The sequence below is a fragment of the Rhizobium sp. 2YAF20 genome, assembly GCF_052114685.1.
Classification (GTDB): Bacteria; Pseudomonadota; Alphaproteobacteria; order Rhizobiales; family Rhizobiaceae; genus Rhizobium.
Genome location: NZ_JBFRFF010000010.1, coordinates 1 through 165660, shown reverse-complemented (window position 1 = coordinate 165660; position 165660 = coordinate 1). Strand labels below are relative to the sequence as shown.

155 protein-coding genes, 5 pseudogenes and 2 riboswitches are annotated in these 165660 nt (G+C 58.4%); of the genes and pseudogenes, 99 read left to right on the top strand and 61 right to left on the bottom strand.

The features are described 5' to 3' along the window. On the bottom strand, positions 1 to 620 hold a 620-nt coding region (locus AB4Z52_RS15365; RefSeq protein ID WP_442218790.1), incomplete at its 3' end, for an IS5 family transposase. A 218-nt stretch (positions 621 to 838) separates the two neighbouring features. On the opposite strand from AB4Z52_RS15365, the gene AB4Z52_RS15360 reads away from it, so the two are divergent. The 5 genes from AB4Z52_RS15360 (at position 839) to AB4Z52_RS15340 (ending at position 6401) form a co-directional block, all read left to right on the top strand. Next, positions 839 to 1480, top strand: coding sequence for a DUF47 family protein (locus tag AB4Z52_RS15360; protein ID WP_442218796.1), 642 nt, complete (start codon positions 839 to 841; stop codon positions 1478 to 1480). After that, the gene (locus AB4Z52_RS15355) at positions 1480 to 2484 is read left to right on the top strand and encodes an anion permease (RefSeq protein WP_442218789.1); all 1005 of its coding nucleotides are present in this window, start codon (positions 1480 to 1482) and stop codon (positions 2482 to 2484) included. Before AB4Z52_RS15360 ends, AB4Z52_RS15355 begins: the two co-directional genes overlap by 1 nt. 495 nt (positions 2485 to 2979) lie before the next feature. Next, a complete protein-coding gene (locus AB4Z52_RS15350; protein ID WP_442218788.1) occupies positions 2980 to 4140 on the top strand; it encodes an MFS transporter in 1161 nt (386 codons plus the stop codon). 328 nt (positions 4141 to 4468) lie between these two features. Next, positions 4469 to 4777, top strand: coding sequence for a hypothetical protein (locus AB4Z52_RS15345; protein ID WP_442218787.1), 309 nt, complete (start codon positions 4469 to 4471; stop codon positions 4775 to 4777). A gap of 196 nt (positions 4778 to 4973) precedes the next feature. Beyond that, on the top strand, positions 4974 to 6401 hold the full coding sequence (locus tag AB4Z52_RS15340; protein WP_442218786.1) for an aldehyde dehydrogenase family protein: 1428 nt from the start codon (positions 4974 to 4976) through the stop codon (positions 6399 to 6401). On the opposite strand, the gene AB4Z52_RS15335 is transcribed toward AB4Z52_RS15340, so the two are convergent. Beyond that, positions 6395 to 7324 (bottom strand): LysR family transcriptional regulator, encoded by a 930-nt coding sequence (locus AB4Z52_RS15335; RefSeq protein WP_442218785.1) that lies wholly within the window; start codon positions 7322 to 7324, stop codon positions 6395 to 6397. The genes AB4Z52_RS15340 and AB4Z52_RS15335 overlap by 7 nt on opposite strands. A 335-nt stretch (positions 7325 to 7659) precedes the next feature. Here AB4Z52_RS15335 and argE point away from each other — a divergent pair, with 335 nt between their 5' ends. The 5 genes from argE to AB4Z52_RS15310 all read left to right on the top strand — a co-directional run bounded on the left by argE (position 7660) and on the right by AB4Z52_RS15310 (position 11577). Beyond that, positions 7660 to 8784, top strand: coding sequence for an acetylornithine deacetylase (gene argE, locus AB4Z52_RS15330; protein ID WP_442218784.1), 1125 nt, complete (start codon positions 7660 to 7662; stop codon positions 8782 to 8784). 9 nt (positions 8785 to 8793) lie between these two features. Beyond that, a complete protein-coding gene (locus AB4Z52_RS15325; RefSeq protein WP_442218783.1) occupies positions 8794 to 9717 on the top strand; it encodes a 2-hydroxyacid dehydrogenase in 924 nt (307 codons plus the stop codon). Between the two features lie 27 nt (positions 9718 to 9744). Next, the gene (locus AB4Z52_RS15320) at positions 9745 to 10098 is read left to right on the top strand and encodes a cupin domain-containing protein (RefSeq protein ID WP_442218782.1); all 354 of its coding nucleotides are present in this window, start codon (positions 9745 to 9747) and stop codon (positions 10096 to 10098) included. A 231-nt stretch (positions 10099 to 10329) separates the two neighbouring features. Beyond that, entirely contained in the window at positions 10330 to 11115 is a 786-nt protein-coding gene (locus tag AB4Z52_RS15315) for a phosphotransferase (protein ID WP_442218781.1), read from the top strand. Between the two features lie 18 nt (positions 11116 to 11133). Beyond that, positions 11134 to 11577 carry an Lrp/AsnC family transcriptional regulator gene (locus AB4Z52_RS15310; RefSeq protein ID WP_442218780.1) on the top strand — a complete coding sequence of 148 codons (444 nt, stop codon included), beginning with the start codon at positions 11134 to 11136 and terminating at the stop codon, positions 11575 to 11577. A gap of 176 nt (positions 11578 to 11753) precedes the next feature. Here the strand turns inward: AB4Z52_RS15310 and dapA are convergent, their stop codons facing one another. The 4 genes from dapA to AB4Z52_RS15290 form a co-directional block, all read right to left on the bottom strand. Then, entirely contained in the window at positions 11754 to 12632 is an 879-nt protein-coding gene (dapA, locus tag AB4Z52_RS15305; RefSeq protein WP_442218779.1) for a 4-hydroxy-tetrahydrodipicolinate synthase, read from the bottom strand. Positions 12633 to 12659: 27 nt separating this feature from the next. Then, positions 12660 to 14096, bottom strand: coding sequence for an aldehyde dehydrogenase family protein (locus AB4Z52_RS15300; protein WP_442218778.1), 1437 nt, complete (start codon positions 14094 to 14096; stop codon positions 12660 to 12662). Next, on the bottom strand, positions 14096 to 15157 hold the full coding sequence (locus AB4Z52_RS15295; protein WP_442218777.1) for a homoserine dehydrogenase: 1062 nt from the start codon (positions 15155 to 15157) through the stop codon (positions 14096 to 14098). Before AB4Z52_RS15295 ends, AB4Z52_RS15300 begins: the two co-directional genes overlap by 1 nt. A gap of 264 nt (positions 15158 to 15421) precedes the next feature. Continuing rightward, positions 15422 to 15898 (bottom strand): Lrp/AsnC family transcriptional regulator, encoded by a 477-nt coding sequence (locus AB4Z52_RS15290; RefSeq protein ID WP_442218776.1) that lies wholly within the window; start codon positions 15896 to 15898, stop codon positions 15422 to 15424. A 374-nt stretch (positions 15899 to 16272) separates the two neighbouring features. Between AB4Z52_RS15290 and AB4Z52_RS15285 the strand changes: the two genes are divergently transcribed. The 12 genes from AB4Z52_RS15285 (at position 16273) to AB4Z52_RS15230 (ending at position 28211) form a co-directional block, all read left to right on the top strand. Then, complete coding sequence (locus tag AB4Z52_RS15285; protein ID WP_442218775.1) at positions 16273 to 17673, top strand: aspartate aminotransferase family protein; 1401 nt, start codon at positions 16273 to 16275, stop codon at positions 17671 to 17673. Positions 17674 to 17705: 32 nt separating this feature from the next. Continuing rightward, positions 17706 to 18482, top strand: a complete 777-nt coding sequence (locus AB4Z52_RS15280) for an amino acid ABC transporter ATP-binding protein (RefSeq protein ID WP_442218774.1) — start codon at positions 17706 to 17708, stop codon at positions 18480 to 18482. A gap of 41 nt (positions 18483 to 18523) precedes the next feature. Next, on the top strand, positions 18524 to 19342 hold the full coding sequence (locus AB4Z52_RS15275) for a transporter substrate-binding domain-containing protein (protein ID WP_442218773.1): 819 nt from the start codon (positions 18524 to 18526) through the stop codon (positions 19340 to 19342). Between the two features lie 58 nt (positions 19343 to 19400). Continuing rightward, on the top strand, positions 19401 to 20114 hold the full coding sequence (locus AB4Z52_RS15270; protein WP_442218772.1) for an ABC transporter permease subunit: 714 nt from the start codon (positions 19401 to 19403) through the stop codon (positions 20112 to 20114). A 1-nt stretch (position 20115) separates the two neighbouring features. Continuing rightward, positions 20116 to 20796 carry an ABC transporter permease gene (locus AB4Z52_RS15265; RefSeq protein ID WP_442218771.1) on the top strand — a complete coding sequence of 227 codons (681 nt, stop codon included), beginning with the start codon at positions 20116 to 20118 and terminating at the stop codon, positions 20794 to 20796. Positions 20797 to 20818: 22 nt separating this feature from the next. Next, positions 20819 to 21172: a cupin domain-containing protein gene (locus AB4Z52_RS15260; protein WP_442218770.1), complete on the top strand. Its 354-nt coding sequence runs from the start codon at positions 20819 to 20821 to the stop codon at positions 21170 to 21172. Positions 21173 to 21284: 112 nt separating this feature from the next. Next, the gene (locus AB4Z52_RS15255; RefSeq protein ID WP_442218795.1) at positions 21285 to 22535 is read left to right on the top strand and encodes an NAD(P)/FAD-dependent oxidoreductase; all 1251 of its coding nucleotides are present in this window, start codon (positions 21285 to 21287) and stop codon (positions 22533 to 22535) included. A gap of 151 nt (positions 22536 to 22686) precedes the next feature. Then, positions 22687 to 23670, top strand: coding sequence for a hydroxyectoine utilization dehydratase EutB (gene eutB, locus AB4Z52_RS15250; RefSeq protein WP_442218769.1), 984 nt, complete (start codon positions 22687 to 22689; stop codon positions 23668 to 23670). Next, positions 23670 to 24665 (top strand): ectoine utilization protein EutC, encoded by a 996-nt coding sequence (eutC, locus tag AB4Z52_RS15245; RefSeq protein ID WP_442218768.1) that lies wholly within the window; start codon positions 23670 to 23672, stop codon positions 24663 to 24665. Before eutB ends, eutC begins: the two co-directional genes overlap by 1 nt. A gap of 498 nt (positions 24666 to 25163) precedes the next feature. Further along, positions 25164 to 26672 (top strand): NAD-dependent succinate-semialdehyde dehydrogenase, encoded by a 1509-nt coding sequence (locus tag AB4Z52_RS15240; protein ID WP_442218767.1) that lies wholly within the window; start codon positions 25164 to 25166, stop codon positions 26670 to 26672. A gap of 118 nt (positions 26673 to 26790) precedes the next feature. Then, positions 26791 to 27144 carry a cupin domain-containing protein gene (locus AB4Z52_RS15235; RefSeq protein ID WP_442218766.1) on the top strand — a complete coding sequence of 118 codons (354 nt, stop codon included), beginning with the start codon at positions 26791 to 26793 and terminating at the stop codon, positions 27142 to 27144. A gap of 218 nt (positions 27145 to 27362) precedes the next feature. Further along, positions 27363 to 28211 carry a GNAT family N-acetyltransferase gene (locus AB4Z52_RS15230; RefSeq protein WP_442218765.1) on the top strand — a complete coding sequence of 283 codons (849 nt, stop codon included), beginning with the start codon at positions 27363 to 27365 and terminating at the stop codon, positions 28209 to 28211. A gap of 93 nt (positions 28212 to 28304) precedes the next feature. On the opposite strand, the gene AB4Z52_RS15225 is transcribed toward AB4Z52_RS15230, so the two are convergent. Both AB4Z52_RS15225 and AB4Z52_RS15220 read right to left on the bottom strand, forming a co-directional pair. After that, positions 28305 to 29282, bottom strand: a complete 978-nt coding sequence (locus AB4Z52_RS15225) for a threonine/serine dehydratase (RefSeq protein ID WP_442218764.1) — start codon at positions 29280 to 29282, stop codon at positions 28305 to 28307. Beyond that, positions 29282 to 30274: an ornithine cyclodeaminase family protein gene (locus AB4Z52_RS15220; RefSeq protein WP_442218763.1), complete on the bottom strand. Its 993-nt coding sequence runs from the start codon at positions 30272 to 30274 to the stop codon at positions 29282 to 29284. The genes AB4Z52_RS15225 and AB4Z52_RS15220 overlap by 1 nt, the downstream gene beginning before the upstream one ends. A gap of 358 nt (positions 30275 to 30632) precedes the next feature. Here AB4Z52_RS15220 and AB4Z52_RS15215 point away from each other — a divergent pair, with 358 nt between their 5' ends. The 5 genes from AB4Z52_RS15215 to AB4Z52_RS15195 all read left to right on the top strand — a co-directional run bounded on the left by AB4Z52_RS15215 (position 30633) and on the right by AB4Z52_RS15195 (position 36007). Then, positions 30633 to 31301: a haloacid dehalogenase type II gene (locus AB4Z52_RS15215; protein ID WP_442218762.1), complete on the top strand. Its 669-nt coding sequence runs from the start codon at positions 30633 to 30635 to the stop codon at positions 31299 to 31301. 305 nt (positions 31302 to 31606) lie between these two features. After that, positions 31607 to 32704 (top strand): phosphotransferase enzyme family protein, encoded by a 1098-nt coding sequence (locus AB4Z52_RS15210; protein ID WP_442218761.1) that lies wholly within the window; start codon positions 31607 to 31609, stop codon positions 32702 to 32704. 95 nt (positions 32705 to 32799) lie between these two features. Beyond that, positions 32800 to 34128 carry an aspartate aminotransferase family protein gene (locus tag AB4Z52_RS15205; RefSeq protein ID WP_442218760.1) on the top strand — a complete coding sequence of 443 codons (1329 nt, stop codon included), beginning with the start codon at positions 32800 to 32802 and terminating at the stop codon, positions 34126 to 34128. A 64-nt stretch (positions 34129 to 34192) separates the two neighbouring features. Continuing rightward, complete coding sequence (locus AB4Z52_RS15200) at positions 34193 to 34669, top strand: Lrp/AsnC family transcriptional regulator (protein WP_442218759.1); 477 nt, start codon at positions 34193 to 34195, stop codon at positions 34667 to 34669. A 63-nt stretch (positions 34670 to 34732) separates the two neighbouring features. Further along, entirely contained in the window at positions 34733 to 36007 is a 1275-nt protein-coding gene (locus tag AB4Z52_RS15195; RefSeq protein WP_442218758.1) for an NAD(P)/FAD-dependent oxidoreductase, read from the top strand. Between the two features lie 34 nt (positions 36008 to 36041). Here the strand turns inward: AB4Z52_RS15195 and AB4Z52_RS15190 are convergent, their stop codons facing one another. The 6 genes from AB4Z52_RS15190 to AB4Z52_RS15165 all read right to left on the bottom strand — a co-directional run bounded on the left by AB4Z52_RS15190 (position 36042) and on the right by AB4Z52_RS15165 (position 41988). Continuing rightward, a complete protein-coding gene (locus tag AB4Z52_RS15190) occupies positions 36042 to 37364 on the bottom strand; it encodes an NAD(P)/FAD-dependent oxidoreductase (protein WP_442218757.1) in 1323 nt (440 codons plus the stop codon). A gap of 19 nt (positions 37365 to 37383) precedes the next feature. Continuing rightward, entirely contained in the window at positions 37384 to 37809 is a 426-nt protein-coding gene (locus AB4Z52_RS15185; RefSeq protein WP_442218756.1) for a RidA family protein, read from the bottom strand. Next, a complete protein-coding gene (locus AB4Z52_RS15180) occupies positions 37809 to 38987 on the bottom strand; it encodes an alanine racemase (RefSeq protein WP_442218755.1) in 1179 nt (392 codons plus the stop codon). Before AB4Z52_RS15180 ends, AB4Z52_RS15185 begins: the two co-directional genes overlap by 1 nt. A 78-nt stretch (positions 38988 to 39065) precedes the next feature. Continuing rightward, entirely contained in the window at positions 39066 to 39794 is a 729-nt protein-coding gene (locus tag AB4Z52_RS15175) for a 4-hydroxythreonine-4-phosphate dehydrogenase (protein WP_442218754.1), read from the bottom strand. Between the two features lie 11 nt (positions 39795 to 39805). After that, the gene (gene pdxA, locus AB4Z52_RS15170; RefSeq protein ID WP_442218753.1) at positions 39806 to 40780 is read right to left on the bottom strand and encodes a 4-hydroxythreonine-4-phosphate dehydrogenase PdxA; all 975 of its coding nucleotides are present in this window, start codon (positions 40778 to 40780) and stop codon (positions 39806 to 39808) included. Beyond that, complete coding sequence (locus AB4Z52_RS15165; RefSeq protein ID WP_442218752.1) at positions 40777 to 41988, bottom strand: four-carbon acid sugar kinase family protein; 1212 nt, start codon at positions 41986 to 41988, stop codon at positions 40777 to 40779. Before AB4Z52_RS15165 ends, pdxA begins: the two co-directional genes overlap by 4 nt. Before the next feature lie 107 nt (positions 41989 to 42095). Here AB4Z52_RS15165 and AB4Z52_RS15160 point away from each other — a divergent pair, with 107 nt between their 5' ends. Then, complete coding sequence (locus AB4Z52_RS15160) at positions 42096 to 42965, top strand: LysR substrate-binding domain-containing protein (RefSeq protein WP_442218751.1); 870 nt, start codon at positions 42096 to 42098, stop codon at positions 42963 to 42965. 145 nt (positions 42966 to 43110) lie between these two features. Here the strand turns inward: AB4Z52_RS15160 and AB4Z52_RS15155 are convergent, their stop codons facing one another. Continuing rightward, complete coding sequence (locus AB4Z52_RS15155; protein ID WP_442218750.1) at positions 43111 to 43779, bottom strand: FadR/GntR family transcriptional regulator; 669 nt, start codon at positions 43777 to 43779, stop codon at positions 43111 to 43113. Positions 43780 to 43996: 217 nt separating this feature from the next. Between AB4Z52_RS15155 and AB4Z52_RS15150 the strand changes: the two genes are divergently transcribed. The 5 genes from AB4Z52_RS15150 to AB4Z52_RS15130 all read left to right on the top strand — a co-directional run bounded on the left by AB4Z52_RS15150 (position 43997) and on the right by AB4Z52_RS15130 (position 50864). Further along, entirely contained in the window at positions 43997 to 45640 is a 1644-nt protein-coding gene (locus AB4Z52_RS15150) for an ABC transporter ATP-binding protein (protein ID WP_442218749.1), read from the top strand. 57 nt (positions 45641 to 45697) lie between these two features. After that, on the top strand, positions 45698 to 47368 hold the full coding sequence (locus AB4Z52_RS15145) for a peptide ABC transporter substrate-binding protein (RefSeq protein ID WP_442218748.1): 1671 nt from the start codon (positions 45698 to 45700) through the stop codon (positions 47366 to 47368). A gap of 72 nt (positions 47369 to 47440) precedes the next feature. Continuing rightward, on the top strand, positions 47441 to 48391 hold the full coding sequence (locus tag AB4Z52_RS15140; protein WP_442218747.1) for an ABC transporter permease: 951 nt from the start codon (positions 47441 to 47443) through the stop codon (positions 48389 to 48391). Between the two features lie 32 nt (positions 48392 to 48423). Next, positions 48424 to 49302 carry an ABC transporter permease gene (locus tag AB4Z52_RS15135; protein ID WP_442218746.1) on the top strand — a complete coding sequence of 293 codons (879 nt, stop codon included), beginning with the start codon at positions 48424 to 48426 and terminating at the stop codon, positions 49300 to 49302. Positions 49303 to 49529: 227 nt separating this feature from the next. Beyond that, positions 49530 to 50864, top strand: coding sequence for an NAD(P)/FAD-dependent oxidoreductase (locus AB4Z52_RS15130; RefSeq protein ID WP_442218745.1), 1335 nt, complete (start codon positions 49530 to 49532; stop codon positions 50862 to 50864). Positions 50865 to 51795: 931 nt separating this feature from the next. On the opposite strand, the gene AB4Z52_RS15125 is transcribed toward AB4Z52_RS15130, so the two are convergent. Further along, positions 51796 to 52893, bottom strand: a complete 1098-nt coding sequence (locus tag AB4Z52_RS15125; RefSeq protein ID WP_442218744.1) for an NADH:flavin oxidoreductase/NADH oxidase — start codon at positions 52891 to 52893, stop codon at positions 51796 to 51798. A gap of 107 nt (positions 52894 to 53000) precedes the next feature. Continuing rightward, entirely contained in the window at positions 53001 to 53801 is an 801-nt protein-coding gene (locus AB4Z52_RS15120; protein WP_442218743.1) for an SDR family NAD(P)-dependent oxidoreductase, read from the bottom strand. Positions 53802 to 53890: 89 nt separating this feature from the next. Between AB4Z52_RS15120 and AB4Z52_RS15115 the strand changes: the two genes are divergently transcribed. Then, positions 53891 to 54430: a MarR family winged helix-turn-helix transcriptional regulator gene (locus tag AB4Z52_RS15115; RefSeq protein ID WP_442218742.1), complete on the top strand. Its 540-nt coding sequence runs from the start codon at positions 53891 to 53893 to the stop codon at positions 54428 to 54430. Between the two features lie 545 nt (positions 54431 to 54975). Here the strand turns inward: AB4Z52_RS15115 and AB4Z52_RS15110 are convergent. Further along, entirely contained in the window at positions 54976 to 55893 is a 918-nt protein-coding gene (locus AB4Z52_RS15110) for a LysR family transcriptional regulator (RefSeq protein WP_442218741.1), read from the bottom strand. Between the two features lie 97 nt (positions 55894 to 55990). Here AB4Z52_RS15110 and AB4Z52_RS15105 point away from each other — a divergent pair, with 97 nt between their 5' ends. The 3 genes from AB4Z52_RS15105 to lhpI all read left to right on the top strand — a co-directional run bounded on the left by AB4Z52_RS15105 (position 55991) and on the right by lhpI (position 62878). Further along, the gene (locus AB4Z52_RS15105) at positions 55991 to 56821 is read left to right on the top strand and encodes an SDR family oxidoreductase (RefSeq protein WP_442218740.1); all 831 of its coding nucleotides are present in this window, start codon (positions 55991 to 55993) and stop codon (positions 56819 to 56821) included. Positions 56822 to 57279: 458 nt separating this feature from the next. Further along, positions 57280 to 59715 carry a putative bifunctional diguanylate cyclase/phosphodiesterase gene (locus tag AB4Z52_RS15100; protein ID WP_442218739.1) on the top strand — a complete coding sequence of 812 codons (2436 nt, stop codon included), beginning with the start codon at positions 57280 to 57282 and terminating at the stop codon, positions 59713 to 59715. Between the two features lie 1405 nt (positions 59716 to 61120). Then, the gene (gene lhpI, locus AB4Z52_RS15095; protein WP_442218738.1) at positions 61121 to 62878 is read left to right on the top strand and encodes a cis-3-hydroxy-L-proline dehydratase; all 1758 of its coding nucleotides are present in this window, start codon (positions 61121 to 61123) and stop codon (positions 62876 to 62878) included. 323 nt (positions 62879 to 63201) lie between these two features. Here lhpI and AB4Z52_RS15090 read toward each other — a convergent pair whose 3' ends face one another. The 5 genes from AB4Z52_RS15090 to AB4Z52_RS15070 form a co-directional block, all read right to left on the bottom strand. Beyond that, positions 63202 to 64290 (bottom strand): ABC transporter ATP-binding protein, encoded by a 1089-nt coding sequence (locus AB4Z52_RS15090; RefSeq protein ID WP_442218737.1) that lies wholly within the window; start codon positions 64288 to 64290, stop codon positions 63202 to 63204. A 4-nt stretch (positions 64291 to 64294) separates the two neighbouring features. Next, on the bottom strand, positions 64295 to 65197 hold the full coding sequence (locus AB4Z52_RS15085; protein WP_442218736.1) for a carbohydrate ABC transporter permease: 903 nt from the start codon (positions 65195 to 65197) through the stop codon (positions 64295 to 64297). Then, positions 65194 to 66066, bottom strand: a complete 873-nt coding sequence (locus AB4Z52_RS15080) for a carbohydrate ABC transporter permease (RefSeq protein WP_442218735.1) — start codon at positions 66064 to 66066, stop codon at positions 65194 to 65196. Before AB4Z52_RS15080 ends, AB4Z52_RS15085 begins: the two co-directional genes overlap by 4 nt. 82 nt (positions 66067 to 66148) lie before the next feature. Next, a complete protein-coding gene (locus AB4Z52_RS15075; RefSeq protein WP_442218734.1) occupies positions 66149 to 67378 on the bottom strand; it encodes an ABC transporter substrate-binding protein in 1230 nt (409 codons plus the stop codon). A gap of 204 nt (positions 67379 to 67582) precedes the next feature. Next, complete coding sequence (locus tag AB4Z52_RS15070; RefSeq protein ID WP_442218733.1) at positions 67583 to 68638, bottom strand: AraC family transcriptional regulator; 1056 nt, start codon at positions 68636 to 68638, stop codon at positions 67583 to 67585. A 267-nt stretch (positions 68639 to 68905) separates the two neighbouring features. Between AB4Z52_RS15070 and AB4Z52_RS15065 the strand changes: the two genes are divergently transcribed. The 3 genes from AB4Z52_RS15065 to AB4Z52_RS15055 all read left to right on the top strand — a co-directional run bounded on the left by AB4Z52_RS15065 (position 68906) and on the right by AB4Z52_RS15055 (position 72381). Further along, a complete protein-coding gene (locus AB4Z52_RS15065) occupies positions 68906 to 71269 on the top strand; it encodes a beta-glucosidase (protein ID WP_442218732.1) in 2364 nt (787 codons plus the stop codon). Between the two features lie 432 nt (positions 71270 to 71701). After that, the gene (locus AB4Z52_RS15060) at positions 71702 to 71956 is read left to right on the top strand and encodes a type II toxin-antitoxin system Phd/YefM family antitoxin (RefSeq protein WP_442218731.1); all 255 of its coding nucleotides are present in this window, start codon (positions 71702 to 71704) and stop codon (positions 71954 to 71956) included. Beyond that, positions 71956 to 72381, top strand: a complete 426-nt coding sequence (locus tag AB4Z52_RS15055) for a type II toxin-antitoxin system VapC family toxin (RefSeq protein ID WP_442218730.1) — start codon at positions 71956 to 71958, stop codon at positions 72379 to 72381. The genes AB4Z52_RS15060 and AB4Z52_RS15055 overlap by 1 nt, the downstream gene beginning before the upstream one ends. Before the next feature lie 273 nt (positions 72382 to 72654). Here the strand turns inward: AB4Z52_RS15055 and AB4Z52_RS15050 are convergent, their stop codons facing one another. Then, entirely contained in the window at positions 72655 to 73539 is an 885-nt protein-coding gene (locus tag AB4Z52_RS15050; protein WP_442218729.1) for a helix-turn-helix domain-containing protein, read from the bottom strand. A gap of 284 nt (positions 73540 to 73823) precedes the next feature. Between AB4Z52_RS15050 and AB4Z52_RS15045 the strand changes: the two genes are divergently transcribed. Further along, complete coding sequence (locus tag AB4Z52_RS15045) at positions 73824 to 75827, top strand: aldo/keto reductase (RefSeq protein ID WP_442218728.1); 2004 nt, start codon at positions 73824 to 73826, stop codon at positions 75825 to 75827. Between the two features lie 177 nt (positions 75828 to 76004). Here the strand turns inward: AB4Z52_RS15045 and AB4Z52_RS15040 are convergent, their stop codons facing one another. The 7 genes from AB4Z52_RS15040 to thiC all read right to left on the bottom strand — a co-directional run bounded on the left by AB4Z52_RS15040 (position 76005) and on the right by thiC (position 81606). Next, positions 76005 to 76388, bottom strand: a complete 384-nt coding sequence (locus AB4Z52_RS15040; RefSeq protein ID WP_442218727.1) for a type II toxin-antitoxin system VapC family toxin — start codon at positions 76386 to 76388, stop codon at positions 76005 to 76007. Then, on the bottom strand, positions 76385 to 76585 hold the full coding sequence (locus AB4Z52_RS15035; protein WP_442218726.1) for a type II toxin-antitoxin system VapB family antitoxin: 201 nt from the start codon (positions 76583 to 76585) through the stop codon (positions 76385 to 76387). Before AB4Z52_RS15035 ends, AB4Z52_RS15040 begins: the two co-directional genes overlap by 4 nt. 630 nt (positions 76586 to 77215) lie before the next feature. Further along, on the bottom strand, positions 77216 to 77836 hold the full coding sequence (locus AB4Z52_RS15030; RefSeq protein ID WP_442218725.1) for a thiamine phosphate synthase: 621 nt from the start codon (positions 77834 to 77836) through the stop codon (positions 77216 to 77218). Then, complete coding sequence (locus tag AB4Z52_RS15025; protein WP_442218724.1) at positions 77833 to 78606, bottom strand: thiazole synthase; 774 nt, start codon at positions 78604 to 78606, stop codon at positions 77833 to 77835. The genes AB4Z52_RS15030 and AB4Z52_RS15025 overlap by 4 nt, the downstream gene beginning before the upstream one ends. 3 nt (positions 78607 to 78609) lie before the next feature. Further along, positions 78610 to 78807, bottom strand: a complete 198-nt coding sequence (gene thiS, locus AB4Z52_RS15020; protein ID WP_442218723.1) for a sulfur carrier protein ThiS — start codon at positions 78805 to 78807, stop codon at positions 78610 to 78612. Then, positions 78804 to 79778, bottom strand: coding sequence for a glycine oxidase ThiO (gene thiO, locus AB4Z52_RS15015; RefSeq protein ID WP_442218794.1), 975 nt, complete (start codon positions 79776 to 79778; stop codon positions 78804 to 78806). The genes thiS and thiO overlap by 4 nt, the downstream gene beginning before the upstream one ends. A gap of 1 nt (position 79779) precedes the next feature. Then, positions 79780 to 81606, bottom strand: a complete 1827-nt coding sequence (gene thiC, locus AB4Z52_RS15010; RefSeq protein ID WP_442218722.1) for a phosphomethylpyrimidine synthase ThiC — start codon at positions 81604 to 81606, stop codon at positions 79780 to 79782. A gap of 92 nt (positions 81607 to 81698) precedes the next feature. Beyond that, positions 81699 to 81810: riboswitch (TPP riboswitch) on the bottom strand. 580 nt (positions 81811 to 82390) lie between these two features. Between thiC and AB4Z52_RS15005 the strand changes: the two genes are divergently transcribed. The 6 genes from AB4Z52_RS15005 to AB4Z52_RS14980 all read left to right on the top strand — a co-directional run bounded on the left by AB4Z52_RS15005 (position 82391) and on the right by AB4Z52_RS14980 (position 88240). Next, entirely contained in the window at positions 82391 to 83053 is a 663-nt protein-coding gene (locus tag AB4Z52_RS15005) for a GntR family transcriptional regulator (protein ID WP_442218721.1), read from the top strand. Between the two features lie 151 nt (positions 83054 to 83204). Then, entirely contained in the window at positions 83205 to 84209 is a 1005-nt protein-coding gene (gene bioB, locus AB4Z52_RS15000; RefSeq protein ID WP_442218720.1) for a biotin synthase BioB, read from the top strand. Further along, a complete protein-coding gene (locus AB4Z52_RS14995) occupies positions 84206 to 85351 on the top strand; it encodes an 8-amino-7-oxononanoate synthase (RefSeq protein WP_442218719.1) in 1146 nt (381 codons plus the stop codon). Before bioB ends, AB4Z52_RS14995 begins: the two co-directional genes overlap by 4 nt. After that, positions 85348 to 85983 carry a dethiobiotin synthase gene (gene bioD, locus AB4Z52_RS14990; RefSeq protein WP_442218718.1) on the top strand — a complete coding sequence of 212 codons (636 nt, stop codon included), beginning with the start codon at positions 85348 to 85350 and terminating at the stop codon, positions 85981 to 85983. Before AB4Z52_RS14995 ends, bioD begins: the two co-directional genes overlap by 4 nt. After that, a complete protein-coding gene (locus AB4Z52_RS14985) occupies positions 85980 to 87245 on the top strand; it encodes an adenosylmethionine--8-amino-7-oxononanoate transaminase (protein ID WP_442218717.1) in 1266 nt (421 codons plus the stop codon). The genes bioD and AB4Z52_RS14985 overlap by 4 nt, the downstream gene beginning before the upstream one ends. Beyond that, complete coding sequence (locus tag AB4Z52_RS14980) at positions 87242 to 88240, top strand: beta-ketoacyl-ACP synthase III (protein ID WP_442218716.1); 999 nt, start codon at positions 87242 to 87244, stop codon at positions 88238 to 88240. The genes AB4Z52_RS14985 and AB4Z52_RS14980 overlap by 4 nt, the downstream gene beginning before the upstream one ends. Before the next feature lie 352 nt (positions 88241 to 88592). Here the strand turns inward: AB4Z52_RS14980 and AB4Z52_RS14975 are convergent, their stop codons facing one another. From AB4Z52_RS14975 to AB4Z52_RS14950, 6 genes are all read right to left on the bottom strand, one after another. Beyond that, on the bottom strand, positions 88593 to 89090 hold the full coding sequence (locus AB4Z52_RS14975; protein ID WP_442218715.1) for a GNAT family N-acetyltransferase: 498 nt from the start codon (positions 89088 to 89090) through the stop codon (positions 88593 to 88595). Further along, positions 89087 to 89383, bottom strand: coding sequence for a type II toxin-antitoxin system TacA family antitoxin (locus AB4Z52_RS14970; protein ID WP_442218714.1), 297 nt, complete (start codon positions 89381 to 89383; stop codon positions 89087 to 89089). The genes AB4Z52_RS14975 and AB4Z52_RS14970 overlap by 4 nt, the downstream gene beginning before the upstream one ends. 127 nt (positions 89384 to 89510) lie before the next feature. After that, positions 89511 to 90155, bottom strand: a complete 645-nt coding sequence (locus tag AB4Z52_RS14965) for a class I SAM-dependent methyltransferase (protein ID WP_442218713.1) — start codon at positions 90153 to 90155, stop codon at positions 89511 to 89513. 161 nt (positions 90156 to 90316) lie between these two features. Continuing rightward, positions 90317 to 90925 carry an inner membrane-spanning protein YciB gene (locus tag AB4Z52_RS14960; protein ID WP_442218712.1) on the bottom strand — a complete coding sequence of 203 codons (609 nt, stop codon included), beginning with the start codon at positions 90923 to 90925 and terminating at the stop codon, positions 90317 to 90319. A gap of 446 nt (positions 90926 to 91371) precedes the next feature. Continuing rightward, positions 91372 to 92688: a type II toxin-antitoxin system HipA family toxin gene (locus AB4Z52_RS14955; RefSeq protein ID WP_442218711.1), complete on the bottom strand. Its 1317-nt coding sequence runs from the start codon at positions 92686 to 92688 to the stop codon at positions 91372 to 91374. Then, positions 92678 to 93004 carry a helix-turn-helix domain-containing protein gene (locus AB4Z52_RS14950; protein WP_442218710.1) on the bottom strand — a complete coding sequence of 109 codons (327 nt, stop codon included), beginning with the start codon at positions 93002 to 93004 and terminating at the stop codon, positions 92678 to 92680. Before AB4Z52_RS14950 ends, AB4Z52_RS14955 begins: the two co-directional genes overlap by 11 nt. A gap of 222 nt (positions 93005 to 93226) precedes the next feature. On the opposite strand from AB4Z52_RS14950, the gene AB4Z52_RS14945 reads away from it, so the two are divergent. Next, a complete protein-coding gene (locus AB4Z52_RS14945) occupies positions 93227 to 93403 on the top strand; it encodes a hypothetical protein (protein ID WP_442218709.1) in 177 nt (58 codons plus the stop codon). Between the two features lie 38 nt (positions 93404 to 93441). After that, positions 93442 to 93657, top strand: coding sequence for a GDCCVxC domain-containing (seleno)protein (locus AB4Z52_RS14940; protein WP_442218793.1), 216 nt, complete (start codon positions 93442 to 93444; stop codon positions 93655 to 93657). A gap of 146 nt (positions 93658 to 93803) precedes the next feature. Here AB4Z52_RS14940 and AB4Z52_RS14935 read toward each other — a convergent pair whose 3' ends face one another. Beyond that, positions 93804 to 94082: a metal-sensing transcriptional repressor gene (locus AB4Z52_RS14935; RefSeq protein ID WP_442218708.1), complete on the bottom strand. Its 279-nt coding sequence runs from the start codon at positions 94080 to 94082 to the stop codon at positions 93804 to 93806. A gap of 78 nt (positions 94083 to 94160) precedes the next feature. Next, complete coding sequence (locus AB4Z52_RS14930; protein ID WP_442218707.1) at positions 94161 to 95507, bottom strand: cation diffusion facilitator family transporter; 1347 nt, start codon at positions 95505 to 95507, stop codon at positions 94161 to 94163. 244 nt (positions 95508 to 95751) lie between these two features. On the opposite strand from AB4Z52_RS14930, the gene AB4Z52_RS14925 reads away from it, so the two are divergent. Together AB4Z52_RS14925 and AB4Z52_RS14920 are read left to right on the top strand one after the other, a co-directional pair. Beyond that, positions 95752 to 96132, top strand: coding sequence for a hypothetical protein (locus AB4Z52_RS14925; protein ID WP_442218706.1), 381 nt, complete (start codon positions 95752 to 95754; stop codon positions 96130 to 96132). A 360-nt stretch (positions 96133 to 96492) separates the two neighbouring features. Next, positions 96493 to 97302, top strand: a complete 810-nt coding sequence (locus AB4Z52_RS14920; RefSeq protein ID WP_442218705.1) for a CheR family methyltransferase — start codon at positions 96493 to 96495, stop codon at positions 97300 to 97302. 36 nt (positions 97303 to 97338) lie between these two features. Here the strand turns inward: AB4Z52_RS14920 and AB4Z52_RS14915 are convergent, their stop codons facing one another. Beyond that, on the bottom strand, positions 97339 to 98124 hold the full coding sequence (locus tag AB4Z52_RS14915) for a YdcF family protein (RefSeq protein WP_442218704.1): 786 nt from the start codon (positions 98122 to 98124) through the stop codon (positions 97339 to 97341). A gap of 352 nt (positions 98125 to 98476) precedes the next feature. Between AB4Z52_RS14915 and AB4Z52_RS14910 the strand changes: the two genes are divergently transcribed. After that, positions 98477 to 99079: a cation transporter gene (locus tag AB4Z52_RS14910; RefSeq protein ID WP_442218703.1), complete on the top strand. Its 603-nt coding sequence runs from the start codon at positions 98477 to 98479 to the stop codon at positions 99077 to 99079. A gap of 129 nt (positions 99080 to 99208) precedes the next feature. Here AB4Z52_RS14910 and AB4Z52_RS14905 read toward each other — a convergent pair whose 3' ends face one another. Both AB4Z52_RS14905 and AB4Z52_RS14900 read right to left on the bottom strand, forming a co-directional pair. Beyond that, positions 99209 to 100150: an SGNH hydrolase domain-containing protein gene (locus AB4Z52_RS14905; RefSeq protein WP_442218792.1), complete on the bottom strand. Its 942-nt coding sequence runs from the start codon at positions 100148 to 100150 to the stop codon at positions 99209 to 99211. Between the two features lie 102 nt (positions 100151 to 100252). Then, positions 100253 to 101122, bottom strand: a pseudogene (locus tag AB4Z52_RS14900) (acyltransferase family protein); the annotation flags it as partial. A 233-nt stretch (positions 101123 to 101355) separates the two neighbouring features. Here AB4Z52_RS14900 and AB4Z52_RS14895 point away from each other — a divergent pair. After that, a pseudogene (locus tag AB4Z52_RS14895) lies at positions 101356 to 101877 on the top strand (Tn3 family transposase); the annotation flags it as partial. A 237-nt stretch (positions 101878 to 102114) separates the two neighbouring features. Here the strand turns inward: AB4Z52_RS14895 and AB4Z52_RS14890 are convergent. Both AB4Z52_RS14890 and AB4Z52_RS14885 read right to left on the bottom strand, forming a co-directional pair. Continuing rightward, on the bottom strand, positions 102115 to 102408 hold the full coding sequence (locus tag AB4Z52_RS14890) for a type II toxin-antitoxin system RelE/ParE family toxin (RefSeq protein WP_442218791.1): 294 nt from the start codon (positions 102406 to 102408) through the stop codon (positions 102115 to 102117). 2 nt (positions 102409 to 102410) lie between these two features. Then, positions 102411 to 102689, bottom strand: coding sequence for a type II toxin-antitoxin system ParD family antitoxin (locus tag AB4Z52_RS14885; protein WP_442218702.1), 279 nt, complete (start codon positions 102687 to 102689; stop codon positions 102411 to 102413). 175 nt (positions 102690 to 102864) lie between these two features. On the opposite strand from AB4Z52_RS14885, the gene AB4Z52_RS14880 reads away from it, so the two are divergent. Beyond that, positions 102865 to 103161: a hypothetical protein gene (locus tag AB4Z52_RS14880; RefSeq protein WP_442218701.1), complete on the top strand. Its 297-nt coding sequence runs from the start codon at positions 102865 to 102867 to the stop codon at positions 103159 to 103161. Between the two features lie 595 nt (positions 103162 to 103756). Here the strand turns inward: AB4Z52_RS14880 and AB4Z52_RS14875 are convergent. Then, positions 103757 to 105118: an Nramp family divalent metal transporter gene (locus AB4Z52_RS14875; RefSeq protein WP_442218700.1), complete on the bottom strand. Its 1362-nt coding sequence runs from the start codon at positions 105116 to 105118 to the stop codon at positions 103757 to 103759. 141 nt (positions 105119 to 105259) lie between these two features. Here AB4Z52_RS14875 and mntR point away from each other — a divergent pair, with 141 nt between their 5' ends. From mntR to AB4Z52_RS14825, 10 genes and pseudogenes are all read left to right on the top strand, one after another. Continuing rightward, positions 105260 to 105781, top strand: coding sequence for a manganese-binding transcriptional regulator MntR (mntR, locus tag AB4Z52_RS14870; RefSeq protein ID WP_442218699.1), 522 nt, complete (start codon positions 105260 to 105262; stop codon positions 105779 to 105781). 516 nt (positions 105782 to 106297) lie between these two features. Continuing rightward, positions 106298 to 108346: a transketolase gene (gene tkt, locus AB4Z52_RS14865; protein ID WP_442218698.1), complete on the top strand. Its 2049-nt coding sequence runs from the start codon at positions 106298 to 106300 to the stop codon at positions 108344 to 108346. 131 nt (positions 108347 to 108477) lie between these two features. Then, positions 108478 to 108654, top strand: coding sequence for a hypothetical protein (locus tag AB4Z52_RS14860; RefSeq protein WP_442218697.1), 177 nt, complete (start codon positions 108478 to 108480; stop codon positions 108652 to 108654). 321 nt (positions 108655 to 108975) lie between these two features. After that, positions 108976 to 109221, top strand: coding sequence for a hypothetical protein (locus AB4Z52_RS14855; protein WP_442218696.1), 246 nt, complete (start codon positions 108976 to 108978; stop codon positions 109219 to 109221). Positions 109222 to 109408: 187 nt separating this feature from the next. Next, positions 109409 to 109675 (top strand): hypothetical protein, encoded by a 267-nt coding sequence (locus AB4Z52_RS14850; RefSeq protein WP_442218695.1) that lies wholly within the window; start codon positions 109409 to 109411, stop codon positions 109673 to 109675. 368 nt (positions 109676 to 110043) lie between these two features. Further along, positions 110044 to 110265: a hypothetical protein gene (locus AB4Z52_RS14845; protein ID WP_442218694.1), complete on the top strand. Its 222-nt coding sequence runs from the start codon at positions 110044 to 110046 to the stop codon at positions 110263 to 110265. A 210-nt stretch (positions 110266 to 110475) separates the two neighbouring features. Next, on the top strand, positions 110476 to 111090 hold the full coding sequence (locus AB4Z52_RS14840; protein ID WP_442218693.1) for a pyridoxamine 5'-phosphate oxidase family protein: 615 nt from the start codon (positions 110476 to 110478) through the stop codon (positions 111088 to 111090). A gap of 81 nt (positions 111091 to 111171) precedes the next feature. After that, positions 111172 to 111258: pseudogene (locus tag AB4Z52_RS14835) on the top strand (DUF1348 family protein); the annotation flags it as partial. A gap of 200 nt (positions 111259 to 111458) precedes the next feature. Beyond that, positions 111459 to 111887 (top strand): hypothetical protein, encoded by a 429-nt coding sequence (locus AB4Z52_RS14830; RefSeq protein WP_442218692.1) that lies wholly within the window; start codon positions 111459 to 111461, stop codon positions 111885 to 111887. A 2-nt stretch (positions 111888 to 111889) separates the two neighbouring features. Next, positions 111890 to 112267, top strand: coding sequence for a DUF983 domain-containing protein (locus tag AB4Z52_RS14825; protein WP_442218691.1), 378 nt, complete (start codon positions 111890 to 111892; stop codon positions 112265 to 112267). 267 nt (positions 112268 to 112534) lie between these two features. Here AB4Z52_RS14825 and AB4Z52_RS14820 read toward each other — a convergent pair. Together AB4Z52_RS14820 and AB4Z52_RS14815 are read right to left on the bottom strand one after the other, a co-directional pair. Next, positions 112535 to 112825 (bottom strand): annotated as a pseudogene (locus tag AB4Z52_RS14820) (alpha/beta family hydrolase); the annotation flags it as partial. A 179-nt stretch (positions 112826 to 113004) separates the two neighbouring features. Then, complete coding sequence (locus tag AB4Z52_RS14815) at positions 113005 to 113592, bottom strand: helix-turn-helix domain-containing protein (protein WP_442218690.1); 588 nt, start codon at positions 113590 to 113592, stop codon at positions 113005 to 113007. Between the two features lie 257 nt (positions 113593 to 113849). Between AB4Z52_RS14815 and AB4Z52_RS14810 the strand changes: the two genes are divergently transcribed. Further along, positions 113850 to 114041, top strand: a complete 192-nt coding sequence (locus tag AB4Z52_RS14810) for a hypothetical protein (protein WP_442218689.1) — start codon at positions 113850 to 113852, stop codon at positions 114039 to 114041. Positions 114042 to 114118: 77 nt separating this feature from the next. Here the strand turns inward: AB4Z52_RS14810 and AB4Z52_RS14805 are convergent, their stop codons facing one another. The 3 genes from AB4Z52_RS14805 to AB4Z52_RS14795 form a co-directional block, all read right to left on the bottom strand. Further along, entirely contained in the window at positions 114119 to 115627 is a 1509-nt protein-coding gene (locus AB4Z52_RS14805; RefSeq protein WP_442218688.1) for an MFS transporter, read from the bottom strand. 18 nt (positions 115628 to 115645) lie between these two features. Beyond that, positions 115646 to 116785 (bottom strand): HlyD family secretion protein, encoded by a 1140-nt coding sequence (locus AB4Z52_RS14800; protein ID WP_442218687.1) that lies wholly within the window; start codon positions 116783 to 116785, stop codon positions 115646 to 115648. A gap of 425 nt (positions 116786 to 117210) precedes the next feature. Beyond that, positions 117211 to 117798, bottom strand: coding sequence for a TetR/AcrR family transcriptional regulator (locus AB4Z52_RS14795; protein ID WP_442218686.1), 588 nt, complete (start codon positions 117796 to 117798; stop codon positions 117211 to 117213). A 585-nt stretch (positions 117799 to 118383) separates the two neighbouring features. On the opposite strand from AB4Z52_RS14795, the gene AB4Z52_RS14790 reads away from it, so the two are divergent. From AB4Z52_RS14790 to AB4Z52_RS14780, 3 genes are read left to right on the top strand one after another with little or no spacing between them, the layout of a single operon-like run. Beyond that, the gene (locus AB4Z52_RS14790; protein WP_442218685.1) at positions 118384 to 120144 is read left to right on the top strand and encodes an MOSC domain-containing protein; all 1761 of its coding nucleotides are present in this window, start codon (positions 118384 to 118386) and stop codon (positions 120142 to 120144) included. A 21-nt stretch (positions 120145 to 120165) separates the two neighbouring features. Then, positions 120166 to 120762, top strand: a complete 597-nt coding sequence (locus AB4Z52_RS14785; RefSeq protein WP_442218684.1) for a redoxin domain-containing protein — start codon at positions 120166 to 120168, stop codon at positions 120760 to 120762. A gap of 5 nt (positions 120763 to 120767) precedes the next feature. Next, entirely contained in the window at positions 120768 to 121025 is a 258-nt protein-coding gene (locus AB4Z52_RS14780; protein WP_442218683.1) for a hypothetical protein, read from the top strand. A gap of 366 nt (positions 121026 to 121391) precedes the next feature. Here AB4Z52_RS14780 and AB4Z52_RS14775 read toward each other — a convergent pair whose 3' ends face one another. Further along, a complete protein-coding gene (locus AB4Z52_RS14775) occupies positions 121392 to 122369 on the bottom strand; it encodes a GlxA family transcriptional regulator (protein WP_442218682.1) in 978 nt (325 codons plus the stop codon). A gap of 111 nt (positions 122370 to 122480) precedes the next feature. On the opposite strand from AB4Z52_RS14775, the gene AB4Z52_RS14770 reads away from it, so the two are divergent. Together AB4Z52_RS14770 and AB4Z52_RS14765 are read left to right on the top strand one after the other, a co-directional pair. After that, on the top strand, positions 122481 to 123122 hold the full coding sequence (locus AB4Z52_RS14770; RefSeq protein ID WP_442218681.1) for an HD domain-containing protein: 642 nt from the start codon (positions 122481 to 122483) through the stop codon (positions 123120 to 123122). Positions 123123 to 123311: 189 nt separating this feature from the next. Then, a complete protein-coding gene (locus AB4Z52_RS14765; protein ID WP_442218680.1) occupies positions 123312 to 123602 on the top strand; it encodes an ArsR/SmtB family transcription factor in 291 nt (96 codons plus the stop codon). Positions 123603 to 123684: 82 nt separating this feature from the next. Here AB4Z52_RS14765 and AB4Z52_RS14760 read toward each other — a convergent pair whose 3' ends face one another. Beyond that, on the bottom strand, positions 123685 to 125469 hold the full coding sequence (locus AB4Z52_RS14760) for an acetolactate synthase 3 large subunit (protein WP_442218679.1): 1785 nt from the start codon (positions 125467 to 125469) through the stop codon (positions 123685 to 123687). Positions 125470 to 125906: 437 nt separating this feature from the next. On the opposite strand from AB4Z52_RS14760, the gene AB4Z52_RS14755 reads away from it, so the two are divergent. The 4 genes from AB4Z52_RS14755 to AB4Z52_RS14740 all read left to right on the top strand — a co-directional run bounded on the left by AB4Z52_RS14755 (position 125907) and on the right by AB4Z52_RS14740 (position 131361). After that, on the top strand, positions 125907 to 127187 hold the full coding sequence (locus AB4Z52_RS14755) for an epoxide hydrolase family protein (RefSeq protein WP_442218678.1): 1281 nt from the start codon (positions 125907 to 125909) through the stop codon (positions 127185 to 127187). Positions 127188 to 127334: 147 nt separating this feature from the next. After that, positions 127335 to 128498 (top strand): HlyD family secretion protein, encoded by a 1164-nt coding sequence (locus AB4Z52_RS14750; RefSeq protein ID WP_442218677.1) that lies wholly within the window; start codon positions 127335 to 127337, stop codon positions 128496 to 128498. 104 nt (positions 128499 to 128602) lie between these two features. Continuing rightward, a complete protein-coding gene (locus tag AB4Z52_RS14745) occupies positions 128603 to 130219 on the top strand; it encodes an MDR family MFS transporter (RefSeq protein ID WP_442218676.1) in 1617 nt (538 codons plus the stop codon). A gap of 461 nt (positions 130220 to 130680) precedes the next feature. Then, complete coding sequence (locus AB4Z52_RS14740) at positions 130681 to 131361, top strand: type 1 glutamine amidotransferase domain-containing protein (RefSeq protein WP_442218675.1); 681 nt, start codon at positions 130681 to 130683, stop codon at positions 131359 to 131361. 477 nt (positions 131362 to 131838) lie between these two features. Here the strand turns inward: AB4Z52_RS14740 and AB4Z52_RS14735 are convergent, their stop codons facing one another. Continuing rightward, positions 131839 to 132072: a tautomerase family protein gene (locus AB4Z52_RS14735; RefSeq protein WP_442218674.1), complete on the bottom strand. Its 234-nt coding sequence runs from the start codon at positions 132070 to 132072 to the stop codon at positions 131839 to 131841. A gap of 188 nt (positions 132073 to 132260) precedes the next feature. On the opposite strand from AB4Z52_RS14735, the gene AB4Z52_RS14730 reads away from it, so the two are divergent. The 5 genes from AB4Z52_RS14730 to AB4Z52_RS14710 all read left to right on the top strand — a co-directional run bounded on the left by AB4Z52_RS14730 (position 132261) and on the right by AB4Z52_RS14710 (position 136840). Further along, positions 132261 to 132989 carry an SDR family NAD(P)-dependent oxidoreductase gene (locus tag AB4Z52_RS14730; RefSeq protein ID WP_442218673.1) on the top strand — a complete coding sequence of 243 codons (729 nt, stop codon included), beginning with the start codon at positions 132261 to 132263 and terminating at the stop codon, positions 132987 to 132989. A 57-nt stretch (positions 132990 to 133046) separates the two neighbouring features. Continuing rightward, a complete protein-coding gene (locus AB4Z52_RS14725; RefSeq protein WP_442218672.1) occupies positions 133047 to 134060 on the top strand; it encodes an enoyl-CoA hydratase/isomerase family protein in 1014 nt (337 codons plus the stop codon). Between the two features lie 52 nt (positions 134061 to 134112). Then, complete coding sequence (locus tag AB4Z52_RS14720) at positions 134113 to 134484, top strand: nuclear transport factor 2 family protein (RefSeq protein ID WP_442218671.1); 372 nt, start codon at positions 134113 to 134115, stop codon at positions 134482 to 134484. A 732-nt stretch (positions 134485 to 135216) separates the two neighbouring features. Beyond that, positions 135217 to 135567 carry a helix-turn-helix domain-containing protein gene (locus AB4Z52_RS14715; RefSeq protein WP_442218670.1) on the top strand — a complete coding sequence of 117 codons (351 nt, stop codon included), beginning with the start codon at positions 135217 to 135219 and terminating at the stop codon, positions 135565 to 135567. A gap of 1 nt (position 135568) precedes the next feature. After that, entirely contained in the window at positions 135569 to 136840 is a 1272-nt protein-coding gene (locus tag AB4Z52_RS14710) for a type II toxin-antitoxin system HipA family toxin (RefSeq protein WP_442218669.1), read from the top strand. 68 nt (positions 136841 to 136908) lie between these two features. Here AB4Z52_RS14710 and AB4Z52_RS14705 read toward each other — a convergent pair whose 3' ends face one another. Beyond that, positions 136909 to 137562, bottom strand: a complete 654-nt coding sequence (locus tag AB4Z52_RS14705) for a response regulator transcription factor (protein ID WP_442218668.1) — start codon at positions 137560 to 137562, stop codon at positions 136909 to 136911. 267 nt (positions 137563 to 137829) lie between these two features. Here AB4Z52_RS14705 and AB4Z52_RS14700 point away from each other — a divergent pair, with 267 nt between their 5' ends. Further along, complete coding sequence (locus AB4Z52_RS14700) at positions 137830 to 140667, top strand: ATP-binding protein (protein ID WP_442218667.1); 2838 nt, start codon at positions 137830 to 137832, stop codon at positions 140665 to 140667. Between the two features lie 276 nt (positions 140668 to 140943). On the opposite strand, the gene AB4Z52_RS14695 is transcribed toward AB4Z52_RS14700, so the two are convergent. Next, positions 140944 to 141351 (bottom strand): MarR family winged helix-turn-helix transcriptional regulator, encoded by a 408-nt coding sequence (locus AB4Z52_RS14695; RefSeq protein ID WP_442218666.1) that lies wholly within the window; start codon positions 141349 to 141351, stop codon positions 140944 to 140946. An 85-nt stretch (positions 141352 to 141436) separates the two neighbouring features. On the opposite strand from AB4Z52_RS14695, the gene AB4Z52_RS14690 reads away from it, so the two are divergent. Further along, positions 141437 to 142222, top strand: a complete 786-nt coding sequence (locus AB4Z52_RS14690; protein ID WP_442218665.1) for an alpha/beta fold hydrolase — start codon at positions 141437 to 141439, stop codon at positions 142220 to 142222. 30 nt (positions 142223 to 142252) lie between these two features. Next, the gene (locus AB4Z52_RS14685) at positions 142253 to 142684 is read left to right on the top strand and encodes an oxidoreductase C-terminal domain-containing protein (RefSeq protein WP_442218664.1); all 432 of its coding nucleotides are present in this window, start codon (positions 142253 to 142255) and stop codon (positions 142682 to 142684) included. 77 nt (positions 142685 to 142761) lie between these two features. Here AB4Z52_RS14685 and AB4Z52_RS14680 read toward each other — a convergent pair whose 3' ends face one another. Then, positions 142762 to 143973: an acyl-CoA dehydrogenase gene (locus AB4Z52_RS14680; protein WP_442218663.1), complete on the bottom strand. Its 1212-nt coding sequence runs from the start codon at positions 143971 to 143973 to the stop codon at positions 142762 to 142764. A gap of 113 nt (positions 143974 to 144086) precedes the next feature. Here AB4Z52_RS14680 and AB4Z52_RS14675 point away from each other — a divergent pair, with 113 nt between their 5' ends. After that, positions 144087 to 144998, top strand: a complete 912-nt coding sequence (locus tag AB4Z52_RS14675; RefSeq protein ID WP_442218662.1) for a LysR family transcriptional regulator — start codon at positions 144087 to 144089, stop codon at positions 144996 to 144998. 26 nt (positions 144999 to 145024) lie between these two features. On the opposite strand, the gene AB4Z52_RS14670 is transcribed toward AB4Z52_RS14675, so the two are convergent. Beyond that, the gene (locus tag AB4Z52_RS14670; protein ID WP_442218661.1) at positions 145025 to 145267 is read right to left on the bottom strand and encodes a hypothetical protein; all 243 of its coding nucleotides are present in this window, start codon (positions 145265 to 145267) and stop codon (positions 145025 to 145027) included. Positions 145268 to 145481: 214 nt separating this feature from the next. Between AB4Z52_RS14670 and AB4Z52_RS14665 the strand changes: the two genes are divergently transcribed. From AB4Z52_RS14665 to AB4Z52_RS14610, 12 genes and pseudogenes are all read left to right on the top strand, one after another. Beyond that, the gene (locus AB4Z52_RS14665; protein WP_442218660.1) at positions 145482 to 146195 is read left to right on the top strand and encodes a GntR family transcriptional regulator; all 714 of its coding nucleotides are present in this window, start codon (positions 145482 to 145484) and stop codon (positions 146193 to 146195) included. Beyond that, positions 146192 to 147103 carry a dihydrodipicolinate synthase family protein gene (locus AB4Z52_RS14660; RefSeq protein WP_442218659.1) on the top strand — a complete coding sequence of 304 codons (912 nt, stop codon included), beginning with the start codon at positions 146192 to 146194 and terminating at the stop codon, positions 147101 to 147103. Before AB4Z52_RS14665 ends, AB4Z52_RS14660 begins: the two co-directional genes overlap by 4 nt. Then, the gene (locus AB4Z52_RS14655) at positions 147096 to 148613 is read left to right on the top strand and encodes an aldehyde dehydrogenase (RefSeq protein ID WP_442218658.1); all 1518 of its coding nucleotides are present in this window, start codon (positions 147096 to 147098) and stop codon (positions 148611 to 148613) included. Before AB4Z52_RS14660 ends, AB4Z52_RS14655 begins: the two co-directional genes overlap by 8 nt. Further along, positions 148610 to 149956 carry an NAD(P)/FAD-dependent oxidoreductase gene (locus AB4Z52_RS14650; RefSeq protein ID WP_442218657.1) on the top strand — a complete coding sequence of 449 codons (1347 nt, stop codon included), beginning with the start codon at positions 148610 to 148612 and terminating at the stop codon, positions 149954 to 149956. Before AB4Z52_RS14655 ends, AB4Z52_RS14650 begins: the two co-directional genes overlap by 4 nt. 83 nt (positions 149957 to 150039) lie before the next feature. Next, entirely contained in the window at positions 150040 to 150891 is an 852-nt protein-coding gene (locus tag AB4Z52_RS14645; RefSeq protein ID WP_442218656.1) for a glycine betaine ABC transporter substrate-binding protein, read from the top strand. Between the two features lie 93 nt (positions 150892 to 150984). Further along, positions 150985 to 152076 carry a quaternary amine ABC transporter ATP-binding protein gene (locus AB4Z52_RS14640; protein WP_442218655.1) on the top strand — a complete coding sequence of 364 codons (1092 nt, stop codon included), beginning with the start codon at positions 150985 to 150987 and terminating at the stop codon, positions 152074 to 152076. A 27-nt stretch (positions 152077 to 152103) separates the two neighbouring features. After that, on the top strand, positions 152104 to 152952 hold the full coding sequence (locus tag AB4Z52_RS14635) for an ABC transporter permease (RefSeq protein ID WP_442218654.1): 849 nt from the start codon (positions 152104 to 152106) through the stop codon (positions 152950 to 152952). Further along, complete coding sequence (locus AB4Z52_RS14630) at positions 152949 to 153800, top strand: ABC transporter permease (RefSeq protein WP_442218653.1); 852 nt, start codon at positions 152949 to 152951, stop codon at positions 153798 to 153800. The genes AB4Z52_RS14635 and AB4Z52_RS14630 overlap by 4 nt, the downstream gene beginning before the upstream one ends. Positions 153801 to 153877: 77 nt before the next feature. After that, positions 153878 to 154666: a pyrroline-5-carboxylate reductase family protein gene (locus AB4Z52_RS14625; RefSeq protein ID WP_442218652.1), complete on the top strand. Its 789-nt coding sequence runs from the start codon at positions 153878 to 153880 to the stop codon at positions 154664 to 154666. Positions 154667 to 154729: 63 nt separating this feature from the next. Next, positions 154730 to 155728: a GlxA family transcriptional regulator gene (locus AB4Z52_RS14620; RefSeq protein WP_442218651.1), complete on the top strand. Its 999-nt coding sequence runs from the start codon at positions 154730 to 154732 to the stop codon at positions 155726 to 155728. Then, a complete protein-coding gene (locus tag AB4Z52_RS14615) occupies positions 155728 to 156333 on the top strand; it encodes a dimethylsulfoniopropionate lyase (RefSeq protein ID WP_442218650.1) in 606 nt (201 codons plus the stop codon). The genes AB4Z52_RS14620 and AB4Z52_RS14615 overlap by 1 nt, the downstream gene beginning before the upstream one ends. A gap of 51 nt (positions 156334 to 156384) precedes the next feature. Continuing rightward, positions 156385 to 156492: pseudogene (locus tag AB4Z52_RS14610) on the top strand (proline racemase family protein); the annotation flags it as partial. Positions 156493 to 156580: 88 nt separating this feature from the next. Here the strand turns inward: AB4Z52_RS14610 and serA are convergent. From serA to AB4Z52_RS14595, 3 genes are all read right to left on the bottom strand, one after another. After that, positions 156581 to 157819 (bottom strand): phosphoglycerate dehydrogenase, encoded by a 1239-nt coding sequence (gene serA / locus AB4Z52_RS14605; protein WP_442218649.1) that lies wholly within the window; start codon positions 157817 to 157819, stop codon positions 156581 to 156583. A 185-nt stretch (positions 157820 to 158004) separates the two neighbouring features. Then, entirely contained in the window at positions 158005 to 158601 is a 597-nt protein-coding gene (locus AB4Z52_RS14600; RefSeq protein ID WP_442218648.1) for a mobile mystery protein B, read from the bottom strand. After that, positions 158598 to 159059, bottom strand: a complete 462-nt coding sequence (locus tag AB4Z52_RS14595; RefSeq protein WP_442218647.1) for a mobile mystery protein A — start codon at positions 159057 to 159059, stop codon at positions 158598 to 158600. Before AB4Z52_RS14595 ends, AB4Z52_RS14600 begins: the two co-directional genes overlap by 4 nt. A 496-nt stretch (positions 159060 to 159555) precedes the next feature. Here AB4Z52_RS14595 and AB4Z52_RS14590 point away from each other — a divergent pair, with 496 nt between their 5' ends. The 3 genes from AB4Z52_RS14590 to AB4Z52_RS14580 all read left to right on the top strand — a co-directional run bounded on the left by AB4Z52_RS14590 (position 159556) and on the right by AB4Z52_RS14580 (position 161153). Further along, entirely contained in the window at positions 159556 to 159753 is a 198-nt protein-coding gene (locus AB4Z52_RS14590) for a hypothetical protein (protein WP_442218646.1), read from the top strand. 99 nt (positions 159754 to 159852) lie between these two features. Continuing rightward, positions 159853 to 159914, top strand: a riboswitch (Fluoride riboswitch). 50 nt (positions 159915 to 159964) lie between these two features. Beyond that, positions 159965 to 160747 (top strand): universal stress protein, encoded by a 783-nt coding sequence (locus AB4Z52_RS14585; RefSeq protein ID WP_442218645.1) that lies wholly within the window; start codon positions 159965 to 159967, stop codon positions 160745 to 160747. 118 nt (positions 160748 to 160865) lie between these two features. After that, positions 160866 to 161153 (top strand): hypothetical protein, encoded by a 288-nt coding sequence (locus AB4Z52_RS14580; protein WP_442218644.1) that lies wholly within the window; start codon positions 160866 to 160868, stop codon positions 161151 to 161153. Between the two features lie 73 nt (positions 161154 to 161226). On the opposite strand, the gene AB4Z52_RS14575 is transcribed toward AB4Z52_RS14580, so the two are convergent. After that, positions 161227 to 163521, bottom strand: coding sequence for a cation:proton antiporter domain-containing protein (locus AB4Z52_RS14575; RefSeq protein ID WP_442218643.1), 2295 nt, complete (start codon positions 163519 to 163521; stop codon positions 161227 to 161229). Positions 163522 to 164113: 592 nt separating this feature from the next. Here AB4Z52_RS14575 and xth point away from each other — a divergent pair. Then, positions 164114 to 164884, top strand: a complete 771-nt coding sequence (gene xth / locus AB4Z52_RS14570) for an exodeoxyribonuclease III (RefSeq protein ID WP_442218642.1) — start codon at positions 164114 to 164116, stop codon at positions 164882 to 164884. The last annotated feature ends 776 nt before the right edge of the window (positions 164885 to 165660 follow it).

Sequence of the window (165660 nt, the reverse complement as noted above, 5' to 3'; positions counted from 1 at the left end):
GCTGTAAACTTGCCAATCGGACCGTCGATTTGGTCAAGTAGTGGTCCCACTTGTGAACTGTCGCCCATGTCTTGGCCGGTCATGACGTGAGCGATGATGTCGCCGCTATCAGCATCCAATGCCAGATGCAATTTGCGCCAGCCCCGACGGGATTTGGCACCGTGCTTCTCCTCCAGCCACTGGCCAGCGCCGTAGACTTCGAGCCCGGTACTGTCAACGAGTACGTGAATGGCCTCTTTCGTTGGAATTTTGCGACGGTCCCGCCTGTCAGCCGATCGCCATGTCCATGCTCGCCGGCTCAATGTCGTATGATCGGGGACGGCGAGCTCCAGTCCCATCAATTGCAGCGCCGATGTCAGAAAGCCCTCGGTTTGCCGCAGGCGCAAGCCGAACACCAGGCCCAGTGTGAGGGCTGTCTCAATGGCAAGATCGGAATAGCGTGGCTGGCCACCACGCGTCTTCCGCTTCGGCGCCTGCCACGACGACAGCGCTTCCTCTGTCATCGACAGCGTCAGGCTCCCGCGCCGGCGAAGGCCTGCCTCATATTCCGCCCAATTCGTCAGTTTGAACTTCATCTTGCCGATATGATGACGGCGGGCAGCATTGTGCTTGAAAGGCATAGGTGCAAGAGACCGGCTATTGCGTTGGCCGATCACCTAAGCCAACGCCATTAACGATCCGCGCACCAACGTCATAGCGAGCGATACAGGAAAGATTGGCACGGGTGATCTAAATCTTGTCGTGGCACATCAGGGCTGCTTTTGAATCGAGCGTCGGCTATTCATGGCGCGCTCCGTCATTTATGACAGAGTTGTGACAGCAGGAATTTGGAGCGCTGATATTGAATTGGTTTCGCAAATTGATGCCGAGAGAAGACCGTTTTTTCGATCTTTTCGCCCGGCATTCGCGCACGATCGTCAGCGCAGCAGAAGCTCTGAACGAACTGCTGGCCGGCAAAAACACGGAGCAGCACTGTCAGCGCATCGTCGAGCTCGAGAACGAGGCGGACGACATCACCCGCGAGGTGCTGCTTGCCATCCGGCGCAGCTTCATCACGCCCTTCGATCGGGGTGATATCAAGGACCTCATCATGTCGATGGATGACGCCATCGACATGATGCACAAGACCGTCAAAACCATCCGGTTGTTCGAACAGACCAGCTTTGATCCCCGTATGCAGGAGATGGGCGAGGCAATCGTGCAGGCTGCCAAGCTGGTGGCCGAGGCAATCCCGCTGCTCGATCGCATGGGCGCCAACTCGGCGCGCCTCGGCGTGCTCGCCGAAGAGGTGGTAAAAGTCGAAGGCCGTTCCGATGAGCTTCACGAGCAGGGGCTCAAGGATCTCTTTCGCCGGCATGGCGGAACGAACCCCATGGCCTACATTATCGGCAGCGAAATCTACGGCGAGTTGGAGAAGGTGGTCGACCGCTTCGAGGACGTCGCCAATGAGATCAGCGGCATCGTGATCGAGAACGTCTGATGGAGGCCACCCTCGCCCTTCCGCTTCTGGTGGGATTGATTGCCGTCGCCTTGTTTTTCGACTTTCTCAACGGGCTGCACGACGCCGCCAATTCGATCGCGACCATCGTCTCGACCCGGGTCTTGCGACCGCAATATGCCGTGTTATGGGCCGCATTCTTCAATTTCATTGCCTTCCTGTTCTTCGGACTGCATGTGGCCGAAACGCTGGGCACCGGGATCATCGATCCGGGTATCGTCACGCCGCAGGTTATCTTCGCAGCGTTGATGGGCGCGATTGTCTGGAATATCGCCACGTGGATATTCGGCATTCCGTCAAGCTCTTCGCATGCGCTGGTCGGGGGCCTTGTGGGCGCGGGGCTGGCCAAGACCGGCACGAGCGCGATTGTCTGGTCGGGTCTGCTGAAGACGGCAGGCGCCATTGTCGCATCGCCACTGCTGGGCTTTGTACTGGCACTTCTCCTCGTTCTTTGCGTGACATGGATCTTTGTCCGGCAGACGCCGTTCGCCGTCGACAATACATTTCGCGTGCTGCAATTCGCCTCCGCCTCCCTCTATTCGCTCGGCCATGGCGGCAATGATGCCCAGAAAACGATGGGGATCATCGCCGTGCTTCTCTACTCCCAGGGCTATGGTGGCGGGGAATTTCACGTCCCTCTCTGGGTGGTGCTGTCCTGCCAATCCGCAATGGCACTCGGAACATTGTTCGGGGGCTGGCGGATCGTCCATACGATGGGTTCCAAGATCACCAGGCTCAACCCGATGCAGGGCTTCTGTGCCGAGACCGGTGGTGCGCTGACATTGTTCGCCGCGACATGGCTTGGCATTCCGGTTTCGACGACCCATACGATCACGGGTGCGATCATTGGTGTGGGCGCCGCTCGGCGCTTGTCTGCGGTGCGTTGGGGATTGGCGGCCAACATCGTCATTGCATGGGTCATAACCCTGCCGACCGCGGCCGCCATCTCGGCGATAATCTACTGGATCACGCACTGGGTAGGATAGAGACGCCTTAGAGGATTTGCAGCGTGTTCAACCTGTCATCGTAGCAACCTGGGCGGTCTTGAATACGTCACGCCTTGAAGGGATCCTAACCAACGACCCTGTTGTTACAAGCCTATTTGTTTCAAATATCGCCATAGGTTTGGCTTGGAGGAATGACCGGTTTGGTGAAGGCTTTTGTACGCCTGACGGCACCCGAAACCCTTCACCATTGTGATCATGGCCATATCTCTTCCATCCTCCCAAGACCTGCCATTGTCGCGCCACGTGAAGTGGTGTAAAGCGGCGTCATGTCTTCGAACCTGAACATTGGCATTGTGAGCCTTTGGGCCGCCGGTCACCCGGCGAACCCGATGCCAATTAGCGTCTCCGGATAGCAGCGGATTCGGTTTGGCCGTCCTACCCGCCCCGGAGGCGAGCAGGTGCCGGCCACAAGACCAACCAAGAAAACACTAAGACAATGTTTCATCTATCTTTCTCGCAGAAGAGGGGGCTGTTATGAGCGCCGCTCGCCGCATTCTTACGTTTGCCCTTCTCATGCTCTGTGCGACGCTTTCCCTCGCTGGTACCGATCTTGTGCTGCCTGTCGTGCCAAACTTACCGGAGATTTTCGGCGCCAATGAAGCAACGGCGCAGTATGTGCTCGCCGCCTATGTCGGCGGGAGCGGACTAGGGCTGCTGGCATTTGGGCGCCTCGAAGAGATGTATTCACGCGAATGGCTGTTTATGATTTCCCTTGCGGCCTTTGGAGCGAGTTCGGCCGCCGGCGCCATGTCGCCCAGCATCGGCGTTCTGATCGCGTTGCGGTTCGTCCAGGGCGCAGCCTCCGCTGCAGCACCCGTATTCGGGCCGGGACTCATTCGACAGCTCTTCAACGATAAGGCAGCGGTGAGGGCTGTGGGGTTCCTGGGAAGTGTGGAGTCACTGGTCCCCGCACTGGCTCCTATCGCTGGTGCGGCATTGGTGGCTAGCTTTGGCTGGCGCTCTTCGTTCGAGGTCCTGGCAATGCTGACAGCTCTGGCGGCCCTGCTGATCGCCGTTCTCGGCCTGCCAAAGGAGGAGCGTGCATCAAAAGTCGCCGGCAGCTACCTGCGATTGCTGAAAAATCCTGTCTTCATGCGGTATGCGCTCAGCCAGGCCCTAACACTCGGCGGCCTGCTGACCTTCGTGTTCGGTGCCCCGGTCATGATCATTAAAACGATGGGCGGGACGATCAGCGATTTCATCGTCATGCAGGTGGTCAACATCACCGGCTTCATCCTGATGGCCAACATAACTCCGCGCATTGCCGAGCGCTTTGGAACCGAAAAGGTGATCCTGTTCGGCACATCGTTGTCAGCCCTGAGTGCTTCGGGTTTGCTGGCCTATGGGCTTGCTGGCGGTCACAATACATGGATGCTGTCAGTGCTGTTCACCCCCATGGCTTTGGGCCTCGGGCTGCGCGGCCCGCTCGGGTTTTATCGCGGTATTGTTGCCTCGGGTGACGACAATGCTCGGGGAGCGGCCTTGATCGTCTTCTTCATTTTCATGATAACGATGCTCGGCACGAGCATTGCGGCACCGTTCATTACCAGCGGTCTATCGACGCTGGCCCTGGTTGTGACCTTGATCCACTTCCTCTCGGTGCTCACCCTCTTGGTGATCCCCAGGGTGCGATAGCCTCACTACCTAAAGATGGGCTTTGGCGACGGAACGTTCCTTGCGAGAACGAGTAGTCGCCAAGCTCATCCACACGGGTGAAGTCTGCCTTCCAGCACCATTTTACCGAAAGCAGCCTGTCGCCTTCCCACCCATTTCGGTCGTAGCGCTGGCCAATTGCTTGGGTTGGGCTGGAACGGTCAACGAAGTTCAAAGCGACGCCTTAGCGTTTCCAGACGGTCTGTCCGCCACGCGTTCAGCCGGGGACGCACGCAGCCCCGCAGGATCAACCTAAACGATAATTAACCGGAACAGCCTATGGATGTGAAGATCGACTCTGGGAGAAGACATGTCTCGCTATAGCCCGTTTCATTTAAATTCCGAAATCACATTGGACGCGGCCATCAGTTGGCGGGATGGCTCCCTAACGAAGGAGGGCTCGCTTTTCTGCAACGACCAGCTTTGGTCCTTGGAGGTACTTTCGGAAGTTGCCGACCGGTTCAGCGGTGCGGTAGAGAGCGGCGGCGGCTTTTACGACAAGCTGACGCGGCAATTTGACGGCGCGTCGCCGAACGCATGCAAGTTGATGTCTGAAATACTTTGGATCCTATACCTTTTCCCCATCAATATGGGGCCCGACTCAAGCGCCTCAAAATAGCTGAACGCGCTTTCCGAGCGCACGAAGCGCAACTGCATCAGCTTGCCGGTCGCATCGTCGATCCGACAATGCGTGTTTTGTTAACACGCTTCTTAAGCAACCATTCAGACGACATGAATTGTCATCTTCTAGTCTTTCCGGGCATCTTCTCAGGCAGGTCGGAATGGCCGCAAATGTTGTGACGCGAGGTGAAAGTATGCTGACCGAACGCGAGGACCAGTTTTACATTGGTGGGAAATGGCAGGAAGCAGTGGACGTAACCCGTCTGCCTGTCGTGAACCCCGCGTCGGAACAGGTTGTGGGGCACATTGCCGCGGGCGGTGCTAATCACGTCGATCTTGCGGTTGCCGCTGCGCGCAACGCATTCCCAGCCTTCTCTCAAACGTCTGTGGCTGAACGGCTCGGTCTGCTCGGCAGGATGCATTCACTTCTGAAGGAAAGAGCGGAGACGTTCGCAGAAGCTCTTGCTACGGAAATGGGGGCAGCGATCGGCTTCGCGCGGGCTTCCCAGGTTCCGTTTGCTGCCGAGCACATCCGTGTCCAGATGGAGATTCTTGAGAAGTACCGCTTCGTAACGATTGATGGTCTTACCGCGACCGCCAAGGAGGCGATCGGGGTTTGCGCGCTGATCACCCCCTGGAACTGGCCACTTTACCAGATCACCGCCAAGGTCGCTCCCGCGATCGCGGCCGGCTGCACCGCCGTCCTCAAGCCCAGTGAACTGTCACCTTACAGCGCTTTGCTCTTCGCCCAGTTGATGCACGACGCCGGCATTCCGGCTGGTGTATTCAATTTGGTCAACGGAACTGGCGAGAGCGTTGGCGCAGCGCTGGCCAGCCATCCCGAGGTCGACATGATCTCGATCACAGGTTCCACGCGCGCAGGGGTACTCGTCGCGCAGGCGGCCGCACCGACGGTGAAGCGAGTGGTTCAGGAACTCGGCGGCAAGTCGCCGAACATTTTGCTTTCCGATGCCGATTTCAGTGACGCGGTAGCGAAGGGCGTGCTCGCCGGAATGCGCAACGTCGGCCAGTCGTGCAGCGCCCCGACGCGTATGCTGGTACCCGCACACCGCCTCGGCGAAGTGGAGGAATTGGCAAGCGCCACTGCGGGTGCCATCCGCGTCGGCGCTCCGCTTGATCCGGCGACGACCATGGGACCCATTGCCAATCGTGCCCAATTTGAGAGGGTGCAGACCATGATCCAGGCCGGTATTGATGACGGCGCCAAGCTGCTGTGCGGTGGGCTGGGCCGGCCGACCGGCCTCGACAGCGGCTTCTTCATAAAGCCGACGATCTTTTCCGAGGTTAAGGCTGACATGCGCATTGCTCGCGAGGAAATCTTCGGCCCCGTGCTTTCAATCATACCCTACAAGGACGAGGAAGAGGCAATCGCTATTGCTAACGACACCGTCTATGGATTGGGCGCCCATGTCCAGTCTTCAGATCCTGAACGGGCACGGCGGGTCGCCCTGCGCATCCGCGCCGGCCAGGTTCATATCAACTATCCCGCTTGGGACGGAGCGGCCGCTTTCGGTGGCTACAAGCGATCAGGTAACGGCCGCGAGTATGGCGTATACGGGCTCGAAGAGTATTTAGAGACGAAGTCCATCCTCGGTTATTGAGCAGGCGTCTCCGCGGGGTCGGATCGCCAAGGCAGTGGTTTCAGCGACTGACGAAGCATCCTCAGGAAAGCGGCAGTCCGCGCACTTCGCCCGTGCCGCGATCCGAGGATGGCCACGATATCAGCCGACGGCAGCATCCAGTTGGGAAGTACCTGCCTCAACCCTCCCTCAGCGAGGTCTTCTGCAACGGCCCATTCAGAGCGCATCATGATGCCCTGACCCGCCAACGCCCAATCCCGAATGACGGCACCATCGTTGCTCGACATAGCGGGATTAACGCGCACTGTCGCACTTTCCTGCCGTGATCCCTTGAACCGCCAGAGCGTTACGTCCTCCTCATTCTCGCGAACGACGAGGCAGCGATGTCGCGCCAGATCGGCCGGCGTAGAAATGGGTTCAGCCGAAGCCAGGTATTCTGGACTTGCGCAAAGAATCCGACGGTTCGGCGCCAGTGTCGTCACGACTTGATCCAGATGCGCTGATGCCCCGATGTGAACAACGACCTCATAGCTATCAACGACCAGCGCCGTGGGATGGTCGGACAGTTGCAAGGTGGCGGTGGCACTACGATGCTCTCGAGCGAACGCCTCCACGACCGGGGCCACGTAGATCCTTCCAAATCCGTGAGGCGCTGCGACCCTGAGGTGCCCGCGAACCGCACCCTCGCGATCGGCCAAGGCTTCGGCAAGCGAGTCTATGGCATCGCTGACAATGACGCTGTGAGAAGCGACCAACGAGCCCTCTTCGGTAAGGCGCAGGTGGCGTCCGGACCGATCGATCAGCCTTACCCCTACCTTCTCTTCAAGCGCGCGCAGGCGCTGGGTCACCGCAGGAGGCGTCACGTTCAGCTTTCTCGCGCTTTCTGCGAGAGATTTCGAGCCCGTGAGGACCGAAAAGAAGGCAAGATCGTCGGATGTGAGCATTAATCGGTACCTGAAGCGATCATTCACTGAGCATTAATTGCCATCTTTAGGATTTGGCGACAAGGTGAGATGCAAGTTGGACATCGGATTCATGAAACTAGCGACCTTGGCTTATCCATCCGATTGGCTGGCCTGAGTGGTCTTGGCAGCTGCAAACCGGCGTCTCTGGCTTTGGAAACCGGATGGCAGGAACGCGCCAGCTCGATTTGGCGGCGCCACACAGTGAACGGATCCTCCTAATGATGAATGGGCGACTGCTGCTCAGGACGGAGCCAGCCATGTGGTCAGTTGTCGCCAATACCTCATTGTGCCCAAGACACGAAGGAGACCCTGGGATGAATGCTAAAGACATACTCGAGCAGCTTGTCGGCTTTCCATCCGTCGTCGGGACTCCGAACGGCGACATCGTAGCATGGGTGAAGGGCTACCTCGAAAGTCATGGCGCCACCGTGACTGTGTTGCCCGGACCGGAAGGCGATCGGGCGAATCTATTTGCCACCATCGGCCCGAAAGACATGCCCGGCTACATTCTTTCCGGCCATATGGATGTCGTTTCGGCATCCGAACGAACCTGGACGTCGGATCCCTTCCGCCTGAGGGCGGAGGGCGATCAGCTTTTCGGCAGGGGAGCGTCCGACATGAAGGGCTTTCTTGCCGCTGCGCTTGCCGGGCTTCCAGCCATGGCAAAGATGCCATTGAGCCGCCCGGTCCACTTCGCCTTTTCGTATGACGAGGAAGCCGGCTGTCGCGGTGTACCGCACATGTTACAGCGGATCGGTAACCTGTGCGCTCCGCCCTTGGGAGCAATTATTGGCGAACCAAGCAGCATGGTGGCGATCCGCGGCCACAAGGGAAAGGCCGCCGCCCGCATCGAGATCCATGGCGCGGCCGGTCATTCCTCGCGCCCTGACAAGGGCCGGAATGCCATTCACGCCATGACTGCGGTGATGAATGTGGCGCTGCAAACGGTTGATGCCCTGCGCAACTGCGCCTTAGATCAGAACTTTGAGCCGCCTTATTCTACGCTGCAGATCGGGACGATCTCGGGCGGGCGCAGCGTCAACATCATCCCGGATCTCTGCATCGTGGAGCTGGAAGCCCGCGCAGTGCCCGGCGTATCGCCAACAGTCCTTCTGGACCCTATCAAGGCCGCTGCCGAAGCCTCAGAGAATGACGGTTTCCGCACCACCTGGGAAATCAGCAGCACCTATCCCGCGCTTTCGCTTGATGTCGACGCGCCGCTCGCCCGGTTGATGGAGGGATTAACCGGAGTGTCGACCTTGGCGGCCGTCAGCTACGGCACGGAAGCCGGGCTCTATCAGGCCGCTGGCATCGACGCGATCATCTGCGGGCCGGGGGACATCGCCCGCGCCCATCGCGCCGACGAATTCATCCGCCTCGACGAACTTATTGCCTGCGAGGAAATGATCCTGAGGCTTGCCGAAACACTGCGAGACTGAGAGGGAACTATGGTTTTCTGGTTCAATTCGGATCGAGAAAGGGGCCGGGTCTTCGCCGAGGCTTTTGCACGCGACCTGCCCGATCTGCCTTTCGTCATGGATATCTCAGAGCGCGACCCGGAAGAGATCCGCTACATCCTCACCTGGACGACCCCGCCCGATCTTCATCGCTTCAGGAACTTGGAGATCGTCTTCTGCATCGGCGCAGGCGTCGACCAGTTCAAGACGGAGACGCTTCCTTCGAACGTCATGCTCGTGCGTATGGTCGAGGACGGCATTGTGCGCATGATGCAGGAATATGTCACGCTTGCCGTGCTCGCTTTGCACCGCAACCTGAAAGCCTATATCGGCCAGCAGGCTGACGCCACATGGCGCTCCCTTCCTGTGCGCCAGGCTGCCCAGCAGCGGATCGGTATCCTTGGCCTTGGCATGCTCGCTCAGGCCGTCATCGAGCGCCTGAAACCTTTCGGCTTTCCGTTTGCCGCCTGGAGTCGCTCGGAACAGCACTTTGATGGCGTCGACTGCTATCACGGCCCGGGCGGGCTTACTCCATTTCTGGCGCGGACGGACATCTTGATCTGTCTCCTGCCGCTGACAAAGGATACGCAAGGACTGCTCGACGGCGAGCTGTTTGCCGCCCTTCCAGCCGGTGCGGCGCTCGTCCATGTGGGGCGCGGCGCGCAACTCGATCATGATGCACTCATTGCCGCTCTCGACGAGGGGCATCTGTCCGGCGCCGTCATCGACGTTACCGAGCCGGAGCCCTTGTCTCCCGAACATGTGTTCTGGCGGCATCCGAAGATCACTCTGACGCCGCACATAGCAAGCGCCACTCAGCCGGAGACGGCGGCCCGTGCTGTCATCGACAACATCAAACGCCATCGCGACGGCCTCGATCCGATCGGGCTCGTCGATCGCAACCGCGGCTATTGAGCCACAACCAGGAGATAAGGAGAAAACATGTCCCTCCTCAAGACCATCGCACCGAACAGCACGGAAGCGCCGCGTGAATCCAAGCCCGGGCCGGAACGCCTTATCTCCGGTGATCCGTCGTTCAAGACCTGGGCCCAGGACGTGGCGCGAGGCGAGACGATTCATACCGGTGTCTGGGAAGCAACTCCGGGACTGACGCGCTCCGTCAAAGGCGAGACCTTCGAGTTTTGTCACATCCTTCAGGGGGTCGTGGAAATCACGCCGGATGGCGGTGAACCGATTACCTACAAAGCAGGCGACAGTTTCGTGATGAAGCCTGGCTTCGTCGGCACCTGGCGCACCGTTGAAACCGTCCGCAAAATCTACGTGACGGTCATGTAACAGCCATCGACTCCCGCGGGGCCGACCCCGACAAACAATCACCTTGCTTCGGCGGAAAGAAGATTATCCGCCGCGCAATTTTCAGGTAGGAGCTCGCCGTAATGCCTCCGTTGTCGCTGCCCGATCGAAGCGGACGAGATTTTGCCAACCATCAAGTGGATGATCTTTTCGAGGGCATGACGAGTTCGAATTCGGTCGTTAGAAGCATCAGACTTTACAAGGGGCGCGAAGTTGGCTGTTTTTACGGAGCTTTCTGAAGAAGATCGCCAATCGATCACCGCTGCTTATGGTTTTGCATCGCTCTCGTCGGTGGTCGGGATCGCTGATGGCGACACCGATACAACCTACCTGTTTCGTGCCCGGGAAGGCGAGTTCATAGTGACACTGTTTGAGAACGGTGCCCAGCCTTTGGATCTCGAAAGAGCCTTCGAAACCATGGAGACGCTCTCTCAGAAGGGCGTTCCGTGCCCCAGGCCGCTGCGCACGCTCGAAGGCAATGCCACGTGTCGAGCAGCAGGCCGATTAGTTGCCACCGTCAGCTTTTTACAAGGCTCCTCATCCATCGTTGCAGGTCCGGCAAAATGCCGAAGCCTGGGCCGAGTGATGGCTCAAATCCACATCGCTTTTGAGCGGAAGGCAAGCCCTCTTTCACCGGGCCTTCCAACGGGAGCCGTTCACGGTGCGTTGGTCCAGGCGAATGTCTTTTTCCTTGGAAATGATGTGAGCGGGATCGTTAACTTCAGGCTGCGCCATGACGATGCCCTTGTGTCAGAAATTGCAGATGTACTCGTCGGCTGGACGGCAGAATCCAGCGGAGAACTGAACAAGGATCGGGCACGTGCGCTGCTGCAGGGCTATGAAGAGCATCGACAACTGACCAGTGTGGAAAAGGAGGCGTTGCCCGGCTTCATTATGGCTTCCACAGCGAGGCGATGTGCGAGCCAGGCGGAAAGAAGCTTCCTACCGGAAATTGCCGTGGTAGCTTATCGTTCGGGAACTTCGGACATTCTAGATTAATCGGCCGGCACCAGCCCCATGAAACATCTTCTTGATCGAACCGACGAACTAATACTCGCCGCACTGAAGGCCAACGCTCGAATCTCGCATGCGGAGTTGTCTGCGAAGGTAAATCTTTCGCGCAACGCCGTGCGTGTGCGCATCGAGCGACTTGAGCGAGAGAGCTTCATTAAGGCGTATACGATCATCACCGGCGATGGAGGAATCAGCCAACACGTGACGACCGCGCTGATCTTCGTCTATCGGCACGATCGCATGAGGGGCGGGGACGTTATTCAGGCGCTTCGGAAAATTCCGGAAGTAGTAACTTGCGACGTGATGACCGGTGATTTCGATCTCCTCGTCAGGGTCGAGTCTTCCGAGGCGGACCGAATAACGCAGATTTGGCACCTGATAGCCAAGATGCCAGGCGTACGCGACACACTGACTTCTTTTGCGCTCTCGTCCGTGATCCGAAAATAAGAGTGGCGCGCGTGGATCGATGCATGGAACTTTTGCAACCCTTATCTGTCGAGAATCGACCTGCGACCTTGCTGGGGGCTGAGCGGTTACTGTCGTGTGTGGAGCGCGTGCAGCGTCCGGAGGGACGCCGGGGTAAGGGCGGTGATATCTCCTCGATACTTCACCGTCTGCTTCCATTACTGTAAAATACCAGCGAGACGCATCGCATCGGTGATGGCTTGCTGGACGGGTGTGCTGACCTCCACGAGAGGAAGACGCAGGTCGCCTCGGACCTTGGAAAGTTGCGCCAAAGCGAATTTTACACCGGCTGGGCTGGTTTCGAGAAACAGTGCGCGGTGAAGGGCCATCAGTCGATCTTGAAGAGCCAATGCCGCCGTGAAATCGCCATTCAAGCATGCCCGTTGGAAATCGGCACACAGCCGTGGAGCAACATTCGCGGTCACCGAGATGCAACCGTGGCCGCCATGGGCCATGTAACCCAGCGCAGTGCCGTCTTCGCCGGTGAGAAGATTGAACTCGTTGCCGCAGGCCATCCGCTCCAGCGACGGGCGCAAAAGGTTGCCTGTCGCGTCCTTGACGCCTTTGACGTTCGGGCAATCCGTGAAAATGCGGGCGAGCGTTTCGACTTGAATATCGATCACGCTCCGACCCGGAATATTGTAGACGATTATTGGAACTGAAGCTTCCGCGTCGATGGCCTTAAAATGCTGATAGATCCCCTCTTGCGTGGGTTTATTGTAGTACGGTGCGACGATCAGCACACCATCCGCGCCGACCTGCTGGGCGTGCCGCACGAAGCCGATTGCTTCCTCGGTGCTATTGGAGCCTGCGCCGGCAATGACCGGGACGCGACCTTTTGCAGTCTCGATTGCGATTTCAACGACGCGCTTATGCTCATCATGATTGAGAGTTGGGCTTTCCCCTGTGGTTCCACAGGGGACAAGCCCTGACGTGCCCTCTGCGATCTGCCATTCGATGAGGTTGCGAAACGCAGCCTCATCGACTTGCCCATCGGTGAATGGGGTGACAAGCGCGGTGATAGATCCTTTGAACATCTTAACTTCCGGATGCAACGATGGGCATTAAATAGGCTGCGACGCCAGTCGGCGCTGCAGCCTATTGATGCAGACGACTTTCGGCTGGGTCATGTCTTCATAGGCAAAACGAACGCCTTCGCGTCCCATGCTGCCGTATTTGAACCCGCCAAAGGGCATAGCGTCGAACCGATAGTCGGACGACTGATTGATCATGATACCCCCGGCATCGATCCGCTTGGCGGCATCAAGGGCCTCGGCGAGATCGTTTGTAAAGATCCCCGCGTGGAGACTGTATTCCGGGTTGTTCGCCAACTGTATTGCCTCATCCAGGTCATCAAAGGGCTGAAGGATGACAACAGGCGCAAAGACTTCCTCATCCAATACGTCGCAGGTTGCCGGCACGTTCTCCAGGACGGTCGGAGGATAGAGCGTGCCCGAGGGCTTGTGACCGCAAAGCAGCGTCGCGCCGGCGCCGATTGCACGCTCGACCATGGCAGCGGTGCGGTTGACCGCCTTTTCGGAGATCATCGGCCCCATGTCGGTTTCAGCTTCCATCGGATTACCGGTCTTCAGCTTGACGGTCTGAGCCACGAACTCGGTCTTGAATCGTTTATAGATTGGGCGCTGGATCAGAATCCGCTGTGTGCCGATGCAGTTCTGACCCGCGGCCCAGAAGGCACCTGACACGCAATCTTCGACAGCAGCGTCAACTTCGCTGTTTTCCATCACGATAACCGGTGCATTACCACCGAGATCCATCGCGAGCTTCTTGATGCCGGCAGATTTTGCGATCGCCTCCCCACTCGCAAAACCGCCCGTGAAGGAGATCATTCGAACGTCCTTGGCCGAAACGAGCGCCTTGCCAAGGTCCGCGCCGCCGACAGCAACCGTGATGACGTCGTCCGGCAGACCGCTTTCAATCAGCACGTCCACCAACTTGATCGCCGAGAGAGGCGTAAGCTCTGAGGGCTTCAGGAGTATTGCATTGCCCCCGGCGACGGCGGGACCGAGTTTGTGCGCTACGAGATTGAGCGGGTCATTGTAAGGCGTAATCGCCGTGATGATGCCCAACGGCTCACGAGTGTACCAGCCTTGACGGGATTCCGATCCGGCATAGGCATCAAACGGAATAATTTCGCCGGCATTCCGTTTGGCTTCTTCCGCCGAAAGCTTCAAAGTATTAACACAGCGTGTCGCCTCCTTGCGGGCCTGGGTGATTGTCTTCCCGGCTTCCCGCACTATCAGGAGCGCAAATTCCTCCTTGCGGGCTTCAACGGTCGCTGCAGCCTTTTCCAGAATTGCCGAACGCTGGTGACGGGGGAGCGACCGGGCGATCTGCGCTCCACGTTTGGCTCGCTCCAGTAGCAGATTCACCGTCTCGGCATTGGTCTCGAAGACCGCTCCGACGAAGCTGCCGTCGAAGGGATTGGTGACCACGATCTGGCCTGAAGAGATCGTTTTGCTCAGGGCAAGGTTCGGCATCACGCAGCCTCCTTCGCGAGGTTGGCCGACTGGCCGCTGTGGATGGCAACGATGTCGGAGAGCAGAGCATAGGCGGTCTCGACCCGGCCGGCGCCCGGGCCTGTGACCGTGACAGAGCCGAGCAGTTCAGTGTTAAGCGATACCGCATTGGTGGCGCCGTTCACGCCGGCGAGCGGATGCCCGAGCGGAAGCTGCCTGGGAGCAACGCTGCCGGTTACCGTCCCGTCGGCATTGCGAACTGCCGACCCGATCAGCTTCCAACGGCTGTTCGCCTTTGCCGCTGCTTTGATGTCGGAAGGAGAAAGCTTGGAAATGCCCTTGCAGGACACGTCTTCCGGCTTGAGGTTTCCTCCCAGCAACTCGTTTGCCAAGATCACGACCTTGAGGCGAACGTCGAAACCTTCGACGTCGGCGGTCGGATCGGCTTCTGCATATCCGAGCACCTGGGCTTCTGCGACAGCGCTGGCGAAATCGAAACCGCTCTCCATGCGGCCGAGGACAAAGTTCGAGGTGCCGTTCAGGATTCCCTCGAACCCTTTCACCTCTACGCCGGCAAGGGTCTTCTCTACCATGCGGATGACAGGGGTGCCGCTCATGACAGAGCCCTCATATTCGAAACGAACGCCGTTCGCCTTGGCCAGAGCCTTCAACTCCTGAGCGGCGATTGCGACCGGCCCCTTGTTCGTGGTGACGACGTGCTTGCCGGACTTGAGGGCCCAGCGGCAGTGCGAAACAGCCGGCTCGCCGTCCTTGGGGTTTGTAAATGTCGCTTCCACGACGATATCGGCGGGCGCCGTCTTGATGATCGTCTCGTTGTCCGCTTCCGCGTTGCCGCCAGAGAGCCCGCCAAAGCCGCCCTTTGAAAAATTCGCTTCAACGAGAGTTTTGGCGTCGAGGCCGTTCGGCGAAATAACAGAGCCGAGATAGAGGTCGCTGACAGCAACGATGTTCAGGCGGAACCCGAGATCCCGCTCCCACAGCGAGTTCTTCGTCGCGATAAGCTCGGCCAGCGCGCGGTTGACGCCACCAAATCCGATCAGAGCAATATTGTAGATTTTCATGCGGTTCCCTCCAATGAAGCGATTTGTGCGCATATCATCAGAGGCGGATCACTCAGTCGGAACGGCACAAAACGACCAATCTGCCACGCATATTGCTCATTCTGCTGCCTTCTTGCACTGTGGCCGTCCCAGCCATTCAACAACCCGAACTATCAACGATCGGCTCGAGAAAAGCCGACTTGCTTCAAACACAAATCGTCGATCTGGCAATCACCCTTCAGCGAAGGCGATCGGTCTGACCGAATCTCGGTGGGAATCCAAACGTCAGGAAAAGTAATCGAAGTCAATCGGAACTGCAAAACCTGTCTTGACCCGGTCCATGACCACCATTGTTTTGAAGCCTTTGATGTCAGGATTTTCATAGAAGAACTTGCGGGTAAAGACCTCGTAGTCCTCCATGCTTTGAGAGGTGACAATTAGGACGAAGTCCGCATCTCCGGTCACATAGTAGCCGTTCATGACTTCGGGCGTTTGCCGGATCGACTGCTTGAACCGGTCAACGATGTCCGCTCGTTCGCGCTCAAGCGTCACCAGCACAAGCATTGCGATCGGCCGGCCGACACACTTGGGTTTCACAATCGAAACTTCCGCCTCAATCACACCTGTCTCACGCAGTCGCTTGAGGCGGCGCTGCACCGCAGTGGCCGAAAGACCGACCATCGCACCGAGCTCCTCACTGCTATGGCGGTTATGATTCTGCACGATACCGAGCAGGCGAGCATCAAGGCGATCGAGCTGCATTGGAAACTCCGGTTAATTCCGTCGTGTGACGGCCACAAGAAGCAGGATTTCTGCGTTCCATCCCTATTTATCGAATAATTCGGCGTTTGAATGCCTCTATGCTTCGATGGCAGGTCGGTGGAGCGCGGAAGTGTTCAAGTGACCTGCCGACTCGATGTCACGAAAGCTTTGCGATTGCAACTCGATGTTGGCGCCATGCGCGATACTGTTTCGGGATGCTCACGACTATGGAATGGCCAGCGTCAACTGCGGCGGAGTTTATCGATGCGCCTTTCCGTTGCCCGAACCGGTCGGGGCTCTCTCGCGAAGGCCGACATGTAAGTAGGAGATCAAATATGTGTGCTTTGGTGGCCAGTCCGCATAAGGAAATGACGATGACGAATATTGCTGAAATCGCAGAAATGGACCGCAGGACGGTTCTTCATCCTTTCACTTATCTGAAAGACTACGCATCGGGCGACACCGATCCCACCATCATGGAGACAGGCAAGGGAGTTCGCATCAAGGACGCAACTGGCAGGGAATATATCGATGGCTTTGCCGGTCTTTATTGCGTGAACATTGGTTACGGTCGCACAGAAGTCGCCGAGGCTATCGCACGGCAGGCTTACAAGCTCGCCTACTACCATTCTTACGCCGCTCACACCACCGAAGAGCTTGCACGACTGTCCGACAGGCTTGTCAGAATGGCGCCCGGAAACATGTCGAAGGTCTTTTACGGCCTTTCAGGCTCTGACGCGAATGAGACGCAGGCGAAGATCGTCTGGTACTATAACAACCTTCGCGGAATGCCGCAGAAGAAAAAGATCATCGCACGTGAGCGCGGCTACCATGGATGTTCAGTTGTCGCCGGCTCGATGACGGGTTTGAGCTTCTACCACGATCACATGGATCTCCCGGTTTCCGGCATCCTGCGGACCGGCGTACCGCACTACTATCGCGGCGCGCACCCGGGTGAAACCGAAGAAGCGTTCTCACAGCGCCGTGCCGATGAACTCGAGGCACTGATCATCGCGCAGGGTCCGGACGCTGTCGGCGCGTTCATCGCGGAGCCTGTTCTGGGAACCGGCGGTATCACCCCGCCACCTGCCGGATACTGGCCCAAGATCCAGGCCGTACTCCAGAAGTACGATGTGCTACTGATCGCTGATGAAGTGGTTTGCGGCTTCGGCCGCACGGGGGCGATGTTCGGCTCGGATCTATACGGTATGGAGCCCGATCTTGTTACTGTTGCCAAGGGTCTGACGTCCGCCTATGTGCCTCTGTCTGCCTCGATCGTGTCACAGAAAGTCTACGACGTCATGGAAGAGGCGACGCCGCATGTGGGCTCCTTCTCCCATGGTTACACCTATTCGGGTCATCCGATCGGAGCCGCGGCGGCAAACGCGGTTCTCGATATCGTCGAGCGGGAGGATCTGGCCGGCCAGTCTGCAACCAAAGGCGCCTACTTGCTGAAACGCTTGAAGGCAGAGTTCGACCAGAACCCGATCGTCGGCGAAGTTCGCGGTGTCGGAATGCTGGCTGCGCTCGAGTTCGTATCCGACCGTGGCAGCAAAGCTTCGTTCGATCCCGGTCTAAAAGTCGGAGCCCGCATTTCCCAGGCGGCGCGCAATCGCAACCTGATTGCCCGGGCCATGCCACACGGAGACATCCTCGGGTTCGCCCCGCCATTGATCATGACGGAAGCAGAAATCGACGAAATGGTCGCAATCGCGAAAGCCGCGGTCGATGAGGTGCTGAAGGAGCTGGACGCTCAGGGCGCTGTGGCGGGATAACGGATGCTCAATTCCTTGGAAAAGTGCCAGCCATGAACGAGGTCCTGAAGGTCCGTGCCCTGACGAAGGCGTTCGGATCCACGAGTGTATTGGATGGTATCACCTTCTCCATGCGCGAAGGCGAGGTGATCTCTCTGATCGGATCGTCCGGATGCGGAAAGAGCACCGCCCTTCGCTGCATCAACTTCCTAGAGACGCCGACGTCGGGGCAAATCGAGTTCATGGGTCAGACGGTCTCTGTCAGCTGCAACAAGCGTGGTGAGAGCGAGATGACCAACGCTTCCGGTGTCCGAGCATTTCGTCAACGGATCGGGATGGTGTTCCAGAGCTTCAACCTCTGGCCTCACCGCACGGTTCTCGGCAACGTGACGGAGGCGCTGTTGTATGTGCTGAAATTGAGCAAAAAGGAAGCCGATGACGTTGCGTTGTCTGCTTTATCGAAGGTCGGCATGGAGGGCTTCCGAGAACGTTACCCGCATCAACTGTCAGGCGGGCAACAGCAGCGTGTGGCGTTCGCGCGGGTGCTGGCAATGCGACCGAAATTGATGCTGTGCGATGAACCGACATCCGCACTTGACCCGGAACTCGTCGGGGAAGTGTTGAAGGTGATCCGCACCCTAGCCGAAGAAGGCGCTACGATCCTACTCGTCACCCACGAAATGCGGTTCGCACGTGAGGTGTCCAACCGGATGATATTCCTGCAAGAGGGCCGCCTTGAGCAGAACGACACGCCGGACGAACTGCTTCGAAACCCCGCAACGGAAGGAGTAAAGCGGTTTCTATCCAGCGTTATGCCGACCGGCGCTTAGAAGGCGCCAGCCACAACAACAATCATAAAAGGGAAACAGACATGATCAACAGCAAAATCATCAAGTCAGCATTGGCAACCGGCCTGCTGTTCTCAGCTCTTACCACGGCCGCATTGGCCAAGGACGGGGTCCTGCGCATCGGCACGGAGGGCGATGCGCCAAAGTTCAGCATGGCCGATCCGAGCGGGAATGTAACCGGTTTTGACGCCGATATCGCCAACGGTATCTGCATCGAACTCAAGTTGAAGTGTGAGTTCGTGGTGCAGGCCTTCAGCTCACTTGTACCATCCATGGACAGCGATCGCTTCGACGTCATCATTTCCGGGCTTGGGATTACCGCCGAGCGCCAGAAAAAGATCGACTATTCCATTCCCTATGCGACGACGCCTCTTTACTTCGTCGTCCCGAAGGATTCTGCGCTCGCGGGGTTGAAAAGCCTGCCTGAGATCGAAAAAGCAACTGAAGGCAAACGCGTCGGTGTGGTCACCGGCACGACTTACGCCAAGTTCATCGCGAAGCGGATGCCCGGTGTCGATCTGAAGACATACGACGCCGTTACCCAATTGACCGCCGACCTCGCGAGCGGTCGGATCGATGTGGCTTTCAGCGACTCGCCGACCTGGATGGACTTTCTTGCAACCCCCGACGGCGCCAATTTCACGAAGATCGACCTGAAGATCATGGCGATGGATGACCCTGACGTTCTCGGGCATGGCATGGGAGTAGGCATGCGCAAGGGCAACGCCGATCTCAAGGCGAAGGTGGACGCTGCACTTTGCAAGATGGTCGATGACGGCAAGGTCAAGAATGCCTCGATGCACTGGTTCCAGGACGACTATACCATTCCCTGCAAGAAGTGATCTTTGAAGATGAGACCTGTCTTGGCTTGGTCCAAGGCAGGTCATTTGGATGGTGTCCATGCTAACTGATTTTTGGATATTGATGGTGGAGCGAGGCTGGGCGCTTGCTCTGCTGCGGGGAAGTGCCGTCACGATTGCGATCGGCCTGCTCGGCATGTTTTTGGGCTTTGTTGTTGCAACGCCATTGGCTGTTTTGCGATGGCAGAAAGTAGCCTTGGTTTCACAACTGGTCGATATATATAGTATCATCGTGCGTGGTGTGCCGGGGCTGCTGGTAATCTACCTGCTGTTTTTCGGGTCTGTCGACATGGTTAAGACCGTTGCGACCACCTTTGGCTACCAGGACTCGGTCGACAGTGCATACCCATACATCGTTGGCGTTTCTGCGATTGCTGCAATATCGTGCGCTTATTCCATCGAGGTCATCCGCGGCGCACTGCAGGCGGTGCCATTCGGCTTGATCGAAGCTGCGAAATCGCTTGCCTTGCCAACGCGGATCACCTTTTCCCGCATCACCTTTCCGCTGGCATTGCGGCTAGCGCTTGGAGGGATCAACAACGTCTGGCAGATGACGATCAAAGACACATCGTTGATCTCGGTGGTTGGCCTGCAGGAACTGATGAGAACGGCGGCTATCGGCGCGGGAATTACCCGATCCCCTCTTCTGTTTTATTGCATCGCTGCGGCTTTGTTCTTCTGCATGACGGCGGTCAGTCAAACCCTGTTTTCGAGAGCAGAACGGGCGCTGAACCGCGGCTTTGGAGAGCGATGACATGGATATTGATATCATCGCTTATGCCATTCCTTTCCTGCTTGTCGGCGCCAAGACGACATTGCTGATTGCCCTATTCGGAATTGTAATCGGATTCCCTTTCGGCATCACTGTGGGCCTCGGGCGCGGTTCAAAGAACAGGTTTCTCCGCTACACTTGTGACGCCTACTGCGCGATATTTCGTGGAACGCCGATGCTGGTGCAGATATTCGTCATTTACTACGGCCTCGCACAGATAAGCTTCGTTCGGCACAATCCGGTACTCTGGTGGATGATTGGCGACGGACTGCACGCGGCGATCCTTGCGGTCGTGCTGAACACCGGCGCCTATACCGCTGAAATTTTCCGCACAGGTTTCCTTTCTCTGCCCAAGGGTCTTATCGAAGCGGCCGAAGCATGTGGGATGTCGCCCTGGCATGTGTTCACGCGCGTGAAGTTCCCCCTCGCGCTGCGCCAGGCGCTGCCCGCCTATAGCAGCGAGGCTGCCATCATCGTCAAGGAATCCAGTCTCGCATCGACCATCACCGTGCTGGAAATCACGGGATATGCCAAGCGTTTGATGAGCGAGACCTTTGCGATCATGGATATCTTCATCATCACCGCCGCCCTTTATCTTGTCATGAATGTCGTTGCCCTGACGGCATTGAAGCTCCTCGAACGACGCCTGTCGTTCATCCGGTAGAAACCTCCAGAAAGGCTAGAACATGTCCAATCTCACCTTCGTCGATCAGAACAACCTTCCTGAACCGCGCAAAGGTCAGCCCGCGCCCGACCGGCTTATCGAGGGAAACCCGCAGTTCCTGTCGTGGGACATCGCCCAGACCGCTGACGGCGTTGTTCGTTCCGGCGTATGGGAAGCGACGCCGGGGACCTATCGCTCGATCAAGGGCAAGACCTTCGAGGTTTGTGTCATTCTTTCCGGCGTTTCGGAACTGACCGAGGATGACTGCGAACCGCGCCGGATCGTGGCCGGCGACACTTTCGTCATGCATCCGGGCTTCACCGGCACTTGGAAGGTCATTGAGACCACGCGCAAGCTCTGGGTTTCCAGAGACTAACTCACCACTAGCACGTCCATCCTATCCTCTTCGGTATCCGCTCATGACTCAAACTCTTCAGCACTCGATTAAATCAACGCCCTTCTGGTGGGACGATTGCATCTTGCCATCGTTGCCAGTTCGGAACGTCGACAAGACGTGTGATGTGGCGATCGTCGGCGGCGGATATACAGGCTTGTCCGCGGCAATCGAACTGGCGCGAGCCGGCAAGCATGTCCAGCTATTCGACCGTCAGGCCTTGGGTCAGGCGGCATCCAGCCGTAACGGTGGGATGGCGAGTGGAAGCATCCGTCCGGGACGCAAGGAGCTTATCAAGCGCTTCGGTGAGGACAGGGCAAATGGCATCCTCATGGAAGGGAAGCGAGCGCGGGAGGATCTCTGGCGCTTCCTGAAGGATGAAGGTATCGAATGCGAGTTCGCCTTGTCCGGCTTGTTCGATGGCGCCATGACGTCTGACGAGGCCGATGACCTACGCCGTCATGCCGAATTCCTTCACCGCAACCTTGGTATCGAGGCATATCGGGTCGAACGGGTGGACGTCCGAAAGTACATCGGCACAGACCTCTATGTTGGAGGTCTGGTGCGCATGGACATCGGCGGTCTACAACCGGCAAAGCTTCTTGCGGGTATAATACGTATCGCACACTCGACGAATGCCATCATTCACGAGAACACCGCAGTCTTGAGTTCAGCCAACGACACCGGCGGAGTACGGATCAGAACATCACGTGGCGAGGTGCTTGCCAAAAATCTCCTCGTCTGCACCGATGGATACACCGATGGTTCTGATCCATGGCTGCGCCGCCGCCTGGTCCCAGTCCGTAGCAGGATCATAGCGACAGAGGTATTGGGCAAGGAGACTATGGATCGCGTCATGCCCGCCCGCATGATGTACGGCGATATGCGAAAGCTGAGCTACTATTATCGCCCTTCACCGGATGGCACTCGGATCTTGTTCGGCGGACGAGACGGGACGACTGTAGGCGATCCCGTCGCTGCGACCGTGCATCTAAAGACCGAACTGGCAAGGCTCTTCCCGGAACTCGCCGGCGTCGGCCTTACGCATAGCTGGTTCGGATACGTTGCCATGCACCGCGATATGATTCCGCGCATATTTTCGTCTGGCAACACAGTCTATGCGACCGGCTTTTGTGGCTCCGGTGTCGTTTGGGGGCGCTGGCTCGGCAAGAAGGCGGCGTTCAAGATCCTGGGCAATGCGGAACAGTCGCGCTCCGCATTCGATTTCGACGTGGCTCCCAAGGCCGTGCCGCTCTTCCACGGGAAACCCTGGTTCATTCCCATTGTCTACTCGATGTATGAGCGGCACGACAGGAAGACGCTGCGCCGTCGCCAGAAAAGCTGAGGTGCAGAATGGCGTTCCCCTGCCAACATGCCTGCCTTTGTGCGTCCGACAAAACGCATTCCAACGACTGGGCATGCGATCAAGCCCTGCTTGACTTTGCGCGCGCGCAACGGATCACGCTCAGTGAGGGCGGACTTGAAGTGAACAAAACATGATTAGTCTGGAAACGATCGAGCAAGCGCGCGAGCGCATTGTCAAGCACATCCGCAGTACGCCGCTCGTGAGTTCGGCGGCGCTGTCCGAATTGGTCGGGACGCAGGTCAGCCTGAAGCTGGAGCATCACCAGTTGACCGGAAGCTTCAAGCTTCGAGGGGCGACCAATGCCGTTCTGCAGCTCAGCCAATCCGAGCGGGATCGAGGCGTCATGGCGGCTTCCACCGGCAATCACGGAAGAGCACTTTCCTACGCCGCTCAGGCGATTGGCTGCCGCGCGACCATTTGCATGTCGAGCCTCGTGCCAGAAAACAAGGTATCTGAAATCCGTCGCCTTGGTGCTTCCGTGCGGATCGTCGGGTCTTCGCAAGATGATGCGCAAGAGGAGGTTGACCGACTCGTTGCAGAGGAAGGCCTCAGCATGATCCCGCCCTTCGATCATCCTTGGATCATCGCCGGACAGGGCACGCTCGGTCTTGAAATCGTCGAGGCGATGCCTCAAATCGCGGCGGTTCTTATTCCCCTTTCGGGCGGCGGTTTGGCCGCGGGCGTCGCGGCGGCGGTTAAGGCGGTTCGACCGGAGGCCAAGGTGATCGGCATTACCATGGAGCGGGGGGCGGCGATGAAGGCCAGTATTGACGCCGGCCACCCAATCCAGGTCGAAGAGCATCGAAGCTTTGCCGACTCGCTGGGTGGCGGTATCGGATTGTCCAACGCGTGGACGTTCCCGATGTGCAAAGCCCTTCTCGACGACGTGGTACTGGTCAGCGAGGATGAGATCGTGGCCGGCATACGCCACGCCTATGAACGTGAGCGTGAGATAATCGAGGGTGCCGGCGCTGTGGGTATTGCTGCGCTGCTCTCGGGTAGATTGGCGCATGTTGAAGGCCCAATCGCGGCAATCGTTTCGGGCGGAAACATCGACATGGCGTTGCACCGGAAAGTGGTCAACGGGCTCAATACGATGGGTGAGGGAAGCTAATGCCGACAATTAGGATATTGACAGAGTCAGAGCTCAGGACGATCGTTCCGCTCGACATGGATGCCGTGAATTGCGTGGAAAACGCCTTCCGCGCCCTCGCTATCGAGAATGCGGTCCAGATGCCGCCGATCCTGCGTCTCGACGTGCCTGACAGCCGGGGCGAGGTGGATGTGAAGACGGCCTATATTCAGGGCGTAAGCGGCTTTGCCATCAAGGTCAGCCCCGGCTTCTTTGACAATCCGAAGCTCGGGCTACCGAGCACCAATGGTTTGATGGTCTTGCTTTCGAGCAAAACCGGTTTGGTGCAGGCTCTCCTGCTGGATAACGGCTACCTCACCGATGTTCGCACGGCAGCGGCCGGTGCTGTTGCGGCAAACCATCTGGCGCGGAAGGATGCCTCAATCGTGACGGTCTTCGGAGCGGGCGTTCAGGCTCGGCTGCAACTTGAAGCCCTCATGCTGGTGAGGCCCATTCGAGAAATCCGTGTTTGGGCGCGTGATCATCGCAAGGCGCAGTCGCTCGTCGAACAATTCGCCGGCAAATGGAACCTTTCAATTTCGGCGTTTGACGATCCTCAAAAAGCGATCACCGGGTCCCAGATCATTGTCACGACGACACCAACGAACCGGCCAATTGTCGATGCTTCTTGGCTTGAAGCCGGGCAGCATCTGACAGCTATGGGTTCGGATGCGGAACATAAGAATGAAATCGACCCGATGGCCATCAAACGCGCAGATGTTTATGTGGCCGATAGCCTCAAACAGACGCGGAGGCTGGGTGAACTCCACCATGCCATCGAAGCCGGCCTCGTCTCAGGCGATGCGGACTTCCCGGAATTGGGCCAGATTGTCACAGGCGCCAAGACGGGCCGGAGAAGTATCTCGGAGATCACAATTGCCGATCTTACGGGGACCGGTGCTCAGGACACGGCGATTGCCACAGTTGCGTTTGCGCGCGCGGAAGCGCGCGACGCAGGGACGCTTTTCGAAAGTTGATGGCAGGCGCTCTTTGCCAGCCGAGCGCGACTGGTATGAGGGGCGTTGACAAATGCAGTCCGGCGGCAGGAACGTTTTGGCCGAGCGTCCTTTGTTCGTGCCGTGCCGTTTTCTTCGAGCGGCATCCGCAGTTCCTCGGTTGGATACGCTTGAGGACGTCGGCTCGGAGAATTGAAGCAACGCGTTGCTAGCGTCGCTGTATGCGGCCCGGTCCCGTTAGTGACACGGGAATTATCAACCATGCAAACCAATGTCGGCATGACGTCTGCGTCCGGCTGTTGTCACCGACCGATAACAGCCGTGGCTTTGTAGCATTAATGCTGCCATCGAGGATGAAATGCTGTTGCGCTCGCCGGTTCCGTCAACGAACCTCGCCCTATCATCGAATCCCCAGTCTTAGAGCATGGAAAAAAATCTGCGCAACCAATTTGATCTATATTGACACCAATCGCGAAACCAATTGTATATTGATCGCACGACGATCCTGATTGGTAGCGAATGGTGGTAAACGTGAAAACAACTCCAACACTTGAAACAACCCGTGTTGCTCCTTCGCAGGCGGCTGCTGTAGCATGCGATGCTCCCAGCCAACTGTTCATTGGCGGCCATTGGGTCGCCGCGAAAGGCGGCCGGACCTTTGATGTAATCGATCCCTCGACTGCTGATGCAATCGCCACCGTCTGTGACGCAGACATCCCGGACGCAATGGCGGCCGTCGACGCGGCAGAAAAGGCGGCTGCGGCCTGGAAAGCAACTCCGCCGCGCCGGCGCTCGGATGTTCTGATGAAGTGTTTTCACCTTGTCCTCGAACAGGCAGAATGGCTGGCACGACTGATCACAGTTGAAAATGGCAAGGCACTTGCCGACGCAAGATCGGAAGTCGCCTACGCGGCCGAGTTTTTCCGCTGGTATGCCGAAGAGGCGGTAAGATCTCCAGGTGAATTCGGACCTGCACCTTCTGGCGCGAACCAGATCATCGTCAGCCATGAACCGATTGGCATCGCCGTATTGGTAACGCCTTGGAACTTCCCGGCAGCAATGGCTACGCGCAAAATTGCTCCCGCGTTGGCCGCGGGCTGCACCTGCATCCTGAAACCCGCAGCCGAGACCCCTCTGACCGCGCTGGCGATCGGAGAACTCATGCGACAGGCAGGTGTTCCCGCCGGGGTGGTCAACATCGTTACCACGAAAAAAGCAGGCGCAGTGGTCAGCGCGATGCTGCATGACAAGCGGGTACGGAAGCTGTCGTTCACCGGCTCGACAGGTGTTGGCAGGATCCTGCTGCGCGAGGCGGCGGACCAAGTCGTAAGTTGTTCAATGGAGCTGGGCGGTAATGCGCCTTTCATCGTTTTCGATGATGCCGATCTGGAAACCGCTGTCGCCGGCGCAATGGTCGCCAAGATGCGCAATGGCGGTGAGGCTTGTACAGCCGCGAACCGCTTCTACGTCCAAAAGAGGATTCTGGCTGACTTCACGCGGCGTTTCGCGGAAGAGATGGCCGCACTCGAAGTGGGACCAGGCCTGGCTGCGGATAAGCAGCTTGGCCCACTGATCACCGAAGCCGCGGTGGCCAAGGTCGAGCGCCTGGTAGACGACGCTATCGCCAAGGGAGCCAACCTGGTTACCGGTGGCAGCAGATTGAGCGGTGAGGGCTTCTATTATCTACCGACCGTCCTCGCCAACGTCTCTGCCGATGCTGAGATACTTCGAGAAGAAATCTTCGGTCCGGTCGCGCCAATCATCGCGTTCGATACTGAAGACGAGGTCGTCGAACTAGCCAACGACACCGAATATGGATTGGTATCCTATGTCTTTAGCCGGGACCTCAGGCGTGCGCTCGCAGTCGCGGGCAGGCTGGAAAGCGGCATGGTGGGTATCAACCGAGGTGTCGTTTCCGACGCTGCCGCGCCGTTCGGCGGCATGAAACAGAGCGGCCTCGGACGCGAAGGCAGCCACCACGGCATGCTCGAATATCTCGAAACGAAATACATCGCCGCCGCTTGGTAGGCGCGCGATCAACGCAGTTACGTTTCGCTATGCCATGGCAATGGCTTGGGGAAGTCAAGTCGTCTCAAAGCCATCCAAAGGTGACGCGGGTGGCTCGAGCCACAACTAGGAGAGATAAATGTCGCTACTGAAAACCATCGTCCCGAATCCATTGTTCGAGCCGAAGCATAGAACTGCAGAGCCGGATCGCCTCATTGCGGGCAGCCCCGCCTTCAAGACATGGCTGCAGGACACCGCCAAGGACGGCACAGTCAATACCGGCGTTTTCGAGGCCACGCCCGGTGAAACGCACTCCATCAAGGGCGAGACCTTTGAATTTTGCCACCTCGTCCACGGAGTCATCGAACTGACCGAGAAGGGAAAGGAGCCGGTCATCTATCGTGCAGGCGACAGCTTCGTGATGAAGCCCGGCTATGTCGGCGTTTGGAAGACTATAGAGACGGTGCGAAAAATATTCGTCACCGTCACCTGATCACGGGACTCTCGACTACGGGGCGGAAACGGAGCGATCCGGCAGGCAAGACCTTCAGATGCTTCCATCCGAAACTGGATGGGCGGTTTATCCGCCCATGTCGACTTCCAAACTCGAAGGCCTGTATATCAAGGTCGTCGCGGTTCGGCCTAGACGTCAATCTTTCGCCCCTGTTTCACCAAAACCTGCCGCTTTGTTTTAGCGCAGAGACCCACGAAATGGTTGAACTCATGCAAACGGAATCGATCGTTCTTGCGCCTTTCGAGGCTCACCATCTGGATGATGCGGTGGCGCTGTCACGCGCGGCGGGCTGGGCTCACAGGAGAGAAGACTGGGAAATGATATGGTCGCTGAGCCAGGGGTGCGTTGCACTCGCGGGCGACCGGGTTGTGGGAACCGCTCTCATGACCCCCTTCGGCGACACCTGCTCAGCCATCAACATGATTATTGTCGACGAAAGCCAGCGCGGCCGGGGATTGGGAAGAAAATTGACCACTGCCGTGCTGGAACTCGCCGGGGATCGAGAATGCCGTTTGACGGCGACGAATGACGGCTTGCCGCTTTACCAAAAGCTGGGCTTTGTTGCGACAAATCAGATCGTCCGCCACCAAGGCATCGCCAATCGCATCAATGCTTCTGAAAATGTTGACTGGGTCACGCCCGACGCGCTGCCGGAAATCAAAGCGCTCGATGGTGCGGCATTCGGAGCCTCCCGCGATACGTTAATCGATGTCCTGGCGAAGGAGGGAACGTTCGCAGCCATCCGGAACGGTGATCGTATCGTCGCGTTCGCATTTACGCGGTTGTTCGGAAAGGGCGAGGTCGTCGGGCCGGTCGTTGCGGAAAAGGTCGAACAGGCGAGGGATTTGCTTGCCTTCATCCTCTCCGGCAAGGAAGGTCATTTCGTCCGGATCGACATTCCTAAGCAGACGGGCCTTTCGTCGCAGCTCGAAGACTGGGGGATGCCTCAAGAGGGTGAAGTCGTTGCGATGGTTCGAGGCGCTGCGGGCCACTCTCAAACACCAGCGGTTCAGACTTTCTGCCTGGCCAGCCAGGCTATTGGCTGACTTGATCGGCGGAAGTCCCTTGATTGCACGTCCAATGTCTCTGGGCGAAACATAATAAGTATGCCTGTACTCTGAGGTGATCGCGAGTGGCGATCACCTCTCCGCCTTGTATATCTCGGCAAGGTCGCATAGATCCCAGTTCCCGCCAGACAACACGACACAAACTTTTTCGTCGGGCTTGACGTCCGTGGCGCCCGCCAACAGTGCTCCCACGCCGATGGAAGCGGCGGGTTCAGCTATGAGTTTCGCGTCCTTGGCAAGAGCGCGCATCCCGGCAATGATATGCTCGTCTTCAACAAGAACAATCTCGTCCACATACTTTTCGATAATCGGAAAAGGATTCTGGCCCGGAACGCTTATCCTCAGCCCATCCGCAATAGTGTTCTTCAAGGGAAGCGATGTGCGCTCCTTGTTTATACGGCTCTGAAAATACTTCGGCGTCAGGGCAGGTTCCGCCCCAATGACGCGCACTGATGGTTTCGATTCTTTGATGGCAGTCGCGATTCCCGAGATTAGCCCGCCGCCGCCAATGGGAACAATGACCGTATCTACATCGGCGAGATCCTGCAGTATTTCACAGCCAATTGTTCCCTGGCCGGCCATCACCACGGGGTCCTCAAAAGCGTGGACAGCTGCGTATTTGTTTTCTTCAGCGATTTCATACACCCTTTTCCACCTGGCGGCGGTGTCGCCATCGAAAAGAATGACTTCTGCTCCAAGTGCCTTTGTGTTTTCAATTTTGATTTTGGGCGTGGTGACTGGAAGCACCAAAATTGCTTTTACGCCGAGCAACCTGGCAGCATAGGCAATCCCTTGCGCATGATTGCCCGACGACGTTGCTATGATGCCGTTCGCGAGCTCTTCCCGCGATAGCGAGAGAGCCTTGTTCAAGGCCCCGCGAATCTTGAATGCACCGGTAATCTGCAGGGTTTCCGGCTTAAGATAGAGCTGACAACCAGCGGCGCTTTCCATTTTTTCCGCGCGCAATAGCGGCGTGTGCCTGATGTGCGGTTTCAGCCGTTCCTGAGCTTCACGAATGTCTTGAATGGTGGGGTAGTTGCGCATGGTCATCACTCAAAGAACTGAAAGAAAGCGCCGACGTTGTTGGCTATTGCGTTCTGATAGATTTTGTTGGCTGTCGTATTGTCTTGTATGGCCATCCCCGTGGAGTCGAAAATAGTGATTTCGTTATCACTTTCTCGTCCCGGCTTCCTCCCCAACAATACCTCGCCGATTTCGCCGTGGATGTCGTCCTTGGTAATGATGTTCTTATTCAGCGGGTGCCAAGTCTCGCCCTTTTCCGTGCATTGTGAAAGCGAGTCGACGATGATTTTGGCGTCTCGGAATAGCTCCGGATCCAGTTCCTGTTTGCCGCGTTGATCCGTGCCGATCGCAACGATGTGTGTACCGGGTTTCACCCATTTAGCTTCCACAAGCGACCCTTTCCCTCGGGTCGTTGTGATCAAGACGTCGGCTCGCTCGACCGCCTCCTTCTTCGAGCTTGCGACTGTGACGGGAATGCCGAATTCCCGCTCGATGTCCGCCTTGTATTTGGAACTTGTTTCGTAGGTGCTATCCCAGGCGTGGATCTCTTCGATCTTCATGATCCCGTTGATCGCACGGACTTGCATTCTTGCCTGATTGCCTGTGCCGATCGACGCGATCGTCCTGGCGTTCTTTCTCGCCAGTGCTTTGACGGAGACGGCTCCCGCCGCCCCGGTTCTGAGGCCAGTGATCAAGCTACCATCCATGATACAAATCAACGCACAGCTCCTGGCATCAAACAGGAGAATGGTGCCCATGCTGTTCGGCACGCCGTGTTCTACCGGGTTGTTGGTGAACCCACCGGAATGCGCCTTCATAGAGATGGTTTCAGCGGCTTTATGATAGCCAAGCTTGAAGTCGATCTCGCCACGCAGGGAGGGCAGATGAATCCCGATATAGTCGGGCTGTTCCACCTGATCGCTGCTGAAGGCCTTGTAAGCCTCTTCGACCGCGCCAATGACTTCCGTCATGCCGATAAGCCGTCCTACGTCATTCTTCTTGAGTAGCAGCGTTTTCATGCGTGACCTCTCTATTTCAATTCATCCGATGCATGGGCGCATCACGACCTGACCTGCACTGATCATATTGGGCCTGCTGTATTTCTATTGGCCGTATCCGCGCGGCCTCAAGCAGATTGTTTTATACCGCATGGCGATTTTGGCAGAGAGTACCGGCAGGCGCTTTCGAAGCTTGGGCGGTGTGTTGGAACTATCCCGCCACCGCGGACCACTGCGACCCAGCACTCACAAGGGGAAATGATGTTTCCCTCCAGCATTTTGTGCTGATGTTCCGCAATCTCCGGGCAATTCGGATGCGAGCGCCGGGCTATGATTGGTCATAACTTAAACAGCTCCCCGCAAAGCAAGGACGAAGCGCATGACCACTTTCCGCCCGAAATACATCACGTTCGATTGCCACGGCACGCTGATCAACTTTCAGATGGCGGAGGCGGCACGCGATCTCTACGCCGAGCGCATGAGCGAGCAGAAAATGCTGCAGTTCATCGCCGACTTCTCTGCGTACCGGCTTGACGAAGTCATGGCCGACTGGAAGCCTTATGCGGAAGTCGTGCATAACGCATTGGCGAGAACCTGCAAACGCAACGGCATCCAGTTCAAGAACGAAGACGCGCAGATGGTTTACGAACGTGTTCCCACTTGGGGGCCACATCCCGACGTTCCGGCCGGTCTTGCCAAGGTGGCAAAGGAAATTCCGCTGGTCATCCTGTCGAATGCAATGAACTCCCAGATCATGTCTAACGTCGAGAAGCTCGGCGCGCCTTTCCACGCGGTTTACACCGCCGAAGAGGCTCAGGCCTATAAGCCGCACTTCCGGGCCTTCGAACATATGCTCGATATGCTTGGCTGCGGACCGGAGGACATACTGCATTGCTCTTCTTCGTTCCGTTACGATCTTATGTCCGCCCACGACCTCGGGATCAAGAACAAGGTCTGGGTCAATCGCGGTCACGAGCCGGCCAATCCCTATTACGGCTACACCGAGATTGCCGGGATCTCGGAATTGCCGGGCGTTGTCGGGCTTTAAGGAAGCCCTAATACATCTGAAAATCTCTCTTCCACCGGTCCGACAGCGAACCTCGGTTTGCCGGAGATAAGGGGCCGAGGGCATTGCGGTGCCGCCGTGTTCGGCGATGCGATCAAGGATTCCGGCACGGGCGAGGTAACAATGCCGGGGCCAGGACAATCGTGCTGAAGGCGGGGACAGTGGTTCCAGCGCCTTCAGTAGCATGGCCGTCCTTCACTGAGGTTGGCCGCAGCGGACTGGATGCCATACCGACGGTCGTTTTTGACCATTGCCGGGCGGCTCCAAACAGTGCGAGGGTCTCAATCGTGGGTGCTTGTAACGATGCGGTTCCAGACGACGGTGTGGGTCATCTCGACGGCAACCAGGTGGTCGGCGAGCCTTTCACCGAAGCATATTTCAGGGCCGCTGCCGCTATTCTGGCGACTAAGCCGAGCCATGCCGAGGCGCAGGTGTCCGGTGAGCTGCTACTGCGCCACTATGGTTTGAAGGGAACGATCAGGGTTCTGTCCTCGGAAGTGGAATGTACCGCCGAGGTCACTCTGTTGAGCGGCGATCGGTTGATCCTCAAAACCTCAGCGCGGCCAGAAGGACGAGACAGTTTCCGCTTCCAGGTTGCGGCCCTTGCAGGGCTGGAAGGCGCTTCCGGTTTCGCAGCACCTCATCCGGTGCGTACCGGCGCCGGTACGCTGATGTTCGAAGAGGAGGAGATTTGCGGTTACCTGCAGACCCGGCTTACAGGGGTGCCGCTGCACCAGGTGAACGCAACTCCGGATGTCCGCTACCGGGTCGGCCAGGCGCTTGGCAGGCTCAGTTTGGCGCTCGAGCCTCTGAAGCTGCCCGCCATGCATCGTCCGGTTCTTTGGCATTTCGGATGCTGGCCGAGGCTAATGGAACTGGAGGAGCATCTGCCGTCAGAGCCGGTCGCGGCCTTAGTGCGTCTTGCCATGAGCAACTATGTCGAGCTCATCAAGCCGCAACTGCGCGAGGTAGCATGGCAGGTCACGCACAATGACCCCAGCCCTTTCAACACGCTTCTGGCCGGTCAGGGTATCGCGTTCATTGATTTCGGCGACGGCTGCTGGGGTCCTCGGATTCAGGATCTCGTGGTTGCTGCGAGCCACGTGGTAACCGACCCATCTTTGGCTCTGGGCGGCGCAGAAAATCTCATCGCCGGTTATGCTTCGGTGACTCCGCTTTCCACGCTCGAGGCGAAACTGCTGGTCGGATTGATGAAGGCGCGCCAAAGCGCCCTCATCGTCATCAACTTCTGGCGAGCCGAGCTGTTTCCGGCCGAGGCAGAATATATCAAGAAAAACGTGGTCAGGGCCGAACGCGGGCTGTCTATCCTATCGGCGTTAAGCGTGAGGGAGGCCGATATGGCTGTGCGTCGCGCAGGAGCTTAGCCCGGCCGCACTCAAACGTTGCGTCACTCGCCTTGGTAATCAGGACGGTAAGCCGCGACCTTCTCGCGGATGGAAACTTAAGCAGGATCAAAGCTATGTCCACAGATCTCATGCCCAACCGCTTCACCCCCGGGGAAGCCACAATTTCCCCCCGGGAGTCTGAGCTGATCGCCCGGCGCGACAGCGTATTGGGAGCCTCTTACAGGCTCCAATACCGCCGGCCGGTTCATTTCGTTCGGGGCGAGGGCATGTGGCTCTTCGATCCGGACGGACGTCCCTATCTCGATTTCTATAACAACGTGCCCTCTCTCGGGCATTGTCACCCAGAGATCAACGCTGCCATGGCAGAACAAGCCAGCCGAATTAGCGCCAACACGCGCTATCTTGAACCGAGGCTGGTCGATTATGCCGAACGGCTCGTGGCCACCTTTCCCCAGGAACTGAACCGCGTTGTCTTTACCTGCACGGGTAGCGAATCGAACGACCTGGCTCTCCGGATTGCAAGGTTGACCAGCGGCAGCGAGGGCGTGATCGTCTCTTCCCATGCCTATCACGGCACCAGTGCGGCTACGGCGATGGTGTCGCCCAATCTGGGCGATGCCATCAAGCTCAGCCCTGCCGTGCGCATGGTGTCGTTGCACGGTCCCTCGGGCATACCGGAGCGGCAAGCTGCGGCATTCTTTGAAGAACAGGTTCGCTCCGCAATCGCTGATTTGAACCGGCGTGGGATTGGCATCGCGGCCCTCCTCATCGACACGATTTTCTCCAGCGACGGCGTCTGGGTTGACCCTCCTGGCTTCATCGCCGATGGAGTTAAAGCGGTGCGGGAAGCAGGTGGCCTCGTGATTGCCGATGAAGTTCAGCCAGGCTTTGGACGGACGGGCACACACATGTGGGGTTTTGGGCGTCACGAAGTTGTGCCTGATCTCGTCACTCTCGGCAAGCCTATGGGCAATGGATTTCCAATCGGCGCGGTTGTTGGCCGCAAGGCACCGATGGATCGCTTTGGCGCAACTGCCCGGTACTCAAACACCTTCGGCGGCAATACCGTCGGGATCGCGGCCGCTGACGCCGTCCTGACCATTTTGCACAGAGATCGCATCCCAGAGCATGCGCATACTATGGGTGAACGCCTGAGAATGGGGTTGGAGCATCTTGCCAAGCTGCACGGCGGTATCCGCGGCATCCGAAATGCCGGTCTGTTCTTCGGCATCGACATCGGGCTGGATGGAACGGGAGAGGCCAGCCGGCGCGCCATGGCATTGGCGATTGTAAACCTGCTGCGTGACGACGGCGTTCTTATCAGCACGACTGGCGCCAACGAGGATACGCTAAAAGTTCGGCCCCCACTAATTTGCCAGGCGGAGCATGTGGATCGGTTTCTCGAAGCCATGGAGTGCGCGCTCAGGAAGGTCGTTGCGTAGGTGTAACATCGGCTGCCTCGGCAGCCGAACAGGATCGTGCCATTTATCACCGAAAGCTAAGTCCATGAAACTCGACCGGACAGACATCAAGATCCTGCACGTGCTGCAGCAGAATGGTCGCATGACCAATGTGGAGCTTGCTGAGGTGGTCAACCTATCGCCGAGCCCCTGCCTCATGCGCGTCAAGAAACTGCAGTCGGAGGGCTATATCGAAGGTTACACGGCGCAGATCAACGTCGCCAAGTTGGGGCAGGCGCTATTGGTGTTTACTGAGGTCACGCTGAAGAACCACCGGCAGACCGACTTTGCACGCTTCCTCGCTGCTATCGAAAAGATCGAGCAACTCATCGAGTGCCATGTGATCTCGGGCGGCTACGACTATCTCTTGAAATTCGTGACTGCCGGCATAGGCGAATATCAGGAGATTATGGAGCGGCTGATCGAGCTGGACGTCGGCATTGACAAGTATTTCAGCTACGTCGTGCTGAAATCGCCGATCCGCAGGGCGCAACTGCCGCTGACGAAACTGTTTCAACCATAGGCTCCGATAAACTCCTCGCCCTTTCTCCGGGCGATCCAATCTCTAGAGACAAGGCGCGTCACCATGAAGTTTTTATCCTACTGGCACGACACTGCTCCGGCTTTTGCCGGGGCCGAAGAGGGTCCGATCGATGGCCATTACGACGTCGCGGTGGTCGGCGGCGGCTTCACCGGTCTTGGCGCTGCCCGGCAGCTCGCAAAGGCAGGTGCCAAAGTCGTCGTTCTGGAAGCCGAGGCGGTGGGCTGGGGCGCCTCCGGCCGCAATGGCGGTCACTTGAACAACGGCCTTGCGCATAGCTATCTGGCGGCAAAGGCGGAGCTTGGCAAGGAGCGCGCGATTGCGCTTTACAAGGCGCTGGACGACTCGATCGACACCATCGAGGCTCTAATCGAAGAGGAGAGAATTGATTGCAGCTTCCGCCGCACCGGTAAGCTGAAGCTCGCCTCAAAGCCCCAGCATTTCCAAACGATCGCCCGCAACTTCGAAGCCGTGCACGCCGAAGTCGATCCGGGCACGGCGTTGCTAAGCGCAGACGACCTGAAGCAGGAAATCGGCTCGCCCTTCCACGGCGCGATGCTATCGAAGAAGAGCGCGATGATGCATATGGGTCGCTACGTCATAGGGCTTGCCGAGGCAGCGAAGCGTCACGGCGCGACGATCTTCGAGAACGCGGCCGTCACGGGCCATCGGCAGGCGGACCGCCGTCATCATCTGAAAACCGGCCGCGGAAGCGTCACCGCCGACGCGGTGCTTGTTGCTACCGGCGCCTATACACCCTCGACCTTTGGCTATTTCCGGCGCCGGATCATTGCGGTAGGCAGCTTCATCATTGCCACGCGGCCGCTGACCGAAGCGGAGATCGCGGCGACGATGCCCGGCAAGCGCACCTGCGTCACGTCGAAGAACATCGGCAACTATTTTCGGCTCTCGCCCGACGACCGGCTGATCTTCGGAGGCCGCGCGCGCTTCTCGGCAACTTCCGATCACGGGTCGGACCCTAAGATCGCAGCGACCCTAAAGGCAAGCCTCGCAGAAATCTTCCCGCAACTTGCCAGTGTCGAGATCGACTATTGCTGGGGCGGGCTCGTCGACATAACCAAGGATCGGTTCCCGCGCGCCGGCTGTCATGACGGCGTCTGGTACGCCATGGGTTACTCCGGCCATGGCGCCCAGCTTTCGACCCATCTCGGAATGCTGATCGCTGACGCGATCCTCGGCCGGCCGGACTGCAATCCGATGAAGGGGCTCGAATGGCCGGCCGTCCCGGGACACTTCGGAACCCCCTGGTTCCTGCCGCTGGTCGGCATGTATTACAAGATGCTGGACAGCGTCGGCTAGGGACTTCATGTCCTACCCTCGCCTTCCGCCATGATCAGAGCCCGCCGACCTCGACTCTGGAGCCGTCAAAGAAGCGCGACAGCCGGAAGGGCGTGGGATCAACGCAAGGCCTATCGTTAGCAACCAGATCAGCGGCGAGGCGGCCGATGCCCGGGCCAATGCCGAAGCCATGGCCGGAGCCGCCTGCGGCCAAATAAAGGCCTTTCACATGATCAGACGCCGAGATAACCGGTACCGCGTCCGGTGTGCAATCCACATAGGCGCCCCAACTGTCAGCGATTTCGATACCCGCAAGCGCCGGGAACTGCTCGGTGACGCCCTTCAGGATAGCGGCGATCGTCCGGCGGCTCGGTCTTGGATCGAGAACACGGATTTGCTCGAAAGGCGAAATCGTATCCTTGTTCCAGCTCGCCAAAGCTTCCGGCCCTTGGAACATGGACTTGCCAACGCCAATCTGGACCGCTTTCAGTCGCTTCAGAAACATCGGCATGAACCAGCGCGCGTAGCGGAGACCTTGTGGCGTGATATCCAACGTCGCTCTACCGCTGACAGCGAGCGTGTAACTGCCGTCCAACCTGCGGGTCAGCGAGCACTCAGGCGTATAGATCGCCTCGCCGAGATTGGTTGTGGGTCGTGTACGAATTGCAGTCTGGCGCACGCTTGCCTGCGGGAACTGCACGCCGTATTGGCGACAGAACAAGGAGGTCCACGCACCGCCGGCGTTCAGAACGGCCTGCGACCTGATGATCCCTTTTTCGGTGATGATCCCTGCAACTGCACCATTGACGATATCGAGACCCCGTGCTGCGCATTCCTGGTGGATAGTCGCTCCGAACTTGCGGGCACCATTCGCGATGGTCGGCGCTGCAATGGCGGGTTCGCCTTTGCCATCATCGACTGAATGGACGCCGCCGAGCCAGCGGCGGCCTTGCGCGGGAATTCTGTCATGCGCCTCCCGGGCAGTTAGCATCTTAGTATTGACGTTGAATTGCCGGGCAAGATCAAGCCATTGTTCCCATTCTGCCAGCTGCTCCGGGTTGTCCGTCGCATAGAACAGACCGCATTGGCGGAAGCCGACGTCTTCCTCGATTTTGGCTGCAAACTGGTCCCACGCCTGCATGGAAATTCCCGAGAGCGGCAGTTCGCGCTCATCGCGGTTCTGCCGGCGGCACCAGCCCCAGTTTCGGCTGGACTGCTCACCGCCGATATAGCCCTTCTCGACCAAAGCAACGGAGAGCCCCCGCTCTGCGAGAAAAAATGCCGCCGACGCGCCGACAATGCCGCCACCGATGACGACGACGTCGGCCTTCGCGGGAAGCTCTTGATCGCTCTGTATGCGTTTGAGGAGTGGTGACATCGTGGCTGACCTGAATTGATTAGTCGGAGCTGTTTTCTGCCTGCCGCGCAGGAGCGGCTTGCACGAGAACGGCGATCGCGTCGATCTCGACGAGATAGCCGAAGTGGAGTTCGGGCACCGGAACCACGGTGCGCGCCGGGCGCGCCTCTCCCAGCCGCGCTGCATAAACCTGGTTGAAGCGCGGCCAGTTGCTGACACCGACGATGTAGGCCGTCACCCTGATGAGATTGTCCGGGGTTCCGCCTGCGGCTTCCAGGACCGCCAGCATGTTCTCGATGGCCTGCCCCGCCTGCGTCTCGAAGCTATCGTCGGAAAGCGGCGCCCCATCCGGCCGGATCGGGAGCTGTCCTGATATATATAGATGCTGGCCCGCCAGTTTGGCCTGGACATAATGACCGGCAGGGCTGGGCGCGCGATCGGTGTTTACGGTTATGACGTTCGACATCACCAGCCTCCGAAGCGCGGCCAACAAGCCTCAACGGCATGCGAGCCACTGCGGACTACATGATAGACCGGGTGCTGCGCAGCGGTCGCGCATGCGTGGTTCGGCAGGATCCGCACCCGGTCTCCGATCGCAAGATCCGGAAGGCGAGCGTCCGAGCCGGGCCGCACGGCGATGATGCCATGCTCCTGGTTCGCCTCGGCAACGATGATGTCCTGGTAGGCATTGCCGTCGATGTCACTGATGAGGCCATATCCCTGGTCGATGGCCTGCCTGCTGGTGCCGCGGTCCCGCGACAAAGACATCCATCCGCCATCGGTTATGATCCAACCCTTATCGCGCTGGTGTCCGATAACCGTCGCTAGAACGCTGAGCGCGATGTCATCGACCTGGCAAATGCCGATGCCAGCCATCACCAGATCGAAGAACACGAACACGCCGGCGCGGACTTCGGTCACTCCGGTCAGATCCTTCGCATGATGGGCCGTCGGCGTCGAACCGACGCTGACGACCGGGCACGGCAGGCCCACACTACGAAGAAGCTGCGCGGCTTCCACAACGGCCAACCGCTCGGCTTCCGCATAGCGTTGCTGCGCCTCGTCGCCTCCACCTTTGTAGCTATCGCCGGCATGGGTCAAAACGCCACGCAGCTCCGCGCCTGCCGCCAGCGTCTGCCCAATCTCCAGCAACTGCGCGTGATTGCCAGGCACAACACCCGAGCGGTGGCCATCGCAATCGATCTCGATCATGGCTGGGATCCGCATTCCGGCGTCTCGGGACGCCTCGGCAACCGCCTGCGCCTGTTCGACGGTATCCAGTACCACCACGAGATCGACGCCCTTGGCGCGCAGCTCGGCGACACGCGCGAGCTTTGATGGAGCGATGCCGACGGCGTAGATCACGTCGCGAACGCCAGCGGCCGCGACCTGCTCCGCTTCCTTCAGCGTCGAGACGGTCGCCGGTCCCTCTGGCGCACTCATCAACCGCCGGGCCACGTCAATCGACTTCGCCGTCTTCAGATGCGGTCGCAGCGACACGCCGAGGTCATCGAGCCGGTTCCTGAGCCGCTTGATATTGCGGTCCATCCGGTCCGCATCTAGGACCAGACAGGGCGTTTCCAGCGCCTCGAGCGTGGTCGTGGCTGCCAAGCCAGGGGAGGGGGCGAACGTCGCTAGATCCATTTGTCGGGTCTCCAAATTCGAAAGTCACCTTGTCGCCCAATCGTAAAGACAGCAATTAATGATTGGTGAAGCTCCGATTCAGGTGGGCGTTAATTCTGATGGTGTAATCCAGCCCGCGTCAGCCTGAATCCGCTCGAGAAAGTTGATCTCCGCCTCGATCTCCAGCCGCAGGTTGGAGCTGCCGGAAAAAGCGCCATTGAAAGCCGCCGTTCCGATGGTAAAGCCTGCAGCACCAGACCGTACGACCGCCGCCATCCTTTCAGGGCTGTCGATCGATCCTGCAACAACCACAGGCTTGGCCACGGCCTCGCACACCCGCGTCATCAGCGCTTCGACATCGCCGCCGAAGCGATAGGCGAGCAGATCGAGACCGCTGACACCGTTGATCGCCGTCAAATGCCGGGCGCTTTCCACAATTGTCTCGATCGTCCCTTCGAGCTTGCTCGGATGACCGACGATCTTGCCGGGGAACGGATAGTACCGGATGTTTCGCCCAGCAATAACTGGGAGAACGACATGTGGTCGGGTGCCACCCATTAAGATGTCGACGCCAAGCTCGACCGCGGCCTGCGCGGATCGTCGCTCGCTCTCCTCGTCGAGGCTGACCACTTCGAGGTAGAGCGTGGCACCCACCGCCTTGATTGCCGAAGCAAGGCCCAAGAGTTTATCGAATGGCAGGCCAATATCCTTGAACCCCACATGTCTGATGCCGGCGGCAAGCACATCCTGGAGGCGCTCCGCCGCGTCGGCAACGGTGCGGTCCTGGTTGGTCAACATAAATATGAAGTCGGGAGAAGTCTGGGGCATCGAAAGCGCTCCTAGATTGCGTTGAGAAGCAGCGCCTGATCGAAGGCGTAGCGAAGTGAGGAATGGTCGGCCGTACCTTGGCCGGCGATGTCGAATGCGGTGCCGTGATCGACGCTGGTACGGATGAAGGGCAACCCGATGGTGACGTTGACGCCGCTGTCGATGCCGAGATACTTGACCGGAATGAGGCCCTGGTCGTGATATTGCGCGACGACGATATCGAACTCGCCCCTGCGGGCTCGCATGAAAATCGTGTCTCCTGGCCAGGGACCGGATGCTTTTATTCCAAGTTCCTGGGCCCGGCTGATTGCCGGCGCGATAATGTCGAGATCCTCGCGTCCGAACATGCCGTTTTCACCGGCATGGGGATTGAGGCCGGCGACGGCGACGCGGGGCGAGGCGATGCCATATGCCTTACCCGCCCCGTGCGCCAATTCGATCGTCCTGAGCACAGATTCCTGCGTCACGAGGTCAATGGCGTCTCGCAACGAGACGTGGATCGTGACCAGGATGACACGGAGTTCGTCGTTTGCCAGCATCATCGCGAACTTGTCGGTCCCCGACCGTTCTGCAAGGATTTCGGTATGGCCGGGATAGTTGAGCCCCCCCATTTTCATCGCTTCCTTGTTGATCGGCGCGGTGACGATGGCCCTGATGTTGCCTGCCAGCGCTTCGTCGATCGCCCTCACAACATAGTCGTAGCTGGCGCGGCCAGCGCGTGCGTCCACCTGACCGATCGGCAAATCGTCAGGTAGATCTGAAACGTTGAGAACGGCCATGAGCTTGCGGTCTGGGATGGCCTCATCGACTGAAGTGACGGGCTGCACCTGGAGCGGAAGATCGAGGAGTCGGACGGCACGCTTCATCACCTTGGCATCGCCGATCACCACCGCGTGCTCAGGCAGTCCGTCCCCAAAAATGCGTGCGACGATTTCCGGGCCGATCCCGCAAGGATCGCCCATGGTTATTCCGATAGGCTTCTTCATTTCTTATCTCCAAGCCAGAGGCCCCGAAGCAATTCGGCTGATTTCAGCAGGACATTCGACGAACCGAAGCCGCCCGCTTTTGTGATGATGTGAATGGGACGCGATCCGGTCGTGCGCCCGACCGGAATTCCTGGCTCGATCTCGCCCAAAAGTTCGAGTAAACCAATCTGAAGTATACCCAACACGGATTCGGCAGTGTCGCCGCCGGTCACGAAGAGCCCGGTCACGTGATTAAGCTCCATAACCATGCGGACCGCCTGGCCAAGAGCGATTGCGATGGACCGTGGCACGGCCGACGTGCCGCGCTCAGACGTTGTTAGAATGACATCTCCGGTAGACCCAGATTGGCTATATTGCGCAACGGCGCTTTCGGCCGCGAGAACGGGAGAGTGAGACGCCTGCTCGGCGTCGATGACGATCTGCCGCACGTTGCCAGTGCTCATCAGCCTTGAGCATTGCTCGCGGCTCAGAGGGTTGACGCTGCCGATGACGAAGAGATTGATCGCCGCCGTGGCGGTCGACAGTGCCATGTGGTCGGCGGGGCCAACATAGTCCGCCAACGCAGTCGCCAGTCCCGGAGAACCACACCAAAGAATGGACTTAGGATCGGCCGCCGATTTCACCAGCAGCGCCAGGTCGTCCTGGGTTGCTGCATCGGCTATCAGTAACTTGCTGTCATTCGCGACAAGTTCGCCGGACTTTAATGCGCGAACTTCCGCAAGCCCAAGAAAACGCACTTCCGCGTCTGGAATATCCCGGAACAGAGCCCGAAGACGAGAGTTTGTTATCGGATGGAGCGGGTCCCTCGCAAATTCGGTCTTCTCCAACGGCACGCCACGCAGAAGCTGACGCCCTCCTTCAGTCGTTCGCCCGCCCGCTGGGAAGGCCGGAGCAACGATTGCAACAGCCCGACCGGATGCCGCACGTGCAGCAGATACTTCAGCTCCAACGTGGCCTCGAATGGTGGAATCCACCGTGTTGTAAAGGATCTCCGCAGACGCCAGGCTTTTTGCCGCCAGCGTCGCCCGATCGACAGCGTCCTCAATGGATACCGCCCGGCTTGCCTTGTTGACGGAAATAATCGCAGCATCTTGCGGAGACGATCGCTGATAATCGTTGAAGACAAAGCATCTGTGCCCCATGCTCACGAATGGCGCGGCGCCATCCGTTGCGCTCGTCAGATCGTCGGCGAGAATTCCTACCTTCAAAATCGCTCTCCCGTCGGTTCTCAATGTGACGAGAGAGTATTAGCGCTATTGCTTCTGACAAAAAAACGATGAATTCTGACAGAAATCCGTAACTTCAAGTCACAGATATGGCCGCACGAGTCCCTGCATTATCCGCATTGAGAGCCTTTGAATCCGCTGCACGTCATTTGAATTTCGGGCGTGCCGGCGATGAATTGTTTGTGACGCACAGCGCCATTAGCAAGCAAGTCCGCTTGCTTGAGGAAGACCTTGGCGTAGATCTTTTCGAACGAAGAAACAGGGCAGTTTTCCTCACCGACGCGGGGCGACGCCTCCTTGTCACGATGAGTGAAGTGCTTCGCCAGATCAGCGACTGTTGCGAGGAAATAAGAGTTGGCGGTTCGGCGCCGCTGGTGGTCTCATGCGAGCCGACATTCACGCAGCGGTGGCTGATCCCTCGGCTCCCACAATTCAATGCACTTCATCCAGATGTCGAGGTTCATGTATTGGCCGCTGGTGGTCCGGTGAGCTTCGATAGGAATCATATTGATTTAGCACTACGGAGAAGCGACTTTAGCTGGTCGCCGGAGCTCTTTGTGGAAACGGTGGTCGAAGAACGTGTTGGCCCCGTATGCGCGCCACGCCTGTTGGCTTCCGGCAGCAATGATATTCTCTCCTTGCCTCGCATTCATTCGGCCACGCGGCGAGACGCGTGGTCGCGATATATCGGCGATAATCTGCTCGCAGATCCAAATCCACCCGGGAACCAGATATTCGAACATTTTTATCTGAGCATTGAGGCGGCAATCGCTGGCTTAGGTGCAGCAATCGGCCCAGAGCCGTTGGTAGCCGACGCTGTAGAAAGCGGGCAACTGGTGGCGCCGCGGGGATACTCCGGCAACGGATACAGCTACATCCTTTTGAGCCGCCTCCCGTTCGAAGGCGATGCTAGGAAACGAAACTTCCTCTCCTGGCTTCGGCGGCAGTTTGCTCCCTGAAGCGCGCAGTCTGGTCAGTACCTTGAGGCTGATGTTCCGCGACGTGAGATAGTGGGGCTAATGAGCGAATCGTGGAGATCGCAGCCCGGGACGGCCGCAGCGGACAACGCGACGACGTGCTTAACACCAATCGCTCAGACCAAGTTCAGATGCTGGGGCCGAGTATGTTTGCTCTGGCTTCGATGATATGGTCGTACATGTTTCGCTCGGCCTCTCTGCTGTCGCGGTCTTTGATTGCGTCGAGAATCGCCTGATGGCTGACGATATAGGTCGCCATGCGCTCAGGGGTCAGCGACTGTTCTTTCATTTTTCCCCAGAGGTTTCCCGCACGTACCGCGTGAATGCCTTCATAGAGCGAGGCAAGAAGACCGTTACGAGCGGCTTGGACGATGATGCGATGAAAGACGGCGTCCCATTTCTCGAATTCAACCAATGTTTCCGACGTGCTGCCTCGAGCGATTGATTTCTGCATTTCTTCGACTTCCTGCCTGGTCGCCCGTAACGCTGCCAACGCGGCGATCTTGGGTTCTATGATCAGCCGAGCCTCGAAAACTTCTGCCGGATAGGTGCGCAAGGTGTCTCCGTCATTGCTCGACGGCCGGCGAAGAGCGCTCGAGCTTACGCCGCTGCCGGCGATAAAGGTGCCTCTGCCAACATGCCTGATTAGACGGCCTTCCTTCTCCAACGAACTGAGCATCCTCCTAAGGGCGGTACGGGGCAGACCGAGTTTCACCGCCAAGTCACGCTCAGGAGGCAGTCGATCGCCGGGTTCCAGGCCTTCCGCCTCAATGAAATCCTTCAACACCACGCTCATGTGACCTCCACAATAATTATTTTACGAAACCAATTTGATCTATATTGACACCAATGACAATACCAATCTTATATTGATCATCGAACCAACGCCGATTGGTAGCGAATGGTGCCGAGTTCAGAAGCTGTGCACCTGCTCGAACAGATTATGCGGCAGCATGCACGGATCGGCGACAAAATTTCAAACGAGACGCTGCGTGGATAATGGAGATAGACCGATGGCCGTTACGACAGAGGCTGCTACTTCAGGCGACGCAGCGCTTTCGGTGCGTGGGCTGACAGTCGACCTGCCGAAAGGCATGGAACGGGCTCATGCCGTCGAAAACATCTCCTTTGAACTCAAGCGTGGTCAGATCCTTTGCATTATCGGCGAGTCTGGGTCGGGCAAGTCGGTAACGGCGAACACGATCATGGGGCTCTTGCCCAAGATCATTCCGATCTCGTCCGGCACGATCAATCTCGACGGAACGACCATGGTCGGCGCGCCGGCAAAAAAACTGCGCGAGCTGCGCGGCCGCGTCGTGTCCATGATCTTTCAAGATCCGCTTTCGGCGCTCAACCCACTGATGACGGTCGGCGAGCAGGTTACTGAAGCGATGGCGGCCCATGGCGTGGGTACGAAGGTCTCGCGGCGTGACCGCGCCCTCGGGTTGCTGAACGAGGTCGGCCTGCCCGATCCGGAACTCATGTACCACCAGTATCCGTTCCGGCTTTCCGGCGGTCAGCGCCAACGCGTCATGATTGCGATGGCCCTGGCGCTTGAACCGACCGTTCTGATCGCAGACGAACCAACGACAGCCCTCGATGTAACCACGCAAGCGCAGATCCTGAAGCTGATCCGTGACATTCAGCGCCGCAAGGACATGAGCGTCATGTTCATCACCCACGACTTCGGTGTTGTGGCTGAGATCGCCGACAGCGTCGTTGTCATGGAGAAGGGCCGGATTGTCGAACAGGGCAGCGCCGATCAAGTTCTCACGTCCCCCACCCACCCCTACACTCAGCGCCTTCTCGCAGCCGTTCCGCGCCTCACGGGCGAAGACAGACCGGCTCAGCCGCAGACGCGAAACGAAACGATCCTAACGGTCAACGGGTTGTGCAAGACCTATCGCAGCGGCAGCGCTCTGTTCGGTAGCCAGCGTGTCGTGCCTGCGGTGAGGGACGTCTCATTCGAGGTGGCTGCGGGCCGCACCCTCGGCGTTGTGGGCGAAAGCGGTTCCGGAAAATCGTCACTGGCACGGCTCCTGATCAAGCTTCAGGACAGTGATAGCGGTCAAATCCTGTTTGAGGGCAAGGACATCGTCAAGCTCTCGGAATCCGAGTTCCGGTCTCTGCGCCCTCGAATCCAAATGATCTTCCAGGATCCTTTCGCGTCGCTGAACCCCCGTTCCACCATCGGCCAAATCCTCACCGTGGGACCCGTCGCGCACGGTATGCCCTACACAAAAGCGCGCGAAGAGGCCCGCGCTTTGCTTTCCCTTGTGGGTCTCGATGCCGGCGCCTTCGGCCGCTATCCGCACGAGTTCTCGGGTGGGCAACGCCAGCGCGTGGGCATCGCTCGGGCCCTGATGTTCAAGCCGAAGCTCCTGATTGCCGACGAGGCAGTGTCCGCGCTTGACGTGTCGATCCAGGCCCAGATCCTCAAACTGCTCGACCAAATTCAGCGTGAGACGGGCGTATCAATGATCTTCATCACCCATGACCTTCGCGTCGCCAGTCAGATCTGTGACGAAATTGCAGTGATGCAGAAGGGCCGGATCGTCGAGCGCGGCCCGCCGTCTCAGATCTTCCTGAAACCGCAATCGGAGTACACGCGTGAGCTTGTGGCTGCAATTCCTGGAGAACGACGGAGAGACACTTGAGAAGGTTCCGTTAAGTCCTGGCAGGAGCTTTCTAGTTAGCAAAAGAGAGGGAATAAAATGACAAAAGATTCTACGACCAAAGCGAACTATTCCCGGCGCGACGCGCTGCGCTTGATAGCAGCAGGCGGCATTGCATGCTTCGCCGCTCCCAACCTCATCGGCAAGCCTGACTTTGCCCAGGCCGCTGACAAGAAACTTGCGGGTCGCGTGGTGGTCGGGCTTTCGCAGGAACCCACTGTCTTCAATCCGCTGATGGCTCACATCGAAGTGGACGACGCAGTACATTTCTCCCTCTTCGACGCCCTCTTCCGTATAGATCCCAATGGCGTTCTCCAGCCCAATCTTGCCGCAGAAGTACCCACGCAGAAGAACGGCGGTATTTCGGAGGATGGCCTGAACTGGCGCATCCGCCTGCGTGACGACGTTCGCTGGCATGACGGCAAGCCATTCACGGCTGAGGATGTGAAGTTCACCCTCGAGCTGATCACCAATCCAAAATTCCGCGCCTGGCGAACGGGCGGCCATTCTCTGGTGCATGATCTTACGGTGGTATCGCCAACTGAAATCACCTGGCGCATGGAGCAGGTGTTCGCTCCCTACCTGTCGTTTCTTGCCGAGACCTTCATCGTACCGAAGCACCTTCTCGAGAAGGAAGCCGATCCCAACGCAGCCGCCTTCAATCAGGGACCCGTCGGCACTGGTGCATTCAAGTGGAGCCAGCGCGTCGCCGGCGACCATCTCGAACTGGTCGCGAACGCGGATTACTTCGGGGACGGCCCGTACATCGAAAAGCTCGTTTTCAAGTACATTCCTGATATGACGGTGCTCTACACCCAGTACGCGAGCGGGGACATCGACCTCACCGATCAGGCATATATTACGCCAGACCACTACGCAGAGGCCAGCAAATTGCCGGGCCGCGTAGTGACCCTGGTGCCCGGCGGCTCTGTCGAGTCGATCTATCTCAATCTCGAGCGCCCGCAGTTCAAGGAACTGGCGGTACGCCAGGCGCTCTATGCCGCGATTGACAGAAAGGCCATCATCGACGCGATCTACTTCGGCGTGGCCGCAACGACAGAAACGTTCATGCCGCGGAAGTCCTACTATTTCAATGCGAACCTTCCGGCGCAGGAATACAACCTCGACGTCGCACGCAAGCTCCTCGACGACGCCGGCTGGGTGCCGGGGCCGGATGGGATCCGTGGAAAGAATGGAGTGAAGCTCGCGTTCAACAACTCGACGACATCCGGCAACAATCTTCGCGAACAGGTGCAGCAGTTCCTGCAGCAGACGTTCGCCGAAATCGGCGTCCAGATGACGATCTCGAATTTGCCGGCTGCCGTCATGTTCGGCGAATTCTGGCTGAAGTCGCAGTTCGACACGGCGATATCAGGCGTTACCCATCTCATCGCGGCGGACCCCGACGCCACAAACCGTCTTGCCAGCAGCGCGATTGCCGCGAAGGGCGGGAAGGGCTCGAATGTCGGCCAGTACTCCAATCCGGAAGTGGATACTCTGCTCAAGAAGGGTGTCCAAACCTTCGATCCAGAAGCACGTCGCGCAATTTATTACCGAATTCAGGAAATCGTGCGTCAGGATCTGCCCTTCCTCCCGCTGTTTGCCGCCACCTACGTGGTTGGCACGAAGGAAGGCCTTCAGGGCTGGGAACCGAATACAAACGCCCGTACGGCATCATGGCATGCTGCCGGATGGCACTGGAAAGGTTGAGGTAAACCTACCGTCGCCGCCGGTGCGCCTTGCGGCGGCGGCCTCTATTGATGCTATCACAGGGAGAGCTGAATGCGTAGCTTCCTACTTAACCGGTTCGCTCAGAGCTTGGTACTGCTCCTGATCGTTTCCATCATCGGCTTCGTGGTCCTCAATTTGATCCCGGGCGGGCCCTTAGCACAATTTGGACTAGATGCGAGTATGACGCAGGACGATCTGAACCGATTGACGGAGCAGTTAGGCCTGAACCGTCCTCTGTGGATTCAGTATCTAGACTGGGCCTGGCGCCTTATGCAAGGCGACTGGGGTCATTCCTTCCGGGACGGGACGCCAGTTCTCGAGGTGATTGGCCGGCATCTCGTGGCAACGCTGTTGCTGATTGGATCCTCCACTGTCATCGCAATCGCCATAGGTACCTGGATCGGTGTTCGTGGCGCCACAAAGCGATATTCGATTTTTGACTACATGGCGACGGTTGGTGCCATGGTGGCCCTTTCAATCCCCACTTTTTGGTTCGGTCTGGTCGGTATTTACGTCTTCTCGCTCCGGCTTGGCTGGCTGCCCGCGGGCAACATGTACACGATTGGCGACGAGTCCGTTCTGAACTATATCCATCATCTTATTCTGCCGAGCATCGTGCTCGCGCTGGTGCATGTGGCCGTCTGGAGCCGCTACATGCGAACGGCTACGCTTGACGTTATCAATCAAGAGTTTATCAAGACAGCGCGCGCCAAAGGACTGAGTGAGCGCCGAATCCTGATGAAACATGTCATCGGCAACGCCCTCCTGCCGATGATCACGCTGGCAGGGATGCAGCTTCCCAGCGTTTTGACGGGTGCTTTGGTCACCGAGACGGTGTTTACATGGCCGGGAATGGGCCGCCTGTTCCTCGACAGCCTCGGCTACAGTGACTACCCGGTGGTGATGGGGTTGCTCATGTTCTCGGCAATACTTGTCGTCCTCAGTAACCTGGCCGCCGACATTGTCGTCGCCATCATCGATCCCCGTATCCGTCTGAGTTAAGTGCCATGAACGCTCATCAGGAGTCAGCCATCATGACTGCCATTACCACAAATTCAATCCGGGAGCGTTGGTGGAACAGCCGAACTGCGCACCGTTTCATGAACCACCACCTTGCCCTCATCGGCATAGTGATGATAGCCCTCCTAACGCTGGCATGCGTCTTTGCCCCACACCTATTGCCGTACGATTCGCTCTATATCGATCTGCGGGCCCGCTTCGCTCCGCCGTTTACCGGCCAGCATTATCTGGGCACGGATCCGCTGGGACGAGACCTGGCTGCCCGGTTGTTCATGGCGGGCCGGATTTCGCTCCTGGTCGGTTTCTCGGCGATGCTGTTGTCGACGCTAATCGGGACCGTTGTCGGCGTGCTGGCGGGATATAAGGGCGGCTTGATCGGCACGGCACTCATGCGCACCGTAGATGGCTTCCTTTCCTTTCCGTCCATCTTCCTCGTGCTGGCTCTTGCCGCTGCGCTGAAGCCAAGTCCGATCATGATCACCGTCGTCATCGCTTCCACAAGCTGGATGGAAGTTGCCCGCATTGTCGAGGCCGAGGTCCGATCGTTGCGCGAACGTGAATTCGTCCAGGCCGCGCGCATGCTGGGGCTGAGCGCAACGCGTATTATGTTCCGCGAGATCCTTCCCAATGCCGCCGGTCCGATCATCGTCGCTGCCACTCTGACCATCGCCCGGGCCATCCTGATGGAGGCCTATATCAGCTTCCTCGGCTATGGGATTCAACCGCCGCTGCCCAGTTGGGGCAATATGCTGAACGGCGCGCAGCAATATCTAGGGACCGCACCGTGGCTGGCCATCATTCCCGGCGCTGCCATTACTATCGCTGTAACCAGCTTCAACTTCATCGGTGACGGGCTGCGCGATGCGCTCGATGTTCGCGGTGATCATAGCTGACATAAAATACCGTCTGGGGGAGATGACGACGGTCTAGCGTAAGCCGGCGGCATTACGGATGTCGAAAAGCCGTCCGGCGCTGGCGCGCGCGTGAGGTCGGCGGACCGGAGTCAACCTCGTCGCAACCGCCGAGGTCGGAAACGTCGCGTGTTCGCGATGACTAGTTATTGAGCTTTTAGCGTTCCTGCCGGAGATGACCGGAGGACGATGCCAGAGGAATAGAGACTATGCAGGTCGAGGTTCAGAAAGTAAGGGACAGCGCCTCTTTTCCAACCCAGGTCGACGTCGTCGTCATCGGGGCGGGGATCGTCGGTGCCTGCACGGCCTACGAGCTCGCCAGAAAAGGGGTATCCGTTGCTCTGCTCGAAAAGGGCATCGTCGGCGGCGAACAGTCAAGCCGCAACTGGGGATGGGTCCGCCAGCAGAACCGCGACCTTTATGAACTCACGCTTGCCATGTACAGTCTGCGGCGCTGGGAGGAATTGGGCACGGAGATAGGCCGCGATCTTGGGTTTCGCCGAAGCGGGATACTTTATTGTACCAAGAACGAGGCGGATGTCGCCCGTTGGGAAAAGTGGGGCAAGGCTGCACGCGTTCAAGGATTTCATAGCCAGATACTCAGTGCTTCCGAGGCCAATGAACGGGCGTCGGGTGGCACGTCCTCCTGGCTCGGCGGCGTTTGGTCACCGACCGATGGTAGAGCGGAGCCCAGCCTTGCAGCGCCTGCCATCGCCGAAGCCGCGAAGGCAAACGGCGTGGCGCTTCATCAGAACTGCGCCGTCCGGGGCCTCGACATTGCCAACGGCCGGGTAACAGGAGTATGGACGGAACGCGGGCTTGTGAAAGCAAGTACTGTTGTTTGCGCAGGCGGAGCATGGGCGTCCCGCTTTTCTCATCGTTATGGAATTGAGCTTCCGGTCGCAAACATCTCCGGAACCGCGATTAAGACGAGCCCCGCGCCCGAAATCATTCAAGCAGGATGCCTCTCGGCTTCAAACTTTGTGTTGCGGCGTCGGACAGACGGCTCCTACACGGTTGCCGTACCGGGACATGGTACGCTCGACATCACGCCGCGGGGAATGCGACATGCATGCAAATTTTACCAGATGTACCGCAGCAAGATCGGCAAGAAGCTCAAGTACCGCCTCAAGAGCAGCTTCTGGAATGGCCCCGACGCCTATGGCAACTGGGAGAACGACGAGATCTCCCCGTTTGAAAAGAACCGCATTCTGGATCCGGAGCCCGACGGGGAACTCGTCAAACTCACATTGAAGAACCTTCAGAGCGAATACCCGGCGCTCAAAGGCATTGGGGTCGAGCGCGCGTGGGCAGGGCTCATCGACACCTCTCCGGATCTCGTTCCCGTTATTTCGAGAGTGGAGCAACTGCCCGGTTACGTGATTGCCGCGGGCTTCAGCGGACACGGCTTTGCTATCGGACCCGGGGCCGGTCGGCTGGTCAGCGAGATCGTCATGAACGAAACCCCGATGACGGACATCTCACCCTATAGGCTGAGCCGGTTCCTCGACGGCTCGGCGATCAGACGTCCGGAAATGATGTAGCCGTCGATAGCGGTTGTAGTCCAGGGTGCTGTTGTCACCTGGTGTCCATAGACGAGACTTCGAGCCGACAACTGGGGTGGGGATATGAAATCAGACAGAACTGGCTTCAAGATCCTCGTCGGGCCAACGAAATGATCCGCTTCCCACGAGCGAATAGTAAGGAGCTAAACCGTGACCCTCGAATGCTACACCGTGCCTCGCGCCGTCGGGGGGGGCCGGGCCCTAATCGAGGCGCTCGAAGCGCGGACGGTGGCGGTGCCTCACTGCGCCCGCCTTTGCGCCGAACGACGAACCGACGCCAATCTTGCCGAATTGGAGACTATACAGCAATGTTGGGGAGGTTGCGTAAGGCGGCCTTAGTTCCATAAATACTATTACGTGTAATTCTTACGTAAATTATTGAAAAACATATCTTTATCCAAATATCGATCGATTAGCGCTGGATACCAGCCGCAACCGCGCGCCGCCGAGTGGCGCCGTCTGCATCCCCGTGTCGAGCGTAAATTTCCGATCAATGAGATGCCAAGTGATCGCATCACCGCAAGGATCTCACGTGCCGCTAAATCTGCCCCACTTACACGATCCGGGTAAGTGGGGCAGATTCTGTGTATGGCTTTTAGTTCCCGACTTCAATTGAAGCGGTAAACTGAAAATCCGGCACGCAATTTGAGATATCGGTTTTACGTCGGGCGGGAGCGGGGCGGCTTTAAAGCCCCTGGGCTTTTGTCACATTGACCGGAAACGATCGTGTCGCCGCTGATTTTTCCACGCCATCTCAGCGCTGGCGCAGTCGAGCTGATCCTGGCGGGCGTGTCCGCGGCGGTCCTTGATCCCGAGGCAGCAGGGCTCACTCCTGGTGAACTCGAACGGCGTCTCGAACATCGAACTCCAGAAAGGGGTGCCTTCGAACAATGTCGAAGGCACCGATCATTCAGGCCGCGCGGTAGGATGAGAGCCAATGTGCGTAGGGGGCGGGCAATGTCCAGGACGGTCGCTCGACGCTGAGCTTGCGCGCGGCTGAGTACGGCCAATGCGGATCGGCGAGCATCGCCTTGCCGATCATGACCAGGTCGAGCTGCCCACTGCGGATCAGTTCGTCGGCCTGCTCCGGCCGAGTGATATTCCAACTCGCCGAGCCGGGGAGGCCGGTGGCCTTGCGGACTCGTTCTGCATAAGGCGCGATGAACCCCGGACCCCAGGGAATATTGGCGGCGGGGATCGAGAAGCCGAGGCTGACGTCGATGAAGTCGAGGCCGGCCACCTTGAACTTTCCGACAAGTCCGATGGCGTCCTGTAGAGTTTCCTCGTCACGGCCGTCAAATTCGATGACGCCGAAGCGCGCCGTCAGCGGACGATCTTCGGGCCAGACCTCGCGAACGGCGGCCAGGGTCTCGAGGAGGAAGCGTCCGCGGTTGTCGGCGCTGCCGCCATATTCGTCGTCGCGCTGGTTCGAATGCGACGAGAAGAAGCTTTGGCCGAGATACCCATGGGCAAAATGCAGCACGAGCCAGCGGAATCCAACGTCGCGCGCGCGGATCGCCGCAGAGACAAAATCGCCGCGAACGCGATCGATGTCCGCTTTTGTCATCGCCCGCGGCACCTTCCGCAAGCCGCCGCCGAATGCAATGGCGGAGGGTGCGATGGTCTCCCAGCCGCGTGGATCGCCGTCGGCGATATGATCGTCGCCTTCCCATGGACGGTTTGCACTGGCCTTGCGACCAGCATGGCCGATCTGGATCCCGGCGACCGCACCCGCCTTTTCGATGCCGGCTACGATCGGGGCAAAGGCCTCGGCCTGTTCATCGTTCCAAAGACCGGTGCAGCCCGGTGTGATCCTGCCTTCCGGAGAGACCGCGGTCGCTTCGACGTTGACGAGGCCGGCGCCGCCGCGTGCCAGGCTTGTGAGATGGACGCTGTGCCAGTCGTTGGGGACGCCATCGATCGCCGAATACTGGCACATGGGGGAAACCGCGATACGGTTTCGCAGTGTCACGCCTTTCAGCGCGAACTGGTCAAATAAGTTGGGCATTGGTATCTCCTAATTATGGAAAGCAGGTTTCCCACACGGATTTGCTCACGCCGTTTGGCGCATGCACTACTCCATGCGGTCGATCCATTGCGTTTTACACTCCCGGCTTAGGCGGCGCGGTAGCGGGGTGCAGGTTCGCCGGTCTGAGCCGCGGCAAACAGCTTGGATCGGGCCTCGTCGAACTTGTCCCAGAAAGTGGCGTCAGCAACGGAGGGCAACGTGATGTCTTCGCCCTTGTCGAAACCCGCCAGGGCAGCATCGACCAGGTTTTCGGACGTCATAACGGCTGTCTGGTTGAGCGATGCCAACGGCACGCCTGCCAAATCCCAGAGTTCGGTTGCCGTAGATGCGGGCATGACGAGCTGCAGGCGGACATTGGTCCCAGCCAATTCCTGCTGCAGGCCCCGACTGAAGTTCATCACATAGCCCTTGGTGCCGCTGTAGATCGCGCTGATCGGCAGTGCGTGGAAGGACAGGACCGAAGCGACGTTGATAATCGCGCCCTCGTTGCGGCTGAGGAATGCCGGCAGAATAGCGTGCGTCAGGCGTGTGAGCGCGGTTACGTTGAGTGCGATCATCGCAGCCGCGTCTTCCTCGGAGGTCTTGGCGACCGCAGCGAGCGTCGCGTTGCCGGCGTTGTTGACGAGGAGCGTGACCGCCGGATTCGCCTTCAGGACATTTTCGACGCGGGCGACGTCGGCGTCTTTCGTCAGGTCGGCTTCCACCACCTCAACTTTCGTGCCATGGGCCGCGCCCAGTTTATCCGAAAGCGCCTTCAGACGATCGGCGCGCCGAGCCACGAGGATGAGGTCGTAGCCCCTTTCGGCGAGGCGTTCGGCATAGACGGCGCCGATGCCGGCAGAGGCGCCGGTGACGAGGGCGATGGGCTTGAGCGATGGTGTAGACATGTCAAAATCCTATTTGGTTGAGTGCTCAAGTTTAGATATGGCCGCCCATCACCCTTGTCAATGGATGAGCGCTCAACTATTTTAGTGGGATGGGTACTAAACTTTTGACTGTTGATCCCGAAGAGGAATTGCGCACGGGTAGGCTGAGCCCGCCGGAGCTTCTCTCCGAACTCGTCTGCACAAACACTGCGCTTCGACGGGCGTCACGGCGGTTGGGCCAACTCTATGATGACGCGGTCGCACCAACCGGCTTGAAGGCCACTCAGGTCGGGCTTCTGACGCAGATTGCCGCGTTACACGAGGGCGGCCATGGATGGCCCACTTTGCAATCGCTCGCCGAGCGCCTTGCCGTCGGCATCTCCGCTTTGACCCATGCGCTTCGCCCGCTGGTCCGAGACGGGCTCGTCGAGCTCATACCTGACGAACATGATGGCCGGACGAAGCACGCGATGCTGACGACGTCTGGAGAGCATCGTCTGCACCAGGCGTTGGTCCATTGGGCTGACGCCAATCAGCGCGTTGAGGTTGTGCTTGGTCCCTCCGCGGCGGCGCTTCGCGCGCTGGCAGATGACGTCGCCTCTCCGGAGTTCCTGGAAGCCTATGAAGCGCGTCGCAGGCTGAAAGGCTGATCACCTCTACCTAAGCTCGGTGAGAGCCGCTCACCTACGGGCGGGTGGTGGCTCGTTTTCAAAGCAACGGAATTGCAACGCCGCTGTACGTGGTCTGTGCGATATGCCCTTTTTCTTGAGTTGGAACCTATGGTGCCGCGATCGCGTCGATCCCGGTTCCGAAACAACTGGCCGCGTTCACCTGACTTCCCCGCCCGTGCCAATGGTTGGCGGGTGTGGCTGACCAGGGGCTTGAATCCAAGGCGCCTCGACGCCGCTGTAAGCGGCGGCCGTTAGGCAGGCGACACATTCCCCTCATTCTTGACGCAAGGCTTTCCATGCGCTTCGGCGCCAGCTCGCGGCCCTCTGTCAATTCGTGACATCTCCCCCACGAGCGGGCAGATTGGCTGGAGCGCCTTCGCCCACGACATAGGCATAGAAGTCTCAGCAGCTTTTGGCGAGGCGGCCGAGAGGTTTCGGCTGATCTCCCTTTGCGGGGGAGATGTCGGCGGAGCAGACAGGGGGGGCTGCGCCGAAGGCCATGAGTCGATTGCATGTGACATGCTCTAACCGGCAGCCTTGGCACCGGCTCCCCCCGCCTTCTTCAAAACGTCGATGAAGGCCCGCAGCCCCAGCGGCACATGGCGCCGGCCGGGATAGTAGAGAAACAGACCGGGTATCCACGGGCACCAGTCTTCCAGTACCAGAACCAAGGCACCGCTTTCGAGATAGGGCCGCAATAGGCGTTCGGAGATATAGGCGATGCCCATGCCGTTGACTGCCGCCTCGGTCATTAACGACATATGATCGAGCGTCAGCGGGCCGGTGACATCGACCGCCATTTCCTGGCCGCGCTTTTCGAACTCCCAGCGAAACAGCTTGCCGCTCGACATCCGAAAGCGGATGCAGACATGATCCTTCAGGTCGTCCGGCGTTTTCGGGGTTTCGCGACCGCGAAGGTACTCCGGCGACGCGACCGTGACAAACCGTGTCGCGCCATCGAAAGGCACCGCGATCATATCCTGTGGCAGCGACTCCCCGAGCCTGATGCCGGCATCGAAACCCTCGGCGACGATGTCGACCAGCCTGCCCTCTGTCACCAGATCGAGCGACATCTCGGGATAACACTTGAGAAAAGCCGGCACGATGGAAGTCAACAGGACGCGGGCGGCGATTTCGCTGGTGTTGATCCTGAGCGTGCCGCTCGGGCGGCCGCGGAATTCGTCGACCTCCTCCAGCGCCAGGTCGAAATCGCGGATGACCGGTACCAGCCGCGCCGCCAGGCGTTCCCCCGCCTCGGTCGGTGAGACGCTGCGGGTCGTCCGGTTCAAAAGCCGCACGCCCATGTTGATCTCCAGCGTGCGAAGGACATGGCTGAGCGTCGAGGGCGACATTCCAAGTTCGTCGGCAGCCTTCCGAAAACTGCGATGGGAAACGATGGCGACGAAAGCGGCGAGATCGCTCAAAGCGGGCTTTGAATTCATGGGTAACTTTCATCAGATCATCCAGCATTGTGCCGATAGTTTGGACAAACGACAAGCGCTATTTTCGCCAGGTGTTACCTCGCGAAAGGAATTTCCGATGACTAAGACCTGGTTCATTACCGGCACCTCCTCCGGCTTCGGCAGGATAATGACCGAAAAACTGCTCAACCGCGGCGACCGCGTTGCCGCAACCCTGCGCAAGGTGGAGGCGCTCGACGACCTGAAGGCCCAGTATGGTCACCAGCTCTGGACCGCCTCCCTTGATGTCACCGACACTCAGGCCGTTCATCAGGCGGTCGACCGCGCCTTTGCGGATCTCGGCCGTATCGACGTCGTCGTCAGCAATGCAGCCTACGCCCTGTTCGGCGCCGGCGAAGAGGTGACGGACGAACAGATCCGCCACCAGATCGCCACCAACCTGATCGGCTCGATCGCGGTCATCCGTGCTGTCCTGCCGCATTTGCGGGCGCAAGGTGGCGGCCGGATCCTGCAGGTCTCGTCGGAAGGCGGCCAGATCGCCTATCCGAACTTCAGCCTCTACCACGCGACGAAGTGGGGCATCGAGGGCTTCATCGAAGCCGTCGCCCAGGAAGTCGCGCCCTTCGGCATCGAGTTCACTATTGCCGAGCCCGGCCCGGCAAGCACCGGCTTTCGCGGCGGCCTCGTCAGCCCACCCCCGATGGCCGTCTACGATGACACGCCGGCGGGGCACGTACGGGCAGCAGTAAGCAGCGGCGCGTTCGTCCTGACCGGCGATCCCGTGAAGATGGTGCAGGCAATGATCGATTCGACGGAACGCAGTCCCGCACCGCAGCGTCTTGCATTGGGTGTCAGCACCTACGCCTCGATCCGCAAAGCTCTGTTGAGCCGCCTGGCGGTGCTCGAAGCGCAGAAAGACATCGCGTTCTCGACCGACGTCGATGCGTGACACCTGTCGAGCGTAACGCCGTCAGGCGCTACGCTCGACAGCTGTCGCTTGACACTCAAACATGGGGTCTTCTTCGCTCTGTGTGGTGGTGGAATTTGCTGTGGACGAAACGCTCGACGCCGTACCGGACGAGGGGAATTCCCGTGAAGTGGCGGCCGCGCTGAGGCCAGATCAGCCGATTGGAGACGATCAAGTGTGCGCTTTATGGCAGAATTGGCACGGAGCATGCTCGGAGAACACATGCTACCGCTCAATTGGCGGGGTCACCACACAAAGTGAGGAAGACCCCCGACTAACTGGAAACGACATCGCCGCCAATCACGACGAGCGCCCGATCCGGGCCATTCGTAAGCAGACAGGACACCATCAACCCGCCGGGTGACAAAAGAAAAACATCTTCGTTAGCGCTTCCTAAACCGTTTGCGCAGTATTTCTTGCCGATTGACGGTGGGACGCGGATGAGTGTCTTTAGGCGAACGCTCGGATTTGTTGTAATCCTGTTGACCGGTACGCTGCTGCTGGTGGCGCTGCGCATAGACGCTCAGCGGGACTTCGCGCTCGCCAGGGAACGCTACCTCGAAAATTCCCAAGCGGCATCCAAAACGGCGGCCAAGACAGTCGAAGATGCCTTGCGCGCGGTCTATGAAAATGTCCGAACCCTTACCTATCTGCCCAGCGTCATCAACCTCGACCGGCACGGCACCAATCTGGGCGACGAAGGCCGCGCCACGATCCAGCAGATCTACAACAACCTCGCAAGCAATGTGTCCATTTCCGAGGTATACTTCCTGCCCCTGGATTTCGACCCCGATCGCTTCGATCCCGTCACCGGCAAGCTCGAGGAGCCAATCCTCCAGTTCGACCAGCTGATCGTCAATGCCAGGGCAAGGACCGACGCCACCGGATACGCAAAGCCGGGAAAGCTGGTCGGGAATGAGCTGACCCGACCAACCGAGGAAGTCGAAACCTATGAATACCATGAGCTTGCCAAACAGCTTGCATGGCTGAAGGCGAACTATCCGAATTCGAGCGCAATCGACGGCCTCAACGTGCCGATCATCGGCACGAAGGAGCTCATCACCTGCGACAACACCGATTTCATCCACAGCCGCAATGATGCCGACCGCTCCGGCTTCATCCTTTCGGTTCCCGTCTACGCAACGGACGGCAGCCTGCGCGGCTCCGTTTCGGCGATCATGCTCACCTCGGCACTGAGGAAATTGCTGCCGAGCGCCGACTATGTCATCGTTAATTCAGGATACGGTTTCGAATCCGACCAGCACAGGCTGTCGACGTCACTGGCGGCAGATTCCCGTTCGTTCACGGCGCCCGACCCCAATCTGATCTATTCCGAAGTCATCCCGCTCTCGCTCAACGATCCTAGAAGCGCCTGGCGGCTCTGGGTCGGTTTTCCCAACAGCAGATTCGACAGCAACATAGACGCCCAGTCCGCGAGGGAATTCGAACTGGCCGGCTATGCCGCGGTTGGAATTGTCACGCTGCTGGCGCTGGCCTGCTGGTATGTGATCGGACGGGCGATGACGATGCAGGTCGAGGCTGCCGAGACCCTGGAGCGGCGGGTCGAAGAGCGTACCGCCGAGATCCAGCACCTCGCCACTCATGACATCCTCACCGGCCTGCCCAACCGAGGCCTCTTGGCCGACACAATGGACGAGGCGCTGAGAAGCCTCAGGAATGGCGAGAAGCTGGCAGTCCATTGCGTCGACCTCGACCGTTTCAAGCCGGTCAACGATACGCTGGGACATCCTGTCGGCGACGAGCTTCTCCGCGCGGTGGCGAAGCGCCTGAGCCAGCAGGCTGGCGAAGCGGCGATGGTGGCGAGAGTGGGCGGAGACGAGTTCATCATCCTCCAGCTTCTGCTCGATGGCGATGAGCAGGCCGCCGTGCTGGCAAGCCGCGTCATTCATGCCTTGTCCGGCGAGTTCTCGATCCAGGGCCACACGATCAACATCGGCAGCAGCATCGGTATCGCGGTCTCCCCCGACGATGGACAAAGTTCGGAAATCCTCATCCGCAATGCGGACCTCGCCCTATACAAGGCCAAGATGGAGGGTCGCGGCACCTGCAGGTCTTTCGAGCCGGGTATGGATGCCCGGCTGCAGGAACGCCGCCAACTCGAATCCGAGCTCGCGCTCGGCGTGCCGAACGGCGAGTTTGTCTTGCACTACCAACCGCTGCACGACGCCAAGACGTCGAATCTGACAGGCTTTGAGGCACTTGTGCGGTGGAACCACCCGAGACTTGGATTGCTGCCCCCCTCGGAATTCATTCAGCTCGCCGAGGAGACCGGGGTCATCGACGTGCTTGGCGAATGGATCTTGCGGCAGGCCTGCGCCGATGCGGCGAAATGGCCCTTACCCGTCAAGATTGCGGTCAATCTCTCGCCAGCACAGTTCAAGCAGCAGACGCTGCCGTTTCAGGTTGCCGCGGCACTCGCGGCTTCAGATCTCCTGCCATCACGGCTCGAGCTCGAGATCACCGAGTCGGTGCTGCTGGCGCACAATGAAAACACGTCAAAGACGCTGCATAGCCTGCGTGACCTCGGCATCAGCATAGCCATGGATGATTTCGGCACCGGCTATTCTTCGCTGAGCTATCTGCGGTCGTTCCCGTTCAACCGCATCAAGATCGATCGCAGCTTCGTCAGTCTGATGTGCGAGAGCCGAGAAAGCCAGGCGATCGTCAAGGCAGTCGCCGAGCTTGGTGCCGCGCTCGGCATGACCACAACGGCGGAGGGCGTCGAGACCGCGGATCAATTTCGGCTGGTCAGGGAAAATGGCTGCACCGATGTCCAGGGATGGCTGTTTGGACGGCCGATGCCGATATCCGAGGTCTACGCCCTTTTTGAACAGCCAAAAGCCTTGACGGCGTAAGGCGTAAGGACAGTTTCTCTCTACGGCGGCAATGCACCGAAGTGCCTTCAATGCTGCCTTCTGCCTTGCGGGCAGAAAGTGTTGCGTACCGCTCGGCTTCCTAACATCCGCGTTGGAGGTCAAAAACGGACGTTCGACGCGCAATCGCGGATTGTACGCGCAAGCCTCCGAGCCGGAGAATGCGTTTGAGATGAGCGAACAGCATCTCGACCTCTTGCGGCGCCTACAAGCTTCCTCACAGCCGACCATTTCACGCTTCCTCTTGGTGTCCGCTCACACAGGCGTTCAGCTGGGCCACGGTATCGCGAAGCGAAAACACCGGGTCCGATCCCTAACGAGACCTGTGCGCGGGAAGAGTTTTCTTTGATTTTGTTTGATCTTTTCGGTTTCCAGCGTGGAGGGCAGAAAGATATCAGCGCCAACGACGTCGGCTGTGGCTTGTGACGCTCTCGTGTGTGAAAACGCCTTCAACAATGACCGCGGCCAGCGGCCCCTATAAGTGGTTGATGACGCTTCGGTATCTACCATGGGCGAGGGGTCAAGTTTCGCGCTACGCGTGACCCCCTTTCTACATGGGAAAACTGAGCACTTACAGACAGATCGGTAGGTATTGGGGCGGGTTGCGGGTCGATGTTGCGCGCGTTTTCACAGCATAGGACTTCTCCTCGACGCGCGATTGTGCCCGCGTCGCCACCGGCTTGTATCGATCTGGAGTTCAAAAAAAGTGGTTTTCAATGAGCAAACGACGCCATATTTTGATGACGCGTCCTCGCAAGCGCTCGAGATCAACGATCTCAAAAGATGCTACTCACAACCTGATCGATCGCGCTGTTTTAGTTGCTCCTCCTGATAAATGCACGTAAAAAGGTTATGCCCCTTGTTAACAGCGAGCCGTTAGGATGGACACGATTCCCAGCGAAGATTTAGATGCGGCTTTGACATTGACCGATACGCTTGACCATCTACCTGCCACCTGCCACCTGCCACCTGCCACCTGCCACCTGCCACCTGCCACCTGGCGCCGGGCGTGGCAGCTGTTCCAGCCTCGTATCTGGCCCGCGAGGATGCGTCCAAGATGGCTCTGGCCCGGGACTCATCTCGATTTGATTGGCAGCTTCACCCCGCACATGAGCGAGGCAGACAATGCGTGCTAGCGAATGCCTCCGTTTACATCGGCTCGCCAGACGCGCTCAAAGAGTCCGGCGACCTTATTTGTCCGATAAATGATGGTGTCATGCAGGCGTCCGATATCATCGGCACCCGGTCTGATCTCGCGGCCGGAGCATGGGCTTATAAAGATCTGACAGCCTGACGTAACTTTGGAAATGCTTCGAGCACATGATGTGGCCGAGAATACGAACCACTCGAACCGCTTGCTCAGTCACCTACCTTGAAAGGCTCCCCAATGGTCAACCTCGCTGACCGACAGATTGTCTCAGGAACGGCGTATGTTCACGGCAAGGCTTCGGGCAATCTTGTTGCAAGCGATCTGGAGCTGAGCTTTTGGGGCGGGGTTGATCCGTGGACCGGCGAGGTGATCGATCGGCATCACCCCTTGAGTGGCCGCTGTCTCAAAGACCATATCCTCGCAATTCCAGGGGGTAGGGGATCCTGCTCTGGAAGTGGCGTGATGTTGGAGCTTTTGCTGAATGGCAAAGGTCCTAAAGCGATGTTGTTCGAGCGAGAGGAGGATATCCTTACGCTCGGTGTCGTCATCGCCGAGGAGGTATTCGGTCAATCTATTCCCGTTGTGACGCTCACGCGCGAGAATTTTCGCAAAGTGGTGAGTTCGGCATTCGTCGAGATCGACGGAGACGTGGTCTCCTGTTTAGCCGACGGTTTAGCGACGGACGCCGTTGCTGCGCGCAGTAGAGACTCTGGCCATCTTTTCGGCGAAGTCGAATTGTCGGAGCTGGATAGAGCTTATCTGAACGGGCACCACGGAAAGGCTGCACAATCGGCGATCCGCATAATCCTGCGAATGGCGAAACTGCAGGGCGCCACGCAATTGATGGATGTCTCACAAGTCCACGTTGACGGCTGCATCTATACCGGACCGGGCTCGCTTTCGTTTGCCGAAAAGCTGCGGGATCTGGGCGGGCGTGTCGTGGTGCCGACAACGCTAAACTCGATTTCGGTCGATCACCGACGCTGGCGCTCGCAGGGTATTAATCCCTTTCTGGGAGAGCCGGCCAGCAAGTTGGGTGACGTCTATGTCGAGATGGGTGCGTTGCCCACCTTCACCTGCGCGCCCTATCTGCTCGAGACGGCTCCCAAGATCGGCGAGCAGGTGGCTTGGGCAGAATCGAATGCGGTCATCTACGCCAATAGCGTTCTTGGTGCGCGGACAATGAAATATCCGGACTTTCTCGACATTTGCATCGCACTAACCGGCCGCGCGCCGCTGGCAGGCCCGCACATCGACACCAATCGAAAAGCCGGGCTAGTTATCAGTGTCGGCAATATCGAGAACATCGACGATTCCTTCTATCCGCTGCTCGGCTACCACATTGGTGCTCTGGCATCGAACCGTATCCCTGTTGTCACCGGCCTTGACCAAGCCGGTCCGACCAATGATGATCTTAAGGCCTTTGGTGCGGCGTTTGCGACCGTTTCCAGTGCACCGATGTTTCACATCGTGGGGGTGACGCCTGAGGCAACAACGCTGGATGCCGTGGTGCCCGCAGGCATCAACATTCCTTCCATCAACCTTCGGCTCGATGAACTTGCATCGAGTTGGGAAGAGCTCAACAGTGCAGGCGAAGAGCGCGTCGATCTCGTCTCGCTCGGTAACCCACACTTTTCGCTCAGCGAAATTCGAAGGCTGGCGTCTCTGTGTGCTGGGCGAAAGAAACATGCGGATGTGGCGGTGGTTGTTACCTGCGGACGCGCAACGCACGACAAAGCCAACGAAGTCGGGCTGATAGCGGAGCTCGAGCGTTTCGGGGTCCAGTTTGTGACGGACACATGCTGGTGCATGATCACGGATCCGATCATTCCTCCCGGCGCGGAAACCATACTAACGAACTCAGGCAAATATGCCCACTACGGGCCAGGGATAACCGGTCGACGCTTTTACTTCTGCGGCATTGCCGCATGCGTTACGGCTGCATGTAGTGGGGTACATAGCAAGGCGGCGCCCGGCTGGTTGCTGCGGGTGTAGCGCGGCCATTGGGGTAAATTCTAAATTCCATTCCGGCAAACGAGAGACCGGCTCGGGGAGTGCAACCTGACATGCCGTTGGGAAGGAATGAGCCTATGATGGGATTGAGTTAAGAATGAAGATCAACCTTCACCCACCCCCTCCCTTCGATTGCAACCCGATCCAGCCGGTCCGGTCGCGGGCTCGCGCAGCTGGAGTGTCGCATCTCTAAATGGCTGAAGACGCCGGATGTGACACTTTAACTTTGCGCACAAACGGACATTCTAACCTTGCCGCCACATTTATCTGTAGCCGGGTATATTCCCCACTCGACACAGCGCACCTCATATCCGCCGTTCGCTCGAAGCATCGAAAATCGATACTCTCGCAGTGTCAAAACTAATATCAATGGCACCCCGGATCCCGTTGGCCTCTGAGGTTGGAATGCGCATCGCCCAGCGTCGCGTGCCGACGGTCATCCAAATCAGGGTGTCGGCACCCAGCGGTTCGGTAACCTGTACCTCTGCTCTCAGGCGGGGGGCATGCAGCGCGGTTGCAGACGTCACGGGTTTCAGGTCTTCGGATCGTATCCCCATGATAACGTCGTGTGCGCCGCCGGAGCGGTTCTTGAAGTCATACCCACCGACATCGACCTCAAACCCCTCAAAAGCAAGCTTTCGGGCGTCTGGGCCGACGAGGCGGCCTTCGGCAAAATTCATTGGCGGAGATCCGAGGAACCCAGCCACGAACAGGGTTTCCGGCCGGTCGTAAACGACCTGTGGAGGATCGTATTGTTCGATATGGCCGCCGCGCATGACCGCCACTCGGTCGGCCATTGTCATCGCTTCTACCTGATCATGGGTGACATAAATCATGGTAGAGCCGAGTTCGGCGTGCAGGCGTTTCAACTCGATGCGGGTTTCTGCGCGAAGCTTGGCATCGAGATTGGACAGCGGTTCGTCGAACAGGCAGATACTGGAAGACCGGACGAGCGCTCGCCCGATGGCAACGCGCTGTCGCTGGCCGCCCGAAAGCTGACTGGGTTTGCGATCAAGGAGCGGTTCGATCTGAAGCAGGCCTGCAACCCAGGCCACCCGCCTTTCAATCTCGCCTTTGGCCACCTTGTTAATCCGAAGTCCGAAGGAAAGGTTCTGGCGCACGCTCATTGTTGGAAACAGCGCATAGGATTGAAATACCATGGCCAGCCCCCGATGGCTCGGCTCGACGTCGGTCATGTCCCGGTCCGCGATTATGATCTGTCCGCCGTCGGGCTTGTCGAGGCCTGCGATCAAATTGAGCAGGGTCGACTTGCCGCATCCGGATGGGCCCAGCAATATGGTGAACTCGCCGGGCTTGACCTCCAGATCCACGCTCTTGAGAATGTCGATCGCGCCGAAGGATTTGCGAATCTGCCGTACCGAAACACCTGACATCCTTTTATCCTTTGACCGCACCGGAGGCTATGCCGCGCACGAAATATCGGCCCGATAGTAAATAGACGATCAAGGTTGGTATGGCGGTCAGAACTGTCGCCGCCATGTTGACATTGATCGCCACTTCACCCCTGGCGTTGTTAACGAGATTATTCAGCTGCACCGTCATCGGCGCATTGTCATTGCCCGCAAATATGAAGCCGAGAAGGTAGTCGTTCCATATTCCGGTGAACTGCAGAATGCCGACGACAATGACCATGTTCACCGAAAGCGGCAGCATGATCGACCAGAAAGTCCGCAGAAATCCAGCTCCCTCCATCCGGGCCGCCTTGGTCAGTTCATCCTGTACGCCGACATAGAAATTTCTAAAAAGAAGTGTGGTATACGGCAGGCCATACACGATGTGGATCAACACGATGCCGGCATAGGTGGCGAACAGGCCCGTAGCGGCCATGATCTTGACGGTGGGATAGATCATCACCTGATAGGGAATGAAAAGCCCGACCGTGACGAACAGCATGATAATGTCGGCATATTTCGATTTCCATTGCGACAACGCATAGCCGTTCATGGCGCCAGCGAGCACGGAAAATATGACCGCCGGCGCCGTGATCTTCAATGAGTTCCAGAGGCCGGGACTTATGCCTCGGCATTCCAGACCCGAGCATGCGCTGCTCCAGGCAACGCCCCAGTATTCCAGGGAGGGATTGATTGGAAGAGAAAGCAGGCTGCCCTGCCGAATTTCGTCCATGGGTTTGAGTGAGTTCATGAAGATCAAGATCAGCGGCACAAGGAAAAAAATCGCGGAGGAAATCAGGAACAGGTAGATGCCGATACGGGCCACCGGCAGCGCGGGCCGTGATCTTCGAATGGTTTCCAGTTGGACAGGAGCTGGCTGCACGCTCATGGTTTTTTCCTGAATTCCGAATAGAAGTAGGGCGCCAGCAGCACGAGCACTATGACGAGCATGATAATGGAAGCGGCGGAACCAAGTCCGATATTGGCCCGACCGAAGAACTGGTCCACCGCAAATTTCGCCGGCAAGTCTGTGGAGAAACCCGGTCCACCCTTGGTCAGCGCGATCACCAGATCATAGCTGCGGATGACGTCGGCCGTCAGAAGCACGACGCAAGAGGCAATCATCGGTTTCAGACTAGGAAGTATGACGTGTAGGTAGGCGCGCCAGCGTGGAATGCCCTCGACGTGGATGGCTTTCCAGATGTCATCGTCAACACCGCGAAGTCCGGCCAGCATGATAATCATGATGAAGCCAACGGAGTGCCAGATGGCCGCAATGACCAGCGTGTATATCGCCCGGTGTGGATCAGTCAGCCAGTCGAAGTGAAAGCTTTCCCATCCTGTTGCGCGCACGAAGTGTTGGATCCCCGTCTCAGGATCAAGCAGCCATCGCCATGCCAGCCCGGTTACGATCAGCGACAGCGCCAACGGGTAGAGGTAGATTGTGCGCAACAAGCCTTCCATCCGGACCTTCTGATCCAAGCAAATGGCCAGAAACGTCCCGATGAGAAGTGAGAGCACGATGTAGAGACCGCCGAACACCACGAGATTGGAGCAGGCCGTCAGCCAACGCGGTGTGTTCCAGAGACGAACATACTGATCGAAACCCACAAAGTGGAAACTAGGAAGAAGCTTCGAATCCGTAAGCGAGATCAATCCGCTCCAGATCAGCGAGCCATAAAATATCGCCGCGATCACAGTGAAGAAAACACAGACAACGATATCTGGCCGGAATGCCCCCCTAGTCATCAACCGCATGATTGTTTTCCCCATCCGCTGCCAGGGTCCGAACCCCAAGGCTGCACGGCACGCCGCACAGCCTTTGTAATCATCGGATCCGCTATTTGAAGATCGCTGCAAATTTTGCGGCAGCGTCTTCAGATGTCATGGAGCCATCGGACCAGAATTGGCTGATAAGGTCGGTGACCTGCCCATTTTGGTCCGCGCTAAGTGCCGCGTAGGGGGCCACCACGACCGTATTGCCTGCCGCAACCGCCTGGCTCCCGATTTGCGAACAGGCATCAAGCTCCGTACGATCGACATCGGTCCGACCAGGGACCGAGCCCTTTGCCTTGGCGATCGCCACTTCGACGGCTGGATCAAACAGGGCGCTTACAAGCAGATCTTGGCCTTTGACGGCCTCCGCGTCCTTGACCACCGGGAAAGCCATGATATCGATTAGCACAGCATAGGTTCCCTTGGAGCCAGGTGCCAGCATACAGCCATAGTCCTTGCCTGGGACCTTGTTTGCGGCCTTAAATTCGCCTTTGGCCCAGTCGCCCATGAACTGCATGCCGGCTCGGTCGGTGATCACCATGTTGGTGGTGGCGTTCCATGAACGACCCGGGCTTGCCGGATCGACATAGCCGTTCAGCTTTCGAAAGATATCGAAGGCGTGTTTGATCACAGGCGAAGTCGCCGCCTCGGCCTTATGATCCATATAGAGGCTTCGATAGAAATCCGTGCCGCCGATGCCGATGACGATCGAGGTAAACAGGTTGCCTTCCTGCCAGCCCTCGCCGCCAACCGCCAGGGGTATATACCCGGCAGCCTTGATCTTGTCGGCATCCGCGAAAAACTCATCCCAATTGGCCGGCTCCTTGAGCTTCAATTCGTCAAAGATCTTCTTGGAGTACCAAACCCAATTGTTCGCATGCATCCCCATCGGCAACGCAACGATCTTGCCGTTGGAGGTGATATTCGCCAGCACGACAGGCGGCAGTACGCTCGCCCATTTGCCCTCTTTGGCCATACCGTCGAAGTCGCGCATATAGCCAGCGGCAACCATTTCATTCAGCGTAGAACCGGGGTTCATGAGTATCGCGGACGGTGGATTGCCTCCGGCGATACGACTGTTGGCTGCGGCAATTGCATCGTCAAAGCTCGCCGCCGGGCTGTCAATCCACTTGCCACCCTTGGCCTTGAAAGCGTCAGCCAGTGCGTTCATCGCCTTGGACTCGCTGGAGCTCGTCCAATAATGAATGACATCGACAGTTTGAGCGAGGGTAGGTCCTGCAACGGAAACCAGCAAGAATCCGGCCAGGCATGCTGTGCGTGTGATCAGTCTCATAGTCGTTCTCCTCTGCCATGCGAGATCTTCTGTCTCGTCCTATGGGATGGCAGATGCTGCTCCGACCCGGGAAGACCGTCAAGGCGCAGATATACCACTATTTGCTATCAGTTTTTGATGTTTTGGTGAAGTGCGCTGTGAATCAGGCCATATGACCATCATTAGTTGACTATTCGTGCCAAGCTGTCGCCGGTGCTTCCTGGATCACCCGTCGATGTGAAGCTCCAGATTATGAGGCGCCGAAAATTGCAGCTTGTCGGCGGAATCCGATTGAATCGCCGCGATCAGGGTGCAGGCGTCCGGGAGCCATGCAATATTGCGGCCGAGCCTGTCGGCGATATCCTGCCGATCTTCTTCGGGTACTGCGGCGTGGCCAACCGAGCCCGTCTGCAATTTTCGATATTCGGCGGGACTGCAGCCAAAGCGCTCGCGAAACTTGGCGAAGAAATGCGTCGAGTTGGTAAAGCCGGCCTCCTCTATCACCTCGGAAATCGTATGGCGGGTCGTTCGCAGCTTCTGGAGTGTGCGGTCGAGTTTAAGATTCTGGACATATTCACGAAAGCCTATCCCGACGCATGACTTAAACAGGCGAGAAAGATGGCTGAGGGTCAGCCCCTCGGCAACGGCGATATCGCTCAAGTTCATGTTCTGCCTCTCGGAAAGGCGTATGTTGCGCATGATCTCCACGACACGCTGACGCCCGCCATTTCCACGCGGATTCCGGTGGTTCTCGGGACTGTTCCAGGGCACGCGTCGATAAATGAAATAGCAAAGCATATCGGCAAGGATATTGCGGGCCATCGCTTCATCGGGCCGATCCGGCGCATTGAGCACGAGGCGGGAAACGATAGCCTTTATTGGCTGCGCTATCCGGTCGAATTGCTTGCCGTGCAGGAAACTCTTGCACAAGAACTCCCTGCGGGCAAAACCGGGTAGGCCATTGTTGTCGAAATACTCGGCATCCAAATGAACGCCACAAAGAATGGCGTCGGGCGACCATGCGACGGAATTATGGATGACATTCGCATTGATGATCATCACATCGCCTTCGGCAAGAAGGCACTGCTGGCCCGCTACGAGCAGGTTGATCGAGCCTCGCAGCGACATGACCACTTCTAACTCGGGATGCCAATGGAACGGGATGTCGACCGCGCCATGCATGAAAGCCCGGAAAGGTCTGTCGCCCGGCAGCGCCACGGACTGATAGCCATACTCCGCATCCAGCGGCGTATTGTCTGCAGAAAAAGCAATCGTCTGCACTTCCAAATCTCCTGCATTCTTATGGCTAGAGGCATCACCAACATCGGGTTCATTCGGAGCCTGGACCACGCTACATCAAAAAATGATGTACCGAAAGGTTGAGCGATAGCCTTTCGCAGCAAGCATACGAAGGGTAATCTCTGCTTTGATTTTGATAAAGGCGCCAAAAATGAAGCCATTTTCGCTCGATTGCCAAGAGGATGTCGCAACGCTTGCTTGTTGGCTTGGGACATTGCCGGCAGACCTGAATCGCAAAGAGAGATACAAATGAATTTCGATCAAAAGGACCGTGATCTGCTCGCTATCGTCGATAGTTTGACTGATGTCGAGAAAGTCGATCTCGTCAGCGGGCATGGTCTTTGGAAAAGCAAGGCGAATTACCGCACCAACATCCCTGAAATCGTCATGACCGACGGCACTTACGGCGTTCGCTACTCGGTCAGCCAGATCGAGGAGAATCCCGAGGGCGAGAACACCGCCCTCCAGCAGTTCCTTGCGGTCGTCAATCAGCGTGCGAGTGAGGGAGCGTCCGGTGTTTTCGGCTCGACCCGCAAGGCTACATGTTTTCCCAACGGAAGCCTGCTGGCCTGTTGTTGGGATATTGACCTTGGGTACCGGCTGGGGGAAGCGCTGGCGAGGGAATGCCAGGAATTCGGTGTGCACTTGTTGCTGGGCCCAGGCATCAACATAAGGCGCATGCCGTTGGCGGGGCGCAGTTATGAATACTATTCCGAGGATCCGGTTGTTTCGGGAGAAATTGCTGCGAGCGTAATCAACGGCTTGCAGGACAATGGCGTCGGCGCTTCACTCAAGCATTTTGCTTGCAACAACTCCGAGATTGAGCGAACGACGATGAGTTCCGACGTGGACGAGCGAGCTTTGCGTGAGATCTATCTCGCTGGCTTCGAACGGGCAATTTCCAAAAGTCGACCGTGGTCGGTCATGAGCGCCTACAATCGCATCAATGGCGTTCAGGCAGCTGAAAACGAATGGCTTCTCAATACGGTCTTGCGCCAGGAATGGGGTTATGAAGGCCTCGTCATTTCCGATTGGCACGGCATCAAGGATAGGCCAGCGTCAATCCGCGCCGGCAACGATCTCGATATGCCGGAAAGCCGGCAGAGAAAGGCCAGCCTTCTGGATGCGATCAGCAGCGGCAAGGTTTCGCGTGAGACGATCGATGCTGCCTGCTTTCGTATGTTGCGCCTGATCCAAAAGGTTCGCGCAGGGGCGCAAAAAGATTTTGAGTGCGATTTCGAGGCCCATCATGAACTCGCACGCGAAATGGCGGCGGAATCTCTGGTACTGTTGAAAAATAAAGGCTCGACGTTGCCTTTGCAGGCACAGAACCCGATGCGCATGCTGGTCGTCGGTGACTGGGCAATTGATCCCATTATCCAAGGGTCCGGTTCGGCGACCACCAACCCGACCCGCATAGATCGACCGCTTGACGAAATCGTTCGGCTTGCGGGCGAGAAAGCTATCATACGACATATTGGCGGCCCAGCCATCGATGATCTCATGATTGCGGAGGCGGTCAGGACAGCGGCGGAGATGGATGTCGTCATCGTGTTTGCCAGCGCCGAAACGGGAAGTGATGGCGAAGGTTCCGATCGTAGGAGTATGTCTCTTGCTTGCGGACAGGACCAGCTGATTTCTGCGCTGGCGGCAAACGCGGCGAAGGTCGTTGTGGTACTTGCCATTCCCGATGCCGTGGAGATGCCCTGGATTGACGAGGTTGATGCGGTAGTTGCGGCTTTCTATGGCGGCCAGGGCTGTGGCGAGGCAATTGCAAGAGTTCTATTTGGTCTGCAAAATCCCTGCGGAAAACTGACGGTTACATTTCCCAGAAGGCTGGAGGATGTTCCAGGGTTTCACAGCTACCCCGGTGAAAGCGATCGGCATTGCTACAGCGAAGGGATTTTCGTTGGATATCGCTATTACGATCTCAAGCAGATCGCGCCGATTTTTCCGTTTGGGCACGGCCTGAGCTACACGAGCTTTGACTATTCCAATCTGGAAATCGATACCACCGAGATTACGTCAGGGCAGTCGGTTAAGGCCATGTTCCAGCTGAAAAATTCGGGCAACCTGCCCGGCAAGGAGGTTGTCCAGCTCTATGTACGGCCGGTGGTGCCGGGCGCCAAGCGCCCCGTGCGCGAATTGAAGGGATTCTGCAAGGTCGCACTCAAACCGGGTGAAACACAGTCCATATCGATTGCACTCAGTCCGCGGGATTTCCAGTATTATGACACACATGCCCGGCGATGGGTCCTGCGCGGAGAGGCATTTCATATCGAGATTGCATCGTCTTCCCGCGACATAAAGCTTTCTGCCGAATTGCACTGCCGATCAGAGGCAGCCGGCTATCGCCGGCTTACGACCGAAAGCCAGCCAATGTTTGTGCTAGCCAACGGCTTGGCGGTCGAGCGCCTGGTCACTTTCATCTCAGAATCGCTTAGCGTCAGTGATACCGACGCGCGAAAGATGCTTGAATTAACGAGAAGCTCCTTTCTCGGGATATTCAACACGCTTTCCTGGTATGTGGGTGACGCTCTTTCCGAGCAGCAGCTCCAATTGGTTCTTGACGAGATAAACGCCGGAAACGGTTCTGATCTTGCCCGCGCTTGAAAGAGAACAAGCGGCTCCAGGAGGAGCGCAACATGTGAACATGTAGTTATCAAATTTTGTCAGGATCATAATGTAGCAACAGAGCTTCTTCTTGGGAACTTTCTCCGCCACTACATCCGATGAGCTTCATAATTACCACTTCGCTCGCATCGCGAGCGTGAAGATGTTCTCGGTCTGCGCTCATAACGTCGCATAAGGTCTCGTCTGGGATCTCGGCGAAAGGACGGAATAGAGGCCTGCTATTTACAGATGTGAACCTATTCGTTTTTTCCCCTGTCGTGGCGTCACGGGCAAGTCATTTCCGGATCGCGCCTCGCTCGTTTCACGTCGGCACGATCGGCGGCCGTGACTACTTCTTGCAATTCCAGCTTCGGTGAATTAAATGTGGTTACGTAACCACAAATGGCGGGGCCACGAACGTTGGAGTTTGCCATGACCGTCACCACGCTTTCAGGCCGTGAACTCAATCACGATCTAGGTCGCGCAAAGCGCGCCGCCAAGGACGGCCCTGTCATCATCACTGACAGGGGGCGGCCCGCGCACGTCCTCCTGTCGTTCGACGAGTACAAGCGGCTTACCGGCAAAATGCGGACGCTCGGTGATATGCTGGCCGCGCCGGGAGCAGCAGACGTTGACTTGCCTCTACCGCAGCGCACTGAACATGCCAAGCCGGTTGACCTGTCCTGATGCTATTACTTGATACCAATGTCGTGTCTGAGCTGCGCAAAGTGGCGAGCGGCAGGGCTGATCCCAATGTTGTCGTCTGGAACGAAACCGTCGATCCGGCCGAAACCTTCATTTCATCCGTGGTTCTGCACGAGCTGGAGATTGGCGTTCGGCTGGTGGAGCACAATGACCCCGTCGCCGGGAAGGTCCTGCGCAACTGGCTGGAAAACACGGTCCTCGGGGCATTTTCCGGCCGTATCCTGCCGCTGGAAGAGGCGGCAGCCGTTCAGGCGGCGAAATGGCATGTACCCAATCCCAGGCCGATCAATGACGCTTATATCGCGGCAGTAGCCTTCACCCGGCGTATGACACTGGTCACACGAAAGGTCAAAGATTTCGAGGGCATGGGAGTGAACCTCGTGAATCCGTGGGATATGCCGGCGTAACAGTTTTAGATTCCGTTCTCACCGCACATTAAATAGACTTTGCAGCAGTGCAGCCATGCGAAAGGTGCAATGGTTCGTTCGAAGGCGAGAAACCTCCTACAAAGCGCATGATCGCCTGGGCAAGAGCATCCGCGCAATCATCCTGCCATTCCGAGACCAAGGTACGCGCTGTCGCCGGCATCGGGTCGAGATCACGGACACGCTTTACGTCTATCCCGTTTGTTCTGAGATGATGGACTGCAGAAGCAGAAGCAGGCTGCCGCCGCCTGACGCTCACGCCGATGCGACATGAGCATCGCGGCGGAAATCCGAAGGCGGCTTTCCGGCAATTTGCCGGAAAGCCTTGTTGAACGCACTCACCGATCCGAAGCCGCTATCCATAGCTACCTGCAGAACGCTGTCATTGCCATTCAACAGCATGGCTTGCGCTCGCGACAGACGCAGCAGGGTTAGGTACTTGACCAGCGTCATACCCGTTGATTTGCGAAACAAGTTCATGGCGTATTTCGGATGCAGACCGGCAGAGGCAGCGATATCGGTTGCGTCGATCTCCTCGAGATAATTGCCGGCGATGAAATCACACATGCGTACGACGCCAAGCGAGGGCGGGACTGAGCCGCTTTCGGCCTTGCGTTCCTTGCCGGACGAGACGACCGTGTAAGGCTCCATGAACATTCGCTCGACGCGCAGCAGCAGTTCTTCCACCGTATGCTGGGCCTTCACCTCGTCTCCGGAATTGGCCCAGTTGTGCCAGCGCGGAAAGTTCTGCTCATCGGCGCAATCGGTCTTAGACGTCAGCATCGTCGCGCCGCCCATGAGCATCGCGGAGATTGCCGGCGGCAACCGCATGCGGAAGAAATGCACTAGCGGCAGATGGGCGCCGGCATAGACTGAATCATTGGAGGATTCGTCCATCCTGTGCGGCTGCCCGCCCCAGAACAGGCACATCTGTCCGGCGCCGAGCCGCAAATCGTGGCCGCCCATGCGATAATGTACCGAGCCTCGCACCATGTAGTTTACTTCGATTTGCGCATGCCAATGCGGGCGCATCATGACCCGAGGGTGGGCATGGAAGAACTGCAACCGGGTCGGCATTCCTTCGATGCTGCCTGGACACGGCTGGTAGATCGTTCTTTCGACAATCTTACTTTCCGCCAAATCCACATTCCCTTTGAACGAGACAGATTTTTGCCCCGGGATAATGTGCCCGTGTCGCTGAAGAACGGCAATTGAAAAAGGGAGGTTTTCAATGCTCCAGATATTTGGGCGCAATGGCGCATATCACGCATCTACCGGCGTGTCGCGACGCCGCACGTGCCGGCGATGAGATGCAACCGACCGTGAGGTCGCCTCTCGGGCGATGCTTCCTGCTCGATGCTGCATGCAACCGGTCGGCTGATCAATCCCACTACTCTTTCAGGGCTAACTGAAAAGGATTTTCCATGAGCTCAGAACAACCGATCCGTTGGGGCATCATCGGCCCCGGCACCATCGCGCGGGCATTTGCCGAAGGAGTTGCCCGTTCCGCTACTGGCCGCCTTGTGGCGATCGCGACCCGCAATCCGGAAAAGCCCGGCCTCCATGATGACTTTCCGGGAGCGCGCATCGTAAATGGCTATGATACGCTTCTGGCCGATCCGGAGATCGACGCGGTCTACATCGCCACACCGCATCCCGGTCATGCCGTATGGGCGATCAAGGCAGCACGCGCCGGCAAGCATGTGTTGATCGAAAAGCCGATGGCGCTTTCAGCCTTCGATGCGGCATCGATCTTCCATGAGGCGAGGAAGGCCGCCGTCTTCGCCGGCGAAGCCTATATGTACAGGTTCCATCCCCAGACGGCCCGTCTCGTTGAATTGGTGCGTGACGGCGTGATCGGCGAGGTGCGGATCATCCGTTCGAGTTTCGGCTTCGACATGGGCCGCTATCGCCCTGAGCATCGCCTATTTTCCAATGAACTTGCCGGTGGGGGTATTCTCGATGTCGGCGGCTATCCGGTCTCGATGGTGTGCATGCTCGCGGGCGCTGCCGAGAAAAAGTCCTTTCTCGAACCGCTGACGGTGTCGGGCGTTGCCCATATCGGCGCGTCCGGCGTTGACGAGTGGGCATCGGCGGTTCTCAAGTTCCAAAACGGCATCGTCGCGGAGGTTTCCTGCTCGATCATGGCACAGCAGGACAACGTGCTGCGCATCATCGGTTCGCAAGGCCGCATCGAGGTGAAGGATTTCTGGTTCGCCTCGGGAAAACAGGGCGGGGTAGGGCAAATCGAAATCATTCGGGGCGAAGGACAGCAGACAATCGAGGTCGAGGAAAAGCGCTATCTGTATTCGTTCGAAGTCGATGCGGTGGGCGAGGCCATCCGTGCCGGCCGCAGCGAGTTCACCTTCCCCGGCATGAACAGCGATGAGACGCTCGCCAACTTGCGTGTTCTCGATCGCTGGCGCGCATCTGTCGGTCTCGAATACGAGATCGAGACAGCTACCAGGCGCACGACCGACATTGCGGGTGCGGCAGTTGTCGCCGGCAAGAGCGTGCCCAAGCGGCAAATCCACCGCTTGGCCAAGCCTGCCTCCGCCGTTGCGTTGGGCTTCGAGTTCTTCCCGAATTTCGCATCTGCCTCACTGACACTCGATGCCTTCTACGAGGCGGGCGGCAATCTGTTCGACACCGCATTCGTCTATAGTGGCGGCAAGACCGAGAGCATTTTCGGCGACTGGCATACGAGCCGCAAGGTCGGCCGGGAGGACATCGTTCTGATTGGCAAGGGCGTCCATTCGCCCCTATGTTATCCCGACGTCATTGCCCGGCAACTGGATCAGTCGCTAGAGCGGTTGAAGACGGATTACGTCGATATCTACTTCATGCACCGCGATAATCCGGACATCCCTGTCGGCGAATTCGTCGATGCCATGGATGCGGAAGTTCGACGCGGGCGCATTCGGGGTATATTCGGTGGCTCTAACTGGACGCGTGACCGCATGGACGAGGCCCTCGTCTATGCCGAGAAAAGCGGCAAGACCGCGCCCGCCGCCCTTTCCAACAACTTCTCGCTGGCGCAGATGCTCGATCCCATTTGGCCCGGCTGCGTCGCGGCGTCCGACGACCCTTGGAAAGACTGGCTGAAGAAGCGACAGATTCCCAACTTCGCCTGGTCGAGCCAAGGGAGAGGTTTCTTCACCGATAGGGCAGGGCGCGACAAGCGCGACGATGAGGAGATTGTCAGGGTCTGGTATTCCGACCGCAATTTCGAACGCCGTGACCGCGCAATCGAGCTTGCAAGGAAGCGTGGCTGCAGCCCGATCCACATCGCCCTTGCCTACGTCATCGCCCAGCCGTTTCCGATCATTCCTCTCATCGGTCCGAGGACCGTGGCGGAACTGGAAGACAGCCTTTCGGCCATTCAGATCACGCTTACTCCCGAAGAGGTGCGTTGGTTGGAGGGTTGAGTGCTCAGGCCTGGCGAAAGGCATTGGCAAGTCAGAGGGAAATCGTCTTTGCTCTCGGTCCTACTTTGATTTCGTTGGAATTGAGGTGAATTCTTTGAGGGGTCGGAGATTCCGATCCCTTCAAGACCGAGGCATCGAAAACCCGTGCGGAACCTCGTGGCAGGACTGTTTCAGGATTTAGTTGGGTACGTTGACCGGTGTATGCAGTGAAGCACCCGCCTTTTCGGCCGCTGCCCGCAGGCGCTTGTCTCTGGTCCATAAGGCCGCTCGCTGGTCAAGGAGGACCGATGCCAGCAAGTGGGCATCCGTGTAGCCAATGCCCATACTGAAAATGCCGTGGTGATCGACCATTGTCATAACTTCGTCGTGCGTGGCGACCACTGCCTCGCGCTGAGCCGCCAGGAAAGCCATCACGCTGCGGCGATCCCGAAGGCTGCCAAGCGCCAGCTTGCCGATCACGCTTGGGTGGCAAAGTAGGCGATCATCCTCAATAATCCTGCGCAGCTCGGCATCGACATGGCGGAAATGATCAATCCAGATCGAGGTGTCTGCTAGTATCACTTAACCGCTGCGCTCCGGCGCCGCGGGGCTGCCTCGGCATCGGGCATGGTTCCTCCAAGCGCAATGAGGCGCTTTCCGGACTCCACACGCACGAGCGTCTCCAACGCTTGGCGGACGAGCGCCGCGGTTTCCTTGGTGCCGGTTAGGAACCTAGCCCTTTCCATAAGCGTGTCGTCGAGATTGATAGTCGATCGCATGAACTGGCTCTTTTGTTAAGGCGCGTAAATTAGCACCATTTGGTGAGAAAATCTACGCCTAGATTCTGCTTCCATGTGCAAGAGCAGTTCTTTAGCTGAGGAACGGTGACCTATTAATTTATTGGACAGTCGGCGTGCTCCCCGAGGCCAAAGCCAGCGCTATTTGCGCCTGCCATACGCGTATGACATCTGCGCCTATCAAAGGAAAAAATTGTCGGTCATGGTTCGATTCTATTCAAGGCTGGCAATAGATAAGCCCGCACCCAGGCGACGAAGAGAACCACGCCACCATCGACGCGTAGAGCCGCGCCAGTGGTCGCGAAAGCCTGTTCCGAGCATAGGGACCGCGCAATAGAAGACACGGGCCCGATCACCAATGCTTTGCTTTGGTTTCATGATCCGGCTCCAGCTTTGACCTGGCTCCTAGCGCTGTTACCTTACGCTCGCCTGGTTGTTGTCCTCGGCAGCATGGATGGTCGACCGAAGCTGATCGAGTCTGCGGCCAATGTGGTCAAAATGCGCCTCGGCAGTGTCCCTACGGCTAGCGGCCGTCGCTGGCTGACGAACGCTGAAATTGGCGCGGGTGCAGTCGTATTTGCCCTTCAACTCGTCCACGCACAGCAATGTCATTCATCTCGGTTTGATCGAAATCAATGGACGGGTCGCGATGATCCATTCCAGGGTTCGCGCTTCAGGGTCAATGTTGCCCGTGACGTCGGTCACGACAGCAGCACTGTCGGCCCGGTTCTGGAACACGCCAGGAATGCGATCCAGGTTCAGCCCGCCGATGGCGACGAGTGGTAGCGCTCCGATCCGGTGCTTCCATTTGCGCAGACGGTCGAGGCCTTGTGGCGCCCATGGCATTTTCTTAAGGATGGTCGGGTAGACCGGGCCTAGCGCGATATAGTCCGGACTTGCGGCAAGTGCAGTCGCCAGTTCCGCCTCGTCATGCGTCGAAAGCCCGAGCTTCAGGCCCGCCTTGCGAATGGCCCTAAGATCGGCCACGGCCAGATCTTCCTGTCCGAGATGGATGAAGTCGCATCCTTCTTCGATGGCAAGCTGCCAGTAATCATTGATGATGAGCTGGCACCGATGCGCCGTGCAGATTGCCTTTGCTCTTTGGATTTCGGCGCGGATCTCCAATGGCGTGCGATCCTTGATGCGGAGCTGCACCAACTTGACGCCGAGCGGCACCAGCCGGGCGATCCAGTCGGCGCTGTCAACGATGAGGTAGAAGGGATCGAGCCTCATGCGAAGACCGCCCTTCCGATCACCGGCGTCGATGGCACCGCCATATCGCGCGGCTCCAGCATACCGGCGCCAAAGGCCTGCCGACCTGCATCGATCGCCTTGGTAAAGGCAGAAGCCATCGCGACCGGGTCGCCGGCGCCGGCAATGGCGGTGTTCAAAAGCACAGCATCAAAGCCGAGTTCCATGACGGTTGTCGCATGCGACGGCCGGCCGATGCCGGCATCGACAATCAGCGGCACATTGGGGAAATGCGCCCGCATGGCCCGAAGGGCGGACAGATTGAGCGGACCTGCCGCGCTTCCAATCGGCGCGCACCAGGGCATCAGGACCTTGCAGCCGACGTCCAGAAGCCGTTCGGCCACCACCAGATCGTCTGTCGTATAGGGAAAGACCTCGAAACCCTCGCGGACGAGAATATGTGCGGCCTCCACGAGCCCGAAGACATCCGGCTGCAGTGTATCGTGATTGCCGATGACTTCCAGCTTGATCCAGTTGGTCTGAAACATCTCGCGCGCCATCTTGGCCGTCAGTACAGCTTCGGAAACACCGTGGCAGCCGGCGGTATTGGGAAGCACACGGACGCCGAGCGCACGGATTATATCGAAGAAGGCGCCGCCATTGCGTCCGCCGGCGCTCTCGCGGCGCAGCGACACCGTCACGATCTCCGTTGCCGATTGTCTGACTGCCTCGGCGAGAATGGCAGGAGAGGGATAGCGGGCGGTGCCCAACAGAAGGCGGGATGCGACGTCGGTTCCGTAAAGGGTCAGCATGGATCAGCCTCCTTGCATTGGGGTCAGGATTTCAATCCTGTCATTGTCATTGAGCGCGTGGTCGGCGCGATCCTCGCGATGAACGAGTTCGCCATTGACGGCGGTCGCAAGCCAGTCGCCCTCATAGTCCAGCGTAACCAGCAGTTCGGAAAGCGTCGTGACGGTGATAGTCTGGGGCTCGCCATTGACGATCAATCTCATGGGGCATGCGCTCCTATAGAGGTTCGGGAAAAGACAAGATTTGCGGCTTCGGTGGCCATGGCCGGCGCCAGCAGGAAGCCGTGGCGATAAAGGCCATTGAGGACGATCGCGTTGCCCTCCCGCCTCACACGCGGAAAATTATCGGGGAAGGCCGGGCGAATACCGGCGCCGGTTTCAACGACGGTGGCATCCGCGAAAGCCGGGTGCAGCGCATAAGCGGCATTCAGCAGTTCCATCAGTGAGCGCGCCGCGATCGGCCCGTCGAATTCGGTCTCGATCATCGTTGCGCCGACCATGAAAAGGCCGCCGCCACGAGGAACGATATAGACGGGAATGCGTGGATGCAGCAGGCGAACGGGCCGGGCGAGTTCAACCTCATCGGTCCGAAGGTAGAGCATTTCGCCTCGCACACCGCGCAGGTCGCGGGTCTGTCCAATGCGCGCGACGCCTGTGCAGTCGACAACATCGTCGAAACCCTGTTCGCTTGCATTCTCATTGACGAAGGTGACGCCCTGCCTGCCAAGTTTTTCCCGCAATGATCTCAACACCTGCCGAGGGTCAAGATGGGCTTCGCGCGCAAAGAACAGGCCGCGGCTGAAGCGCCCGGCAAGCGCCGGTTCAAGCACGGCCATGGCTTCTTCTTCCACCCATTCATAGCCCGTCGTGCGGCCAGCGAAGCGCTTCAGCTCGCCGTGATCGCGTGCCGGCGCCACCACCAGCGTCCCGTTGCAGATGACTTCCCCCGGCAGGATCGCATCCCAGCGCTCAGCGGCATCGAGGCCACGCGAGAGCACGGCCTCCTCAGCGCTCTCGCGCTCGCACCAGGGCGCTAGCATGCCGCCCGCCAGCCAGGATGCGGCGTGACCGAAATCTGGGTGCGGGTCGATGACGGTGACGTCGCCGCCGCGTGCGCGGAGTTCATGCGCCACCGTGAGGCCGGCGACGCCGGCCCCTTTGACCAGGACGCGCATCTCAGCCGGCCGAAGGTTTGACGGCATCGACCGGCACGTAGAGATCGCCGCCGTCACGGTACTTTGCTGCCATAGCCTCCAGCCCTTCTTTTTGTGCCTCGGCGCGGATGTCATGCGAAATTCGCATGGAGCAGAATTTAGGGCCGCACATCGAGCAGAAATGCGCGACCTTGTGCGCCTCCTTCGGCAGCGTCTCGTCGTGGAAGCTGCGGGCGGTTTCAGGGTCGAGCGAGAGGTTGAACTGGTCCTCCCAGCGGAATTCGAAGCGGGCGCGCGACAGCGCGTCGTCGCGCAGTTGCGCGGCCGGATGCCCCTTGGCAAGATCGGCGGCGTGGGCGGCGATCTTGTAGGTGATGACGCCGGTCTTGACGTCGTTGCGATCCGGAAGACCCAGATGCTCTTTCGGCGTGACGTAGCACAGCATCGCCGTGCCAAACCAGCCGATCATCGCTGCACCGATGCCCGAGGTGATGTGGTCGTAGCCGGGTGCGATATCGGTCGTCAGTGGGCCCAGCGTATAGAAGGGCGCCTCGCCGCAGACGGCAAGCTGCTTGTCCATGTTTTCCTTGATCTTGTGCATCGGAACATGGCCGGGGCCCTCGATCATCACTTGGCAATCCTTCGCCCAGGCGATCTTGGTCAGCTCGCCAAGAGTTTCAAGTTCGGCGAACTGGGCGGCGTCATTGGCATCGGCGATCGAACCGGGACGCAGGCCGTCGCCGAGTGAGAAGGAAACGTCATAGGCGCGGCAGATGTCGCATATCTCCTCGAAGTGCTCGTAGAGGAAATTCTCGCGGTGGTGATGCAGGCACCACTTGGCCATGATCGAGCCGCCGCGCGAGACGATGCCGGTGACGCGGTTGACGGTCAGCGGGATGTAGTGAAGCCGTACGCCGGCGTGGATGGTGAAATAGTCGACGCCCTGTTCGGCCTGCTCGATCAGCGTGTCGCGGTAGACCTCCCACGTTAGGTTCTCAGCAATGCCTTCGACCTTCTCCAGCGCCTGGTAGAGCGGCACGGTGCCGATCGGCAGTGGCGAGTTGCGGATGATCCATTCGCGGATATTGTGGATGTTGCGGCCGGTCGAAAGGTCCATGACCGTATCGGCACCCCAGCGCGCCGCCCAGACCATCTTGTCGACCTCCTCCGCCATCGACGAGGTGACGGCCGAGTTGCCGATATTGGCGTTGATCTTCACCAGGAAATTGCGGCCGATGATCATCGGTTCGGCTTCTGGATGGTTGATATTGGCCGGAATGATCGCCCTGCCGGCCGCTACTTCCTGCCGGACGAATTCCGGGGTGAGGTGATCGGGAATGGCGGCGCCGAAACTTTCCCCGTCGCGGATATGGCTGGCCGAGGCAGCCTTGCGGCCGAGGTTCTCGCGGATGGCGATGAATTCCATCTCCGGCGTGATGATGCCCGCCCGCGCATAGGCAAGCTGCGTTACGGCCTTGCCTGGTCTTGCCTTTAGCGGCTGGCTGATAACGGGAAATTCCGGTGTCAGTCGTTCGCCGCTGACAAAACCGTTGTCTTCCGGGCGGACGCGGCGGCCCTGGTATGCCTCGACATCATTGCGCGCGAGGATCCAGTCTCGCCGCAGCGGCGGGAGACCTTTTTCGATGCCGATATCGGCGTTTGCTTGCGTATAGGGGCCGGATGATTCGTAGACGATGACGGCCGGTTCGCCGGATGTCGGGTGAAGTTCGATGCTGCGCATCGGAACCAGGATGTTCGGATGGATTTCACCCGGAACATGGATTTTGGTCGAGGCGGGCATCGGTCCCGTCGTGACGGTCGGTGTGATATTCTTTGCGGCAATGTTCATCATGAGGCTCCAAGCTCGTCGATTGGAGACCCAGTTCACGCCGGAATGATGGAAAAACGCCGGTGCATCTCTCCTGTGAGGGAATCATGGCAACCGAAGCGTTCGCACCGTCCCTACGCCAGTATGAACTGGATCAGGTTCAACGGGTCACTGCGCGCGCTAGCAGTATCTCAGCCCCTTGCCGGGACCCCCCTGGTGAATGACACAAGAGTTATGCCCTCAGTTTAGGTCATGTCAACCCCGGGGAGTTGTCACTTTGTCCGTGGCTTAGCGTATCAAATATCATTCGTCAGGCCCCCTTTGCGGCGAACGTTGCAAGATTGAGGGAGCCACTTGGTAAGGCCGGTTCGCAGGCAACCAACTGCGCGGCGGAAATGGTCCTTTAGCATGGCTGGGAGCTTTGGGCCGGCAACGAAATACCACAAGCAATCCGCAAAAGGTGGATGCCGCAGCATTTCTTCGCCCGGATTGCGGTTGCGGCAAAAGAGATCCCGATGCGAAGCTTAAATTTCACCCCAGCGCAAGGTCAGGTCAAAGGGGTACTGCTTATGAATTCGCGGAATGCCTTTTCTGCCGAGCAGAATGGGGCAAGAGCCGCAGCTGTCTCGCCATTTCGCCGACACATCTATCCGACGACCATAGATTTCCAGCATCTCAGATACGTTCCTCGTGAGCGAGTTTGGCCGCAAATTTCCTTGAACGCTGCTGGCTGATGCCTCCTTGAGGCCTGGAAAGGTGGCTGGCGCCGCTCGACAGCCGAGCCGACGCAAATTATCTATCAGGCATGACCAATCATGATGAAGAGACAATCGCTGGCCGGATCAGCCGTATTCTGGCCGACCAGATCGTGACAGGCGCCTTATTGCCCGGTTCTAAGCTTAAGCAGGATTATCTTGCCGAGGAGTTTGGCTCCAGTCATGTGCCTGTGCGCGAGGCGCTTAGGCGGCTGGAGGCACAAGGGCTTGCGGTCCGTGAGCCGAGGCGAGGGGTGCGGGTAGCCTCGTTCGATCTTGCTCAGGTGCAGGAGGTCGCTCGCATGCGAGCGGCTCTTGAGGTCCTGGCTTTGCGCAACGCCGCTCCCCATCTGACGCCCACCATCCTCGATCAGGCGGAATGCGCAACGCTTGATGGTGATAGAGCGACGGATGTAGCCACCTGGCAGGCAGCGAACCGGCGCTTCCATCAACTGATCCTTGCTCCTTGCAGAATGCCGCGGCTGCTTGCCGTCATCGACGATTTGCATGCCGCAAGTGCGCGCTTTCTGTTTGCGTCCTGGAGTTCCGGCTGGGTGACACCAAAGGACAAGGATCATCGCTCGATCCTCACGCATCTTCGCGAGCAGAAAACCGAGCAGGCCGTGACAGTCCTCGATCGGCATGTCCAGCGGATCGGTCACCGACCAAAGGAGAGCGCTGCGGCTCCCGAACGATTTGCCATTGTTGGCTGAGGATCAGAACCGGAAGCTTAGCGACGGAACAATCCAAAATAGCCGCCCCGGACATTCGAAATCACCTTGCCAGATATTGCATTGCAATATTATAGATAAAACCAACGGGAATCTATTTTGGAATTGGGATCTGGGGAGGAAGTTCGGTCAAATGCAGGATGATGTAGCCAATATCGCGCCATTGCGTAGGCAGAACGACGCAACGCCGGAGATTCATACAGCCGACGGTGCTAAAATTATCTATAATTTACCGTTCAACGATCTTCTTTTCCAGGCGCAAACAATTCATCGCGCCAACTTCGACCCCAATGCGGTCCAGATGAGCCGCCTTCTCTCGATCAAGACCGGCGGCTGCGCCGAGGATTGCGGCTATTGCAGCCAGTCCGCCCACTACCCGACCGGTCTCAAGGCATCAAAGCTGATGGAGGTCGAGCGCGTTGTTGCCGAGGCCCGCAAAGCCAGGGATGGCGGTGCGACGCGTTACTGCATGGGAGCGGCATGGCGCAGCCCCAAGGACCGCGACATGGATGCGGTCATTGCCATGGTTAAGGGTGTCAAGGCGCTTGGCATGGAGACATGCATGACGCTCGGCATGCTAACCCCAGTGCAGTCGGCCTCGCTCGCCGCCGCTGGCCTTGACTACTACAACCACAATATCGATACGTCCGAACGCTTCTATGGCGAGATCATCACGACGCGCACGTTCGCCGACCGCCTTGAAACGCTCTCCAACGTTCGCGAGGCCGGCATGAAGGTGTGTGCCGGCGGTATCCTCGGGATGGGCGAGACCGTCGAGGATCGCATCGCGATGCTGGTGACGCTTGCCAATCTGCCCACACCTCCGGAAAGCGTGCCGATCAACATGCTGATCCCGATCCCAGGATCGAAGCTTGCCAACGCCGAAACCGTCGATCCGATCGACTTCGTTCGCATGATCGCGCTTGCGCGTATCCTGATGCCCAAGTCTCACGTGCGGCTCTCAGCCGGCCGGACGGAAATGAGCGACGAGATGCAGGCCCTTTGTTTTTTCGCCGGTGCCAACTCGATCTTCATCGGGCAGACCTTGCTGACGGCCGACAATCCTGGCGAGGACCAGGATAGCGCTTTGTTTCGCCGTCTCGGCCTGAAGCCCATGGAATTGGGTTCTGTGCAATGAGTGCCACTGGCCTTGCCCGTTTCGAGCAGACGCTGGCCGGCCTCGAACGCAAGGGGCGTGCACGTTCGCTGGCCAGTCAAGCCGGCATCGACTTCACCTCGAACGACTATTTGGGGTTGGCTCAATCCGACCGCCTCGCAAATGCGATCGCCGCAGCGCTTGCGCGCGGCTTACCCGTCGGGGCAGGGGGATCGAGGCTGCTTCGCGGCAATCACCCAGAGCATGAGGCCCTGGAGGCGGAAGCCGCCGCCTATTTCGAAGCAGATAAGGCGCTCTATTTCGCCAGCGGCTATGCTGCCAATGTGGCCTTATTCTCGACCCTTCCGCAGCGCGAGGACATCATCCTTCACGACGCCTTGTGCCATGCAAGCGCCCATGAGGGGATTGCGGCCAGCAAAGCGCCTGCCATATCGATCCGGCACAACGATGTCGGCGCCTTCGAAGACGCAATCAAGACATGGCGACGCTCAGGCGGTGTTGGCCGGCCGTGGATCGCGGTCGAAAGCCTCTATTCCATGGACGGTGACCGTGCGCCGCTTGCCGAACTTGCCAGCCTTGCCAACACCCATGACGCCTTCCTGATCGTCGACGAAGCGCATGCGACCGGTGTATTCGGACCTGGGGGGCGCGGCCTCTCGGCCAATCTGGAGGCCGGTGACTACCTCATTGTCCTTCATACCTGCGGCAAGGCGCTCGGTGTTTGCGGAGCACTTTTGTCTGCCAGTGCGGTCATCTGCAACTATCTCGTCAATCGAGCCCGCGGGTTCATCTATTCGACAGCGCCATCGCCCTTGATGGCGGCGGCTGTTCGCGAGGCGTTGCGGGTTCTTGCCGACGAGCCGAAACGGCGCGAGAAATTCGACGCGCTTTATGCCTTCGCAAACACCGCGCTCGCCGCTGCGATCGGTGTGGAAGGCAGCGGATCGCAGATCCTGCCTGTGATGATCGGCGACAACACGCGTGCCGTGCGGATTGCCGCACGGATGCGCGCCGAAGGCTTCGACATCAGGGCCATCCGGCCGCCGACCGTTCCCGAGGGGACTGCGCGGCTAAGGATCGCCATCACCTTGAACGTCGATCCCAGCGCGATTTCCCAGATGTTTGAGCGTCTGGCGATTGTCATGGCGGAGGAGCGCTCGTGACGAGGCATTATGTCGTCACAGGCACCGATACCGGTGTCGGCAAGACCCTCTTTTCCGCAGCCCTCACCAATGCGCTCGATGGCTATTACTGGAAGCCGGTGCAGTCAGGCCTTGAGGAGGAAACCGACAGTGAAGCCGTCGTACGGCTTGGCGTTCCTTCGGCACGGGTCCTTCCAGAGGCCTATCGGCTAAAGACGCCGGCATCCCCGCATTTGTCCGCGCGGCTTGATGGCATCGCCATAGACGCAAAGCGGCTGGTCCTGCCTGAAACCGATGAGCCGTTGGTGGTCGAGGGGGCGGGAGGCCTATTGGTGCCGCTGACGGATCGACTGCTGTTCGCCGACCTGTTTGCGCGCTGGCAGGTGCCGGTCATTCTTTGCGCCAGAACAGCGCTCGGCACCATCAACCACAGTCTGTTGTCTCTCGAGGCGCTCAGGAACAGAGGCGTTCCGATATCAGGTATAGCCTTCATAGGCGATGAGAATGTCGAAACCCAGCGGATCATCCTCGAGATCAGTGGCGTGCGATCGCTCGGCCGCCTGCCGCGATTGTCGAATGTGACGTCCAGGACACTTGGCGAGGCATTTGCCGAACATTTCGATATTAAGAGCTTCAAGGAAGACTTGGCATGACGGGTTCGGCAGTCTGGCATCCCTTCACCCAGCATGCGCTGGAGCCACCAATGAAACGGATCACCAAAACAGAGGGCGCCTACCTCATCGACGAAGACGGTAGCCATGTTCTCGATGCGATCTCGTCCTGGTGGGTGATCACCCATGGTCACAGGCATCCCGTCATCATGGCGGCAATCAGGGCAGCTGCGCAGCGTTATGACCAGCTCATCTTTGCGGAATACACGCATGCTCCAGCCGAAGAATTGGCCGGAGGCCTGATTGCCCTGGCGCCACCCGGTCTTGCCTATGCCTTTTATTCCGACAGCGGATCGACCTCGGTCGAGGTGGCTTTGAAGATGGCCCTCGGATTTTTTCACAATAGAGGCGAAAAGCGCAATCGGATCGTCGTCATGGAGCATTCCTACCATGGCGACACGATCGGTACGATGTCGACGGGCGAACGCGGCGTCTTCAACGCTGCTTACGAACAGCTGCTTTTTGCGGTCGACAAACTCCCCTTTCCCGAAGCCGGCCGTGAGCAGGAGACGCTTGACGTCTTCGAACACCTCTGCCGGTCAGGCGATGTGGCAGCCCTTCTGGTCGAGCCGCTCGTTGTTGGTGCGGGTGGCATGAAGCTCTTTTCGTCATCGGTTCTTTCGCAGTTGAAAACGATTGCCGACCGTCATGAGGTGCTTCTCATCGCCGATGAGGTGATGACCGGCTGGGGACGCACCGGGACTGTGTTTGCCTGCGCGCAGGCGGCAATCACACCCGACATCCTCTGCACGTCGAAAGGGCTGACCGGAGGCGCTTTGCCGCTGGCGGCGACTTTATGCAGGGCCGAGATATTCGAGGCGCATCTATCCACTGATCGTCGCAAGACCTTTTTCCATTCGAGTTCCTACACAGCCAATCCGATCGCCTGTGCAGCAGCGGTCGCCAATCTTGCCGTCTGGCGGGATGAACCGGTGCAGGCCCGTATCGACGCCTTGGCGGAAATGCATCGGGAGCGCTTGGCACGTTTCGCTTACGACCCTCGGTTTGAGAACGTGCGACAGCTTGGAACGATTGCGGCCCTGGACCTCAAGGCAGCTGCCGGCGGGTATCTGGCCGAGGTCGGGCCGAAGCTTCGCGCCTTCTTCCGTCAGCGCAACCTGCTCATCCGGCCGCTCGGCAATGTCGTCTATCTGATGCCTCCCTATTGCATCACCGCCACCGAACTCGACAGCGCCTACGAAGCGATTGATGAGGCCGCATACCATTTCGGGGTATCGGCATGACGCAGGTGAGGTCTTCGCAGCTGATTGGATTTGGCCACAGTGTCCCGAGGCGTCGCGTCGAGAACGCCGAAATCGAAATGTCGCTTGGCCTCGAACCTGGTTGGATCGAGAGCCGCACCGGTATTCGCGCCAGACATTGGGCGGAGGAGGGCGAGACGCTAAGCGGGCTTGCGACCAGCGCCGGCGCCATGGCACTGGATGATGCCGGTATCGACCGATCTAAGATCGCCCTGACCCTGCTTGCAACATCAACACCGGATCATCTGCTCCCGCCCTCATCGCCGCTGCTGGCCCACCGCCTCAAACTTGCAAACTCCGGGGCGATCGATCTTGGTGGCGCATGCTCAGGATTTCTCTATGCGCTGACATTGGCTGACGGCTTTGTCCGCACGCAAGGCCGATCCGTTCTCGTCGTTGCAGCCAATATCCTAAGCCGTCGCATCAACCCCGCCGAACGTGCAAGCTCAGTTCTATTCGCCGACGCTGCTGGTGCCGTCGTTCTTTCGCCGTCGACCGTTCCAGACGCCGGGGTGCTCGGCGTTGACCTGGCAGCCGATGGAAGCGCCTATGACCTGATCTCGATTGCCGCCGGCGGCAGCAATCGTCCGTTCGCGCCAGGAATGAACGCGGCAGACTTCCTAATGACGATGCGCAACGGACGCGAGGTGTTTTCGCGGGCGGTTGAGATGATGACGGAAAGCTCAACCCGCGCACTCGATCGGGCGGGCATCATTGCCCGAGACATCACCCGGTTTGTTCCGCATCAGGCCAATACGCGGATCTTCAGCGCCGTGTCTGAGAAACTTGGTCTTTGCGCCTCGAAAACCGTGAGCACGATCGAAGATTACGGAAACTCGTCCGCAGCGACAATTCCGCTCTCGCTCTCGATCGCAAACAGAGCGCGTCGCTTCGACGCAAACGACAGGCTCCTCCTTGCCGCTGCAGGTGCTGGAATGACAGGTGGCGCTGTTGTTCTAGGGTTCCAGAGGCATTAATGATCTTGACGCCCTGGCGAACGCGGTATGTGCGGAGGCGAGTTTGTTTGAGCCTACCGTTGAATTCCGCCGCGATTTGACCCGTCCTTCCGCTTGGCGCTGACCCTGCTAGGCGGAGGCTGGCCTGGGAAGTGCTTCACTTGCTGCTGCCCGCCATCCATTCCGCATAGCTTGCAAAATTTGCATTCCGCAGGGAATGCCAGCCACCGGCCATTACAGCCTCCGCGGGCGGGGGGAGGTTTCGGCGGCCGCGCTAATTTCGGCAAAGAGGTAGTCTGCAATGGTCATTGCCGCATTCTGGTGGCGATGAAAAAACTCGCATCCGAATTATGCGAGTGAACCGCCGATGATGTCAGGAATTCAGTGCGCTATTGAGATCATGCAGCCCGACCATCAGCATCATGGGGTCGGACGGCGAAGACAGGAAGCCGATCGCCTCATAGAAGGCTCGCGCGTCATCGGAAATCGCATGTACCAGCACGCCCCGAATGCCGAGGATTTCAGCGGCATTGAGCAGGCGTAGGCCTGCGTCGCGCACCAGTGCCCTGCCGATACCGCGCCCCTGGTAGGACTGATCAACGGCGAGGCGGCCAAGTACGGCAACCGGAATCGGATCAGGCATGTTACGCCGAAAACGGCCAGGTGCTTCCGGCTGCTTCACCGCGCCGGAGGCGAGCGCATAATAGGCGATGACGCGGCTTGCCTCGCACACGACGAAGGTGCGCGATGCGCCACGTGCCTGATTGGCATGGGCGCGGCGACGCAGCCAGTCATCCAGTTCAGGGACGCCAGAAATGAATTGCGCCAGTTCATGATGATCGGCCAGTGGTGTCGGTACGCTGAGGGTCACGCCTCATCCCACGGCGCTTTGGTCGTCATAGTGCGTTTCAGACGCTCATTGGGTTGAGTGGGCGCATCGAGCCGGGCAAGGTACTCGGCATAGATTTCGGGGCTAACCGTGAATATCGTACGGTCGAGTAGCACTTCCTCGGCGCGGCGCTCGGAAGCTTCCAGCATAAAATCGGTGCGCGTCTTGCCGAGCAGCTCGGCGGCGCGATCGATAAGGTTACGGGTTGCCGGCTTGATGCGGATATTCAGCGGCACGCTGGCCTCCGGGCTTTTACTGGTGTGCGATGTGGGCATGAGGGAACTCCGATCTACACTCACCATAGCGTAACGACATCATCTTTACAAGGACTGTAATGATATTGTCATTACGAATTGGGAGAAGGTATGACGAGTTGGCCCTGGCCGTCTGGCAACTATCAAATCAAACTTGCAAAGAGGCGCTTGGCGGCCCGACCTTTTCAAAGGTGCTGAACTGGAATTTCTGTACTGATCCCCATGGAGTCGTGTGTTCATGCCGCTGCGTTTTGGCCAACTTGAACTGCTCGCCAAGAACAGCTTGCAAGCCCTTCGCATCGTAGCGAGCAACGGCCAGACCGCTGCATTTCTCCGGCCCATCCAAAGCGAAGGTGCCGATCACGGCTTTGCCGCCTTCTTTGAGTGCCCGAGACATCACGCGAACGTAGGCTTGCTGATCTGCGACTGTCGTCAGGAAATGAAAAGCGGCCCGGTCATGCCAGAGATCATACCCGCGGTCGGGCGTCCACATGGTCACGTCGGATACAATCCATTTCACCCGTGTCGTGTCCACCAGTCGAGAATGCGCTGTTTCGAGGGCCGCGGCTGAGAGATCAAGGACGCTCATGTGGAACTGCCCCGCCGCCACGAGAACATCGACCAACCGCGACGCGCCACCTCCGACGTCGATCACCGACATCTCCGGTGTCAGTCCCGCTTGGCGTAGCAGTTTCAGCGATAGCTCCGGCGTGTCCTCATACCAACTGACCTCCGAATCGGCTTTGGTCGTATACACGCCTTGCCAATGAGTTTGTCGGTCGAGCGTCGCCATCAAATCATCTCTGTTAAGAAGGCTGGTTTATCAGATCTCCGCCATTCCAGGAACGAAGCATTTATAAATCCAGCTCCCCTCACACATGTTATCCAACGGTGCTTGGCGAATTCCACGGTGAGCATCTTCCGCCGTAGCCCCTAAGCTGACTTAGCCACGGACTATGATCGGGCACGCCAGCCCGTCGAAATTAGCAGGGCTTCACGCTCATCGGCCGGCATGGCACGGACCCGGTGTCGCGCCGTCAGCCGTATTGCCGAAAATCCGACGATGAGCAGAATTGTTTTGCTGGCTATTCCGAATATCGTCATCGTCAGAGCCCAGGTGGCGAAGTCGGTATTTACTGCAAGGTAGGCATTTAGTATGGCCGAAATGAACATGAGACCGGACCATGCAAAGCCCACATAGGTGGCGATATCGGATGCGGTGGACTTGGCAATTGCAGGCAGGTAGCGGTTCATCCAGCCGGGTCTCAGCATCGCCACGCCGATGATTGCGTAGATCGCGCTCGGCTTGAACATCACGAAGCGCGGGTCATCCGTCAGCACGGTTGCGGTGCCGGACGCGATGACCAGAAAAAGGCTCAGCCATTCCATGACTTCGATCGGCTTTCTGCGGGCGAACTGCATCACGATCTGGATGAGGCCGAGCAACATGCCGAGGCAGGCGGAAAGAAGGGCGTTGTGCGTCAGGGAAAACAGGAGAAGGAAAAGCAGGCTCGAAGCCAGGTCGCTGAGCAGCAATTTGACCGTTTGCAGAAAAGCTTTCATCGGGCGTACGCCAGCTCCTGATGCAACAATTTGCAGCGCTCATAGAGCTAAAAGGCACTTTCATCAAGTGGTCACGACTATCGTATGAATGACCGGTATTGGCGGCGTTGGCAGTGTCACTTGCTGAGAACGTCCAAAATTGGGCAGCGTGTTGCGTGCCCGCCCTTGCACAGGTCTGCGGTCTCGGCGAGCGTGCGTTCCATCCGGCGAAGATTGAATTCAGGCGTCTTCGCAAGTGTCTGGCGAAACGGCTCTCACGCCCCAGCCACTCACCTAAATGTGGAATCTCAGGCTTTGCTCCAGTTGGATTTTTTTGGAAGGCGAACGCGGCTTCAATTGCTTCTCCCGTTCAAGGATCAACGTTGATTTCTCTAAGACTCCCAACCGCGTCAACGGCACCAGCTCTCACGTGGATTGAGACACAACCGCATGTGCGGCTCCTCAGGCTAGCTGAAGCGAGTCCCCACCGTTATCTCAGGTGCATCAGTGTTTTCGCCCCCGAATGAGAAACCTTCGTAGACGAAGGCCGATGCAATCCTCTCGCAATCAAGTTCGCTGACGCCAGCCGACCGTACTGTACCGTACCACGTGTTTCCCACCTGCTCGGTCATCGTATCGATGATCGAGGCCGCGTCTTCTTGCGAAAGGCGGAAACGTCTCGCTGCCGAGATCAGATTGTCTCTATTCGCATAACGGCCAGATTTGCCAATATCCATTGCCAGATCGCGACGCGCCACAGAGAACATTGGGGTCGGCGTGATGTCATAGGCAGGCGAGAGCCTCCAGCCGCTTCCATCAGCAATAAACGCATGATTGCGCGGGTGATCGTCCGTGTTGGAAACGAGGCAGTTGAAGCATATCCTCCGGAAGAGTTCATGCAGTTGCTCGTCGATATTTCCAGCCACGAAGCGCAACATCTCTTCGGCCAGCGACACATAGGACCACCGGTTGTCGCGGGTTTCGTCTGCTCCAAGAATGGTCAGCGCGCTCGTCATCCGCTTGCGGTAGAAGCCTTGTTCACCCAGATCACGGTCGAACCTGCGCACCACAAGTACGTCCCGCTCGCCGATGGTGACGATGCCCGTTTCGGCCGTATCGATTCCGCACTGTCGCGCAAGCGTCATGACGCCGTGTTCGACGCGTGGATTGTTCCATTTGTCGGCGTTCAGAGGAAATTTCGCAAGCCACAGCAGGCCGTTGCTTTCAACGGTGGCCTTGGGGCGTGCGCCGCCCATCGACGTTCCTGCCTGCAGAAGCCGCTCAACCCGCTCAAGGTCTTCTCGGTTGTTGGGCTTGGCCTTGGGATCGTTATCAGCCGCTACGATTTCGTTAGCGATCTCGATCAAAGACCCGAGATCGACAGTCTTGTTGAACTGCCAAACTGGAGCCGGTGGCTGCTGGTTGAGGCCGAAGCCGAGCGCGCCCGCACGGTCATCCGGTGACTTCAGGAGATAGTCGAGTTCGTTCAGTCCAGTGTTGCCGACATGACGGTCGATGAGCCTCCGTCCCCATGCGTCAGGGGCTGAGTCTCGCAAAGCGCCGAAGATGCCTCCGAGCCTTGTTGTCGTGAATATAGTATCGGCGAGCTTTAGTTCGCGGGGATCGAAGTCAACCTTGTCATTCCGGGCGAGATATCGCTTGCCGTAGACGAACCGGCCTCGTGCAAAGCCGGACGCAGGATCGATCTCGACTCGAAAGCGCCCGGCAGTGACCATCTCGGTCGTTCCCGGCAGCGTGATGTACACGTAGCATTCAGAAGTCATTGTTCATCCCTCTCGGAGCAGACGCGCGTTCACGCTCTTCCGAGCGGGCTAGAGCAAGGCCATGGCTATCGTTGTTTGGATCGGCCACAGACTGAAGGTCGGGAAGCATATCCATTGCCCAGAGCATGCCTGCGTAGACGGCAACGGCTGTGCCGGGCTTTCCTCTTTCGGCATCCGACAGCACCGTTCGATGCATTCCGAGGCGCTCTGCCATCTCCTGTAAGGACATGTTCCGCCGGAGCCGAGCGGTCTTGATATTGTATCCAAGAACCTCCAGGGCTCGCTCAACCTGAAAGGGTACCATTCTCCGCGTCATGTCTGAAATTTCCGCCTCAATAGGACTCTATGTCGAGTTTAATCGACATCTGTAGCCGTAGTCTATGCAAGTGTCAAGCTAGATCAACGCGATGTCGTGTTTTGCTGACATTAACGGCCTCTCTGTCTAAAATACCAAACCAATGATGCAAGCTAGCCTCGAAAGAGAGGGCCTCAAAATGAGTGAATGGCGAGAAAGTTCTCGACGAGAAGGGTCAGCGCATTGTCTGATTTACCTGCGGCAGACGCCGAGATGCCGGGCGTGCGCCATGTCGTTGTCGACGAACTCAATGGTACTGCCGCAGCGACGGTCAGCGTTGATGATGGGCAGGTCACGCCCGGAGCTACAACCGCCGCCGTCACCAATGCGGACCCCGCCGTTCATGGGCACGTGAACTGAGCACGTATCCGGCGTCGGAAGCAAAAGGAAAACTCATGATGGAATTGCGTTCGACGATCACCTGTCCGCATTGTGGATGGCAGGCAACTGAAACAATGCCGATCGACGCCTGCCAGTTTTTCTATGACTGCAAGGGCTGTGGGAAGCTCCTGCGGCCGAAGGAAGGCGATTGTTGCGTGTTCTGTTCCTATGGCTCAGTTCCATGCCCGCCAATCCAGGAATCAAGAGCGTGCGGGGGTTTCAAGCGCGTTTGAATCTCACCCTGCAGCGGGTTCAAGTTCACAAAATCGCTTGGCTATACGCTACAGCCTGAACCAACGCCCAGCCGACAAATGTTTCTCAGCAATGCCGCAATATCACCGTCGAGCGCCCGCCATATGCGGCGATGTTTGTCATCGTCCTACAGGTATTTTGTGATCGTCTTGAATTCGTCGATTGATTGGCGCTGATCGCGGGCGAGCGCACCGACCGTTTCTTCGAGGCAGTGGTCGAGATGGTCCTGGATCAGCGTCCGTTTGGCGTTGGTGATCGCCTTTTCCACGGCGGAGAGCTGCTGGGCGATGTCGAGGCATGGCCTGCTGTCTTCGATCATGGCGATGACGCTCCTCAGGTGGCCTTCCGCGCGCCTGAGACGCTTGACGATCTCTGGATGGGTGGCATGCGTGTGCGGTTCGGTCATCGTGTCATTTCCAAAATCGTTTCCGTCGCCTTCGACAGGTTACCCGACGATACGCCGACGGTGCTCCGATGGGCAAGGTCAGTGGTGGTGCCGTGCCGGCTCTTCCATCTGGAACGGCAGGACCGCCGAACGCTCGCCTGCGGCCAACTTCAAAACCCCTTCGAACTCGTGCGGCTCTGCCGGAGCTTCCATGGATATCAGAGCGTGGTGATCCGTGCCCGAGGGTAGCAGCTCCAGCTTTTCGATGACGCCACCTGGACGCTGGATTTCGACGACGGCCTGAAGTCCGTGTGCATGCTTCGAGATCATCAGCCGCATTCGTTCGCCTTCAGGCGTATCGATGATCTCCAACAGGCCGGTCGCCAGCGGCGAGTCCACCGTGAACGGATCGGGAGCATGGTGATGCCCACCCTGTTCGGCACCTTCGGCGTGTGCTGCACCGGCCGTGTCAAACTGGATTGTCGTCGAGCCCAACGGTACAAGGTGCGCGTGCAGTTCTTCCCGAAGGGCAAGCGCGATGCCGTTCGCTTCGGCGACTGATTTTCCTTCGTCGACGGCGATCGTGACATCGGCATGGAGCTTATGGCCAAGCCAGCGAGCCTTGACATCGGTGATGCGATCAATGCCGGAAACATGCTCTGCAGCATGGCGGATTTCGTCATTAATGCCGGGTTCGACGCCGTCGAGGCTACGAGTGATGACGGCACGAGCCGACTGCCAGACGATTCCGAAAATTGCGATGGTGATCAGCAGACCGATGATCGGGTCGGCAAGCGGGAAGCCGAGCCAGACCCCGAGCGCGCCGATGACGACGGCAAGGCTGGTGAGACCGTCGGTACGGGCGTGGTAGCCGTCGACGATGAGCGCCGCGCTGTTCATCTCGCGGCCGACCTTGATCCGAAACACGGCGACGACCTCATTGCCAACGAAGCCGACGACGCCTGCAACCGCAACCGCCAAAAGCTGCGTGATTGGCTGCGGGTGGATCAATCGGTCGATGGCCTCGTAGCCGGCAACGATGGCACTGAACAGGATGATCAGGACGATCACCATACCTGCGAGGTCTTCGACGCGGCCGAGGCCATAGTTGAACGTGGCGGTCGGCTTGCGGCGGACCAGGACAAAGGCGATCCAAAGCGGAATGGCCGTGGTGGCATCACCGATGTTGTGAATGGTGTCGGCCAGCAGGGCCACGGAACCGGAGGTGAAGACCACGATCAACTGCAGAATGGCAGTGATCGCCAGAATGACGAACGACCATTTGATGGCCCAGATGCCGCGATCCGATGAGGCGATGCTGGGATCGACCACGCCATGCGTGTGGCCATGGCCTTCGGCGCTGCCGTGGGCATGAGCGTGCGAACCATGGCTGTGGCCGTGATCCGTTTGGCCGAAGCCGAACCATTCCTTGATGCTGGCGAACATGTGAGACCTCAGTGAAGGTGCAGGTTACCTATCCTCCTGGAGGGGATATTTCAAGCGCAGTTTCATTTCTTCAGGCGAATGTCAACCAATCGCGGTCACTTGCCCATTACTGACTTGAGTTCTAGCCGGCGGCAGCACCACGACTGCTCTACGTGAAAAGGTAGGGTCGATTACGCAATTCGACCTAAGGCTGCCGTCAAAATGTTGCGTTGCACAGGCTCCGTTGACAGACCTATGCTATCGCATGGGAAAGCGAACAGCCTCTTTCGTGCTGAATGTGATCAAACTTGCGATCGTACTTTCGCTTGCTGTGTCCGGCGCGGGAGCCGACAACGACGCATTCGCTATCGATACCCATGGTGCCCGGACCTCCTCAGCGGTGGTCGTTGCTGTAAATGGCATGACGTCCGACTGTATCATCGTTGATGCGCGGTCGACCCACGACGACCACGACGGCAATTTCAAAATCAAACATTGCTGCCGTACGACCTGCTCGATCCTGGCGATTCTCACGCCTATCGCCACCATTCGTTTCGTTCGCCAGACCAACATCGAGGCGAACGCGGACTTCCGGGAGCTGGCCTCCGTCGTTCCCCAAAATCTCCAGCGCCCGCCGATCGCTTGACTTGCAGTGTTGCACGCCGGCAATGGGTGAGAATCCTCCCCCAACCGCCCTGCCTGCTGATGCAAGACATTCTGAAGACCGTCTGCAGGACTAAGCCCCGTAGGGTCTTCGGGCAATTGATGGGTCTTCGTCTGTCGCCGTTGCTCAACGCACCACCAACGGGCGGTGAAGATGCAGATCTAGCTCTCAATAGTTGTGCTCCGCGCTCCACCCAATTGGACGTGTGAGTGCAAAGGACCGTGGAGAACCCTCATGCCAAGCAATGTCGCAAGCCTCACCGATATCATCCGCCGGACCCCGCGAAAACTATGTCGGGCCCTATGGGGCAGGATTCCAAATTCCATGATGGAAACCGACACCATGAGATTTACGGGTCGATTCATCTATCAAAACTTCAGCCGGAATGCCGTGCGCATCCAAAGTCACCACACGCACTTCATGAGAAATCTGCCGCAATTGGAAGTTCTCGCGAATCTTCTAGCCGATTTCGACAAAGGATCGACGGTGCGCCTGGCGTCAATCGGATGCAGTACGGGAGCTGAGCTTTACTCGGCCTTATATCTGCTCCGTCGAGCACGACCGGACTTAACGATCCTGGCTCGGGGCGCTGACATTTCCTCAGGTGTCGTCGAAGTTGCACGTCGCGGCCTCTATCGTCCCGACGCTTCGGCTGGAGAAGCTGGGCTCTATCTGGCTGGTCGCGCCGAAGTTTCAACCCAGGACATCGATGAACTTCGTGGCATCCTGGAACTCATGCCGGATGGGACGATGCGGGTTCACGATTGGCTGCGCGAGAACGTCTGCTGGCTGACGGCCGATGCCACCGATCACTCTCTCCTCGACGTGGTTGGCAAGCAGGACATTGTCATTGCCAACAATTTCATCGGTCCGATGGAAGACACCATGGCCGAGGCATGTCTCGGAAATGTCATGCGGCTGGTCAAACCTGGAGGCCTCCTTGTTGTCGAAGGCATCGACACGGATCTGAAGACGCGCATTTTAAAGGCATCAAACTTCAGACCCGTGTTGTTGTGGCAGGAGGAGATCTGGACAGCGGATGCGTCCAAACGAGGCTGGCCATGGGTGCGCTGGAGCCACGAACCTTTTCACCGCAATGAGCCGACCTGGCAATATCGCTACACGGTGATCTTCAGGCGCGGACACTGCTAGCGCGTGCACAGCCTCATCGCACTATGGGAAGTGATCTTAAGGCAGAGTGCTTGCGGTCCGACCGGCCAGGCGATAGGCGAGCAGTCCAAGCCATTCATGTGCAGCGATATCCGTGAGTTCAAGACCCCCCGCCATCGAACTGACGGGACGGCGCAGATCAGCGGGGCGCGTGCGGTAATCGACCGGATATGGAACGACGCTAAAGTTGGCCGCCCTGAAGGATGCGACGGCTCGAGGCATGCTATAGGCAGAGGTCAGCAACAGCCAGGTATCTGTGGAAATCGGCTTGGCGACGAGAATGCTCTGCGTGGCATTCTCAAACGTCGTACGCGACCGCTCCTCCATTTCGATCCGCGCCGGCGCAACACCCAGATCGATCAGAATGCGCCGGGCAATCTCGGATTCATTCAGCGGCTCCCCGATGATGAGGTGACTGGCACCACCGGAAAGGATGATGCGCGCCTCTGGATAGCGCCTGGCGAGGGCGGCGGTCTCGAAAATCCGCTCTGCATTGTCGTTGATCGCGTAGCTCTTTCTGTCGCTTGTGATGTGTGTGTCGACGGCCCCTCCAAGCATAATTATTCCTGTAATCGAAGCGGGCAGCTCCGGAATAGGGAAGCGGTCTTCAAGTCGCATGACAAGGGCGGGACCGAGCGGCGACCAGCCTGCCAGGATCAACAGCACCGTTGATATGCAAAGCAGCCCCATCGCTAGGCGTCTGCGCCGTATAATGAACGCAAAAACGCCGAGCACGGCGAGCAAAGCAATTACGTTCGAAGGAAGCAGCGCGGATTGGACAAGTTTGGATACGATGAAGAACATTTGGCATTCTGCCTTGGATGAGGAGGCGCGCGACGGCCTCGCTTGGCTTATGGCGGTAGTTGGGCTCGATTTGACGGACGCAGGCCCTCGTTGACAGACCTCAAGCCTCAGTGTTGACGTAAAAAGGTTACTTCCTGCCGAATTGAAATGGATAACGGCAATCGAAGACATCGAGTATTGGGCCTGATGACAATGTCTCGCGACGCTGGAAGGCACCCATGATCAGCTTTCCCAGGTCAGCAACGATCGCTATTGCAGTCACGCTATTCTCGCCGCATGGCTGGTGTGGTCGTTTTCGATGACGATTCGCCGCTGGCGCTTTCTGACGCCTGTCTTCTAGAGGAACAGCCAGATGACAGAACATGCTCCTACGGACACCGGCCTGCACCGGGTCGTCAAATGGGTGGCACTGCTCAACCTCGGCTATTTCGGGGTTGAGTTCGCCGTGGCGCTGAGCATCGGGTCGGTGTCACTGTTTGCCGACAGTGTCGATTTCCTTGAAGACGCCTCGGTCAACCTGCTAATCGTCATGGCGCTCGGTTGGACTGCGCGCAATCGCGCTCGCCTCGGCATGGCGCTTGCGGGCATTCTCCTCGTGCCAGGCTTGGCGACGCTGTGGACAGCATGGGACAAGATTATGGCACCCGTCGCCCCCGCGCCGCTGGCGCTGTCGCTTGCCGGACTTGGTGCGCTGGTGGTCAATTTTTCCTGCGCGGTGATGCTGGTGCGCTACCGTCACCATAGTGGTAGCCTGACCCGTGCGGCATTCCTCTCGGCACGTAACGATGCCTTCGCCAACATCGCCATCATTGCCGCCGGACTGGTGAGCGCCTTCCTGTGGCGCTCTGGATGGCCGGACATTGTCGTTGGCCTCGGTATCGCCGCGATGAACGCGGATGCGGCACGACAGGTGTGGCAAGCGGCTCGCGCCGAACATCGGACTGTCGAACCCTGATCGTGCGAGCCGATATCACCGTCCCTCGATCCGCCTATTTCGTCGCGGCATGCCTCCTATTGAATGGCTGCGCTGTCACCTGCCACGGTTCGATGGTTTGGCTGCCAGGGGAGCGCCATTGGCAACTTGTCATCCGCCAGTCGAAGCCGCTGCGGCTGCCAAAGATTTGAAAAGTGGCGCGTAAAGATAGCTGATGCTGCTAGCCATGGTCGCGGTGATGTGGTCGGCGTCCTTGTACAGCGCGATGCCGTTGCGCTCTGCATCACAATGTTCGTTGGCACAGATTGTCGGAAGGGGGTCGACGACGGTCGCGCCGTATGTCGCGGCAGAGGTCGCAAGGATCGAACGGCTGAGCGCCTGCCTGGCCGCGATGTAGCTCCACGGCGGTGCGATATCGGTGGTGGTGCCGGTCATCAACGCCTTGGCCAGCGCCTCCGGCACGAAACGTCCCATTTCTGGAACGTCCATTACCAGTACGGCCTGCTTCCCCTGCTGTTTCAGCTCGGCAAGGGTGTTGTCCAAGGCGGTCTTAATGAATGCCGAATGGTCTTCGACGGGCGGCGGAACCGACGGGTCGAAATACAAACCCTCGTTCGGAAGCTCGGCATCGTGTACATATTTCGGCCAATAGGCGACCATGAACACGACCGGGATGTGCTTTTCAGCTATGAGATCGCGCACCGCTGCATTGTAGCTCGCGCATTGCGCGGTATCAGCATCGTTCCGGCGTGACAAGACGACGTCGGGCAGAGGTGGACATGAAGCGTGACCGGTGAGCAGGCCGCGCATACCGACGTCGGCGGCAGCCTTGTCGATGGCGGGTGCCATTGCGCCCGAGTGCGAGTCGCCCCAGACAATGAAATTGATAGGACCATTGCCTGCCGCACCAAGCTGACAAAGCTTGCCCGCACGGACGTCGGCAAGGGATGGTCCGCTACCGTTGGTGTCGATGGAACAGTCAGAGCTCGAAAAGCGGCTGAGGTCGTAGGTGGCGCTATAGGCCTCGCGGGCTGCCGCAGGAAGGCGTCCGGGCAGTCCCTGTTGATTGGTGACATAGCCACCGAACAGCACCGCCGCGACGACCACCGTGGTGGCCCCCGCAAATAGCGGCAGGCGAGCGATGCGGCTTGAGCGCCCTCGGAAAGGCTGTTCGATGAACCGCCAGGACACCACAGCCACGACGAGCGAGGCGACGACCAGCAACACGCCTTGCATCGGCGAAAGAATGTGCCCGGTAAAATAGCGGGTGAATACGATCAGCGGCCAATGCCAGAGATAAAGGGAATAGGAAATCAGGCCGACGAACACCACGGGACGTGCCCTGAGGAGCAGACCAGCGGGTCCTCCTGTCGCTGCTCCGTGGATCACCAGCGCCGCACCCAGGCAGGGAACCAGTGCGGCGAGACCAGGAAACACCGTGCTGTCGCTGTAGGTCAAAACCGCATAGCCAATCAGCACAATGCCGAGAGCTGCAAGGCATTCGCCGATGACAGGACGTGTCGGCTGGGGCAGGACATCAAACGCCAGCAGAGCGCCGAGGAGCATTTCCCAGCCCCGGAACTGCGAGAGATAGAAGGCAGCGACAGGGGCGCGGTGCACATACCAGGCGCTGGCCGCTAGCGAGGCAACGAGGAGAACGAGCAGCACCCACGGCGTCCGTCGCCGGTCGAGCTTGGCAAGCAATACAAGCACCACCGGGAAAACGATATAGAACTGCTCTTCGACCGCCAGCGACCAGGTGTGAAGCAGCGGCTTCAACTGGGCGCTCATGTCGAAATAGCCGCTCTCTTTCTCGAAGCGGATATTGGAAATGAATTGCGCCGTCGCCCTCACGCTGCGTGCGAAATACTCGAATTCGACCGGCATGAATACCAACCATGCCATCAGTGACGAGACCGCGACCATCGCAAACAGGGCCGGGAAAATGCGCCGGATGCGGCGCTCGTAAAACCGCAGAAGGCTAAATTCCCCCCGGTCGATTTCGCCGATGATCAGCGACGCCATCAGATAGCCGGAGATGACAAAAAACACGTCGACGCCGACAAAGCCGCCTAGAGGCTTTACAAGTTTGTAAGGTACGTCCGTGTCGGTTTTCCTAACGTCTTACAAATCCGTAAGTTCACGAACAGGCCGCCGTATACCGCTGCTTGCGGCCTCCTTTTCGAAGCGACGACCCGCGGCATTTGCTGTGTGGGTCCGCCAAAGACAAGGAGCTTCTCATGCCCGTTCGACTTCGGCAGCTTCTTCCTCGCCGTGCGCCCGATCAGTGGACGACGGTGGCCGCGTCGATCACGCCGCGCACCGTCGCGCCCTCGGCAATCCTCAAAAGGCTGTTTGCCTCATCAAAATCCAGCAACTTGGCCAAAGCGCTCCGCGAACTCGGCCGCATCGAAAGAACTTTGTTTATGATCGAATAGTACTCGAGCCCGCCATTGCGCCGGCGATGCCAGGCAGGTATCGACAAGGGGGAAGCGGCCCATAAGCTCAAGCGCGCCGTGTTCTTCCACGAGCGCGGTGAAATCCGGGATCGCCCTTTTGACAGTCAGGCATTCCGGACCTCCAGCCTCAATCTCGTCGTCAGCGCCATCGTGCAGTGGAACATCGTCTATCTCAGCCGTGCCACCGCCCATCTGCGCCAACAGGGCAGGAACATTGCCGACGAGCTGCTCAAGCACGTCTCACTGCTCAGTTAGGAGCACATAAACCTCACCGGCATCTGTTCCTGGGATGCCGAGCAGCAGATTCCGGAAGACTTCAGACTTTTGCGGCTTCCCGCCCCGATCCTGGGCGCAGCCTGATGTTCATCGTTCGTTCGGCCTTAGAGCGCAGGATTTTGAACTACTCTTGTCCCGTCCCCCACCGGACTAGAGAATGCGGGCCGCCAAAGCCGGTTTGTTCTGAGGCAGGAACTGTCTGCTCGACCTGAATTGACGCACATCGGCCTGTATCTCCGCTTCAGTGCGTCGGTTATCGCGGGTGGCAAGTCGGGAGAAGGTGTCGCTGAGGGAAGTCGGCATAATGATCTCTCCAACGTCCTACGTGACAATATCGCGGCTGATCTTCCGACGACCATGCAGGACGCGGATGATCTCGACGCATTCGTCGGTGACGCGATATAGGGTCAGATATTGGCCGGCGACCAGATGCCGTATGTTCGGCGCGATGTCGTCACGTGCAATCCCGGAATAAGGGTGCTGGGCTAGTTGTTGCCAGCGGGCCTCGATGGCATCGAGCACGCGGTCGGCGGCGTTCGGATTGTCGGCGGCGATCTCGGCCCAGATGGTGATCAAGTCTTCGTCGGCGCGATTGGTGCGGATAATCGGCAGCACAATCAAGCGTCACGCCGCGAAGCGTCAAACCGGCGGCGAGCTTCCGCTTTCACATCGTCCATCGAGGCGCGTGAACTCAGTCCGCTATCGATGCCCTCCTGCACCAGCTCGCGCAGCTCTTCGACGGTGTAGCCGAGCAGATCGCGCCGCTCTTTCCATTCGCGCACTGCGTCGCGGATCGCCTCACTGGTTGAGGCATACTCGCCAGCGTCTACGGCGCTACGAACGAAGCCCGCCATCTCAGGAGTGAGTGCGATGGTTATTTTCTCGACATTTGCCATAGGAAAACCCGTTCCTGACTTGTTCTTATGGTATGCATTTAGCGTACCACGAGCAAGCAAAAAGATATAGCTGGGAGGACAAAGTGTTGGTTTCGGGACCGGTAACTTGCTGGGGTGCACACGAATTGTTAGTGCCGGCTGGGCCATCTCGGTTGCCTCGATGAAGGAGGTGACGATGGCAGTGGAATGGACGATCACGGTCGAGGGCAGAAATCAGTTCGGTGACATTTGCCGAAGGGAGGTGGGCATGGACAAGAGCTGGGAGCGTCTGTTTGATGGTGACCTAGGCTTGTCGATCGAGGACGGCAAGAAGATTATGGAAGCGCTGCAGACCGCCGTGGTGAGCCATGAGGCGGAGACCTATTCCCTTTGGTCTTGCCCGGACTGCCATACGTTCTGGGCTGTAGCAGTCCAAATGTTCGTCAGCTGCCTCGGCAGGCTGGGGATCATCACCCCGAGTGCCGCTCATTGATTCTAGACTGGAACACGGTCGGAACATTCGACACTTTGACGATATCTCGAGGGGTGCTAGGGTCGTGCCTTCCTTCGCGAGTTACAAGATTGGAGGACCGCAATGTTATTTTGCCAGCCCTTTTACCAACCAGATTTCAAAATAATGGCCGAAGCGGTGAGAGCATGGTGTGCTCATAATGGTGTCAAGCCGGACAACGTTCGCGAAGCGCATGAAGTATACGCCGTGGCAATTAGACTGTATTGCGAAGGGCATCGAGACCTTGAAAAGTTGTCCGCCGGCTTGATCGCGGAGTTGGACATGAGGACTACCCCTCTCGTTTCCTCCACGGTCCACTAAAGTCCGTTCAAATGCATGGACGATGCCGATCCGCGCATCGCAACGCCTATCGCGAACGCCTGGCCGATAGTTCGCGGGCGCGTGAATACGCCCGAGCCCATGGCCGTGTTCGTGATGGTCATTCGCCATAGTCGGTCGTACTTCCGGTTTGGACGACCCTACAACCAGTAACCCCCAGAGGTGCAAGAGAGAAAGCTGCTCGGCTGGAATGCCCGACTGACGCCCGGCCGGACCCCATTTGAGAGGACAGCCATTGTCATCCCCATATGGTGTCGAACAGCAGCTTGGCATTCAGCGCGAGGATAATAGCCGCAATCGCCCATGCCAGCGTGGACAGCCAGAACGGGATGACGAAGACACCCATCTTCTTCCGGTCGGATACGAACCGCACCAACGGAATAACCGCGAACGGAAGCTGCATCGAGAGCACGACCTGGCTGAGCACGAGTAACTTCGCAGTCCCACTCTCGCCGTAGAATGCAGTGACGACCACGACAGGAACAATCGCGATGCCACGCGTCAACAGTCGACGAGCCCAGTTCGGAATCCGCAGTCGAAGAAACCCTTCCATGACAATCTGGCCAGCCAGTGTCGCGGTGACGGTCGAGTTCAATCCCGATGCAAGAAGCGCGATCGCGAACAGGATCGAGGCGATACCAAGCCCCAGTAGAGGTGACAGCAGCTCGAACGCCTGTCCGATCTCCGCGACATCCTGGTGGCCGGTGTCATGGAATGCCGCCGCAGCGACGATCAGGATGGCGGCATTGATAAAAAGGGCAAGCATCAGCGCAATGGTGCTGTCTGTCGTTGCCCATTTTATCGCGTCCCGCCGACCTGCCTCCGTCCGCTTGAATGCGCGGGTCTGCACGATAGAGGAATGCAAATACAGATTATGCGGCATCACCGTCGCACCGATAATCCCGATAGCAATATAAAGCATGGCAGGGTTGGTCACGATTTCGGACGACGGCAGAAAACCGTGCAAGACCGCCGCGACTGGCGGCGCTGCAGCCGCAATCTGAATCGTGAAGCAAACCGCGATAACGATTAGCAGTGCGACAACGAACGCCTCAAGGTAGCGAAATCCGCGGTTCATGAGCAGCAGAAGTAAGAACGCGTCGAGCGCGGTGATCAGCGCGCCACCGATCAGCGGAATACCGAACAAGAGCTGTAATGCGATAGCAGTGCCGATCACCTCTGCAAGGTCGCAGGCGATAATCGCAAGCTCGCATGCCAGCCACAGCGTGAGGTTCACAGGCCTCGAAAAACTGTCGCGACAGGCCTGAGCCAAATCGCGGCCAGTCGCAATTCCCAAGCGGGCAGCCAGAGCCTGGAGAAGGATCGCCATGGCGTTCGACAGAAGGATGACGACCAACAGCGTATAGCCGAACTGAGCGCCGCCAGCCAGATCGGTCGCCCAGTTGCCGGGATCCATATAGCCGACCGAGACCATGTAGCCTGGCCCCATAAAGGCCAGCAGTCGCCTTATCCAAGTGCCCCCATGCGGCACGGGGATCGAAGCGTGGACTTCGGGCAGGCTTGGCCTGTGGTCGTCCTCCGGTTTGGCAAAGGCCCAATTTGATGATGCTGGCCTACTGTCTCTTGTTACCGAATCCATTGGGTCCCTGCGATTACGCCCATCGAGAAATGCAAAATGGCCCAGGCCGCAAGAATATGCAATATGCTATATTGTATTGACGTTGCTTTTTTGTGGTTTGGAAATTAACAAGCGCCAGTGCGTGCTCCTGAAGGCCGCTGGATGTATGAACGCCCGAAGCATATGATGAGTGCGTCGTGTTGGACGAATGAAGGGGGTGTCGATTTGCCAGCGGTTCGCAGTTTGATTTCCAGGCGGGATGCGCTGCCGGATGCGGATGTCCACTCGGAGGGCTTCCGACAGGCGCGTCGCGCCCGGCAAAGTGCCTTGGTAGAGGACTACGTCGAGCTGATCGCTGATTTGATCGAAGACGGCCAAGAGGCCCGCCAGGTCGATATCGCCGCCCGGTTGGGCGTCTCTCAGCCGACTGTCGCCAAGATGCTGATGCGGTTGTCGTCGGAAGGCCTGGTGTACCGCAAGCCTTATCGGGGTGTGTTTCTAACCGAGGCGGGCCAGAAAGTGGCGCAAGAGAGCCGCGAACGACACCAGATCGTTGAAGCGTTCCTCGTTTCCATCGGCGTCAGTATCGAAATCGCGCGGATCGACGCCGAGGGCATCGAACACTACGTCAGCGACGAAACCTTGAATGCGTTCAAAGCAGCCATGAGTGCAAAACGAAAATGAGGATTCATCTCCGACGTGGAACAGCAAGGGCACGGTTCGATGTCAGGGTTCTCGTCTTTCGACGCGGCTGATGCGCAGCAGCAGGTCGACGCTCATCAGCCCGTAGCCTTCGGTCGTTTTCCTCGGTGAACTTCGCCAGCCCAGCGGCAAGACCGTCGTTGCCTGGCGATACGCGACGATTAAGGCGTTCGAGTCCTGGTCAGCAATTCATTTGAGATTGAGTGGCCGCCCCGCTCCAGCGTCATCCGGACGTTTCCGGAGGTCGATCGCGCCCGGTGGTTTCTTATCTCCGATGCAAAAAGCAAGGTTCTCAAAGACCAGCGGCCGTTTTTGTCAGCGCTTTTGAAGCTTCTCGCTTGATGCCAAATCAGTAAGCGAGAGCAAATGCCTGCGAATACGTCGACCATTTTCCAAGCGCCGTTGGAATTTCGCGTTCGAGCTATATGTCACTGAAATACGCGCCACCGGCATCGCTTACTGGATCACTCAGGCATCAACGTATATGGGAGCATGACTATGCAGGACATATCGGCCGCTACGCCAGAGAAGACAGTTCCCGTCCCACGGGATCCGCATCTGCGGGATCTCGCCGACTGTATCCGGTTTCTTTCGATGGATGCGGTGCAAATGGCAAAGAGCGGCCATCCGGGCATGCCGATGGGCATGGCGGATATCGCCACCGTCTTATTTTCCGAATTCATGAAGTTCGATGCGGGAGATCCACATTGGTTCGATCGCGACCGCTTTTTGATCTCGAACGGGCACGGCTCCATGCTGCTTTACAGCCTGCTGTATCTCACCGGGTACAAGGACATGACGATCGACGAGATCAAGCGGTTCCGTCAGATCGACAGCCGGACTGCTGGCCATCCCGAGTACCACCACGCCACCGGTATAGAGACCACCACGGGTCCCTTGGGGCAGGGCTTGGCGAACTCTGTCGGTTTTGCGCTGGCCGAGCGGATCATGAATGCAAAGTTCGGCGACGATCTTGTCGATCATTTTACCTACGTCTTCATGGGGGACGGTTGCCTTATGGAGGGTATCAGTCATGAGGCAATCTCGCTTGCCGGCCATCTGAAACTCGGCCGGCTCATCGCCTTCTTCGACAACAACTCCATTTCCATCGACGGTGCCACAAGCCTGGCGGTATCCGACGACCAGGCCGCGCGCTTTCGCGCCTCGAACTGGCACGTTCAAGAGATCGACGGTCACGACACCGACGCCATCCGCGCTGCGATCATCGAGGCTCAAAAGGTCACGGACAGGCCATCCATGATTTCTTGCCGCACGATCATCGGTTTTGGCTTTCCAACAAGAGCCGGAACGCAAAAGGCTCACAGCGACGCGCCTGGGGATGAAGAGATAGCCGGAGCTCGTCGAATTCTCAATTGGACAGCCGGTCCATTCGAGATACCGGTTCCCCTGTTGACGAACTGGCGTGAGACCGGAGCAAAGGGCCGCAAGGCTCGAATGGCCTGGGTGGATCGGGTGAAGGCCACTCAGGAAGATCATCGCCTCGATTTTGAACGACGGATGCGCGGCGAACTCCCTGCCAATTGGCGCGAGGCTGTCGCGGCGGCCAAGAAAGAACTCCTGGGAAGCGACAAGGACATCGCCACCCGTCAGGCCAGCGGCGTGGTCCTCAATCACCTGTTCGATGCCATCCCGGAAATGCTGGGCGGCTCGGCGGATCTGACGCCATCAAATAACACCAAGGCGAAAAACCAGGTGGAGATCACTCCCGGAATCTATTCCGGGTCTTACGTACATTATGGCGTTCGCGAACATGGTATGGCAGCAACGATGAACGGAATAGCCTTGCATGGGGGACTGATCCCCTACGGTGGCACGTTCATGACTTTCTCCGACTACTGCCGGCCATCGATCCGGCTGGCGGCGATGATGGAAATCCGAACCGTCTTTGTAATGACCCATGACTCCATCGGTCTGGGTGAAGATGGGCCGACCCACCAGCCTATCGAGCATTTGAGTGCGTTGCGGGCCATCCCGCAGCTTGCCGTCTATCGACCCGGCGATCCGATCGAGACGGCCGAATGCTGGGAAGCCATCTTGGATGCCCCGCGCCGCGCAGCGTTGATTGCTCTTTCGCGACAGCCCATGCCTTTGCTTCGACGGGAGACGAGTAGTGAGAACCTCTGCGCCAGAGGCGGCTACGTGCTGCAGGAGGCCGAGGCCGGCCCACGTCGCCTGACGATCATGGCCACCGGTTCAGAGCTGCAGCTTGCCGTGGAGGCGCGCAAAGTCCTGCAAGCTGAGGGTATTCCCACCGCCGTCGTATCGATGCCCTGTCGATTGCTCTTCGAGGAGCAGGACGCGGCCTACAGGCGTCACGTCCTGGGAGACGGCCGGGCGCGGGTCGCAGTCGAGGCGGCGGTCCAGGATTCATGGGATCGCTATCTCGGCCTCGAGGGGCGCTTTGTCGGCATGCATCGGTTCGGCGCTTCGGGAAAGATCGAAGATGTCTACAAGAAGTTCGACATCACAGCCGACGCGGTCGTCCGAGCCGGGCGAGAGTCTGTCCAAGCGATGGCGTCAGGTTAAGAGTGTCCGCCGCTGCGAGCGCGGCTTGAGCCTTGAGCCCATGGGGGCCGGCAAGTTGTTGCGGCCACCATCCTTTGACGCTGACCCAACTCAGCGCTTCAGCGGTGTTTTTGCCAAGGAGGAAAAACCAGATGGACCAACCGGGGAAACCAACTCAGGAGCAGAAGAAGGCTTATGACGCGGGTGCGCGAGCGTTCAAGGCCGAGGGCGACGAGGCAAAGAACCCTCATGCCGAGGGGAGCAATGCTGCCAAATATTGGGGATGCGGATTTCTCGATGCGCAGAAGGCCTCGCGCCAAGGGGGATGAAACCATTCCGCCCCAGAATTCTTGGAAGGGAGCACTCCCCACGCGTCAGGATCTTCAAACTTTGTGCCGCTGAAGTTTCGAGTTTTCAACCGTATCCGCTGAAGGCATGCGTAGTCGGCCCTGATCTCGGCCCTTGCGTATCCGCATCCCGACCATCGCATGATAACGGCAGTCAACGATGGTAGTGGCTGGTGTCATCGTGCACTTTCGCCGTTTCGCGAGCTCCGCACGATTTCAAAGGCTGTGCAAAAATCGCGGTCCGACGGAACTTCCTGTTCGATCGTTTGTTGAGCCTACAGCGTAATTGCAAGGATCGCCGAGATGGAAGACACCCTTACGCGGGCGCATGCTGCGGTGGAAGACCCGCTGACAAAGAAGCTTGCCGACGAATATCTGCATCTGGGAGGAAAGCGACTGCTGGTCATGGACGACAACGATCTGACCACCCGAAGCTGGGAACCGGACGCGCCGGAGGCCGATGCATTCTGGAAGCAGAACATTCAGTCTCTTCCCGACAAGCGACGAACGGAAGTACTTTCCTACCTTCCTTCGATAAATGCGACGTGATGATTTGATCGCACTTCGCCGGACTGACAGTGCAAGGCTGGATCAAAGCTTCGCGCCTATCCACTCGTTCGAATTGGCCCATTGTCGGATTTTCTGACGGCGTCATCAGCCTCTCCAGGACGTGTTCGGCGAATGTAACGATATCGCCCGTCAGGCCGCGGTCGACAAAAACTTTGCTGAGGACGCCGTGTTCTGTGAACCGCACGGCATTATTTGTGGGCGCAACGAGATCGCTCGCATTGCCAGCGTGATCCGAGCCACCCATCCGGACTTCCAGTATTTTGTAATCGTCGGACCGGAAGAGCTGCTTGGTACAGCTGGACGAATCCAGTGGGTGTCCGGTAGGTCCGGTGTGCCTCCGGAGTACGCCGGCACGGACGTGATTGTCGCAAGAGACGGCGTGATCGCGGAGGTCCACCTCTTCTTCGATGCGCTTCCCGGCGACAATCACTGATGGGTCAAAATCATGTTCCCCGCCATGGTGTCTTTCCACAAGGCAAGAATGCCATGGCAAGGAACAGAATCCCGCTCAGATACTGGTATCGACGGGTGTCTCTCATAGGAACTTCGAAACGTCTGCCGCGTTCGCCTCCATCGAGGAGGAGTTTCCATGTCTGTCCCGTTCGAACCTGCTGTGCCCCCGGCATCTCCACCGCCACTCGACACCCCGCCGTCCGATCCTGACCGCCGTCCCAGGGAAGAACCGCTGCCCGATCCGGAACCTGACGAAGGTGCCGCGCCCACGCAACCAACGGCCTCGCATCGCCCCACATGGGGTCTGCTATGCCATGGGGTTCGCCTCCAGACGTGGGGGGAACGGCATTGAACGACGACAGCTGGAGGACCGACCTGCGTCTGAAACTTGAGGATTTCGTCGACACGTTCGTCGTCGGCGGCGCGAACCAGAGCGACGTCTACGACGCTATCGTCAGCGAAATCAGCACATTCCGGGCTGCCTACGCACGCGATCCGGACCCAGCCGACCACGCGACGACTTGCGCAATCGAAGAGCCGTCCAACGACTGGCCCGCCGCCCAGGTGTAATCGCGCTCCAAGCGGTAAGGGCCGCTTCTGGCCGTCCGATGCGGATCTTGCTCGACGGCGCAAAAAGCCTCTGGCCGCTCGGTCGATGAGACGATCGCTGCCAAACCGACGGCGGAATGGGAATCGGTTTTTGGTCAGTTCGTTATATCGCCCACCCTGTTGACGCGGCTAGTCTACCAAGGCGTGTAGCCGAGACCGCTGAGGTGCCGTTTGGGAAAGCAACAGACATATTCAAGCGACGTCGCCTTCACACCGTCCGTGAAGGAGATTCAGGCCCGAAAGGGGTCGCGCCAGTCCTATTCGCGCGTCGAACAGCGTGGCGGATGGATGACCACGATTACGCCGGACCTGAAGGAGTTCATCGAAAGTCAGATCAGCATCTTCATGGCGACGGCCAACAAGGAGTGCCAGCCCTACATGCAGCATCGCGGAGGACCACCCGGCTTCCTGCGCGTGCTCGACGAAAAGACGCTGGGATTTGTCGATTTCTCCGGCAACCGGCAGTTCATTTCGCAAGGCAATCTGCTCGACAACGACAAAGCGCAGTTGTTCCTCATCGACTATGGCAGTCGCCAGCGTGTGAAGATCTGGGGAACGGCACGGGTCGTCGAGAACGATGCTGCGCTGGTCGCGCGGCTGATGCCCAAGGATTACAATGCCAAGCCCGAACAGACGATCGTTTTCCACGTCGATGCATGGGACGCCAATTGCCCTCAGCATATCCCGCTAAGATTCGAGGCTCCAGAGGTAGCGAAGATGCTCGAGCTCCGGGACGCCCGCATCAGGGAGTTGGAAGCGGAACTTTGGTCACTGAGAGAGACATAGCAGATCAAGAAACGCTTGGCGGCTCGCCCAGAAAGCTAGCCATCAATCTAGAAAAGGAGCTTTTCAACGTCGCGTCCACCGCTGCCGCCGTTCACTCTGGTAGCCGCAATTGAGAAGGTCAGGCTTGCCGAAGATGGCTGGAACAGCCGAGACAAAGTCAAGGTTTCGACCTCGATTCGCCCGTCGCGATCGCAACGAGAAAAACCATGTTCGACCGTGCTTCGACCGATCGGATCAAGCTTCTAAGCTATCACTTCCCTTATCCGGGAACAGGTTACGTCAAGAGAGCGGGCATGTCCTATCGATTCGAGCCGATCGCGTAACGAGCCCAAATTCCTTCGAGCCGTGATTTCAGCCAGGAGAACGATATGAGCCGAGAAAACAACATTGCCATCGCCAAGGCGCTGCTGGCGGCGATCGAAGGTGGAGTCGCGCCCGAAGCCATTGCCGAGGGCTTAACCGAGGACATGTCATTTGAGATCGAAGGCGACAGAGGTAGGCTTTCTTGGATCGGAACGCGAGCAGTGCGGTCGGCGGTAGCAAATTTTATCCGTGACAGCAGGACGCTCATTCGGCACTCCCGCTTTGGGGTCGAGGAATGCGCCGTGATTTTGGGACGGCTATCGACGGAAGTATTGGCCACGAAACCGATCATCAATCCCGCGTTTGTCATTGTCCTGACCCCGGCCAGCGCAAAGAACAGGTCGGTTTCAAATAATCGAAGACAGCTTCGAAGTTTCGCCTGCGGCAAGACCGGGCAGCTACGAGAGAAAACACACCGTCGACTGGAGGGTTGACCATGAATTCAGAATACGACGAGACCACCAACCCGGCGCTGACAGGCATCAAGGGGCTGTGTCCTCGGTGCCAGCGTGGCCATCTGTTCACGGGATATCTGAGGCTTGCGACCTCGTGCGAGGTCTGCGGGCTCGACTACTCTTTCGCAGATCCTGCCGATGGCCCCGCGTTCTTTGCCATGAGCATAGCTGCGGTGCCGGCGTTGCTTTTTGCCCTCTGGTTTCAATTCACATTCGAACCACCGCTCTGGATGCACCTGATTATCACGCTTCCGCTTACCGTCGGCGCTTGTGTCGTCTTGTTGCGTCCACTTAAGGGCTGGCTCGTCTGCTCGCAGTATTTCCACAAGGCGGAGGAGGGCCACATCGACCCAGGCTGAAAGGGATTTGCAAGCTCCGCCAGGCCCAAGGCGGGTGACACCGAGCGCGACGGGGTGCCGCTCTGCGACTTGAGCCTGGTTTCCACCGGAGGCTCCGTTGCGCGATCCAGCGTCGTGCAGCCTCCGGCCCCCACCAATGAGGAGTGAGCTATGAGGTCGAAGGACCGGACCCGAATTGAATGCGAGGCGGACGATGCGCAAACTGCCCCAGTAAGACATAGTCGTCAGATGATCGGCTGCCGTGAAACCTGAGACCTTCTTTCACCAACCCATGGACCTGCCGCCTATGATCAGCGCTCCGGTCGTGGCGAGATCAACGATCGCGGATTCATACTCCGGAATGAGTGTCTCGGCTCTCGGCGGCGGTGGGCGAACACCCGAAACGCGGCGCGCTGCCATATAGTCGAATTCGAAGCGCGCCACCCGAAAGCCTATATCGGCGAGGGCCGCAGCCGAACCGTTCATGCCGGCGAAGTTCATTGCGCCGCCGGCCCCGGGGGCCAAGAGCATGGTGGCGCGCCCGTCGTTCGGACCCAAAATCAAGAAGCTCGTCCATATCGAAAGCCATCGCTCGCGGATGGAGAAAACGGCGCGAACGCAGAACATATCGCGCCGATAAACCTTGTTCGGCTATTGTCACTTCCGATTGGCTAGCTGACATCTGAGCAATTGCGAGCTGTTGGAAATGACTGAATGTCAAATAGCGATGGACGCGAAATCCAGGCCCGTCCAGCGACTTATTCCGACCGCAATGGACGCAACCGTGCTCGACGCCAGTTGTTCGGAGTCTCGCCTACCATCCGGACAAACAGCCTAGTAAAGTGTGACTGATCGGCGAACCCGCAGCTTAACGCAAGTTCGCTAAGTGGCTCGCTGGTGGAAAGCATCAGGTCTTGGGCCCGCAGTATCCGCTGGCGCATGATATATGCGTGAGGCGTGTCGCCGAAAGAGGTCTTGAACGCCCGCCGAAACTGGCTGCAGCTTAGATTTGCGCGTTCGGCAAGTATCGATAGGGGTATGCTTCTTTCGACGTTTTCGCGGATGTGGCGGGTCACCGTGCGAGCTTGCCATGGAGCAAGCCCGCCGACATAAGGTGACGAAAGGCTCTGCGAATAAGAACGTCTCGCACTCTCGATGTGAATGAACTCGATCGCGAGGTCGACGCACGTTTCAGCCGCGTTTTCCTCGAGATCCCAGCCGGCGACGATCGTTTTGAGCAAAGACTTGAGGAGGTCTGGTGCGATATCGTGGCCGAACCCGCGAGAGCCAGGGCCCGCTTTGACATAGATTGGGGCGGGCAGAGAACTGGGCGTGGCCGAAAGCATGATCTATCCTCCAGGCATCAGTCGATTATTTCTGGCCGATCATAGGAGCATGGGGCGCGACGTGGGAACATATACATTGGTACCGACGCTACCATGGTCCATGTCGACGGCCATTGTTGGGAGCGCCAACTCACGCTTCGGAAACCGCCCGATTGTTCAAACCACGCCACTATGATGCAATCGGCTAAACCGCGGCCGCCATACCCTCCGTAGCGCTGCTCCTGTTCTGGGAGCAAATCCCACCAATGGAGAAGGCAATGCGAAACTCGGACTTTAGTGACATACCCGAATATAGAGCGGCCACCGGCTTCCCGATTGCAGTCATACTGCTTTCGATCTTCGGCATCACCGGCTATCTCGTCGCCGGCGGCGTACTGACCGAAAGCTCACATCCGCAGGCACGTGTGTATGTACCCTTGGCCGCGGCGGCCGTTCCAGAAAAACAGTGAGATGAACTTCGCACTGACGCAAGTATGGCTACGGCGAAGCCTTGTTGACATAGCGATGGCATCCGCGCCGATATCTCTCAGCGCGGATGTTTTGTCAACGGATGATGCGGAGACGGTGCCATCAGCGACACCGCGATCAAGCCGACGATTGCCGCATAGAAAGTAGTCCAGAAACCGTCGATGTAAGCTTGAACGTTAGCTTGCTGTTGAACCGCATTTCCCAGCGCGGCTAGGCCGCGTCTTGCCGTATCCAGATGCATCGTACTGTCGGTGACATGCAATCCGATCAGGTAGGAATGCAGCTGTTCGCGCTGCCTGATCCACGTCGCCATTACGGTCGCCGCAATCTCCGGACCGATCAGCCGCAGAACCTGGACATAGGCCGTGAGAGTTGTCGCGCGGGCCGGGTTTGCATTGCTGAACAGCGTCGTGACAGCCGCCAAGAACGTCACCTCTTCCGCGATCGTCTGCAGTAAGACGATGACCTCGAACTCGGGCAGCGACCAAAGGCTGCTCAGGGACGTTCCAAGCCACGAGGACAGTGCAAAGCAGGTGAAACCAACAATCAGCGCGACACGCGGTCCAACTGTTCTCACAAGCACGACCGCGCCAATCGTCGCACACACGAGAAGCAGGATCGCATGAGGCGCGGAAAAGTTGCCGATCTGCTCCGGTCGAAGATGCGCGACGGAGATCAAGAAGTTCGGCGCGAGCAGCGAACTTGAAAGGCTCGCAACCATGAACGAAAAAATTGCGAGGAAGCCTAGGGCAACGTTTCGTGTGAATATGGAAATATGTGCCCAGGGTTCCTTGACATGATGCTCGTGCAGCAAGAACACGACGATCAGGAACGCTGTCGCGATCAGCATCGAGACGATGAAACCCGACCGAAACCAATCGAGCCGGTTCCCCTGGTCCAACGCGACGAACAGCATCGTCAGTGCGACGCCCAGGATCGCCATTCCGCCCCAGTCGGCGCGTCCAAGCAGGCCTTTGTCGGTCTTTGCCGATTTAGCGCCAAACCAGACGAGTGCGCCGATGGCAGGGGCAATCAGCGCGTCCTGCCAATACAGCCATTGCCATCCTATCGTCTGGGGATAGCTGCCAGCCGTGTAGAGGCCCAGGTTCTGCGCGAAAGGGATTCGCACCACATAGAAGGCCAGCGCCACGATCCAGTATCTGCGGTCGAGATTTCGAAAGGCTGTCATCAGGGTGGCTCCGACGAAGACGCCCAGCAGCGCCGCGCGGACGGCATGTAGCGCGAGCAGGAGCTCGAAGGTCTGGAACAACGGAATGATGATCGACAGGGCCGTATAGACGATGGTCGGAACGATGAGGACCCGTTTGACGCCAAAGACCGCAACCAGCCAGGCGATACAGGGAGCCACAAGCACCTGCGGGGCTGTCGCGAAGGTGGCAAGCCAAGAACCTTCATCGAAGCTCAGCCCGAAGGCTCCGCGCAGATCGGGCAGCCCGACGCTTGTGGTACGCAGGTCGAGCGCGGTGAGGATCGCCGCCATGAGCACTGCGACGGCGACCAATGCCGGTCGTGAACGGTCGATTTCAAACGAAAGGGTGTCAGTCATGACATTTTCCTCCGATCCTTACTTCCGCGTGGTGATGCGGGTGACGACCGACATGCCGGGGCGGAGGCGTTCGAAGTCTGGCTGGAATGGATCCAGTTCGACACGGACGCTCAGGCGCTGTGCGACTTTTGTGAAATTTCCAGAAGCGTTGTCGGCGGGCAAAAGCGCGAAGGTCGAGCCACTCGCAGGGGCTATTCGCGCAACCGTTCCTTTGAAATTGCGTCCAGGAAAGGTATCGACGGAGATGTCGACCGGTTCGCCTTCGTGAACGTTGGCGAGTTGGTTTTCCTTATAGTTCGCCAGGACGAAGACGTCGGGAAGAGGCACGACCGAGATCATGCTTGTTCCAGCGGTGACGAAGGTCCCAAGTTGAACGTTCCGTCTGGCGACGACCCCGTCGAAAGGTGCCTTCACCGCTGTGTAGCTCAGCTCGAGTTCTGAAGCGGCCAGCTCGGCTGTTGATGTGTCGACGTTCGCGCTCAGCGCGTCTCGCTGCTTGGCAATGACGTCGAGCTGCGCTCGCTGGGCGGCAACGGTCGCTTCGTTCATCTTGGAATTTGCCAGCGCGCGTTCGTGGGCCGCTGTTGCCTTTTCAAGGTTCTGGAGCGAACTTGCGCCGGCGTCGTTTGCCAGTCTGGCTTGCCGGTCCAACTCCTTCTTTGTCTGGATCTCGTCTGCGGTGGATGCTTGCAGTTGTGCAACGGCAACGTCGATCTGGGCAAGTTGAAACGCGCGCTGGCTGGCGTTGTTCTCCAACTGGGCTTGAGCTGCTTCGAGCTTCGCCTTGGCGGAGCGTGCCGCCACTTCGTAGGGCGCGCGATCGATCGTGAACAATAGATCTCCCGCTTTGATTTTGGTGTAGTCATCGACGGAAACCGCTTCGACGGTGCCGCTCACACGCGCGCTGATGATGGATACGTCCGCGAACACCGCTGCATCGTCGGTGGTTTGGACGGATTTGCTGGCAATCCACCAATCCCAATTCGATGCGGCCCCAACCACTGCCAGTACGGCAATCACGATCGCTATCGCGGGAACCACTATCGGATTTTTAGCCACGGGGCTGACCCCGCCTTGGTGGGGCGCCGGTGTCAGGGCGGTCACATTCGTAAGGTCATGGGCCTTTGCGGTCGGATGTTTCGGTTTAAGCCAGGCCATTTCTTGTCCGTTCAGGGGACCACAGGTCCGCGTTGGAGGTCACTTCTAAGGCGTGCGCTCTGCTTCCCGGCAACCATCCCGATGCCGCAAAGGACATCGAGGACCCGGACAAGACGATCGCAAGCCTAATGTAAACGTGACGTATCGTTTCGTCAACGTGAAGGCTTGACAGGGCTGCCATGCAAGTCGCGCATGCACGATCTAAACCGCCACTCTCATCGCCCGATCATGTGCAAACAGATTTGCAAGCCTAAACGCTTGATTGAGACTGCGCGTTGCTCGAAGACCGATCGTCGTTTCTCGCCTAAGCAAGAAGCGCCCGCAGGCGGCCAGCGTGAGCCTGGCTCGACGACCTCGTGATTGGTCAAAGGCGTTGGTTGAGATCAATTGCGCTTAGGCATCGGCTCGTGTCTGCCGAGGGAAATTCAAGCTTTCAGCGGCCTATGATTTGCCGCGATCTGAGCCATGACGGAGGCAATGGGCCCCTCGTCATCAAGCTCGCATGTCAGAAGTCGCAACCAGCTGTAGCCAACCCACAGCGAGACCCTGTCATCGACATCGTCGAAGGCGATCTCGCCCCGATTTGCGGCAGTCGATAGGATTCGTCTGACGTCTGCGGTACGCTCAGGAAGAAATCTGTCGCGAAGGACTTCCAGGGATTCCTTGGTTCCCTGCGCTTCGGCGATAAGCCCTCGCAACGCGGAACCGGCCGAATTCGAGCGCCAGTACCGCCACAGGCCAGTTGTATAGCCGACCAGATCCTCAAGCAGCGATCCAGTGTCGGGAACCGTCACGGAAGCCGTTCGTTCGATCGTATAGATCGCGACAAACAAGTCCGCCTTCGTCGGATACCAGCGATAGATCGTCGTCTTTCCCGCACCGGCCCGGCGGGCCACCTCATCGATGGAAAAGCCCGCATATCCCTTTTCGCCAATCAATTCTATAGCGGCCGAAAGGACTGCGGCCTCGGCCTCCGGGCTGCGGCGAGATCCGATCGACGTTCGTCTTTTCAACGGGAGGGGCTTCGGCTCTTTTGTCATTCGACAGGCGTAGCGCAGAGACCATCCTGGAGCAACACGGAAACGATAGGCTTACCTGTCGACATAAATGTCGGTCATCAGCTCGCTTGGATCGGGCTGCGCGGCCGATGTCGCGAACTTTGCGTCTTCAGCGACAATAATCTTTACCGCCGCGTCGATCGCCTTGAGTGACAGAAGCTGGCAATCAGTCCGGACCCGTCGAGTTGACCCACCCGTTCCTCGAACCTGCGGATCAGCAGCATCATCCGGCCGTACTCCAGCAGATCGGTGCGCCCATCGTCGGACTGCACCAATGCTGCCCGTCTCGTCGGCTTGGTCGAGGGATTCTACGACATTGATGCCGGCTCCTTGAAAGCCCGGTCCCGGCGAACCCTCGTGCGTATCATGTCCGCGGAGTCCTGGTCTATTGTCGCAAGGTATCGGTGAGCGCGGTGATCGACGGACACACCTTGCCGACACCATTGTACAATAGACTTCGCGCAAAACGGGTCGTTCTATTGGCGGAATGGCACCGGGGAGCTTGGATTGGTTTCCGGGCAATCGCTTCAGGGAACGGTTATGGCGCGTCTTCTTTCGGTCAATGTCGGTTTGCCCAGCGACGTCCTCTGGCAGGGTAGGACCGTCAATACGGCCATCTGGAAGACGCCGGTCGCAGGACCGCGCATGGCGCGACGGCTGAATATCGATGGCGATGGGCAAGCCGATCTGGCGGGACACGGCGGCGAGCGGCGGGCCGTGTTCGTCTACCAGATGGATTCCTATCATTACTGGCAGAAGCACCTGTGCCGCGACGACTTCGTTTGTGGCCAGTTCGGAGAGAATTTCACGATCGACGGATTGCCTGACACGGAGGTCTGCATTGGCGACCGATACCGGATCGGCAGTGCGCTGTTTGAGGTGACGCAGCCGCGGGTGACTTGTTACCGGCTGGGTATTCGAATGAACGAGCCGGAAATGGCTGCGTTGGTGGTCAAGCATGGAAGACCCGGCTTTTACTTCCGTGTCATCGAGGAAGGCGAAGTACAGGCCGGGGACGAGGTCACCAAAATTGCGTCCGGGGCGGAGGCCATGAGCGTATTCGAGATCAACGCGCTGCTCTACTGGCCTGGCCATCCCCGCGACAAGCTGGAGCGCGCATTGCGCATCCCGGCGCTTGGTTCCGGCTGGCACGCCTCCTTCGAGGCGCTGTTGAAGCAGGCAGGCAAGGGCGTCGCGGCAACCGGGAACGCCGGTCTTGCCCCTCCGTCCGGCCCGCCGCTCGCGTGGCAGGGTTTTCGCCCGTTTCGCGTGACAAGCAAGGTGTGCGAGAGCCGAACCGTTGTATCTGTGATGCTTGAGCCCGCAGATGGACAACCGATTGCCGCCACGCTCGCCGGACAATTTATGGTGTTGCGGCTCGGCTCGGCTCCAGGTCCTGCATTGATGCGAAGCTATTCATTGTCAGGTCGGCCAGGCGAAAGGCACTACCGCGTCAGCGTCAAACGGGAGCCGCATGGCGCAGCCAGTCGGTACATCGAAGAGACGCTAGAGGTTGGCGACATCGTCGAAGCGAGCGCAGCACGCGGCAGCTTTACGATTCGACCTGGAGACACACCCGTCGTCCTGCTAAGCGCCGGGATCGGCGTGACACCGGTACTTGCTATGCTTCACGCGCTGGCGGCGGCAGCTCTGACCAGGGAAGTCTGGTGGCTATACGGCACCCGGAATGGTCGCGAACATCCCTTCGCAGGGGAGGCGCGCGACTTGCTGAACACGCTTGCTCACCCCCACAGCCACATCCGCTATAGCTCACCAGATCCCGACGATCGCCCGAATGTTGATTTCGATGCTCCCGGTCACCTGGACATGCAGGCGCTCAAAGCGCTCGGTCTGCCAACCGATGCTGATTTCTATATCTGCGGGCCGCCGCGCTTCATGACCGATCTGACCACAGGCCTTGCGGCATCAGGCATTGCATCGGATCAAATCCACACCGAGACGTTCGGTTCGGGCTCATCCATCACGCCCGGCATCGCCGCCGCGCCGCGCCGCCCTGCGCGCCCGCCGGACGGGCCTTCTCACTCCGGCGCGTTGGTTTCGTTCGCACGCACTGGGCTAAGTGTGCGCTGGGAGCCGGCCTTCGATAGTCTGCTTGAGTTGGCCGAGGCTTGCGACGTGCCCGTGCGATGGTCGTGCCGAACGGGTGTCTGTCACACCTGCGAAACCGGGCTTGTAGCGGGTAGCATTGGCTACCGCCCTGATCCGGTCGATGCACCGGCAGATGGCAATGTGCTGATCTGCTGCTCGCATCCCAAGGGCGACATCGTGATTGACCTTTAACGAGATGAGTGAGGAGTTCAAATGCGATCCGACATTGTTCCGGGAGCGATATTTCCCGACTATGAACTTAGCGACCACACCGCAAGGCACAGGAAACTCTCCGAGCTGCAGGGAGACGACCCGATGGTGCTGGTCTTGGGCCGAGGCGGCTTCTGTCCAAAGGATCGCAGGCAAGCCGAAGGCTTGTTGCAACTCCACCGCGAGATGGAGGTCGGCTATTGCCGACTGGTGACGATCACCACCGACACCATTGCGCAGACGAACGAATATCGCAGTGGTGTGGGTGCCCACTGGCCGTTTCTCTCCGATCCGCGACGCCTGATCCAGAAGGATCTGGACATCGCCGAATATACCGACGCTGTGCACGATCCAATGATCCCCCATGTGATCGTGGTCGAACCTGGCCTCGTCATTTACAAGATCTACAACGGGTACTGGTTCTTCGGCCGACCCACCGTCGAAGATCTGCGCCAGGATCTGCGCGCGGTTGGCATGAGGTGTCGGCGCGACTGGGATATAACCAAACCCGAACTGCAGGCCGCGTGGGAGCAGGGTCGCAAGGATATGTTCTACCCCTATGGCAAGTCCTATGTCGAAACCATTCGCGCTCAGGATTGACTGACATGGATCGCGTTTTCCCGGACGATCTTCCCCTCTACCCTGAGGATCTGGCAATATGCCAGCGTGTCTATGATGCTCTGCGGCAAGAATGCGGAATCGAGCACGATCCGGCCATGTGCGACCTTCTCGCCTGGCACGCAATCACATATTACAGGAGAGGCGTGAAGGACGAAGCACAGCTCCGCCACCTTGCCAAGTCGACGATGGATCAGGCCCAACGACAAATCCTCTCGACGGGCGCCGGCCGCTTATCCGATTGATTTATATTATCAACGAACAACAAACGCCGCAGGCCTACTCCGCGGCGAGGAAACGTGGAGCGGAGCGCGCAGTCCGAGGGGCCGTCGGGACTCCGGCTACCGACACCTGCGCACCCGCCAATGTGTACCCGTTGGCCTTGCAAGAACATTGCTCGAAAAGCGCAAGTTTGGCGGGAAGCGGCTGAAGGCAACGTTGTCCACATGCACTTGCGGCCACCCAGTTGCGCGGCAGCGCGACCCGCTGGTAGTGGCAAGCGAGTTGACCATGACGGTCACCCATCAGGCGATCACAGAAACATTGATCAATGGCAGCTCCAACGAAGCTCCCTCGTTTTTGCGGGCGGCAGGACAATTTGTCGTTGAACCCTATGCCGACATCCGATGATACCGCTTTCGATACTCCGCCGGTGTCACGCCGACCTGACGCGTGAAGGCTCTTCTGAGTGTATCGGCATCGGTGAATCCACATTCGACCGCCACCTGCTTCGGGGCTACGTGAGCTTCTTCCAACAGCCTTCTTGCAACGCGAATTCGCGCTGCCTCCACCCAAGCCGCTGGTGTAACCCCCACCTCCTCTCGAAACAGCCGAGCGAAATGGCGAGGGCTCACCTCCATGCGCTTTGCCAAACCGGCGACACTATGATTGACGGCCGGGTTGGCGGCGACCCATCGCTGGATTTCTTGCAGAGCTGACCGCCCGACCGGAGCGGCCTCGCCTTTGCGACTGAACTGCATCTGCCCGCCCGGTCGCTTGAAAAACATGACGAGCTGGCTCGCGACTTTTCGCGCCACGTCCCGGCCGAGATCCTCCTCGACCAAAGCCAGCGCCATATCCAGGCCTGCCGTGACACCCGCAGCCGTGCGCAGGCGGCCATCGCAAATGTGCATTGCATCCGCTTCGACCGTGACTGAGGGATATCTTTGCGCCAATCTTTCGGCAACTGCCCAATGGGTGGTGACGCGATGTCCGTCGAGCAGCCCCGCGGCCGCCAGAAAAAATGCCCCGCTACAGACCGATCCGAAACGACGCATCTCAGGAGTGACCTGACGCAGCCAGTCTACGACCGACTGGTCACTTTCGACGTCGGCCATATTGGGGCAGCCCGCGACAAGTAGTGTGTCGATCGTGAGCTCTATCCGGTCGGCGATGACGTAATCGGCAACGAGCTTTACCCCCGAGGAGCTGCGAATATGCCCGTGCGTGGTTGCGACGACGACAGGTCGATAGACATGCGAACCGGACTGAACGTTTGCCTCGGCAAAGACATCTAGCGGCCCAGACACGTCGAGCAGTTGGACACCCGGCATTGCGAGGATCGCGATGGTTTTGAGACTGGGCTGCATGACTGATGTCCGAATTGGAAGGGTTAAGGCAGTATTCGTCGTAACACGGCAAATACTGACGCGCAATTCGGCAGTAGGATCGGGGTACAGAAACCACAAGGAGACGCTTCAATGGCGATGATATTGAGCGATGTCGGCATCCCGGACAGCAAGCTTGCTCGCGAAGTCACAGAACTGGTGCGGGACACGGCCTCCCCCTTGCTCTTCCACCATTCAAGCCGGGTCTATTATTTCGGGGCGCTTGCTGGAAAGCATCGCGGCCTGAAATTCGACCCCGAACTGCTCTACACGGGAGCCATGTTCCACGACATGGGGCTCACGCCCCAGCACAGCAGCGCCAATGAGCGTTTCGAAGTGGACGGTGCGAACGCAGCGCGCGATTTCCTGCTGACGCATGGAATCGCGCAAAGCGATATTGATACGGTCTGGACGGCGATCGCGCTGCACACGACACCGGGCATTCCTCAGCACATGCACCCGGTCGTCGCCCTCGTGACTGCCGGCGTGGAAATGGACGTTCTCGGGCTCACATATCCCGAATATAGCGACGCAGAGCGCGAAGCGGTCGTGCATGCGAATCCGCGCACGGAGAATTTCAAGGAGGACATAGTCCAAGCGTTCTACGATGGGATCAAACACAAGCCGGGTACGACGTTCGGAAACGTCAAGGCAGACGTGCTTGCAGACAAAGACCCGCATTTCCATCGGGGCAACTTCTGCAGCGTTATCCGAGCGTCCCGTTGGACTGCCTGATAGCAAGATGACGAGCAGGCACCGATTTGCTTCTCACCGTCGCGTCAATGACTGCGTTGCAAGCAGCCGGTGTTCAGACAGGCGATGCGGTCACTTTTTACAAAGCGCGCGGTTTCCGTTCTAGCAAGTCCGATCCGCTGACAATATCGCCTCAGTCGAAGGATAACTCGCCGTGGAGAGCTACCACCGATGAACGAGGATATGATCCACAAGGCCCTTTCGTCGCCGTTCCGCAGGCAGGTGCTCCAGTGGTTAAAGGATCCAAGCACCTCTAGCCCAGGCGGAATTTCCTCGGTCGGTCTCTCCGGCCGGGAGATAGAGACCCTCGGCGGTCTGTCTCAATCGACGACGTCCACTCATTTGAAACTCATGTGCTCTGCGGGGTTGGTAACCGTCAGGCGGCACGGTCAGATCGCGATCTTCTCACGCAACGAGGATACGATCGCGAAGTTTGCCGCAACGATGACTGCGTCTCTTTAGGGCTTCCGATCGGGCTTTGGGCCGTCCTTCGATTGTCAGTCGGCCAGGCTTTGGCGGGGAGCCCCGCCGACTGATTCTAAACCTAGAGAAAAGCGTGGTCGCTAGGGTTGTACCCGGACGCACCTTTATCGACGTCGTCTGGCAGGAGCATGTCATTGTGCGCTCCGCCCGGCCGGATCATTGGAAGACAATTCTCAAGCTGGGCGACCCTGCAGTCGAAGATTACCGGCCCCTTCGCATCAATCATCTCCATGATCGCCCCATCCAGCTCATCAGGCTTTTCGCAACGGATCCCGTGCACGCCGTAGGCATCGGCGAGCTTCATGAAGTCCGGCACCGTTTCGCTGTAGCTGCGCGAACGACGGTATACATCGGAGACATGCTGTAGCTGGCGGACCATTCCCATGTAAGCGTTGTTGAGAATGAAAATCTTGATCGGCGCGTTGTGTTGAACGGCAGCCGACATCTCCTTCATCGTCATCTGGACGGAAGCGTCGCCGGCGATGTCGATGACGAGGCTGTTGGGGTGAGCGATCTGGACGCCAAGGGCTGCAGGCAAACCATAACCCATGGTTCCCGAGCCGCCCGATGTCATCCAACGGTTGGGCTCCTCGATGCCGTAGTGCTGGGCGGCCCACATCTGATGTTGCCCGACCTCGGTCGTGATGAACGTGTCCCGATCCTTGGTGAGCTCGTAGAGGCGCTCGATCGCGTACTGCGGCATAATGACATCGTCGCTCATGGCGTAGGACAAAGAGTTCCGCGCACGCCACGAGGCAATCTTCTCCCACCATTCAACGAGCCTTGTCTTGTCCGTCCATGCCGCCCGTGCGCGCCACTGGCGAACGAGGTCGGCAAGCACTTTGCCCGCGTCTCCCTGAATGGCGATATCGACAGGAACATTCTTGTTGAACGAGGAAGTGTCGACGTCGATATGGATCTTTCGCGAGTGCGGTGAAAAGCGGTCGACGCGCGCGGTGACCCGGTCGTCGAACCGTGCGCCGATGCTGACCATGACGTCACAGTCGTGCATTGCCATGTTCGCCTCGTAGGATCCGTGCAGGCCGGCCATCTTGAGCCAGTTCGGGCCGGATGCCGGATAGGCACCCAGTCCCATGAGCGTCGAGGTTATCGGAAACCCTGTGAGAGCGACGAGTTCCCGAAGTAGTTTTGAGGCTTCCGGTCCGGAATTGATGATGCCGCCGCCCGTATAGATGACGGGTTTTCGCGCGGTCGCCATCAACGCAACCGCGGCTTCGATCTCTTTTGAACCGGGGAAATGCGATCGCTGACGGTTCTCGACCACGCCGACGGCTTCCGGAGCGGTGTAGCTTCCCAAGGCAAATTGAACGTCCTTCGGCAGGTCGATCAGGACAGGACCCGGACGCCCTGACATGGCTATCTTGAAAGCCTTGTGGATGACCGTCGCAAGCTGGCTGACATCGCTGACGAGGAAGTTGTGCTTGGTGCATGAGCGGGTGATGCCGACCGCGTCACATTCCTGAAAGCCGTCGGTGCCGATCAGGTTTGTGGGCACCTGTCCGCACAGGCAGATGATCGGAACCGAATCCATGATGGCGTTCTGCAAGGGAGTGACCGCGTTGGTGACGCCTGGTCCCGATGTGACCAGCATCACGCCGGCTTTGCCCGTCGAGCGGGCGTAGCCTTCGGCGGCGTGGCCTGCGCCCTGTTCATGCCGGACCAGAACATGTGTGATGTCATCTTGCTGGAACAGCTCGTCGTAGATCGGCAGGACGGCTCCGCCAGGAATCCCGAAGATGTGCTCGACGCCGTTGTCCTTGAGCGCCTGTATGATGATCTGCGCCCCGGTGATCCGCGGGCGTGCGTCGTCGTTGGAAGAAGTCATGATTTCTATCCGTTTCAGTGTGATTGTCTGGGATGAAGCCTGACGGAGCGGCCCTGTTTCAGGGCATAAAAAAAGGCCCCGTCAGGAGCCTGTTTACCGCGCATGGGAGCTTTCGCCGGATGGCTACGCCATCCTGCCCATGCGCTCAATCACCACCGTGGATACCATCGAAGTCTTCATGCGATCGCTGATAATCCCAAATTTTTAGATCGTCAATGCTCAAAAGTCGTACCAGGGTTTCGCTTCCTGCATGGATCGGAAGCGCGCTTCCTCCAGCTTGTTTGTGTAACTTTTACGGCGCGAACGCCCTGAGTAGATCGGGCAGCAGCGGTTCCTACCTCATCCAAAGGTATCGCCTACACCATGGTGCAATGGCTTTGATGCCTGCAGCCGTCTACCTTTTTTGCATTCGAGACATCTAAAGACGGGAGGACAGTATGACAGACAGATCGCTTTGCGCTACGCGCCGCGAGCTTCTTGCAGCCGCCGTCATCGGTGGGACCGTGAGCCTCTTGGCTGGAGGAGTAAGGGCAACAGCCCAAGCCGTCCAGATCCGTCCCTTCAAGGTGGAGATCCCGCAGGACCAACTCACCGACCTTCAGCTGCGCATCGCTGCCACTCGCTGGCCGGACAGAGAGCTGGTCAAGGATTCTACGCAAGGGGTCCAGCTCGATACTGCACGGGCTATCGCAAAATATTGGGCGAAGGATTATGACTGGCGCAAATGCGAGGCGAGGCTCAACGCCCTGCCACAATTCACGACCGAGATCGACGGGGTGGATATTCACTTTATCCACGTTCGCTCCAAGGAAAACAACGCTCTGCCGCTGATTGTCACCCATGGCTGGCCCGGCTCGATCCTCGAGCAGATAAAGATCATCGAACCGCTCACCAACCCGACGGCGCACGGGGGATCCGCCTCTGATGCGTTCGACATTGTTATCCCCTCGATGCCCGGCCACGGTTTTTCCAGCAAGCCGACGGTGCTTGGCTGGGACCCGATCCGCATCGCGAAGGCCTGGATCGTGCTGATGGAGCGCCTCGGCTACGACAGATACGTGGCGCAGGGCGGCGACTGGGGCGATGCCGTCACCGAACAGATGGCGCTGCTGACGCCACTTGGGCTGCTCGGTATACACGTCAACATGCCGGCAACCGTTCCCGACGTTGTTGCGAAAGCGCTGCAGGCCGGTGGCCCACCACCTGCCGGTCTTGCAGCCGATGAACTGCAGGCCTACCAGCAGTTGGACACCTTCTACAAGCATGGTCTCGGCTACGCGATCGAGATGGCGAACCGACCGCAGACGCTCTACGGGATCGTGGACTCCCCCGTCGGCCTGGTATCGTGGATGATCGACCACGACGTAAAAAGTTACGAATTGATCGCACGGGTTTTTGCCGGACAGAGCGAGGGCTTGACCCAAGACGACATCCTCGACAACGCCACGCTCTATTGGCTCACCAACACGGGCATATCATCGGCTCGCCTTTACTGGGAGAGCAAGCTTGCCTTCTTCGCCCCGAAAGGCGTGGCGATCCCGGTCGGCGTCAGTGTGTTTCCGGATGAGCTCTACGCCGCACCCAAAAGCTGGGCTGAGAAGGCCTATCCAAAGCTCATCCACTACAACAAGCTGGAAAAGGGCGGCCACTTTGCTGCCTGGGAACAGCCGATAGCGCTCACCTCCGAGATCAGGGATACGTTCAAGACGCTGCGTTGATCGGAGACAGTCGCACCCGCCTCTGCCCGAGCCACTCGCACAGAATCCACGACGGAGCGAAAGAGCCAAACCGGCTGTAACGGGGCCATCTTCAACCCAGAGAATACGCCCGACCGGAAGGGACGGGCAGAATTGAGGAGAAGTACAATGGTCGAGCTGCCCCGCAAGAAAGCATTTGAAACTGGCACGAAGGCTGCGACCGCAAAAATCGCGAAAACCCCGGCCGCACCCACTACCGAGGCAGCGACGGCGGCGGCCACGACGAAGAAGTTACGCAGCTTCGTTAAGCGCGGCATCCTTGTCGCCGCGCTTCTCGCAGGCGTCGCGTTCGGCACGGATTACGGCCATCACTACTGGGTCGTTGGCCGTTTCATCGAATCCACCGACGACGCCTACGCTAAGGCCGACTATACGACGATTGCTCCGAAAGTCTCCGGCTACATCAAGGAAGTCCTGGTCAATGACAATGACACCGTCAAGGCCGGGCAGATGCTCGCCCGCATCGACGATCGGGACTATCAGTCAGCGCTTGCGCAGGCGAGGGCGGATGTGAAGGCGGCCGAGGCCGCCATCACCAATATCGACGCCCAGATCCACCTGCAGGAATCCGTCATCGGTCAGGCGAAGGCCGCAGTAGAGGCCTCGCGGGCCTCCCTGATGTTTGCCCAGTCGGATGCAGAGCGATTTGCGAAATTGATCAACAACGGTGCGGGCACGCAGTCGCGTGCCGAGCAGAGCCAATCCGAGAAAGACCGGGCCAGCGCCGCGGTCGAGCGCGACGAGGCAGGATTGGTCGCTGCCAAGAGCAAGGTTCCGGTTCTGCAGACCGAGCGCGATCAGGCCATCGCCGAACGCGACCGGGCGGTTGCTGCCGCCCATCAGGCGGAGCTCAACCTTTCCTACACCGACATTGTCGCCGCCGTCGATGGCACCGTCGGGGCGCGATCGATCCGCATTGGCCAGTTCGTCACCTCAGGCACACAGCTAATGGCAGTCGTTCCCCTCAATTCGGTCTACGTCGTCGCCAACTTCAAGGAAACGCAGCTCACCAATGTCCGGGCCGGCCAGAAAGTGGAAATAAGGGTCGACAGCTTCCCCGATGCCGCCATCAGGGGCCACGTCGACAGCATCTCGCCGGCAAGCGGGCTGGAATTCTCGCTTTTGCCTCCGGATAACGCAACCGGCAATTTCACCAAGATCGTCCAGCGCGTCCCGGTCAAGATCGTGATCGATGACGAGCCTTTGAGCGGACTGCTGCGTTCCGGCATGTCCGTCGAACCCGAGATCGATACCAAGGCAACTGCAATGTAAAGCCGCTCTATCCCGTCTGGCTTGATAATCCTTCCGTCCTTTCCCGAATTATCATCCGACCTGCGTCATAAGAATGGTTCCGCACAGCCGGAAGGAGAAATGTCATGGCTACGCTCCAGGTCGCAGCAAACACGAACATCGCCGCTCGCGCCGCCATCACCTCAGGCGCGGCGAGGGCTATGACCCCGCTCAGGATGTGGTGCGCCGTCGTCGGCTCCACGCTCGGAGCCTTCATGGCGGTGCTCAACATCCAGATCGTCAATGCATCGCTTGCCGACATTCAGGGTGCGATCGGTGCCGGTAGCGACGATGGCGGCTGGATTTCGACCTCCTATCTGATCGCCGAGATCGTCGTCATACCGCTGAGCGGCTGGCTCGCCCACATCTTTTCGGTTCGCACCTATCTACTGACCAATGCCGTCCTGTTCTTGATCTTCTCAGTCGCCTGCGCCTTCGCCGCCAACCTTCAGCAGATGATCGTGCTCAGAGCCATCCAGGGCTTTTCCGGCGGCGTGCTCATTCCGATGGCCTTCACCATCATCATAACGCTTCTGCCCAAAGCCAAGCAGCCGATCGGGCTTGCGCTGTTCGCGCTCTCGGCGACCTTTGCGCCCGCCATCGGCCCGACCATCGGCGGTTATCTAACTGAGAATTTCGGCTGGCAATATATCTTCTACGTTAACCTCGTGCCCGGCGCCCTGATGGTCGGCATGCTCTGGGGTTCACTCGACCGTAGCCCGATGAACCTCAGCCTGCTTGCCAAGGGAGACTGGCCCGGCATCATCACCATGGCGGTAGGCCTTGCTGCGTTACAGACCGTGCTCGAGGAAGGCAACAAGGACGATTGGTTCGGCTCCCCATTTATCCTCCGCCTGTCGGTCATCGCCGCTGTCTCTCTTTCGCTGTTCCTGATCGTTGAACTGCGAGCCGCCCATCCGCTTTTGAACCTGCGCCTGCTCGTGCGTCGCAACTTCGGCTTCGGCATCCTTGCCAACTTCCTGCTCGGCACCGCACTCTACGGTTCGGTCTTCATCCTGCCGATCTACCTGAGCCGGATACAGGGCTACAATTCCGAGCAGATCGGCATGGTTCTCGCCTGGACCGGCATCCCGCAACTGTTGCTGATCCCGCTCGTGCCGCGGCTGATGCAGCGCTTCGATGTCCGCCTGCTGATCGTCGTCGGCTTTGCGCTCTTTGCCGCCTCCAACTTCATGAACGTCCATATGAGCGGCGATTATGCCAGCGACCAACTCTTCTGGCCCAACATCGTGCGGGCCGTCGGCCAGGCGCTGGTCTTCGCCCCTCTGTCAGCCATCGCCACAGCTGGGATCGAGCAGGAAAATGCAGGTTCGGCATCGGCTCTGTTCAACATGATGCGCAATCTCGGCGGTGCCGTCGGCATCGCGGCACTTCAGACGTTCCTGACCAAACGCGAGCAATTTCACTCGAACATACTGACCAACTCGGTTTCGGTCTTCGATGAGGCCACCCGTGCGCGCGTCGCCAGGCTTGCTGCTTACTTTACGAGCCACGGCATAAGTGACCCGGCGACCGCGACCCATAAGGCGGTTGTCGCGATTGCGCTTGGTCTTCGCAAACAGGCGAACATCATGGCCTTTAGCGATACTTTTTACCTACTCGGGGTCGCCCTGGTCGTCGCGCTGGTCTCCAGCCTGCTCCTCAAGAAACCGGGCAAACTCTCGGGCGGAGGCGCTCACTGAGCGTCCGCGCACGCACTACCCCGTCCGTGGCGAAGCTCTCCGCAAGCCAACTGCATCAGCCAGAGCTCGATGAGATTGGCTGATGCAGTTGCGTTACCCGTCGAAGCATTAGGCCGCCCAATCCGAGATCGAAGCGTTGGGCGGCCTGGCCCAATCGAGGATTTCCAGCCATTTGAAACTATTGTCCTCAGCTGGCCTCGGCACCGTTCGCAGGCACGGTCAAACCGCGATCTACTCACGGAACGAGGACACCATGGCAAGATTTGCCGCGAAGATAGCGGGCAGCCTCTAGTCGTCGGAACCCAGCACACAACGAGCTTCATTGTGACGGTAGTCCGGATTGATACCAACGTATTAGCGACACCTTTGTACAATGGCCTGCTTTCACCTTTTCCCCGATGGTCAGCGGCGGGGAGGGATGCGTCCTTCTCTCCACGGACATTCCACAAGGAGGAAGAGCGATGACTTCAAAGAAAATTCTGATGGTCCTGACGTCGCACGATCAACTGGGCAACACCGGGCGGAAGACCGGCTTCTGGCTGGAAGAGTTTGCAGCACCCTACTACGTGTTCACGGATGCGGGTGCGCACGTTACCGTCGCCTCTCCCAAAGGCGGTCAGCCCCCGATCGATCCGAAGAGCGACGAGCCGGGAAGCCAGACGCCGCCCATGACCCGCTTTAAAGGGGATAAGGCCGCCCAGGCGGTGCTCGCAAGCACAGTCAAGCTTTCTGATGTCAAGGCGGCCGATTTCGACACTGTCTTCTATTCCGGGGGACATGGTCCGATGTGGGATCTGGCAGAGGATAAGACGTCAATTTCGCTCATCGAAGAATTCTACAATTCAGGTAAGCCCGTTGCCGCGGTCTGTCATGCCCCAGGCGTGTTTCGACACGTCCAATACAAAGGTGAACCCTTGGTCAAGGGCAAGCGGGTGACCGGTTTCACCAATACAGAAGAGGAGGCAGTCCATCTGACAAAGGTGGTTCCGTTCCTCGTGGAGGACGAGCTGCGCCGCCTTGGTGGCAAGTTTGAAAAAGTCGGGGACTGGCAGAGTTTCGCCATAACTGACGGTCGCCTCATCACCGGGCAGAACCCAGCGTCTTCGACCGCCGGCGCTCAAGAGCTGCTGAAGCAACTCTAGACAGAGTGCGTCCGACGAAACGACTGCCAATCTTGGATGAGCCATGTGACCAATATTCAAATGCAGACGAATTCCGCCCCAGAGACTTCGCGATCGGACCGGTCGAAATGAAGTTTGAGCTGGTTGTCATTCCGGTGTCCGACGCCGATCGCACCAAGCGCTTCTAAAGCGACCTGGGCTGAAGGCTGGACATCGACTTTGTATCGGGGAACGACCACCGGGTGATCCAGTTCACACCAGGCTCAGCATCCTATGGCTCTTTGAAGGATTGCTTCTTGACCCCGAATAGAGCCGGCAGGCGTTCGCCGGCCTGCTTTCAGATATTGACGCCGGCCGCATAGCGCCGGGTTCCAGCGCCCTGTCGATCATGACCGGCGGCTCTCCGGGCCTGTTTGCTTGTCCGGATTTAATTGCAGTTGCCGTCATCTGAAACCAGAAGACCCGCATCCAGAATTTTATTTGGTCGATAGTTGACCGTCACGTTGCCTCTGATCTTTTGCGGCGGAATTCTGCCACGGGCAATCCGCCCCAGCCCCAGTCTGCAAGGTCGACCTCCTGGATAACCACGAAGGTCGCATCCAGCGGCTTCTTCAGTACATCCCGTAACAATTCGCTGACGCCCTTTATCAGCGCGGCTTTTTCCTCATTCGAAACGGAATTTCGGTCGGACGTCGTGCCCTCTCGGGTCACCTGGATAGTTACGATCGGCATCTGAATTCCTTTCCCTTTGCCATGGCGGCGTTAATCTGCCCGGCATCAGTCAATCAGAGTGTCGTGCAATCGGCCACCGATCCAAAGGTATTGGTGACACCATCGTCCAATAGCATCGTCAGCGCATCGGTAGTTCTCTGTATCCAATGGAGCCTTCTTCAAAAGGTATCCCGCAGAGGAGACAAACTATGGACAGCCACAAGAAGACAATTGTCATTACGGGAGCTTCGCAAGGCATTGGAGAAGGGCTCGTGAACACGTTCCTGGAGCGCGGCTATGACGTTGTCGCCACGTCTCGGCAGATCAGCGCGCGTTTCCCCCAAGGTGCCTCGGACAGGGTCGCCCTGGTTGACGGCGATATCGGCGATGCCGCAACGGCCAAACGTGTAGTCGAGGTAGCGCTCGAACGTTTTGGGTCAATCAACGCCCTGGTCAACAACGCCGGTATCTTCTTCAGCAAGCCGTTTCTGGAATACACCCTTGACGACTTTCGAAAGCTCTCCTTAACGAACCTGGAGGGTTTTCTTCATCTGACCCAACTGGCTGTCAAGCAGATGCTGGCGCAGAAGTCCGGCGGCAGCATCGTCAGCATCGGCGCGTCGACGGCCGACCACCCAATGGCGGGCGTCAACGCCTCCGTACCGATGATCACGAAGGGCGGCATACACGCCGTCTCCAAAAGCCTTGCGATGGAGTACGCCCGAGACGGAATCCGCTTCAACGTCGTGGCTCCTGGCATCGTCGACACGCCGATGCATCACGGTGGACCTATGGAATTTTTGAAGAAGCTTTCGCCAATGGGCGCGATTTCGGACGTCAAGGAGATTGTCGACGCCGTGGTTTTCCTCATCGAAGCACCGCATGTGACAGGGGAGGTGGTCCACGTCGATGGCGGCGCACATGCGGGAAAATGGTAAGCGATGCTTCTGCACCGATTTTCCACCACGACAAAACAGACAACGATCGAGGCTGACATGAACAAGAAATCCATTGCCGCATTTGCCGTTGAGTGCGCTGTTTCCGCCCCGCGTCTGAGGCGAGCAGCTGGGATGGCGGCAGTCCTGTCCGCGCTGATCTCAGTGCCTGCTTTTGCGGGGCAGACAACGACGTCGGCCTCTGCAAATGCAACCTCACAAGACCAATCGCCGAACGTACCCGCCACGAAGCGCGAGATACGCGTGGAGCACAGGACACCGCAATACTGGCGCGTGACGTTCGACAATCCACCGTTCAATATCTTTGGCCCGGAAACCATTCCCCAACTCAACGAGGTGATCACCGCCATCGAGACTGACCCAAATGTCAGGGTGGTGGTGTTCGACAGCGCGGTTCCGGGGTTTTTCCTCACGCATTATGACTTCGTTGCGCCGCTGTCGGCATCTACGGAACTGGCTTCCGGACGGACAGGCCTTCACCCGCTGCCGGACATGCTCGTGCGTCTGAGCCGAGCACCGGTGGTGTCGATCAGTCTCATTCGCGGCAGAGCGACGGGGGTCGGAAGCGAACTTGCGCTCGCAAGCGACATGCGCTTTGCCAGCCGGGAAAAGGCGATCCTGTCGCAATGGGAGGTCGGCGCTGCACTTGTGCCCGGCGGCGGACCGATGGCCCGCCTTCCGAGGTTAATGGGTCGCGGAAGGGCGCTGGAGGTCCTTCTTGGCTCGGACGATATCGATGGTGATCTGGCAGACAAATACGGATACGTGAACCGTTCGCTTCCCGACGACGAACTGGACGGTTTCGTCGAGGCGCTCGCGAGCCGCGTTTCGAAGTTCGACAAGCAGGCGATTGCAGACACCAAACGGCTTGTCGACTTCGCGAGCCTGCCGTCTGACCCGGAAATCGGGGCAGGCTGGGATGCGTTCATCACCTCTGTCCAGAGGCCGCAAGCACAGGCGAATATCTCGAAGTTGATGCAGATGGGCCTTCAGACCGACAATGAAATTGAGAGCAAGCTGGGCCACTATACCGCGACGCTCGCCGGTCAATAGAGCCGCGCCCGGATAACGGCGAGACGCACTCGCATTTTGGTGGGAGTTGGAAATGGACGATAAAACCAAACGGGCGGCGCTGGATCGCCATTGGGCGGCTTCCGACGCGAACGACTTCGATGTCGAGCACGAGATCTACCACGAGGACGCGGTGCTCGAATATCCGCAGTCGGGCGAGCGAATTCTTGGTCGGCGGAACATCCAGGAGAGTAGGTTTGTCCAACCAAACAAGAAGCGGTTTAAAGTCCGGAGGATCATCGGCAGCGACGATCTCTGGATCACCGAGTTCACGCTGACCTACGACGGCATACCGTCCTACGCGGTGAGCATAATGGAATTTAACGACGGGCTCGTGGCACACGAAACCCAATATTTTGCAGATCGATTCGAACCCGCAGCGTCGCGTGCGCATCTAGTCGAATGATGAACCGTGGAACGAAATCCGCATCTTCGAAACTCTTCTCGACTATTGTAAAGCCGGCAAGGGCAATCGCTTGGCGTCTTTTCGTCCTCATCATTTTCGATGAGGCGGTTGTTCTTTGCAGCCTCGGTGGATAATCGCGTGTGGCCCTATGGTCTGCTTCTCGCATTTCGGATTTTCGATCGACTGGGTATGGTTTGCGTTTCGCAAGCCGCGACTTCTGCGCTAGGTCGCTGAGACGGCTCTGCTGGCCACCCGGTCGTGATAAGGTCGGGATGGGGGGAAACGGAGATGGCCTGGGCTGCAAATGTCTCCGAGACGATTGCCTATGACGTGAGCGACAAAATCCAATTGCCGTCGTTTTCGTGGCCGGCCGATTTCAGGCGGCCGGTGGAGAGGCCCAGTGGGCCGGCAGAGCCGACGAGGGGTCTCAGAACCGCGACCCCCGTCCGGTATCGAGCAAGAGACGTCGACAGGACGGTTACGAGCCTCGCAGCCCACCTTTATCCGGTATTTTAGATCCTAGGAGGAGGGTGGATAGCGACCAGCACTGTGGCAACTGCCACCAGCTATCACTTCGACATTGTTGGGTTCGTCTTTCAATCCGTGAGGCCCTATGACGGTATCACTATGGTCGACAAGCCTTGTTGTCGAATGCATGAGGCTGTTCCCGAATCCCCCCACGTTCCTGGGATGAGCGGGTAGTTCTTGAATTTGCACAAGAAGAACATATGTGTGTACAAATACGTCAATATGAGAAAACTTACGTTTATGTCCAAGAGCTCCACGTCGCTTGAAGTACTAACAGACGCAACGCTGATTGCGCTGGAAACACTTGGCTCTCATCTGCGCACCGCCCGCGAGCGTAGAGGAGACAGCCTGAAGACCATGGCCGCGAGGATGGGGACTTCGATCCCTACGCTGCGCAGGATGGAGGCGGGCGATGCAAAGGTGTCGATAGGTGTTTACGCGGCGGCGCTTTGGATCTTTGGGAAGTCCGAGCAGCTAGCTGAAATTCTCAAGCCTGGCGAAGACGAGTACGCCACAATGCTCGACGTGAACCGGGCGAGCCGAAAGAGAGGGTAGCATGGGCGACTTCCGAGGAAATTTTCTTGCAGTCTGGTATCTCGAAAACCCGCTCGAGCCGCGCCTCGTTGGGCGGGTGAAGCTCGAGGCGAGCAATCGGAGGTGCCTTCTTGAACTGGATGACGAGTGGAGGCGTTCGGGATTTCCCCTCTCTCCGGACCTCACCCATGACAAGAAGGTGCATGCTCCCTTGAAGGACATGGTGGCTCCTGGCGCAATCGAAGACGCCATGCCCGATCGCTGGGGTGAGCGCATGATCAGGGTCGTCTCACGCCCGTCGCGCATGAGCCCCCTCGACACGCTCTGGTATGCGGGCGACCACCGTTTCGGTGCGCTTGGGATGTCTTCCAGCTTTGACGAGTATAGTCCCGTCGACGAACAGCCACTCATGAGTGTGGATTCCCTTCAGAAAGCGGAGGCGTTGATTGCGCGCGTCCTCGAGCGTGAACCTCTTAGCGAACGAGAAAGGCAGCTCATTGCCAGCGCCGGCAGTATGGGCGGCGCCCACCCCAAGATGGTGATAGACGATGACGGGGAGGAGTGGATCGCCAAGTTTCCGCGTGGCAGCAACGTGGATCAACTCCTTGTCGAGCATGCCTGCATGGAGCTGGCCCGTCGAGCCGGACTATACGTCGCGTCGTCACGGGTCATCCCCGGCGGTATCGATCATATTCTGATGATCCGTCGTTTTGACCGTATTGATGATCGGCGCGTCCACGCTGTTTCAGCACGCACGATGCTGGCTTCCGAGGCCGACGACAGCTATGCCACCATCGCAGCGATCATCCGACGGCATGGAGTCCCCGACTGCATCCAGTCGATGCAGCGAGAACTGTTCCGCAGAATGGCGTTCAACATCATGATCGACAACACCGACGACCACACGAAGAACCATGCCTTTCTTCACAACGAGGAAGGATGGCTGCTGTCGCCGGCTTTCGACATTCCGACACAAATGAACGGTCTTGGACAACAGGCGATCCAGATCTCTTCGAACCCCAGGCTTCTAAACGACTTCAGCATCGTACACGCCCTGGCGGCGGCACCTCGCTTCGGCATGTCAAAAGAGGATGCTTGGCACGAATGGAACCAAGTGGCCGGATGGATCGCACGATGGCGGGATGTCTTTTCAGAATGCGGTGTCGCAGGGGTCGACATCGACTATCTTGGCGACATCTTGGATTCGCCGCCGATGCTCGAGCATCGGCGGGAGGCCATAGAACCGTCTGATGTCGATAGACCTGATGCGCCCGACGACAGATGTCGCCCCTAAGCTAGCGCGCTCGCGAGGGCTGAACTTGGTGGCAGTTGCCTCATTGCGCTTTTATCTGGTGAACTCCGCTAATGAACCGCTTCAAGATCATGTCCAACCTTCGCAGCCATGTTGACCAAATCGGGTAAGGTGCGGGCACTCATCTTTCTCATCACTTGTCCACGATGGGCCTTCACCGTAACCTCGCTTATGTTCAACCTGTAGGCGACCTGCTTGTTCAACAATCCCTCGACGACGAACCCCATGACTTGGCGCTCACGAGGTGACAGCGAGCGATATCGGCTTTCGAGGCGGCTAATTTTGCTCGACGCGCCGATGGCGGTACGGATTTGTTCAATAAGGCCGGTCATGTCTGAAAGCTTCGGTATGAAGGTAACATGAAACTTTGTCCCTTCTATCGTCATGACTGGATCGCCAGGTCCTGTTAGAAGAATTAAGGGCCAACGGACTGCGCTAAGGCAGATAAGGCGTGTCAATGCCGACGCTGTTAAGTCCGGTAAGCTCGCATCAAAAACGGCGCAGCTGCAATTCGCAGTGCGATTAGATGCGAAGAACTCGTTGGCGGATTGGCAGATGCTTGCTCGCCATCCCTGTGTGAAAACCCTACTGTCCAAAACACTATTCATCGTATTGTCATTGCTGACCACGAACACGACCGGTGCGTCGAGCGGGGGGGCTGCCACTGTGCGCGGAGATCCAAGGAGTAAATTGCCATTGTACATGTCATTCTCCATCGTTCTTTCAGCGGGAATTTCTAAGGTGCAAACGCTCAAGGAAATAGAATATGGTTGCGGCAACTCGGTTGGCCGCGGCATATTGCTGGGGTAGCATTAGCGCATCGTGGTCATCTAATCGACTTAAGTGGCCTGCAAGAATCTGAAAAAACCTGAAGAAATGCCGCCGAGCGAACAAATAATGTTTTCAGTTTCGCTCGCATTCTTGGAATTCGGTGCCACCAATTGCCTGGCAGCAAAAGAGATTAGATCGCTTTGGGACAGATCGAGCAAAGCCTCTGCGAGTACTGCGGTTGGGAGTTAGACCTCGCGACGCGAGAGCTACGCGCACTGGGAGCACCAGTTCCGATTGGTGGCCGTGCCTTCGATATATTGGCAGCGCTCGTGATCTCCCCCGGCGAAATCGTCTCTAAGGACGACCTGATGAAGCGTGTCTGGCCGGGGATCGCCGTCGAGGAAAACACTATTCAAGTCCACATATCGGCCATTCGGAAGGCTCTCGGCAAGGACCGCAACTTGCTGAGGACCATCTCGGGCCGCGGATACCGACTGCTTGGCAATTGGACGTTCCGTCGCGCCATCAACGCTTCCTCAGCTCCGATGCGACTGGGGCCAGCGGAGCGTCCGTATCTTACAAATATTCCTGCCTCGACCTCCGATCTCATTGGCCGCGAAACTGCGATTGCGCAGGTTCTAACGCTCATGTCGGCCTACAGGGTTGTGACGTTGACAGGCCCAGGCGGAATCGGAAAAACCGTACTGGCATCCGAAATTGCCCGCCATCTGCTACAGACCTTCGAGCCAGATGCAATCTTCGTCGAACTTGTGTCGCTCTCGGATCCAGGCCGTGTCTCCACGGCGCTCACGCAAGCTCTCGATCTGCATCTTCAAGGGGACGAGATTTCCGCCGAACTGGTCGCACGAGCAATTGGTGGCAGGAAAATGTTGTTGGTGATCGACAACTGCGAACACCTCATTGATGCCGCCGCCGCACTTGTGGAGGCGATCGTTCGCGCCTGCCCGAACGTGTCGGTGCTTGCGACAAGCCGAGAACTTCTTCGCATCGAAGGGGAATACGCTTACCGCGTCCCGCCGCTTGAGGTGCCAATCAGCGGGCGAACGGATAACGCCTTGGAACACAGCGCAGTCCAACTTTTTGTCGCGCGGACCAGAGCTTTACAGTGGGATTTCACGCCAGACGCAGAAAAACTGTCGGCCATCGCCGGTATATGTCGACATCTTGATGGGATTCCGCTGGCCATTGAGTTCGCGGCCGCTCGCGCTGCGACCTTAGGCATAGAGCAGATCGCCGGCCGGTTGGATGATCGTTTCGTGCTCCTAACGGGCGGACGCCGAACGGCGTTGCCTCGACACCAGACGCTGCGCGCGGCTCTGGATTGGAGCTATCAATTGTTGCCGCAAACCGAACGTCAGCTTCTCTGTAACCTGGCAACCTTCCCTGCCGGCTTCACCTTGGAAGCGGCAATGGCAGTCAGCGGTGAGACAGAGGCGGAAGCGGCGCTCGAAATTTCCAATCTTGTCTCGAAATCGCTGGTGACCTTCGAGGGGTCCGAAGCTTCTCCACGCTGGCGTCTTCTCGAAACAGTGCGAGTATATGCGCTCGAAAAACTCGGGGTTCGCGATGATTTCAGGCGGACGATGCGCAGATTTACTAAATTTTTCCTCAGGTTCTTTCACCCGTTCTCAGAAGAGCGGCATCTTCAGGCCTCAATAGATGATATCGGCCGTTTTCGGCGAGAGATCGATAACCTACGCGCCGCTCTAAGCTGGGCTCTCTCTCAGCAAGGTGACTGTGTTCTGGGAACGAGACTGGCTGCGGCCGCAAGTGACTTCTGGACCGCCATATCGCTCGTTTCGGAAGCCGGCGATTGGGCTAAACGCGCACTCGATTGCATTGGCGAAGAAAGGGGAACCCGTACGGAGATGGTATTGCGATGCGCCTTGGGGTTCGCGCTGATCTATACCCAAGGCATGAGCCATCGTGGCAAGGAGGTGCTTATGGGTGCCTTGGCGCTGGCAAAAACGTTCGATGACTTTGATTATCGCGAGCGAGTGACTTGCGCATTATGGCTGTTCTCCGCGCGATCTATGGAGCTGAAAGATGCGATGGAGTTCGCCCGTGAATATGAGCTTGTTGTTAAGGAAGGCGACGTTCATGCACGGGCGACGGCCGCATGGCTGGTGGGGATTCCTCAGACCTATCTGGCCGAGCACAAAGAGGCTGCAGAGCGGCTTGAATGGGCGGCGAAACACCTCCCCTTCGAAGGTCGTCGCAAAGATATGCTTAGACTGGGTGCCGACATTCGCACCTCGTCCATGGCTCACAATACCGTCAACCTGATTTCACGGGGCCTATTGGACTCTGCAGTTAGAACGGCGGAGGATTCCATTCGCGAAGCGCGGGAAACAAAGCAACCCTTTGTACTGTGTGTCGCGCTAGCATGGGCGGCCGGGTTCGTGTCATTGAGCCTTGAGGATTTGCATCGAGCAAAAGAGTGGGGCGAGGAACTGCTAGAACATGCATTTAAGCATGGTCTGCGCCCTTTCCATGCCGTCGGCTTGTGCGTCAAGGGAAGTTTGGCGTCCAGACTGGGCGAACCGGCCGAAGGAGTTGAAGCGCTTCAATGCGGACTCGGCGAGATGCGCGAAGCGGCGTATCTCCTCTTCTATCCCTTTTTCCTTTGCGAACTTGCCTCGGCAATGCAGTCCATGGGCCGCTTCAGCGAAGGCCTGAATGAAGTTGGCAACGCTTTCCGTTTCTCGGAGCAGAAGGGCTACCGCTGGATGATGCCGGAGTTACTGAGAAAGAAGGGGGAGATCCTTAAGGATCAAGGATTAAGTCAACCCTTGCTCGTCGAGACCTTATTTCGGCAGGCAATGCGACAGGCGTCCGCACAAGACGCGATTTATTGGCAGATCGCCGCTGGGATAAGCCTCGTTGACTCGCTTGATAGTGATGGTGCGAGGGAAAGTGCCCGCACAACCCTCTTGTCGATATACGAGCGCTTCTGCGAAGGGTTGACCAGCAAAAAATTATTGCGCGCCAAAATCATAATCGATGGGGGCGTCTAAGCGAGGCGTAGCCGATATCGCTTCCGTCGCGGCTCTTCATCTCGGATCATTACGTCGGACCCTCAAGGCAAAGGGGGCGGAAGTTCTGTAACATGCGACGACGACGGCGATATTCTTAGGCGAGAGGGTGAGTTTCGCCGAAGCGAATACCCGAATATACAACCTCCGGTCCGACGAAGATGCGGGGACGGAAAAAAGGCGTGTCGAGCTTGCGCAAACCTAGATTCCGGATCCCAACATCGTTCAAGAGTTACTGGCCAAATATCCGTTGCCAGATCAGGCTAGGAGCTTATCAAGAATACGTTGCAGGTCGCCGCGATCGGACTGAGTGAGCGGGGCAAACAGTTCGGCCCGTACCTGTTCTGTGATGACGTTGGCCTCGGAAAGTTTGCGCTCGCCCGCCGATGTCAGGTGGTGCTCGATACGGCGTCCCTCGCCGGACTGGCGTTTGATCAGCCCGCGCGCTTCGAGCCGATTTGCGAGCGTTCCAAAGGACTGATCACTCTGGAAGGTCGCCAGTGCCAAGTCGTGTGCCGATGCGCCCGGGGCGCGATCGATGGCGCGCAGCGCGTCCCACTGTACAATCGACGTATCGATCACTGCCAAGGCGGCGTCGGCGGCGCGATGTTGGCGATGTTGCGCGCGCTTGACGGCGCGCCCAAGGGTCTCGAGATTCGTGCTCATCGGCTGACTCTAACGGGAGCTGCTTGACATATCAATATGCTGATATAACTATACGCATATAAGTATGTTGATATAGGTGGCCGAGATGATCGACAATGAGGTGATGGTGCGGGGCTGCGAGTTGCACTTTGCCGAAGGTGGGACGGGCAAGCCGGTGCTGGTGCTTCACGGTGGCGGTGGGACTGCAACGGTCGCCGAGATCGCACAGCATTTCGAGGCAGCACACCATGTCATCATGCCGACCCATCCGGGCTGGAATGGAACCGCCCGTCCGGCGTGGCTCGACAGCGTTGACGAGTTGGCGCTGTTCTACCTGCGGTTCCTGGCGCAACGGGGGATGCGCGACGTGCTGGTGATCGGCTCGTCGCTCGGCGGCTGGCTCGCGGCGCAGATGGCGTCGCGTGACATCGGTGGGCTGGTCGGAGGGATCGTCCTGATCGACGCCGTGGGGGTGGCGTTCCCCGAATATCCGATGGCGGACTTCTTCAGCCTAACCCCGCGCGGGATCGCCGAGCACGCCTATCACGACCCGAACCGGTTCTTCGTCGATCCTTCAACCTTGCCGCCTGAGCGTGTCGCGCTGCAACGCGGCAATATCGCTACGCTCAAAGCTCTGGCGGCCGATCCCTACATGCACGATCCGAAGTTGCTCGGGCGGCTGCACCAGGTTCAAATCCCGGCGCTGGTGATCTGGGGCGAAAGTGACCGCATTGCGACCCCGGCCTATGGCGCGGCCTATGCGAAGGCGCTTGGCAATGCCCGGTTCCAACTTGTGCCAAAGGCTGGGCACCTACCGCAGCTCGAGCAACCGCAGGCGACGCTCGCGCTCATCGATGGGTTCGCCGCACCCGACGCAATGGATAGGATCTAGGGCAGGGGATCCGAGGCCGATAAGTTTACGGTGCCCTCCGGCGTTCCTATCGCCGGCGACTGCGCATCCTTCTCCTATCGGGGCGAACGAATCCGCATCGAATCCGTGCCGCATGCCATCGGCGAGGCCGAACATGTCGCTGGCAACATTCTCGGCGCCGGGCGGTCCTATCGTCCCCGGCCCTGGTTCTGGTCGGATCAATATTCAACCAAATTGCAGATTGCCGGTTTCAACCGCGGCTATGACCGCGCGGCCATTTCCCACGGCACTGCCGAACGCAGTATGCGGTTTCCTATTTTCAGGAAGAACGGCTGTTCGCGGTGGGCTGCCTCAATGACGCACGCAGCTTCATGCTCGCAAAACGCCAGCTTGGCCTTTGAAACTGCGCTCAAGGTGCAATCATTGCCGCAATGGCGAAGCGTGGGCCCGCAAAGGCGTTGGCTGACATTAGCGGCTGTCTGACCGACCCATTTACCGGCCTGGACGGGCGCAAGTTCCACCGTCTGAAGTCGCCAGAGATGTCTTGCCCGTGCCGCGCCTCAGAAAAACGCCTGGATGCCGGTCTGCGCGCGGCCGAGAACGAGCGCATGAACGTCATGCGTGCCTTCATAGGTGTTGACCGTTTCCAGGTTCTGCGCGTGGCGCATGACATGGTATTCGATCTGTATGCCGTTACCGCCGTGCATGTCGCGGGCCTGGCGAGCGATATCAAGCGCCTTGCCGCAGTTGTTGCGTTTGACGATCGAGATCATTTCCGGTGCGAATCTGTGCTCGTCCATCAGACGTCCGACGCGCAAGCTCCCCTGTAGGCCGAGGGCGATTTCCGTCTGCATGTCGGCAAGCTTCTTCTGGAAGAGCTGCGTGCTGGCCAGCGGCTTGCCGAACTGGATGCGGTCAAGGCCATATTGACGGGCGCGCAACCAGCAATCCTCGGCGGCGCCGAGCACACCCCAAGAAATGCCGTAGCGGGCGCGGTTCAAGCAGCCGAAAGGGCCGGCAAGGCCAGAGACGCCGGGCAGTAGCGCATCTTCACCGACCTCAACACCGTCCAGCACGATCTCGCCGGTGATCGAGGCACGCAGCGACAGTTTACCGCCGATCTTTGGTGCCGACAGACCCTTCATGCCCTTTTCGAGAATGAAGCCGCGGATCTTGCCGTCATGTGCTTCCGACTTCGCCCAGACGACGAAGACATCGGCGATCGGCGCATTGGAGATCCACGTCTTGGAACCGCGCAGGCGATAACCGCCATCGATTTTTTCGGCGCGGGTCTTCATGCCGCCGGGATCGGAACCGGCATCCGGCTCGGTCAGGCCGAAGCAGCCGATGAGCTCGCCCGACACGAGGCCCGGCAGGTATTTGTCACGCTGCGCCTCGCAACCATAGGCATAGATCGGGTACATCACGAGCGAGGACTGGACGCTCATCATCGAGCGGTAGCCGGAATCGACGCGCTCGACTTCGCGCGCAACGAGACCATAGGCGACATAGTTGGCGTTGGCCGCGCCGTACTTTTCCGGCAGCGTCACGCCAAGCAGGCCGGCCTTGCCCATGAGCCGAAAGAGCTCGGGATCGGTGTGTTCATTGAGATAGGCTTCCTGGACGCGCGGCAGCAGTTCGGCCTCAGCGAATGCCGCGGCGGAGTCGCGGATCATCCGTTCTTCGTCGGAAAGCTGGTCGTCAAGCAGGAACGGGTCGTTCCAGGCAAAAGTGCTGGTTTTGGAAGCGCTGCTGGCATGGTTGGCGGACACGGACTTTCCCTCAAAAAGAGTGCGAAATGGCTTGCCTATGTCCATAGCGATTGCCGTTTGTTGAGAAAAACCCTATCTAGACCTAACTTCATGCATAAAATGCATAGGCTGAGATGCGCCCACGCCGTTTTCTTCCTTCGATAAGTCTCCTGTCGGCCTTCGAAGCCGTCTTGCGAACAGGCTCAACCGCTGCTGCAGCGCGCGAACTCGATCTGACGCAGAGTACTGTGAGCCGTCTGGTCCAGCATCTGGAACAACAATTGGGCCGGCCGCTGTTCGAGCGCCACAAGCAAAAACTCATTCCGACGGAGGCCGCACAGGCATATGGCCGAGATGTCAGCCGCGCGCTCGACCTCATCCAGCGAGGCAGCATGGAATTTACCGCTAATCCGGGAGGCGGTTCTCTGTCGCTTGCGATCCTGCCAGCTTTCGGCACGCGATGGCTAGCGCCACGGCTCGGCGATTTCCTCGTCGAGCACCCCGGCGTCACCATCAATCTGGCAACCCGCCTGAAGCGATTTAATTTTGCCGCCGAGAGCTTTGATGCCGCGATCCATTTCGGGACCGACGACTGGCGCGACGCTGGCCATTTGAAGTTGTTCGAAGAGCAGTTGACGGCATGTATTTCGCCAACGCTCCTGACCCGGCATCCGGTTGACAGCGCCCGTGATTTGGCCGGATTGCCGCTATTGCAGTTGGAAACAAGACCCGATGCCTGGAGAGCCTGGTTTACCGCGCAAAGCATCGAACCGCCGAGAATAGCAGGCATGTTGTTCGACCAATTTTCGACGATGACGCAGGCGGCTATTGTCGGGCTCGGAGTGGCCCTTCTTCCCGACTATCTCGCCGAGATTGAATTCAACGAGGGGCGGCTTGTGCCACTTCTCAAAAGATCGGTCCGGGGATCCGGCTCTTACTGGTTGGTGTGGCCGCAATCGCGCGCCAACTATCCGCCGCTCAGCGCATTTCGCACCTGGCTCGCTGCAGAGGTCTCACAAGAGGAGATCGGAGCGCATCCTCATTAGATGAATTGGCATGTAGGCGCGCGCAGTCATATGCGTGCCGCGCCCGGTTCGGCTGCCTTCGACTGGGACTTTGAGTGCTTCCTCAACGCCTTCTTCTTTAGGGCAATGATCTCCAGGAGCCGTTCCTGAACCGGGTCCGCAACCATCTTGCCGTCCCAATGCCTGGTCTGCTGTCTGATCAACTGTTGGACGAGGGGCATCATCTTCGGATCGGCCGTGTCGTCGTCGATGTTTGCAAAGTCGGCATCCTCGTCACGGTGCTTCCTCACAACTCAATCACTGAGTGCCTCGACGCAATCCAAGGGCCCATATCAACCGGCACCGGCGGTCACTATACCCTCCTAACTGTACTCTCCGTGAATTATCAAATAATACATAGAGTATACAATTTTGTTGACTCCTGATTTGGCGCATGGCAATTTCAATGCCAAGGCAGATTGAGGTCGTGCCGCTGATCCAAATTCAAGTGTTGGAGATTTTTCAGTGAAGAGCGGCAAGAACAGTTTGTACGACGACCTCAAGCGACAGATCCTGACGATGGAGCTCGAGCCGGACGAAGACCTGGACGAAGTCACATTGAGCGAGCGCTACGGCCTTTCACGCACGCCGGTCAGAGACGTCTTCCGCCGTCTGGCAGGTGACGGATACATCGAGATCCGGGAAAATCGTGGCGCGCGGGTCAGCCCGATGAACCATTCGACGCTGCGGCATTTCTTCCAGGTCGCGCCCATGATCTACGCGGCGATCGGACGTCTCGCGGTGCAGAATTTCAAGCCGAAGCAGTTGGTGGACTTAAAGCAGACCCAGACGCTGTTTCGCACGGCAAGCGAGGCCACCGATCCGGTGACGATGGTGCTTGAGAACAACCGTTTCCACGAAATCATGGGAGAGATGTCCGGGAACGTCTATCTCCAGCCAAGTCTGAACCGTCTCCTCATCGACCATGCCCGTATCGCCGGTACCCAGTTTCGCCCGCGGACCGAGGAAATGTGGGCTCGCATGAGACTGTCAGTCGACCAGCACGATGGGTTCATCGCCGCCATCGAGGCCCATGATGAGGATGCCGTTGTGGATCTCGTGTTCGAGCACTGGGAACTCTCGCGAGACAGAATGGAAATGTACATCACCCCCAAAGGTTTGAAAGCTGACGCGCTCGTCGACGGACCTGTCGCCGTGTCGATGGAGAAATCATCGTGAAATTCCAAGGTATCTATCCCCCGGCTGTCACGCCCTATGCTCCGGACGGCTCCATCGACAAGAAAGCCTATGCCGAAGTCCTCGAATCCCTGATCGAGGCCAAGGTTCACGGTGTCGTCGTCGGTGGCTCCACTGGCGAATACTACGCCCAGACCGCGCAAGAGCGCTTCGATCTCGCAGCCCATGCGAAGGATGTCCTGAAAGGGCGGATACCACTGATCATCGGCACCGGTGCGACACGAACCGAGGATTCGATCGAATACGCCAAGGCTGCCAAGTCGATCGGCGCAGACGCAATTCTCGTGTCCTCGCCCCCCTATGCGATACCGACCGAGCGTGAGAACGCGGTTCATGCGCTGGCGATAGACCGCGCAGCCAACCTGCCGATCATGCTTTACAACTATCCCGCCCGCATGGGCGTCTCGATGGGTGAGGAATACTTTTCCCGCGTGGGCAAGTCCAAGAACGTCGTCGCCATCAAAGAAGCCTCGGGCGACATGGCACGCGTCCACATGCTGGCACGTGAGTTCCCCCACATCGGCCTTTCCTGCGGCTGGGACGACCAGGCCCTCGAGTTCTTCGCCTGGGGTGCCCAAAGCTGGGTCTGTGCCGGCGCAAACTTCCTGCCTAAGGAGCACATCGCTCTCTACGAGGCCTGTGTCGTCGAGAAGAACTTCGACAAAGGCCGCAAGATCATGTCGGCGATGCTTCCCTTCATGAACTTGCTCGACGGCGGCAAGTTCGTCCAGTCGATCAAGTTCGGATGCGAGCTCAGCGGTCTGAAGGTCGGCAACGTACGGGCACCTCTCCGCCCTCTGACCTCGGAAGAAAAACGCGCTTTGCAGACGGTCGTAACCAACCTCAAGCGCACCATCGCTCAGATTATCTTGGGAGCCAACCATGCATGAAGTCCTGACTGCGGGTGAATATGCAGCGATCGCCGGCTCGATCACGCTTCCGGAAAACGCCTTCATCAACGGGGCCTTCCGACCGGCCGCATCCGGAAAGACGTTCGACACGATCAACCCAGCGACGGGCAAGGTACTGGCTGCGATCGCTGCCTGCGACTGCACCGACGTCGACTTCGCGGTCAGCAAGGCCAAGGAGGCTTTCGACGACGGCCGCTGGCGTTCGCTCTCGCCGAACGAACGCAAGACGGTTCTTCTGAAGTTCGCCAAACTGCTTGAAGAAAACAGCCACGAACTGGCCGTTCTCGAAAGCCTCGACAGCGGCAAGCCCGTCCGGGAATGCCAGACGATCGACGTTCCGGACACGATTCACACGATCCGCTGGCATGCGGAACTCATCGACAAGATCTATGACAACACGGCTCCCACCGGCGCGAATTCGTTGGCGCTCGTCGTCCGCGAGCCGATTGGCGTCGTCGGCTGCGTGCTGCCCTGGAATTTCCCGCTACTGATGCTCGCCTGGAAAATCGGCCCTGCTCTTGCCGCAGGCTGCTCGGTCATCGTCAAGCCAGCAGAGCAGACGTCGCTGACCACTCTGCGCGTCGGCGAACTTGCCCACGAGGCTGGTGTGCCGGCCGGCGTCCTCAACATCGTCACCGGCACCGGCAAGGACGTCGGCGAGCCGATCGGCATGCACAAGGATGTCGCCATGGTGAGCTTTACCGGTTCGACGCTGACAGGGCGACGGTTCCTGCGATACGCCGCCGACAGCAATCTGAAGCGCATCGTCCTCGAATGCGGCGGCAAGAACCCTGCCGTCGTCATGAATGACGCAGAAGATCTTGATCTCGTGGCAGAACAGGTCGTCTCAGGTGCCTTCTGGAATATGGGCGAAAACTGTTCGGCGACGTCGAGACTGATCGTACATGCTTCCGTCAAGGACGAGCTTCTGACCCGTATCGGTGCGTATCTTCGCGACTGGAAGATGGGCGATCCCCTCGATCCGGAAAACCGCGTTGGCTCGCTGGTCAGCCCGGAACACTTCGACAAGGTGAAGTCCTATCTCGATCAGGCCATCACGGAAAAACTGTCGGTCGTTTACGGCGGACGGACGGACAAGTCGATCTTCGTCGAGCCGACCGTGATCGACGGCGTTACGGCCGAAAGTCGCCTCTTCCAGGAGGAAATCTTCGGACCGATCCTGTCGGTGACGACGTTCTCCGACATCTCGCAAGCGATCGCTCTGGCAAACGACACGCCCTACGGACTGGCTGCCTCGGTCTACACCGGAAGCCTGCGCAACGCGATCAGGCTTTCCCGCGAGATCCGGGCCGGTGTGGTGACGGTGAATTGCTTCGGTGAAGGCGATGCGACGACCCCGTTCGGCGGCTTTAAGGAATCGGGCTTCGGTGGTCGCGACAAGTCAATCTTTGCCCACGACCAGTATACCGAGCTTAAGACCATCTGGATCGACGTTTCCGAACGTTCGATTGACGAGGCGATCAGATGATTGCCAAGGCCGTCAAACGTCTGCCGGTGGAAAACGGCATCTCGGGCTGGGAGGCGATCAGTCAACGTTCGTTTCCGGTCCGAAGCCTGGAAGGCAACGTGACGGCGGACTGGCTTATCATCGGCGCGGGATTCGCGGGGCTTTCCGCGGCACGGCGTCTGCTTGAACTTCGCCCAAACGACAAGATTGTCATTCTGGAGGCGAGCGAAGCGGGCAAGGGCACCGCTGGCCGAAATTCGGGCTTCATGATTGATGTTCCGCACAATCTCTCCTCGAGTGAATATTCGAGTGGCGGTGCGGACGCCACCCGATTGGAGATGGCCCAAAACCGCGCAGCACTCGCTTTTGCCACGCGCGTGGCGGACGAATACCGAATGTCGCGCCAGACGTTCGATCCTTCAGGCAAGATCAACGCCGCGGCGACGGCGCGCGGCATGAAGCTGAACCTGGCATTCGGTCAGTCACTGAAGGGTGCTGGCGAGAAGCACTCCTTCCTTGACGCGGCTGAGATGCGCGAGATCACCGGATCGGACTACTATCTCGGCGGACTCTATACGCCCGGCGCGGTCCTGATCCAGCCCGCGGACTATATCCGCGAGTTTGCCGCCGGGCTTTTAAGCAAGGTGGATATCTTCGAACGTTCGCCGGTCACCTCGTTGAGACGCGAGAATGGGGTCTGGACGGTTGCTTCCCCGCGCGGGACGGTCACTGCGCCCAAGGTGATATTGGGCGTTAACGGCCATGTGGACGACTTCGGCCATTTCCGCGGCCGTCTGATGCACATCTTCGCCTACGCCTCGATGACCGCGCCGTTTCCGGCAGAAGACTTCGGCCGCAAGGTCTCAGGACAGGACCGATGGGCGCTGCTTCCCGCAGACGCGATGGGCGCGACGGTTCGCAAGATCACGTCCGGCGGACAGTCGCGCATCGCGATCCGGACCAAATACACCTACGAGACGACAATCAGCCTAACGGAACGGCGCATAGCCAAGATGGCCGAAGAGCATCGGAACTCGCTCGATGCACGGTTTCCAGGTCTCAAGGGCATACCGTTCAAACATAGTTGGGCCGGGCGGCTCTGCCTCAGCCTGAACCACGTACCCGCCTTCGGCGAAGTCGAAGAAGGGCTTTACTCCGCCTGCTGCGAAAACGGGCTCGGAACCGTAAAGAGCACCCTGGCTGGCATGATGGCAGCCGAACTGGCGACCGGGACCACCTCCCGGCATCTCGAACAATACATGGATCACCCCAAGCCATCCAGGCTCCCGCCAGAGCCGTTCGCCTGGCTGGGCATCAACTCGGTGATCCGATGGCAGGAATTGCGTGCTGGCCGGGAAGGATGACCCTTCAGCCCACGCGATGGCGGAGACCCCGGCAGAACCGCAGGTCTTCGAAAGAAACGGGAACAGAAAACTAGGAGAGAACCGTGAAGACATTGTGGAAAGCATTATGCGCCGCAGCCATGGTCGGAATGACGATGCTGCCTGCGCACGCCGAAGAGAAGACCATCACGATGGGAACTCTGTCGTGGGAGGACCTGACGCCTATCACCGGGATCACCAAGAAGGTTCTTGAGGATGCAGGGTACACCGTCAAGGTAACCGAGTTCTCCGAGTGGGGAATTGCCTATGCCGCGCTGAGCAAGGGTGACATTCAGGTCCTTGCTTCCCAGACCGACTACGTTGCTCAGGACTATTGGGACAAAAACAAGAGCCGGCTCGAAAAGATCTCGCCTGTTTCTCACGGCCTGTTCCAGGGACTTGCCGTTCCGAAATACGTGCCGATCAACTCAATCGACGAGCTCAACGCTAACGCTGAAAAGTTCGGCGGCAAGATTGTCGGTATCGAGCCGGGTTCTGGTCTGATGCGCGACACGACCAACGTCGTCAAGGCCTATGACCTGAAGCTTCCGCTTGTCGAGGGCAGCACGGCGGCCATGACCGCCGCGTTGAAGTCTGCCGTCGACCGCAAGGAATGGATCGTCGCGACCGTTTGGACACCGTCCTGGATGGCGCAGAAGTACGACGTCAAGTTCCTCACGGATCCAAAGGGCGTCTACCCTCCGCCGCAGGGCTACTACTGGATCGGTCACAAGGGCTTTTCCGCGGACAACCCGCATGCACGTGAAGTGATGGCCAGCGTCTACATCCCGATCGATGACATCACCAACATGAATAGTGCAGTCAAGGACGGCAAGACCATGGATCAAGCCGTGAAGGATTGGACCGACAGCCATGCCGATCTGATCAAGCGCTGGGAAAACATCAAGAAGAGCTAATGGACGAACGGCCGCCCGGGTCCGATCCGGGCGGCCGACTTCAACATCAATCGAGTTGAGAAGCCGGGATCGAACTGGCTCCAGGGGATCGAGATGAGTGTACCCGATATCGCAGATAGTGAAGTGCTGATCGACTGTCAGTCGGTTTGGAAGATCTTCGGCGACAAGGCCAACGCTGCCGTCAAGGCAGTTCTGGACAAGGGACTGACCAAGAAGCAGATCCTTCAGAATTACAACTGCGTCGTGGGCGTCGCCGATGCGAGCATTCAGGTGCGCCGCGGAGAGATCTTCTGCATCATGGGCCTGTCGGGCAGCGGCAAGTCCACGCTCATCCGGCTGCTTAACAGGCTGATCGTCCCCAGTCTCGGCAAGGTGCTGGTAAAGGGTAATGACCTTGCTTGTCTGAGTGCTGCGGAGCTGCGCCGGACACGCGCGCGCCACATCGGAATGGTCTTTCAAAGCGTCGCTCTTCTGCCGCACCGGACGGTCCTTGAGAACGCTGCGTTCGGGCTGGAAGTGCAAGGGATCGGAAAGGTCGAGCGTAACAAGACCGCGACAGACGCGCTTGCAAAGGTAGGTCTTTCAGACTGGCTCACCCGCTATCCTTCAGAACTTTCGGGCGGCATGCAGCAGCGTGTCGGTTTGGCTCGCGCGATCGCCGCCAACCCGGAAATCATTCTCATGGACGAGCCGTTCAGTGCGCTCGATCCATTGATCCGACGTCAACTTCAGGACGAGTTCCGGCAGCTCACCAAGGAACTGGGAAAGTCCGCCGTATTCATCACTCATGATCTGGACGAAGCGATGCGGATTGGCGATCGCATCGCCATCATGAAAGACGGAGTGATCATTCAGGTCGGAACAGCGGAGGAGATCGTCCTCAACCCTGCCGACGATTATGTCGCCGAGTTCGTCGCCGGCATATCTCGCCTCCATCTCATAAAGGCGCATTCCGTCATGGGATCGGTTGCCGAGTATCAGCAAGCCCAGCCCAATTCCGATATCGGTACGCTGCTCACGACAAGCCCGGAAGCAGACATCGATGAATTGATCTCACTGACCCTGCGATCGGATCGCGACGGTATCGCGGTTGTCGATGGTGGCACCGTCGTCGGAGTGGTGACAACCCGCGGCCTCTTGCACGGCGTCAAAGGCACACAGCTTGACGAACCGGCCACGGCATAGTGCGATCTTCAATTGGAGCGTTCCGAAATGGACAGTTCAGGCTTTGCAGATAGTTTTGACCAGGCGACCGATAGTGCGCTCGAGTGGCTTGGCGACAATGCCCAGTTCATATTCGACTTCGTCCGAACGGTATTGGAGAATATCTATGGTGCCGTCCTCTGGGCGCTCGATGTTTCTCCGTTTTACGTCATCGCGATCCTCTTTGCGGTGCTTGGATGGCGGGTGGTGAATGTATGGTTCGGCCTCTTTGCAGGCGTTGCCTTGGTGTTCTGCGCAATTATCGGGCTGTGGCCGGAAACCATGAGCACGCTGGCTCTGGTCATCACGGCCACATTCCTGGCTCTGCTTGTCGCCATTCCAGCCGGTGTCGTCGCCGGGTTTGTTCCCGCCTTGGATCGTGCCGTTGAGCCAGTTCTCGATCTTATCCAGACCTTGCCCCCCTACATCTATCTGCTGCCGGCGATTGCGCTTCTTGGGTACGGGCCGGCGACGGCGCTGGTCGCGACCGTCATCGTTGCCGTTCCGCCGGCTTTCCGTCTCACCTCTCTCGGTATCCGGATGACACCAAACGAGTTCCTGGAGCTGGGTCACGCGACTGGCATTACCGGCCCGCAGATGTTCTTCAAGATCCGCCTGCCCTTTGCAATGCCAAGCATCATGGCCGGCATAAACCAGAGCCTGATGATGGCGTTCGGGATGGTGGTGATCGCCGGCATCGTTGGATCGGGCGGACTTGGCGAGACGATCTACGGCGCGATCCGGACGCTCGATATTGCTAAATCCATCAATGCCGCCATCGCCATCGTCGTCCTGACGATGGTTCTCGATCGACTGGCTCAAGGCGCGGCTAGTGCAAGCTATGGAGCGAAGAAATGAATCCTTCAATTCTCGAATATTCGCCCGGAGCCTTGCTCGCGCCATTCGTCGATTGGCTCAACAAGAACTTTCACCCGCTGTTCCAAACGATCAGCATCGTCATCGAGGCCGTGTTGGATGCCATCGAAAAGGCGCTTCTCTTCTTGCCGCCATATGCCGTCATCGCCGTGGTCGTCTTGCTTGCTTTGGCCGTGGCCGGTTGGCGGGTCGCTATCCTTGCGGCTCTCGCCTTGGGCTTCTGCCTGGCTGCGGGCCTCTGGACACCGTCGATGCAGACAATTGCACTTGTCAGTGTGTCAGTCGCGGTCTCCGTGCTGATCGCATTCCCGCTTGGTGTCGTCGCCTCGCGTCACAAAAGGATCGAGGCGGGAATTCGCCCGATCCTCGATATCATGCAGACGGTACCGCCCTGGGTGTACCTCATCCCGGCCGTCATGGTCTTCAGTCTCGGCCGCGTACCGGCAATTATTGCGACGATCGTCTATGGCGTACCACCAATGCTGAGGCTGACGACGCTGGCCTTCAACCAGGTTCCGAATGATCTGAAGGAGCTGGGCCAGGCGATCGGTGCATCGCCTATGGCAATTCTAGTCAAAATCGAGGTGCCTTCGGCCAAGCCGACGCTCGCCGTGGGTCTCAATCAGTGCATTCTGCTCTCCCTGGCAATGGTTGTTCTGGCCGGCCTGGTTGGAGCGGGTGGCCTTGGGGCTGAGGTGACTAGAGGCCTGACGCGGATGGAGATGGGTCTTGGACTGCGTGCCGGCCTTGCAATCGTTGCAGTCGCCCTTCTTCTTGATCGACTTTCGCGCGGTGCTCTTCAGCGAAAGCGCGCGGCAATCCCTGCCTAGCCGCCAAGAAATCGAGCCATCGACAACGGTAACACCTGCACGGGCGTTTCGTTCACAGACGACTACGGAGAATGAAAATGAGACAGATGGGACGCATCGGCATAATCGGTGGGGGCGGCTGGCTTGGTTCAGCATTGGCCAAGGCCCTGATCAGTTCGGGTGCTGTTCAACCAAATGCGCTGACATGCTCGTACCGGAGCGGAACGGCCGACGCGGCGATTAAATGCCATTGGACAAAGGACAACAATGAATTGGTTGCCCAATCCGATGTCGTCGTTCTTTCGGTACGCCCGTCTGACTGGAAGGCGGTCAAGATCGATGCGGCCGACAAGCTCATTGTTTCTGTGATGGCAGGGGTCACACTCGATCAAATCCACGAGGACACGGGCGCGCACCGGGTGGCAAGGGCACTGCCCAATGCGGCCGCCGAGCTTGGTTTTTCATATACGCCAATCTTTCTGCAATCTGATCGCGCTGGCGACCTGGAAATCGTCCGGACAATCTTTGAAAGTTGCGGACAGGTCGACATCGTCGAACGCGAAGATCACATCGACTACTTCACCGCCATGTCCGGCTCTGGAGAGGCATTTCCGGCACTCCTGGCAGAAGCGATGGTCTCCGACGCGGTATCGCGGGGCATTCCGGTCGAAATGGCCACCCGTGCCGCCCAACAGGTGATCATTGGTGCTGGCAGGCTTCAGGAGCGGCATGGACAGTCTCCAGCCGTAGCCGTCGAAGCGTTCGTGGCCTACAACGGCACCACAGCGGCCGGCATCCTCGCCATGCGCGAGAAAGGCTTCGAAACCGCAGTCCGATCCGGTCTCGAGGCCGCCTATCGAAAGGCGCTGGCGCTGTCACAGGGATGAAAGCCGCCTTTTGAAGAGTGGTGCTACCCAAGCAGCCGTCGGTTAGTCCAACAGGAGCTTCCAATGCGATCAACGAGCAAGAAAGAGGATAACCGTCTTACAATTGGGTTTATCCTGGCGAGATCCTTCACGCTTTCCGCCTTCTCCATGTTCGTCGACACGATCAGGCTTGCCAGCGACGAGTTTGACAGATCGGGGCGCGTCTTCGCCGACTGGCAGGTGCTGGCGAGCACCCAGCATCTGATCACTTCGAGCTGCGGCGTGAAGGTCGCGCCGACTTCGGCTTTGAGTTCGCCCGACCAGTTCGATTACATCGTCGTGGTCGGCGGCTTGCTCAACGTCGAGTCTCCTCTCGACGCTGAGACTCGAGCCTACCTTGTTCATGCAGCAAGGCTCGGGGTCACTTTGATCGGCCTTTGCACCGGCTCCTTTATCCTTGCCGACATCGGGTTGATGCGGAAACACAAAGCCTGCGTCAGCTGGCTTCACTACAAGTCCTACCGCGAGCGATTTCCCGATCATCCGGTCGAGTCCGAGAAGATCTTCAATCTCGAAAAAGACCGCGGGTCCTGCGCTGGCGGCAGCGGCTCGGCGGATATGGCGGCCTATCTGGTGAGATCCCATATCAGCAAGGATGCGGAGCGAAATGCCCTCGAAGTGATGCAGATTCAAAGAGCGCGCGCGGGCACCGATATCCAGCCGCGCCGTCCATTGTCTGAAGCCTATCAGGACCCTCGCCTCTGTTCCGCATTGATCCTTATGGAACAACATATCGACGACGAGCTGACCATCGATAACATTGCAGACGCTGTCGGCATCTCACGTCGCCAGTTGGAGCGACTGTTTTTGGTCGAGACCGGAACGTCGCCCGCGCAAGCCTATACGACGCTGCGGATGAAGAAGGCTCGAACGCTCGTTTTGCAAACAAGAGCTTCCTTCGTTGATATCGCCAACGACGTCGGTTTCAACAACGCCTCACATTTCAGTCGAGCCTTCAGACGGCTCTACGGAATATCGCCTTCGAAAGTCAGGTCGGCGGCTCGATTGCGGGAGACGGAATAATGGACCAGAGAAGTCAGAGCTTGCAGGAATTCGTCGATGCGTGTTTCGCCGCATACCAAGAGTTCGCCCCGCCTGCGCAAGGACATCGATCGATCTCGCAGATCTTCGGCTTGCTGGACCAGGCGCAAAACCAATCCGAACGACCAGGTGGTCGGTTGCCGGTTTGCGCCTACCTTAAAGAGGCACTCGACGTGGAAACGGGGCATTCTTCGCTTGATCATCTCATCGATCGTTTCAGGCCAATCGAACCTCTGCTGGAATGGCGTAGACGTCCCACCTATGACAAGTCGACCGCCAGCGAAAATTTCGTCGACGGGCATGCCAACGCCATGATCCTGGGTCCGGGAGGAATCGAAGATCGATCGGACGTCTGGCTGGGCGTGACCTTGCTAGCCCCGAACGTCCGTTATCCCGATCACAGTCATACGCCTGAAGAGGTCTACCTTGTTCTTTCGGATGGCGAGTTTCTACAGGATGGCCAGGGCTGGTTCACGCCGGGCATTGGGGGGTCGTTCTATAATGTGCCGCATATCAGACATGCTATGCGGTCCGGTGACAAACCACTGTTTGCTTTCTGGGCATTGCGAGTGCTTGCGCCGTCATAACAGACCGGCGCATTGAAACCTGTGCCCTGAGGATGGTCTGTCCCGACCGTCGTTCCGACACTTTCAGGTACGAGCTGGATTTTTGGGCTGAACACGATCGTGTTGGACAACGATGATCCCTTCACCGAGGGTTTCACCGTCGGAGACATCTGGGCATAAATCCCAGACTTGATGCTCGGTCGTTTCCAAGAAGGACGGCCTCCTCGTGGAGGCTCAACACTTAGAGAATGCCAATTTCCCATCGGCGTCAGTAAAGCAATCGAGCTCGTATCGTTCCCGGGATCTGGCGAAGCGCATCAAGGATGTCATCCGCTGTCTGGCCAACGCCCTCGGCTTCAATGACCACGTAACCCGTTTCGCCATACGTCTGCAGGAACTCACCGACGATATTGAGTGCGCGGGACGAAAAAATCGCATTCAGACTGTTTAGCATGCCGGGGCGATTCTCATGAACATGGATGAAACGCGTGCCGTTTGGACGTGGCGGCAGTTGAACCTGGGGAAAATTGACCGCGCCCAGTGTCGAGCCGACGTCGGAATACTCCACAAGCTTTCTGGAGACTTCCCCTCCGATGCGCTCCTGGGCTTCTTCCGTAGACCCGCCAATATGCGGAGTGAGAATGACATTGTCCAAACCCTGCAGCGGCGTTTCGAAACGCTCTTTATTGGATGCCGGTTCTTTCGGGAACACGTCGACAGCCGCGCCTGCGAGATGTCCTTCTTTCAAAACCTTCGCAAGCGCTTCAAGATCCACCACGGTCCCGCGTGAATTGTTGATGAAAAGGGCGCCCTTTTTCATTCTGCGCAGTTCGGCCTCAGTGATCATGTTTTGCGTCGAACGGGTTTCGGGAACATGCATCGTCACGAAATCTGAGATTTCGAGAAGCTCACCGAGCGTAGCCATCGATTCTGAATTGCCGTGGCGAAGCTTGTCTGAAGGATCAAAATAGCGCACGTTCATACCCATGCTTTCCGCAAGAACGCTAAGCTGCGAACCGATGTTGCCGTAGCCCACGATGCCTAGCGTTTTCCCGCGCACCTCTCGACTGCCTTCGGCAGATTTTTCCCATCCGCCTTCATGTGCAGAAGCCGAACGCGGGAAAATCCGCCTGGTCAGCATTATGATCTCACCGATCACAAGCTCGGCGACCGAGCGAGTGTTCGAATAAGGAGCGTTGAATACGGGTATCCCGCGCCGGCGGGCCGCATCCAGGTCGACCTGATTTGTCCCCACAGAAAAACAACCGACGGCCATAAGCTTTTTGGCGGAACGGAAAATTTCCTCTGTCAGATTGGTGCGCGAACGAATTCCGACAATATGCGCCTCGGCTATAAGACTTTTGAGATCCTTGTCATCCAGAGCCTTCGGCAGATGAGTCACGTTGGCGTAGCCGGATGACGAGAAGTAGTCCACAGCGCTCTGGCTAATGCCTTCAAGCAGTAGTACGGAAATCCGATCGCGCCGGAGAGAAAGTTGTCGGGTCATTGAATTGCTTTCGATTCTCGAATTCGATTAAGCCGGGGTCGCTTGTCGGCCATAAAAGCTCACAGATATGGCAAAATACTTAGCGACCATCCAACGGACAGAGCAAGACCAAACTCCACTCCGACGGCGGATATCTAAGGCTCTGTTGCTTTCAAAGGAAGCGATGCACAAAGAGGCGGCGCCTGTCAGGTGCGCGCGAATTCCAGCAGCGGCGCAATATCATGATTGTCTGCTGCGCGTAGGGCTGCGACGTAACGAGCGCGCAGTTCTCCAACATCAGCCAGACTGCCGCCGCCCCAACTGAAACGCTTGCCGCCAAGGCGTTCGATCAGAAGGTCGGCCGCCAAGCGAGCGTGACGGCCATTTCCATTCGGAAACGGGTGTATTGCGACCAGGCGATGGTGGAACCTGACCGCTATCTCGTCGGCTGGAAATGTCTCATGCTCGATCCAGTAGTGAACGTCCCTCAATAGGCTGCCGAACTCCACTCCAACGCGGTATGCCTGAATGCCGATGTTGCGCTCCGTCGTCCGGTAGGTTCCGGCCCATTCCCAGACGTCGCCCAGCATCCGCTTGTGCAGTGTTTGCATGAAGTCTTCGCTGAGCATTCGTTCAATCGACACGCGCCGGCGGCCACGCGCCCAAGCAGCACCCTCGACGATGTTTTCTTGCTCCGCCTCGTTAAGGTCGCGGCGGTGCGTGATCCATGTCTGAAGCAATCCCTCTCGCTCATGCGGCTCAAGGGGTGTGGCGTCCTCAGGCTCCTGAAATAGTTCCGTCATGTCTCGTTCCAGAGGTCGCGCTCGGAGAGTTTGTCGCGAATATATGCCTGGATGCGGGATTCGAAGTCCGCCTCATCCGTGCCTTGAGCTTCGAGCCGCATCGTATGCGCAACGCGCTGAAGCTCGCGCGTTGCGATTTTCCTCGCGCGCGCCTCAATGACAGCCTCAAGTGAACTGTTTGGAACGAGGGCGTAGACGAGCGTGCAATCCAGCGCCTCAGCTGCGCGACGTAAGGTATTGAGTTGGATCGTGCCTGCGGCTTCCGACTTCTCGATGGCTTCAACAGTTTGAGGTCGCACGCCAATGCGTGTGCCGAGCTGCGCGCCCGTCATCCCGAGCGCGTCGCGTAGTGCGCGCACCCATCCCTTCGGCGGTGCCCTGAACCGGTCAATCGGTTGCAGCGCTCGAAGTCTTTCATCGAGCCGTAGGCGCCCCCTCTTTCGACTGTCGCTCTTCATCCATCGCTCTCAGACTGTAAGCTGATTGTACATCGACATCTATCAGGATATAGACTGATTATCAATATGCATTGCTCAATCCATAGTATGATTTATGGGTCAAGATATCAGCCTGTAATCTGTGATTCAAGCATCAAAAAACAGGCTGGAGCCTGTGGACCCGCTCTGACCTACTACCACAGCTTGGGCACAGGTTCGACCTGCTGGTCGGGCGAATTGCGATCAACATGACCCCCTCGACAAGGGCGGAGCTATCGACGGCAAATCCGTGAGGGACCATCGTCGATGGTCGGATTGATTGACACATCCTGCCGATTTCTTATGTGAAACCAACAGCAGCCGACGCCAGAACTTCATCAAAAGTGATCAAAGCCAATATTCAATGCCGTTTGACACTCGTTTTCGGTATCAGTGTGGGCAGGTGATGTCATGATGCGGTTCAACGAAAGCGTTACGGCCCAACATTCCTAAGAACACCATCAACCAAGGACGCAGGATGAAATCGCTCAAGTTTGTTTTGTCGATATTCGCAGCATTGTTGATTGTGGCGGGGTTGGTTTGGGCGGCGCAGGGTAGCGGTTACTTTCCCTATCCGGCGAGCAGCTTCATGATCGACGAGACGAATTGGGTTTATCGCGGCGCGATGACGGCGATGGTCGGAGCCGTGCTGTTGTTTCTCGCCCGACGTCTTTGAGGCTCTTCGATCCGGAAGGATTGCCGCTTCCAGACGCCGCGCCTGCGAGCCATCCGAATATGTCTTCGCTCATGGAACCGTTCACAAGCTGCTGCATTGGTAGTTACAGGTGATGGAGTTCGCCTTTTAACCGCCGGCCGGCTGATGTCTCCTACAGCGTATCTTCGAGCACGGAGTGTTCGGCTGCACGCGTGTGAAAACGGAGGACGTCATGGCTTATCGAGATATCGTTGTTTACCTGGACGCCGGTGCAGATTGCCCAGCGCGCCTGCGCACCGCCATCAATGTCGCGACGAAACACCAAGCGCGACTGATCGGCGTGGATATCAGCACAAAAGAAGCCTTGGGAGGCGAAAGTCGCGAGCGCGCGTTGGCGATCGAAGAGGAATTCACAACGGCGGCCCAAGAGGCCGGGCTCGACTTCGACTATCACCCGGCACGGCCGGAAGCGCACACTGCTGAACAGCTCTTTTCCCACTGCGCGGATCTGCTCGTGACGACGCAGCCGCATCCAGATCAACGCCATCTCGCCAATTCGGCAGTCCCTAGAGACATTCTAGTCACCGCCGGCGTTCCGATGCTGGTTCTGCCAACCGGCTGGACAGGCGTCGACCCAATCGGCGAGCAGGTGGTGATTGCCTGGAATTTCAGCCGGGAGGCAACGCGTGCCGTTCACGACGCGATGCCAATCCTTAAGGCCGCAAAGAAGGTGTTTGTCTTCGTATTTGCCAGCAACTACAGCGATCAGAATACTGATGTTCAGGCGATCAAGAACCATCTCGAACGACATGACGTCACGGTCGCTTTAGAAGGATGGCGGGGCAGGGGAGAAACCGATTTCACCAGCGCCTTGTTCGCTGGCCTCGACCGTGAAAACGCCGATCTTATCGTGTGCGGGGCCTACGGCCACTCTCCGCTGTTCGAGGACATGTTCGGTGGGGCAACACAGAAGCTGATAAACAACATTTCCATCCCAGTACTGATGTCGCATTAAAGCCCGGCGGTTTGAGGTAGGAAGCGGTGGATCCGATTGCCCCATCTCCTTCAACGCAATTTTTCGACCGCGGGCGGTCATCGCTCGTCGATCGCTTCTGAGGTTCTCCGGCGCTACGGTGTCGTTCCCGGGCAAGACCGCTACAACTAAGCCCGACCAAGCGACGACTGAAGCAGCGCCAAAGAAAGCCTTCGTCTGGATTTCCCGAAACGTCCTGCTTCTGGCGCTGGCGAGCCTCTTTGCCGACATCTCGACGGAGATGCTCTATCCGATCCTGCCGGTTTTCCTGACCCAGACGCTGGCCGCGAGCGGCAGCGTCGTTGGATTGGTCGACGGCGTCGCTCAGGCGAGCATCGCGCAGGGGTTCTCAGGCTGGCTCTCCGACAGGCTTAGAGCGGCGTCCTGACCATCACCCTTCCAAAGACAGAAATGCCACAGACAAGTGCCAAGCGCACCATGATCAAGAGCTGAGGCCACCGTCATTCCGTCTCAATGAAAATGAAAGACCGATCCGCCGCTTCAAGTAGGGTATCGGCAATGTTACCGTATGACAATCGATCGCCCGCCCGTCGGCTGACCCCCAGGACGATGAGGTCGTAACGGCCTTTGCGAGCATGACGAAGGATCGAAAGCTCGGGCGATGCTCCGTCCTGAACGATCTTCTGCACCTTCACACCGTAGTGGCCTGCAATCTCGTCTATCCTCCTGAACGCCGTCAAGTGCGCGTTGCTGGCATCGCTTACGCGGGGCAGGGAACTCGTCTGCTGCGGATCGCGTATGTAAAGCACTGCGATCGCACAGCCTGTCGCCTTGGCGATTAGAAACCCGAATTCTGCCGCCCTGACAGAGCGTTCCGTCCCGCTGATCGGGACGAGGATGCGCACATTCTTGTCGGCTTCCGGCCGTCTTCCCCTGGAAGACACGATCGCGGTCGTTCCTTTAAACGCGGACGTCATCAAGCAAACACGTTCATCGAAGCCGCCATGCGGATCCGCGGTTGGTTCTACGCCTATGAAGAGTAGGTCGTGCCCCTTCTCCGAGCCGTCTCCCAGTACCTTGGAAAGATCGGCATCCTTGAGCCTCGTGTTTATATGGACATCACCGCCTCCAATTTCCCCGGTATCGGCCGTTGCTGCGATTGTTTGGTCGGCGGTTGACCTTACGCGCTCCGCCGCCGCCTCGGTCCTCGCTTGCATCGATTGAGATTTGGTCGTGTCACCGCGTGTGTGAGATGCCGTGTTGTCATCGCCGACGACATTGAGCACCGTGACAGGCATCTTCCTCACTGCCGCAAAATGCGCGGCGATATGCCCGGCAAAATCGCTGCTTGCAGAAAGATCGATTGCGAGGAGAATCCGTTCAAATTTTGATAGGTAGCTTTTCTCCTCGAACTGCTCCTGTTCGAGGCGGCCACGCTCCTCTTCGCGCATCGGTAACCGTGCCAAGGCCCACCGCAACGTCGGCGGCATCGCCATGGTCGTTACGACCGCCATGGCGACGATGACGGAGAACAGTCGTTGATCGAGGACCCCAACGGACAGGCCGATCGAGGCGACGATGACCTCGGTCGAACCCCGCGCATTCATGCCACACCCGAGAGCGATCGCCTCGGAGTTCGAAAACCCGCCAAATTTGGCGCCGGCGAAGGCACCGCCGAACTTGCCAACGCTCGCGATCAGGATCAGGCCGATTGCCAGAAGAAGTATCTGCGGATCACGCAAGACACTGAGATCGGTTTGTAGGCCGGTCAATCCGAAGAAGACAGGCATGAACAGTGCGGTCGTCAACGCACGCAACTGTACGTCTATTTGCCGCGTGAGGATTGGCGATTGCCCGACCAGGATGCCGGCGACGAAAGCGCCGAGCACGGTGTGCACACCGATCAGATTTGTGATGATCGCCATGCCGCCCATGATCGCGATGATGGCGCTGAGAACCGGAAGGTCGCTGCGAAACCTGTCATTCGTCCATCGGATGATTTCGAAGACGATACGCCGGCCGATCGTGAAGCTGAACGCCATGAAAGCAAGTGTGCCGAAGATGCTTCTCGCAAGCGTCACCAGATCGACCGTGCCATTTTCGGCAAGGCCGAAGGTGACCGCGATAATCACCCATCCCACGGTATCGTCGATGATCGCCGAGGCGACGATCAACTGGCCGATATTGCGGCGCATAAAATCCATTTCCCGCACCACTGAGGCGACGATCTTGACCGACGAGATCGACAGCGCCGTGCCAAGAAAGAGGGACGTGACCAGCCGGGCTTGCGGATCCGGCAGGAGACTGGAAGGAAGGAGTTCTCCCAAAGTAAAACCGAGTGCGAATGGAAGGACAATACCCGCAAGCGAGACGCCGGCGGCGGCGCGTCGCAGCCGAAGAGCAAGACCCAGATCGGTCTCCATGCCCGCCAACAGCAGCAGAAAGAGAACACCGAGCTGTGCCACCGCATCGGTCATGCTCTTTTGTCCGATGGAGGGTGGAAATATCTGCGCCTGCGCATCAGGCCAAAGGGCGCCGAGGACTGATGGCCCAAGGACAATGCCACCGATGATCTGACCCATGATCGATGGCTGCCCGATTCGAACCATCGCTTCGCCGAGCAACCTTCCGATGACGACAAACAGGACAATCTGAACAAGAAACAGAGCCTCGGACGGGGCCGCCACTTTGGGTCCCTCTGCTGCAAAGGCAGCGTTGCAAACCACAAAAATGCCGATCGTCGAAGCGGGCAGAATCCAATTCGGTGCTGTTACCGACCGTCGAAATGCGTACATGACTTTTACGGCGCGCCCCAGATTGTCGGGATCAAACGCTTGAACCGGATCTGCGTTCCCTACCTTATGGCATTCTTGCCGTCCGCCATCGCCGAGGCCTCGTAAGCTTGGAGATTGGTCGGTGAGGGCACCAGCCTCAGGTGCCGTCTCGATGTCGTCAGGCCGATGCGTGCAAGCTCCTTCGCCTTTCAACCACGAAGGCCGAAGATAGCCCCGGCCTCTCATTTGGGTACGCTGTTCTCGAAGCTCACTCCGCGCAGGAGGCGATCGAACGGCTGGAACGTGACGTCAGGAACAATCTTGTCACTACGGCCCCACCATGCCTCGAATGCGCGCATCGCAACTCGCCAACGTCGTTGCGAAACGATGGCCAAACCTCCCGGTTGTGCTCGTGACCGGCTACGCAGAGATGCGTGAGGGTGCCAACTAGGATCTGTTGCGTCTGCCGCGGCAGCCGACGCCGGCGCAGCTCGGTGAGATCGTTGTCAAGGCCGTCATGCCACTTCCGTCGCGTCTTGGCACCCGGCGATAGGGGAACTTCATCAATCGCGGGGTGTTCAGTCCAGAACGTGTTCCCGTAAATTAGGATCCGATGAAAATTGCTACCTATAACGTGAACGGGGTCAACGGCCGTCTCGATGTCCTGCTGCGCTGGCTGGACGAGGCGGGGCCTGACATCGTCTGTCTGCAGGAACTCAAATCTCCCGATGAGCGATTTCCCAAGGAGGCAATTGAACGAGCAGGATATCAAGCCATCTGGCATGGCCAGAAGAGTTGGAACGGTGTGGCGATCCTTTCACGTGGCCGCAAGCTGGTGCAAACACGACGCGGTCTTCCCGGCGATAACAGCGACAGCTATAGCCGATACATCGAAGCGGTTGTCGACGGCGTGTTGGTCGGTTGCCTCTATCTGCCGAATGGCAATCCCGCACCCGGACCCAAGTTCGATTACAAGCTCGATTGGTTTCGACGGTTGTCCGACTACGCCGAAGAGTTGCTGGCGCTCGAAGTGCCTGTGGTTCTGGCCGGTGACTACAACGTTATGCCGACCGAGCTGGACGTCTACAAGCCCGAGCGTTGGGTCGACGACGCCCTGTATCGGCCAGAAGTCCGGGAAGCCTTTCGCGAACTGGTGGAGCAGGGGTGGACTGACGCGCTGCGGGAGCTTTACCCGGACCAGCGGATTTATACGTTCTGGAAGTATCTTCGCAACTCGTTTGCTAGGGATGCCGGTCTGCGTATTGACCATTTCCTCCTCAGTCCTTCGGTCGCCAACGGGCTTATAGGCGGCGGGGTCGACAAGTTCGTCCGAGGGTGGGAGCATACCAGCGACCATGCGCCTGCCTGGATCGAATTTGCGTGATGAACTCATTTTATCCGCGACGCGGGGGACCCGGCGAAAAACCGGAAGGAGAAGATGGCGAGCCCAGCCAACTCGCAAAAGGGAAGTGCAACAGCAACTTTAGGTCAGGGCCTGGGCTTGCCACAAAGCCGCCTGCGTGTTTAGCCGAAGTCAAAGCGCAGGCTCTGGCAACGCAGCGGTGTCACTGCTCCTTTTTCCGGAGCAGCACCGACGGCGAATGATTTGCCGCACTTGTGCGGATCAAGCCGGTTGAGGTTAGCGTCGCTTTCATTTCCATGCGCGACCGATGTTTGCCATCGCCGCCACGGAACAAATTTGTCCCGTCATCTGTTGATGAACGGAGACCGTTCTGTCGCTGGAAACGTAGATGGTCTCGTCATTGAGTCAGCTTTCGTGATCGTTTTAAAGACTGATGGTACACGGAATCGGACCGTTCGTATGGAAGCGCCACCGCTTGAAAGAAAGCTTTCTGCAATTCTGGCAGCCGACGTCGAGGGCTACTCTCGACTGATGAATGTTGACGAGGAGCGATCGTGTCCCGGGAAGTGGTGTAGCTGACGGAAGGTAGCAAAGCCGAGCGCCCGCGCGTTTTTCATAGCGCTGTAGCGGGTGGTCGGGTTTGCGGGCGGCCATCAGTGTTTTCCGCTAGGGTCGGGTTGTTGAAGACCAACCTGACGGAAAGACCACCGATGACCAATGACATGATGGACGTGCGCTCGCTTGTTGAGAAGAGCGCGGATGCAGATTTATTGCGTGAGATGATCGGTTTTGCAGCC

Bases quoted from the DNA above. Each gene is read 5' to 3' on its own strand.
- AB4Z52_RS15355 (WP_442218789.1), top strand. From the start codon at position 1,480: ATGGAGGCCACCCTCGCCCTTCCGCTTCTGGTGGGATTGATTGCCGTC.
- AB4Z52_RS15350 (WP_442218788.1), top strand. From the start codon at position 2,980: ATGAGCGCCGCTCGCCGCATTCTTACGTTTGCCCTTCTCATGCTCTGT.
- AB4Z52_RS15345 (WP_442218787.1), top strand. From the start codon at position 4,469: ATGTCTCGCTATAGCCCGTTTCATTTAAATTCCGAAATCACATTGGAC.
- AB4Z52_RS15340 (WP_442218786.1), top strand. From the start codon at position 4,974: ATGCTGACCGAACGCGAGGACCAGTTTTACATTGGTGGGAAATGGCAG.
- AB4Z52_RS15335 (WP_442218785.1), bottom strand. From the start codon at position 7,324: ATGCTCACATCCGACGATCTTGCCTTCTTTTCGGTCCTCACGGGCTCG.
- argE (WP_442218784.1), top strand. From the start codon at position 7,660: ATGAATGCTAAAGACATACTCGAGCAGCTTGTCGGCTTTCCATCCGTC.
- AB4Z52_RS15325 (WP_442218783.1), top strand. From the start codon at position 8,794: ATGGTTTTCTGGTTCAATTCGGATCGAGAAAGGGGCCGGGTCTTCGCC.
- AB4Z52_RS15320 (WP_442218782.1), top strand. From the start codon at position 9,745: ATGTCCCTCCTCAAGACCATCGCACCGAACAGCACGGAAGCGCCGCGT.
- AB4Z52_RS15310 (WP_442218780.1), top strand. From the start codon at position 11,134: ATGAAACATCTTCTTGATCGAACCGACGAACTAATACTCGCCGCACTG.
- dapA (WP_442218779.1), bottom strand. From the start codon at position 12,632: ATGTTCAAAGGATCTATCACCGCGCTTGTCACCCCATTCACCGATGGG.
- AB4Z52_RS15300 (WP_442218778.1), bottom strand. From the start codon at position 14,096: ATGCCGAACCTTGCCCTGAGCAAAACGATCTCTTCAGGCCAGATCGTG.
- AB4Z52_RS15295 (WP_442218777.1), bottom strand. From the start codon at position 15,157: ATGAAAATCTACAATATTGCTCTGATCGGATTTGGTGGCGTCAACCGC.
- AB4Z52_RS15290 (WP_442218776.1), bottom strand. From the start codon at position 15,898: ATGCAGCTCGATCGCCTTGATGCTCGCCTGCTCGGTATCGTGCAGAAT.
- AB4Z52_RS15285 (WP_442218775.1), top strand. From the start codon at position 16,273: ATGACGAATATTGCTGAAATCGCAGAAATGGACCGCAGGACGGTTCTT.
- AB4Z52_RS15280 (WP_442218774.1), top strand. From the start codon at position 17,706: ATGAACGAGGTCCTGAAGGTCCGTGCCCTGACGAAGGCGTTCGGATCC.
- AB4Z52_RS15275 (WP_442218773.1), top strand. From the start codon at position 18,524: ATGATCAACAGCAAAATCATCAAGTCAGCATTGGCAACCGGCCTGCTG.
- AB4Z52_RS15270 (WP_442218772.1), top strand. From the start codon at position 19,401: ATGCTAACTGATTTTTGGATATTGATGGTGGAGCGAGGCTGGGCGCTT.
- AB4Z52_RS15265 (WP_442218771.1), top strand. From the start codon at position 20,116: ATGGATATTGATATCATCGCTTATGCCATTCCTTTCCTGCTTGTCGGC.
- AB4Z52_RS15260 (WP_442218770.1), top strand. From the start codon at position 20,819: ATGTCCAATCTCACCTTCGTCGATCAGAACAACCTTCCTGAACCGCGC.
- eutB (WP_442218769.1), top strand. From the start codon at position 22,687: ATGATTAGTCTGGAAACGATCGAGCAAGCGCGCGAGCGCATTGTCAAG.
- eutC (WP_442218768.1), top strand. From the start codon at position 23,670: ATGCCGACAATTAGGATATTGACAGAGTCAGAGCTCAGGACGATCGTT.
- AB4Z52_RS15240 (WP_442218767.1), top strand. From the start codon at position 25,164: ATGGTGGTAAACGTGAAAACAACTCCAACACTTGAAACAACCCGTGTT.
- AB4Z52_RS15235 (WP_442218766.1), top strand. From the start codon at position 26,791: ATGTCGCTACTGAAAACCATCGTCCCGAATCCATTGTTCGAGCCGAAG.
- AB4Z52_RS15230 (WP_442218765.1), top strand. From the start codon at position 27,363: ATGGTTGAACTCATGCAAACGGAATCGATCGTTCTTGCGCCTTTCGAG.
- AB4Z52_RS15225 (WP_442218764.1), bottom strand. From the start codon at position 29,282: ATGACCATGCGCAACTACCCCACCATTCAAGACATTCGTGAAGCTCAG.
- AB4Z52_RS15220 (WP_442218763.1), bottom strand. From the start codon at position 30,274: ATGAAAACGCTGCTACTCAAGAAGAATGACGTAGGACGGCTTATCGGC.
- AB4Z52_RS15215 (WP_442218762.1), top strand. From the start codon at position 30,633: ATGACCACTTTCCGCCCGAAATACATCACGTTCGATTGCCACGGCACG.
- AB4Z52_RS15205 (WP_442218760.1), top strand. From the start codon at position 32,800: ATGTCCACAGATCTCATGCCCAACCGCTTCACCCCCGGGGAAGCCACA.
- AB4Z52_RS15200 (WP_442218759.1), top strand. From the start codon at position 34,193: ATGAAACTCGACCGGACAGACATCAAGATCCTGCACGTGCTGCAGCAG.
- AB4Z52_RS15195 (WP_442218758.1), top strand. From the start codon at position 34,733: ATGAAGTTTTTATCCTACTGGCACGACACTGCTCCGGCTTTTGCCGGG.
- AB4Z52_RS15190 (WP_442218757.1), bottom strand. From the start codon at position 37,364: ATGTCACCACTCCTCAAACGCATACAGAGCGATCAAGAGCTTCCCGCG.
- AB4Z52_RS15185 (WP_442218756.1), bottom strand. From the start codon at position 37,809: ATGTCGAACGTCATAACCGTAAACACCGATCGCGCGCCCAGCCCTGCC.
- AB4Z52_RS15180 (WP_442218755.1), bottom strand. From the start codon at position 38,987: ATGGATCTAGCGACGTTCGCCCCCTCCCCTGGCTTGGCAGCCACGACC.
- AB4Z52_RS15175 (WP_442218754.1), bottom strand. From the start codon at position 39,794: ATGCCCCAGACTTCTCCCGACTTCATATTTATGTTGACCAACCAGGAC.
- pdxA (WP_442218753.1), bottom strand. From the start codon at position 40,780: ATGAAGAAGCCTATCGGAATAACCATGGGCGATCCTTGCGGGATCGGC.
- AB4Z52_RS15160 (WP_442218751.1), top strand. From the start codon at position 42,096: ATGGCCGCACGAGTCCCTGCATTATCCGCATTGAGAGCCTTTGAATCC.
- AB4Z52_RS15155 (WP_442218750.1), bottom strand. From the start codon at position 43,779: ATGAGCGTGGTGTTGAAGGATTTCATTGAGGCGGAAGGCCTGGAACCC.
- AB4Z52_RS15150 (WP_442218749.1), top strand. From the start codon at position 43,997: ATGGCCGTTACGACAGAGGCTGCTACTTCAGGCGACGCAGCGCTTTCG.
- AB4Z52_RS15145 (WP_442218748.1), top strand. From the start codon at position 45,698: ATGACAAAAGATTCTACGACCAAAGCGAACTATTCCCGGCGCGACGCG.
- AB4Z52_RS15140 (WP_442218747.1), top strand. From the start codon at position 47,441: ATGCGTAGCTTCCTACTTAACCGGTTCGCTCAGAGCTTGGTACTGCTC.
- AB4Z52_RS15135 (WP_442218746.1), top strand. From the start codon at position 48,424: ATGACTGCCATTACCACAAATTCAATCCGGGAGCGTTGGTGGAACAGC.
- AB4Z52_RS15130 (WP_442218745.1), top strand. From the start codon at position 49,530: ATGCAGGTCGAGGTTCAGAAAGTAAGGGACAGCGCCTCTTTTCCAACC.
- AB4Z52_RS15125 (WP_442218744.1), bottom strand. From the start codon at position 52,893: ATGCCCAACTTATTTGACCAGTTCGCGCTGAAAGGCGTGACACTGCGA.
- AB4Z52_RS15120 (WP_442218743.1), bottom strand. From the start codon at position 53,801: ATGTCTACACCATCGCTCAAGCCCATCGCCCTCGTCACCGGCGCCTCT.
- AB4Z52_RS15115 (WP_442218742.1), top strand. From the start codon at position 53,891: ATGGGTACTAAACTTTTGACTGTTGATCCCGAAGAGGAATTGCGCACG.
- AB4Z52_RS15110 (WP_442218741.1), bottom strand. From the start codon at position 55,893: ATGAATTCAAAGCCCGCTTTGAGCGATCTCGCCGCTTTCGTCGCCATC.
- AB4Z52_RS15105 (WP_442218740.1), top strand. From the start codon at position 55,991: ATGACTAAGACCTGGTTCATTACCGGCACCTCCTCCGGCTTCGGCAGG.
- AB4Z52_RS15100 (WP_442218739.1), top strand. From the start codon at position 57,280: ATGAGTGTCTTTAGGCGAACGCTCGGATTTGTTGTAATCCTGTTGACC.
- lhpI (WP_442218738.1), top strand. From the start codon at position 61,121: ATGGTCAACCTCGCTGACCGACAGATTGTCTCAGGAACGGCGTATGTT.
- AB4Z52_RS15090 (WP_442218737.1), bottom strand. From the start codon at position 64,290: ATGTCAGGTGTTTCGGTACGGCAGATTCGCAAATCCTTCGGCGCGATC.
- AB4Z52_RS15085 (WP_442218736.1), bottom strand. From the start codon at position 65,197: ATGAGCGTGCAGCCAGCTCCTGTCCAACTGGAAACCATTCGAAGATCA.
- AB4Z52_RS15080 (WP_442218735.1), bottom strand. From the start codon at position 66,066: ATGCGGTTGATGACTAGGGGGGCATTCCGGCCAGATATCGTTGTCTGT.
- AB4Z52_RS15075 (WP_442218734.1), bottom strand. From the start codon at position 67,378: ATGAGACTGATCACACGCACAGCATGCCTGGCCGGATTCTTGCTGGTT.
- AB4Z52_RS15065 (WP_442218732.1), top strand. From the start codon at position 68,906: ATGAATTTCGATCAAAAGGACCGTGATCTGCTCGCTATCGTCGATAGT.
- AB4Z52_RS15060 (WP_442218731.1), top strand. From the start codon at position 71,702: ATGACCGTCACCACGCTTTCAGGCCGTGAACTCAATCACGATCTAGGT.
- AB4Z52_RS15055 (WP_442218730.1), top strand. From the start codon at position 71,956: ATGCTATTACTTGATACCAATGTCGTGTCTGAGCTGCGCAAAGTGGCG.
- AB4Z52_RS15045 (WP_442218728.1), top strand. From the start codon at position 73,824: ATGAGCTCAGAACAACCGATCCGTTGGGGCATCATCGGCCCCGGCACC.
- AB4Z52_RS15035 (WP_442218726.1), bottom strand. From the start codon at position 76,585: ATGCGATCGACTATCAATCTCGACGACACGCTTATGGAAAGGGCTAGG.
- AB4Z52_RS15030 (WP_442218725.1), bottom strand. From the start codon at position 77,836: ATGAGGCTCGATCCCTTCTACCTCATCGTTGACAGCGCCGACTGGATC.
- AB4Z52_RS15025 (WP_442218724.1), bottom strand. From the start codon at position 78,606: ATGCTGACCCTTTACGGAACCGACGTCGCATCCCGCCTTCTGTTGGGC.
- thiS (WP_442218723.1), bottom strand. From the start codon at position 78,807: ATGAGATTGATCGTCAATGGCGAGCCCCAGACTATCACCGTCACGACG.
- thiO (WP_442218794.1), bottom strand. From the start codon at position 79,778: ATGCGCGTCCTGGTCAAAGGGGCCGGCGTCGCCGGCCTCACGGTGGCG.
- thiC (WP_442218722.1), bottom strand. From the start codon at position 81,606: ATGAACATTGCCGCAAAGAATATCACACCGACCGTCACGACGGGACCG.
- AB4Z52_RS15005 (WP_442218721.1), top strand. From the start codon at position 82,391: ATGACCAATCATGATGAAGAGACAATCGCTGGCCGGATCAGCCGTATT.
- bioB (WP_442218720.1), top strand. From the start codon at position 83,205: ATGCAGGATGATGTAGCCAATATCGCGCCATTGCGTAGGCAGAACGAC.
- AB4Z52_RS14995 (WP_442218719.1), top strand. From the start codon at position 84,206: ATGAGTGCCACTGGCCTTGCCCGTTTCGAGCAGACGCTGGCCGGCCTC.
- AB4Z52_RS14985 (WP_442218717.1), top strand. From the start codon at position 85,980: ATGACGGGTTCGGCAGTCTGGCATCCCTTCACCCAGCATGCGCTGGAG.
- AB4Z52_RS14980 (WP_442218716.1), top strand. From the start codon at position 87,242: ATGACGCAGGTGAGGTCTTCGCAGCTGATTGGATTTGGCCACAGTGTC.
- AB4Z52_RS14970 (WP_442218714.1), bottom strand. From the start codon at position 89,383: ATGCCCACATCGCACACCAGTAAAAGCCCGGAGGCCAGCGTGCCGCTG.
- AB4Z52_RS14965 (WP_442218713.1), bottom strand. From the start codon at position 90,155: ATGGCGACGCTCGACCGACAAACTCATTGGCAAGGCGTGTATACGACC.
- AB4Z52_RS14960 (WP_442218712.1), bottom strand. From the start codon at position 90,925: ATGAAAGCTTTTCTGCAAACGGTCAAATTGCTGCTCAGCGACCTGGCT.
- AB4Z52_RS14955 (WP_442218711.1), bottom strand. From the start codon at position 92,688: ATGACTTCTGAATGCTACGTGTACATCACGCTGCCGGGAACGACCGAG.
- AB4Z52_RS14950 (WP_442218710.1), bottom strand. From the start codon at position 93,004: ATGACGCGGAGAATGGTACCCTTTCAGGTTGAGCGAGCCCTGGAGGTT.
- AB4Z52_RS14940 (WP_442218793.1), top strand. From the start codon at position 93,442: ATGGAATTGCGTTCGACGATCACCTGTCCGCATTGTGGATGGCAGGCA.
- AB4Z52_RS14935 (WP_442218708.1), bottom strand. From the start codon at position 94,082: ATGACCGAACCGCACACGCATGCCACCCATCCAGAGATCGTCAAGCGT.
- AB4Z52_RS14930 (WP_442218707.1), bottom strand. From the start codon at position 95,507: ATGTTCGCCAGCATCAAGGAATGGTTCGGCTTCGGCCAAACGGATCAC.
- AB4Z52_RS14925 (WP_442218706.1), top strand. From the start codon at position 95,752: ATGGGAAAGCGAACAGCCTCTTTCGTGCTGAATGTGATCAAACTTGCG.
- AB4Z52_RS14920 (WP_442218705.1), top strand. From the start codon at position 96,493: ATGAGATTTACGGGTCGATTCATCTATCAAAACTTCAGCCGGAATGCC.
- AB4Z52_RS14915 (WP_442218704.1), bottom strand. From the start codon at position 98,124: ATGTTCTTCATCGTATCCAAACTTGTCCAATCCGCGCTGCTTCCTTCG.
- AB4Z52_RS14910 (WP_442218703.1), top strand. From the start codon at position 98,477: ATGACAGAACATGCTCCTACGGACACCGGCCTGCACCGGGTCGTCAAA.
- AB4Z52_RS14885 (WP_442218702.1), bottom strand. From the start codon at position 102,689: ATGGCAAATGTCGAGAAAATAACCATCGCACTCACTCCTGAGATGGCG.
- AB4Z52_RS14880 (WP_442218701.1), top strand. From the start codon at position 102,865: ATGGCAGTGGAATGGACGATCACGGTCGAGGGCAGAAATCAGTTCGGT.
- AB4Z52_RS14875 (WP_442218700.1), bottom strand. From the start codon at position 105,118: ATGGATTCGGTAACAAGAGACAGTAGGCCAGCATCATCAAATTGGGCC.
- mntR (WP_442218699.1), top strand. From the start codon at position 105,260: ATGTATGAACGCCCGAAGCATATGATGAGTGCGTCGTGTTGGACGAAT.
- tkt (WP_442218698.1), top strand. From the start codon at position 106,298: ATGCAGGACATATCGGCCGCTACGCCAGAGAAGACAGTTCCCGTCCCA.
- AB4Z52_RS14860 (WP_442218697.1), top strand. From the start codon at position 108,478: ATGGACCAACCGGGGAAACCAACTCAGGAGCAGAAGAAGGCTTATGAC.
- AB4Z52_RS14855 (WP_442218696.1), top strand. From the start codon at position 108,976: ATGGAAGACACCCTTACGCGGGCGCATGCTGCGGTGGAAGACCCGCTG.
- AB4Z52_RS14830 (WP_442218692.1), top strand. From the start codon at position 111,459: ATGAGCCGAGAAAACAACATTGCCATCGCCAAGGCGCTGCTGGCGGCG.
- AB4Z52_RS14825 (WP_442218691.1), top strand. From the start codon at position 111,890: ATGAATTCAGAATACGACGAGACCACCAACCCGGCGCTGACAGGCATC.
- AB4Z52_RS14815 (WP_442218690.1), bottom strand. From the start codon at position 113,592: ATGCTTTCGGCCACGCCCAGTTCTCTGCCCGCCCCAATCTATGTCAAA.
- AB4Z52_RS14810 (WP_442218689.1), top strand. From the start codon at position 113,850: ATGCGAAACTCGGACTTTAGTGACATACCCGAATATAGAGCGGCCACC.
- AB4Z52_RS14805 (WP_442218688.1), bottom strand. From the start codon at position 115,627: ATGACTGACACCCTTTCGTTTGAAATCGACCGTTCACGACCGGCATTG.
- AB4Z52_RS14800 (WP_442218687.1), bottom strand. From the start codon at position 116,785: ATGGCCTGGCTTAAACCGAAACATCCGACCGCAAAGGCCCATGACCTT.
- AB4Z52_RS14790 (WP_442218685.1), top strand. From the start codon at position 118,384: ATGGCGCGTCTTCTTTCGGTCAATGTCGGTTTGCCCAGCGACGTCCTC.
- AB4Z52_RS14785 (WP_442218684.1), top strand. From the start codon at position 120,166: ATGCGATCCGACATTGTTCCGGGAGCGATATTTCCCGACTATGAACTT.
- AB4Z52_RS14780 (WP_442218683.1), top strand. From the start codon at position 120,768: ATGGATCGCGTTTTCCCGGACGATCTTCCCCTCTACCCTGAGGATCTG.
- AB4Z52_RS14775 (WP_442218682.1), bottom strand. From the start codon at position 122,369: ATGCAGCCCAGTCTCAAAACCATCGCGATCCTCGCAATGCCGGGTGTC.
- AB4Z52_RS14770 (WP_442218681.1), top strand. From the start codon at position 122,481: ATGGCGATGATATTGAGCGATGTCGGCATCCCGGACAGCAAGCTTGCT.
- AB4Z52_RS14765 (WP_442218680.1), top strand. From the start codon at position 123,312: ATGAACGAGGATATGATCCACAAGGCCCTTTCGTCGCCGTTCCGCAGG.
- AB4Z52_RS14760 (WP_442218679.1), bottom strand. From the start codon at position 125,469: ATGACTTCTTCCAACGACGACGCACGCCCGCGGATCACCGGGGCGCAG.
- AB4Z52_RS14755 (WP_442218678.1), top strand. From the start codon at position 125,907: ATGACAGACAGATCGCTTTGCGCTACGCGCCGCGAGCTTCTTGCAGCC.
- AB4Z52_RS14750 (WP_442218677.1), top strand. From the start codon at position 127,335: ATGGTCGAGCTGCCCCGCAAGAAAGCATTTGAAACTGGCACGAAGGCT.
- AB4Z52_RS14745 (WP_442218676.1), top strand. From the start codon at position 128,603: ATGGCTACGCTCCAGGTCGCAGCAAACACGAACATCGCCGCTCGCGCC.
- AB4Z52_RS14740 (WP_442218675.1), top strand. From the start codon at position 130,681: ATGACTTCAAAGAAAATTCTGATGGTCCTGACGTCGCACGATCAACTG.
- AB4Z52_RS14735 (WP_442218674.1), bottom strand. From the start codon at position 132,072: ATGCCGATCGTAACTATCCAGGTGACCCGAGAGGGCACGACGTCCGAC.
- AB4Z52_RS14730 (WP_442218673.1), top strand. From the start codon at position 132,261: ATGGACAGCCACAAGAAGACAATTGTCATTACGGGAGCTTCGCAAGGC.
- AB4Z52_RS14725 (WP_442218672.1), top strand. From the start codon at position 133,047: ATGAACAAGAAATCCATTGCCGCATTTGCCGTTGAGTGCGCTGTTTCC.
- AB4Z52_RS14720 (WP_442218671.1), top strand. From the start codon at position 134,113: ATGGACGATAAAACCAAACGGGCGGCGCTGGATCGCCATTGGGCGGCT.
- AB4Z52_RS14710 (WP_442218669.1), top strand. From the start codon at position 135,569: ATGGGCGACTTCCGAGGAAATTTTCTTGCAGTCTGGTATCTCGAAAAC.
- AB4Z52_RS14705 (WP_442218668.1), bottom strand. From the start codon at position 137,562: ATGTACAATGGCAATTTACTCCTTGGATCTCCGCGCACAGTGGCAGCC.
- AB4Z52_RS14695 (WP_442218666.1), bottom strand. From the start codon at position 141,351: ATGAGCACGAATCTCGAGACCCTTGGGCGCGCCGTCAAGCGCGCGCAA.
- AB4Z52_RS14690 (WP_442218665.1), top strand. From the start codon at position 141,437: ATGATCGACAATGAGGTGATGGTGCGGGGCTGCGAGTTGCACTTTGCC.
- AB4Z52_RS14675 (WP_442218662.1), top strand. From the start codon at position 144,087: ATGCGCCCACGCCGTTTTCTTCCTTCGATAAGTCTCCTGTCGGCCTTC.
- AB4Z52_RS14655 (WP_442218658.1), top strand. From the start codon at position 147,096: ATGCATGAAGTCCTGACTGCGGGTGAATATGCAGCGATCGCCGGCTCG.
- AB4Z52_RS14650 (WP_442218657.1), top strand. From the start codon at position 148,610: ATGATTGCCAAGGCCGTCAAACGTCTGCCGGTGGAAAACGGCATCTCG.
- AB4Z52_RS14640 (WP_442218655.1), top strand. From the start codon at position 150,985: ATGAGTGTACCCGATATCGCAGATAGTGAAGTGCTGATCGACTGTCAG.
- AB4Z52_RS14635 (WP_442218654.1), top strand. From the start codon at position 152,104: ATGGACAGTTCAGGCTTTGCAGATAGTTTTGACCAGGCGACCGATAGT.
- AB4Z52_RS14630 (WP_442218653.1), top strand. From the start codon at position 152,949: ATGAATCCTTCAATTCTCGAATATTCGCCCGGAGCCTTGCTCGCGCCA.
- AB4Z52_RS14625 (WP_442218652.1), top strand. From the start codon at position 153,878: ATGAGACAGATGGGACGCATCGGCATAATCGGTGGGGGCGGCTGGCTT.
- AB4Z52_RS14620 (WP_442218651.1), top strand. From the start codon at position 154,730: ATGCGATCAACGAGCAAGAAAGAGGATAACCGTCTTACAATTGGGTTT.
- AB4Z52_RS14615 (WP_442218650.1), top strand. From the start codon at position 155,728: ATGGACCAGAGAAGTCAGAGCTTGCAGGAATTCGTCGATGCGTGTTTC.
- serA (WP_442218649.1), bottom strand. From the start codon at position 157,819: ATGACCCGACAACTTTCTCTCCGGCGCGATCGGATTTCCGTACTACTG.
- AB4Z52_RS14600 (WP_442218648.1), bottom strand. From the start codon at position 158,601: ATGACGGAACTATTTCAGGAGCCTGAGGACGCCACACCCCTTGAGCCG.
- AB4Z52_RS14595 (WP_442218647.1), bottom strand. From the start codon at position 159,059: ATGAAGAGCGACAGTCGAAAGAGGGGGCGCCTACGGCTCGATGAAAGA.
- AB4Z52_RS14590 (WP_442218646.1), top strand. From the start codon at position 159,556: ATGAAATCGCTCAAGTTTGTTTTGTCGATATTCGCAGCATTGTTGATT.
- AB4Z52_RS14585 (WP_442218645.1), top strand. From the start codon at position 159,965: ATGGCTTATCGAGATATCGTTGTTTACCTGGACGCCGGTGCAGATTGC.
- AB4Z52_RS14575 (WP_442218643.1), bottom strand. From the start codon at position 163,521: ATGTACGCATTTCGACGGTCGGTAACAGCACCGAATTGGATTCTGCCC.
- xth (WP_442218642.1), top strand. From the start codon at position 164,114: ATGAAAATTGCTACCTATAACGTGAACGGGGTCAACGGCCGTCTCGAT.